The sequence below is a fragment of the Alkalihalobacillus sp. R86527 genome (assembly GCF_042466185.1).
Taxonomy (GTDB): domain Bacteria; phylum Bacillota; class Bacilli; order Bacillales; family Guptibacillaceae; genus Guptibacillus.
On the sequence record NZ_JAXHBW010000001.1, the window covers coordinates 1,783,373 to 2,014,058 of the forward strand.

Here is a 230,686-nt window from a genome sequence, read left to right on the forward strand (position 1 = left end):
CGCTACTTTCGCTGCTTTGTATGTTTATATTTTTTCACTTCATACCGAAATGGAGGGGTCAAAGGCAACCGCTTCAAAGGTATCAGCCGCAACGTTTCCTGCTGAGTATGTACATGTTGAAGATTTCGTTTCGGATTTTCATGCTTTCTATAACCGAACGACTGGTTATGGAATGATAAATCGAGTTGAGATGGGAGCTCAAGAAAAACAAGCTGATGCGGCTAGCGCGTATATTAATGTTTTTCTTGATGAAGGTGTTGAGCACCATGATCTTAAGGTGGATCTTCAGGCTATCAAATTAATAGCGACAAGTGACCTGGATGAAGCGGATGTTAGGTTACTTCACAGGTACTTTCATGATCTCGATAAATCTATGAATGGATACGATCACCCTGACACTTTCGGCGTAACCGAAACATTCGGTGGAAATTAATATGATGAAAGAAATCTTACATCTAGTAACATAGAAGCGATGTTTTAGTAGTAGATAAAACATCGCTTTTCGAATTCCTAAACATAATCATTTCGTTTGTAAAGATTGAATGATTTCCTTTTGTTGGATAAACTAGTTAAAAAGGCACATGGAAGGGGAATCTATGAAAACAAAATCGCTGGTTGTCTGGCTTGGTATTGCAACGATTCTAACGCTTGCACTAACAGCATACTATATCTTTTCCTTAGACAATGAAGTGAAATCAACGCAAGGTGGTTTTATGTCAGAAGGAGAAGCAATCGAGCGCGATGAAAGCTTATCTGCTGAAGAGTTACGTGAATTAGAAGCAAAAGCCGTTTCAAGTCCGCAGTTTGGTAGTATCCAAGAATTCATTTCGAACACACACGGATTTTACAATGAAACAGCAGGTTATGGCGGCATCAATCATTTAAATGATAATGTGCAAAGTGAAAAATCGGTCGAAATTATCCTTCATTCTAACTACTACATAGATCGAGAAGCAGAAAATAAGGATCTGGTAAAAGATTTGAAAGATATTAAGCAATATGCACTTAACTATCTTGAAAAGCCTGGTGTCAAACATGTCAAAAGCCTTCACCGTTACTTTCATGATTTAGATATTGCACTTAATAAATACAAAGGTTATGACAAAGTATGGGGCGTCACTGAGTTGCAGGGTAAAGAAAGATAAATCAAAAAAAGTCACCGAGAAGGTGACTTTTTTTGATTACTCTTCGTCTTTTTCGTCGTCGTCTTCACCTAGGTACTCTTCATCAGTTTCGAAGAGTAGCCCACGTTGACATGATTGACAATCTCTTACGCATTGATTAAAGCTAAACGGGAATAGCGCACGACAAACGGATGAACAAAATCTTGAACAGTTTCCAGAGTTTGTACTTTCTCCGCCTGTATTTGGTCTATATGAACAAGAACGGCTCCCAGAAACACGAGGTCGCTGAGGTAGTCTCTTCAAATATGGTTTATTATTCTTCACGTAATGCACCTCCTTACTTTAATAGAGTATGCAAGAGGAGGAGGACATGCTAATCATCTGTACGAATTATTTAGTAAGAGCGGCTTTTTCATCATTTCGTTTTCTTGATACACTTAAGATGTCGACTAAAACGTTGAGAGGTGAAGGTATGAGTGAAGAAGAAAAAGGTAACACATATGTAAATAAGCTAATCGATGAAAAATCGCCGTACTTATTACAACATGCACACAACCCCGTCGATTGGTATCCATGGGGAGAAGAAGCGTTTGAAAAAGCAAAGAAAGAAGATAAGCCTGTGTTGGTATCGATTGGATATTCGACTTGCCATTGGTGTCATGTTGGTTAATTCCACCTAAATAGAGAGGTGGATTTTTTTATGCTTAATCCGATCAAAATTGTAGCAATTTATTTAAGAAAATCGCGAGGTGATCTAGAGAAAGATCTAACTAAACATAAACAAACTCTTACTGAGATTGCTTTGAATAATAGATGGAAGTATAGAATATACAATGAAATTGGTTCAGCAGACGACATTGAAAACCGTCCAAGAATGCAAGAATTATTAATTGATGTATCCAAAAAGCTCTATGATGGGGTGCTAGTCATGGATATTGATAGGTTAGGAAGAGGTGATAAATCTGATCAAGCGAAAATAGAATCTACCTTTAAAGTTGCAAACACGTTGCTAATCACACCCAATAAGGTATTTGACCTTCATAATGAATCAGATGCTATGTTATCAGACGTCCAAGGAATGTTAGCCAGGTTTGAATATAAACAAATAAAGAAAAGACTCAATCAAGGTAAAAAAGCTGGTGCAAAATTTGGTAATTGGACAAATGGTCCACCTCCATTTCCATATTATTATGATAGGGAAAGCAAATCCCTAAAAGTAGATGAAGCAAAAAGACCAGTCTACAAGGAATTAATACAGCTTGTACTTCAGGGGGAATCGCTACACTCGATAGCTGTGAAGTTCAATAAAAAAGGCAACAGAACAAATAGAAATAATAAGTGGACAGATGTTGCTTTGCATAGATTGTTAACTAATGAAGTACACTTAGGAAATGTAATTTATGGGAAAACTTCAGGTAGTGGACATTTAAATAAAAAGACCTCTCCTACACAAATCAAACCAAAAAATGAATGGATAATTGCAAAAGATTCACATGAACCTGTTCTAACAATTGAAGATTATTCTGAAATCCAATTGATGTTGTTTAAACGTAAGTTAATACCGAAAAGAGCAAGAAAAGCTATATATCCCTTAACTGGACTAATAAAATGTTCAAAATGTGGTGCATCAATGAATTTTACAAAGAAGGAAAGTAAGAAGGGTTTGCAAGTATATTTAAAAAAATGTCAGAAACCAGACTGGATAGGAAATAGGTGTGGTAATCCCGGTATTAAACAAGACGAAATACTGTTTAATTTGAAAAATAAACTCAATGATTATTACACAAACCTCTTAATATATTCCCAAAATACACAGAACAATGAATGTAAGGATCTGACGCAGGTACAAAACAATATTAAGTTGAACCGTGAAAAATACCAAAGAGCACTTGAGAGAACGAGAGAGCTATATGAGCTTGGTGAATATAGTAGAGATATCTACATTGAGAGGGCTTCAAAATGGCAGGAAAAGATAAATAAGTTGGATGGAGAAGAGAGTAAAATAAGGTTAATATTAAAAAAATCTAATGAGTTTAGTTTACCAGAAAAAGTAAATATCCTTAATGAGGTTATTAATTCAAAAGTAATGGATGGAGGGACCATGAAGGCATCTGGCGAAGATTTCGCTTTATTTAATTCCCTACTTCGTAAAGTTATAAGGAGTATTTCATATACACGAACAGATCTTTCAATTGATATATCGGTAGAGTTTTATTGAGATTGAAGTGGAAATTAATGAGATTACACAAGGATGGTAGTCGGGATTCGAACTAAGGAAAGCATCAATTTTAACACTGAAATCACTTAGTAACTAGTGAATGAACTAATGATAAAAATTCCAAGTAGATATAAGTATGGTTTGTTTTCTTGGTTACAAGCGTGGAGTCAGGCGAAAGATCAAGGTGCACCAAATTATCGATCGCTTATAGTTCTTTGACAACCATAAATTTACAGGAGGTTGCTACTATTATGGCTAATCGATTGGATGAATGAATTAACAATGCCGCATAAATTTATGCTGCTAATTACGTTGTTGAAACGTTTATTAATTGATTGGCTAAAATGGTTACCTTTAAAATAATTTATTTGAAATAAATGGATATCTCTAAGGGGACAAGAGATTTTGTGATAAAATGAATTATTAGTAAGTGGCTTATTCAACAAACGAGCCATATTAACGTAAATATTATTTTGAAAAAGAAAGTAGGAATGAATTATGTCTAGTAGCAAACTGTCAAAAAAGGAACAGGATGAAATAGTGGAAAAGTTGATTGCCAGTCTTGATGTACTGGATATAAATGAAGAAATTGATCAACAATTATATGATCAGCTTGATGCGAATCACCAGCAACAAGTAGATGATGCAATAAGAGAATTTGCTGATGCTGCAATTGGTTCTGACACTTGGGATTCTGATGAATGGTGACTTATTTCTATTGAAATAGCAAAAACTAAAATGATTTATTGAACTGTTAAAAGACCTCTAGCAAGGTCTTTTTTTAGTATCGAATAGTTTAAATTCTAGGTTTTTGAATAGTAATTAGCTTATCAGAATTATAGAAAGGTATTTCTGGGTATTTCTGATTCTTAGGTGCAACTAATTGGAATATCCACTTCGATCCAACCTTTGTGAAGATGATTATTTGGGGGCAAGCTCCATGCACGAGGAATCATATAGTGAAGACATTTTTAGTATCATACTAATATCTTAATGGAAATCATGTGAAACCGACTATTCTTCGGTCGCTGTTTTCAACTAATTCGCTTAATTTGTTATAGAACTAATTCAAAAGATGCGTAATTCATCTATTATGGGTCATGCCTATGAAGAATAGTTTAGTCATGCTAAACTATCGTTGGATCTGCAAATAAAGAGGGGAGCGAAAGGGATGGAGAAGACCGTTGTACATAAATTACTAAAGGATACACATCGAACAACGATTGTGAACGCGTTGCAATACGGAAAGAAATCGGCAAGCGAATTAGCAGATATCTGTCAAACAAGTAAATCAAATCTCTCACAGCACCTCGGTCGTCTTTACGAGCATGGTATCGTGAAGTGGGAAAAAGTAGGGCGGCACGTTTACTATCAATTAAGCCTCGCGTATCGACATCAGTTTCTTTCAAATGCTCTCAACGAAGCGGTTATGATCGAAATTTTTTCAAAAGTTGTGCATCAACTTTATCGTCTTCAACGTGCGATGGAAACCGTCGATGACGTTGTGGCAGCACACGAAGCCTTTACAAAAGCTGTTCATTTTTACATGAAACAAGCGTATGAGTACGCGTTGCCACATCCTACACGGAAAGGGGATTACATATCGTTCTTTTCACAGAGTGTTGACCAGCTCGGCATTCCCTCTTTACAGGAGCGAACTCTAAACCAAAGTTACCCTGTCATCGATAGGGTGACGGGCAAATTGCATCCGTTCTGGGTGGATTGGATAGAAGAGAAGGTCGAAGAAGAGGGGGAAGAATCAAAAAATTTCTTATTGATTCGCGAGTGGATCACATCGCACCAAGACCAACACAAGCTCATGAACGCATTTATTCGTCTTCGTCACGTGTTCAGCGATCCTAAAACATCACCATACTATAGTAAGAAAAACGTAAAAAAAATGCTAAAGCCGTTTGAGGATGCGTTAAAAAAAGAAGGTCAGGAAGCACCGATGGAAATGTATGCAAAGCTTCATCATTTTTTTGAAAGCATTCAGGACGAGACCTTGATTCTCTGCCCTCACTGTAAGCGTCCCTTATCCAATCAAGAGGTGTCAGAGAAAAAATGCCTCCATTGGCGTTGTAATGAGCAACTCTTAAAAGAAGAAGAGCAGTATGAACCTCATATCGTGTCACTTGATAACCAAAACTATATGAAACTAACAGATTGGGTGACGCGTTTCATAAGGATACCTGGAATCGAAGAAGAACGGATCGGGCACAAAACATCTAGGATTGTAACCGACCATCCCCATTCTTCTGTTGAAATGAATCCTGATGGAGACCGCGTGGATATTCTCGTTATGGCGAACGGTCAATCCCTCATCCAAGGTGATGTAAAAGACTTCACTTCGCCTTACCATCTAGCATCATCCTTAAACGACTATGCAGAATGGAAGGTCGGTGAGTTGGATCGCATTTACATCATCGTACCAAGAGATACCCTTAACCACTATCCTGAAGACTATTTGTTTGTAGTCAGAAGGTTCCTAGAGGCACGAGTGAATTTTTTAGAAGTCGTCTCTGAAGAACAATGGTACTCGACACTGCGACAGCTAAAGGAGGAATTGTAACATGGATCTTACCCCATATCGCTATCATATCGAAAAACGATACCAAAACCATTTTAAAGCTCAAAGAGGGCTACCCTCCTTTTTTTTAGACCTAGAATTAGTATTGATGGTCTTTTACCGCCTCAATCCGTCGGTCGATGCGAAGGAAGCGTGGACACTCGTAACGGGGTATGATGTTGTGGGGCGACGCTATACGTCACCTCTTCATGAGCGCATGATCCAACACCTTCACCTTCGGTACCGCGATGTATTCGGAAGCCGAGAAAAGTGGTATCTACTCCTGGATGCCTATCGAAATGCCCCGTCCAGTCATCGTCTTTTTTTGCTTCGAGAAGACGCTGACGGAGCGCTTTTTTTGCGTTTGCAACGACCTGCGCACGATCTATATAGCGCACATGATGGGAAGCGAATCAAAGAAGCGTTTGCCGATAAAGAGACCGAACATAATCATAAAAGAGTTAACATTCCTCTTACCAACCCGGTCCGCAACCCCCGCTTAGTCGTGTACTATCATCTTCTAAAGGGGATTCCAAAACGAAATAAAAAGCGAAGGTACACACTTTCGTCATCAGGTAAGTATCACTTCAAAGGAAATGCGTACTCTTCTGAAAAATCGTTTCGCGTTCAACATCAACAAGATGAGGAAGTTCCAACGTTCCAGTCTGTGCGGCGCACACGCTTTTTTATGCGAAACGAAAAATGCTTTGACCGAGAGAAAATGGCAAAAAAAATGGGGAGCAAATGGCAAGCCCAATCCACGCGATCTCGCCTTGAAAAAAAACGTCATCAAACAGGGAAGATGCAATATGATGGCGCCTTTTCATTGATTGCAGGTGGTGTTGGTGTAGGAAAAAATGCTTTTATCGAAGAAGAATTGTATCGCCTTTACATAGAAGAAAAGCGAGACATTCAGTCCGTTGTCGTGATGCGAACGAACCAGAGTGCCATTGATTTACACGAGACGCTCTCTTCCTTTGGAATCAACGCTGCTTTTGTACCGGGCGTCTACAGTAAAACAAAGCATGAATCCGATTATATAGAGCGCCTACTAAAACGCGGGAAAGATTTTCAACATTTACTTTCGCAAGCTGACACCTTAGATGCGGTCGATGCAGATTGTTTATTCCAAATATATCACGACGTCAAATCCGAACCCGGTACGTTTCCATGTTTGCCGGTAAACAAATTTGAAGATGGTGATGGACATGAAACGGTATGTCCGTATTACAAAGAATGCGGGGTAATCCGACCGTTTCTATCAATGATGAATGCACCCGTCTGGATCACTACCCCGCACGCACTAAATAAAACGAGTCTCCCTTCATTCCTAGATCCAGAAAAGCGCTCGCTACAACAAGCGGTGAATGATTTAGCGGACGTTGTATTTTTGGATGAAGTAGACGAGATCATGAGCGTTTATGATCAGGATGCCGTTGAAGAAACCAAAATTACAGGGGATATCGATGGGTTGAACCCTCTTTTACAGATGGGAACGCGGGAAACCCTTTACAGAAACAACAATTTGTACACGAACCCGTATATTTCGGACTGGGTTCACCACCTTCTTCAATCTGAATCTGCACTATCAAAGTTGCACCAATTGATGGAGCATCATCGGGATGCACACCACTTGTTTTCGAACAAGGTGCGAAATATTCATCAGTTAGGCGCGCAGTGGCTAGACTATTTCATTCTTGAAGAAGATGAAAAACGCAGGTATCGATATGAGTTTTTCGAATTGTTTTCACAAAAAGACGCGAACCGATCTACATCTGTCAGCTCGAGTCCTTTCATTAAAGAGCTGACAGATACCATGAAGGAGCTGTATGAGCCTATCCAACGAAAAGAGAAGCGAATGGTCGTGAAAAGGCTCATCGATTCATTAGGTTTTCAACTCAATCGTAGAAAAAGAGGGAAAGGAAAAGACGAACGAGATGTACACGAAAGAGCTGAAATTCTATTTGAGATGATCGCTTATCTCTTTTTGTTTGAACAGAACTTCCGCCAAATGGTTAACTTATATCCCCTTGTCCAGCATGAGCTTAAGTTAACGCATGCGAGTACGGGTCATATGCTAGGTGTTCGAAATAAGCTCTTTAAACTGTTGGCTGCGACACCGACAGGCAACCGGTATGGATACCGTATGTATCAACAAGGAACGAAACAACAGATGAGTCTTCTTCGGTACAATGGACAAACGCGTCATCTCCTGACGAAGTGGCGAGAAATGTTTTCGTTTTTTCAATTGCGAAGAGACGAAGAGGGTGCACTCGTAAAAATCGCATCACCAACACTCGTGGGGCTATCAGGAACGGCTTATATCCCGCAATCTCCTCATTTTCATGTTCCTGTGGATCGTGTGTATAAATTAACAAATCGGCATAAGCCCTCTTCGTTGACTTGTTCTGCAACCTTTTTACAAACGACAAACGAAAAATCCGACTACCTGTATGTAAGTGGAAGCCAAGGAGATAAGAGAGCCCAACACTTAAAAGACATGACGATCCAATCCCTACCGAAAATGGAAGAGGAGCTGAAAGAGTGGCGTGCGAATGGAGAAAATCGAAAGATCTTGATCACACCCAGTTCGTATGATGATGCGAAAACCGTTGCAAACGTGTTAGCTGCACACCCACAGTGGAAAAACCGATTCGCTTTCCTATCTCGAAAAAAAGAGGAGGGTGTATTGACACCGTATGCCATTTCTCCTGCAGAGATGGAACGAGAAGTCCCATCGCCCGATCGAGAAATCGACGTTTTGGTCGCACCGCTACTAGTTGTATCTAGAGGGTACAACATTCTTCAGCCTGGAACCAATAAGTCTTATTTTGGAACGATGTTTTTGTTTGTTCGACCTTATTACCTTGTCGGTGATATGGTGAATCACTACAAGTTACTGCATAAAGATGTTGAAAAACAAGTCAGCAGTCCACTCGTAGACGGGCTACACTATGAAAACTATGTTTCTCATATTCGAAAACAAGCACAGATTCGCCTGCAGAGCTTGCTTACAAGACCTTACTACACAAGCAGTATCAACGAAGAAGAAATGGAAGACCTCTGTCTGTATGCACTCGTTCTCGTACAACAAGCCATCGGGCGAATGCAACGAGGCGACACAGATGCCCATCTCGTAATTGTTGATAGTAAGATGCATTATCATAGCCAAACATTTAAGGAACGGATGGAAAAGCAGGGAAAGGAAACGAGCATGATCCATGTTTGGCAATCGTATTTACAAACCCATTCAAAAAATGACGTGATCCGAAATTGCTTTGGGACACTAGCTGACGCGCTACTCGCGTTAGAGTTATACGCAGAAGGAGAAGATGACGATGACTTGTATTGATACCAAAACAGCAGGGCAGCCTTACCAGTATTACCTCGATAAAGCACACTTGAACGAGCAAAGAATCGTAACGTTGTCTTTGCCGGGTAAACTTCAACGCTATTTACGCGATACGAATTTCCGAATGAAACAAGAGAAGCGCGGGCAATATCTTCACCTCTCGACGCTTTCGAAAATGCTTTTCCATCGGTTTGGGCATTTGTTTCACGTGGAGACGAGAATGTACCGGGTCTGTCACAAGAAAGGCTCTGAAGCATCCACGCCTTTTTTGTATGCGACCGAACCGATTGATACAGATGAAATCAAAGAGCGAATCGTCGAATGGTTCGAACAAGATTCCTCTTACACGTTTACCTTTGAGTGGGACAGTGAGTGGGAGTGGACACAGCACACAATCGGCTCGTTTTTCGACTGCAACAGTGGACTTGTGTACGACTTTCTTCCATCTTATTTACATGATCAGATCGCACAGACCCCACACCAAATCGAAGGCGTAAAAGGAGGGGAGGAGCTCTTGTTTTACCATCGTCTTCAGGGCGAAGAAGGAACCTCTTGCGTGTCAAAACCCTTTTATGTTGAAACGAAGCTGCGACAATCTGAATATAAGGAGATAAAAGGGCTTATTGAGAGGTATCCATCATTAGATGTAGGCGGTGGGACCGTGAAGCTTCCCGCTTCGCTCCAAATCAAACTGCGACTCGTTACGAAAGGAGGCGAAAATGAAGCGCACTATATCAATGCTGAACTCTCTCTCGTTCGTTATCCATATTGGGATCTTACATCAAAGCTTTATGACAGCTCCTTCCGGTTGATGGTGAGTTCAAATGACGAAAGCATGCGAAATGCCAATGAAGCCCTGGTCGATGTTGCGATAGAGAAGAAGCAAAACGTATTTCATCCAAAATACAAAAAAGAACAACGCCTTCTTGATGATCTAAGACTAAAAGGATTTTCGATGGAGGAGCTGATAGAAAATCCGATGAACGGGGTCGAGCCGGTCGGCGACTTCATAGCGCTGCCGGTTTTTAATCAGGATATGGACGGCAAAAAGATGTACGTCGAAGCAGGATTAGGGTATGAGGAAAGACGAGCACTCTTCGCTTATGTTTCAAGTTTTCTTTCTATGAAACCTGTCGCACCCTTATCATCTGAACAACTCCAATCCAATCGTTTGAAGTATCCTTACGACCCGACGACTCCCCATGCTGCTCATATCGTTGAAATTTGGGATACGGTAGAACAATTCTTTGTGACCGGATTAAAGGAGCACTTAGTGGGATGGTTGGGAAGATCTGTTACAGAATCGGTCGTCATCATAGACCCTGCTGAAATTCATATTCAAAATCCCTCGTTTCGGCTTAATCAAAAAGGTGAACTCACGAATATGTCTTACAAAGTATTGAGCGTGCACTGTGAAAAACAGGCGTTTAAGGAAGATGTTCTCGCTACGATCGATGCTTGGCACGATGAAATGGTGGAAAAAGGGTTGCGAGAGAGTCAACGTCATGAAGCTTATCTCATTTTCTCACCCGGAGAGGGGGAGACGTCGTTTCAAATGACGCTCAAGACGGTTGACCAAGAACGGTCCTTTTCATTCGTCTATCGAGATGTGTTAGGGTTAACAGGACCGTTGGAATCGTATGTAACCAAAAACGGCAAACAGGCTCCTTATGGTGCCAAACGTGTCGAAGAGATGAGAAAAGTAGCAAATCGGTATCCAACAACAGAGCATCCCGTTATGGCACTTGTGAACATGCCAGCTCACCATAAGCATCCGAGCACGTCGTTTTACGATTGCAAAAACGATGTAAAAGAGGGGCTTGCCCTAGCGAACCGTCTTCCTCAGTGCATGAATGTAGATATTAATTACGATGTGCCAAATGCCTACTATTCTTCATTTGACGACGTGTTAAAACACGCTGGATTTTTGCCTAAAAAATTGTTTCATCAAAAAGGTACGTCGCACGCTATCCTGCAGCCAGATGCCATCTGGCTAGGATTTAAAAAGATTACGTTGAGAAAATTCGGAAAAAAAGCGGATGAGTACCTTGTTGCTAGCAAGTTGGTAGTGGGGGAGAAGCCCCACCTATGCATCTTAGATGACCAGCGGTGGCTTCCGATGGATGAATTTAATCGTCGCGCTGTTTCTGGTGAGTTGTTCCGAAATGTAAGGCGTGAACACGTTCCATCTTACAAACTGCGGCATTTCTATTCTTCAAAGATTGAAGAGTTGCTACATAACGAGCTAGCGGGCTCAAACGGAACCATCTATGCAATTTTTGATGCTGCGCTTAGAAAAGACCTCGTAGGGGAGATGAAAAATAGCAACATGACTCCTCGCAATAAACCGTTTATCCACGATCCACGGATAGCTTATATTCGCTACAATCACACGAACGAGGTGCCTGAACTAGAAGTTTATAACCGCACAGATGAGCGCTTGACGAGAGGGTCTGGCATCTTTTTCGATGACAAAAGAGAAGCGGTCTATTCGGTCGGATCGAAGCCGGATACGGCACAACTTTCGCTTAGTGTAAATAAACTTGATAGAGGAGATAAAGCCATCACAAGACAACTTGCACGAGAGCTTTATGTGATGGGTGAACCTGACCCTGATAAGCGAATGAACATCATCCGAAACGTTCATCGTATGCGTAACGGTGCGATCACATATAACAAGGAATCTGCTGATGTAGCACCCCTTAATGTGATTGAAAACGCAAGCTCTCTTATGCGTGGTGTGAAGTAGACGAAGAAAAACGCTGTCCTACTGACAGCGTCAGCTTGTAGAGGAACCCCAGGTTCTTCTACAAGCTTTTTTTGTTGGTTTGTATTTTGAGGTCGTTTTTTTGAATTTTAATGTTAGTAATATGAAAAAAACTCTCCTTCACCTAGCTCACCCGGTCTAAGTGAAGGGCAATCTTCTTCATATTTTGACAGGCGGCAGTCAGTAACGCTTGTTCTCGCACTTTTTGTTTTCCACGCAAGCGACAATAACGCAGCCCATGCAGTTCTTTTGAATCTGCGAAGCTACGCTCAACCTTCTCTTTTCTCATGCGATAAATCCACTTTCCCTCATTGGAAAGTCGGTTCTGACGAACCTTTTCTTTTGCCCCTTCCCACACATGGCGTGTGATGGTTTTCTGGTGCTTCTGGTTCTCAGTGCACTGTGCCAGAAGAGGACAAGTCTTACATTTCGTGGGGTCCGACTTATAGTGACGATACCCTTCTCGGTCCGTCGTCGCGTACGCCAGTGCCTCACCCTGAGGACAAACATATCGATCGAGGTTTTCATCATATTTGTATTTCCATTTCGGAAGAAATCCTTTTTTACTTTGGTAGCGACGATGAGCGATAACGCCAAATACGTTTCGTTGTTCGAGTCCGTGACAAATAGGGGCTGTTAAGTATCCTGCATCTAGACCGACTGCTTCTACTTTAAAACCGAAGCGTTTTACCTGGCGGTCTAACCGTTGTAAATAAGGTTTGGAGTCGTGAATATTACCTGGAGTAATATGGACGTCGGTAATGATGTTGAATTTCATATCTGTGGTGCGATGATCTAAGTAAAAGAAACCTTCAGGTTTATGTTCTCGATATAAATAACCACTCTCAGGATCAGTATGACTGACTTTGATTTCCTTCGTCTTATTCACCTCCTTCTTTTCTTTTAGAGGCTTTTTTCCATGATCAGACCTGTCCTGTTCCACTGCTTCATTGAGTTCATCTATATAGTCGGCCGTTTCTACATGAACGTCTTTCCTGGAGAACTTTTTCTTATTCGCGCTCGCTTTTAGATGTGTGGAATCGGTGTAGAGAACTCGTCCTGACACCATTCGATGGTTCATAGCCTGGTGGACGACCTCATCAAAAACCTCTTGGAAAATATCCGTTTCATTAAAACGCATTCTGCGATTCCAGCTAATCGTAGAGTGATGGGGTACGGCGTCGGTTAAATTCAATCCGAGGAACCACCGGTACGCGACATTCGTTTGAATTTGACGCTCTAATTCGCGTTCAGAGCGAATGCCGTAAATATATCCAATAAACATCATCTTAAATAATACTAGGGGATCAAGGGATGGACGGCCGTTGTCTTCACAATAATAAGGACGGACTTTTTCAGGGATAAAGGAGAAATCTATGTAGTGGTCGATCTTACGTAATAAGTGGTTATCAGGGACAAGTTCATCAATCGTTACCATTTCTAATTCATTCTGCCGATCTTTCTTAGATTGAAACATTACATCACCGCCTAAAAAGAATCTATCTCTAGCTTAACAAAAGGGTGAAATAAAAAAAGGCAAAAAAAATAGGTTGTCGAGACTTTCTCGACAACCTGACGCTGTCCTACTGACAGCGTTTTTTTCTTCGCATCATATCCAAAAGTGAATTTAATAATTAAGACTGCCGTTATAATTATAATGTATCAAAATCAAAAGAGTTGAATTCATGATCTGTAATTGTGGAAGTATATATGACGTTATAAGAGTCGAAGATTTAAAACATCCTCTTTATAACCGACTTTGTGACGTTCAATGTCTCAACTGTGGTGATATTAGACATTCTCAGCCATATGATTTTGGTAAATGTATAAACGAAGTTAGAATAATTAATGAAGATTAAAACGGTAATACTGTAATACAATGTGTGTTCGGTATTACATTGTGTTACTGCTGTAATGTCTTTATTTATAGAGAGCAAAAGCTACCCATAAGGGAGTTTTTGCTCTTTTTTATTGTTCATTTGCTACGGGTTTAGTTGCATTTAAGTATTACAGAGCTTAGGTGAAAATGTATAAAAAGTAGTGTTAAGTACATAATTAGTAATACAAGGGAGTGTTGAATATTAATAATAAAAGTTTGAGACTGACTGACGAAACTTTTAATGCTCTTGATAGTATAGTGAATGAAAAGGGTTTAACAAAGGATGAAGCGATAAAGCATTTGTTAGAGTGTTACTACAGACATAACCTTGAAAATGATAAAGAGTTTGGAAGTAATGTTAGCGAGTTTAATCAAACAGTAGATCGCCTATCTACTCTTTTCTCGAATCTTATTGGTATAGCTAATACGAAGATTGAAAACTTGGTAGCAGAGCAAACTGAAGAAATAGATAAGCTTGAGAATGAAATTGGCGAAACTAAGAAAGAGTTAACAGAAGCGAAGAAAAATCTTTCTATTGCGGAAGAAGAATGTGAGAAAGGAAAAGCAGAAACTAAACAGGCAATCCTTGATAAGAGAAAAGCTGAAGAAAATTATAATTCAATAATAAAGAGCTATAATCAGCTTACCTCGAAAAAAGAGGAAGCAAATGAAAAAGTGAATGAACTTAAAGACACTTTGAAGAATTCAATACAAGAAAAAGAAATTCTTTCGACTAGAAAAGAGGATTTAAAAGCAGAAGTCGAGTCTCTAAAGAGTAAGTTGAAAGCTGCAGAAGAAAATAAAAAAAGAGAAATAAATCAGTTGAGTGTTGAAAAGGATCAAAAGATAAAAGTAGCAGTGTTCGAAAAGGAAAAAGAAATGTATGAAAAGCATCAGAAAGAAATGGAGGAGTTAAGAAGGCGATACTACAAGGAAGAGAAGAATTAAGGAGAGAATTGATACACTCAAAGTCTATCAAAAAAAATATTCAAATGAGTATAGTGATATCAGTTTCCTGGTATCACTTTTAATCTTTAGGAGGTAAGTATTATGTATAATGATGATTTTCACTATGTTAAAGGGTGCATTAACTATCCTAGGTACAAGAATGTTACTTTTAAAATCAGTGATGAATTCCTAAATACAATCTATAGTAATAATATTATAAATAAAAATTTGATCCTAGTGGTAAGTGAAGTTCATACATATGATTCTAAGAAACTTTCTGATGGACGTTCAAATGATTTATTTTCACCAAGTAAACCACCAATATTTGAAGTCCTAATCAATGATGATGAACTACAAGAAGAACTTGGGATAATAATAGCTAGGAACATCAGAGAGTATTTTACAAAAATCAATAAGAACCAAGCCACAATTTCAAGAGAGTTATCGATTAACCCTTCAAGTATTAGTAAAATTTTTACTGGTAGTCAACCAATTCCTATAGAAGATATTGCTTTTTTAATAGCAAAATATAATATTCCAGTTACCGAAGTATTTAAAAATACTAAAAAAGCAATAAATAATGGTACTCTCTGTATACCTGAACCACCAAAAACCATTAATTCTACATATTTGCGTAAAATTATTGAAAGCGACCATGATGTAAAGTCAATAAAAGCTATTTTCAAATCTATTAATAGATTAATTGAAAAGGTAGATGATTTAGCTGATGTAGATTCAATTCTGAATGAATGTATAAAAATCAGCGAACAAACTTCAGTAGGTGAACCAGCCTCAATTGGGGATGATTTGCGATTGATGGATTTGTCAGACTTTCTATCCTTGGTAAAAGAGAAAAGAGAACATTATACATTTGATGAATTAAAGGATTGTTTGAATAAGTTGAAATAAAATTTCTGATTTAGAAATTCTTAATTCATTCCTAGCGCTGTAGTAGCGCTTTTTTTTATACATTTCTCAGCTCCTGGTTAATTTTTCTATCAAGGAACTCTGATTATTAATGGGATGATCCGATTATAGTTCTTTGACAATAAAATTACAGGAGGTTGGTTACTATTATGGATAATTCAAATCTTACACCTACTCTTTCAATCACTATAAGTGAATCAACTGGTAAAATATCCCTCGAAATTCCTGAGAATAAAATTTCTCAGGAAAAAATTCCTGGAGAATGTATTAAAGATGGAACTTTATCACATACTCGTTTTGTAAGTGATATTTCCACCGTAAAGGAGATGATTAACTTAGTTGATCAATTGGGTGAATCAATAATTGATTTTGACATCCAACATGAAGGCGAAAAAGCTGCATGCCAAATAATGTTAAAAAACTTGAGGGGATTGGTGACTTGTAATGAGCTGCTTACATTTCTATACAGTCATTTTCATTTATCTTCTCATACCTTTCTATTGTTAATTACCTTAATAGAAAGGTACCTTAAACTGTTAAGTATTGAGGTAGGCAAGCCAATGAATGAATTGTGTTTAGAGGATTTGAACAACCCTCAGTTCTTTAGTGATTTTTATACCAGTAATAATAACAATACAGGTTGTGCGTATTTGAAGAAGTTCTATTCTAAAGTGCTTTTAAACGAAGTGCCATCTTCAAATATGCAGCCACAGAAACAGAAGGCAGAATTCAACCATCCAATGATACTAGATGTCGCTCGATATAAACGGATAAAAGGCAATAAAGCAACAACAATAGATACCAATACTATTTATCCGTCAAGGGTTTTTTTCGACTGGTTATGTACTACGATTAGATGCTTCGAAGATTATGATAAAAACGATCTTCCGTTATGGAAGATAAAGGAAGATCATTTTTGGGAATATAGGGCTTATCTTGTCAAAGAAGTAAAAAATGGGAATATTACAGAATTATCAGCTAAAAAGAGATTTCAGCGCCTCAAAGGAGTCTTTATCAAACTCCGAGAGCTTAGAAAGGTTAACGGTAATTTCTATTCAAAAATTCCCAACATCCAATCATCGGAATATATTTATCGAGATATTCCTACCGAAGCTCAATTGCGGTGCTTCTTTGATGTAATAGGTAAGTATTCAAATCACCCTAAGAGAGATCGACTTGTTTATGGGTTGATGGTATTAATGGGATTACGAAAATCAGAGGTTGCTTATCTTCGAAAAGCAAGTGTGAACTTCGAAAAGCAAACCTTAACATTTAAAAGAAAAGGTAGAGTAGTTAGGACACTTCCAATCCCTAGTATCTTAAAAAGACTATTGGAAGACTATACTTCTGAAGGAGAAGATTACCTTTTTTCAAATGAACCGAAAAGCTTAGTTAGCAAGATAGGAAAGAATTACAAAGTATATTCCTATCTTGCTAATTGGGAATATAAAGGAGGACCACATTTATTGCGTCATACTTTTATTACTATGTTATGTGAAAAATGTGATCCAAGAACATTACAATACTTGTCAGGTCATGAATCTTTGCATGCACTATCTAAATACATTCATGTAAATCCCTCCAACTTGTCAAAAAAAATAGAGTTAATGGAATACGTTGAAGGAGAGTAACCCTTATGGCACTCAAAAAAAATTCTTTACCAAAAAGAGATTCTTTGGATTCCAAAATATTGGAACTATTGAACAGTTATTCTATTGAAGAAATAAATGAAAGCTTGAATGGAGAAACATCAAGGTTGAAAGTAAGTGACAAATCAACTCCTTCTATTGAAGAAGTTTTTAATACGTACTTTACAGGCGGATGGTTTAAATCTCATGCAAAAACTACTCAAAGGACCTATAAAGTAGAAGGTGAGTTATTTCTGAAGTTCTGTGATACTAATTTTGCTGAAAGAAGAACAGCTAAAATTGAAAAGGCATTTAATCTAGTGACTTTGGTAAATTATCTTTCGCAATGTAAAACTGTGGCTACGAGAAATAAGAAAGCTGCATTTTTAAGGGCTGTAATTAGATGTGAATGTGAAGAATATCTAGATAACAAGATGTATCGCACTTTAATTGGACAAAATCAGAAAAAACACAGTCCTCTTCAAATTTCCCAGCCGGATTTTACACCTTCATTCTATTTTAAAAACGAATTAGAACAAATGTTTGCTCTCTCTAGGCAATCTCTTTCCGGAATGAGAAATTACGCAATTTTAAATGTCTTTATAGGAAGCGGCATACGTCTTGATGAGATCAATTTTACTGTTAATGATGTTAAACCTAGGGAAAATGTGATTATGGTAAGACCTAAAGGGAGAAAGGGGATAAAGGAAAAAAGGTATATGAATCAAAAGCAAATGAAAGTTTTGAGTGACTATATCCTTTTCAAATATGGTGGTAATGCGTTTGTCTCCGAAGAGCATAAGGATTACTTTGTATTTTCAAGTAATAAAAATCATGGAAAACCCTTAGATTCTAGCACTATCAGTAAAATGGTAAAGTCAATTGTAAATCAAGCTAGTAAAATTACGATAGATCGAAAAAAAATGTTAAGTGTTCATAGTTTCAGACACACATTTGCTGTATCCCTTCTTCATGGAGGGGTTGACGTTTATACAATTCAGAAGCTTTTAGGGCATTCTACAATTAGTGCAACAGAAAAGTATTTGCAATTGATGGAGAGCCAGTTAACGATAGCTGTAGAAAAGTTACCTGACTTTGAGGCTTATAGTGGAAAGGAAGGTTAAGTTTGTGGAGAATTTCATGATAAATTCACGATATTACAAATTTTGGGACAGCCATACTGATGTTGCGAAATCTACAAAAAAAAGTTACAGAGCTTCACTTCGAAAGTTTGATGCCTTTCTTACGAAATTGCACTTTGAGGCACCTTTAGATCTTGATTCTTTTTATATCTATAATGATGGTACTCATGCGCCAATTGATAAAGAATTTGTTGATTCTTTTATAGAGTATTTACATGATCAAAATCTCTCAAATAATGCTAAGTATTCTACTCTCTCTGCAATTAAAAGTATCTTTTGCTTTCTAGAAGATTACGAACTGATTAAAAACAACCCTTTTAGAAATTATCCTAACGGGTTTAAAGAATGGAAAATCCTTGATAGAGGTCTTTCTATTAAGGAGTGTAATGCATTGCTCAATTCAGCTAAATCTCTTGATTCCAATTCAGACAAATACTTGTGTTTGTTAACTCTTTTATTGTTCTGTGGTCTTAGGGCTAGAGAAGTTTGTGAATTGGAATACTCACAAATCTATTTTGATGTAAGTTCTATTTCAATTCACAATGGTCAAAAAACAAAAGCCATGGGAGTGCCAATGAATAAAGCCGTGGTGAAATTACTAAAGAGATATACTTCTAGTCATGAATGGAGTGAATGGAGTGCGCGAGGAGGTAAAACGATTTTCTATGAGAATAACAAACCTCTGACATACGTGAAACTCCTAAAGTGGATAGAGGATATTGTTGAGAATTCAAGTGTCGTCAGAAGAATTACTCCTCATATGTTTCGTCACACGTTTGCACAAATGCTACTAAAGAATGGTGAGGATTTAATTACCATAAAGCGAATGCTTCGTCATAAATCGGTTACAACTACGCTAATGTACCTTGGTCCATTGGTGGAATGGAATGAGGAAGTAGATCATAAAAAATGGAATAAATCAGGAAAAGCTTAAGTTCTAAAACGACCTCAAGCTTTTTTATGTTTACAAGCATTTGCACACGTTTTAGGGTTGAAGTTCCGAATAGTGAGGGCTATAGTAACTGTTAGCCAAATGCAAAGGTGTCCAAGAATTACATCGAATCCCAACTCCTAGATGGAACCTTTCAACCGTCACACGTCTGCCGTTTCTAAATCCAGAAACCAAACGGAATCAGGAGATTCCAACAGTCATGGATCTTTTATTCCAACAAGCTTTTAACCTCTATCTTCAACATTCAAACCTACGGATTCTGACCAGGGAAACGAACGTTACTTGGATTTAGTTTCACCTCAAACTGAAACACCATCAATGAAGACAGTGAGGTTGAATTGCCCTGACGGTACGAGAAATCATAGAAGTACGTTAGATTTTCATGAACCCCTTCTACTCGATTGTTTACAGGCAACTGCATATACTATTGTTCAAAGTCCTAAAAGGTGAAGATCATTGTAGGCGTAAGCATAAGGCAGGGAAATCAGGATGAGCGTGAAATCTGAAGGAAAATCTCTAAACAAAAAAATCTTATGATGGCTCAACACATATCATATTACTCCAAATAATAAAAGGAAATGGTAGTAAATAAGGAAGGCTTCCGGATATCGAGAAAAAGCCTCTGAACTTTCCAGAGAAGCTCTGAAGGTTACGCCATAAACGTCTGGTAACTGAATTTGGGAAAAAATGTGAGCCATCAGAAGTTAGCAAATTAAGCTTCTTATTAGTGGAATAAGAAATGGACTTATTATTTCTTTGAAATAATTGGAAATTTAAAGCTGGGGAGGATTGTGAAAGATTTAATTTCAAGATAATATGTAATAAAACACCTTTATTACTTAAAGTTACCTTCTAAAAGGTGGCATTTGAATGAGAAGTCTTATTAGGATGTTCTAGTATATGAAGTTTAAGCAAATAATAAATATTACAAGTTAGGATGATTATTATCACGAAAATAAACCCGTATTATATTAACTCAAATCAAAATTTCATCACCCCATCACATGGTGAAAAAATACCTTTAGATATTCCAGGGAGAGATTTGCTATATCTCTTGGAAGAGAATGATACAGATGAAAATACACAAGATGTTGAACTTGAATTTGAAGAAACATTAGTTAAAATTTCAAATCGTATAACTCCATTTCTCTTAAGCAGAAATATTAGTTTGTTTATTGGTTCGGGATGTTCTATCGATGCAATACCTTTGATGGGGAAGACTTTTGTAGATGCCAAAAATAAGTTGGATAATGTTTATTTACTTGAAGAATATGCTGATTCAGAAAACAAGAATATTGAAGCCTGCTTAAACTGGTTGAATGCTGGATTAGAATTTTTAAACGAAAAAGATAATGAGTATGAATCATATAGCAGGTTATATAAAGAGCTATTAATAGAATTAAAAAATTCTATAATTAACACAAAAGAAGATGGTGAGAAAGCTGCCATAAGAACATATGCTAAATTGTTTAACTTACTATTCAGTGTTAGAAATGACAGCAAACACCAGCCATTAAATCTGTTTACAACAAATTACGATTTGTTAATTGAAAGAACACTCGAGAGCATCAGTGCACATTACATAAATGGGTTCAGTGGCGTAGTGAATAGGTTGTTTGACCCTTCAGTTTTCAGATTAAGATATGTAGATGATGAAAATAGATATCGTGAAAAATGGGATCCTGTTTCACGTTTTGCTAGATTGTATAAATTACATGGATCGATAAACTGGTTTTTTGAGGAGGAGGGTGTACGTGAAAAAATAGCGGATGCAAATATAGATGTAGGTGAAGAGTCAGTTATATATCCTACTATTAATAAACATACCCAAAGTTTGCAGACCCCATATTCTGAATTATTTAGAGAATTTTCAATGCATCTTCAAAAACCAGATACTACAATGGTTATTATGGGATATGGTTTCCCGGATGATCATATTAACCAATTAATTCAACAAGCACTATCCAATGAAACATTCAACTTAATTATTTTTGGAGATATACAAGAGGAAGGGTTGAGTAAATTTTACAACCGAAACCAAAATAAAAACAACCTACATATCATCGGGGGAGATACATTGGATAACTCAAAATTACATTATCTCTCATATTTTGTGAATAATATTTTATATAAGAATAAGGAGAATTCCAATGTCTAGGCACTTTGCAAAGGTATTGGAGGTCACTGCTAAAAAGATTTCATGTGAAATCATTAAAAATCAACTACCTTTTAATTTTAATGGAGAAATTTACGATTTAAATAGTGTAGGAAGTCTTGTAAGCCTTTATGATAGCTTTAAACAAAATACTCTCATTTACCAAGTTGTAAAAGTCTATGAAAAAGAGCAAGTATATAATTCAAGTGATTTTTCAAAAATAAAAAACAGTATTGCATTTGATGCGATACCTTTAGCTGAGATGACAGAAGATAGAGTGGATTTCGGGGTAAGTATTTTCCCCATGGTAGGAGACCACGTTTATTTGTCTAGTCTTGAAGAAATGCAAAGAACATTTTCTGGTTCTCGTGAAGGGATAAATATAGGTTCAATAAAATCAATGGAGGTGTTAACTCCTACTATCGATGAGAACTTGTTTTTCTCTAGTCATGTTTCTATCTTTGGTAATACAAATTCTGGAAAGTCTACAACAGTTCAGAAAATAATTGAGGAAACTCTAAAAAAAAATGAGGATTTTAATGCCATTGTTTTTGATGTACATGACGAGTATGAAATTGAAAGCACTTCTATTGTACCCATAGAAGACATTTCAATAGATCCATCGTACGTTGCCATTGAAGATTGGATAAATCTAATTAACCCTTCTTCGTTGGTTCAACTACCTATTTTAATAAATGGTATTAAGTATGCTCAGCACTTGGAAGATAATTTCCTAGAGGATCTATCAGCATTTATTAGTTATTCAGCGTTTAATTCAAATATTGAAACTGCATCTACAAAGTTAGTATTTGTTAAAAAATACGCTAAAACAATTAAAAATGATAAAGTGAAAGAAGCATTAAAGAGTTTTGATTTGAAATACGGGAAGTTTGATAAGTCCGATCTTCTTATGAAAGGTCTAGAAGAGAGGTTCACTGAACTAACAGACTTGGAAATAACTCATGGTGAAGAGTATATAATTAGCAAATATCTAGATGAAAATAATCCTGCAATAAAAATTGAGAATCTAAAAGAGGGAATAAATATAGCTTTAACAATTGAGGAGTCACGTGGCAACTTACAAGTTCGTTCACATTGTCAGACTATGATGACCAGAATTGACTTGCTTCTCTCTCACTTTAAAACATTTTTTGATAGTGATACTAGGAAGCGAGAGAATTTTGAGAATATATTCAAAAACAAGAATACAAAGATCCTCAAAGTGAATCATCTCTCAGATGACACGTTGCGTTTTATTACACACTTAATATTACGCATAGCTTTTAAAAAGCAAAAAACCAATAAAAAACATGAAAAAATCAACTTTATTTTTGATGAAGCTCATAAATACATTAAAAAAGCAAGTGTAGGTGAAAGCATAGTCAACGATATATTTGAAACAATAGCTCGTGAAGGGAGAAAATTTGGTATTTATTTATGTGTCTGTAGTCAACAGCCTCATGAGATATCTTCTACAGTAGTTTCACAATCTGGTAATTTTATATTGCATAGAATGAAAAATAATTTAGATTTAGAGTATATTCGTAAAAGTAATCCATATATAACAGAATTACAAATCTCAAGGCTATCCTCTTTACCTACAGGAACAGCACTAATTTTAGGAGACTCCATACCGGTTCCACTAGAGTTGAAGATTAAGCCGTAAGATCACATATTATTGCAAAAATGTTTTTGAATGCTATTTTTACTAGAAGATGGGTCAGAGGCATGAGCCGCTGACTTTTTTTGGCATTATATTCCGCTTTTTGCTCGTTCTCTTAAATGTTGCTTGACTCTTGATCTAAGATGAGTAACTTCAGTCTCGTTTTGCCATCCTTTTATCATATGCATTAGCCTATTGATATCAGTTCTTTCCATTGGAAGTTCGGTTGGATCAACCAATATCACTTGGCAATTGGAGTCTTCTAATATGATTTTGGATAGAATGGCTTCTTCAGCCATGTTCCTAACAAAACGGTTTTTTTTGCCAGGAAATGATTGCATCAGTCTCGTCATTTTTAACAATATTAATTAATTTTGGAGCGCTGATCTACTGTCGATAGGAGTATTATAGGCGGAAATTCCCTCTCTTAAAACCGCCTTCTTCTTTAGCCTATATATTGTTTGTTTACACTTCTTTTTATAATTTGTATTTACGGAAGGGGTTCCATAGCAATTGAGTTTCCTGCTCTACTTTAATGTAAGACGCTATATGGTATAATTTATTGAGGGAAATTATAGGTATTCCAATACAATCGCGTTGTAGTATATCTTACCTATGAAAATAATTAAAATATATAAAGTGAAAAGCAAAAAAAATAATTGATGCTTTTTCCAGATATATATAGGGAAATAGCTTTTTATTTTGATGCAATATCAAAAAACGCTGTTAACATTAAGTGGTAAGTTGATATATTCATGGTGAAAAATGGTTAATTTTTTACCGAGTAAAATATTGGCAAAAGGAGAAAAAAATGGGAAATCAACTCTTTTTAACAAAAGACGCAACATATTCTTTTAACATTATGTCATTGGATGAGACATTAACATGGTTTGAAAAAGTTACCTCTCATTTTACTAATAAAATTATATTAATAAAGAATTCTCAAATGGCAAATGGAGAAGCTATTGAAGAATTAATAACTATGGAAACTATCAATGAATATAAAGGGTTAGCACTTTCTTTAAAATATCCCTACCTTTCTTACAAAACTATGTGTAGTAATACCAATATGACTAAAAAAATCGTTGAACAAGGATTGTTGTTCCAATCTTGGAAAGCTTTTGGCTCTTGTTTGGAATGTACAATACGGTTGTTTTTAAACTTTTATTATCGATTTTACTATGAAACCAACTGGTGTGAGACAGAAGAACTAAAAATTAATAATATTAAAGAGATACTTATAAAAAATATAGAACAAACAATTAAAGAAAGTGATAAGTATATAGGTGAAAATAAATTAACGAATGAAATTAAGAACAGTTTATTAAATAAAATCAAAGAGTTGTTAGAACAAAATTCTGGTCTATTTACTTTATCTCATTTAATTGATTTTTATATTGATAAAAACGTCTTGGAAAATACATTGTGTGGAAAAGAAAGCTTACAGAAAATAAAAGAATTCCGTATAGAAATCCTTTCTTTTAAAAAAAGTGTATTATCCTCATGGGAGGATCTCAATAAATATTTGAAATTATTAATTAAACTGATTATTGATATGTTACACCGATTACCAGAGGTCCCTTATGATGAATCAATGCTAAATTCATTTACTCTTGATATAGGTGAGATTGCTATGAAAGAGAAAGTTTGGTTTGAAAATCTTTAGATATGAATTCGGTCTATAGCGAAATTGACCCATAATTTTTTTTACTGAGTAGTAATAAAAATAATTACCGAGTAATGGTTATATAATTACTCTCTTAATAAAAACCGTAGTGTTATAACACTACGGTTTTTTATATTTTTTTGTTCTAAGGTTGTTTAATAACAAAAAAAATTTGTGGAAAAATAAATTTGTCCTTATTAAAATTGTCCCCTTTAATTTCTTTTTATCTTTTTTCCGTTTAATTTCATAAATTCAATATTAATAATCTGATATAATCAAATACGAGAAGTAAATATTGGAAATAAGGAGGGTAGGGTGTAAAAGATTTACACCGTACATATGACACTAACGGAAGAAGAAATTAAAAGTGAGATAAAACGAAATTTAAGTGAATTAATAAGAGAGTATAAAATGCACAAACTTACGAACGATCACGAAAATATAACTGAAGAAACGATTAGAGGATATTTAAATAAAATGTTAGAATTTTTTGGATGGAATGTTCTAAATACAAACGAAGTTATACAGGAAAAAAGATTATCTGGTAAATACAAGGAAAAATTATCAGAAATTGAATCCACTCATTCAAAGCCTGACTATCAATTATTGAAAGGTAGAGCTATACAAGCATTTGTGGATGCAAAAGATTTGAAAGTTGATATTACAAACGATTCAAGTGTAGCTTATCAAATTCGCTCTTATGGTTGGTCAGCGCAAGTACCATGTTCGTTTGTCTCCAACTTTGAACAATTTGGTATTTTTAATACTAAATTTGAACCAGACCCAACCTTTGGAGCAAATTACGGTGCCGGGACATTATTTTTAGAAATTGATGAATATATCGAAAAATTTGACGTTCTATATGATCATTTGTATCGGGGAAATGTATATGAAGGTAAACTTTTGGAGTTATTCGATGCTTTAGAGGAACAGGGTGAAGATACCTTAGATGCTAGGTTCATGAGAATAATATCAAATTTTAGATTAGTTTTAGCAGAAAACTTGTTGGGAAATAACCCGGAATTGGATATTGAAGGTTATTCGGATTTAAACTTTTTTGTTCAAGTTATAATGAACAGAATAATGTTTTTAAGAGTATGCGAGTCGAGGGGCATTGAAAAAGATGGATTATTAAAAGAATTCCAAGAGAATGGTTTTTGGAACGATTTTAAAAATTATTGCTATAACAATTCTTTTGATCACTACGATGGAGCTTTATTCGATAGAGATACCACCTTTTACAATTTAAAATTAGATGATGTTGCTTTCGAAAAATTCATAAAAAATATATATTATCCATCTCCTTTCAGATTCGATGTTATACCTGTGACCCTAATCGCTGAAATATATGAATATTTTCTTGCTAAGAAAATCGAAAAAGTTGATGGAAAGGTTGTAGAAAGTTTGAAGGGGATTTATCAAAAAACTCAAGGAGGTATAAGTACACCCAAACACATAGTAGAATTTATTAGTGAAAAAACAATTACTCCAGAAAATTGCAAATCTGTAAATGACATATTAAAACTGAAAATTTTGGAGCCAGCATGTGGTAGTGGTGTGTTTTTAGTTGCTGCTTATGAAATTATTGAAAAAAGGTTAAAAGAGCTATACACAAGTGGATTAGTAGAACCAGAATATAAAGAATGGTTTATAGAAGTTGAAGACAATGTTTATTTAACTGTAAATGCTAAAAAGTCAATTATGAACAGTTGCTTGTATGGAATAGATATTGATGAAACTGCAATTGAGGTAACAAAATTGTCACTTGCCTTAAAAGTAATTGATAATAATCACCCAGTCGTTTTAAATGAGGTTGGTATCTTTGATCAAAGGATTCTTCAAGGAATCCACCAAAACTTAAAAAACGGTAACACATTAGTGGAGACAGACTTTTTGAATTGTGAAGATGTACCAGATAGTGAAATATACAGCGCCAATCCTTTTGACTTAAAATTAGAATTTGCAGAAGTAATGGAGTTAGGTGGATTTACTCATATTATTGGTAACCCTCCTTATGTTGAGCCTAAACATTATACTAAGCTTTATCCTAATATTTACGAGTATATCAAGAATAAACATCAAGCAGCGACTGGTAAAGGAGATATTTCTATTTACTTTATTAAGCGTTGCATTGAGTTGTTAGGAGAAGGTGGAAAGCTAGGGTTTATTACTCAGAAGCGCTTTTTTAAGACAGAATACGGGAAAACTATTCGTGATATTCTTTCTAACAATAGCTATCTAGAGGAAATTTATGATTTTAAAAGTACAAACTTGTTTAAGGGAAGAATTACATATGTAGCTTTTCTGTTGATATCCAAAACTCAAAATAGTGAAGTGAGTTACTTTAATATATTACCTACTCGACCTGAAAGTGTAAGGAATGTTATAGAAAATAGGGAATTCACTAATGAAGAAACAGTAAGAAGGATTGAAATTCCTAGTAACCAACTAATAAACAAAACGTGGTCCTTTGATATATTTGCAGCTTCTAGAACGATTGAGCGACTGAAGGGATTGGGTATTTCTTCTTTTGGTTCATATGATTGGATAAAATTCAAAACTGGTGTCCAAGTTCTATGGAATACAATATATCGTATTGAAAATTGTACTGTGGAAAATAATATTGTCACGGGAGTAAATAAATTTGGGGAAGAAGTTTCTATTGAACTAGAAGTAGCTAAGAAATTAATTGTTAACGAGCGTTTTTACTGTTTTAAGGGAGCGGAAACCGCAACCTATATCTTATTCCCTTATAGAGGATTAGACAATAATGAATTAATACCATTGAGCCAAATGGAGAGTGATTTTCCTCTAGCATACCATTATCTCTTACAAAATGAGGAACGAATTAAGGAAAAAGTAAATTTCAATGCTAAAGAAGAAGAATGGCATGGTTTTACGCGAGTTCAAGGGCACAGCTTATACAATCAACCCAAAATCTTGTTGCCCATGACTGCTAAAGAAACTACTGCTTCTTACGTTACAAGGCAAGGAGTTTTTGCAGATAATGCAAATATGTATCAAATTGTTGTTGAAGAACACTCTGAAGAATTTTCAAAGGTACTAACTACTATCATTAACTCCTCAGTTTTTTCTTTTTTTGCTAAAATTGAGGCGAACCCTCAACAGAATGAAAATTACAAATTTACCAGACAATTTTTATCTCCAGTTCTGTTTCCTTATAGTAATTTGATGAGAAATGAGGCACTTTTTATGGAATTGTTAAGGTTGTATAATATAATCATTGAACGCCAAGAAGCCTTCCTAACTTCTAGGGGGAGTCAAAAAATGATAATTACTCATTTATTAAACAGAGCTTGGAATAGAGTAGATGAAATTACAAAATTACTCTATTGCTTAAATGATGAAGAAATTAGATTGATTGATCAATATAGACGAAATGATAGAGTTAATATAATATATTAGAAGAAAGCCTTAGCTTTCTTCTTTTTAGTTTTGTATTGAGGATGTGTTTCTATTGAAAAAATACGTTAATCGGTTGAAAAAACTCAATGACGATGTTGATCTTTTAGAAAAGTCATTGGTATATCTATATTTAAATGAAACAAACTTGCCTTATTCAAGTTCTAAGTTTTTATCAACATATTTAAGTGGAATAACTGAAGAAGCAACAAGGGAATTAAAGGAGTTTATCCAAAAGAATGAAATAACGCTTGACTTAGAGTTATTGGTTGAGACTTTTGAGGTTTTGTTACCAGGAGAGGAAAAAAAAGAAAATGGTATGGTTTATACACCTGCTGAGATCAAAAACTTTATTGTAGGTAGTTCAGTCAGTAGCAAGACCCCTCCTACAATTTGCGACCCAGCTTGTGGCTGCGGTTCTTTTTTATTTACTGCTGCCAAGTTCTTACATGATAAATATGGTCTCTCTTATAAGCTGATTTTTGCAGATTATCTCTATGGAGTGGATATAGCCGGGCATAGTATAGAAAAATCAAAAGTTTTGTTGACTTTACTGTCAGTAACTGAGGGAGAATTAGACGAGGTTGAAAATCATTTTAATTTAGTGGTCGGGAATTCTTTGAGTATCTCTTGGGATGCTACTTTTGGAAAGAAATTCGACCTAGTTATTGGGAATCCCCCATATGTAAGGTCGAAGAATATGAATGCAAAAGTAAGGGAATCTTTGCATTATTGGGAAACAGCTCGAGTAGGAAATGCTGATCTGTATATACCTTTTTATGAACTTGGGTTAAGTTTATTAACAGAAAAAGGTAAGTTAGGATACATTTCTATAAATACTTATTTAAAAAGTGTTAACGGCAGATTATTGAGAAGATTGTTAGTGGACGCAGGATATGAAACAAAAATAATTGACTTTAAAGAGGAACAAATGTTCAAAAAGGTAACGAGTTATACTTGTATTACAATAATTGACAAAGCTAAAATGAATAATAAGCTTTTATATGGGTTTTACAAAACTGGAACACCATTGTCTGAAGTAGAATTAATAGATAACGATTTTGAAAAATTGGATAAAAGCGGGAAAAATCCTTGGAATCTAGGCTATAAGAAAGATTTGTATGTGGTAGAAAAATTGGAAAATGCAGGGGTGAAACTAGGGTCGTATAAAATAAGAAACGGCTTAGCGACTTTAAAGAATAACATATACTTTTTTACTCCTTTGGAAGAAGATGAGAAATATTATTATCGTGAATATGAAGGAACTCTTTATAAGATTGAAAAAGCAATTTGTATTAATGTTGCAAAACCCAACACTATGAAGAATGAAGAAGAATTAGAACGTTTCATGGAAAAAGCGATCTTTCCGTATTATAAAGATGATAATGGAAAAATGATAGTATATTCTGAAGACGTTATGCAATCAGAATTTCCAGAAGCTTTATCGTTTCTGTTTGAAGTTCGTAGTATTCTTGATAATAGAGATAAGGGAAATGGGAAATATCCAGCGTGGTATGCATATGGAAGAACGCAAGGAATGAATAACTTTGGTATAAAACTATTGATGCCTTATATTACTGGGAGCCCAGTAGCTATATTATCTACAGATGAGGATGTATTGTTTTACTGTGGTTATGCGTTGTTTTCAGATGATATAAGTGAATTGAAATTTCTCAAGAAAATACTAGAATCGTCCTTATTTATGTTTTATATTAGAAAAACTAGTAAACCATATTCAAAAGGATACTGGTCGGTTGCAAAAAACTATTTGATTCAATTTTCCATTCCAGAATTTAGTGACAACGAGAAAAATGAATTACTAAAAATTGAGAATAAGGAACAGATAGATAGTATTCTTTGTAGTAAGTATAATATTAGTTTAGAGGACATAAATAATTAATATTAAAGACTGACGTAGCTCAGTCTTTTTTGGCATGTAAGAACATGTCATTTTAAGTCGATTGGGAGGAGTCTAACTTGCCAAACATAGGATTGTTTTGAACTTTTGGTAAAAACGCTTGCACTTTTGTTTTCTTTGTCCGGCTGAAACCACTATGCTATAGTCAAAGTGAATCTTGGAAAACATTTCATACGGTCTGATAGAGCCGTCAAAAAAACCAAGATTAATGATTCGAATCTAGTGGAAAAAATTTCAACGAAATCAATTGAAAAGGTGTGATACCATGTTTTATAAAGAAGAAGCCGAACGCAAATACACTAACAAGCTAATAGATGAAAAATCACCTTACTTGTTGCAACATGCCCATAATCCAGTGGACTGGTTTCCTTGGGGCACTGAAGCTTTCGACAAAGCCAAACGAGAGGGTAAGCCTGTATTAGTATCTATCGGTTATTCCTAGTGGAATTAATCTACATGTCATTGGTGTCATGTAATGGAGCGTGAAAGCTTCGAAGATGAAGAAACGGCAAAACTATTAAATGAGCATTTCGTAGCGATCAAAGTAGATCGGGAAGAACGACCTGATATCGATTCGATTTATATGAAAGTATGCCAGGGGTTAACAGGTCAAGGGGGCTGGCCGTTGAATGTCTTCGTAACTCCAGATCAGAAACCATTTTACGCAGGAACATATTTTCCTAATGAAAGTCGCTATAATATTCCTGGGTTTAAAGATGCCATTATGCAGCTCTCAGAACAATATGAAATGAATCCTGATAAGATTACTAGAATCGGTGATAAGATCACGCAGTCACTTCAGGAGCGCTTGAGGTCAGAAGGAACGGCTCTTACAGAGGAACCTCTTCATAAAGGCTTTGATCAAATGCAGAATATGTTCGATACCATTTTTGGTGGGTTTGGAACGACACCTAAATTTCCTTCGCCACACATGTTGATGTACTTGTTACGTTATGCTCGGACGTTTGATAATGAATTAGCTTCCACAATGGTAACGAGAACGCTCGATGGCATGGCGAACGGTGGGATCTATGATCATGTCGGGTATGGTTTCGCACGCTATTCCGTTGATCAGGAATGGCTCGTTCCACATTTCGAGAAGATGCTTTATGACAATGCGATGCTCGCGATCGTGTATACAGAAGGTTATCAAGTGACTGGGAACGAGCGGTATAAGGAAATCGCACAAAATGTCCTCGAGTATGTTAAAAGGGATATGACGTCACGTGAAGGTGCGTTCTACTCTGCTGAAGATGCTGATTCAGAAGGTGAAGAAGGTAAATTCTACGTTTGGTCAAAAGAGGAAGTCATCAACATCCTTGGAGAGGAAGTAGGAGAATTATATGCTCGGACGTACGATATCACTGAAGCAGGTAATTTTGAAGGGCGAAATATTCCGAATCTCATAAAGACAAATGTAGCAAAGCTAGCTAAGGAAACTGGATATACTGAAGAAGAATTTCGAGGAATTCTTAACGGTGCACGGGCTAAGCTGTTCGAAGAACGAAAGAAACGCATTCATCCACACAAAGATGATAAGATTTTGACAAGCTGGAACATGCTTATGATTTCTGCGTTTTCAAAAGCAGGCAAAGTATTTGGTAACGACGATTACAAGCAATGTGCTGTCCGTGCCTATTCGTTCATTGAGGAAAATCTGGTAGTACAGGATCGTCTAATGGCGAGATACAGGGATGGAGAGGTTAAATTCAAGGCTTTTCATGACGATTATGCATATGGACTATGGGCGCTTATTGAGCTATATGAAGCGACATATGACCCAAATCACCTTCAGAAAGCAAAGCGTCTAGCAGACGACATGTATCGTTTGTTTTGGGATGAAGAGAGCGGCGGTTTCTTCCTTTATGGGCATGATGCTGATAAATTGATCGCTCGACCTAAGGACGTGCATGACGGTGCATTACCATCTGGAAACAGTGTTGCTGCACTTCAACTTCTTCGGCTTTCGAAACTTACTGGTGAAACGGAGTATGAAGAGTGGGGGAATAAGATGCTTACAGCATTCGCGGGAGATGTGTCATCCTATCCAAGCGGTCATGCCTATTTCTTAATGAGCAAACTCTTTACCGTTTCTTCTCCGAAAGAAATTGTTGTGATTGGTGAATTAGCAGATAATCAGACAAAGAAGATCCAGAACTTTTTTCAGAGTTCATTTGCACCAGAGCTCACTGTTCTCATGACAGATGATCCATCTGAATTAAAAGAAACAGCAACATTCGCTTCAGAGTTTGAAAAACAAACTGAAACAGTGGTTTATTTATGTGAGAACTTCGCTTGTCGTATGCCAACCACGGATATCGATCAAATTATGAATAAACTGAAATAGAAAAAGCTACCGGGGGCACTCCTGGTAGCTTTTCTTGAGGTGGTATATAGATGGAAAAGATCATGAGAGCGCTTCGGCTAATAGAACAACAGAATAATGTGCGCATTTTGTATGCATGTGAAGCGGGAAGTCGTGCTTTTGGCTACGAGTCAGAACATAGTGACTTTGATGTGAGGTTCATATATGTGCACTCAAAAGAATGGTACCTTTCACTTTTTGATAAGAGTGATGTCATTGAAAGCTTTAACGAAGACATCGAACTACAGGGGTGGGACATTAAGAAAGCTCTTGGACTTTTAACAAAATCTAACCCTACAGTTATAGAATGGCTTCAATCGCCAATCATTTACAGAGAAAGTACTCAGTTTCTTCCTGTTCGTACTCTTGCTGCACAGATGATTCAGGTGAAACCGATACTGTTTCACTATGTTAAGTTGGGAAAAGGGAATATCATGCGTTACAGAGATACAGCAAAACAAAAGCACCTGGTGTATGCTCTGAAGTCTCTATTACTTGTGCAATGGATTTCTGTTAAAGAAAGTTTACCTGAAAAGAATCTCATCGCACTTTTGGAAACAGCAAACATACCTGAGGAAGTTAAAATGCATAGTTACGACCTTTTGAATCGAAAAGAAGTTCAGAATGACGAACTCGTTATGAATTATATTGAGACGGAGCTAGAGACTTATGAAAATAAAGCCAAAGATATACTGGATAAAAAAGGAATAGACAAAGAGAAGGCTGATGGTGTGTATCGTAAACTCATTGAAGACTGCTGAAGAGGTTTTCTAGGATGTTGAACCGAATGATGTGTGGAAAGAAGAGGCGCCATGCCTCTTTTTCTATTGCATATAGGTAGAATTGCAAACAGACATTCGCTACAATAGGCATAGAACATATGAGGTGAGAGCGATGAATCGAAAACAAACGTTAGAAACGTTAATACATGAATTAAAACAAGATGAAAACATAGCTCATTGGCATGAGATTGAACCAGAGCCTGCGAAGATGAGGGAGATGCCTGGTTCACTTGATCATAGAATTAAAAACGCCCTTGGTGAAAGAGGAATCGAAAAGCTCTATTCCCACCAGTATGATGCTTATAATGAAGTGCAAAACGGAAATAGTATTGTAGCTGTAACGCCAACAGCTTCTGGGAAAACGCTTTGTTATAATCTTCCGGTACTCCAGTCGATCGCTGAGAATGAGAATAGCCGTGCGCTCTATTTATTTCCAACTAAAGCTTTAGCACAAGATCAGCGAAGTGAACTCACAGAAATGATCGATGATATGGGCATCGATATTAAGAGCTACACCTATGACGGAGATACTGCCCCTAATATAAGACAAGTCGTGCGAAAAGCAGGTCATATCGTGATAACAAATCCAGATATGTTACACTCGGCTATCCTTCCACATCACACAAAGTGGGTTTCACTATTCGAGAATCTAAACTATATTGTGATCGATGAACTTCATACGTACAAAGGCGTGTTTGGAAGTCATGTCGCAAACGTAATTAGGCGTTTGAAGCGAATTTGTAATTTCTACGGAAGTGATCCCACCTTCGTATGCACGTCTGCCACAATTGCGAACCCGAAAGAGCTTGCAGAGCAATTGACTGAAAAGAGCATGTCACTTATCGAAAACAATGGTGCGCCAAGAGGTCGAAAACACTTTGTATTCTATAACCCCCCAATAGTGAATCAGCCACTAAATATTAGAAGAAGTGCTACAGTGGAAGTAAACCGCATCGCAAAGGATTTCTTGAAGAATAAGATTCAAACGATCGTTTTTGCGAAAAGTCGCGTTCGAGTTGAAATCATATTAAGTCACCTACAAGAACTCGTAAAAAAAGATATCGGACCTAAATCGATAAGAGGTTACCGTGGTGGCTATCTTCCAAAACAAAGAAGAGAAATTGAGCAGGGTCTCCGTAGTGGTGACATAATGGGCGTTGTAAGTACAAATGCACTTGAACTTGGCGTGGATATTGGACAGCTACAAGTCTGTGTGATGACTGGTTATCCAGGTAGTGTAGCAAGTACCTGGCAACAAGCCGGGAGAGCTGGTCGGAGAGAAAAAGAGTCGCTGATTGTGATGGTAGCTGGCTCCACCCCGATCGATCAGTATATTGTCCAGCACCCAGAATATTTCTTTGATAGACCGCCCGAATCAGCACGGATAAATCCGGATAACTTAGTGATCCTTGTTGATCACGTTAAATGTGCAGCTTATGAACTTCCATTTAAACAAGATGATCGATTTGGCTCAATGGAGATAGAGGAAATACTAGAGTATCTTGCTGAAGAGAATTTGTTGCACCATAGAGGCAATAAGTATTTTTGGATGAATGATTCGTTCCCTGCACATAACATCAGTCTCAGGTCTGCATCACAGGAAAATGTGGTCATTATAGATCAATCGAACGTGGCAGATCATATCGTGATTGGAGAAATGGACCGCTTTAGTGCCATGACTCTCCTACATGATGAAGCGATTTATTTACATCAAGGTATTCAATATCAAGTTGAGGAGTTAGATTGGGACGAAAAGAAGGCTTATGTGCGTCAAGTTGATGTTGAATATTTTACTGATGCGAACCTTGCAGTTAGTTTGAAAGTGTTAGAAGAAGACAAGCTTTCTGAGCACGATGCCACTACAGTTGGCTTCGGTGATGTTACAGTAAATGCAATGCCGACTATTTTTAAGAAAATCAAAATGAGTACGTTCGAAAATATCGGATCAGGGCCCATCCATTTACCTGAAGAAGAGCTGCACACAACTTCTACATGGGTTAGTTTGAAGGAAGATAAAGATCAGCTAGGAACAAAGACGATGGAACAAATTCTTTCTGGGATTTCGAATGTCATCAAACATGTCGTTCCTGTACTCGTTATGTGCGATCAAAACGATGTGCACGTCGTCCCGCAAATCAAAGCGACACATAATAATCTACCAACGATCTTTCTTTATGATCGTTATCCTGGTGGTATTGGTCTTTCAGATGAACTGTATAAACGATTTGAAGAATTGGTAAGGTCAGCAGAGAATCTTATCCGGAACTGTCCTTGTGTGGATGGTTGCCCTGCATGTATTGGAACTGAGCATGAGGCGAGTAATGCAAAAGAAATGAGTATGAAATTATTAAGAAGAATGATTGAAGAGTGATGGTTCTGGTGCGGAGTACCCGTGTTTAGCGGCAAAGACCACTCTTTTCTTCTCTTAAATAGGTAAGAGGTGAACGTGTAGATGTCACTTAAAGCAAAGCTAAACCGAATGAAAAACCATATAAATACTGACGAAAAGAAAGAAGAAACCAGGGTAAAAGAACCTAGTCTAACAGTTCCTCACCTTGAAAAATGGTCGAGTCTTGATGCAGTGCCTTTCTTCTTTGACGATGAGTATGCCATGATCAGAAAGAAAACATATCCTATGGAACATCAGCACGGTCGATATGTATTTAATGAACTTGAGCATGTCATCGAGCGGTGGAACAATTTTCATAGAACTCATCCTCTTTCTTCCAAGAATTTAAATCCAAGTGATCTTTTGTTTTTTGATACTGAAACGACAGGTCTTGGTGGAGGGGTTGGGAACACGATCTTTCTCTTGGGGTACTGTCAGTATACGAATGAAGGTATTTCTGTGAATCAATATTTTCTGCCTGGTCCAGGTGCAGAGGTTCCGATGTATAAAGCCTTTCTTGATGATGTCCAGGACTTGAAGAACCTTGTGACTTATAATGGGAAAGCATTTGATTGGCCACAGGTGAAAACAAGGCACACGCTTATCCGTGAGCAAGTTCCTAACCTTCCCCAGTTCGGACACTTCGACCTTCTTCATGGAGCGCGAAGGTTTTGGAAAAATGATATGGAATCAGTTAGGCTTTCAAACGTCGAGGAACAAAAGCTTCAGTTTACTCGAAAAGAAGACACTCCGGGTTATTTAGCGCCCATGCTGTATTTTGAGTTTGTGAAAGACCCAGATCCTGACCTAATCTCAAGCGTCATGAAGCATAACGAAGAAGATATACTTTCACTGATCACTCTCTATATCCACTTATCTAATTTGCTACTAGACAACCGCGGGGACTATTTATCGGCTGGTGAACAGTTTCAGTCAGCGAGATGGTGGGAAGCGATCGGTGAAGAAGATCATGCAGCATCCCTCTATCAACTTTCAATCGATGGAAAATATGATCGAGAAGCCAAAAAAGCACTTGCCAAGATTTACAAAAAGCAAGGAGTTCTAACGAGAGCACTCTCAATATGGATAGAATTATCACAATCCACGAACGATGAAGAATGTGATATAGAGCTTGCTAAATATTACGAGCATAAAGAGAAAGACTATGAACAGGCGTTGTATTATGCTTTATTAGGCTATCAAAAATGGAAAAGCAAGAAACGGATCTTGAAAGATAAAGCTGAAGAGGAACGGATTCAATATATGAAACGAATTGAAAGATTAGAGCTGAGAGAAGCTCGTAGACGGTAGGAGGTTATTATGCAGGACTTTTATGATGTATTAAAGAAGAAGGAACCTTTTCACTCGCTCAGCGATGAGGAAGTTGAGGAGCTAATCGCATCAGCACGTTTCTCCACCTACCATAAGGGACAATTCCTGTACCATGAAGATGAGGATGCAGATGCTCTCTATTTATTAGTGTCAGGTATTGCAAAAAATATTGTTCATAAATCGAACGGTCAGCAGGCAACGATGCGTTTCTATTATCCGGGGGATTTAATCGGACTCATGATCATGCTTACAGATGAAACGATGACGTTTTCTGTGCAAGCGAATGATGATTGTGAAGTGATCCGCATTAAGAAAGAAGTCATGCTTAAGATCATGACAGAGAATCCTGCGTTCTCTCACAATGTCCTCGATACGATAGGGGAACGGATGAGAAGTCTATATGATGAAATCAAGCAGGAGCGGGATCGTGAAACTGAAGGGGAAAACATCGCACTATATCGTACTAGAGTGAGCTCGATTATGGATTCAAAAGTAACGATTCCACCGACCTATAGCGTACTAGAAACAGCGGAGTTATTTAGAACGAAAAACTATGACGGTGTAATCGTAAGCGAAGATCGAGAAAGTGTGATGGGGACAGTCACGCCGCTCGAATTATTCAATGCCTTTACTCACGGTGATTTTCAAGACCCTATTCATAAGTGGATGTATCAAAAGCCTAATTTGGTTGAGGAAGATGCGTTTAGTTATGAAGCACTGGCTTATTTGAAGTTTCATAAAGTCTCTCTACTACCAGTAGTGAAACGAGATAAGCTTGTAGGGATGGTTTCAGCAAAATCGTTTCTCGGCATTCAAGAATCTGCATATCTTGATCTTTCGTATAGGCTCTCGAGAGCGAAAGAGCTCCAAGAAATCGTGAGCCTTTCTCCCCCAAATCATAAAGAATTTCATTCGTTTATCGAAGATTTACTTAACGAAAATACGCTTGGATATGAAATCTGTGAGATGATGTCCAATTATAATGATGAGATCCATCGAAGAGTTATTCTCCTTGCTGAAAAAGAGATGCTCAAGGAAGGATATGGGAGACCGCCAGTAAATTATTGTTTTATCGTGATGGGAAGTGAAGGGAGAAAAGAGCAGGCCTTCAGTACCGATCAAGACAACGGCATGATTATCGATGACTATGAACATCTTGCTCATAAGAAAGAAATCGATGCTTATTTCAATAAGTTAACGATAAAAATCAATGAAAGATTGACCGAATGCGGTTTGCCAGAGTGTTCTGGCGGAATTATGGCGAAAAATTCAAAGTGGAGAAGATCACTTTCGGATTGGAAAAAAGAGGTAAATAGATGGGTTGCAGAAACGGATGCGGAGGAAATCCGTAATTTTACGATCTTTATGGACTTTAGACCAGTCTATGGTGATTTTGACTTATCAAGAAGTTTACGCCGTTCCATAACGGACAGGATTAGAAAGGCTCATACTCTCCAGATGTTGCTGATGAAAGATACGATTCGCTTTCGTGTACCGCTTAACCCAATCGGAAAGCTGCAGCTTCGTGGGAAAGAAAAAACCCTTGATTTGAAAAAGTCCGCGATCATGCAAATTGTAAACGGTATTCGAATTTTTGCTATGAAATATGGTGTGGAAGAAGTTAATACGATAAAGCGGCTAAATGAGTTAAAGCGTAAGGAAATTTTTCACCATCGTGATGTGATCAATATTGAGACAGCTCTTCACTATTTATATAGTTTTCGTATCAGGCAAAACCTCTATCAGTTGAGTAGAGGTATTGAAATCTCAAACATCGTCAAGCCTCAAGAATGGGATAAAGAAGAGAGAAGGAAAATGAGGGAAGCATTATTGGTTGCAAAACGTATGCAACAAGTAAGTGAACTAAGCTTCCGTAGAAACCGGAGTATTTAGCTATGCCTTCAATAGGATACAAACTATTACGATATATGTTATTTGATCGACGAAAATGGAAAAAGAAAATGAAAAAAGAAATTGACTCTCCTGTTTATAAACGCCTTCAAGATCAGATACCTCGCCATCAGTCTGAGAGTCTGCGTTATTTCACTGTATTTGATTTGGAGACTACCGGATTTTATCCAGCAATCGGAGATGAAGTCATTTCTATCGGAGCGGTGAAAATTGATCTAGTAGAAGGTTGCATCTTAGACGATTCATTTTATCGGATCGTCCGTCCATTGAATAAAGTGCCGAGATTTGTTAGGCAGTTAACAGGATTATCAATTGGAGAAATAAGAGCTGGATGGTCTTTCCTAGAAGCGATGGAAGAATTCATTTCCTTTAGTGAAGGCACAACTCTTATTGCTCATCCAGTGAAATTCGATGTGTATGTATTGCAATCTCTCGTTCAGAAATGGGACCTACCTGATTATTTGCCACCCTATTTAGATTCGGAAGCTTTAGCAAAAGAAGTATTTCCTTCAGGTAATCCCCAGCTCGATTCATTGATACGAAAATTGAATATTGAACGTCATGAGAGGCATCATGCATTGAATGACGCGAAGATGACTGCGGAATTGTGCTTGAAGCTATTTAATAGGTTAGATGTCGAGAATTCACTAGAAGAGGAAATAATACAACGAATACAGCGAGAAAACCTGATTTTTGGCAGGAAATAATGAAGCAGGTAAATCATTTCCCGGGCAAGCGCATAATAATGTTCATTTCGACGTAATTTATGCAAAAAGTTGTCATTTCTGCGTTTACAATTGTCGTATCTTGTTGTAACTTTGAATAGGAAAAAACATTCTGCGAATTAACACGATTCAGTAATAACGTAATGGAGAGATGGAAAGTGAAACAGGTCATCATGGTGTTGTTTTTTTTAGTGATTGCATTAACAGTAGTTGTTATGAGTGAAATTAGCGAGTCTGCTCAGTTGTATGACGATTCCGAGATCGTCCAACAAAAATAGGCTCAATCTTAGCGATTCAAACGGGAAATAAGGACAAACACACAGTACATGTACGCTTGCGCTTACATAAATTAGTAGGGAAATCTTTATTCTAGAAGGGGGAACCTACTAAATGTTTAGACGTAATGATCACATGGGTCCAAACGGTAACATGCCTAATCAGGTAAGTCCAGCGATGCAAGGTCCGAACGCAAACATGCCTAATCAGGTAAGTCCAGCAATGCAGGGTCCGAATGCAAATATGCCGAATCAAGTGAGTCCAGCGATGCAAGGCCCGAATGCAAACATGCCACATCAAGTCAGTCCTGCTATGAAAGGTGGAAATGGCTACGTAAGTCCAGCCAATCAAGGTCCTTGTCCTACAGGTCCATTTGTCTACCCAACAAAGCAATGTGTAAAGAACTATTGCTACAAGCATCAGGTAGAACACATTCATCCAACACACATCAAGAATGTTCATCATCATATGTATGAGCACAACCATGTGTACCCACTAACACAGTCTGAAGAAGTATTAGCATCACATCAAAATAACTATCCACCTCCAAGCCCAACAGGCGCAATGCCAACAGGAATGGGTGGAGATCCATCGCAAGTGGCAGGAGCAATGCAAGGTCCTGGTGGACCTGGCCAATTCGGCGGTCCTGCACAAAAAAGAAGAAGATAATCTAAAAAAACGAACTGGCTCCCAGTTCGTTTTTTAATAGGAGTTGAAATAATGGCGAAAGTACTGCTCGTAACAGGGTATAAAGCTCATGAAATAGGCATCTTTAACGATGATCATCCTGGGTTACACATTATTAAGACTGCTCTCAGAACACGAATATCCCAACTGATTGAAGACATGCAGTTTGAATGGATTTTAATTAGTGGACAAACAGGGATCGAACTATGGGCAGGCGAAGTAGCCCTCGATTTACGGGAAGAATTTCCGGAACTTAAGTTAGCTGTTTTAACGCCTTTCTTGGACCAAGAGAAGAAATGGAAAGAATCATCTCAGGAATATTATCACATGATACTATCAGAAGCAGATTTTGTGGAAACGATAACGAATAGACCTTATGAGAATCCGGGGCAACTGAAGGCTAAAAACGAATTCTTAGTTAAGAAAAGCGATGCAATGCTGATTCTTTATGACGAAGATACGCCTGGATCTCCTGATTATTATTTAAAAGAAGCGGACAACAGAAATAAACACCAAAGTGGCTACGAAGTGTATACGATAACCCCTATTGATCTCGATTTGCTTCAGCAGGACATGCAAGAAAGCGATCCGGATTTTTACAGTCAGTAAACATTCCAATTGACAAGTTGAGCGACTTTTGGAAGAATAAAATAAAGACAAAAACTGTGTACATACTGAGGTGATATTATGGCAGAGCAGCAATCGTTACAATTAACAGCTAAAGATATTCTTGAAAAAGATTTTAAAAGTGGCTTTCGTGGATATGATCAAGATGATGTAGACAAATTTTTAGATGTGGTAATTAAGGATTATGAGAACTTCGAAAATGAAATCGATCAGCTTCGTCAGGAGAACACGCGTTTAAGAAGAGAAATGGACCGTATGTCTGAACAACAAAAGCGTCAGCAAACACGATCTCAAACGCAACCTGGAAATACGAATTATGATATTTTGAAGCGTCTATCGAACTTAGAAAAGCACGTGTTCGGAAGTAAATTATATGAATAAACCGCCAAATAGAGGTGGTTTTTTTCATTTACTCTAATTAAATTTCACATACCGTATTTATAATATAAGAAACACCTCAACACTTTTACAAACAGTTTCTTGCATAACCCTAATAATTAAGCTATAATAAAGTTTGCTGTCCTAATAAAGATAACGTTCGGGTAGTCGCTGTATAAGTTTATTCTTATATAGAGGAAAGTCCATGCTCGCACGATCTGAGATGATCGTAGTGTTCGTGCCTGATGAAACAATAAGTTAGGGTAGTCCTTTTGGGCTAACGGCGGGGAAATGGCCTAAGTCTTCCGAGATATGGCCTGAATACTCTGAAAGTGCCACAGTGACGAAGTCTTAATGGAAACATTAAGAGTGGAACGAGGTAAACCCCACGAGCGAGAAACCCAAATTATGGTAGGGGAGCTTTCTTGAAGGAATTTAACGGATAGAAAGCCAGGCGGAGGACGCGTCTGGAGATAGATGATTACCACCTGAGTGCGAGGGGAGACCCGTTTGCAGTACAATGGAACAGAACATGGCTTACAGAACGTTATCTACTTAGAAAAGCCCGTAATAGGGCTTTTTTGCATGTTTAGAGGAATTCCTGTATGATTAAGTCGAAAAAATGAACGGTGAACAATCCTATTAAGATGTAGTCATACGATCGGAGTTGAAGAGAATGGCAAAATATGAATTAATCGCAACAGCTACTATGGGACTTGAATCTCTTGTAGGGCGAGAAGTAAAAGATCTAGGTTTTGAGAACGTAAGAATTGATAATGGAAAAGTTACATATGAAAGTGATGAACTCGGAATTTGTAGATCAAACTATTGGTTGCGAACTGCTGATCGAGTGAAGCTGAAGGTAGGCGAATTCAAAGTAACGACCTTTGACGAACTATTTGAAGCAACAAAAGCACTTCCTTGGGGCGAGCTCTTGCCTGAAAATGCTGAGTTTCCTGTTTCTGGTAAATCTGTGAAATCAACATTATATAGTGTTCCAGATTGTCAGGCAATCGTGAAAAAAGCAATTGTTGAAAGTATGAAAGAAAAATACAATGTGTCCTGGTTTGATGAAGATGGCCCACTATTTAAGATTGAAGTGGCGATTCATAAGGATACTGCGACCCTTACAATTGATACAAGCGGTAAAGGGTTGCATAGAAGAGGGTACCGTTACTTACACAGTGCAGCACCATTAAAAGAAACGATGGCAGCAGCAATGGTTATGCTCACAAATTGGAACGCCGATAAGCCATTTATCGATCCGTTCTGTGGGTCAGGTACACTTCCAATCGAAGCAGCTATGATCGGTCAGAACATAGCGCCAGGATTTAACAGAGAATTTGCATCTGAAGACTGGGCTTGGATTGGGAAGAAGAGATGGGAAGAAGCGATGATCGAAACAGAGGATCTCGCAAAATATGACCAGCCTCTTCATATCTTTGGTAGTGATCTTGATCCGAAGATGGTTGAGCTTTCTAAGAACAATGCTTTAGAAGCTGGGTTCGGTGATATGCTACAGTTTAAACAAATGCAGGTTTCTGATGTTAGCTCTAAAATGGAATACGGTTGCTTAATTGGTAATCCGCCATACGGAGAGCGACTTGGTGACCGTGAGGAAGTTGAACAGATGTACAAAGACATGGGACGAGCATTTCGTAATCGTCTTGATACATGGTCGATATACGTCTTAACCTCTCACCCGAGGTTCGAAGAGCTTTACGGAAAGAAATCTTCAAAGAATCGTAAGCTTTACAATGGTGATATCAAAACACATTATTATCAGTTCTTTGGTCCGAGACCACCAAAAGTTTAAATAACGAAAGCCCCCAAGTGCTTAAGCACTTGGGGGCTTTTATCTATTATACTTTTTCAACGATATATGCGCGTTTATCTCGAAAATATTTCTCGCCGTCTTCTGAGGAATGTTCAAAGAAACCTTCTAATTCATTCACTACTTTATACTCTCGTTCCGGCTCGGAAAATAGTTGTGATGCATTACTTGCGAGTAAAACAACATCTGTCGTAGATACGAAACTATCGAGTTCCTTAGCAGTATAATGTTCTCCTGGTTTAAGTGTGTTGATACGGTGTTGTCTCATAAATTATTCCTCCTTACTAGAATTGCATTCTAATATCCTCTACCCGCGAACAACCTGCATGTAAACGGATAAATATGGATAAATTTAAAGAGGCACACTTTTAGGAGGAGAATATGAAGAGAACTGGACTCGTTGTTTTTGTATTGATCATGGTAGGAATGTTAATTACGAATCCATTGACAGAAGACTACGTAGAATGGGCAGCAGGTGAGTTGAAGAAGGACCAGAATAAATTAATTGAAATTGGAATAGATCTTGCGGTAGTTCCTTATCTCTCGGCTAAAACTGACCGTTCGAACTGGTATATCTTTTCCCTTTATCGTACACAAAGCTTTGACGGGTCGATTATTACCACGGTAGGTGTGATGAATCAATTTATAGTTATTTCTGGAAGTGATTTGTAGACGCCCCAACCATTTTCATGTATCCTTTCTATTGGTTGATGCAATAGAAAGGGGGATGTATGGATGGAGTTAAGCTTTTTTAGTTTTTTAATTCCCATCATAGTTGCTGTGTATCTTGCGATCGATGCACCAAAACATGGCAAGAACCCATGGCTATGGGGGATACTAGGATTCTTATTTACTTTACTTCCGCTTGGAATTTATTTGATTAAAACAAATCGAAAAGTTGCTGGGTGGATATTTGTAGTGTTATCGATTCTTTCAATTATAGGAACTGTTGCACTTATAGGAATCATGATTGCCGTGATTTCAAGTGGAGCAGGTATGTAACTGGCTGTTTTAGACGGATGAGACTCGGGAATTAATTCTTCATTGGAATTAACAATGGAGGTAAGAGCATGAAATATTGTAAGCAATGTTGCGCATTATTAAATAGATCACATCGGGAATGTCCCTTATGTACGAGTGATCGTTTTACAAATCTTGAAATTTCATTACAGCATTAAAAACGACATGGGCTAGCCCATGTCGTTTTTGATGCTAATTTGTATACAGTTTATGGTAGGATAGTTATATAGAGGGTTAAGTTGTTTTTAGTTCTTTTTCAGAGTAGTATTCGGGTTTCTTGGCACCTTGGGCATGCAATTCCTTAAAGTAGCATTGATATTCATGCAATGAAATGTCGCCACGTAAGTAGTTCGCCTGAGCAAAATCTAGTAACTCGTCTGCAGAAGCTGGTTGCTTTCCTTTAACCTCTTCGAATGTACTGATCAGATCTTTAATAGACAATTTGAACCCCTCCTTGAACTATTTTCCTTACCAAAAGGATAACATGAGTTTTTCTAAATCAATTGTTTTTGAATTTTTTAACTTCCGACAAAACGTTACAAATTTACACGAGTATTGTCGAATGTAAGGTTGAATAATATTTTTGAAAGGGAGAGGAATAAAATGCAGGTTGATTTGAATCAAATCGAACAGGACTTTTTAAACTATACGAAGAAGATGACTGGGTTTAATGAAGCGATCGGATTAATGTATTGGGACTTAAGAACAGGTGCTCCGAAAAAGGGGACAGAGCAACGCTCAGAAGTCATCGGGATGATGTCGTCCGAGGTTTTCAACATGTCTGTTTCTAATGAAATGAAAGACTATCTCTCTCAACTTTCCGAAGAGAATGTAAAGAGTAAATTAGATGAGAAGACGAAGAAAATTGTCGAAGAATGCCAAAAAGAGTACGATCGAAATATCAAAATTCCGGCAGAGGAATATTCTGAGTACGTCATTTTGAGTTCAAAGGCAGAAAGCGTCTGGGAAGAAGCAAAAGAGAACAATGACTTTGAACGTTTTCGTCCCTATCTTGAAAAGTTAGTAGCCTTTAATCAAAAGTTTGTTGAGTACTGGGGTTACGAAGGAAATAAGTATAATACGCTTTTAGACTTATATGAACCTGGAGTAACGGTAGATATGATTGATCGAGTGTTTGGTCAACTTCGTGAACATATCGTCCCCCTTGTGAAAAAGGTAGTTGAATCGAGTGACAAACCAAAGACCGACTTCTTGTTTGAGCATTTTCCAGAAGATAAGCAGCAGGCATTTAGTTTGGAAATACTGAAAAAAATGGGCTATGACTTTGATGCTGGCCGCCTTGATAAAACTGTTCATCCATTCGCCACAGGGTTAAATCCTGGAGATGTTCGCGTAACTACAAAGTATGATGAAGGTGATTTCCGTACAGCTGTATTTGGAACGGTTCATGAAGGTGGACATGCCTTGTATGAGCAAAACATTTCTACAGATTTGATTGGTACGCCACTTTGTTCTGGAACGTCTATGGGCATTCATGAGTCTCAGTCACTTTTCTGGGAAAATTTCGTAGGTCGCCATAAGTCTTTCTGGAAAGATAATTATGAGACGTTAAAGCAATATTCCACTGGTCAATTCGACGATGTCAGCTTGGACGATTACTACCGTGCGATTAATGTTGCTGGTCCTTCTCTTATCAGAATCGAAGCTGATGAAATGACATATGCTCTTCATATTATGGTTCGCTATGAAATTGAAAAAGGGTTAATTAATGGGGAGATAGAAGTGAAAGATCTCCCGTCGATATGGAATGAGAAGATGGAGGAGTATCTTGGTATAACGCCAGACAGCGATGCAAATGGTGTGCTTCAAGATGTTCACTGGTCAGGTGGAGCGTTTGGGTATTTTCCTTCCTATGCGCTAGGCTATATCTATGCTGCGCAAATTAAACATGCGATCGTAAAAGACCTTCCTCATTTCGACGAGTTATTAGAAGAAGGGAACCTCTTACCGATAAAAGAGTGGCTTACTGAAAATATTCATCAATATGGGAAGATGAAGAAGCCAGTTGAAATCATTAAAGATATTACTGGCGAAGGGCTTAATGCGACGTATTTAATCGAGTATTTAGAAAATAAGTACTCGGAAGTTTATAACCTGAATTCCTAAGTGAGATACCCTAACAAGGGAAATTCAGAGTTCCTTATTCGCTTCACAACCTATAAATGAAAGTAAGAATGTCCTGTGAATTGAAACAGGGCATTTTCTTTAATATCAACGTTTCCATTGTTTAATAGCGCAAATGATAGTTTAAATGACATATTTTAATTAGTGGACAAAGGTAATGTGAAAGCTGAGATGCTTATAATAACGTACTCAGGTTGTGATGTCCTTTGTCCTTTGCTCTCTCTTCTTAGTGATGAGATATGGATAGAGGTTGAAAGCTGTTATTTTGTTTAAGGGCAGGATTGTGGAATAAAAACTGGTTAGAAAAAGTAAAAATAGCCATCTCTTTGATGGCTATTTTAATGAATTTGCAATATCAACAAGCATATCAGGAGATACTTTTTCAGGACTTGCACTATCTAAACTCAATCTATATTGCCAGCCTTCATCTTCAAAAAATAAAACGATAAATCTTCCTAGTTTTTTGTTACTTAATAAAGCACTTGTCCCATCTTTTAATGGAATTGTCCTATCAATTAGGTTAGGATTTAAAGTTAGCTTATATCTGGATGGTTTAATTGAAATTATATAATGATTTTTTGTTGCATCTTTATTAATATACGTGATCTCTAATTCGTCATTAATATCCCCCTCTAAATCATCAAATCGACCGAAAATATGCGTAAACCTGATAGGGGGGAATTGTACAGGTAATTCGATTTTTTTTCGATAAAACTTTTCAGCATCGTCAACAGCCTTATGCACTTCTTTAAAACCAATATCATATAAGGAATTTTCAAATTGTTCATTAGTATAATTTGCTTCAACATCTATGGCTGTTAATTGTAACCAAAAAGATGTTAATAAAGAGAATACTACAAACGTTTTAATATCGTACACGCCCCTCTTAAAAGTTCTAGTGACGTTATTTTTCCCTAAGTGTTAATTGTTATTAATATTGAGCTAAGTGTTTACGCTATTCTTCAACGGGGACATTTATTAAAGAAGGAGAAATGATCTTTGGTTATTCCTCTATCTCGGAGCGATTACTTTATAAAAAGTAAGCACTCTATGTAAATTTAAGACAGAGTTCTCGAAAGGGTTGTGGACTCTGTAATCATTTCTTATTATACTTTTTATTTGTGTAGAATACCTGCCAATAACCCCCTAATGTAGTAGTTGCAAATATTAAAACTTTAGTTGAAGAACTGAAATTCAAAAATTGATCAAAAACCATCAGTAATAAGTAAACAATAATAGGTACGCCTATTATTTTTAAAACCATCATTCCATTCATAGTATCACTCCTATATACGATTCTTACCTTCTAGGTAATAATCTCAAACTTGATGTGGTTCCAAATTAGAACTTTTTATTGAATCTTAAATCTTATTTGGATCCATAGTGAAATATCTTGATTTCGAGTCTTCCACATAATCGGAGCTTTTTAAGATTATCAAAAGAAACACCTAGCCAATGCTAACGAAATGGCTAGGTGTTTTTTAGTTATTGAATATCTTCAGAAAAACTTACATTTAATCTATTGTTTAATTTATTCAATGTTGGATGAAGTACAAAATAAATCGAAAACGCAATATAACCAGCACCAGAAAGTAGGAGTACCAATAATGCAGAACTTAATTCCCCAAGTATCCCCCCAAGAAAATATCCAAGAGGACTTAAGGAGCCTAGTAGAGAAGATAAAAAGGCAAATCCAATGCCTAAATATTCTTTTGGTAAGTTAACCTGAATTAGTGTATGTATGTAAATACTTAAAATACCTACTCCTATCCAGGCAGCACCAAAGAATATATAAGGTACTATAAATAACTCTAACGTATTCATAGAAACAATCCAGCAAACACCCGATATGACTGATGTTATAGGCATTACTTTGTTTAGTGGTATACTGTCTAATCGATTGGCAATCAGTGTGCCAACTATTGTACCTACAGACATTGCCGTTAACCAAAACCCATAGCTAGCTGAACTTGCTGATATAACTGGCAGCATAGCAATTCCCATAGTTGCCATTACATTAATTCCAATTACACCAACTAGGATGGTAAGAAGTGTTTTTTGTCTTCTAACCACTTTAAATCCATCTATAAAATCTGTTTTGTATTGCGCTATAAAAGATCGGCTCGATGGTTGTTCTTCTTTTTTCGATTTAGGCACTTTTAAATAAAAGAAAAAGAGAAGGCCAGTACCAATAAGTAGTATACTATTGGAGGCATAAATGAAGCCTAGACCTAGAAAGGCAATCAAGATTCCCGATATTGCATCTGAAATAATATCAAGCGTTTGATAGGAAAACGCAAAAACAGAGTTTACCTTCGTTAAGTTTTCCCTCGCAGAAAGTCCTTCAATAAGAGCACTTTCAGTTGGATAAGTAGCCTCTGAAAACGCTAGTGCTAAAAACATTAATAATAACATTAGTGGAAGCCATAGAGCATTTGTGAAATAGAGAATGGAAATAACACAAATGAATAAGCCTTGCCCTATTTCAGCAAAAAACAAAATTTTTCTTTTTGAAAAGCGATCAATAATAGGGCCGTAGAGAAATTGCAAAGTAATAGGGAGCATGGCTATTGCGCTCGTTAACCCTATTAAAAATACTGAATCAGTAACGGTTTTGACATACCAGATTGTCGCAATCATATAAAAACTGTCTGCAAAATTAGTAGTAATTCTACCAATTAGAAGAATAACGAGTTGTTTATTCATGAGATTCGTCCTCCAATGTAAAATGTTTTGTGAGTGGTTTAGATTTTACATTGGAGGTCCCCTGATATAGGCAAGAGTTTAATGATCAGCGGGGTTTAGGTAGGGTATATCGATCAATCTCAACATTCCTTTCTTGAGGTTTTGTAATATTGTTTCATTAATTGATAGACATTTCAAATTATTAGTTGGTTTTAGTATCTATAATGGATTATATTTGATCTATCATACAATTTCGTAGCTGTTTGCACTTACTCCAGAAAAGGGAGCACTTAATAAATAAGCAGCCTAACTGGACCAATACACAAAGGTGGTTTTCATTATGTCTTATCCAAAACATTCTTTATCAGCTGGTGCTGTTGTGTTAAATGACGAAGGAAAGATCTTACTTATTAAAGGTCCAAGAAGAGGGTGGGAATTCCCAGGCGGAATTATTGAAAATGGAGAGACCATCCAGCAGGGAATAATAAGAGAAGTTAAAGAAGAAACCGGAATTGATATTGAATTAAAGAAGTTTTGCGGTATTTATCAGAATCTAGATGCTAGTGTTTGTGCAACATGTTGGCTTGGCAAAGCAATAGGTGGAGAAATCACTACTAGCAGTGAGAGCTTAGAAGTTGGTTTTTACACCTTAGAAGAAGTGTCAAAGATGGTTACCTGGCCAAACTTCTTGGAAAGAATTTTAAAGATTCTTAATGAAGAAGAACACCCATTTTGTGAGGCATTTTAATCGTTCATATTCAATAAAAGGGAGCGTTTGCTAGCAGGAAAGTGAGTGTCATTATTTACTGAATAAATAAAAATTCATTATGTTACAATTACTCAATATAAACATATACATATGAGCTTCAAAACTAACCGATAGTTATCATTTTACTACCCCGTTAATTTTAATAGAATGTTTAAATTCAATAATATTTAAGAGTACTGAATGTTCAGTAAGACATTAGAAAAAGTAAACGAGGAGGTTTAACACCTTATGTAAATACACCCTTTTTTAATCGATAATAAAAACGATAAAAAAGGGGTAGTTAAAATGAAATCTTCATCTTTTCGGTATTTATGGATCGGACAAGCTTTCGCTAATCTTGGCGATGTTTTTTATATTGTAGGATTAATTTCTATTATGTACGCAACTTCACAGTCAGCTTTTTATTTAGCTATGCTGCCATTTATTAATACTCTCGGTCGGTTTATTAGCGGGTATCTATCTCCTATATTGTTTAATAGGTATCCATTAAAAACACTCTTATCCAGTTCACAAACGAGTAAAACCGTTGTACTGCTTGTATTAGCATTCATCATAACAACTTTTTCTCAAACTGGAATTGTTGTAATCTTAATATCTGTCTTCATTATTGCCTTCCTCGATGGATGGGCAGCACCAGCTAGCCGCGCAATGCTTCCGAGATTAGTGGAGAAAAGGGAAATTGTTAAAGCAAATAGTTTTTTCTCTGTTATTAACCAAGTGAATCAGCTAGGTGGATGGGCCCTCGGAGGGATAATGGTTGCCTGGATAGGTGGTCAGACTGTCATATGGGTAACTGTTATCTTATTTATTGTATCTAGTGCTATGTTGTATCTCATACAGGACCCAACAGTCTTTCCTTCTCAAAAACAAAAGGATCCTATCGGGGATGTTTTAAAGGAAGGTTGGAAGACAATTTGGAATACCCCTGTATTTAGAAAAATTCATGTTGTGATCTTCATAGAATCTATAGCGAATGTTGTGTGGATTGCCGCAATTATCTATGTTTTCGTTTCTCAAGTTCTCCATAAAAGTGAAGCATGGTGGGGATATATTAATACCACCTTCTTTATTGGTCTTCTTATAGGGGGGTTAATTTGCACGAAATTCTCATCAGTCATTGAAAAGAATTTGAAGCACTTGCTGCTACTTACTACCTTCAGTGCAAGTGCACTAACTTTCCTTTTTGGATTTAATGATGTTGCGTTGATCGCCTTACTTTTGTCTGTGTTCTATGGTATCGGAGAGCAGATCAAGGGAATAACAATGGAAACTTACCTTCAGAATGAAGCGACAACCGATGAATTGCCCAAAATATACGGAGCACAGGGAGCCTTAACCTCTTTAACGTTTGGGCTATCCTCTTTATTGCTAGGTGGCATGGCCGATATTTTTGGTGTCCAGCAGGTATTTCTATTATCCGCAACGTTATTAGCAATAGCTGCTATTTATATTCTAGTTTCAAAACAATATTTTCCCCAAAAGTATGCACATAATCATCAAGCATAAAAGAACTTCTAAGTTTAGACTGCACGATTCATCTGTGTGGTCTTTTCTTCAATAATAGGGAACAAATACAAAGTTGGAAGGAAAGGTACAGAGATAGATAGGGGAAATTAATTGTTAATATGAAAATCTTATCTTTATAAAGGGGTGTTTTCAAATGATGCAACAATCATTGATCCTAGTAGGAAAAGGGAAACTAGAATGGAAACGAAAGGCATTAGAATCTATTGAAAAAGATGAAGTATTAATCCAAACGATTGCAGGTGCGATCAGTATAGGTGCCGAACTTCCTCAGTACAAAGAATCGGATGTTACGGATCTCAATCCTAAATATCCTAGAGAAACAGGTTATGAGAGTTTTGGAAGAGTTATTGAAGCTGGAGAAGATGTTTTAGAAATCAATGTAGGAGATCACGTTTTAGCATTTTATGGACATAAAGACTATGGTGTTGTAAAAGCTGATAAAGTAGTAAAGGTTCCTGAAACGATTGATTATACATACGCATTACTCAATACACTCTCTTGTGACTCAGCGAAAGGTGTCATGAAACTGAAACCTGACAAATTGGATCACGTCTTGGTAACTGGATCAGGAACAATGGGATTGCTGACACTTCATTTTTTAAAAGAGTACATGAACGTTGAGAAGGTCGATGTATTGGAACCTAATAAAGCAAGAGGTAAATTAGCCAAAACGTTTGGAGCTAATAATGTTTATTTATCAGAAGAAGAAGTTCCTAGAGAGCATTATAAGTGTGGTTTTGAGTGCTCTTCAAGTAAGAATGCATTTGACGCAATCCTAAAAGCGTTGAAGCATAATGGGGAAGTTTGTGTGCTGTCAGACGGAAACAAGGACGTTTTCTCTTTGAATGAAGACTTTTATAAAAAGGAACTCAAAATCGTCGGATCAAGTGACGGGTGGGACTATCAACAACATAGTCAGTGGTTTTTCGAAAATATCAAGAAATTAGAATACGTAAATTCTATTTTTGAAAGCCATATTCATTCACATGAGTTAATTGATTGCTTCGCGTATCTAAGTGAAACTAATGAATGTCCTATAAAGGTTTTGGTTAGATATCCAGGTTCTTGACGAAATAATAGGGTATGACTTATGCCCTTCGACTTTGTATTCTATTAAAGGGAGCACTTATTACATAAGCAGCCTAATTGGACCGATACACAAAGGTGGTTTTTATTATGTCTTATCCAAAACATTCTCTATCAGCTGGTGACTATGCCCAATCGATAACTTATTTACATGAAGAGGAAAGTTTTGATACTGGGGTATTCACCACGGCTGTACGTGTTGACTTCGATGGTTATGAAGAGTATTGGTTTTTAAAAGAAGTAGACGGTCATGTTTATGAAGTCACTTTGATCTTGCTATAGAAGCTGCGAGGTATGACGAATTATTAGAAAGTTACTTAAAAGTCGTTCGTTCTTTTGAGATTACAAATTTAGACAAGTAGGGCTTTATCTTGATATTTAGTCTTCAGTATAAGGAAGTGATTATTCAACTAAAGAAAGAGTTTTAGGAGGGAGAGAATGTCCGAGTTGAATTTAGTTAAATTTCAAATAAATGACTTTGAAGATTACTTTAGTCTATGGTTTACCTGGAGAAATTCTAAGTAGAAATTTATAACGCTTATCTTGGCTTCAAGTCTTCCATAAAATCGGAGCGTTAATCTAGAAAAGGATTACGCTCCTTTTTGTTTAATTTAATACTTGAGCTGTTCACATGCATATGAGAATGCACCGCTATTTTCCTTGGATAACTTGATAAAGATAGAATAACTCATCGTTCTTCAAAAGTTTTGGTACAGGGTATAATGGAATTGTTTCAGCTTGTGCATGCTTAATCATTTTGGGAATATCTTGATCCAGGATTCCCTCAATTTTAATCGGAATATCCATCTTAGCATTCATTTCTTCAATCGCTTCAATAAACAATTTGGCTTTTCGCTGTACGGTTCCTCCTTTACCAATTCCAACTACATCTGCAAGCTCTGCAAGCGAATGTTGCGCTGCTTCTCCATAATAGTTAAGAACATGTGGCATAATGACTGCATTCGCTAATCCATGTGGGACATCGTAAAATCCACTTAGCGTATGTGCAATGGAGTGAACATAACCTACATAAGAGCGCGTAAATGCAAGGCCAGCAAAATAGGATGCTTGCTGCATTTGCTTACGTGCCTCTACATTACTTCCATTCTCGTAGGCTTCATATAAATTCTCGAAAATCAGCTTCACTGCTTTTATGCAATAGCTACGTGTCTCAGGTGTAGTGCTTTTCCCGATATATGCCTCAACAGCGTGCGTCAAAGCATCCATCCCAGTCATAGATGTAATATGTTTTGGTAGGCCAATTGTTAATAATGGATCTAGAACGGCTACGTGTGGAATGAGGGCATGATCATTTATCGCGAACTTTTCATGTGTTTCTTTATTTGATATGACTGCCGCTAACGTTCCTTCACTACCTGTACCTGAAGTCGTAGGTACTGCATAAAATGGCGGTATTTTCTTGCGTACTTTTAAGACGCCTTTAAGTTGTGTCACTGACTTATTTGGACGTGATATACGCGCAGCAATTGCTTTTGCACAATCAATAGAAGAACCACCACCAAAGGCAATGAAGCCCTCGCATCCGTTGTTTCCATACACTTCCCGTGCTTCTTCAACATTTTCGATCGTTGGATTTGGTACGGTTTTGTCGTAGATTGTATAAAGAATATCTACTTCTTTCAACTTTAGTAGAAGCGGCTCCATCAATCCAATTTTCATAATCCCATCATCAGTTACAATGAGTACATTTTTGATATCTTTTTCCTTTAATTTTGTGGGGAGGGCAAGTACACTATTTTCTCCTTCTAATAGATTTGGTACTCGCCAGGGCAGCGCCGGTGATATCATTCTAAAAACTCGTTGATAATTACGAGCATAAAGTTTTCTCATTTTAAGTCCACTCCTTATCAGTGAATGTAGTAACTTTGTTCTATTTGCGTGTTATTAGTTAAATTTATGTTTTTCACTATGCGTTTTGTATACGATTAAATGTGATTAGGGATGAAAAGTTCTTGACTATAAGAAAGATATCTAATTCTTCATCCACAACCGGGAGCTTATTTTAAGGAGATAGGTTTCCTTCAGAGACAATTTTCGAAACCTCATCAGGAATATAACTTCTTCACCAATCCGCGGGAACCTACCCCATACGCTAAATTTCACGGAAAGGTTCATGAATCTAACGTTTTTCTTCTTTTGTACTTCGTCACGAATGTAGTTTTTGTTTTTGTAATACGTATCAACACTTAAAACAATAGGGAGTGTAAATCTACAAAAGGATTACGCTCCTTTTTGTTTAATTTAATTACAGGGCATTATTGTTGGATAAAACATAGCAAACGGAAGGAATGTGAAAAGATGAAACAAGTGATTACTCTTGGAGGCGGAGGATTCTCCATGGAGCCAGTAAATCCATTGTTAGATACATATGTACTTAATCAATCAAAAAAAGTGAAGCCTAAAAGCTTATGAATTATTCAAGTGTACAAGTGGAATCGAAAGAGAATGCTCCTGAGTTTAAAAAGAATTTTCAAGTGTTTAGATTTATAGGTGGTAACTTAGTTTCCTTTTTCGGCGATCAAGTATATCTAATTGCACTTCCACTGATTGTATTAGCAATTACAGGATCACCGCTGAGTATGGGAATCGTCGCAGCTCTTGAAAAGTTGCCTATTCTTATACAGCCTTTTACCGGGGTATTGGCTGATAACTATAATCGAAAAAAGATTCTGTTGTTTTGTGATTTAGGGCGGTTTTTAACTGTTGGCCTCTTAGGCTTTTTTTACATAATTAACACCTTAACTATTTGGGAAATATATGGCGGGGCATTGATTGTTGGTTTATTGACGCAGGTATATAATACTTGTCAATTTGCTTCTGTTCCAAAGCTTGTCCAAAAGAAAGACCTTCAACTAGTCAATTCAATAAATACAGGTGTTTTTCAAACGGCTGTATTCGTTGCACCAGGGTTAGGTGGAATTCTAATTAGTATTTTTAATCCTGGTATAGGATTAATTATCAACAGTTTCTCTTTTTTAGTAGGTTTCATCGTTATATTAAGTCTTAACATTGATAGTAATATACAGAAGGATACGATGACGAGTACAAAGATGTTTATAGAAATTAAGGAAGGGTTCAAGTTTGTGTTAAGGGTGAAGCCAATTTTATACTCAAACTTAGCGATGCTCTTTTCGATCTTTGGAACGACACTTTTCTTAACGATGCTTGTCATACATCTGAAATCAACAGCACATTTCGATGCTACCCAAATAGGTTATCTCCTCTCAATTGGTGGTGTTGCAGCTATTGGTGGGGCATTAACTACTAGTTGGTTAAAGCAACATTTCTCTTACCGCATTATTCTTTTTTCTGCAGGTGTTTTAGGGGGAGGATCTATCATAGGTTTTGTAGTGTATGATTCTTTCCTATGGTTAGCGGTAATGAATGCAGTAGGCGCAGTTTCTGCTGCAATTATGACCCCTTGTATTGTGACAATACGCCAAAATTTAAGTCCAAATCATCTATTGGGACGTGTCCAAGCTACAAGTCGTTTCATGACATGGTTCCTAATGCCGGTTTCAGCATTAGTTGCAGGGCTTGTAGCAGAGCAATTCGGTACCACACTAACTATTTTAGTAGGTGGGATAATTGCTACTGGTGCTTCCTTTATATATTTACATCCTTCATTAAAGAAAGCATGATTAAAGGAGATCACCAAGCGATGTGTAAACAACAATTGTTATTCAACAGTTAATTTGAACAAATTGCAAATTAATTATTTACAAAATTTATGGAATATTAGATAATATGAAAAATATTAAAATGCGATGAAGAGAAGAGTAGGTAAAAGTAATCTTTTACAGAGAGCTCCGCTTGATTGGTGAAAAGGAGTAAGGATTTATTTACTGAAGCAAGACTTAGAGCAGCACACTGGAACTTTTGTAAGGGGTAGTGTGCCGGGATCTCACGTTATAGAGACAGGGTATAAGCAAATTTTATTTGTCGTACCTAATAAGATTAATATGGTGACATATTAATAAACTGGGGTGGCACCGCGATGTATTTCTAATCTCGTCCTCAAGACAAAATGTCTTGGGGGTGGGATTTTTATTTTTGTTTAAAACTTTAAGTGTTTAGGAGGATTCTATGAGTTTTAAAAAATCATTAGAAAATTGGCGGTATCCATCCATCCTATTATTGAGTATAGGTATTTCAAGCGTAGGTAGTTGGGTTTATTTTATAGCCTTAAACCTTATAGTTCTTAACCTAACAGGATCAGCTCTTGCGGTTTCTGGATTATATATTATTAGGGCTTTGTCAACATTGTTTACAAATGTTTGGTCTGGAAGTCTTATAGATCGTATGAATAAAAAATATCTAATGATAGTACTTAATTTCTTTCAAACAGTGCTTATTGCATTACTTCCTTTGTTTACTTCTATAACTTTTATTTATTGTATGGTCTTTATAATCACGATAGCTAGTTCTATGTATCACCCAACTTCTATGACTTACATCACGAAACTAATACCAGAAGGGGAAAGAAAACGATTTAATTCATTACGTAGTTTGCTTGATTCGGGAGCTTTTTTGACTGGTCCAGCTATAGCAGGAATGATGTTTATCATTGGAACACCTAATATCGCTATTTATCTTAATGCGATTGCTTTATTTTTATCAGCATTTATTACAATAGGATTGCCTAATGTTGAATCGTCTACACTTGTTAAAGCATCAGATGGGAAATTATCTGTTGAGTTATTAAAAGAAGATTGGAAAATAGTTGTTAGATTTAGCCGTAACTATTCTTATATAATGGTAATCTATTTTTTATTTAGTGCCATGCTCGTGATGATGACAGCTACGGATTCATTAGAAGCTGCTTTTGCCACTCAAATCCTTTCTTTATCTGAAGGTGAATATGGTGTGTTAGTCAGTATTGCTGGTGCGGGGGTATTAGTAGGCTCTTTAGTAAACACAATCTTTGTTGAAAAAATCCCGACTTCTTGGCTAATTGGTATGGGGTCAATGATAACCGCAATAGGTTATATGGTCTTTACGGCATCTGATACATTTCTAATAGCCTCTGTAGGTTGTTTCAGTTTGTCATTTGCTACAGCCTTTGCTAATACAGGTTTTTATACATTTTATCAAAAAAATATACCTGTAGATGTTATGGGGAGAATAGGAAGTGCTTATGGTTTTGTAGAAGCCTTTCTTATTATCGTATTCACTGCTATTTTTGGTGTTGTTTCTGATCTTATATCTATACGATTTGTTGTAGTTTCCGGAGCTACGATTATGCTTCTTGTATCAATTGTACTTTTTATTTATAATGTTCAATCTTCAAAATCAAAGTTTTATCAAAATGCAACAGTAAAATGAAAGTATGGTAAATGGATTTAAGTAATCCACCTTCCATTAAACCAGCTACCAGGAGTCTTGAGTTAATCCAGAAAAGAAGCGATTATCTTAACAGTCTACATTTAATCGATTTGATAATTTATTCCGTTGGATGAAGTACAAAATAAATCGATAAAACAATATATACAGTACCTGATAATACGAGGATGAATAAAGCAGCACTGATTTCCCGCAATAGCCCCCAATGTTTTAAAGGCTTTAGTAATAGTTTTTATTATTGGACTTACTCGATAAGCGAGGAGCGTTTCCTTATTATAAAGTGTAGGATCAAGGAGCTTATTCGTAACAAGATAGGCTCCTTTTTAATGTGGAAAAACTTCATCCATTAGTAAGATTATTAGATTTCTATATAAGTCTAGTCCTAAAGTTGTAACTCATTTAATACTTGCAGCCGAATCTATTTATTACATTCCTATATATACTTAATACATATAAAATCTGATTAGAGGAAGTGAGAAAATATGATTGAAGGAATATACGAAGCTCATTTACCAGTTAAAGACCTAACACGTTCAATTCAATTTTATCAAAACTTGGGTTTAGAACTTGCTTGGGAAGGAGAGGGAATTGCTTTTATCTGGATAGAGAAGCATAAAAGTTGGCTAGGGCTTTGGGAAGGAGCGGAATATTTAACCGAATACCATCCATCATTAAGGCATGTGGCGTTCAGGATTCCATTCGAAGAGATGGAGAACTCTGTAAACTGGTTGCTTAATAAAGGGATAGAAGCTGTACCTTTCGGCAACAGGACATCAGTGCAGCCTTTTGTAAGGCCAAATCAGGGTAATGCTTCTGTCTATTTCAAAGACCCTGATGGCAACAGTCTGGAGTTTATGAGTTTCGTTGCTGTTCCGGGCGAATTCAAAAACGAATGCAAAAAAATTGAAATGATGAAGTGGGTGGAAGTAGTAGGCCTAAAAAGAGAAAGGGATATCTAATGGAAATAAGCAAGGTTACTTTAAAAACAAAAGAACTTAAGAAAATGAAAGATTTTTATACAGAAACTCTAGGTATGCCAATATCAAAAGAATGGAAAGAAAGTTTCCAGGTTTCAGTTGGTTCAAGTCAATTGAAATTCTCATCAAGGAATGTAGAAGGAGATCCTTATTATCATTTTGCTTTTAATATTCCTTCAAACCAGTTCAAAGAGGCTAAAGAATGGCTAAAAGGCAAAGTTGAATTAAATTATGAAGAAGGAGAAAATGAGGCGAATTTTCCCAACCTTCCTGCACATTCATTCTATTTTTATGACCCTGCTGAAAATGTAGTTGAGTTTATTTCCAGACATTCTATAGCCGTAGCTAGAGAAGAACCATTTTCTCAAAATAGCTTTCTAACTATCAGTGAAATTAGCCTTACGGTGGATGATGCAATAAAAACTGGACAGCAGTTAATAGATATTGGGATTAACGAGCGTGATAACCATTCAATAAGCGAAGCATCACTTAATTTTATGGGAGATCGTGCAACCGGAGCTTTTATTTTGTTAGTTAAACCAGGGAGAAGATGGATATTTTCTGAAAAAACTGCTGCTATTTATCCTATTGAGATAGAGGTAAATATGAATGACCAAATAGTAGTAAATGAGAATCATGAAGTAATAGTTAATTCGTCTTGTTAATAGATGTTAGGTGTTTATTCAAGTAGGGGAATTTTATCAGGATTATCAAAATATATGTATGGTGGTTTCATGATCGCTTTAATTATTGATTTACAAGCGATTAAACAAACGTGTCGATTAGTTGAATACTATTTAAAGAAATCGAGTCTTTCAATATATATATGATTTTTTATTGGATGAACGAAATAAAAAGAGTTTGGAATAGCGTCGCGCCTCCAAGCTCTTTTTTCGTATGGTTTTATATGTGATTTAACCTGTGGATTTCAGCGAAATTCGCTAGTTAATTTCACGCATTGAATCTCTGAAGTAACCCAGTGGCAGGGTGCTTATTAATCTGCAGACATCACATCTGTATGGTGTTCATTGACACCAACGAAACCTTTTACAATAATGTCTGCGAATAATTGGGACCTTTCTTTTAAATCATCGACAGAGTATAAGCCAGAGAAATATTGAATAACTAATCCATCGATCATAGCAATGAATGCACTAACTCCTTCTCTGTAGTGAAGAGCCCAGTATTCTTGTTTTAGATCTAGTTCAATAAATTTGTCTCTCAAGTATAATAACATTTCATCAAAAGCGCGTTTAAATTCTTCTGGTTCCTGGTTTTGTGCTTGTTTACTCATTTCTGCTTGTAGTTTATCGAAGTTGTCCTTATTGTAGTCCATTGAGCCATAAATGAAATTCTCGATGAACTCTGGGACAGTTTCTCCTTTACAGCAATCGATCGCATCTTCATATTCAAGTGTTAGTCTGTATAGGTTTTCGTTCATAGCATTCACTCCTTTAAAAATGTAAATTAACAATTCCCGGATATTTGGGAATAAAACAATTTAAATATATTGAAAATTACAAACGTTTACATGTAAGATGAATATGTAGCTCTTTATTATAGTTGAAAAATGTTCTACATAAAAAAAGGAGTGATCTGGAATGGAAAAGGTAACATACGAGATTAAAGAAAGAACTGCGATCATCACGATTAATAATCCGCCTCTTAATGTACTGAGTAAAGAAGTAATCACGAATCTTTTTGAAGTGTTTCGGGAGCTTGAATCGAATGATGAAGCGGTAGCCATCATTTTGACAGGTGCTGGAAATAAAGCGTTTGTAGCAGGAGCAGATATTAAGGAGTTTCCTGAATGGATGGGGCAGGACAATTTCAAGGATATTGTAATGGATACCCATCGTATGTTTAACTTTATTGATGATTTTCCTAAACCGACGATTGCTCTATTAAATGGGCTAACGTTTGGTGGAGGGTGCGAGCTTGCGATGACATGTGATATCCGCATAGCAGAAGATCAAGCACAATTAGGGCTTCCTGAGATTAAGCTAGGTCTGTTTCCTGGTGGAGGCGGTACCCAGAGGCTGCCACGTCTAGTTGGAGAAGCTCGAGCAAAAGAAATCATGTTCACTGGTGAACCGATCTGTGCGCTCGAGGCAGAGCAGTATGGACTTGTTAATCATGTTGTACCAACTGGGCAAGGAATGACATATGCTCAAAGTCTTGCTTCTAAAATTGCTGATAAATCTCTACAGTCGCTTTCTAGAATAAAGAAAGCAGTCAATAAAGGAACGGAACTACCAATGGAAAAAGGAATTGATCTTGAAGCAGAGTTATTTAATCAAGTTTTTCAAACAGATGATATCAAAGAAGGTGTGAATGCTTTCTTTGAAAAACGAAAACCACAATTTACACATAGATAGCGAAAAGAGGGAGTAAGATGAGCCACGAAATGAATGTGAAGGTTAGGTTTTGTGAGACGGATGCACTTGGGCATGTGAATAATACAAGCTATTTTATTTACATGGAAGAAGCTAGAGTTGAATTTTTGAACCAGCATAAAGGGGAGTCTAATACGGAAGACTGGAAATTTATTTTGGTATCTACCAATTGTGATTTCCATGCACAGGTGTTTTTCGGAGAGTATCTTACGATTGAAACGTTTATCAAAAAAATCGGTACGAAGAGCTTTGTAATGTGCCATAGGATGAAAAAAGCTGAAAATGGGACACTTGTTGCAGAAGGAGAGTCTGTGATTGTTTACTTTAATTTTAAAGAACAAAAAAGCGAGAATATCCCTGATGAGCTGCGTAAAGCTTTAGAGGAGAGTTTTCAAGTAAGCTAATTGTTCCATCAAGAGCGTGGTTAAACCTCGCTCTTGATTTTTTGTTGAAAATAATGATTTGAAAGAGAGATTAAAGGATATTGTGTAATGTATGGATAAGTACAAACGAAGGGAACGGTTTCAAATGAAAAAACTAACGAATGCACAGTTTGAAAAAGCATGTTCGTATATTGAAAACGAGGCGAGAGGGGTAGACCGCGCCTTTTTTAAATACTGGAAAGGTGAAGGGAATGAAGAGCAAGTATTACAAGAGCTAGAAAAGTATCGTAATGAAGATGGCGGATTTGGTCATAGTTTAGAACCAGACTTTCGTCTTCAAGAATCATCACCAATGGCTACATCAGTAGCGTTTCAATATTTAACTAAACTTGGCTTGTCAAGTGATCACCCTTTCATTAAACAGGGAGTCAAATACTTTCAGGATACCAATCCTATAGGAGAAGGATGGCAAGCTGTACCTGTTACTGTAAATGATGTGCCTCGTGCACCATGGTGGAGTGTCCAACAGGGAGAACAGACTTACTCAGCGAACCCTGATGCAGAAATCGTTGGATACCTTCTCGCTTTTAGTGACGACAAAGAGCCTAAATCTAAGATGCTAATGAAAGTGATGGATCATTTGAGTGAGTTGAATGACTATGAAATTCACGAGGTTCTATGCTATCTACGGCTTGCTGAATTAGCTGGTGGAGATATTAAAGATGTAATCGTAGATAAGGTTCATAAACAACTTCCATACATAGTAGACCGTCCAGAAAAATGGGACTCATACGGCGTTCAACCAGTTCTTCTTGTAGATTCTGAAGACGCACCATTCGTCGATGAGTTGAATCAGGAACTTCATGTAAATCTTGATTACATTGTAGATCAACAAAAGGACGACGGTAGTTGGGCGCCTACATGGGAATGGGGACAATATGAAGAAGATTGGGAAAAGGCTAAGCGAGAGTGGAAAGGGTACTTAACTGTCCAACAGGTCATAACCTTGAGCAACTTTGATCGTATTGAAAAGTAAAGAAAAACGATTAGAAGGTAAATGGTCGAAAAGAGAAATGTTGATAAATAGAAGACAGCTAAGGCTGTCTTTTTTGTTATGATTAATTTCACATACCGTATTAATAATAGTAATTAGCATAACTATTATTAAAAATAAAAGTATATTAAAGCATATAAAAAAGCCAGGATAGAGTATCCTGGCTTTTACTTAAAAAATAATATGTGCCATTATCACGATAACAGGCAGTGAAATTAACGTACGTTCTAAGAAGATGATGACCAGGTCCAAAAAGCGCACTGGAACTTTAGATCCTAGTAGTAAACCGCCTACCTCAGACATGTAAATGAGCTGTGAAACAGATAGACAGGCAATGACGAATCGCGTTAATTCACTTTCAATGCTTGAGCCAATAATTGCTGGTAGAAACATATCTGCAAACCCAATCACCATCGTTTGAGCGGCTTCAGCAGCTTCAGGCACTTGCATCAAATTCAGTAGTGGAACAAATGGAGCTCCTAAATAACTGAATAAAGGAGTGTTTTCAGCGATGATTAGTGCAGTGGTACCGATAGCCATTACAATTGGGATGACGGCCATCCACATATCTAATACATTCTGAACGCCACCTTTGGCTACATCTGATGCACGGTTCTTATTAGCTGTTTGAGTCGCTTTTACAATACCCCAACGTAGAGGTGTATAGTTCGCTGGAATTGCATCGCTTGGTTTATCAGATACATTCTCATGCGTTTCATCTGGCTTTCTAGATAGTGGCGGAATCCTTGGCATAATAATCGCTGCGATTACACCAGCGAGCGCGATTGTTAAGTAGTAAGGAACAAAATAAGCTTGTAGTTTCATTTCAGTTAAAACTACGATACTAAAAGTAATCGATACAACAGAGAAGGTTGTCCCAATTACTGCTGCTTCTCGTTTTGTATAATAACCTTCTTCGTACTGTTTGCTAGTAAGAAGTACCCCAATCGTTCCATCACCCATCCAGGATGCAAGACAGTCGATCGAAGAACGTCCTGGTAACGTGAAAAGCGGTCTCATAATTCTCGTAAGAAGCGCACCGCATAATTCAAGTAAGCCGAAATTCAATAATAATGGTAAGAACAGGCCGGCAAATAAAAATACAGAGAATAGTATAGGTATAAGACTATTCAGTAACAAGCCACCCGTTGCATCAGACCAAATCCATTCAGGTCCTATCTTGTAGAGCGTAAGAATTGCAAAGATCATTCCAAACGTACGCGCGATTAGCCAAACCGGCGATACTTGCAATAAATTAATAAGGAATGGAGAGTTTGTTACCCATTTAGGTTTTGCTACCACTGCGATAAAGCTCAGTATGACGGTTATCGCTATAATAAACGTCATCACTTGAGGCAGCGTTACCGGAACTGATTCGGCAAAAAATAATTGGAGCCAATCAGCAAGCTTTGCTATTGGAATCGTGATTCCTTCTTTAGCAGGTATCGGAATCATGAATAAGAATATACCAATCAAAGATGGTATTGCGAATCTTAAGATTCCAGAAGTTGTTACGTTTTCTTGATGGTTACTAGTTTTCATTGACGGTCACCTCTATTGTATATAAGGAATTTTATGAATAACTGTATGTTTATAAAAACATAGTTATAAATATAACACAAAGCTGATAAAGTAACAGCAAAAAATAAAGTTCAAGAATATAGGTATTCTTCAGAATACAGAAACTATTTATTATTATACCCTTAATAGAAGGGCAATTAAAGGTATTTATGGAGAAGGAACTTTAGTGGTTGGAAGGAAATGAACCAGTATAAGAGTTTAATACATAAAAAAGCAAGGATCTCCTGGAAGAGTCCTTGCCTATATGAATACTATTATAAAGTTTGATCTATATATGTTTAGCATGTCTGCTCGGGCGATTAAACTCAAGATGACTTTCAAATGTAGAACCGAAAAAACAGGAAGAACATTTTTGGTACCCTTTTTGCACGACTAGTACCTTAAGTTCTGTGTCCAGATTAACCTCAGACCGATCTTTAAGTGGTGTTTCAGGCAATTGGCATTCATCACCAGCATAGGCTGTCCTATGGACAATTCGGTTTTGGTGGTCAATCATGTATTTTCCCATATTGATTTATCAATTCCCATCTATAAGAAGATTTCTTTCAGTGTAACATATGGAAAGAAACATTGATATAGGGTAAACTAATTATTATACCCTATTTGAACAAAAAATATTACTGTTTATGTGATTTTTTCTAAAAAAATCTCAAAGTTGAAACTTTTATTGGATTTTTGCGTAATAAATGGAAAATACCTCAGGAGGAATGTTATGAGTGGCCTCGCATGGTTTATTCTATTTATGTTGGTGGGTATCATATCAGTTGCTTTTATTACTGACCGAAACCGTAAGAAATGGAGGGTAAGACCAGAAGGTAAAATCCCTCGCTCTTCGTGGGCTTCACGCTCAGCCGCTAGTATGTATGTTATTGCTTCAATTGAAGATCGAGTAGCCATCTCGCCTGAGGAACGTACTGACCTCGAACAACTTGATGTTGAAGGTATCCTCGCTTTCGCAATAGCAAAAGATTGGATTTCAACTGCCGATGAATCTTCACTTAAAGATCAACTTCTTTCAACTCGATCAGAGTCTTCGCTTGATTGGAATAATGCAGACGCCGAAGAGTCATCGTTAAATTACTATGGTGGTTCTGAAGGGTATGATGGCGGAGGAGGATTTGATGGAGGTGGTGGAGGTGAATAAACTCACGAATAATGAGCCATTCATTCAAACAGGGTCCTTGTCGATAAGAAGATTGGGTCCTGGTGATGAAGAGTTATTATTAAAATGGCTTACCAACAAGAACGTTTTACAGTACTACGAAGGCAGAGACTGCCTCTATACGTTAGATAAAATACAAGATGATTATTTTACTAGAGAAGACATTATCGGTTGTATTGTGTCATTCAATGCTATTCCCATCGGCTATGTGCAGTTCTATCGCTCATCTAGTATTAAATGGCTGACACTACCTCAAGAAACGTACGGAATGGATCAGTTTATTGGTGAACCTGCATATTGGAATAAGGGGATTGGTACCGAGCTAGTAACAACTGTAGTCGATTACCTTGTTGGGCAAGGTGCATCACTTATTGTAATGGATCCTCAAACCAGGAATGAAAGAGCGATAGCATGTTATGAAAAAGCGGGTTTTGAGAAAAAGTGTATATTGAAACAACATGAGTGGCATGAAGGAGCGATGCGAGACTGCCAGCTAATGTTCTATGATGCTTCTCTTACAACGAGTCCTATTAAAGATGAAGACAGAACATACATAAAAGAGTTATTTGAAAAGAGCTGGGGAAGTAATGTGATGGTGCTTTCCTCAGGGGTGTATCATTGTAATGAATTAGATGGCTTTTGTATAAGGAACGGTAAGGGTGATGTCGAAGGGTTAATCACTTATGTTTTTCGAGACGATCTGTGTGAAATCATTTCGCTCGATAGTTTTAAAGAAAGATCAGGTATAGGGAGCAAGCTTTTACTGGAAGTGGAAATGGCTACCTTTCATAAAGGTTTAGGTTTAATTACTCTCATTACAACGAATGATAATCTTCACGCTCTTCAGTTTTATCAAAAAAGAGGTTATCGGTTAACAGGAGTGAATCCTGGAGCAGTGGATGAAGCAAGAAGGATAAAAAAAGAAATTCCTGAAAAGGGGTATTATGATATTCCGATTCATGATGAACTACAAATAACAAAAAGCTTAAAATAAAAACAAGAGCCCGGTGACAAGTCACCGGGCTCTTGTGGATGTGTGCTATTTATGCTTTCGTTACGTTAGCAGCTTGAGGTCCGCGGTTACCTTCGACGATTTCGAAGTTAACTTCTTGGCCTTCGTCTAGAGTTTTGAAACCTTCGCCGTTGATTGCAGAGAAATGTACGAATACGTCGTCTGCTCCTTCAACTTCGATGAAACCGAAACCTTTTTCAGCGTTGAACCATTTTACTTTACCGTTTTGCATAGAAAATTGCCTCCTAATGTACCAGATCGTACATAATTTAAAATTCACCATTCACTAAGTAATACGTTTAAATCAAAAAACTGCAACTTCAGTGGCGAGGATTTAACTTTGTTACCCCCTCTAGAAGTTACAGCTAATTTAAATCCTAAATATATTCGAAGTAAAATGGTTTAAATACATAATAGCATTCGCGAATTAAGAATGCAAACCTTTATTGGAATTCTTTTGGGATTAACACTTTATTCTTTCTCAATCTAATTTTGTGTATCGGGATCATCGATCCGATCATTGCGATTATAGATGCACCTATTAGAATTCCTGACACACCCTCCACAGCAAATAGTGTTAAGGAAATGAACACGAGTAAATCGAAAATGGAGTCCAGAATGGACAATAATGAGATTGTCGTCGCTCTTACATGTGAAGGAATCACATCGTTACTTAGTTGAGAATAAATAGGATAGCGAATCGCGCCGATCCATCTTAAGAAGAGAATCACCCCGAGTATTAGCCATAGCGTATCTTGGAATAAAGCGGCTAACAAGAGCCCACCAGCGCTTAGAAAGCCTGATGCAACCATTAAGGAAACTCTTGAAATCTTCTTGGTTAGGAAGCCGATACTCCTTGAAGAAAGAAATGCAAGGAGTGCTCCTGCTGCATAAATAGGTCCGATTAAATATACAGGCAATCCTGCATCGGTCATGAGTGGTTGGTCAAATTTCTGGAAGACCGCAACTGTAGGTATGAATACTAAAGTGAGGTTGAGAAACATCAATAGAAGTTGTGGTGCTTTTTTTATGACTGTTATCCCTTCAACTACTTTATTTACAGAAGCTTCCGATACCCTGATCTCAACATCAGGCTCATGAATAAAGAACAATAGTAAGAACTCAATAAAATATACTCCAAGGCTACATAAGATTAATAGCTGAAATTGTTGCTGATTTAAATCCTTAGCAACAAAGGAACCTATTAAAACAGCAAGGATCATTGAGATAAATCCTGCAGACTGAATTTTCCCCATCGCTTCATCCATTTTGCTCTGCTTGTTATCTTTCTTGAGAGATTCGTAGATTAATGCTTCGTCAGCCCCAGAGAAAAATGTGACGGATAAACCGTTTAAGAAGCTAAAGAGCATAAATAACAACAAATCATGTGAAAGCAATAACACAACAATACTAATCAGCTTGATTGTAGAGCCTACCAAAAACGAAATTTTCGGTCCGAAACGGTCAGCAAAAACACCTGCTGGAATTTCTCCTATTAAAACCGCTCCGCTCCAACACATCAAGATCATTAAGATATTCGCTTCAGTTAGTCCGTTCTTTAAATAAAATAGTGTTAATACTGGTTGCAAAAAACTTATTGCACCAAAGAAGTTCACCCAAAATAAGACAGTAATGTTCCTTTTCGAAATCGTGTACATCGTCCTCCAACTTTCATGTTATGTTCTGACAAGTTGAAAGCAGGAGGTGAAGGAATTAGCTGTTCACACTTTTCCTGCTTGAGTAAGTTGATAGTAGGTTTTTTAACATATGATTTCCTCCTAATGTGTAATAAGAAAATTATAACAAATTGTGTTCGATTCAAATATACCTGAATTTTTTCACAACTATAACTGTTGGTAATGATTTGTGTTACCATTAAATGGATATAAGGGGGTTTATATGAAAACATCACTTATTACTACTTCATTTGGGTCAAAAGAATATTACTATAGTGAGGGAGAGGGACAGACAATCGTCTTGCTGTCTGGGATGGGAGGTTCACTTTATGAGTGGAATGAAATCGTTGAATCAGAACTTTCATTTTTAGCATACAATCGTGGTGGATATGGAAAGTCTGAGAGTACTGGTGAAACGGACGCAACGCCACATGAGGAATTACATTCCTTACTGCAAGCTCTACATATCGATGGGAAAATTGTTCTTGCGGGCTTTTCTTACGGAGGTTTAATTGCCCAGGGGTTCGCCATGAACTATCCAGACAGAGTTGCTGGTGTGATACTGATTGATTCAACCTCCATCAATATGCATCGTTTAGATGAAGTCGAAGTGAGCGATGAAAAATTAAACGATGACTATTGGATCAATATGTGCGATACGCTTTCTGCATTAACTCCAGATGAAATTAATAGGGAACAAGAGCCCTCGTTACATCCGAAACAATATGGCTGGAACAAAGATATCCAACAAGCGCTTCTTAATCATGACATCAATCCAAAATTGTATGCTTCAGTAGGTAGAGAATTGAGAAGATGGGGAGGCTATGCTAAGTCATTGCAACACTTTCCTTTTCCATCCGTTCCTCTAGTTGTTCTCGCTAGAGATCAAGAGACTGTTATAAAGGAGCAGACCGAATCAGGATTACCTAAGAGTGAAATCGAGGAGCTTGAGAAAGTTTGGTATGAATTACTTCAGGAACAGAGGGACCTAGTTCCTGATAGCTCGTATTATGTGGCGGAAGGGTCTGGGCATCAAATACCAATAAATCGACCGGATCTTATACAACATGCATTCGAAAGGATTCTTAAGTAAGTTGAGCGTTTTGATATGGCTTTCTTGAGGTATTCCTTATAATGGAGATAATAACTACTAAAAGGGGTGTATGGAATGGCGTTTAAAAACCCGTCTCGTGATGAGATTAAAAACATTCTTAAAGAAAATAAACGAATCGCCGTAGTAGGATTGTCTAATAATCCCGCTCGAACATCTTACATGGTTTCTCAAGCAATGCAGGATGCAGGATATGACATTATTCCAGTGAATCCTACTATCGATGAGACACTGGGAGTTAAAGCAGTTGACTCATTACAAGACATCGAAGGCCATGTAGACATTGTGAATGTGTTTAGACGAAGTGAGCATTTACCTGATATTATGAAAGATGCTGTGGCTATTGGAGCGGATGTGTTCTGGGCACAACTCGGTGTATCCAATGAAGAAGCTTATCAGTACGGTAAAGATTATCCTATTTCAATCATCATGGACCGCTGTATTAAAGTTGAGCACGCCATGACGAAGTAAATCGAAAAGACGTCCGCAGTGGACGTCTTTTTATGTGGCTAAAAGGTAAATCAAGGTGATAGCAGCTGTGATGGTTATTTGTCCTGGTTGAATTGGAGTAGCAGAGGCGTATGCGACATTTCTTGGTTGAATCGTTGAAGGTACACCTGATTCAATTATTCTGTGAGGTGTTTTCGGCATAGATAAGCCTAATGCATCTGAAATGTTTCTAGCTTTTAATGTTGCTTGTTTGAGCGCGATCTTTTGCGCCTTCATGTAATAAGGTTCCTTATGACGTACATCAAACGTAATACTCGAAATTGTAGTCGCTCCAGCTTCCACTGCAGAATCAACTACTATACCCGTTAATGCAACATCATCGATGATCACTTTAAGCAAGTGCGTTACTTTGTAGCCAAGAAAGATTTTGTTATTATCTTCGTACTTATATTCTTCTTCAATTTGGTAGACGGCAGTACCAATCTGGTTAGGTGGTATGTCCATATTGGTTAATGATGTGATGATTGATGTTATGCTACTTGCATTTTCTTGCTGTGCTTCCGTTATTGAAGGGGAGATTGTTTCTACTCCCAAAATAGCAATCCCGCGATCTGGTGTTGCATCGATTGATCCCGCTCCTGTCACAGTTATCGTGTGATCACAGGCACAAACATCCAGCGCTTTTTTTTCATCCATCTTAACACCCTCTCTTTCACATTCATGCTTTTTCTATCATGAGGACATTCTCATCTACATTTGTTAAACTTACACTGTGGCTAAATAAGGAGGAATGTACATGTCAAATCAAGAAATGCTTCAAAAGTATGCAGAGCTTGCGTTAAAACGAGGAGTTAATCTACAAGAAAATCAAATGCTCGTCGTAAATGCTCCGATCGAAAGTGCAGATTTCGCACGAATGGTAGCGAAAAGAGCTTACGAAATTGGAGCGAAAACCGTACATATTAATTGGACAGATGATACTCTTGATCGTTTATGGTATGAAAATGCAGCCCAGGATGTGCTTGAAAATGTACCTGAATGGCGTGTAAAAATGTTTGACCATTTCGCTCTTGAAGGAGCAGCTTTACTCTCCATCCGTTCTACAAATCCTGACCTATTAAAAGGAATTGATTCTGATCGCATATCCGCATCTAATAAAGCTGCTGGTGAAGCAATGAAGAACTTCCGTAAATATACGATGAATGACAAAATAACATGGTCTATCGTGGCAGTTCCTAATGAAGAATGGGCGAAGAAAGTCTTTCCTGACGCTGGTGAAGAGGCGGTTGAAAAACTTTGGAACCAAATATTCAAGATCACACGTGTGGATCAGGACGACCCGATTGCGTCCTGGAATGAACACAATGCAACGCTTGCAAAAGCGCGTAATGTGTTGAATGATCGTAAATTCAAGAAGCTTATTTATAAAGCCCCAGGTACAGATCTTGAAATCGAATTACCTGAAGGCCATATATGGAAAGGTGGCTCTTCTCTATCTGAACAAGGCATCGAATTCAACGCCAATATGCCTACGGAAGAAGTGTTTACACTTCCAGATAAATATGGGGTGAATGGTACAGTATCTAGTACAAAGCCACTTAGCTACGGTGGAAACCTAATCAATCATTTCTCCCTTACATTTAAGAATGGCGAAGTTGTTGATTATTCAGCAGAAGAAGGAATAGAGACACTTAAGAGTCTATTGAACATGGATGAAGGTGCAAAAAGACTTGGAGAAATAGCAATTGTTCCTCATGAATCACCTATTTCGCAATCAGGGCTTATTTTCTTTAATACTCTTTACGATGAAAATGCTTCATGTCATCTCGCTCTTGGAAAAGCATACCCAAGTAGCATAAAGGGTGGAGCTAATATGGATGATGATGCATTGGATCGAAATGGAGTAAACAACAGTATTACCCATGTTGATTTTATGATGGGATCTGGTGAGCTCGATATCGATGGTGTTTTAGAAGATGGAACGACTGAAGCGATTTTCCGAAATGGAAATTGGGCAATTGATGTAAATTAATGATTTAGGGCTCTGGCTACAGCTAGAGCCCTTTTTGTTTGAGTAGCTGTTATAATGGAATGAAAAGAAATAAATACATAAATTAGGTGATACCATGCCCGAAATTGTTAAAGTCTCTGTTCGTCCACTTGTTGAGTATGCGTATCGAAGTGGAAGTATCGATGCGCGCTTTCGAACCGCTACAACCATGTCTGAAGGGACGAAACTACATCAATTCATCCAGAAAACATACGGTGAAGATGACCTAAAGGAAGTTCCGTTTGAAATGAACTACCATTATGGCGATCTTGTTTATCACATCGAAGGAAGATGTGATGGGTTGTTGATTAGGGAGAATACATACGTTGTTGATGAAATAAAATCCACTTCACTCCCTCTCGAAGATCTTAAAGAGGATTCTTATTCTGTCCATTGGGCTCAAGCCAAATGCTATGCCTATATGGCCGCAGTAAAGTATGATCAAAAGTCTATCTCCGTTCAACTTACATACATTCAATCAGATACGAAAGAGATTCGTCGATTTACAAAATCATTCACCTTAGATGAACTATTTCAATTCATAGAAGAAGTCGTAAGAATCTACACACCCTTTGCAAAGTGGAAAAATGATCATTTTCAACAAGTAATCGAAAGTAGTAAGGAATTAGCGTTTCCATTCGATTCCTACCGAAATGGACAACGAAAGCTTGCAGGTTCTGTTTATAAGTCCGTTCAAGAAGGTACCACCCTATTTGCAACCGCTCCAACTGGGATAGGAAAAACCATTAGTACTCTTTTTCCAACGATCAAAGCGATTGGTGAAGGTTATGGTAAGAAGATTTTTTATCTCACTGCGAAAACAATAACGCGTGAAACAGCACAAGAAGCATTCAAGATGATGGAAGAAAAGGGGCTTCGCGCTTCATCAATTACGATAACGGCTAAAGAGAAGATTTGTTTCAAGGAGAAAACCATTTGCCAAAAAGACTATTGTGAATATGCCGATGGATACTACGATCGTGTTAATGAGGGTTTATTGGATCTTCTAAAGAATGAAACTAGAATCACAAGAGATGTACTTGAAACATATGCACATAAACATCGGCTTTGCCCCTTTGAGCTATCATTAGATGCTGCATATGTAGTGGACGCAGTGATCTGTGATTATAACTATATTTTCGATCCACGTGTATCATTAAAACGGCTTATCGAGGAACAGAGGAAGCAAACAACAGTATTGGTTGATGAGGCTCATAATCTTGTCGATCGAGCCAGGGGCATGTATTCTGCAGAATTACAAAAGTCCGTTTTCTTACAGGTTAAAAGATCTTACCAATCAAGCAATAAAGAGATAGCAGATGCTGCAAGTGCCATCAATAAGTTTTTCATTGAATTAAAGAAAACCGCCGATAGCGATTTCACTGTATTAAATGAGATAGACGAAGAATTACTCGTTCATCTTAATACCTTCGTTTCAGCTAGTGAAAAGGAATTGCTTCTCCAGGGAAACGATGAAGAACTGTTAGATGCCTATTTTCTTTGTCATAATTTCATTCGCATCGCAAAGCTATATGATGATCATTTCTTCACGCTTGTACATGTAGGTAAATCAGAAATTACGCTGAAGTTATTTTGCTTCGATCCTTCAAACCAGCTCTCCAAAATGAGGAATGGCTTTCTCTCGACAGTCTTTTTTTCAGCGACATTTTCACCTCTATCTTACTACCAAAACATGCTTGGATGGCAGGATGAAAACTACAAAGTTTCAATTCCTTCTCCATTTCCAAGGGAGAATACGAGTGTCTATGTTTTGCCCTTATCTACAAAGTATCGAGATCGAGAAAAAACCATGAAACCGTTAGTCGATTTGTTAGAGAAGGTTCTCAAAGATAAAAAGGGAAACTACCTCTTCTTTTTTCCTTCATATGGATATATGGAACGTGTATATGATGAGTTCATGTTACGAGGAATTACGACAGATACGATCATACAGCACCAACGTATGACAGAACTAGAGCGGGAAGAGTTTCTAGAAATGTTCACGTCAAATCGTTCTAAAAGCCTCGCAGGTTTTGCAGTGCTAGGCGGTATTTTCTCTGAAGGGATCGACCTGAAAGGAGATCGCCTCAATGGTGTAGTTGTTGTTGGCGTTGGCTTGCCCAATTTCGATACAGAACGCAAGTTGATGAAAGAACGGTTCGACCTCGATGGCAAGAATGGCTTTGAATACACGTATGTTTATCCAGGGATGAATAGGGTTCAGCAAGCAGGTGGTAGATTAATTCGTACTGAATCAGATAAAGGCATCCTCATTCTCGTCGATAGCCGTTATCTAGAGGGGCGGTATAGACACTTACTGCCTGAAGAATGGAAGGATTACACTGTGATTGAGCATGCAGATCGATTTGTTGGTGATCCACAAAAGGGAATGTAACCCGCTTCTAGCGGGTTTTGTATTGCAATCTTTCCAAATTATTAGGAATTTAATGAGTCTAATGTACAAGTTTAGCTCCTCACATAACAGGTAATAGATTAAAGTGAATCAAACCTGAAGGAGAAACTCAATGAATATATTCCTTGTCTGTATATTATTTATCGTGGCTGCAATCGCTACATACTTTGTTGCGACGCGGCTTGCTATGTATGGTGATGCTCTTAGTGAAAAAACAAAAACATCTTCTGCATTTATGGGAATCATCATTGGTGCAGCTATTTCTTTGCCGGAGCTTACGTCAAGCGTGACTGCTATTGCAATCGATAGTCCGGATCTTGCTATAGGAAACCTGTTAGGAAGTAATTTATTTAACTTATTAGCTCTCGCTGTTCTTGATATTGTCTATCGTAAAGAACAGATTATGGGAAAAACAGATATCGGTAGTAAATTATACATTTATCTTGTTATTCTGATGACGTTAATTGTAGTGGCAGGTCTGTCATTAACATTACCTGCTTCTATCTTCCATATAGGATATAGTTCCGTTATCCTCGTATTTGTTTATATTGTTGGAATTAAACTTATAAACAAGAAAACAGAAGAAAAGGTTAAGCGAAAGAGTCGGAAGAATGAGCAATACAATGATTTCACTTACAAAAAGGTACTAACAAGATTCATTCTTTCCGCAGTTGGGATTATGATCGTAGGAACGGTCTTAACTTTAACAGCAGATCGAATAGCATCCGTAACAGGACTTGGTGCTTCATTTGTTGGATCATTTTTAGTAGGAGCCAGTACGTCTCTCCCTGATGCAGTTAGTGTTGCTACAGCCCTTAAATTAAGGAATTATAATATGGGGGTTAGTTCATTACTAGGAAGTAATGCTTTTAACATCATGCTCCTGTCTTTTACAGATGTCTTGTATTTAGAAACGAATATTTTCAAGCATGCAAGTATGTCGAATATCATCACGACATTATCATCTGTTGTCGTAATTCTCGTCATTTTATTTAGCATTACTAGAAGAAATCATCGAACGACGTTTAATTATGTACTACCACCTTTAACCATTGTGGTTATTTATTTTATTGCTACATTCGCAGTCTATCAGATGAGGTAAATGACAGAGGGGTTCCAACCCTTCTGTTATTTTTTTGAATCTAACAATAGGTGGCATGGTGCTGGTGAGAGCGTTTTACATAAAAGTAATAAATTTTCTAACAGGTTTACAGGTGGCAACGACGTGGAATCCTCCGAGGTAGAATACATCTTGGAGGTTACACACATGTCAAAAGGGAAAAGCATTCACGCTCTCATCATTTTACTTTTCACACAGTTTATATCTGGGGGAGTTACAAATACAAAAGGAATTGTCCTAAATCAGGTCGAAACAGACATAGGACTAGACATGAGTCAATTTGGACTTGTGGTTTTAATATTCCAACTTGGGTTTACATTCGCAAGTTTAATTTTCGGTTATCTTACGGATAAAAAAGGGCTTCGGATCATGGTCATCGTTGCTACAGCATTAATGGGGGTTGGATTCTTAGGTACAGGCTTCGCTCCTAGCATCACGTTTTTCCTTGGTTTCTATATGTTGATCGGATTCGGTCTAGGAGCTCTCGGGGTAGCATCAAACGCAATCGTTCCCGCTGCTTACCCGAATAAGCAAAACCAGATGTTTAATTTAGCGATGGGCATTTATGGGCTTGGAATGATTCTATTTCCACAAGTACTAAACTTCTTATTCCAATTTGCATCATGGAGATATTTTTATGTTGGAATCGCGGCACTTAATGTAATCGTGATCTTCTATGTCACGTCAGTTGCTTTTCCTGAAGGTAAGCCTCAGAAAGTGAACTTAAAAGCATTTATTCCTATGTTGAAGGACGCTCAAATGGTCTTTCTGATGTTCTTCCTTATCTTTGAAGTGTCAGCAGAAGTATCATTTACAAACTTCTTCCCATCATATTTGAAGTCTCTTGATCTAGGAGGACTCTCAAAAGAAGCGAAGTCTGATATGGTCGCAACGATTCTATCACTATTCTCCGTTTTCTTTATGATCGGTCGACTCGGGGTTGCGTATCTAGCGAATAAAATTAATGAAAGACTGATTATGATTACATTTTCGCTTGGTTCAGTGATTATTGTTGGGATTAGCTTCTTGTTTGCAAATCAGTTGCCTTATCTCTTTGCGGGTGCAGGTTTGTTTTTCTCAGCGCTATTTCCCACCGCTACCGCATTCGGTACAACGATTTCAAAAAATCCAGGCTCAGCTCTTGGTCTCATCTATGTAGCCGCTGGTATAGGTGGCGGTATAGCAGGTTATTTAATCGGCATTGTTTCTGAAGCGTTCGGTGATCAAGGTGGATTTAGCTTAATCATCGTATTCCTAGGACTGATGTTTATTTCTTCCTTGCTACTCAGTACGAAAAAATCGAGTCAAACACAAAGTGAGTAATAGAAAAACCCGTTGGTCTAGTGACCGACGGGTTTCTTGCTATTAAACAGTATTGTAGTCGTGCTATGCGACGCTACGCTCGGGACGGATAGATGATTTGTTGACTGCTTTGTATATTCGAGGTGAAATTACGGCCGCCACAATCGAGAGGATGATATCTTTAGGGAGTGGAGCTAACATCCACCACCATGCCATGCTATATGTGAACCCTTCAGGTGCCATCGCCCAGAATTTATAAGCAAAATACATGTAGTTTGTACCGAGTACGTAATTAAGGATAAAGGCTGTAAAGCTAGCAATCATAAATGTACGTAATGTAGGCTTTGCTTTTGATTCAATAATTTTACCTGCAATATAAGCGACTAAAATATAAGATAAAATAAATCCGAAAGTAGGTTTCAGAAGAATGCCAGGACCTCCTGTAAACTGAGCGAATACCGGCGCGCCTGCAAACCCAACCAATGCGTACACTGTCATCGAGATTGCTCCAATGCGACTTCCAAGTAGTAGTCCTGCTAGAATCGCAAAAAATGTTTGAAGGGTAATTGGCACTCCACCTACGACTAAAAATTGTGCAATGTTCGCACCAACCGCCATTAAGGCAGCAAACATGCCTGCGTATACTAAATCAATCGTTTTCATTTTTTTCATCATTAGCCCTCTCTTTCAGTTTCTATATAGAATCGTAAAAGAAATCACGCATAGTGTCAACTTTATTTTTTTGTTAGTTAACAAATAATGAAGACCATTCATGAAGGTGAGATAGAGGAAGAACCACGTAAATGTAAGGTAGATTTGTTAGCGTGAAGCTAAAAGGTGAGGAGCGAATTGTCTCGTTTTGCCTTGAAAACTTCTACTTTAATTTATAATGTATGGTAAACTTAATTACGAAAGTACGTTGAAAGGAGCCTCTGTATGAACTTACTGAGAGGAACCATTCTATCAATTCTATTCCTTTGTATTGTTCTTGCTATAGGTACTGCCTTCGCTAATGATCAAAAGGATGAACTGGATTTTGTAACTGGAGAAGTGCAAAAGAAAATGGTGCGGTATGAAGAACCACAACTAACTGACAACAAAAAAGACAAGAGCGGGAATGCAGAAGAAACAACCGATACGGTTGTTGAAAAACCTTATTTTTATCTTATTGTAAACAAAACACCCTATCTAACCGATGAGTCAATTTGGAAGACGGTTGATGAAGGGGATCGTGTCACGATTGGTTATGAACCTGGAAATGTACATAGATTAAAAACAATTGATGAAGAATAGACAATAAGGTACAATACGGTTCGATGTTTTTCTCTCCTGCCACTGTGCAGGATTTTTTATATACAGCAACTTTATTTCAAATGTGAGTGATGTCATAAAGATGTAGAATGGACCAGAAGTAAGTGGGTCGATAAACTATTAAAACGTTCTTTAACTGGCAATGCTGAACAATATGAGAAATAAAAAGAGATAGAAACACTTGTTCTCATATGATAGGCTATTCTATACAGAGTTTTGAAAGGGGAAAAACATGGCAACAAAACAAAAACAAGCAAACGAATACAGTGATGATTCGATTCAGGTGCTTGAGGGTCTTGAAGCAGTTAGGAAACGCCCAGGAATGTATATTGGTAGCACTGACTCAAGAGGACTCCATCACCTCGTATATGAAATTGTAGATAATTCCGTAGATGAAGTGCTAGCGGGATATGGCGATGAAATTAAAGTAACCATTTATGAAGATAATAGTGTGAGCATTCAAGACAATGGACGAGGTATGCCAGTCGGAATGCATAAGCTTGGTAAACCGACTCCTGAGATCATCTTAACCGTCCTTCATGCGGGTGGTAAGTTTGGTCAGGGCGGTTACAAAACGAGTGGTGGTTTGCACGGAGTTGGGGCTTCAGTTGTAAATGCCCTGTCTGAGTGGCTTGAGGTTATCATTCACCGTGACGGTTTCACATTCAAACAACGTTTTGAAAATGGCGGAAAACCTGCTACAACGCTTGAGAATATCGGGAAAACGCGTAAAACTGGAACATTGATTCATTTTAAGCCCGACACGGGTATGTTTAGCACGTTGAATTATAATTATGACACGCTTAGCGAAAGACTTCGTGAAGCAGCTTTTCTATTGAAGGGCTTGAAAATCACCCTTGAAGATCAGCGACATGACCGTAGTGAAGAATTTTACTTTGAAACAGGTATCGAGGCATTTATCGATTATTTAAACGAGGATAAAGAAACGCTTCATCCAGTTGTTACCTTTGAAGGGGAAAGCAACGGAATAGAGCTTGACTTCTCATTTCAATATAACGACGGTTTTTCTGAAAACGTGCTTTCGTTTGTTAACAACGTTCGAACAAAAGATGGCGGTACACACGAGTCAGGTATGAAGACAGCCATCACTCGTGTGATCAATGATTATGCTAGAAAAGTAAATCTCTTGAAAGAAAAAGATAAAAACCTTGAAGGTAATGATATACGAGAAGGCTTTACTGCAATCGTTTCTGTTCGAATTCCAGAACACCTTCTTCAATTCGAGGGGCAAACAAAAAGCAAGCTCGGGACAAGTGAAGCACGTTCTGCTGTAGATGCGGTTGTCTCTGGTCAATTCTCTTATTTCTTAGAAGAGAACCCTTCGACGAGTGAGATGCTTATTAAGAAATCGATTAAAGCCGCTCAGGCGAGAGAAGCAGCGAGACGCGCACGTGAAGATGCACGTTCAGGTAAAAAAGGTAAACGTAAAGAAACGATCTTAAGTGGTAAACTAACGCCAGCAACTTCACGTAACCCTAAGAAAAATGAACTTTACCTTGTTGAGGGTGACTCAGCGGGAGGTTCTGCAAAACAAGGGCGCGATCGTCGTTTTCAAGCTGTTCTTCCATTACGAGGAAAAGTTATTAATACTGAAAAAGCAAAGCTTCAGGATATCTTTAAGAACGAAGAAATCAATACGATCATTCATGCGATTGGAGCGGGAGTAGGGCCTGACTTTGACATCGAAGATACGAATTACGACAAAATCGTAATTATGACGGATGCGGATACGGACGGTGCTCATATTCAAGTTCTTTTACTAACGTTCTTCTATCGCTATATGAAGCAACTTGTGGAACATGGTAAAGTCTTTATTGCTCTTCCTCCGCTTTACAAAGTAAGTAAAGGAAAAGGCAAGAAAGAAATTGTTGAATATGCCTGGGATGAAGAAGGCATGAAAGAAGCGATGAAGAAAGTAGGAAAAGGCTATACTATTCAGCGTTACAAAGGTCTTGGTGAAATGAATGCTGATCAATTATGGGAAACGACGATGAATCCTGAAAGCCGCACATTGATACGTGTGAAGATCGAGGACATTGCTAGAGCTGAAAGACGCGTTTCGGTTCTGATGGGAGACAAAGTCGAACCTCGGAGACAATGGATCGAATCAAATGTGGCTTTTGGTTTAAATGAAGATACAAACATCATCGAGAACGAGAACATTTCCATCATTGAGGAGGATAACATTGGCTAACGCAGAGAAATTTTTAGACTTACCGCTAGAAGACGTCCTTGGTGATGCATTCGGTCGATATAGTAAGTATATTATTCAAGATCGAGCACTTCCTGATGCTAGAGACGGACTTAAACCGGTGCAACGACGTATACTATACGCTATGCACCATGAAGGGAACATCGCAGATAAGCCTTTCCGAAAATCCGCTAAAACAGTAGGTAACGTAATCGGTAACTACCACCCGCATGGTGATACTTCCGTTTATGATGCGATGGTTCGGATGAGTCAAGGTTGGAAAGTTCGAAACGTACTTGTCGAAATGCACGGGAACAACGGGAGTGTCGACGGAGATCCTCCTGCCGCTATGCGTTATACAGAAGCGCGTCTTGCTGCTATTTCTTCTGAACTGTTAAGAGATATCGAGAAGGATACGGTTGAATTTGCGCCTAACTTTGATGATACGCAGGAGGAACCGATCGTTCTTCCTGCTCGTTTCCCAAACCTACTTGTTAATGGATCAACCGGAATATCTGCTGGTTATGCAACAGATATCCCGCCTCATAATTTAGGGGAGGTCGTTGATGCAGCAGTGATGCAGATGGAAAACCCTGATGTCACGGTAGAAGAATTAATGACAGCTATTAAAGGACCTGATTTTCCTACTGGCGGTATTGCTCAAGGCACTGAAGGTATTAAGAAAGCTTTTGAAACGGGTAAAGGGAAATTCATACTTAGAGGTAAGGCAGAAATAGAAGATCTCCGCGGAGGTCGTCAGCAAATTGTCGTGACAGAGATTCCTTACGAAGTGAATAAAGCGAATCTTGTTAAGAAAATCGATGAACTACGTGTTGATCGTAAGGTAGAAGGGATATCAGAAGTCCGAGATGAAACAGACAGAACTGGGCTTCGGTTTGTAATCGAGCTTAAGAAAGATGCAGATGCATCAGGTATTCTTAAATACTTGTACAAAGCGACAGACCTTCAAATCACGTATAACTACAATATGGTCGCGATCTATAATAAAACGCCTAAGCAAATGGGATTAAAGCGTATCCTGAGTGCGTATATCGATCACCAAAAAGAAGTTGTAACACGTCGTTCAGAGCACGATCTTAGAAAAGCGAAGGATCGTCAACATGTTGTTGAAGGTCTTATACGAGCGGTATCGATTTTAGATGAAGTTATCGCAACGATTCGCTCTTCTAACGATAAGCGGGATGCGAAAAACAATCTGATCAGTGAATATAACTTCACTGAGGCTCAGGCTGAAGCAATCGTAACGTTGCAGCTTTATCGTTTAACGAATACTGACATTACCACTCTCGAGAAAGAATCGAACGAACTAGATAAATTGATTGAGAAGCTTGAAGCAATTCTTGGAAGTGAGAAGAAGCTCGTTTCTGTTATAAAAAGGGAACTCCTTGAAATTCGCAAGAAATATGCGGATGCACGTATGACTCGAATCGAGGAAGAAATTGAAGAAATTAAAGTGAATCTTGAAGTAATGGTGCCTTCTGAAGATGTCGTCGTAACAGTTACAGAAGATGGTTACGTGAAACGTACAAGCCCAAGGTCTTATGCTGCTTCGAACGGAAAAGAGTTTGGCATGAAAGAAACGGATTCATTGCTACGTCAGTTTGATAGCAATACAACAAACACGCTCTTGCTCTTTACGAATAAAGGAAGTTATATCTACTTACCAGTGCATAACCTTCCTGATATAAGGTGGAAGGATCTTGGTCAGCATGTTGCTAACATATGCGCAATTGATTCAGATGAGCGGATCATTGAGGCCATGGAGATCAATGAATTCGATGAAGCGCGCTTCCTTGTATTCGTGACGAAGCAAGGAATGATAAAGAAAACAGAGCTATCACAATATAAAGCACAGCGGTATTCCAAACCGTTGATGGCGCTTAAGCTTAAAAAAGAAGATGAACTTATTGATGTTTATGTAACGAATGGTAAGAATGAAGTGTTTATTGCTACTCATACAGGTTATGGATTACGCTTTAAAGAAGAAGATGTAAATGTTGTAGGACAGCGGGCTAGTGGAGTAAAAGGAATTAATCTAAAAGATGATGACTTTGTTGTGAGCGGGATAGTGTTTGATTCTACAGTTAAGAACGACTTATTCCTCCTTACTCATCGAGGAGCGGTTAAGAAGATGCCTTTAAGTGAGTTTGATCTTACGTCACGTGCTAAACGAGGGGTCGTGATGTTAAGAGAACTAAAGTCAAATCCTCATCGGGTGATTGGTGTCACAACCGTCACTAAAGGAGATGAAATCATCGTTCGGACACAAAAAGGAGAACCTGTCACTGTTGATCCTTCAAGCTATCGACCAAATGACCGGTACAGTAACGGATCGTTTATCGTAGATGTAGGAGAAACAGGAAATGCATGTGAATTAAAAAAAGTATCAAATTCTGAATAGTACCGATCAATACAGAACCTGTTCTTATCATGAACAGGTTCTTTTCATTTATAGAAGTGTGCTATACTAGTTTTGCGGAAATACGAACATATGATTGCATCCTTCAAAAACCGCACTTTTTAACATCAACTAAGAATAATACAACTGGGGAGTTGAAAGAATGGAAGGAAAAACACACTTGATGGGAGGCCTATGTATTGGGGCAGCGGCTCATAGTTACTACATAACAGAATTATTAACTGTCCCTGAACTATTTGTTTTTTACGGTAGCTGTTTGTTTGGAGCGTTATTACCTGATATATGCCATCCTGGGTCTTGGACAGGTAGGAAAGCAAAGCTATTATCCAAAAACATAAGTCGCTTCTTCGGTCATCGGACAATTACACATAGTATATTATTTTTAATATTAATTTACTGGTTAACCTCAAGCTTTACTTTTATGTTTGATGAAATTGTACAAACTGGCTTGCTCGTTGGGGTTGCGAGTCACTTAGTTCTCGATGCATTAACAGTGAGGGGAATTCAGTTATTCTACCCAATTCCAACCCGGGTTCGCTTTCCTTTATACTTTAAAACCGCTTCAAAGGGGGAATCTGTCGTTAATAGTAGTTTAATCCTATTAACATTATTTTTCGTATACAAACAAATGTTCTCATAGCGTAAAAACGGCACTTTTGTGAATGTAACCCGGCTTACATTCAAACTAAATTGAGGTGTAGTATTGTATAATTAAGCTAGTGAAGAAAGGATGGAACTATGAGAAAACCAAGTACTTGGTTTAAGAGGGGCGGCATACTCGCTCTAGTAGTTGGGCTTATTTGGTTTAGTCGTACCTACTTAGATTTCCGGGTCACCGACATACGCGACTGGATACTTTCATTCGGTTTATTGGCACCTATCGTATATATCGTCATCTACACGATACGTCCTTTGATCTTCTTTCCTGCATCAGTTTTATCGATAGCGGGTGGACTTGCTTTCGGATCATTATTTGGTACGATCTATACAGTGTTAGGTGCGACATCCGGTGCGGTAGTATCATTTATCGTAGCGAGAACGTTAGGGAAATCGATTGCTAATAAAGATTGGCAAGGGAAAGGGCGGAAAATACAAGATCAACTAGAGAAGAATGGCTTTTTCTATGTTTTATTTTTCAGATTTGTTCCGTTATTCAACTTTGATTTAATCAGTTATTCAGCAGGCTTATCAAAAGTGACATTCACCTCATTTCTATTTGGTACATTAATAGGGATTATCCCCGGTACGTTTGCATATAACTTTCTAGGTAGTAGCTTAGTATCAGGTGACCCAATTGTAATAGGGAGTGCAGTAGTCGTATTTCTCTTATTATCGATTATCCCAATCTTAATCAGAAATAAAGTTGCTAAGAAAACCCCATCGCTACAGAAAAAGTAACGGAAGAGAAAAAGGATCCAGCCACATAGTTTGGTTGAATCCTTTTTTACATTTGTATTTTCTTATCGTTGAGTAGCTTTTTGTCTTTCTTAGATTTCCGTCGTTCGATAACTAAATATATAATAGTAGAGACGAGTAATAATGAGTGAGTTACTCCGAATTCTGTCCCATAGTAATCAGGATGCCAGTAGGATACAATACCAGGGATAACACTGTTGCTTATTGGATAAAAGATCGGTACAGCATCACTAACGTGGGTCAAAAAGTCTACGGCTACATGCAAAAACCAGCCCCAAATAAATCCTGATAAGGGAGTGAGCTTAAATCCTCTGTGCAAAATCATTAGGATGATAAATGCAATGAGCCAGATTACAATTGAATGGCCTAACTTTCTTAAGACATCAACAACTGGATGATCGAATAAACCATGTACTAAATCGTGCATCGACAATGCTTGTTCAGAACCAAGTAACTTCTTAATCCCATACTCAGCGATCAAATACAGGAACATCACATAATAAATGATATCAGGCGCGATTCCGCCAATAACAATAGACCTAACTGTTTTACGCTGTTTCTTACGAAAGAAGAAATAACTCCAAAACGCATGATGTAATGTGTTCATATGGATACCCTCGCTTACCGTAATCGAATTACTATCTATTTTACCATCACATTACTTAACATTGCTTACCTTAACACCTGACAGTCTTCTAAGCTTACTATCAGACACCGATCATGAGTTTTGATAAAGTAATAGTAAAGGACATACATTTGGAGGGATTGAATGAATTCGTTTAATGAGGAAGTCAATAGATATGGAACACATTCAGTAAAGTGGGATCATTCAGAAGATATTTATGAGAAAGCGGGACTACTTCCTATGTGGGTAGCTGACATGGATTTTAGAGCTCCAGAGGAAGTGATTAGTGTCCTTAAAGAACGTGTTGAGCATGGGGTTTTTGGCTATTCGATGCCTACTGATAAAACAAAGAATGTGATTAAGGAGTGGTTAGAGCGGAGGCATAATTGGGCGATTAACACAGATTGGATTGTCTTTACTCCAGGGGTAGTTCCAGCAATAGCAGCTGCCATAAATACGTATACAAAAAACGGTGATAAAGTCCTCATACAGTCACCGGTTTATTATCCGTTTCGTGATATGATTGAGAAGAACAATCGTGTCGTTGTCGATAATCCACTCGTACTTGAATCAGATACATACAAGATGAACTTTCAGGACCTAGAAAATAAGCTAAGAGACCCAGCGGTTAAGATGTTTCTTCTTTGTAATCCGCATAATCCTGTAGGAAGGGTGTGGAAGGAAGAAGAACTTAAAGTCCTTGCAAATCTATGTGTTGAACATAATGTGTTGATTATTTCAGATGACATTCATTTTGATTTAATCTTTAAAGGGTATCGTCATACGTTAATTTCAACACTCTCATCAGATATAGCTTCAAATACCATTACATGTATTGCTCCTAGTAAAACGTTCAATCTTGCTGGTATGCAGCTATCAACGATTATCATTCCTGACGAAAAAAAGCGTGTGGACTATCAAGAATATATGGGGAAGATGGGACTATTTGCTCCAAATCCATTTGGGATCTTAGCGGTTGAAGCGGCTTATACTCATGGAGAGCAATGGTTAGAAGAGCTTCTCATTTATCTAGAAGAAAATCTTAACTATCTAACGTCATTTATTAAAGAACGCTTACCAGAAATTCGCGTCATAAAGCCTGAGGGAACTTATTTAATATGGTTGGATTTTAGGTCATTACAAATGGATCATCTAGAATTAGAGACGTTCATTCAAAATAATGCAAAACTCGCATTGGACGAAGGATATATTTTTGGTGATGGAGGGAAGGGGTTTGAACGAATAAACATTGCTTGCCCTCGATCGACACTGCAAGAAGGCCTTGAAAGGCTAGAGAAAGCTATACATGAGTTAAAATAGTGAAACGAAAGGGAGGACGCCTGGTCTTATGATGCTACGGTCAGGTGTCTTTCTGTGTCATTCACTGTAGTACCAATTGAGTAGTATTTGTAACAGAAAGGTCTTAATTAACGAAGTTATTACATAATCCCACGAAGAATCAGAATTTTTGTTATGATAGAAGAGGTTGGATTTAAACAGTAGTCGCTAGATAAGGAAAGCGGGTGATGATGTGAAAAAAGCCACAAAAGGACTCTTAACCATCCTACTTTTCTCTGTTCTTGCATTTAGTTATCTAAAAGTAGCTGAAATATATGTAAACTATAAGAACGACAAATATAAACATACAGCGAGTGCAATTAGTCTCGATACTAGTTTGCACCAGAAGATCGAAGAACAGAATATATATGAGATTCACTTACATAGTACGAGAAATGATGCTAACGAAGTAGTAACTTCAAACGAAGATGAAGAAACGCTAATCAAATGGATCAACAAGTTTAATCAAAACAAAATTACCGAGGTGCCAACACACCGAGTAAGTGTTGATCGAGCTGACGTCATTATTTATTTTAAAACAGGTAAAGAAATGCGGATTAATATGGATGATGATTCGATTGTCATTTCCAGAAATGATAACGAAAATACGAAGTTTAAAACATATTTAGTAAACGATTATAGCTTAACTGAAGATATTAGAAATCTTTTTGGAAAATAAATTTCATTCCGTCTCACTATCTTAAGTTTACTTAACGATTGAGACGGGATTTGATTATTATCAATGACTTCCTATAATATATATTATGTTAACTAATAAATAAAATAATAAGAGAATATGTTTTTATATCTAACATACTCATTAACTTCCCCTCTTTATGTTGGGGTTACACAGTAATTCTATAACAATGTAGTTAAAAGCTTCATAATCATTAATCTCATTCAAATTAATCTACATTAGATTTTACGTTCCTATAGGTTCATAATATTTCACACGTAACTAACGATTTCTAATTTAGATCTCAAGCTTTTCTCAAGTTTCCTTATGTTTCAATTGCTTCGTACTTTTAATCCGGTTTTATTGTTTAGTTTCACTAATTTTCATATGTGAACCCATAAAACTTCAAAATATAACCGGAAATGCATTGCATCTCCGGTTTAGTATAGTTATCTCCCTTTAAATTGCGGAGCTCGTTTTTCTTTGAATGCTGCAGCACCTTCTTTATGATCTTCCGTTGTTACCATCATAGCCTGAGTGATTCGTTCTTGCTCGAGAACCTCTGGTAGTGATGAAGTGAGTGATGAATCTGCAATTTTCTTGATAAAACCAAATGCTTTACTAGGTCCTTTAGAGAGTTTTTCTGCGTACGCGATCGCTTCATCCTGTAACTGTGATAATGGATACGTTTGATTAACGATCCTTAACTCTTTTGCTTCTTTTGCTGTGATTGGCTGTGCTGAGAAGAAAAGTTCTTTTGCTTTGTATGGACCGATTAAACGAGGCAAAAATGAAAGTCCTCCCCCGTCAGATATTAGTCCTACTTGTGAGAAGCTTAATACAAAGCTACTGTCTTCCGCTGCTAGGATAATATCGCTCGCAAGGGCTAGGTTAAAACCAGCTCCAGCAGCAAAGCCATGAATGACTGAAATAATTGGCTTATCGAGATCTTTCATAGCAAGCACCAGTTCATTTAATTTCCCTATGTGTTCATATACTTCAGTTGGAGATATATCCCCCATCGTCTTAACATCTCCTCCAGCACTGAAGGATCGTCCAGCGCCAGAAAGCATCACTACACGAATGGCATCGTTTTCCTTTACTTCTTGAATGACATTTATCAGCCCTAAAATCATCTCTTTGCTAAATGAATTTAAAGCTTCAGGTCGATTTAAAGTGAGATGAAGCAATGCACCCTGAACATGTACGTTTAGATGATCCGTTTTTACTGTCGTTTCCATACCGAGCTCTCCCTTTTTTATACGATGAGCTAGCCACCGATTTTTATTATTTGAACCTCAGTCTGGCACTATTTCTCATATGAAATCCTACCGCTTTACACTCGCATTGTTCCTGGCATGAGCGATTAAGCTTATAACAAAGTGATTCAGATGACGAAAGCGTTCGTCTGAGGTTTGTCCCATTTTCCAACGATAGTAGATCTGCTGACAAATAACAGCGAGCTTGAAATAAGCAAACGTTAAATAGAAGTTCATTTGTGACACGTCGCGACCGGATTGACTAGCATACGCTTCAATAAATTCCTCTCTTGTCATAAAACCCTTCATCACGGTAACCGGTGGCTTTCCCATCCCTTTTTTGAGTATTTCAGGATCATCTTCTTGTAGCCAGTATCCCATCGCAGCACCGAGATCTGCTAGAGGATCTCCAACTGTAGCCATCTCCCAATCAAACACACCAACTAGTTTGCTGTAGTCATCGTGTGAGAACATCGCATTGTTTAATTTAAAGTCATAGTGGATGACTGCGGGACTCTGTGATTTTGGAATATTGGCCGCCATCCAACTCGTTAACTCATCAATACCTTTAATGTCATCTGTTTTCGAACGATTGTAGCGCTTGATCCAGCCATGAACTTGACGTTCCATAAACCCGTCTGGATGACTGATCTCGCCCAATTTTGTATGTTCATGGTTGATGCTATGGAGATCTACAAGCGTGTCGACCATCTTTTCAGAAATGCTTTTGCATAGAGCTTCTGTTGGTTGATAACCATCAGGGAATGAGGTATCAAGGACAATTCCTCTTCTTCTCTCCATAAGAAAGAATGGAGCATCTAGCAAACTTTCATTATAGAGAAATGGCTTAGGAGCAAGGGAGAAAATAGGATGTAATTCTTTCAGGATGGTAAACTCTCGCTCCATATCATGTGCTTTTGGAGCAAGAGGCCCAAGGGGAGGTCTTCTAAGTACGGCTTCCCAATCTCCAATCGATACTTGGTATGTTAAATTTGAGCTTCCCGTACCAAATTGCCGAATAGTGAGTGGATCAGCACTTACTACCTCGAAGTTTTCTCTTATAAAGGATTCTAGCTTTTGGTGATGCAACTCTTCTCCCTCACGGACAGGAATCGTATCATGTGAAATCGACATAGGTTACCCTCCTGATAACTAAATCTTCGAATTTAAGTCGGACAGTGTCTTCAGCCAAGGAGCTTTCTTCATAGCGGTCTATTAATTTTTCACCTGATTTTTCGTGTAGTCATACCATCCTTTACCGGTTTTTCTGCCTAGTGTCCCTGCTTGCACCTTTTCCTCTATCGATTTGGAAGGTTTGTCTTCAGGGTTACCAGTTTCATTGTACCGTTGCTGCATCACATAGTAGCCCACATCAATACCAGATAGATCCATTAATTCGAACGGACCGATCGGATGATTCAGTGCCTTTCTACAGATTAAATCGATATCCTCAAAGTCTGCGATGCCCTCTTCGTAAAGATACATCGCTTCTTTTTGTAGTGCTCCTAGAATGCGATTAGCAACGAATCCTGAAATCTCTTTCTTCAATAACACACCCGTTCGGTTGATGCGATCACATACTTCCATCGTTACATTAGCAGTTTCTTCTGACGTATCGTCACTCATTACAACTTCCACACAGTCCATGATGAGTGGCGGGAAAAAGAAATGCATGTTTACGATTTTCTCTTTACGGTTCGTAACAGAAGCAATCAATGAATTCACGATCGTTGAACTATTTGTTGCGAAAATCACATCTGGTGCTGCGTATTCGTCGATCTTTTCGAAGACTTCGCGTTTCGCATCTAACTTCTCAACAATCGCTTCGATAATAAAATCAGCTCTAACAGCCGCTTCTTCAAGACTTGTAGTAAAATGTAATCTACTAAAAGCAGACTCTAACGTTTCTTCAGTGATTTTTCCCTTCTTCACCCACTTCGTCATGATGGCATTAAGCTTCTCACGTGCATCGTGTAAAGCTGCTTCGTTAATATCTTGAATGGTTGTTTCATATCCTCCGAGAGCACATAGCATACTAATTTGATGCCCCATCGACCCTGCTCCTAAGACGGTAATGTTCTTGATTTCTTTAGGTTTCATTTTAGTTCCTCCTTAAACATATTGACTGGTTAGAATAGTTGTTTAGTAAGCGTTTCCCAAAATGGTGAAGCGAAAAAGCTTAGCTGCTTTCTTCTATGCCATTTAGGACCATATCCACGAACATCTGAGCGACCTCTTTATCTGACACTGGTCCGTCTGGTTGATACCATTGGTAGGTCCAATTCGTCATGCCGAGAATACCAAATGTGACGATTCCTATGTTGAGGTCGTTTCGAAACTCTCCATTTGCAACGCCTTGCTTTAAAAGATCTTCAAAATAATAGCGGATTTGGTCCCGTTTTGGCAAAATCTCTGATAAATTTTCCTCTTTCAAATTCTTTATTTCACGGAAGAAAACGCGTGCACTTTTTCCTTCAAGCTCGATGTTATGAATGAGCATGTAGACCATGTCGTATAGTTTCGTTCGACAATCCTTCGAACGATCTTCTAAAATCTCCTTTTGCTGCTTAATCATGCTGTCTATGTAAGAAGAATGAATATCCATCAATAGCTCTTCTTTACTCTTAAAATAGTAATAAAAGGTTCCCTTCGTAACACCGACCGTATCAACGATGTCTTGGATCGATGTTTCACTGAATCCTTTTTTCTCAAATAGCTCTATACTTTTCAAAGTTAGTTCGTGTTTCATGCCAGTACCCTCTCAATCTATCGTTGTTTACTATCACATGGAGGTTACGCCGATGCACACCTCATGTTGCCTTGCTTGCTACGAGAAAAACATTACGGTCACATCGCGTGCTGTCCCCCATCGACAATAAGAACATCTCCTGTTACATAACCCGATGCATTTGAAGCCAAAAACAAAGCGGCTCCTTTCAAATCGTCTTCTGACCCGAATCGATTTAGCGGCGTAGAATCTAGTATTTTATCTCCACCAGCTTCGATCAAGCCTTGGGACATTTTTGTTGGAAAGAAGCCTGGCGCAATCGCATTGACGTTAATATTATATTCTCCCCACTTTACTGCGAGGTCTTTTGTAAACGTAATGACTGCGCCTTTACTCGTGTTATAGCCGATTGCATTCATATAACGGGGATCAGCGCCACCTAGTCCAGCAACAGAAGCGATGTTTATGATCTTACCGCTCTTCTGTTTGATCATTTCTTTGCCAACAGTTTGTGCAAAAAGGAATGTGCCTGTTACATTCACCTCCATCACTTTATGCCAGGCCTGGAGTGGCATATCAACGACAGATGCTCCCCATGTTGCTCCACTGTTGTTGACGAGAATATCGATTCCACCAAACTCTTTCCTGGTTTCGTCAACGACTCGTTGGATGTCTTCCTGGTTCGTCACATCGCATTCGAAGGCAAGAGATTTGACTCCCATTGCTTCTAACTCATCACGAACCGTTTCACAAGCTTCAAGTTTTCTTGAACAAACTACAACGTTCGCTCCTGCTTCTGCGAACCCCTCTGCAATCTGCTTTCCGAGTCCTCTTCCACCACCAGTCACGATCGCTGTTTTACCAGTTAAATTGAATAACTCCATTACGTTCATGTGTAACTCCCCCTTTGCTAGCTATACTTTCTCAGTTCATGCCTTGCGACTGCATTCCGATGAACTTCATCTGGTCCATCAGCAAGTCGTAATGTTCTTGCGTTAGCCCAGTGAGCAGCGAGCGTATAATCATCACTTACTCCAGCACCACCACATGCTTGTATAGCGCGATCGATGACTCTTAAGGCCATGTTTGGTGCCACTACTTTTATCATCGCGATTTCTGCTTTTGCTTCCTTGTTTCCAACTGTATCCATCATGTGAGCGGCTTTTAAAGTTAGTAATCTTGCCTGTTCAATTTCAATTCTCGAATCAGCGATCCATTCTCTTACTACACCCTGCTCAGAAAGGTTCTTACCAAATGCTTCGCGATTATGTACACGTTTACATAAATCTTCAAGCGCACGCTCAGCTGTGCCAATCAAACGCATACAGTGATGAATTCGGCCAGGACCGAGTCTTCCTTGCGCGATTGCAAATCCTTTCCCTTCATCCCAGATGATATTAGAAGAAGGTACTCGTACATTCTTAAACTCAATTTCTGCATGGCCATGGGGAGCATGGTCATACCCAAACACTGGGAGCATCCGTTTGATCGTCAAACCTTCAGTATCAAGAGGCACTAAAATCATGGATTGTTGTTCATGTTTCGCAGCAGCTGAGTCGCTTTTTCCCATCACGATGGCGATCTTACATCTAGGGTCTCCAGCACCAGACGACCACCATTTCGTACCATTAATCACATATTCATCACCAACCCGCTCGATACGAGCCTGAATGTTCGTCGCATCTGAAGAAGCTACATCAGGTTCGGTCATCGAAAAACAAGAGCGAATATCTCCAGAAAGTAAGGGGTCAAGCCACTTCTTTTTCTGTTCATCCGTTCCGTATCGAACGAGTACCTCCATATTTCCTGTATCCGGTGCAGCACAATTAAAGACTTCAGGTCCAATCATCGAACGTCCCATCTCTTCACATATGGGAGCAAATTCCGTGTTTGTGAGGCCTGCACCATAGTCACTATCAGGTAAAAAGAGATTCCATAAACCAGCGTCTTTCGCTTTTTGTTTTAACTCTTCCATAATTGGAGGGACAGCGGTCCAACGGCTTTCCAGCATTGAGAGTTGCTCTTCGTATACTTTTTCATTCGAGTACACATGTGTTTCCATAAATGCAGTTACTCGTTCGAGGTAAGATTGGCAAACCTCGGAATAGGCAAAATTCATTGTATTCGTCTCCTCGTATCCGTAACTAACTAACCGGTTGGTATGTTCATGTATTAAGTATAAATAGTAATTTCTGAATATTCAATACATGGATTTAAAAGCGGGTGTCTGTTATCACCCGCTTTCTACTCGCTCGTTAGTTATATAAAGGTTCATAGTGTTGAAAATGTATCTTGAATTATTGCTTTTATTTACAATGGAAATGAGGTTATAAAGTATAAAAACCTTAAACATAAGTCTCAGGTTTCCATGCATGTTCATCTATATAGTTCATCATCATTTTGGGGCTAATTTAACCTCGATAACTTACTCCTTCTTCCCTCACCTTTCATAAGACCTCAAAACAAATTAATTGATGAAGAACGTTACTGCCTATTCATCATACGATAGGGTATGTGTTTTTATCTTTATATGAGGTGATTGAAATGAAACCAGAAGAATTAAAAGCCGAGTTTGCAAGGTTGAAGGAAGAGTTCTTATTTAACATTGAAAAGGAATTAACTGAAATAAAAGCGAAGTTTATAGAAGAGATTGAATCGATACAATTAGAAAAGCTTAAATCGTATAATAATGAAAAACTTAACCAAACTTACTCTACTGTAACCCAATCACAAAATTATAAAATTGTTAATGGTAAGGTAGTGTCGAGTGAACAAGAAGTTGATACTTCTGAAATCACTGGAAGACGAATAAGTGAACAAATCAATAAGAGTGTATGGGAACAAATTGCAAAAGCACAAAATAAAAATGATCAAAAATAAAAGAGTGCTTCATTAGCACTCCATATCATCGCCTTCAAAAAGTCTTTCAAATAAGGTTGGAGGTTGTTGTACGGGAGGTGCGGCAGCTAAGGCTTCTACAGGGGTGAATTCATTGATTGCACATAGAGAGAACGCATAAATCGTAGTTCCATCTGCACTCGTAAAGAATGCTAAACAATCGCAAACATTTAATACACTTACATCAGAAATCTCTTCTGGAACACCATCGATAATTAGATTTACGTTGCTAGAGCCGATCAATAATTTAAGCTGCTCTCCTATTCCATTTGCACAAGCATTGCATTTGCATAGAGAGCTATTACAGCTGTTGCAATCATATCCTCCGCATCCACAGTTATTCAAGGAAGTATTTGTTGAACACGTAGCCGCGTAGTTCGTTAAATATTGAAATAAGTTAGGAGTTGCTCCATTATCTATAGCTGAGAAACCTGCAACTTTACATAACTGGGCTGTTGTTGACGGCGTTGCAACGATTGGACCGGTTGCAAAGGAAACGGTTGAACAATTATAAACGTTTGTAATGGTTTGATCAGGTATTGGATTTGCTGCTAGTGCTGGTGAATCTGATAAATAAATATCGATCGTTTCTAGGAATGTGGGTTGTAAAATTCGTATTTGGTTTAATAATTCACCCATTGATTTTGCACAGCAATCTTCATTCTTATAGGATTGTTTATGATCGTGTTTCTTCTTATCACATCCACAACTAACTTCTAACGTAACTGGAACATTTACTGTTACGCCACTAACGGTTTGTGTGACGTCTGCAGAGCTATTATTCGTTGGATTCGCTTGAAGTGTTTGGGCTCCAGTCGTTTGAGGACCGTTTGTATGGGTTTGTGTCGGACCAGTTAGCGATTGATCCCCCATCGTTAAACTTTGTGTTTCAGTGGGATTCTGAGTTTGTTCGGCCATTGTTTGGGTTTGAGTTTCCGTAGGGTTTTGTGTTTGTTCCGCCATGGATTGAGTTTGGGTCTCAGTAGGATTTTGGGTTAGTGATCCTAAAGTTGAACCGCTCTGTCCTTGTGAATTCGTTTGGGTTTGAGGGCCCAGATTAGATCCAGACTGACCCTGTGAGTTATTTTGGGACACGTCCCCTTGTTCAATTTCTAACTCTAAATCTCCCTGCGTTACTGTTACGTCTTTCGATGCATCTATGTTTAATAGCTCAAACTCACATCGCCCTTTGCACTTTGGTTTACATTTACAAATGTGTTTACAAATACATTTTTTATATCCGCAAAATTTGCAAAGGTCAAACAAAGAATTTTTATGACAACAACAGATTGTTGAAGCGCATTGACTACAGTAAGAAGCTTCTTTTTTGTGTTTTTTATGAGAAGCCATTTATTTCTCCCCTTCTACTTTTGTAAGATTGCTTGTATATATTATTCAATGTGCGACAAGTTGTGAAAAATATATCCCTTTCTACTCCTTTTAATCCACGATTATCACGTTATTTTCCAACTCCCTAGATTCATAGTCTAGATGATTTAGAACAAATTCTAGAGAATGATGACATATCATTATGGAGAGGTATGAATAGATGACTGAGCGCTTCAGAATGAGAAAGGGTGGCTGCAATGAATCGTAAAGGTATCCATACAGGGTATTTAATCGGGCTTTCTTTATTAATCAGTAGTATTATCTATTTCTTTGCTTCAAATTGGTATGTATTTGAACGGACTGACAAGATCATCCTAGCGGGCATTCTGCCATTGTTATTCTTTCTTGTTTCTTTCATTCTCGCTAGGTTCCCACACTCTCATAGGTTTATGGAGAGGTGGATGTGGTTAGCGGGAGCGGTTGCATTTGGAATCAGTGTTGCGATCATTGGCCAAACATACAATTCACACGCAGATTCCTACGTGCTTTATCTCGTATGGTTTGTCCCTGTAATAGCATTTGCGGTTTTAACGCGTTATCAAGCGTTTTTTGTTCTGGCATTTATACTGTCAGTAGCCTCTTACTCCTTCTATGTCTTCCCTACTTCCTATGATCCTGGTTGGACTGATCTTCAGGAGCTTGGTTTTTTACTACTGTTTCTATTGTTTTGTCATATATGGTTTTTTCTCTCCCGCTCTAGGTATCTTTTATCAAAGTGGATTGAATATGGAAGCTTTGGCGTGATGCATGTTTGTTTCCTCACTCAAAGCTTTGGACATGGTTCATATAATCAATTTATATCATGGCTATATTTTGGCTATATAATTGTTAGTTTGTATATGTGGAAAAAACGTGAGAATCGAGTCTGGTTGATTACAAGTGGCCTTGGACTCTCTGTGTTTCTATATTTCAAAGGGCTATCTGTAGCGTATGAAGTGATAGGGATTGGTGTCTATTTTGTATTCCTTACTTCGATCGTGGTCGTCATTATAATGACAATCACTTATTTAAGACGTTTAGAACTATCTAGTAAGGTTTCTGACACTTGGAAACATCGTATGAGTGCTTCTCTAACCGTAGTGGTAACTGTTTTTTGTGCGCTGATGCTGATTAGTTCTTTCACTGGTTTAATAACATTAGGTACCTCCTCTTTCTTAGCAATATTCTTAGCAGCATTTGGGTTACTCGTTCTGCCTTCATTGTTTGTAAAAAGCAACGTACCTCTTCTTTCGCATGTTTTGCTTCTTGCAGGAATAACGATCGTGTTTGGGAGTGGGGTGTTTTATCATTTATCACATGGGTTTAGTGACAACAGACCTCATATTCCTTACTATTCGATCTTAACGATTTTACTTATTGTCGTATTAATGAAGCTCTGGAATCATAAATGGATTGAAATGTACCTCTATCTCTTACTGAATGCTTCGATTCTTATCGCTCTCATTGTTTTTAGTGAACAACGTAATTTTATGCCTCAATTTGATGTCGAACATTATTTGTTTATCATGTTTTTGTTTAATATGATCTTCTTCTTACTCGCACAAAAAGAATGGAATAAGCGTAATGCGGTGGTTTATACGATATTTCTTCTATTTGCCCTTACGTTCTTGAACCAAGGTGAGTGGCTATATTGGTTTTGGAATCTTCTCTTTCTTGCTTTTGTATTCACTCTTATTTTCTCCAAAGCGAAACTGCACCTTTTTTCATATTGGCTCGGAATTGTGTTTCTATACGCATTTCTACTCTACAAATATTATGACTTTGCATGGACACTCTTTCATAAATCAATCACGTTGATGATCGCTTCCTTGATTGTATTTGGAATCACGTGGTTTGTTTCAAAACGACAACCAACAGGATCTCCTTCACCACCTTCTTTTGTAAGAACACATCAAAAGCCACTATTCCTTATCGTTTTCATAATGGTTACAATGATTACTTATCAAGGCTTTTATGATGAATGGATCGTTCAGAATGGTAGTGAAATCAAGCTGAAGTTAGCTCCTATAGACCCTCGATCGATGCTTCAGGGTGATTATGTACGTTTGCGTTATGATATCTCGAACCTAGACGATACAACAGACATACAAGGAAGAAAGAAAGTAAAAGTGGTTCTGGTGAAAAATGAAGAAGGGTATTATGAATACTCTGGTTATTATCAAGTTGGAGGTGAGTGGAACAAAGGTTATAAACCGTTGAAAACGGATGTGTTCATAAAGGGAATTTTGAATTCAAATGGGTCTGCCCACTATGGAATTGAAAGCTTCTTTATAGAAGAAGGATCAGGAGAAGAATATGAAGCGATGAACTATGCGATTGTTAAGGTCGGCTCGAACGGTAATGCAATTCTTACAGAATTAGTTAAATAAGGTTTTACGGAAATAGAAAAGCGCCGCATTGGCGCTTTTTTTGTCTGAATAATATCTCATAGAACTTATGAATTCTTCTTTGAATTTTGGTTTATTGAACAACTCCATGTTCTATGATGGCTACAGATGTTTTGACATTTACCTGTGCTTTTGAAAATTCTTCTGGCCACTTGTCTTCAAAGGTTTTCCACTTCTTGTACTCGTACGCTCGAACATAAATTCCGAGTCCGAACGGTTCTATTTGCTCTTTTTGTACTTTCTTGATAAGTTCTTTCGTCTTTTTGTCGATTTCATCTGAAATAATGGTTTGAATTTTGGAAGAATCCTTTTCGATGTCTAAGGAAGATGTGTTTTCTGTAATGGATACTTTTAGTTTGTAACCGATATCAAAGATGAGTTGATCACCTTTATAAGAGACATCTATTTTGCTTTTGATTCGAGTCACACCAACGCTAAGGACTTTATTGGGTTCCTCTACAACAAGAGAAATTGGAATCGGTTCCTTGACATCTTTTTTTAGCATCTGGAGTAATGAACTATCGAAATGCCCGATAGAAAATACATATTTACCCTTTTTGTCTAATAATGCTGTGCCTTGAACCTGTATTTCTTTCCCTTTAAAGAGCACTTCTGTTATCGCAGGCGTTATGCCTTTTTCGAAATTTGCGTAATGGTATGCCTGTAACGTGGTTAAAACAGCATTTTCTCTCAGATGAGTTGTATCGATGAGATCTGATAAGTAGACTGCTATACGAGGCTTGTCTTTTGGCGTGAACTCCATGATCTCTTGGACTGGACCATCTACCATAGCAACTCTTGCATTAGGAGAATTCTTTGGGTCTCGATAGAACACATCCAATTCCTCAAAAATTGATTGTTCTTTCATTAACTCTTTCCCTAATAATAAAACTTGGAGTTTCCCCCCCACTACTGTCCCAGAACTTTGAGAATCTAAGTTATCTCTAGCTTGACGCAACGAATGAGCGGTTGTTTTTAATGTTGAAACAGTGTCCATTGCTTCTCTACTGAACACTGGACTTGTTTGGTAGATCGTCATATCGCCTTCTTCAGAGCTTTTATCAATTCCCACTACTAAAGCGATCGAGGTCCTTTCCAAGGACAGTTGATCAGAACGACATCCTACTAAGAAGATAAGTGAAAAAATGATGGTTAATTTTATGTGTTTTTTGTAGGTGAGTATCACATTTTTCCCCTCCTAAATAGTCTAAATAACCATCCATAACCTAGTAAAAAGACTGGCAAGATAAAAGCGAATCCCAAACCAACCTTATTAAATATGCTTCCGAGTTTATCTAAGTTTGCTAATGAGTTGGTAAAGAAGAAGAAGGTTACATATAGAATTGGGAGTATGAGAAACAATGCGAGTTGATGATCTTTACGCCCTAGAAGCTGTGCAATACTAAATGAAGAGGCAAAGTAATACGGAATTCCAGTAGTAGCAAGAATTAATAAATAGAACGATAAGAAAATAATCTCGAAACGCTCAAGAAAAGGGAATTCTATTGGCTTTACTAAATTTAAAGTTGGCCATACATATTCCAGAACTTCATAAGGTCCATAATAGATAAATGAACTGAATGTAACGACTAAATAACTTAATAACGTTAGACCGTTCGCAATAAGAACGCCTTTCACAGCTTTTGATTTATCATCTAGGAATGGATAAATGATAAATAACAATTCTAATCCTAAGAAAGAAAATGTAATATTAGGCACTGATTTAATGATGGGCATGATCCCATCTTTTATGATGGGCAACAAATTTAGTAAGTTCCCAGTAAACATTGGATACATGAATAGGAATGCCATCCAGGAGGTGAAAAAGAATACAAGCACACTAAAGCGACTAATAATTCGGAGCCCGTTTCTCGCAAGATAAAAGCTTGGTATTGTAATGATGAGAAGGATAAGATATGGAGCTGTTTTAGGTAAAACCCAAGTGTTAATGATGAAGATTGATGTAACCGTAATAAGAAACATTCCTAGGGTTGTGTAACCAATCCAACAGACAGAAAAAAATGACCCTAACCATTTTCCGAAAAAGCGTCGGAATAGCTGTATGATCGTATCTTGAGGGTGTTTTTTCATAACTTGAATAATGATTATGGACGCTATAACACTTATTAGATACCCAATGAAGAGTGAGATCCAGCTGCTCGTATCTCCAATTTCAGCTAAATCTCTGGGTAATGATAAAATCCCAATCCCTGATTGCGTTCCATAAATCAACAAAGAAAACTGCGTTAACGTTATCGTATTATTCTTGAAATTAGGCATGTTCACCAACTCCATTTATTCTGCATCTAATTGCGACGTGATGCTTTCACCTTGTCAATTGTCCATAGTGGAAAACGTATTATGGAATCTTTTAAGTCTCTCCATTTGAGTGGCCCAAACGGAATTCCGTATGGAGTCCCTAGTGATTCAAGGCTAATTATGTGCATTACAATAATCATAAAACCGATGACAATTCCGACCATTCCAAAGAAAGAAGCGACTAGCATCATCGGAAAACGAATGAATCGAATGCCGAATGCCATTTCCGGGTTAGGCATAACGAATGATGAAATCGCAGTCATCGCAACAACGATAACCATTATATTGCTCACGATTCCTGCTTCTACCGCCGATTGCCCTATAATGATACCTCCAACGATACCAACTGTTTGACCAATTGACTTTGGTAACCGTAATCCAGCTTCACGCAGCATTTCAAGGATAAACTCCATTAAAAACGCTTCGATTATAGGAGGAAAGGGTACCTCTCTTCTCGACTGTCCTATCGAAAGAAGTAATTCTAGAGGTAGTATTTCATAATGAAATGAAATAATCGCGATATAAAAAGACGGTAGGAAAATAGCAATAACAAAACTAACAAACCGGAGAATACGTATAAACGAAGATGAGATCCACCTTGAACTATAATCCTCGATGCTTTGGAAAAATGAGTTGAAATTAATAGGCCCTACAATGACACTAGGGGATCTATCAACGATAATCGCATAGCGACCTTGTAGCAAGTCTGATGCAACACTATCTGGTCTCTCAGATGCAAGAAACTGAGGAAAGATTGAATAAGGGTTATCCTCGATCATTTGCTCTAATTCCCCGGAGTCTAGAACCGTTTTATAATTTACTTTCTCTATTCTGTTCATCAACTCATCAAGAGCTTCCGGGTTTGCAAGGTTTTCAAGGTATACGATCCCAATTTTTGTTTTATTTTCTTTTCCCACGGAAGTATATTGAATTCTCAATTGATCACTTGTTAGAAACTGTCGAATCATGGAAATGTTATCTTCCAATGGTTCAATAAAGCCAATATGAGCACCTCGGATCGTTCGTTCGTTTGCGGGCTCCATAGGCTTTCTTTTTCGTAGGTTCTGTGCATTTATTGCAAGTGCGTCTTTCTCTCCATCAAGGAAGATAATGCAACACCCATGAAGAAGATTTGTTTCTATATCATTCCATTTGTTAACTGTGTTAATTTTTGGAACTGTTATAACATCCGTTACTTTTCGATTTGTTGACTGTGTTGAGAATAATGGGCGTAAGATATTCTGGCTAATAAAAGGGGTATCTGAAATATTCTCAATGTATGTAACGAGCGCATCACGACCATCAAATATTGTTATTTCCCTTACTGTTAGTCCTGGCAGATTCGGGGTTAGGTTCAAATACTCTTTGTTATCATTTAAATATGAAGAAATCGCTTTTTCTTTGGATGATACGATTTCGTTTGCTGGTTCTTTAATTTTTCTCCTTTTTCTTCTCACTATCCTCACCCCTAAAGAAATTGCGTTTTATTACTATGTGCTTCTTAGATTTAATCTATTCATATAGAAAAAGCGCTTAATTCCAATCTGAAACCTCTGTGAATATTGCCGAACTTTTTTGAGAAACTACTTAATAAAGAGTCGTAGAGGAGTTTTTGCGATGAAATTGAGACGGCAAAGACGTACGGTGAATAAACAGCAAGAGGATACTACTCCACAATCGCAACTATCAAGAAAATTAGAAAATAATGAAACTGCCATCAAAGAAATTTTTACGGATTGTGAAGATATTACATATAATAAGTTTCAATATAGCAGTCACTATAACGAAAAAGCGTTAGTTATCTTTTGTGAAACAATTGTTCAGAACGAGAAAGCTAATCTTCTTAAAGAGGTCATGCAGGACCTAGTCCCTCATGAAGTCGGGAATGCAACTGAGGTAAACTTAACAGAGGTAAAAGAGTTCTTTATTGAACATGGAGTAACGTCTCGCGCGGTTAAAGTGGTTGAGAAAGTTGAGCAAGTAAGTGAGAAATTATTAGACGGTTACATTGTTGTGATTTTTGAAGGATGGAATAAAGCGCTGGCATACGATGCTTTTGCAGTTGAAAAACGCTCTGTAGGAGAGCCACAGAATGAAGTATCTGTTATCGGTCCTAGAGAAGGTACCATTGAAAACTTAACCAAGAACTTAGGGTTGATTCGTTCTCGACTAAAGTCAGATAAATTAAAGGTGAAAATTCAGAAAAAGGGTGAAAAAACAAGGTCCAAAGTTGCTTATGCATATTTAGAAGGAACGGTACCTGAGGATACATTGAAAGAATTCGAAAAACGTTTTGATGAAATTAACGACGAAGAGATTTTGGAAACGTCTTATTTTGCAGAGCTAATGGAGGATTCGACATATTCTCCCTTCCCACAATTCAAAACCACCGAAAGACCGGATGTTGCGGTATCTGCTCTACTTGGAGGTAAAATTATTGCACTCGTCGATGGGACGCCAACAGTCTTAATATGTCCTGGATTATTTGTAGAGTTCTTCCAATCCCCTTCGGACTATTATCAACGAACATTGTTTTCGTCTCTAATCCGGATGCTTCGAATTACAGGATATATTATTAGTCTTTCCTTACCAAGTATCTATATCGCACTGTCAACGTTTCACACTGAGTTAATTCCTTCTGTTTTGTTATTAGCGATATTAGATACTAGAGAAGGAATGCCTTTCCCAGCTTTAATAGAAGCCTTTGTTATGTTGTTCTTCTTTGAATTACTGCAAGAAGCAAGCTTGCGGCTTCCTAGACCAATAGGTTCTGCAGTCAGTATCGTAGGTGCTCTCGTTATTGGAGACGCCTCAATAAATGCTGGTATTGCTTCTCCAATGATGGTTGTTGTTGTAGCGCTAACGGGAATTGCATCATTCTCAATTCCTCAGTATGAATTTGGAACATCTTCTCGTATATTAAGGGTCCCTCTAATGCTTGGATCGGCAACTCTAGGAGGGTTTGGCCTTATGATCGGATTTCTACTGATTTATCTTCATCTCATTAGTTTACGATCTTTAGGACAACCTTATTTTGCTCCATTAGGGCCGATACGAAGTGGAATCCTGTACGATTTCATCTTTCGGTCTCCTCTTTCTAAACAGTTAAGAAGGAATAAACAAAGTGCTTTTCATTCTAAAGCAAATGATAAGTAAGGAAGGTGAATTTTTGTGTCGAGAAGGAGTGTAACATTGCTAATTTGTTTAGTGACCACCTCCCTCCTCTTAAGTGGCTGTTGGGATCATGAGGAATTACCTGCATTCGGATTTGTTCAAGCAGTTGCAATCGATTTGTCCGAAGATGATAAAGGGAAAATCGATTTAACAACTCAATTTATTAAGCCTTCCCCAAAGATCGGTAGTGCCGCAGGTGGTGGAGATAAAGCGTTTTTTAATATTAAAACAACAGGTGATAGTGTTTTTGAAGCAATTCGAGATATTGCGACGCATCTTGGTCGGAAAGCTCAGTGGAGTCATACCAGAATTATATTGATTAGTGAGGAATTGGCTAAAGAACGAAATGTGGGGGAAATTCTAGAGTTTTTCTATCGTGACCATGAACCGAGGCTGATGATTAGCATTGCGGTCATGGAAGGAAAAGCAAAAGATTACCTCGAAAATAAGCCTTTTATTGAAAATACGATCAGTCAACAACTTAAGGAAATTGAAAACTCCTCCTATCAATATAACTCTAAAACAATTGATATAAACTTGTTGGTATTTGGAAGAGAACTAAAGGCAGAAACAGGTACATCAAAGCTTCCCTATTATAAATTCGCTCCTACTGGTGAGCCGATTGTCTATGGAATTTCCTATCTCCAAAATGGAAAACTAACAGGAAAGCTATCTCCGACGGAGACAGAGTCATTGCTGAAATTAACCAATGAAACCCAATCAGGTATTATCGAAGTCCCTTGTGAGGGTTCGAAAGCAAACTTGAAAGAGTCTATTGAAATCAGAGATGTGAACACATCGATTAAACCGAAGTTAACAAGAGATCATACCGCTAATGTTAGGGTGGATATTAAAATGGCAGGAGATATTGGCGAATTAAAGTGTTCAAGTATCGATACAACTGAAAAAATCAATAAATATAACAATAAAGTAGCAGGTGTAGTGAAAAAGAACATTGAAAAAACTCTCCGTGAGTTACAGGAGGATAAAATTGATTTAATAGGGATTGGAAATCAATTTTATCGAAACGACCCTAAGCAGTGGAAAGGAATAAAAGATCAGTGGCCCGACATTTTCAGTGAGGCTTCATTTAAGGTGTCAGTAGAAATGGATATTGGTAATTCAGGTTCAGATATAGGAAAAGCATTCTTTGATTAAGGAAGTGTAAGATGATCGAGAGAGGAATTGTTACCGTCGTTGTCTATCTGCTTCTTGGATACACATGGTTTCTTGATAAGGATAAGAAAAGCAGGAAAGACTTCATCTTTTACATGGCTTTAGTATGTATTTCTTTCTATTTAAGTTTTATCTTTATTATTGGTAAAACGTATTTTAATTTAGATGATCTATTAGACGTTCCTTTTGAACGTCCTGCTCGTATAATTTTTGATTATTTTACATCCTAAACGAAAGGGCGTGCATGCATGAAACAAGTAGAAACAATCAGTACATTACAAATGATATTGCTGTTTCAGGCTTTTATCACGGGATCAACGATAATCAATATTCAAGGTCCATTCATCGGTATTGCAGAAAACGGCGCATGGATTTCGATCCTGTTGGCGAACGGTTTCGGATTCTTCGTGATGATGGTTGTTCTATTCATGTATGAGCGGTATCCCACACTATCGTATATTCAATACACAAAGGTACTATTGTGGAAACCAATCGCATACTTGTTTGGGATCTCTCTCGCTTTAATCGTCATTTTGTTCACAGCAAACATCACTTACGGTATGGGGCAATTTCTGACTACCTCTATGATGAAAGAAAGTCCATTATACATCTTCCACTTTTTGATCATGATGGTCGCCGCCTTAACCGTTAGACAAGGAATCGAAGTGATGGCTCGGATGTTTCATGGCATGCTCTACTTTCTGTTCTTCATCATCCTTTCAATTCTAGTTCTCAATATCACTCATTATCACCCAGAATTCCTTAAGCCGGTGATCACAGCTGGTTGGAAACCAGTGTTTCATGCTGCTTATGTAGGAATTGGCTTCCCTTATGTAGACATCATGTATTTTGCGATGATTCTACCCTATTTGAAACGAGAAAGGAATGAACCTTTTAAACGCTGGATGTATGGAGGTTTACTATTAAATGGAATTATATTAGCCGTTACGATCATAGCAGCAATTATGGTATTCGGACCTATGGTAACGTATGAGAAATTTCCGATCTTCCAGCTCGCAAGAATTATTGAGATTGGAGAGAGTATTCAGCGGTTGGAGTCGATATTTGGCATCGCATTGATCATAGGATCATACATGAAAATAACCATGATGCTTTTCATCATAAATGAAGTCGTTACACAACTATTTGATTTATCGAACAAACGAGCATTTGTATTTCCGCTCGCTTTGCTCGTTTACCTTTTTTCTACTACTAGTTTTAATAATGAGGTTGAACTTGGTGAGAGCGGTCTTTTGATGGAAACAATCCTTGCTTTTTCGCTTGGCTTACTCCCTTTATTGATCGTTGCTGGACGCAGTCTTGTGAAACGATAGTTCTTATCTTCTTTCTTGTGCAAATTGAAGAGTACCTCTTGCTCCAACGACTAATTTTTTGTTCGCTTCTCGTTTTTCATTATCCATATAAACTGCAAAAAGTCTCTCGTTCTCTTCGAATACCTTTATAAACTTTGCTGATGGAAAGAGTTCTTCCATGTCGTTTAAAGAATAACTATTTGCTTTTTCGCGTTGTTTGTTGTAAACATCTATTCGAACAAATTGTTCATTCTCTATCACAACGTGTATATGGTTATAACCCGACATTACTCCGATATCATCTTGGTCACTGTCATATGGAGCAATGTGTAATTGATGCTGTTTATACATTCCCGAGAAAACGAGTACGACTAATAGTACCCCCGTAATGATTAAACCTTTCATAGCTTCCCCTCATATTCTTTTTTCTACAGCTTATTCATTCGAAATGAAACCGTGAAAGGAACCTATTTGAGGTGCGAGATGAGATTCTTTGGACGATTGATATCAACAAAAAAGCACACCTATTAAAAGGTGTGCGTGAACTTACTTTTCCGCTTTTTCTAGCTTTTTCACTTGTTTACTTCTTAGCTGACCACAAGCTGCGTCAATATCTGTTCCGTTTTCATGACGGATAACGCAGTTGATTCCGTGCTTTTTGAGTGTGTCATAGAAAGCAAGGATGGCTTCCTTCTCACTTCGTTGATAAGAATGATCATCAACTGGATTGTAAGGAATCAAGTTAACGTATGAAAGGTGACGTTTGTCACTTAACAGCTTAGCGAGCTGAACTGCTTCTTCCTTATGATCATTAACGTCGCGAAGCATAATATATTCGAACGTAATTCTACGATTGGTTTTCTCAAGGTAGTAATCGATCGCCGGCATTAGTTTGCTAAGTGGATATGCTTTGTTGATCTTCATGATTTTCGTTCGTATTTCATCGTTTGGAGCATGAAGCGAGATAGCAAGGTTAACTTGCAGATCTTCGTTTGCGAAATCATAAATTTGATCAGCAAGTCCACTAGTTGATACCGTGATGTGTCTAGCACCGATTGAAAGTCCTTTTTGAGAATTAACAACGTGAAGGAAGTCCATCATGTTCTGATAGTTATCGAAAGGTTCGCCAATACCCATGATCACGATATGACTTACGCGTTCCTCTTCCCCTTTGTCATCCAGAGCGTGTTGGACGTTCATAATTTGTTCAACGATCTCTCCGCTTGTTAAATCGCGGCTCTTCTTCAAAAGCCCACTTGCACAGAATGAGCAGCCGATATTACAACCTACCTGAGTTGTTACACAAACAGATAGTCCGTAATGGAAGCGCATGAGTACTGTTTCAATAACGTTACCGTCCTGCAATTTAAACAAGAACTTAATCGTACCGTCAGAAGATTCTTGTTTGATTTCTTGTTCTAGCGTTTGGATAACAAAATTGTCTTTTAGTAGTTGGATGCACTCTTTATTAACATTGTTCATTTGTGAAAAGTCTTTTACGCGCTTTTTATATAGCCAATCCCATACTTGTGAAGCACGGAATTTCTTATGACCATGTTCCATTAGCCAATCGGTCAACTGATCAAAAGTCAGCCCGTATATAGATTGTTTCATTTGTAACCCTCTTTTCAATTCTTAGCCATTCATTTCTATACTACTAGAAGTATGCCCAACAAGCAATGGGTTAAGACGAGTTTCCTTGGACGCAGTAATAAAGAACGTGATTTCTGACGAGCTTACTTACTCTGTTTCCTACATCTCTCTTGTATAGCAGCAAGGGCACTTTCTTTATCAGGCTGATTGCTTTCATGCCAACGAATTTTTCTACCGAATTCATCTGCTTTCGCGTACGAGAAGATTTTGCCATCAAACTCAGCTACGCTAATCTCCCAAAAATATGAAACCTCTGCACCTGTTGGTTGCGTTACATCCACCTTATATAAGTAATAATCAACTTTGTTTAACATATGATCCCTCCTCCTCACTTTTTTTCCCTATTCTTTTTCATTGTAAGCTTTGTCTTTGTTTATTTTACACTAAAAAAACAGCTGTTTAACAGCTGTACGGTTTTATCCTAAATTTTCGACGTCCCATGTCCTTATCGCGTAGTACCCACTATTGATTTTCTCTTTTTCAGAAAGTAGCGTACGTTGAAGCTCTGATGGTAGTTTTGTGAAAGCTCCATGCGCTGGATCAATCCCATCATAACTACTATAAATCGGTACAGTTACAATTTGCTTTTCAAACGTATCGAAACAATGTACACATAAAAATCCAACACTTCTCATTCGGTATGAAAACATGATTCTATAGCGATCCATCTATAGTCCCTCCTTTAAGTTATGAATACAGTATGAACGAACGAGAGTTCGTTCATACATGCTGTTGGGAATTTTCTGTATATTTAAAGAATAAAGCACCCGTCATTTCGACAGGTGCTTTATTCTTTATTTCGCTGACTTATATGACGAGGTGTTCACTTCTAAGGTTGAAGATCGAGATTTGTTGGAAGCAATAATATAAATGGCTCCTGCAGCGATGACCGTTACGATGACCGTACCAAGATTGAAGAATCCTTTATCAGCTGTCCAGACGACAGAGTATCCTAATGCTCCTGCTAACGTCGCATAGTAGATGAATGGAATGAGTGTTTTCCGGATAACCTCTCCTTCTTTCCCTACCAGTCCTACAACTGCAGAAGCTGCCACAACATTATGGACGCAAATCATATTACCAGCTGCGCCTCCCACAGCCTGAAGAGCAACAATCCACGAGGCATCAACACCGATTTTGGACCCAACGTCATATTGGAAGAGTGAAAACATCATGTTGCTGATAGTATTACTTCCTGCGATGAATGCTCCTAGACCACCGATGAAAGATGAGAAAAGCGGCCAAAAGTCCCCAGTCAAGGACGCGACACCATCTGCAAGAACGATCGGCATCTTTTCGAAACCTGATGCACCACCTCCTGAGTTCAGAAATACTTGTACCATTGGAACTGTAAATACAAGAGCAGTTGAGGCAGCAATCATCGTTCTCCCGGAATGTGCCCACGCTCGCTTATAGGAGGTAGTATTCATTTGATGGATCACAAATGTGATGAGAGATACTAGAATAAAAATCGTACCTGGTAAATATAGCGGTTGAAAACTTGCAGAAATGTCAGTTCCTAAAATATTCGGGAAACTAACATTCCATGATTTTATCCACTCTAATAAAGGGAGTGCTTTCAACCTAGTGAGAACTAATAGAAGACCCACAAGAATATATGGCGTCCAGGCCCTTACCATCGACATACTACCACTTTTATGAGCAATGTCTTTAATTTCAATACTACCCGTCCAGCCTGGATCCCAGTGTTCTTTATCATCAAAATCCCAGCATTCCTCTTTACTAGGCATTAAAAACCCTTTCTTGGCCGCAGTAACTACAATAGCTAGTCCAACTAGCCCGCCGATCATAGATGGAAACTCTGGTCCGAGAAAATTTGCCACAATAACATATGGGATTGTCATAGCAAAGGCTGCAAAAAGAGCGAACTTCCAGATTTTTATTCCTTCACTAAATGATTTATTTTTACCGAAAAATCGTGTCATAAGAGCGACCACGAACAATGGGATCAGTGTTCCAATGATCGCATGCAAAATGGCGACCCGGCCACCTACCATCGTTACTAAGGAAAGGAAATTATCAGTGATGCTTGCATCTGCTGCTAAACCAGTTTGGACACCAACTAGTATAGGGGTTCCCACAGCGCCAAAAGATACTGGTGTGCTCTGAATTACCATTCCAGCTACTACAGCTGCCATTGCTGGAAAACCGAGACCAACTAAGAGGGGAACAGCGACTGCGGCAGGCGTTCCAAATCCAGCTGACCCCTCTATGAACGAGCCGAAAAGCCATGCGATAATGATCACTTGCACACGTCGGTCCGGGGAAATACCGATAAATCCTTCACGGATCGTCTTAATTCCCCCACTTTCTTGAAGAGTGTTCAAAAGAAGTATAGCACCAAAGATAATATAAAGAAGTGTAGCGGCGACGACCAATCCATTGATGGAAGCAGCTGCAACAGTGGCTCCTGGTACCTTCCAAACAAACAAAGCAAGGACAACAGCGACAATGTAAGAAACTGGCATCGCCTTACTTGCAGGCCATCGAAGTCCTACAAGAAAGATGCCGACTGCCGCAATCGGTAGTATCGAGAGAATGGCTAATAAGCCTGTACTCATTCTTCTTCCTCCAATTCTAAGGTAAAGGTTGATTAGAATGATTATTCTCAGATGAAAGGACATAGTTGTGTCGCTTGATAGTCGCCTAAACCTCTTTATGTGTAAAGTTCAGTAAATTATTATTGAACGTTAACTGTGGATTTTGAGCGCGTAATGCTATTGGTTAAGGATCCTATTTCGTCAATATGACATTTGACCACATCCCCATGTTTTACAAAATGCGCGCCAAGTGGACTTCCGGTCAGAATGACATCACCAGTATGTAAAGTCATTACTTTTGATAGATAAGAAACCATTTCTCTTAATGGAACGATCATGCATTCAGTTGGACTATTTTGCTTTTGCTCACCATTCACATCCGCTTTTACAAACACGCTTGAAGGATCAAGTTCAGTTTCTATAACTGGACCAAGTGGCGTGAAGGTATCGAAAGCTTTACCTAGTGTCCAGTGACCATCTGAATGAAAGTATTGGGGTGCTGTTACGTCGTTCCCTATTGTGTACCCGAAGATGTGATCTAGGACATCTTCTTTTTCAACATTTTTGGCTTCCTTCCCGATAACGATGGCGAGCTCTGACTCGAATTTAATTTCATCAAGACCTTCTGGTAATGACACAGGGGTTTCAGGTCCTATGACTGATGATGAAGGCTTCAAAAAGAAAACAGGTATTTCAGGAAGTTGAGACGGAACTAACTCTTTCTTTTCTACGTAGTTGGCACCTATCCCAATAATCTTTTTGGGAGCTACAGGTGAAAGTAATTTGACTTCATCAATTGAAACTTGCTCTCCAGAATAACTCCACTTTTCAAAAGGATCTCCCACTATTACCTTTAATCTGTTATCTTCTACAATTCCAAATGACGTTTTGTTTTTATACGTAAATCTAGCGAATTTCATAGTCCCACTCCTTCATGATTTTAGTGTGCTGCAGCCGTCTCTTTGATTATTTTCTTTATATCCATACATCGACTAGGTGTTGGGAAGAGTTTTCCTTTATTGAGTAAATCCTTTGGATTAAATACGTCACGAATAGCTGTTTGAGCATCAAGCTCATCATCTGTAAAAACAAATCGCATTTCTTCTTTTTTCTCGATACCCACACCGTGTTCACCTGTAATGGAACCGCCAACATCTGCACAAGCTTTCAAACAGGCTGTTCCAGCTTGTAAGGCTTTTTCAGTTTCTCCTTCAATTCTAGAGTCAAATAAGATTAATGGGTGAAGGTTTCCATCGCCTGCATGAAATATGTTTGCAATCCGAAGGTTATATTCTTTACTAATATCCTTAATGTTTTGAAGTACTTCAGGTAGTGAACTTCTAGGAATCACGCCATCCTGAACTAAATAGTCAGGTGATATTGCGCCCATGGCTCCAAAACCAGTTTTGCGATTTGCCCACCATCGTCCGCGCTCTTCTTCGTCTCTTGCTACCTTTACATCTCTAACGTTGTGGTTTCGACAGACGGATAATATTTGCTCGATTTGTTCATCGATTCCTTCGATAATTCCGTCCACTTCGATTAATAGTAGTGCTTCTATATCATCAGGGTGTCCTACTGGAAATGCACCGGCCTCCACCCCTTCGATAGCAGTTTGATCCATCATTTCGAGAGCGGCAGGAATAATTCCGGCAGAAATAATATCAGAAACAGCATGGCTTCCATCTTCCACCCGATCAAAATATGCGAGTACCGTTTTCTTTCCTTCTGGACTCCTTAGAATACGAACAGTGATTTTAGTGACAATTCCTAACGTGCCTTCTGAACCAGTAAGGATTCCAAGTAAATCGTAACCGGGCATATCCGGTACCCCACCCTCACTGATCTCCACAATCTCCCCATTTGGGAGGACGAGTTCAAGTCCAAGAATATGATTTGTTGTTACGCCATATTTGAGACAGTGGGCTCCTCCGGCGTTTTCAGCAACGTTTCCACCAATTGTACATACATACTGACTCGATGGGTCTGGTGCATAATAATACCCTTTTGACGAAATTGAATTTGTTAGTTTCAAATTGACATAACCGGGTTGCACGACTGCTTGTCTGTTTTCATAATCAACACTCAGTAAGTTTTTCATCTTTACTAAGCTGATGATTACTTCTTCATTTAAAGGGATGGCGCCTCCGCTTAACCCTGTGCCGGCTCCTCTAGCTAAAAAAGGGATGTTGTGTGTATCACAGTATGTCACTGCTGCGGCTACTTCTTCAGTGTTTTTCGGAAAGATCACTGCCTTTGGAAGTGCTTTATGAATCGTGAATCCATCACAGTCATAAGACAATAGATCTTCTTTATGAAATAAGATTGATTTTGCACCAACTATATTAGTCAGGTTCTTGATGTGACGATCGACTGGACGTTTTTTCTTTTTTGCCAAAAACATGCTGAATTACTCCTTCCTGGCATTTGCTGTAGCATCAGAGAGCTTCTTGTCATCTTCCTGGTACGCCCAATCTAATAGTTGAACAGTGTGCACGATCTTACCACCGCGCCCATTCTTTTGTACTCCCATCGCCATCTGTAGCATACAGCCGGGATTCCCCATCGAAATCATATCAACATCATCAGGTACATTCTCCATCTTTCTATCAAGAACAGCAGAAGCCATTTCAGGGTTAGTGATATTGTAGATTCCTGCACTACCACAGCACGTATCCGCATTTGGTTGCTCCACAAGAGTTACACCTGGAATATCCCTTAGTAATTGTCTAGGCTCATGACGGACATTTTGACCGTGAGCTAAATGACAGGCATCATGATAGGTCACACGTTTATTGATCGAGCTATGCGGTTTTTCATATCCGCTATCATAGAGGTACTTTGAAATATCTTCTACCTTCATAGAGAATGTCTCAGCTCTTTCTTTCCATTCAGGATCATTCCGTAGGAGTTCAGGGTACTCTTTGAGAGCACACCCGCATCCTGCAGCATTCACGATGATCTTCTCCGCATCTTCGAAAGCTTCAATATTTTGTTTTGCTAGTTTCTTACCTGTCGCCCTGTCCCCTGCATGAACATGAAGGGCTCCACAACAAGTTTGTCTTTGGGGTAGGGCAACATCGTTTCCATTATGGGTTAGAACATTAATTGTAGATTCATTGATATCGCTAAACATCACATCCATAATGCAACCTTTAAGCATAGCCACCTGAGCTTTTGAAGTTCCCTTAGCAGGTATAACCTCGACGTCTTTATATTTTTTGTGTACAGAGGTTGTTATTTCAGGCATGATTGCTTCCATATCAGCGAGATGTTTTGGCATGATACGAAGGGCACCAGTGGAGCGGATGACCTTCTGCAACCCACTTTTTTGATAGAACTTCAATACCCCCCCTGCTGCCTGTAGTCGATTAGGATGTGGGAATAGTCCTTTCAAGAAGAAATTACTTACGACTCCTTTTACCCCTGATAATGGCATCGCCTGACGAATCTGTCCGCGTGCTTCTTCAATCAACCCACCAACATCTACGTCTGCAGGACAAGCCGTCGTACACGCCCGGCAGTCTAGACACTGAAAAACTGGATCCATAAATTGTTCATTTACTTCAAGCTTTCCATCTGCAACAGACTTTATCAGGTGGACTCTACCTCGCGGGGAATGCTGTTCCTGGCCAGTTTCTAAATAGGTGGGACAGGATTCAAGACACATACCACAGTGGACACAATCGGCCCATTTATTTTCATCAGGGTGATCCTCCCATAAGTAATTACTTAGCTTGTTTGTGGCACATGGCGGAGATTCAGTAGACAATTCCTTCTCTTTAACAGTCATGTTATAACCCTCCTATGTACCGCTTTTCATTCAACGTATTCTTAGGGTCATTACTTTGTTTGATCCCTTCAAAGAGTTTAAAGTAACTAGGTTTGTCACCCCATACGTTTACTCGGTGTCTTAATGAAAAAGGTAGGTGTTTTACTATTCCATATCCTTTCATTGACATTGCGTAAGTTTGAAGGTGTTGGATGGTTTCAATGACAGCTTCAGCATCTCCTTTAAGTGAAACAGTCGTTATCCCGTGTCCCGCTCCTCCGTGAGCTTCAACACTTATTCTACCTTCATGCTGAATGCGAGTAGTTTCAGATAGAATGGAGAAAACGTCCAAGTTCTTTGTGCCAATTTTCATTACTGATCGAGTTGTCGTGTGATCACGATCAGAGAGTGAATTAGGATGAAAATTTGAAATTGTATTCCACATTTCTCTTGCTTCTGAAATAATGGACATCACAACGCCAGCGGGTTTATTTTCTTTGACCCACCTTTTCTGAAATGCAACCGATTTTTCAACATCTTCAAGTGCCAGTAAAAGAGAATAGCCATCTTCGTTAAAAAGTCTTTTTGAAAGAGCGGGAGATAGTATTTCTAGTGATACAGGTTCTATCATCGAATCTTGTATCCGTTTCTTGAAAACTAGTAAATCATCCAGTGCTTCTTCTCTCACTGTTAACATGATAAGGTTTTCACATTTAGGGAGAGGTCTTAATTTTAATGTGATCTCCGTAATGACACCAAGTGTCCCCATAGATCCGACGAATAGTTTATTCATATCGTACCCTGCAACATTTTTGACGACTTTCCCCCCGGTACGAATTATTTTCCCATTAGGATAAACAATCCTCATCCCGATAACATGGTCCCGAGCAGAGCCGTATTTCAAGCGCTTAGGGCCACTGTCATTCGATGCCACGACCCCTCCTATTGTCGCTTGGGCAGGCCAAGAAGGATCTAGGGCTACCATCTGGTCATGTTTTCGTAAGTAGTCCTGAAGCTCTTTCATCGATGTGCCGGGCTTAACTGTTACTGTCATATCGCCTACAGTATGTTCGACAATGCCACTTAGCTCGCGAAGTGAAAGGGTAAGATCATAATTTGATTTCACTCCTCCATATCCTAATTTTGTCCCTCCGCTAACAAGCGTTATTTTTTGTCCCTTTTCATTAGCAGCACGTACAGTCTTAATTACTTCTTCTTCAGAAGTAGGAGAAAAGACATTAGCGTTCCAATTACTAAACTTAGCAGCAGATTCCTCGATCGAAAGTGTATGTCGATCAAGCAAGGGCTTGTCCAAACGCTCTCCCTCCTTTTGTTTCAAACGGCTCAACATTAAAAAGAATATTCAAAAAACAACAGGTAAAAAAGGATGCAAAAGTAGCAAGTGCTACTTTTGCAATGTGATTTTAGTTATTTGCTGGAATCTTGGATTTTGCTTCTTGTCTTCTTTTGTGCAGAATTGGCTCAGTATATCCGTTCGGTTGATGAACGCCTTTAAATACTAAGTCACAAGCAGCTTTGAAAGCGATCGATTCATCGTAATTACTAGCCATTGGACGATAATCCGGGTCGTTCGCATTTTGCTTATCGACCACTTTAGCCATACGCTTCATTGTTTCCATAACCTGATCTTCGGAGCAAATACCCTTGTGTAACCAGTTAGCCATATGCTGACTAGAAATTCTAAGTGTTGCACGATCTTCCATTAAATCAACATTATGAATATCAGGGACTTTAGAGCATCCAACTCCATGTTCAACCCAGCGGACAACGTAACCAAGAATACCCTGTGCGTTGTTATCAAGCTCTTCTTGTATTTCCTTCTCACTCCACTTTGTCTCTTCCACTACTGGAATTTGTAGAATGTCATCTTGATAATTTGCTGCTTTTTTTGCCAACTCAGTTTGTACGGAAGGGACATTCACTTCATGGTAATGTAGGGCATGTAATGTTGCCGCAGTAGGAGACGGCACCCATGCGGTATTGGCTCCAGCATTGAGTTGGCTTCCCTTTTGAGCTAACATGTCAGCCATTAGGTCAGGCATTGCCCACATCCCTTTACCAATTTGAGCGACCCCAGTGAAACCTGTTTTTAGACCTTGTTGTACATTAGATTTTTCATAGCTTTGAAGCCAAACAGAGTTTTTCATGTTTTGTTTTCGAATAACTGGGCCAGCTTGCATCGAAGTATGGATTTCATCCCCGGTACGATCAAGGAATCCAGTATTGATAAAGACAATGCGTTCACTTACTTCTTTAATACAGTTTCGAAGGTTTAGCGATGTTCTACGCTCTTCGTCCATTACCCCTATTTTCATCGTATTCCGTTCTAGTTCAAGAAGATCTTCCGTTTTATTAAACAATTCATTTGCAAAAGCGACTTCTTTTGAACCATGCATTTTAGGTTTTACAATGTAGATGGAACCTTTTTTGGAATTTTGATACTTCCCGTTCCCTAACACATCATGCTTTGCGATTAGTCCGGTAATAACCGTGTCGAGGATGCCTTCAGGAATTTCGTTTCCATCCCTGTCTAAAACCGCATTTGTGGTCATGAGGTGACCAACATTTCGTGCGAACATTAGAGATCGGCCTGGTATAGAGAAACGTTCACCATTGGAAGTCTTGTACTCTCGATCTTGATTCAATGTTCTAGCTACCTTCTTAGAACCTTTCGTAAATGAAGCAGATAGATCTCCTTTGATTAGCCCTAGGAAATTACGATACACACCGACCTTATCTTCTGCATCTACAGCTGCAACGGAGTCCTCAAAATCCATAATTGTTGTTAATGCAGATTCAACGAACACATCTTTTATTCCGGCGTGGTCATTTGAACCAATCGGATGATTACGGTCAATTTGTATTTCAAGATGAATGCCATTGTTTTTAAGCAGGATCGCACTTGGATTAGCGCTATCCCCTTGATAACCTGCAAATTGATTCGAATTTGTTAAAACGCTTTCATTGTTTTCTTTAAAACGAGTTTTTAGCTCTCCGTTATCTATGAAATATGAGCTTACTTCGCTATGGCTGATGCCTTTTAGAGGAACTATTTTATCTAAAACGCTTTTGGCATAAGAAACCACTTTAGCCCCTCTTATCGGGTTATACTCACTTTTACGTCCAGCGCCTTCTTCTTCACTAATAACATCAGTTCCATATAATGCATCATAAAGACTGCCCCATCTTGCATTTGCCGCGTTGATTGCATATCTTCCGTTATTGACTGGAACGACTAGCTGAGGACCTGCCTGGTTAGCAATCTCTTCATCAACATTCTGAGTGGTAATCTGAAAGTCATTCACTTCAGGTTCAAGATAATTCAGTTCTTTTAGCATTGCCTTATATTCTTCAAGTTCATATGTTTCATGTGATTGGTGCCAAGTGTCCAAGCGTTTCTGAAAGTCGTCACGCTTATTTAGCAATTCTTTGTTCTTTGGAGCGAGATCTTGAACTATGTCTCCTAACCCGTTCCAAAACTGTTCTTTTGAGACGCCGCTTTGAGGTAGTACATCATGATTAATAAATTCATAGAGCTCGTTAGCTACCTGTAGATATTCTTCTTGAATATAATCTTTCATAAGCTATTTTCCTCCAATGTGTTGCAGCTTCGAGTAAATCTGAACTGTCCTATAGTTATGTAATATCTTATAATAGAAGGTACCTTTTATATAATACATATTTGGAATGTTACATATTCGTTGTGGTTATAAGGCGTGAGATTATTATTCTACTATCACAGGAGTGGTACTATGGAAATTCGTCACCTTGAATACTTCACTGAAGTTGCAAGACAGCTGAGCTTCACCAAAGCTGCATCTACTTTACACGTTTCACAACCTTCTATAAGTAAATCAATTAAGCAAATAGAAGAGGAGTTGGGTGTTCCACTCTTCTACCGTTCTAAGCAGTTAGAGCTAACGGATGCAGGACATGCAGTTCTTATCAATGCGAAAAAAGTCCTTCAAGCATTTGATAATATGACGGATGAGCTATCAGATATCACGGCTATTAAAAAAGGGCAAATAAAAATCGGCATTCCACCTATAATTGGAGCAGCGTTTTTTTCTAAGCTGATTAGCCGTTTTAAAGAGTTATATCCAAGTGTTACGATTCTTTTAACTGAAGTGGGCTCGAAAAAAATCAAGCAAGGTGTAGAAGATGGTTCGTTAGATGTAGGAATGGTTTGTAATCTCCCTGTGCAAAAGGCGAACTTTGAGATACTTCCTGTAATTAAAGATCCTTTAATGCTGATCGTACATGCTGATCACCATCTTAGTAGATTGAATAAGGTGACACTATCTGACTTGGAAAAAGAACCCTTTATCATGTACCGTGAAGATTTCACCCTCCATGACAGAATCATCGAAGCTTGTAGTAAGTATGGATATTATCCAAACATCGTCTGTCAAAGCTCTCAAAAAGATTTCATGATTGAAATGGTAGAAGCAAAGCTAGGTGTTGCATTGCTACCTGATAAAGTTGTAATGAGTATCCAAAATCCATTTATCACCGCCCTTCAAATTACCAATTCTGAAGTAAGCCTCGAACTAGGATTAATTTGGAAGAAGGATAAGTACTTATCCTTTGCAGTACGGGAATTTATTAAGCTAGCTCACCCTATAGATGAAACTTGAATCATATTAGATCTGAAGAAATGATTTAACTGATGGATAACGAGATTAATCTAGTATGTCATCAATGCAAGTAATAAACAGAGAAGCCTGATTTCTTTGTCTGGAGAGTTATCAGGTCATCTGATGACTTCGATTGTACTTTCCATTATAGGTAGAAAATTTCCAATACTCAATATATATTTTTAAATTTTCTGAAAACAAGCAAGAAGTCTTAGGAGTATTTGAGTAGAACTGATTCCACAGCATTCAAATGATCTAGCATAGCACGTTGAGCTTCTAAAGAATCTTTTCTTTCAATTGCGGTAAAGATACGCTTGTGTTCTTCAAAAAGTTTTTCTAAGATGACGGCTTCAGAATATAAAGATATCTTCCTTATCTCTCTTATCGAATCATACATTAATTTAGAAACATGACTCATAAGCTCTACTAGAATTTTGTTATGTGATGCTGACGTAATGGCCAAGTGAAATTGGAAGTCAGCTTGTTCCCCAAGTTCATGGTTTAACACTGCTTTTTCCATCTCATTTAGAGCATGTTGCATCTCTTCAAGATCCTTTACAGAACGCTTTAAAGCAGCACTTGCCGCACATCCAGTTTCAATTACTTTTCGAACTTCTAATAAGTCAGTAATATCTTCCTTCTTCATTAATATTCCGTTATAAGAGAGAGAATGGCTAAGGCTTGCAGGGTCGAATTGTTTCACATACGTTCCTTCCCCCTGCCTCATTTCAATAAGTCCCATCGCACGAAGAGCGCTTAATGCTTCTCTAACAGCAGATCTGCCAACTTGAAACTGTTCTGCTAACATTTGAACAGAAGCTAATTTCTCTCCAGGTGAAAGGTTTCCACTTTTAATTTTCTCTAAGAGCTGATCGGCAATTTCTTCATAGATTTTACGACGTTTTATTTGTTCGTAGGACATTTTACACCCCTTACAACATATGATTTTAATTGCTTACGTTCATTTTATCAGAATCTTTTGAAAATCTGTATGTAAAAACCCGATGAGGTTGCTGCCCATCGGGTTTGATTCTTCTATTCTTCTGTAATTTCCCACTGATGTTCGAACTCCACACAACCTTTTAAGGTTTGAGCTACAGGACAACCACGTTCAAAAACGGATAATGCTCGTTCTGCAGCGTCCCTTTTCCCTTGTGGAATAACAAGGTTGTATGTACAATTGATTTTCGTTATTTTCAATACGCCATCAGGCGCTTCAATTAATCCTTCGAATTGACCGGATAATTTGTTAGGAAACGTTGGTATTTGGCGCGCTTCCAGCGCACCTGATAATGTACCGGTTAGTCAGCCACCGGCAGCTGCTACAATATGGTCTAACGTAGAAGGGTGTTCTTCTTCAACAGAGACGTTATAAAAATCTTTCACGCCACCGTGAACACCATATTGCACAGGTTCTTCAAAGTTTGCAATGTACGCACGACGATTCTTGCCCTTGTCTTGTTCGATTCGAATATTTGATATTTCGATCGGTTTACTCACTCTACCCCTCCTAATATTTCCATTCATTACCCTTTTCCACTGTATGTGTTTCGTTAAACGATTTGTTGAATCCTCCTCACTTTATATATTAAAGAAGAAGGAAGACAAGTGGATTGAAAAGAATAAAATGAAATAGAGAATCAAAGGAGGTATTCAAATGCCTAAAAAATGGGATCAATCAATCGATATTCATGCGCCGATCGAGGTAGTATGGGGGTATTTAGATGGGTCATTAGAGAATATGCAAAAAATCATGCCAAACGTAGTAGATAATACACCTGTTAAAGTAACTGATGAAGGCGTAGGAAGTATTTCGAGGCAAAAATATCGTGAAGGAAAACGCGTGATGGAATATGACGTACATACGTTAGAATACATGAACAAAGTGGACGAGAAGAAGCTAACGATTGCATTTAACCTCGGTGGGATGTTTGATATTCAAGGTACTTATGAATTGTTTAAACAATCTGAAGATGTTACAACGCTACGGTACACAGGGTTTAATGAACCTTTGAAATGGTACATTAAACCGTTCGTCGTACTGTCTGGCGAGAAAGTGGTAAACGAATTTTTGACCAGAGTGAAACGAGTATCAGAAAATCGTGAATAGCAGTTAGAGTATCATTTTTCTTTGGTTATCTAGTGAACTTATCCTTACGTTCATTGTATCGAGGGGCATAACGTACTTTATGGTAAAGACTTGAATAGTCAGCTATTTGTAATATCCAATACCATTAAGTAGTTGTTCATGATAATTCCACTTTTCTCAATTTCTTGCTCTTTCACTTGCTGAAACCCCTGCTTTTCGAAAAAGGGTTTCGCGGTGATGCTTGCCTCAGTCATAATTCTATGAAGTCCTAGTCGATTCGCATGTTTAACTACCTCTTCAAAGAGTGAGGACGCAACCTTTTGTCTTTGGAAATTTTTGTGAACATAAAGGCGATCTAAAACCCCATTAGTTGTTAGGTCTATGAACCCAATGATTTGTTTATGATGCTCAGCAACGAGTGTATAGTGTGAGCAAAGCGTTTTTAGCCATTCCACATGTCTTTGTTCTCTTTCCAAAGGGTTCGCCCATGCTACTAGTTGTTTCTGCGAATAATCGAACTTATTGATAGCATGCACAGTGTCATAGAATAAATCGATAACTGGAATGATATCTTCTTCATTGAATTTTCTAATGTTCATAAAGGTTCCTCCTAACACTTTTACTTAGGCCATATTTAAATAAGAAGCTTAATACAAAAGACAGTGCGAAGGTTGCACTGTCTTTTGTATTGGATCACACATTCATATTTTCAACAAGCATAGCCATACCTTGTCCACCACCAACACATAAAGTCGCGATTCCAAAACGTTCATTTCTTCGCTTCATTTCATACATTAATGACGTTAGGATTCTAGCGCCGGTAGCTCCGAGAGGATGACCAAGTGCAATCGCACCACCATTGACATTCACTTTGTTTACATCAAGGTTAAGTTCTCTTATTACAGCTAGTGCCTGAGCAGCAAATGCTTCGTTTAGTTCAATCAATCCTACTTCTTCGAGCGAAATACCACTCTTTTCGAGAAGCTTTTTAACGGCAGGTATTGGACCTACTCCCATTATCTCAGGTGATACGCCAGAAGTTGTCCAATCGACAACTCGTGCAAGTGGTTGTACATTCAACTGTTTGGCTTTTTCTTCACTCATGATAAGCATTGAAACGGCTCCATCATTCCTTCCGCATGCATTCCCAGCGGTCACTGAACCGTTTTCCTTGAAAACTGGTTTCAAGTTAGAGAGCTTCTCGAATGTTGTTCCGGGTCTAGGGTGCTCATCTGTATCAAATGTATAAGAATTTCGCTTTGATTTAATCTCAACAGTTGTTATCTCCTCATTGAAATTCCCTATTTCTATAGCAGCAGCAGCTCTTCTCTGACTTTCCGCAGCAAAGAGATCCTGGTCTTCCCTAGAAATTTGATATCGAGCTGCAACGTTTTCTGCTGTTATTCCCATTCCAAGATGAGACCCAAATAGTTCGATTGGCTGCTGTCCAGCTTCAGTGTTGGAATCAACCAATTGAGTCTTGTCTCCCCCAAATCTGCTGTTTCGTAGATAAATCGGTGCATTGCTCAAGCTTTCAGTTCCACCAGCTACCACAATCTCTGCTTGACCAGTTTGCACTTGTTGAACGGCTGATGCTATAGCTTGCATTCCTGACGCACAGAGTCTATTAATAGTGAATCCAGGTGCAGATTCAGAAATACCTGCACGTAATCCAGCCACCCTAGCAACATTTGAGGATTCTGTTGTTTGCCTAACTTCACCTAAAATAACTTCATCAACAAATTCAGGCGAAATCCCAGCCCTCTTAACCGTTTCCTTGATAGCAATAGCGGCTAGTTCTCCTGAGTTAAGGTCTTTCAAAGCCCCACCGTACCGCCCCACAGGTGTTCTTACTGCCTCAACAATCACGATACTTTCGTTCATTATAGTTCCTCCCCCATGTTATATAAAGACGAATTACTTTGAATATGTATAGAAGCCTTTCCCACTTTTCTTACCAAGATGTCCTGCTTTGACATACTTTGTTAATATCGGACAAGGTCTATATTTCTCACCTAATGTTTCATAGAGGTACTGCATGTTCCGGAGCCTTGTATCAAGCCCGACTAAATCAGCGAGTTCTAGAGGTCCCATTGGATGATTTAAACCTAACTTCATCGCCTTATCGATGTCTTCTGGCGATCCCACACCTTCCATCACCATATTCATTGCTTCATTTCCAATCAAACAGTTCATTCGACTTACAGCAAAGCCAGGAAATTCATTGATCTTCACGCATTCTTTCCCAATTGATTCTCCAAATTCAAATGCTTTTTGAATTGTTTCCTCCGATGTTTCTAACCCACAAATAACTTCAATTAGCTTCATACGAGGTACAGGATTAAAGAAGTGGAGTGCTATGCATTTATCAGGTCGGTCCGTTTGTGCAGCAATTTCGGTTGGTGACATCGTCGATGTGTTCGTGGCAAGAATCGTATGCTTAGGTGTCAAATCATCAAGCTGTTTAAAGATACTTGTTTTCAGTTCCATAATTTCAAGAACTGCCTCGATTACTAGGTCGCGATCGTTTACTGCATCATTCATTTCTGTGGTGTATGTGATTGACTCAAACGATTTATTTGCTGCTTCTCTCGTTAATATTTCTTTTTTTATTGCACGGTCAAATTCTTTTTTGTGATAAGCTCTAGCATCTTCTAACGAAGCTTCATTTATATCTTGAATGTTAACCGATAATCCCGAAATAGCTGCTGAATAAGCTATCCCACGCCCCATTGTTCCAGAACCAATAATTGCTATTTTCTTAATCGACAAAAAGATCCACCCCTTTTTGATAACGTTTTCAATAATTTTTGTATAAATGATAATTCGAATCGGATTACTTAACTAGGGTTTTATTTCAAAGATTTTTCCAGGATTCATAATTCCCTTTGGATCAAGTGTTTTCTTTATTCCTAGCATAATTTCGAAAGCCGACCCGTGTTCCATTTGTTGGTATTTCATTTTACCTGTTCCTACACCGTGTTCTCCCGTACAAGTTCCACCTTTATCTAGGGCATAATGCACGAGGTGTTGATTCAATTTAGTTGCTCTTTCTAGCTCTGTTGGATTTTCTGGATCTAGCATGACGATAGCATGGTAATTTCCATCTCCAACATGGCCTACTAATGCGCCATCTAATCCATATTCTTCTATTGCCTTCCGAGCATCAATAATGGCGCCAGTTAACTCGGAAATCGGGACGCAAACATCCGTTACCATCATTTTTTTACCAGGAGAATCGTGACTGAAAGAATAGGCAAGGTTATGGCGTGCTTCCCACAACTGTGCTCGCTTCTTAGAGTCATGCTCAAAAATGAATTCATCGCATGCGTTATCCTGAGCAATGCTCTCCGCAAAAGCGACATCTTGTTTTAACCCTGCCTCATTCCCATGAAACTCAATAAAAACAGTTGGCTTTTCTAAGTAATCAGTTTCGTTTGTTTTGTTCACCTGTTGAATGGATCGTGCATCGACGAGTTCCATTCTGGCTACTGGTATTCCAGCATGTAGAATATTCGTCACTGTTGTCACTGCATTTTCGATCGTTGGAAAAACGATTCTGCCTGCAAGTATGGTCTCAGGAATTCCGTAAACCTTTAGTGTGATTTCTGAGAATGTACCAAGCGTTCCTTCAGACCCAACAAAAAGACTATTGAGGTGATATCCTGAAGACGATTTAGCCGTTAAGCTTCCGGTATGGATGATTTGCCCATCAGCAAGCACTACTTCAATATCACGAACCACGTCACGCATTACCCCATACCTTACAGATGTCGTCCCACTTGCATTTGTTGCAGTCATTCCGCCAATCGTAGCATCCGCTCCAGGGTCTACCGTAAAGAATAATCCATGTTTCTTTAATTCTTTATTTAACTGTGAACGTGTTACGCCCGGCTGTACCCGGACCAGAAAGTCATCAGGACGCACTTCAATAATGTGATTCATTAGCTGGAAGTCGATCGATATCCCCCCTTGATATGGGATAACGTGTCCTTCAAGACTTGAACCAAGTCCAAACGGAACAATTGGAAAACTGTGCTTGTTAGCGGCAGCTACTACTTTACTAATGTCATCAGCGTTCTTTGGAAACACGACAACATCTGGATTGTGTGGTGGATGATAAGACTCATCTTTACTATGTTGATCGATAATCGTTTCATTTGTACTTATTTGTTCTGGTTCTAGTAGATCAGAAAGAACCTCCTGAATATTCAAAGCGACTACACCTTCCAATCTTTTATGTAATATTACTATTATTCAGATAACTATCCATTACTTTTCCATTATGAAGCAAAAGTCGCTAAAGAACAATGGGAATGACGTTGAAAAAAGAAAGGCCAGGTACATAACGATGTACCTGACTCTTTGTTTATTTACCTATAAACATTTGGGTCCAATAATGACCATCTTGTGCCAAACCTACTCCAATGTGGGTGAAACTTTTGTTCATGATGTTTTTGCGGTGCCCTTCACTTTTCATCCAGGCATCTACTACTGCTTGTGGTGTTTGCTGGCCTTGAGCGATGTTTTCACCGGCAGTGTTAAAATCAACGCCAAAATCTCTCATCATATCGAACGGAGATCCATAAGTAGGACTCGTATGAGAGAAGTAATTCTTCTTCTGCATATCACGAGACTTTTCTTGAGCGACATCACTTAATTTCGTGTACGCTTTTAAATCAGAAAGGCCCTGCTTTCTTCTCTCTTTGTTCGTTAAATCGATAACCTGCTGAACTTCTTTACTGATTTCACCTGAAGGCTTTGCTTGCTTTGTATCATTTCCACTTTCATTACCCTGTGATGGTTGTTGATTACTTTGAGCCTGGTTGTTCTTCTGCCCATCCTTAGCACGTTGCTTTGCTTGCTCATTTCCTCCACCAATCCCATATTGCTCAGGAAAGCCTTCAGGAAGATATTCTCTTGGATCGATTCCAGGAATAGCTTCTTTGAACTCGAACTGTCCTTTTTTAACAATTTTCCCATGTGGGAATTTACTACTAGGGGTTTCGGTACTATAAGAGTTAGGGTCAATCGTGATTTGACCTGAATTAATTCGCTGAATCCCCTCAGTTGGTGCACTTGTTGAGTTCATATTCATTGCTTCGTTTTTATCATTATCACCGTTCGCATTACATGCTCCGAGTAATAATAACCCTGGCAGTAATAACGGCATCAGTTTTTTGTACATGTTTTGCCCTCCTTGTGTAATTTTTCTTACCTCCTTAGTTTTTCATCAATAGAGGAAAGTATTTGTGGTAAAAATCGAGAAAACATTATGAAATACCCAGTAATAAAAAAAACCCCTCTGCATTAATTGCAGAGAGGTTTCTAAATCAACCTGTGTTTCTTAGACCGGCGGCAATGCCGTTGATGGTGAGAAGAATTTCTTTCAATAATTCATCATCTGAGCTGTTGCTTGCTCGATATTTCGATATTAATTCTACTTGTAGAGAATTTAATGGGTCTACGTATGGATTCCGAAGACGAATGGAATCTTTAATGTTGGGAGTGCCGTCGAGTAACTCATCTTGTCCAGTGATCGTGAGTATGATGTTTTTCGTTAGATGATACTCTTCAACAATCATGTTAAAAATACGTGTAGCGACTTGCTCATCTTTAATTAAAGCCATATATTTCTCCGCTGTTGGTAAGTCGGCTTTCATTAAGCCCATTTGTAAGTTGTCGATTAGAGATGCAAAGAATGGCCATTTTTCATACATTTGTTTCAGTTCGTCAAGTCCCTCTGAAGTAGAGGCAAACTGGTTCAATCCAGTACCTGATGCATACCATGCTGGCATAAGTTGGCGGCTTTGTGTCCAAGCAAATACCCATGGAATCGCTCTTAAATCGTCAAAGCTATTGGTTCCTTTTCTACTCATAGGACGTGAGCCGATATTCAACGCCCCTAATTCAGGCAATGGCGTACCATTTGTAAAATATGTCAAGAACCCTTCGTCTTTGAAGACCAACGATTGATACTTCTCGAGTGATAGGTCTGACATATGTTCCATTACTCTTTGCCAATTTTCTTGCCTTGAGTCTTTTTTGATTCCAGAAACTGCTGCTGAGAGTAAAGTAGTAGTCGCTTGCTCGAGACTTCTGTAGGCAATATCATAAAGTAGGTATCTGGATGACAGGACTTCCCCTTGCTCTGTGATTTTCACCCCAGCAGTATAGGTTTCAGGAGGTTGAGAAAGTAAGCTTCGCCTTAATGGACCACCACCTCGGCCAAGTGCGCCTCCTCTACCATGGAAAAACTTTAGCTTTATTTTTCGTTCTTGTGCAATTTGACTGATTTCTTGTTGAGCTTGATATAATTTCCAATTAGCTGTTAATGTGCCACCATCTTTACTACCATCTGAATAACCGAGCATAATTTCTTGACGATTCCCTAGCTGTTCAAGATGTTTTTGATAAACATCAAGATTAAATAGCTCTTCCATTGTGTCTGCTCCAGCTTTAAGGTCATCGATTGTTTCAAGTAATGGTGCAACATTCAAGTTACTTTCAATCCTACCATCTGAGTGAAGACGATAAATTCCAGCTTCTTTTGCCAGCACAAGGACTTCAAGAAGGTCACTTGCAGTTTGGGTCATACTAATTAAGTATACTGAAATGGATTCACTTCCAAATTCTTCGTGAGCTTTCTTAATCATGGAGAAGATATCTAAAATTTCTTGTGTTTCTTTTGTGTAATCTTCGTAAATCGATAGAACGGGCCGTGGATCTTCTAGAACCTCGGTAAGAAGGGTAACCTTTTCACTTTCAGATAGTGAGGAATAATCATTCAATATAGTAACACGCTGCAATAATTCATTAACGGCACCCTCATGTTTACCACTATGATTTCGTATATCAAGCGTTGCTAAGTGGAAGCGGAAAAGGCTGGCTTGTCGAATAATCTTATAAAGGTCATCAAAGTGAAACCCTTCTGGGTAATGTTGACGTAAGCTATTCTCAAGTAACCTTAAATCGTAAATAAATTCCTCTGCATCTTTATAACCAATAGGTGTACCAATTTTGTCTAGTTTCTCAAGAACATACGAAAGTTTTACTCGATATGCTTCGTGAGGAACTCCCCACCTTTTAACATGTGGAAGTTGTTCTTCGTCTTTTTCAATCGATGCGATCAATTCCCCACAAATTGGCACTCTATTTGAGGACTGACTTAACTTCCTCATCAAGTCTTTTACGGATTGCTTGTATTTTGAAACAACTACTTCACGCTGTTTTTCGAGAGTTTTCCATGTAACATCAGGTGTGACATATGGATTCCCGTCACGATCTCCCCCAATCCATGATCCAAAATTGAGGATATTAGGGATGTTCCAGGAGACTTCTGGATAATGTTCTTTTAAACATTCCTCAAGTTCTTCATGAATTTCTGGAAGTACATCGAACAATGTTTCTTCAAAATAGAATAGCCCCATATTGACTTCATCTATAACCGTAGGCTTCTTATGACGAAGCTCATCGGTTTGCCAAAGTGTTGTGATTTCATTATAAATCGAGTCTTTAATACTTATCTTTTCTCGTGATGTTAAGAGAGGGTTGTCCATTTCGCGAAGAGCATTAGCGATTCGCTTATGAATTTCAAGCACAGACCTTCGAGTAGCTTCAGTTGGGTGAGCCGTAAGGATTAGTTCTAACGATATTGATTGTAGTGTCTCCTCAATAAGCTCTCCTGGTACGTTGTTTTGTTTTAATGTTGAAATCGCGTGTGGAATAGAACCTGGTTGAGAGTGATTTTCTTCAAGCATTTGATAATCTCTTCGTCTTCTAATCCGGTGATTTTGTTCTGCAATATTGACTAGATGAAAATACAAAGCAAAAGCTCGAATAACTTGTTTTCGTAATGGAGATTGTAGACCTTGGATTGTGTCTTCTAGTTCTTTCGTTATTTCGCTTTTTGCATTTTGTCTAATGGATTTTGTTTTTTCACGAATAGATTCTACTGTGTCTAGAAGGTGTTCTCCGCCATGCTGCACTAAAACGTCACCTAGTAAGTTTCCTAACATATTGATGTCACTCCTTAGTGCAACGTGGTGGTTTTGTTGTGAAGGGTTTGCTGTATCTAGTTTTGTCATCAACGACCATCCTTTCTAAAATCTTAATTCGAATATTGAAATAATTTCAATATTTCTATTATATACAAGAAATTTTATTTTTGTCACGCGCTTTAGAATACGTAAGAGGTTATTAGGCGTACAGTAGTAACCACTAACTAGGGAATGGAAGCGGATACAAACTTTTTTGAAATTTTATCTATAATAAAGAAAAAACCTGCATATTCAGCAGGTTTTAATAGGAGTATTATAAATGGAATTTCTTCCGGAACTGTTGGATTTTCTTGTTTTCACCAACAATAAGGATCACATCGTTACTCTTGAAAGCCACTTCTGCATAGCGGCTTAGTATGGGAGAATCATCTCTTAATATGAGTGAGACGTTTAGATCGTATTTTCTTGAAAAATCTAATTCAAGCAAGGTCTTACCGACTAAATCTTCAGGAATTTTTAATTCTACCGCAGAGACATTCTTTGTAATCTCGATGTATTCAATTACATTTGGCATCGTGAGTTGTCTAGCTACTTTCATCCCTGCTTCTTCTTCTGGATAAATCACACGATTAGCTCCTAAATTGGAGAGAATTTCACCAATCTCCTTACTTGTTGCTTTCACTATAATTTCTTTTGCATTACGCTCACGCAATCGGTTCGTTATGAGGATAGCTGAGTATGAATCTGTTCCAATGGCAACGAAAACGGCATCAAATTGTTCGACATTTAAGTCGTCCATCACCCCATTTTCACGAAGGTCACCTACGATTGAATGAGTGGCGAATTCCTCGATATCTTCAAGTGGAGCTTCATCTTTATCACAAACAATAACATCACATTTTTGTGCATATAGTTCCTGAATAATTCCTTTGGCAAACCTTCCTGCACCAAGTACTAAAAATTGTTTTCTCAATCAATCAAACCCCTTCTATCCTACTGCAAGATCTTCATTTAAATAACGTGTTTTTGATTTTTCAATTTTGAACACCACATAGATAAAGCTAAATATACCAATTCGTCCAATAATCATTAAGATACAAAGCAACAGTTTTGAAAAAGTTGCTAGCTCACCTGTGATTCCCATAGAAAGTCCCGTGTTCGTAAGAGCAGAAAGGACTTCGAAAGCAATCATTTCGATTTCTTGTAATTCAAAAAACGAAAGAGCAACGGTAGATAAGCCAAATAAAAATACAAAGCTAACAAAGATTAGAAATGCTTTATTAATGGAATCTTGAGAAATGGTTTTCTTCATTAAAGTGGTATGTTCTTGAGATTTTGCCACAGAAACCATCTTCGCCATTAATACAGAAAATGTCGTTAACCTCAATCCGCCACCAGTACTAGAGGATGCCCCCCCAATGAACATTAGAATCATCAAGATGAGAAGCGTTGTGATTTGCAAAGATGAAATATCAATCGTTGTTAATCCTCCATTCCTTGTGGTGGCAGAAAGGAAAAAAACATTGAAAAGCTTATTAGGAAATGAAAGATGTGCAAAGACACCGTTATGTTCGATTGTATAGTAAACGATTGCCGCTATAAGAAATAACGTAGTATGAAGTCGAATGTTAATTCTTGAAAACAAACTCCTCTTTCGTCTAAATGGATTTATGTATTCTACGATAGTAGGAAAGCCTAGACTTCCAATAAAGATCATCACCATCGTGGTTAATAAAAACAGCTTACTTTCTTGAAATCCAATGAGGCTGTCTCCAAAAAGGTCGAATCCAGCATTTGTAAAGCTAGCAACACTGTGAAACACTGTAACAAATACCGCATCCCTAAGCGAGGAAAATTCGTCTCTAATGCCATTGAACATCAACGCAAATCCGATTGCTTCAACAATGAATGCGATTAATAGAACAGATATGCTCAACGACTTAATCGTTTTAAGCTTAGTCTGGTTTTGGTCTTTTGACAGTAACAGCATACTAGACATCGTAAGCTTTTTTCCCATCATCATGAAGAGATAACTAATGAGGACAAGAATACCTACTCCTCCAAGTTGCATTTCTATTATTAGAACTGTTTGGCCAATCCTTGTTAATTCAGTCGATACATCGATTACAGATAACCCAGTTACACTAAGCGCGCTTGTAGATACAAAGAGCGCATCAACAAAGGGTAACCCACCAACATTCGCAAAAGGTAGGAGATAAATGAGAGAAAATAGTAAAATAGTTCCTACATACATCATGAAAATATAACGAAAAGATTGAATGGTCGACCTGTTTTTATACATAGCATCTCTCCAACTAGAGGTAATCTTCACAATTATTTACAGCACATTCACTATATCATAAATCAATAGTTGAGCATGAAAAAACTCCTTAAGAATTCTTAAGGAGTTTGAAGGGCATTTTGTTTCGAAATGAAATCATAAAGCCCCATGGCACACACTTGTAAGTCTAATTTTATGTAAAGGTACACTTCGTGATCGGTTGAAATTCCCTGGTTACTAAGTGTTCTTTCAACTTTAGACAAAAGATCATCCGCAATGAGCTTACTGACTTGATCGGACGTTTTTTCTGGATTTGCCAGTGTAATCGCCTCAGCAGATTTAATGAATACTGGTAACCAGAACGCTAATTGTTCGATAACCTTTTCGGGAGCAGTCGATTTCCCATAATGTCCAAAATAGATGGCATCAGGATGAAACTCCATAATCTTTTCTGCTGAATGCAGCATGTCATGAGGGTTGAATTGGTTAGGTGACGTCGATGATAAATACAGTTCTGCATCAATGAGTGGATAATAGACGCCAACCGTATCACCTGCAAATACCCCATTTGTTTTGGAATCATGAACTGAAAAATGATGCTTTGCATGCCCGGGCGTATCGATGAATGTAAGAACTCTATTTTCACCAATCGTTAATTTGTCACCATCTTCCATGACGAGTATGCAATCTGACGGCACCGGAATGATTGGATCAAAAAATTCATCGAACTTCTCCCCGTATACTGCTTTTGCACCTTGAACCAATCGGGAAGGATTCTCAAGATGGCGATAGCCTTTTTGATGAACGAGTATTCTTGCATTAGGACACTTCTCAAGAAACAAGCCCGCCCCTCCTGCATGGTCAAGATGAATATGTGTTACGACGATGTTGCGAATTTTTCTTAAATCAATGTGTAATTCTTCTAATCCCTTTAGTAGATGTGGAATAGATGGACTAGCGCTCGTTTCAATAATCGTTATCTCATCTTCTAGGAGAATATAACTCCCTGTTCGTTTTTCTAGCTTCAAGTCATAAAGGTCTACATGATAGAGGTCTTCCCCGATCAATTCAGGTTGAGTCATCAAAATCTTCCTTTCCTATCTATTTTTACTTCTATCAAGGAAGGTTCTCGATTCATACCAAATTCTCCTTTAAAGAATAGTATGGCTATCCTTCTACCGTTCTTTCGATCAACCGGGTAATATCCTTAAATCTATTTTCTCCACCATATTGGCTATCAAGTAAACTGCATAATGCAACGAGGTCAGCTAACTTTGCTAACTTTCTCCAGTTTGGAGATAGTACAACGCCGCTATTTCTTAACCCGGCTAATAGGCCATCCTCAAATGATTCCATATTAGGAAAGTGGTCATACCGAATCATATTTCCGATATCTAAATAAATACTACCTGCAAACGCAAATTCCCAATCTAATACAGCGCTTACTTCTGTGCCTTCAATCAAAAGGTTAAGTCCATTGAAATCACCGTGAACGAGACGTGCTTCACTTTTGTCTTCTAGAAAAAGTTGTGCGTGATTTTTTGCAAATGTACGAATCCGATGTGTTAATGATTTCGATATTCTAGAGGTCATAGGTCCCTTTTCAATAAAGGATGTGATGGTTGAATAGAAAGAATCAGGCGTAAGGCGAAATGGCTTCTCAACCTTTACATTCTTGTCTAGAAACCCCTGGGATTCGAAAGTGATTTGTCGTAATGATGCAAGTTGTTTTCCTACTGAATGACCGATTGCATACATTTCATTTGCGGAAGAAGTTAGACGATCACGTAGTAATACTCCACTCTTCCATTCAACAAGAGCAACACTGTACTCTGGTTGGTGTGAGATGTGTAAAAATCTTGGAGCTTTCACCTCCTCAGGAAGAATCCTATTAAGGTTTTGTTCGAGTATAAGAGTTTTCTTGTTTGTGGTAAATCTCGCAACAACCCATGTACCGTCCATTAGCTCGATTTTGTAGTTTGAGTGACTCAACCCACCTGCCAATAATTCGATTGTATTAATTGATCCATCAGGGTAATCGTTTTGTACGATTTCCGAGAAGCTTTTTAGATCTGGTTCAATAATTGGTTTATTCCGTTCCCAGTTCGTTTTCATCTATGCACCTCCACTAGTCGTTCTGTTGAAAAAGAGCTCTTTCTTGTTAGAAAGAGCTCTTTGGATTAATTCCACTTTATAGGTAAAGGCATTACGTCTTGGATTTTCTTTTCATAATTGTGCTTTTGATTGTTAGACATAAACAAACTTACAGAACCTTTATCATGACTTGTTCGAATTAAGCGTCCTATCCCTTGACGAAGTCTAAGGAGCATATATGGTAGATCCACGTGCTCTTCAGGGTTCGATGAATGATTTCTCTTTGCCTGGAAAACAGGGTCATTCGGTGGAAATGGGAGTGAAGATATAATCACTTGAGTAAGTGATTCACCTGGAACATCAAGGCCTTCCCAAAGGTGATAAGAACAAAGAACTGAAGAAGCATCGTCCTGGAATTCTTTAACAGTTTCACTTATTTCCCGATCACCTTCAAATATCATTTTAAACGTCCGGTCTTTGGTCTCTGACCAGGTTTTAAAACGGTTCATTTCCTCCAATGATGAGAAAAGTATGAGAGAATGACCTTGGTTTTTAGTAAGTGATTCCTGTATTTTTTCCCACTTTTCTTCTTCATCTTTTTCAACATCCCCTGTTATTTCCATTTGCTTTTCATAATCAAATGGAGAGTTAACGGAAAACGACGTTTGCTTTTGAATTCCTAAACTGTTAGCGATGTAAGAGAAGTCACCTGCTTGAGATAATGTAGCTGATGAGAATACAAACGGAATTTTTTGAGAAAATACTTCTTTTCTTAAGATATCTTCAACAAGTCGCGGCATAATGACGAGACTTGTGTCAGTAGCAGTTTCTTCTAACCAATGGATTCCTTCACCATCTCTAAGGAATGTTCTTAACCCATAAGCAAAGAACTCCAAATATTCTTCCATAATCTTTACATGATAATCATCCATCACATATAATTCTGAATCGAAAACAAGCTGTTCAAGTAGCGCATCAACCTTAGTCACGATTGTCTCAGCCATTGAAACAATGGATTCAGTTCTCTGAACATCTTTCCGAACTGATCCCTCAACGGATCTAGCATTGTTACTAAGGCGAGAGAACCACTCATCATGCAGCTCGAGGATATCTTCTACTAGAGTAAGTGACTCTTCTCGAACATCCTGATCCATATATCCGGTTAAAACACTTGATAAAGTTTCAGAATGGAATCGATATGTTAGGCCTTTTTGAGCTGAAAACTCTAAAAGGTGTCCTTCGTCAAATACCACGGTACTAGCTTCAGGTAATAGAGGAAGCTGCCCTTCTCGCTTACGAGACTCTTTCGTCCAAATATGTTCCATATAAAAGTCATGTGAGCAAATTATGAGGTCACTTGCTTGACGATAATGTTTTCGATTTAATGTTTGTCCACAGCGGTGGCGCCAGTCACAAGTAGAGCATTGTTGTAGAGGGTCCCATGCAATTGTCTCCCATTTCTCATTCGGGACCCACGGATATTCCTTACGATCTCCGTAACGATGGAAGGACTGCATGGAAGCTGCTGGCTCATAAACAAACTCTGGAATTTCATCATGGACGCTTAAGATATCTTCATCATCAGTGCGATGCGAAAGATAGTCGAGCTTTTTCACGCAAACATACTGTTCTCTTGCCTTAGCTAGTCGTACATCGACATTTAGACCAAGAGCTTTTTCAAGCTTCTCAATGTCGCCGCCTTTTTTAACTAGCTGCTCAATGAGCGTTTCATCTGCACAAGAAATGATTGCGGGCTTTCTTGTGTGTCTAGCATAGCAAATCGCGTATAGCAAATAGACAAATGTTTTCCCTGTTCCTACACCTGCTTCAGCAAATACGACACTTTTATTTTTAAAAGCCTGTTCGATCTGAAAGGCCATAAAGATCTGTTCATCACGAAGCTCATATCCGTGCTCTGGTAAGATGTCATAAAACACATCTCCTATATAGTCACCTAGCACATCATAAAATGAATCTTCTTTTGTTATTTCAAACGGTAATGGTTGAGTCATGTACGGTCTCCTCTTCTAGATTGGTACGTCCTCTTTTTCAAGAAAACCAACCTTTATCATAACAGATATACTAGGAAAAGTGTTGCTTTACTCTTTATGAGGTAGCGTTATTTTCTGGTAGTCGTCTAGCGTGTGAAACAAAATGGAATCAAACGAATGTATATCACTAAAAAACGCCTTAACAGGCGTTTTAGATTAACAAGTTAAATAAATCCTGATCTTTGTTAATTTCGATATAAGAGAAGCCATTAACCATCATTCGCTCCACTAATGGATTATAGTCTTCTACTTTGTTTAATTCGATTCCTACAAGGACAGGTCCTTTATCCCGGTTGTTCTTTTTCGTATACTCAAAACGTGTAATATCGTCAGTTGGACCAAGTACATCAGCCATAAATTCCTTTAATGCTCCTGCACGTTGGGGGAAATGGACAATGAAATAATGTTTTAACCCTTCATAAATCAAGGAGCGTTCCTGAATTTCTTGCATTCGGTTAATATCATTATTACCCCCACTAATAATACAAACCACATTTTTTCCTCTAATTTGATCTTGATAGAAATCCAAAGCAGCTATAGAAAGTGCACCAGCTGGTTCTGCTACAATGGCGTTTTGGTTGTAAAGTTCAAGAATGGTCGTACAAATCTTTCCTTCAGGCACAAGAATAACGTCATCAAGCAGCTGCTTGCATATTTCTAGCGTAAGTTTTCCGACTTGTTTTACTGCCGCCCCATCAACAAATTTATTGATGTAATCGAGAGAAACCATCTCATTATGATCAATAGAGCTTTTCATGCCCGGAGCTCCTTCAGGTTCAACGCCAATAATTGTCGTGTCAGGATTGATACTCTTCACAAACGAGCCTACACCAGAAGCAAGACCCCCTCCACCTATTGGGACCATCACAACATCAACATGATCTAAGTCATTCATAATTTCTAGGCCAACTGTTCCTTGTCCTGCGATTGTGTGATAATCATCAAAAGGATGGATAAAGGTTTTTTCTTCACTAGTACAGTACTCAGTCGCTGTTTTAAATGAATCATCGAAGGTATCCCCTGTTAGGATGACATCAACCGAAGAACCACCGAAAAGTTCTACTTGAGAAACCTTTTGTCTGGGTGTTGTTGCAGGCATGAAAATATGCCCTCTTATGCCTAGTGTTTTACATGAATATGCCACTCCTTGAGCATGGTTTCCTGCACTTGCACAAACAATCCCTCTAGCTTTTTCATCTTTGCTTAACCCTTGAATATGATTGTAAGCACCTCGAATTTTAAAAGATCTTACGTTTTGAAGGTCTTCTCTTTTTAAGTAGACATTGCAATTGTACCGTTCTGAAAGGATGTCATTGCGTTGAAGTGGCGTTCTTAATGCTACATCCTTCAACACCTGATTTGCGATAATGATATCTTCTACTTGTACTTTGCTAATTGTTTTACTCATTCTCGCTCTCCCTCTATTTAATAAGAATAATCAAACTTTTTAGAAATCATTTTAACATAGTTTAGCACAGTTTTACGTTATTGCATTAATCGAGTTTAATTTCATATCAATATCGTCTCGTGCTACAATTCGTTAAAGAGTAATAGCAAGAAGATTAGGAGGTAATAGAAGTGACTAATTGGGCATTTGTGTCAGATTTCGATGGAACAATTTCTAAGAAGGATTTCTATTGGTTTGTTATTGAAAACTATTATCCAGAAGGAAGAGTGTTATATAAAGAGTGGAAAGCGGAAAAAATACAAGACATTGAATTTCTAGGTAAGGTTTTCAAGTCTATAAATAAAGATGAAGCGCAAATCATCGAAGATATAAAGACGTTACCAATTGATCCTCATGTGCCGGCATTTATCAAAAAGGTTCAACAAAATGGCGGGGACTTTTATATCTTAAGTGCTGGTACGGATTATTATATTAAACATTTACTAACGTATTATGGGATCGAAGGCGTCCCCGTTTATTCAAACAAAGGCTACTATGAAGATAACAATGTTCACCTTTCTATTGATTCAACTCATAGGCACTATTCTGAAAGATATGGCATTGATAAATCTCTCGTAATTAAAGAACTAAAGGACAGCTATGATGAAGTGTATTTTGCTGGGGACAGTGAGCCAGACTCTCATGGAGCAAGAGAAGCGGACTTAACTTTCGCAAAAGATGCGCTTCAAGATATTCTGAAATATCGTGATGCTCCTTACTTCCCTGTTGAATCTTTCGCGGATATTGAAGAAGAGCTTAAAAATAGAGGGAAACTAAAATAAGAAGGTGCGGGGTTCTTGCACTTATTTATTAAAGTAATACACACAAAAAGGCTGCTTAATCTACAGCCTTTTTGTGTGTATTGTTGTTAACATAATAATAATATATTATAGTTCTGTTCTGATATCCCACAGCTCAGGGAAAAATCGATGATCCAATACTTTCTTTAAGTAGCCTACTCCTGAGGATCCTCCTGTACCTTTCTTAAATCCTATGATTCGCTCCACTGTTTTCATATGCCTAAAACGCCATTGTTGTAACCAGTCTTCTATATCAACGAGTTTTTCTGCAAGTTCGTATAAATCCCAATATTTGTCAGTGTTTCGATACACTGTTAGCCAGGCATTCTTAACAGAATCATACCCATCATACGTGTTCGTTACGTCTCTTTCTAAAACTTCTTTATCTATCTCGATGCCTGCACGATCAAGTGCTCGAATAGCAGCGTCGTAAATACTTAAGTCATTATAAGCTTCTTTTAATGTTTGGTGTAGTGTAGGATCTTTTTCATAAATCTTTAGTACATGAGGTGTTTTGTATCCAAGGGCAAATTCAATCATACGGTACTGATAAGATTGAAAACCTGAAGCCTGCCCTAAGGAATCTCTAAATTCCATATATTCGGAAGGGGTAAGTGTGGATAGAACGTCCCACGCTTGTATAATCTGCGTTTGGGTTTTCGATACTCTAGCAAGCATTTTAAAAGCAGTTGACAGTTCATCATTTTCGATGGCGTGAATCGCACCTTTTAACTCGTGGAGTATTAATTTCATCCATAGCTCACTAACTTGATGAATAATGATGAACAACATCTCGTCATGGTGGTCTGAAAGCCGATTTTGACCAGATAGAATTCTATCAAGACTTAAGTATTCACTATAAGTCATGTTGTCTTTAAAATCAGTATGAACTGTTGATTCTGTAGGATCGATATGTTTTTTATTCAAAGTAACCCTCCTAATATTGAAAGCGCATTCATTATATCATTCTAATAATTTTATTTGAAACCTCTTTATTAGTTCGATAGCGTAAATCACCCAATAATCTATCAGTTTTAGCTGAGGCGATTGGATTTGGTTCCCTGGTGGAAAACCATTTTACATTCCTCATTCGTGCATTTCCAGATCGAACTTCGAAGGGTTTTAGATTGGCAATCGTCTTTTGTCAGTGTGTATGTAAGAAGCATCACGTCATTTGATAATGCAACTACCTTCGAACTGTCCATAGAAAAATGGACGGGTCCTTCCTCGGATAGTCCCTGCAAAACGTCTTCTTTACATAGCCTTTTTCCTGAACTGCCAAATTCTTCGAAGTCATCATCTAACAGTTTATCAACTTCTTTTTTTGAACTTCTTATATCTGGTTGTAATAAACGCTTTTCAAGTTCAATGATCAATTTTTCAACTTTTTTCAAGTGTTTTCCCTCTTTCTATTGAATTTAAGGCTTGGTTGTGGGATTGGTTTACTATAAGGATTAATATTTTATATATAAAATACGGTAATTGAAATTATTGAAAAGTCAGACTATTGAGCGAGGAAGAACAGTAGATTTCCAACTATTCTTCTTAATTTACAACGGTGCTAGTTGTCTTCCACCTAGGTTCATACGACTGGGTTACAAACGTTTTCTTACTGGCATATTCTCTGATCACATCTTTGATTTCATCAGGTTGATAAGTATAGTTTCTATTATTTGCTAAGGCTGGATAACCCGAACCTCTTAATAAATAATCTGATGAAGCTACACTGTACCATCTTTCTTCATCTATTGGTTCATTGTTAACCTTAATCAGTTCGAGTTTTCTCCCATCGTGCTCTATTTCTACCCCTGATACATGAAGTCTTCCAACATATTTCCCTCTGAACCCTGGCCCTCTTCCATCAGCCATACAAACAGAGCTGTCGAGTGAATGTTGTAGCGCTTCTTTCAAGAATTTACCCTGTATTTCAAAATACGTAGGATTTAATGGTGAAGGGCAAATTTCAATTAATTTCTTCTCAGAAACGTACTGAATAATACCGGCGTTCGCTATCCCGCTATTTATTAATCCTATTTCGCTTGAGAACCGGTCTCTTAAGCCATCGGCAATCAAATTAGAGAGTGGGTTCTCTTCTAATACATCGTGCCAGAGTGGCTTATCTACTTCATATAGTGGTGAGCTTAGTTGGGTAACAGCTTCTTCCTTGCTTGTTTTTAGAATTTGTAAAACCTCTTCATCATTCTGTGCTTTGGAAGTTGAAATTGTAGAAGAAGCTAATAGCTCAACGGATGAATGAGAGATTTCTAATTCGACTATTCCAATATGCTCTCCATAGTTTCCTGCCGAATTAAGTATCGTACCGTTTACAACCTTTGCTTCGTCATATAACACATGGTCATGTGCTGATAGAATAAGGTCGATCGCATCGATTTCTTCGGCTAGTTCTAAATCTGCCTCAGTACCTACATGATTCAATACGATGCATAGATCAAAGTCCCCTCGGAATTTGTTTATCTCTTCTTCTATCGCTCGTTTGTAATCTGTAATTGCAAAACCCATCAGTTCATTAAACTCTTGTAAATCCGGCGATGCTCCAGTTATAAATACTCTAAGCCCATTATGATGAAGGATTACGCTACTTTTGACTCCTGAAATCGGATCGCCATTCATTTTCGTTAAATTACAGCTAATAAATGGTAATGAGCTGTTCGTGGCCATATGTTCAAGTGTACCAATTCCATTAAACAATTCGTTATTCCCTATTGTGATTGCAGAATACCCTGCAGACTCCAGCATCTTAACAGCTGCAATCCCTTTTGTTCCCTGAAGTTCGATACTTTTGAAATCTGCAAAATCTCCTCCATCGAGCAATATCGTATTTCCATCCATGTAGTCTCGAATTAATGAAACAGCTTTCGTATAGTTGTCGAAATGACTATGAATATCGTTTGTATGTATGATATTTAACTTCATGCCTGCCTCCAATATGATGTGAATTAACTTATTTTCTTCCAATAGTAGGTATTCTTAACTAAAGTCAAAAGTCCTGCTAGAATCGATCACGATTAGAAGCAACAAAAACCCCTACATCAGCATGTAAGGGTTTGGGTTTCATATATTTTTTTCTTATCAAAACTCATAAAACAATTATGAACAAATATGCTCATGACGAGAAGCATTCATGCTTATTCTAAATCACCATTTATCAAAACTTGATTAAGAAATTCCCTTATCACTCTCGGAGACTGAAGCCTTGCGGCAACAGCAGGTGGTTCCGTTCGCTTCATTCCTTCAAATGGCATTCCGATCCAAAGTGTTTGACGATCAAGTGCAACGAATGGAAAAGAGACTGTACTTTCGGTTTCCGTGGTACCTTTCTCCTTTGAACAGAAAGTCACCTTAGTTTTCAGTTGATTAATAAGTTGCTTCCACTCCATCGTCAATTCAGTACCAGAAGGAATAGAGATAAAAATTTCTTTCGCTCTTTTCATTTCTTTGAAGATTTGATCAGTTTTTATCGCATGAGACCAGGTTAATTTCTTGTGAGGGTGTTTTATCCAACTCCCAATTTGTGCTGGGCTTACCTTTTCCCCTTTCTCGACTTGGTGATCAACAAGTTTACGGAGCGTTTTAGAGGAAGGTATATTTTTATTGACGAAATGAATGTTGCTTACATGAATGAACTTCCCTTTCGTCCTCGTCATTGCAACATTAATAAGTCTTTCGCTGTTCTGGCCGGTAATCAACATACCTGCTCGGTTCATAGGTTCACCATCAACGGTATCGAAAACCATCATGTCTTTTTCACTGCCTTGAAAACGATGAACGGTAGCTGCCAATAAATCCAATTCATCGTAACCTTCTAACAACTCTTCAAGAAGAAGATTCATTAAGTTTGCTTGAGCCCTATAAGGGGTGACATATCCTATTGAATTCATCCCATCATTTATTGCCTCAAAAATCGCCTGGAAGGATAATAGTAATTGCCAAATATTCATCCGAGATTTAGAAGCGTTTCCAGTAAAACAATATTGCCCTGTAAAACTAGTATCGATTAGAACAGATGGTTGGGATTTAAAAGGTTTTCGGGTTGAAATCGATTCTCTTGAATGAAAGGTTGATTCATGATCTTTCACAAGAGAGTGATAGACATAGTGATTTGTAAATGCTGAAATGACAGGGTGTGTTCGTCTTTGCTCATTTAACAAAAATAAATTCGGATGAATTTGTGATTGTTCAATATCTTTAACGATTCCGGAGCAATGAAAGATATCTTCCCTTAACCACTTCGTTATTAATGCACTCCTACCTGATGCAATCGGAGGAAGTTGTTTGAAATCACCACATACAATAACTTTCTTCCCAAGCGATGCCGCAAAAGCAGCTTGAGGAACGTAAGCCATACTCGCTTCATCGATAATCACTAAATCAAACCGTTTTTTATAAATAGTTTCATCTATAGCAGCTCTCGAGAGCGTTGTTCCAACAACTGAGGCATCCTTTACAAACTTTGTTTCTTTCACACGAATCTTTTCCAGCACTTGTGCCAGTTTTGATTCAAGGTTAATCAGTTCTTCAGAATCGCGCCTACTGAACGATTTTGAAAGATCTTCTTTTAATTTCTTTCGCTCTTCAAAGATTTTTTCTTTCTCGGAAGCTAAACCAGGATGTTTCTCCATTAATAGTTGATCAGTAAATAAAGGAAGATGAGACTTCACATTACGTTGTAACCCATATCTCATTATCTTTCCTTCTTCAAACTTGCTTTTGATATCAGTGAAATTAACTGTTTCTCTCATCAACACATCTACAGCTTGATTACTATGTGAAAGGATTAGCACGTTATGACCTTTAAAATAATGGTTGGCAGCCGTGCGAGCTAATTTATGTGTTTTCCCTGTTCCAGGTGGGCCCCACACATACGTCACGGGATTATATTTCGAACGAAGAATTAGCTCATGTAAGCTATTTTTCACTTTATTCTCCGGATGTTTTGTAGTCGTTGAAGGATTCATTAATCTCTTGACCCGCTCTAACCTTCCTTTACTTTCCTTTACTTCATCGAGTCGTTCAATTAATTCTTCTAACAGTTCCCAGGGATCATGAAAAAGTTGAGCCTCAGGAATCACACTTCCAAAACCCCCCTCTAACTTCAATATGACATTTCTCCCTTCAGAAGAAAGGATTCGTCCTTCTCTTTTAATATGTTTCATTTCTATACGGACTTTAGCTCCAGTTGGAATTTGTAAATTGGTCGTTGTTTCAAAGTAATATTTGTATGCTCCATTATTATTAGACAACAATTGACCATTAATTATCCGATTTGGTTTACTACCGAATTTTTTCAAAAAGGAGATTTCTGACTGTAGTGCTTTTTGCCATTCTTCAAGAATCTTTTTCATCATCGATCGCTTCCTTTGCAAAATAAAAAAAGCCAAATGGCTTTTCAATTTAAACACTATATCACGGACTGTAAAATCTCTCTACTGCTATGTATGATGGTTCTTAACATGTTGAAGGAGAATTTCTAGTGCTTTCGTTTGGAATGGTGATCGCATCACAATTGAGAAAGTACGTTTGTATAGAAATTCAGGAAGCTCAATTACTGCTAAAGTACCGAGCTGTAGCTCCTTGCGAATCGCCCATTTGGATAAAAAACTAATCCCGATTCCCGCTTCAACAGATTCCTTAATGAGCTGTGTACTTCCGAACTCCATTGTTTTTGTAGGTAAAACAGAAAGTTCTTTCCACATATTCTCAGTAGCTTCTCTTGTTCCTGATCCTGTTTCACGTACAATCCATGTTTCATCGGTTAATTCTTTACAATCTTTATGTACAAGAGAGTGGTTCGGTGACGCAACAATAACCATTTCATCTTTTGTAAAGTTCGTTACCGTGAGTTCTTTCAGAGGGTGATCTCCTTCAATAATTCCGACATCTAATTGGTGCGTGTAAACTAAATCTCCTATTTCTGTTGAATTTCCAATTGTAACGGTAGGAGAAATTAATGGATATTTTTGATGAATCCGCGCCAATACATGTGGTAGGACATATTCTCCATAGGTATAACTCGCTCCGATTTTGATTTTTCCACTCGTTTTATTTGTTAACTCATCTATTAAATCATTCATCTTAGAATATAAGTTCAATAATTCCTTTGCATGATGATAAACGATTTCCCCAGCTCTGTTTAATGAAACTGTACGGTTATCGCGCTCTAGTAGCCTCGTTCCGAGAGATTGTTCAAGATTCTTAATGTATTGACTTACTGCAGGTTGTGTCATATGTAAGTCTTTTGCAGCTTTTGAAAAATTCTTGTTTTCGACGACAGAAACAAAAACTCTAAATTGTTGATCCATAGGCGCCCCCCCTATTATAAGTGATTAGTTATATATACCATTATAATTATTTATTTCACTTATAACAAACGTCGCTTTACAATGTAGTAGGAATGGAGAGTGCGGTGATGAACATTAATACTATAAAACATCAATTTCAGCTATCATACAGAATGCGTTGGAGTGCTGGAATATTATTCACATTTATAATTGCTTTTATAGGCTACTATGTAGCGAAATTACCTGTGTTTCAGCTAACTGGCCAACTCGCATCAGCAATATTTATAGCCATTATTTATAGACAGATAGCAGGATATCCAGAAATGTTACGAGAAGGCATTACCTTCTCATCTAAAAAGATCCTGCGTTTTGCGATTATCCTGTATGGGATCAAGCTTAATGTGGGATTCATTTTACAAGATGGCTTTTCCATCTTACTAATTGGAGCCGGAGTTATACTCTTCAGTTTCGCAGCAAGTATGTGGCTGGCAAAACTGTTTAACGCAGATCGTTCGATCACTGCTTTACTTGCTGCAGGAACTGGGATTTGTGGAGCTGCAGCGATTGCAGCGGTAGCTCCTATCTTTAGAACAAAAGATGAAGATACAGCAATTGGCGTCGGAATCATCGCGTTATTCGGAACGATTTTTTCTGTAGCGTATACATTGATACGTCCACTATTGCCTTTTAGTGCCGCTGAGTATGGCGTATGGGCAGGGATATCTCTTCATGAAGTTGCTCATGTTGCTCTTGCAGCTGCACCGGGTGGTGAAGATGCACTTGCAATGGCCCTTCTTGCAAAATTAGGGAGAGTATTTCTATTGGTTCCTGTATGCTTGATTCTGATTTATGTGATGACCCGAAAACGAAAAGATGAGACACATAACGCTGTATCTTTTCCTTGGTTTTTAGTTGGGTTCGTAGTTATGAGTCTAGTAGGAACGTATCTTTTAGGTCCCATCGTCCCTTTCTCTGAGAATGCTGTTCAAACAGTTAACAACATTACCACATGGTGTTTAACAGCTGCTATGGTTGGACTTGGACTAAATGTAAGCTTAAAAGATATAAAAACAAAGGCATTAAAACCAGTATTGGTGCTGTTACTTGTATCTATCAGTCTCTCTTCGCTAACTTTTCTAATTGTAAAGTTCTTATACTAATTTCTATACAATGAATATCTAAAGAAAGAGGCACCGTCAATGACGATGCCTCTATTAGCTATTCAGGATTATATTCTGCAAGTGATATAGCGATTCGATCCTCGATTTCTTCAATTTTATCTTCATCCAAAAATTGATTGATAATGATTGAGAAAATCATGGGATTCTCATGTTTCACGTAACCTGATAATGAAGAAACACCTTGTAACGTTCCTGTCTTCGCAAACACAACATTTTCAGCAGCCGTGCCCTTCATACGATTACTAAGCGTTCCACCTACGAATCTCCCTTTCGAACCAGCAACTGGAAGTGAAGTGAAATAGTGGTTGAACCATTCACTAGACTGTAGTTTGTAGAGTAGCATACTAAGTTGATTAGGTTGAATCAAGGTAACGTGAGAAATGCCTGATCCATCCCTTATCAGTATATTATCAGGCTGTAATCCTTCCTTCATCAAATAGTCATTCACTACTTCTAATCCAGCTTCCCAGCTTCCCTCGTCTTTCTTACGCTTTCCCATCTCTTTCACTAATATTTCTCCATGTCCATTGTTGCTTAGTTTCATAAAGGGGATGAGCAGTTCATGAAGTGGCATCGATTTTTTGGTGGTCAAAATAGTGACATCTTCAGGAGCTTTGTTGATTTGTAAGTTTTCGTTTATCGTTATGCCAACATTTTTTAACGACTGCTCGAACAAGCGTAGAGCGTACATTGCAGGATCAGAAACTGCGATCCAACTTCTCTCTTTTGCATCCCCTATCGAGATTCTACCCTTAACGGTAATTAGGTTTGTTCCATGCTTGCGATTAATAAAGATTTCTGTTTCCTCATCTGGAGCCACCGAAGTCGCTGAATTTTGAACTGTAACGTAGTCCGTATTTGGTGAGGTGGTTACTTTTGCACTTTCACCTTCTACAGTGCTTGGGAACACTTCAACGATAATCGTTCCTGCATCATAATCATGATTAGGAGCAGAAGTTAGAGCAGAAACCTGAGAACCATAATATTCACTTTCATCGGTCCAAATCATATCCTCGGACAGTCTTTGAGTATCATACCAGGATTCATCTCCAATAAGATTACCCTCAATCCTGTTTATACCCTTTTCTTTTAATGTAGTAGCAAAATCATCAAAATCTTCCTTAAGAATGGTTGGGTCGCCCCTGCCTATCAAGTAGAGATCACCTTTTAATACGTCTTTCTCTATCTTTCCATTTGTCGCTACATCTGTTATAAATCGATAGTTATGACCAAGAGTGTCTAACGCTGCTGCGGCAGTAATGAGTTTCATATTTGAAGCAGGGGTCAATCTTGTGTCGCCGTGATGTTCAAATAGGATGTCACCTGTATCAGCTGCCCGAACACTAACACCTGCAATTGCTCCTTTAAGTCCTTCATCTGAAAGAATGTTTTTGAGGTTTCTAAATAAATCTTGGTCATCTTGACCTGCTTCCGATTGATTTCCTTTTCCATATGATAAGTTGGAGAGTAAAAGGATTACACTAAGCATGATGCCAACGCCTACCTTAATGGTTATTTTCAAAAGATGCTCTCCTCCTTAATTCTTTTTTGAATTTCTGAATCCCTTTTCTTATGTAAAAATAAAAATGGAGTCATAGCGATTATATTCAACTCGCATGACTCCATTACATATTATAATGATTAATTGTTAGAATGAACTGCATCATTTAGAATGTTTCAGCTCCTGTTCATGTTTAATTCGTGATATCTTTTCTTCTTTTTTGTTTTCTTCTACTTGCATCTGAAGTCCCCAGCCGTCAGGAAAGAGCAAGCTTCCACTCAACGATACGGTCCTTCTTTCACGCATGTTTTCATCTCCCTTTCGATTATTTGTTAAGTATTTCGTCACCCGAATGGTTTTTTCCTCTTTTTAAGTCAAAATTATATCTTTATTCCTAAAATCATGTAATTAATCGTATCGCATTGAGGAGTTTTGTGCATTTGCAGTAAAAAAAACCTATATTTAGATAAAAAACACCAAGAACCTTTAATTCGGTCCCTGGTGATTATCAAACGCATTCGCTGCAAGTAATGAAATAACAGCATCATCCATCGGAGGATTGTGAAGGCCAGCCCTAACATCTCGATAATACCGTTGCATCGGGCAATCGTTAAATAATCCTCTAGCTCCAACTATTCTCATGGCAAGATCTACAACAGTTGATGCTCCATTTGTTGCAACATGTTTTACTGCTGCTAATTCACCTGCCATACCCTTACGCTTATCGGGTTCAGTAACCCAGCGCCAAGCTATACTGTACATCATTTCCCTTGCTTTCAGTAGCTCTAATTCCATTTCGCCTATTTTTCTTTGAACCTCCGCTACATCTTTAATTGGTCCTGGCAAGCTATTAGGGCTGTACTCGGAAGCAAATTTTATCGCATAGTTTCTTGCAGCAATCGCGACGCCGAGGTAACATGCAGGTATATGTAGTAACCAAGCTTTTGGAAGCTTCTTATCTCTAGGCTTTTCAGACTCCTCGATAAGAGCATCAAGGGGAAGCTTGACATCTTGTAAAACAAGATCATCACTTCTTGTTCCTCTCATCGACATGGTATTCCATTTCTTTTCAATACTAATTCCTTTTGATTTCATATCTACTAGGAAAAAGCCTTTTTTTCCTGACTGGTTAATCTCCCCTGAAACTAGCGCATAATCTAGTCCAGGTGCCATTGAAGTGAAACTTTTTCTTCCATTAATAACCCAACCGTTGTCTCGTTGAATGGCTCTTGTTTCTGGCATTGCACCACGAGTAGGACTACCACTCGCGGGTTCTGTAGCTGCTCTATTGATCAAGGCATTCTCATCCACTACTAACCTCGCCATTCTTTCAAATAAGTCATCTGACCACTCTTGATCATCTACCATTTCGAGCATAATCCCAAGGTGCCAACCAACCGATAAAGCTGTTGAAGCATCGCCCGAAGCAATTCTTTCCTGGAGCATAATAAACTCATATAAATTTATTCCTTTACCACCAAATTTCTCAGGAACAGTAAGAGAAGTATAACCTTTTTCTTTCATCGCATCGAAATTCTCATAAGGAAAGCGACCTTCTTCATCAATTTCCTCAGCATGCTTTGAAAAAGTTCTCGCTAGCCCGTCTGCAAGCTCCAATAGATCCTTTTGATGGTTATCCTTCAAATAAGATTCGTATAAATACATAGAATTGCCTTCCTTTCCAATCAGTTCACCTTATCTTCATCATACATCAATGTATGTACTAATCTCTAGTAGACTGATCGGAAATAAGAAGAAGCGACTTTGTAGCTCGTTATTCATCAAAACGATAGACGATATCCATATAATAAAACTCTGGTGTGATCACTAGGTCCATCTCGTTAACATCTTTGTCGATTAGGTAAATCAATATCATTTTCACATGTCCGCCAGATTCTAATCTGTATTTATTCCATCCCTTTTTGTCTGCGATTACGAAACTATTTGGCTCTATTTTCTCGTCAAGAACTTTCAACTTTGTATAATAGCCTTTAAACCCTGTACCATATTCCTGGAAATTCTCTGCATATAGTTCAAATATGGCGTATTTCTCGTTTTCTGAAAGCTCTTCAACATTTGCCTCCTCCGGAAGATTGTCTAACTTTTTCACTTGTAGCTTAAATAATTTATTTTCATCCATATCTGTTTCAATAAAAGCTTCTCCATCTTTATAAACTTTCTCATTCTTTGGTGCTTGTTTCTCTTCTGCAACGGCTTTGTCAGCTGCCACTTCAGGTTCTCTAATCATGGTATACCAGGAACCAGTAAAGAAAGCTGCAATCAACAAGCTCATTATTAGTCCAATAAGTATCATCTTCATCTTGAATCCCCCCTATCCTTGTAGACGGATCCACTTATAAAAAGTTTCATATAAAAACAGCCTTTAATAAAAGGCTGCTTTGACTAAAACTTTATTGTCTTTTTATTTGAAGACACACCTTCGATATTACGTACTGTTTTACTTTTTTTCACCGTTTTTTCATCCTTATGTGTTCCAAACAACATATCTATAAATGGATTTGATACGCCATACCAGTAGTTTTCATTTTTGAAATGGTGAAGTAAATGCGTTTGTTTCAGCCATTTACCAAAGCTGGATCTCGGTGTAATTGGTTGGTGTGCAACAAAATGCTTCCATTCATAAACGAGCAGCATCGTCATTAATCCTGACGCAAAAGCGATCGTGGTAACAAATGAAGAAAAGAAAAGATAGTATATTAGTGATATACCAACAATTTGGGGGATGCTATACCAGATTGGTAAGAACATGAGATGTAAATCATTCGGATCTGTGTGATGATCGTAATGTAATCTCTTTAAGACCTTTAGAGCGAAGGGATTTTTAGGAGGTTTTAAATGAAAAAGGAATCTGTGCGTTATATATTCATTTAATATAAAAATGAATAACCCGCCAAAAAATGAGATTAAAACAAATAGAGAAACCCCACTCATTAGTAAATAAACCAAACAAACCGCAAGTAAACTCAATAAGTATGTTATATCCTTTACGAAGATAAACTTACGAATCCCGGTGTTTTCCAATTAAATTCCCTCTTCTCTTATTTTAAGGACTCATCAATAATTCAATCCACTTTTTATTGATTATTACAACTATTCTCTGCCTTGTGTAGAAATCCTTCAAAAAAAACCACCCATTAGCGGGTGCTTTTTTTTGTGTAAGCTTGTTGTAATCTAGATGATACGCTCCCTATGCCGTAGGAGCTTAAATACCTCTTGCTTTCCTGTGGACGAACGTCCAAGCCTCAAAGCGAACAAAGACCGTCCACTCTGAGTCTTGAACGCCCGTTGGACCACGGGAGTCAAGAGGTATTCACTCCTACTAGAGTACATTCAATCAAAGTTAAACTTTCCGATCTATTACGCTAACAAACTTTTCAGTGCGTCATTTTGAGGTGGTTTATTCTTGGTTTATTCCTTCATATTAAAGCAGATTGAAGCGGAAGGATGCCCGCCCCGCGGAAAGCGAGCATCCTAGAGCGTAAATCACCACTATTTTGTTGGCCGATTCCTTAGACTTTCTCAACAGCCTGACCACCCTATCCAGGGTGGCTATATTTTCGTAGGTTTTTGTTTAAGTTTTGATTTTCTATTTTGATGAGCGGCGGGAGATGTTTTTACTAATTCTTTTTCTGACTTTGCATCCTGTTCGAATGCTGCCATGCCTTTCCCAAATAACAGGCTCATAGCTGAATCCTCCTTAAAATAACATTACACACCAATTTCCGATTTATCTCAGGTTAAAACGTGAATTTAGATATTTATAATAAAAATTTTTAATGATTTTCAAGCATACCTTCTGTCTCATTACAATACGTCTGGACTGCCATCAGCTGGTTCAAAGATTCTTGTATTCGCTGTCTATTTGGGTCTTTTTCTACAGTTTCTAATGCGTGTTGTAAATTTCTTTCAGCTTCTTTTAATTCCTTACATGTTTCCTGTACATATCCTCTAGCATTCTTTTGCATAATTACACCCCTTTCTATTTAGTATTGATCATGAAGAACGTTTTCATACAAAAAAGACAGGCATTAAGCCTGTCTTTGGTTCAAGATTGATTCACTTGTTCTTTAAGTTCTTCCAGTTCTTTTAAAAGTGTAAGAACCATTTCGTCGCTTTGTTTTAGCTCTTCATTTAATAAGGTAATCGTATCTTCTTTCCAAGTGAAAGGATCACCATTATCATGTATTTTCTTCAGGTTTTCAAACTTGTCGCCCTCTTCGATACCTGGTACAAATGCAATTAAGACTTCACAACCGGGATCACCTATTGCAATTCGCTTTCTTAAATTAACCTCACCATAATTGAAGTGTCTCGCAGCAATACCACCAAACACACTAGCAGTCATCTTACACAGATGAGGAGCATCTTTCACAAATTCCCCGAATGGACAAGAGTTAGCTTTAACAATAACATAATGTGGCGTTACTTCTGAAATGAAAAACTCTCCACCAATGGAATTTTTAATATCCACAATAACCTTTGCATATTCATCAGGAGTCCAACTTGGTATGTCATAATAAGACTCGAGCCACTCTCCTGAACGAATACCTAACTGTCTGATGTATTCTTGGGCTTTGGAACCAATTGTTCGATGATGGATATGAGCATACTGAGTAATCAGCTTACATAGAAAGTTATTTGCTGACAAAGGCTCTTTAACAGCCATACTCACCACCTGTCCTCCTATTGTGTTTCTTTAATCATAATGCAAATCGGAGTGAATTGATAGAAAAATTAGATAATCAACTGTTGTTATGTTCGAATTTTTGGAAGATGTTATTTTCGAGAGCTGGATAGATTTCTTTCCCTGCAATCTGATTGATAATAATTTTATTTCGGTTAACCGCAAGTCCAAGGTTTGTCGAACCTACTCCATGAGTATGTTGCATACCACTATGAACATAAATTTCTGCAGTCGTATCTTCATTCAGCATCAGTTTATAATCTTTCGAAACGTTATATCTTCCTAATTCATCCCATTGAATCAATTCACTCAAACCGTTTAGGCAATTGGGTATAAAGGGACGGTAACCTGTGGCACCGATCACAACTTCACTTTCTATAAGGAATTGCTTCTTCTTTTCCCACTGGCGACATTTCAGTTCATATCCCTTTCCATCTTCGGTTTGAGAAATGCCTTTCACTTCGGTTAAAGGCATTAATGTTACATCCATTTCCTTTCCACCTACTGTTTGTTCATAAAGAAGATTATAGATATCAGTGATTGTATGAGGGCTTATTCCCTTATACAGAAGCTGTTGGTTACTGAATATCTCATCTTTTTGGTCTTGTGGGAGCTCATAGAAATAATCAATGTACTCAGGTGAAAAATGTTCAAGGCTTAATTTTGTTTCTTCCATTGGGAAAAATCCTTTTGATCTCGTAATCCAATTAATGGAGTAGCCATATTCAGACCTATCTTTTAATAACTCCCTGAATATTTCAGCTGCGCTTTGCCCTGACCCGATGACCGTGATGCTCTTTGCTTTTTTGCAGCGATCTTCATGTTGCAGAAAAGTGGATGAATGAATTACATCTTCTTCAGGCATTCCTTGAAGTGATTTGGGGAGTGAAGGAATCGTTCCTACCCCTACGATTAGATTCTTGGTGAGATAGCTGTGTACCTCACCGTTATTTGTATTTTCTACGCTAACGTCGTAGTGCTTAATTGGCTTTTCGAGTGGAGTTACAGATACTACCCTACTGCTGAACTGACAGGCTTCCAATCGTTCAGCTGCCCATTGGCAATAATGATTGTATTCATTTCTTGGCATTTCGAGTCTTTGAAGAAAATAAAAATTATATAGTCTGTTATGGTGTTTTAAATAATTTAAATAACTGAATTCATTCGTAGGATCAGCCATCGTTACCAAATCAGCCATAAAAGGAACTTGTAGCCTTGTTCCTTCGATCAGCATACCTGGGTGCCAATCAAACTTCTCTTTCTGTTCAAAAAAGATTGAATCGATTTCTTTGATAGGGTCTAACAACGCGGCAAGTCCTAAATTAAACGGTCCTATTCCAATTCCAATGACATCATATACTTTCTCTCTCATACAATCCTATCCTTTCTACTTTCTCTCTAATGATAAGTATAGCAGAAATAAGGATTTTTTATTTTCGAAATAAAAAAACAGCCATCTCGGCTGTTTTACATCGTGTGTTGAGTTTTCTTATATTGATATCTTTTCCATTGAAATCGAACAAAGCATCCAATACAAAATCCAAGAATTGCAATGAACGACGCTAGAGCTACCATTATAGCCGCAGTAATCGAAATCCATTTAATACTTGCGATACTTGCTAATAAGGCGATGGTCAATAGAGTAACCGCTATTTTTTGATTAAATGCTTGTTGTTCTTTGTCTTCTAAAATGTATGCTGTCATAGGCTTTCGTAAAAAAAGCTTACTTGCTTTCATGACTGGGTTTACATGAAAAAATAAACTTAATCCTCCTACTGATAGAGGTATGATTAGGAACATAGGGTGAAGTGTAACAATGAATGCAGTGGCAAATATAAAGATGAACCATTGATTGACTCGTACTAATGGACGTGGAATACCAGACACCTAAATCCAACCTTTCTTATAGGAATATACTCCTTTTATTGTATAGTGTTTTGCTTTATCTGTATAGTGTTTTGCCTATAAGAAAACCCGCTTAACAGCGGGGAGCGTTACTTGAATTTAAGCGGTACAAGGTGTTCCATTTCTACTTTATCTAAAAAGGGATCCATCATGGATACGAATTCGTTGAACCTATCTGATTTCATGAAACCTTCAGTATGAGCGGCAAGCGAATCCCACTCTACAAATATGACATATTTGCTCTCAGTTTCAATGGATTTTGTTAACTGATGATTAATAAATCCAGGAGTAACAGAAATAAGCTCTACAGCTTTTGAAAATGTTTCTTCAAAGGATTCTTCCATACCTTTATGAATAGTAAAATAAGCTTTTTCAATTACCATCTACATTCACTTCTTTCTTAATTAGTAAGGTTTATCCTGATAAAAATAATTAGGAGATACGATCTTGTTCTTATATGGTTTGTGGAAAATGTGTGTAGTTGCAGGAGAAATAGGAGGAATCAACCAGGTCCAATTTCCCGTTACTTTCCTTTCAGCACGTGCTTCATTGTCTTCGAACTTATGAAATTGTCTAGCAGCAGTATGATGGTCGACAATACTCACATTATCTTCCTGGAAAGAATATAAAACGGCGCGATTGAGTTCAATTAGAGCTCTGTCCTTCCATAATGAGGCATTCTGAGATGTTCCTATATTCATAATTTCTGCCAAATGTGGGAGCAAGTTATAACGCGTTTCATCAGCGAGGTTTCGAGCACCTATTTCAGTACCCATATACCATCCGTTAAAGGGGGCAGCGCCATAATGAATGCCACCGATTTCGAGTTGCATGTCAGAAATTATTGGAACTGCATACCAGCGCGCATTTAATGGTGTGATATCATACTCAGGGTGCCTAAGGTCCACTTGGAGGACTAATTCAGGCGGAATAGATATGACCGTTGGCTCATTATTGTCTATTTGAAAGATGATCGGTAACACATCATAAGGTGTTCCATCCCCTGTCCATCCGAGTTTGTTAGCTTCTTTCGTAAATTCGATCGAAGCAGGATCGCCAACGATTCCATCAGCTGTCTCGTAACCTGCATAACGTATGAGTTGGTGATTCCAAATCCTAACTTTGTTAGGTTGGAAGACAGTAATTGTTGGGCGAATTCTTCCATTGTTTGTAGCGGTACGGATATGTTCAAGTAGGGAATTTGTAATCTCTTCTTCAGTTGTTTCAGAGCGTTTATCAACAACAGATAACGTATTCCAAAACAGTCTTCCTATACACTTATTACTATTACGCCAAGCCATTCTAGCGCCATGCTGTAACTCTTTAAACGTATGTTCATATGTACCAGTTCTTTCGATTTCTAGCTGTACTTCTAGTTTACGTTCATTTAAATTTTCTGGTGATCTCTTCAATTCAGGATAGGCTTTTTCCAAAAATGAAAAAGCGTCTTCCATAACCGTAGTATTATTCACTCTGATGTCCCTCCTGCAGCTAGAGACGGTTTGATCGTCTATTTATAAGCTTAAATCTTTATTGTCCAAGTGCATCATACCATACTATGCATTTAACCAATAACAAACGAAAATGCCCAGGCCATTACAGCCTGGACGAATTTACAGTTCTCTAATTAAACTTCCTCGAAGTATTCTTTATAGAATCCGCCAACTTTACCTGTGTTATCAACTACAAATAGGAACTCTTCCGTTTCATTTTTGACTTCGTAGTTTTTCCCTTCGGTCAGTACACGGTTTACCATGTACTTTTTCGCATCGGTATGGATACATTTCACTTCTCGTACAGTTGGTTTTTCTTTCCAATTTTCGTGAATCATAACGTTCACTCCTTTCCATTTATCTATTTTACTACATAATCGTTTCAACCCTCAAACGTGTATACGATGGAGTCTCCGACAGGCTTGTATCCTATTTTCATATAGATAGAATTTGATGTGGGGTTTGAAAGGTCTGTGTAAAGCGTGCAGAATTGATAGCCTTTATCCAATAAATATTGGCTAAAGGCTGCTACACTTGCAGAAGCATAGCCCTTACGTTCGTGGTTCGGCGGTGTATAAACAAAGTTAATTGTTGTCCCTTTTCTTGTTGGTCTAGACTCATTTGCCATAGAGACTACTTGTCCATTGTTTTCCCATAATGCAGCTGTTCCTTCGTCTATGAACTGATTTGATCTTTCATAGCTTTCTACATCTGTAAATGGTTCTCCCATTGCATTGGAAAAAAGCTGAATCCATTCTTTCAACAAGTGAGTATCACCTTTTTCAGCTTTTCTCAACTGTCCGTCTACATGCTTTATCGGAGTGACCTTATCTAATCGATAGATTCGTTGATTCATTTTTAGTTTACGATTGCAATTCCTAAACTCACAGTAGGTCTTCGAAAATTGTTCCACGATTGTTTTTTCACCTAGTACACCTGGAAACAGGTACTCTTTACTTAGCTTCTCTGATGCAAAATTCAATGTTCCTTCACTTAAATTCTGATCACTGGCAAGCACAAGGTTATGAGGAGGCGTTTGGATAAAACAAAGCTTAATCCTTCCGTCTTCTTCTATTGTTCCTAGGAGGAGTTTTCCAAGCTCTTCTCCATTCTTCTGCTTTTTCACTATCCTGAACAATAACCCTAACGGAAGACTATGTAGAGCTTCGTTTTCTTCTAGAAAAGGTTGAACGTAGGATAGGTATTTCATTGGATCAGTAAAGGTGCGCAATTTCATTTGATTTCCCCCAATTACAAATGATTGAACTGTTATAAAAAAGAACCTGAATCATTTTGATTCAGGTTCTCTGTTATTCTTATCCCTCAAGAAGTAATTGTTCTGGATCTTCGAGCAAGTCTTTAATCTTAGCAAGGAAGCTAACAGCTTCACTACCATCAACAATTCGATGATCGTAAGAGAGAGCAATGTACATCATTGGACGGTTTTCCATTCTATCCTGATCGATTGCCATTGGGCGCCATTGAATCTTGTGCATACCCAATATACCAACTTGTGGAGCGTTCAGGATTGGTGTGGAAAGCATAGAACCGAAAATTCCACCGTTCGTAATTGTAAAGGAACCACCCTGAAGCTGATCAAGGGAAAGCTTGTTATCGCGAGCTTTTTTAGCAAGTTCACTAATTTCGCCTTCGATTCCAGCGAAAGAAAGCTTGTCCGCGTCACGTACAACCGGTACTACAAGACCTTCCTCGGAGCCAACCGCAATACCAATGTCATAGAACTTCTTAAGAACCATTTCTTTATCCTGAATCTCTGCGTTGAGACGAGGATATTTCTTAAGTGCTCCAACAACTGCTTTTGTGAAGAATGACATAAATCCAAGTTTCACATCATTATCTTCTAAGAATTTGTCTTTACGACGTTTACGCAAGTCCATAACTGCTGTCATATCGACCTCATTAAACGTCGTTAACATTGCTGCAGTGTGTTGAACTTCTACAAGACGTTTAGCAATCGTTTGACGACGACGAGACATTTTCACTCTTTCTACTGGTTTTCCGTTAAACTCATCTTTTGATGGAGCAGACTTTTCAGTTTGCTTTTCTGGTTTCTTCTCTTGTTTTGGTGCTTCTTGTGCTTTCTTTCCAGAATCAGCATGAGCTTTCACATCATCTGGACGAACTCTGCCATAAGGGTCTTGGGTTTGTACTTTGTCTAAGTCTACCCCAAGTTCGCGTGCAAGTTTTCTTGCAGAAGGAGATGCAACAGTACGTCCATTTCCAGACTTTTCTTCAGATGCTTCAGGAGCTGCTTGTGAAGAAGAGTCCTGCTCAGACTTCGCTTCTTCATGCTGTTCCTTTCCTTGTTTCTTCGCTTCAGCTTTCTCATCACTTTCGTCAGACGATTGTTCAGATGAAGAGCCTTCCTCACTTGCATCACCAAGATAAGCAATGATTTCTCCAACTTCTACGTTGTCACCAGGCTCTTTCAATAATTCTTTAATAACTCCGTTGTTTTCAGCGCTTACTTCGATGTTAACTTTGTCTGTTTCCAACTCAACAAGGTTATCACCTTTTTCAACTTTATCGCCTACTTTGATTAACCATTCGGAGATTGTGCCTTCTGTAATAGATTCTGCTAGTTCTGGTACTTTAACTTCAATCACGACGATTTACCTCCTTGGTGGGATACTGTTTTGGATGGCTCTAAGACTTCTTGAATGATGCGTTCTTGATCTTTTTTATGAATGTTAGGTTCTCCGCCTGCAGGACTAGATCGGTCAGGACGGCCAATATAGTCAACCGCAACTCCCTCAGGAGCTATTTCACGAAGTCTTGGAGAAATATAATTCCAAGATCCCATATTCTTTGGTTCTTCTTGTAACCAGACGATTTCTTTAACGTTAGAATAACGTTCAAAGATCTTCTTGATTTCTTCCTCTGGGAATGGATACAGCTGTTCTACACGGAGAACATGCAACCAGTCCAGATTTTCCTCTGAAGAATCAATTTCAGCTGCTAGATCCACTGCGACTTTACCAGTAGAAAGTACAATACGCTCAACCTTATCTTTCTTTTCACCCATTCCTTCTTGCTCAATCACGCTTAGGAATTGTCCTTGACTAAACTCAAAGCCAGGTGATGAAGTACGTTGATTACGCAATAAGCTTTTTGGAGTCATAATCACAAGTGGTCTAACCTCTTGTTCTCCAAGAATAGCAGCTTGTCTACGTAATATATGGAAGTATTGAGCTGCACTCGTAAGATTTGCAACCGTCCAGTTATTTTCAGCAGCTAGTGTTAAGAAACGCTCAACACGCCCACTTGAATGTTCAGGTCCCTGTCCTTCGTAACCATGTGGAAGAAGCATTACCATGCCTGATTTTTGACCCCATTTCGCTCTTCCAGCGGAAACGAACTGGTCAAAAATAACCTGTGCGGCATTTGCAAAATCGCCGTACTGAGCTTCCCAAATTACAAGAGATTCCGGAGCGAAAACATTATATCCATATTCGAAGCCAACTACAGATGCCTCTGATAAAGGACTGTTATGAATTGCAAATGAAGCTTTGGATTCTGGTAACTCGTGTAATGGGCAGAACGTTTCACCCGTTTCTTTATCATGCAAAACGAGGTGTCTCTGTGCGAATGTTCCACGTTGAGAATCTTGCCCAGTTATTCGAATTGGAGTGCCTTCACTCAAAATAGTAGCGAATGAAAGAGTCTCCCCAAGTGCCCAATCAACTTTCCCGCCTTCTTCTAACATGTCGAGCCTACGTTTAAGAATTCTTTCAAGCTTTGGATAAACATTGAAGTGATCAGGTCGAGTGAGTAGATCATTATTTATTTTCTTTAATGTTTCAAGTGGCACAGAAGTATCGATGGAAGGAATACCTTTAACGATTTCCTTTGGTGGTTGTAACTCTTGAACTTCTCCACCTTCCTCTTTATCTTTTGCCACTTTGTTATAATCCTCTTGAAGCTCTTGAAGGATCTCCTCATCTAGCTTTTCACCATAGCCAGAATCCAGGATGCCTTTTTCCTCAAGATAACTTGCATAACGAGCTCTTACAGTAGGATGATTCTTAATGTTCTCATAAAGGTGTGGTTGAGTAACAGCAGGATCATCCATTTCGTTATGACCAAATCTTCTGTAACCGATAAGATCGATAAGGAAATCTTTATTGAACTTCATTCTATATTGATAAGCAAGATGCATAGCAGCCAAACAAGCTTCAGGATCATCCGCATTAACATGTACAATCGGGATTTCAAATCCTTTAGCAAGGTCACTTGCATATCGTGTCGATCTTGAATCAGTACTCTCAGTTGTAAAACCGAGCTGGTTGTTTGCGATAATGTGAATGGTACCGCCTGTGTGATAGCCTCTTAACTGACTAAGGTTAAGCGTTTCAGCTACTACTCCTTCTCCAGGAAAAGCAGCATCGCCATGAATAAGAATCGCAAAGGCTTTTCTTATATCTTGGGTCGGTTCACCTTTTTCATCTCTCGTTTCCTGGGCAGCTCTTGCATAGCCTTCTACAACTGGATCAACGAACTCCAAGTGACTTGGGTTATTTGCAAGCGTAATAGTAGCTTCTGCCGTTTCAGAACCTTCAAACTTACGATCGGCACCCATATGGTATTTCACATCACCTGTCCAGCCATAGTTGATTCCCATAGATCCTTCAGAAGGAACAAGTTCTTTGTTTGGTGCCTGATGGAATTCAGCAAAGATCTTTTCGTACGGTTTATTCAAAACATGGGCAAGGACATTCAATCGTCCTCTATGTGCCATACCAATCATGACATTACGAGCACCATCGCTTGCTCCATCTTTAATTACTTCATCCAACATCGGTACCATTGAATCTACACCTTCAATGGAAAAACGTTTCTGTCCTACAAACGTTTTGTGGAGGAACTTTTCAAAACCTTCTACCTCTGTCAACCTGCGTAGAAGTACCTCTTGATTCTTTTTATCTAGAGAGTCTGTTACTGATCCACCCTCTACCATTTGATCGAGCCATTTGCGTTCTTCGTCATTATGAACATGACTAAATTCATATGAAAGTGATCTTGTATAGAGATCCTCCAAACGCTGAATAGCTTCGAAACCATCATTGATATCTGAAGGTGCGTTATTCCAAATTACTTCCGCAGGAATCGCTTTCAAGTCATCATTTGAAAGGCCATATTTCGCTGGATTCATAAAATCATGAGTCGACTTTTCTTCTTTGAGTGGGTTGATAGCTGCAGCCAAATGACCGTATGTACGAATGTCATCTGCCAGTTTAACCGCTGCAATGACTTTCTTCAGATTTCCGGGTTGAACATTAGATTCAACAGCTTCATTAGAACTTGGTGGAGGTCCCCACTGTTCAAATTTTTCACGTAGATCAGGATCTACTGATTCAGGATCTTCCTGAAACTTTTCATATAGTTCAATGGCATAGCCAAGGTTTGGTCCATAGAATTCCTGCCAAGGATGTTCCATTCTGGACTGTTTGGTATTCAAAACTCGCTACCTCCCTGCTGGGTACAATCTAGAACACGATTTAACCTACTGTTAGAATCGTGCTTTAGTTCCCATATTACCGCTAATTAGAATCTTAACGGTTTCATTATTAGTCCTTTTCACTCTTTTACAAGTTTAAAAACCTTTTTTGTAAAAAAACGCTTACATGGATAGTTTAGCACAGTGTATATGTAGTCACAAAGCTCTTAACCAATTTTTCGAAAAAAATTCCAAAAAACTTGGGATAAGAGGAAATATTTTTCGAATATTTACACAGTGCAATACTAAATTACCATAAAGTATTCCCATAGTGAACACATATATTGATTTTCAAGGTAGGATTGTTCTTGAAAATGAAAAGTGCGCCGGTTAGGCGCACGTTAAAGCTGATTTATTCCCTCAATAATTGTTTGGATTAAAAGATTAAGGTCTTCTTCTTCAATTGATAATGGTGGTGACATTGTAAGGACGTTATTAAAGCCAGCAACAGTATCTCCGTTTTTCCCAATTAATACCTTTCGAGATTTGCAATATGCAATTACTTTATTCAATGACGCCACATCAAGTGGTTTTTTTGTGTGACGATCTTCTACGAGCTCGATACCTATGAGTAACCCTTTCCCTCTAATATCTCCCACATATGGATGATTCGATAGACGGTTTTGTAATTCATTCTTCAGCTGATCTCCAAGTTCCCTCGAACGATCAAACAACTTTTCTTTCTCCATTATCTCAAGGTTCTTTAATGCGACAGCACAAGATGCTGGATTCCCTCCAAATGTATTGATATGACGGAAATGATCATACTGATCATTACTTTTGAATGCATCATATATTTCTTCTCTTACAGCAGTCGCTGATAGTGGTAAATACCCACTAGTTAACCCTTTGGCCATTGTTACAATGTCTGGTTTAACTCCATAATTCATAAATCCGAAGGGTTTACCTGTCCTACCAAATCCACAAATCACCTCATCACAAATGAGAAGGGCACCGTGTTTATCACATACACCTTTTACCTCTTTCATATATTCTTCTTGCGGCATTAGAATCCCGCCACCTGTAATAATGGGTTCCATAATCATCCCAGCAATTGTTTCACTTAATTCCCACGTCATCGTGTCGTCGACTGCTTTAACTGAAGGAAGTGTCTGGCCCTCAGAAATGACGTCTCTATATGAATCAGGTGGTTGCACATGGATAAAGCCCTGCCCTAACGGTTCATACTTATATTTTCTCTGAGCCTGGCCAGTAGCCGCTAACGCTCCCATTGTATTGCCATGATAGGCTCTGTATCTTGAAACGAACTTATGTCTGTGAACATCACCTTTTTGTTCATGAAATTGTCTTGCTATCTTAAATGCTGTCTCATTCGCTTCGGATCCACTGTTTGAAAAGAAAATCACGTAGCCTCCACCCAACATGTTGTTGAGCTTTTCAGCTAGTTGTATTGCTGGCGAATGGGTATGAGTTAGTGGATAGTATGAAAGATCCTTGAGTTGGCTATATGCAGCTTCGGCAAGTTCTCCTCTACCATAGCCAACGTTCACACACCACAAACCTGCCATTCCATCTAGGTACCTATTTCCATCATAATCAGTTACCCATGCACCACTTGCTTTTTCAATCACCATCGTCGATTTTGGATCATACGGCCTCATCGCATGCCAAACGTACTTCTCGTCTTTTCCTGCAAGATTTTCATGTGCTGTATGCATCTACTACACTCCCTCACTAATAGTCAAAGCGGGTTGTGATCATCTTACGACGGGTGTAAAAGTTCACACCATCTTTACCATTTGCATGTAGGTCACCGTAGAAAGAGTCCTTCCAACCTGAAAAGGGGAAGAAAGCCATCGGAGCCGGAACTCCAACATTTACACCGAGCATGCCTGCATCAGCTTCTTCACGAAATTGGCGAACGGCCGATGCGTCTTTCGTATAGATCGTAGCGCCGTTCCCATATCTAGACTTTTCGAGTATTCCGAGAGCATCTGTTAACGTATCAGCATGGAGAAGACTTAGAACTGGAGCGAATATCTCTTCTTTTGCAATCGTCATCTCTGGTGATACCTCATCAAAGATAGTTGGTCCTAGAAAGTTGCCACTAGTGTGGTCATCCATTTCCTTTCTACCGTCGCGAATTAAGTTGGCACCTTCTTGTAGACCTTTATCGATATAACCTAGTACCTTTTCTCTATGAGATTTACGAATAACCGGGGTAAGTAAGACTTCTTCGTCTAGCCCATTTCCTAACTTTAATTCATCAGCTTTTTGTTTTAATGAAGAGATAAACCGCTCACCATTCCCAACGATTACAACTGCACTACAAGCCATACACCTCTGTCCCGCGCTTCCAAAAGTAGAACTAAGTACTTGTTGGACAGCTTTTTCAATATCTGCATCAGGCATAACGATATGATGATTTTTTGCGCCTGACAAAGCTTGGACTCGTTTTCCATTGGAAGCAGCTTGCTCATAGACATACTTTGCAACAGGCTGTGAACCAACGAATGAAATCGCTTTCACATCTGTGTTTTCGATTAAACCGTTTACAACATCATGTGCGCCGTGGACGATGTTAAAAACTCCTTTAGGAAGACCAGATTCAGCTAATAGTTCAGCAATTCGATTGGCAAGGATCGGCGTCCGTTCAGAGGGCTTTAACACAAAGGTATTTCCACATGCGATCGCAAGCGGGAACATCCAAAGGGGAACCATCATAGGGAAATTAAAAGGCGTTATGCCTCCGACAACTCCAATTGGGTACCGATACATTTCAGAGTCGATATTTTCAGCAATCGTAGATAGGTTGTCTCCCATCATAAGCGTAGGAGCTCCTGCTGCGAATTCTACACATTCGATTCCTCGCTGTACTTCTCCGTACGCCTCTTTATAACTCTTACCATTTTCTTTCACCACAAGTTCTGCTAATTCTTCATGGTTTTGTATGAGCAGTGAATGGAATGTGAAAAGAACTCTAGCCCGTTTAGGTACAGGAACATTTCTCCAAGTTTTAAAAGCTTCATTAGCAGCACGAACAGCTAGAGTGACATCTTCTTTTGAGGATAACGGTACATATGCTAAATTCTCTTCAGTTGCTGGGTTAGGTACATCTAGTGTTTCGTTACTTTTAGCAGTAATCCATTCTCCACCAACATAATTCTTCAAAACCACGGTATCGTTTTTTATAACTGCCATGAAATGCCCTCCTTTTAGTTAACTCCTACAAGTATTGTAGGTGATAATGAAACAAAGGGTCATTAGACAAAACGTAACAATGTTGGTGCGGTTGTTTTACATGGTGGTCAATTGGCAGATCCTTCAATTTTGTAAATACTCATAAGCATAAAGAGAGAACTCGATTGCCTGGCGTTTAGGTGAGCTCATAAAATCCTTTCCCAGTAATTCTTCTAGCTTTTCGAGTCGATGGTATAACGTTTGTCTCACTACAAAAAGTTGTTCAGCTGTTTCCTTTTTTGAACCGTTGCAGCACATATAAACTTTGAGAGTTTGTAATAGACTACTATTGTTTTTCTCATCATATTGGATTACAGGCGATAAGTAATCAAACATAAACTCAGGTAATTCTTTTGTTTTCGTTAGTTGAAAGATCATTCGGTAAATATGAAAATCGTGATGATACACAACTTTAGACTGTTGGTTACAAAGTTTATCATTTATGGTTAAAGCTTCTAATGAAGATTCATAACTTTTATGCATTTCCTTCAGTAATCGAACATGTTTGCCTATACTGATACGATCAATTTCAGGTACTGTCCCATTCTTCAAGATATCACTAGTCATCAATCTATCGAATGCTTCTCTTAATCTAGCTAGCACATCTGCTTCATCACGTCTATTTAATAAGATAATCACAAGTTTATTCCTGGTAGTTAAAGATAATACAAAAAAACCTTCTTGCTCAAAAAGAGACCTAAAAAGCAGCATAAAGTATGTGATCTGAGAAGAAGTATAGTTTTCCTGGTGTTTGACAAAGCGACAAGTACATACCTGTAAACCTTTAGGAATCAACGAAGCATCAAGATCAACTAAGTAAGATAAGATTCTCTCTTCAGAATGTTTGCCATCGAGCCAATCATAAAGCCATTCTGTTTCTTGTGCTCGCTTTTTCTCTTCTATATATAACTCTCGAAGTAAAAACTGAGCGATGGCTGTCGCACTTCGATCCAGAAGAAGCATGTCATAATCTGAAACTGACGAATGAGGAGCCGGAACTAGAATTAGCTTAGCGAATAAATAATCCATTGCCTGAACATTTTGTAATACAAGCCCCTTTCCTGCTGGCTGTAACGTTAAGAAATGAAGGAACGTTTCTTTCTTATCACTTGATACTTCAGGGACAAAATGTGGCGAAGATTCTTTTGGTTGATAAATCACTTGCATTCCTGTCTTTTTCGAGAGATGAGTTAGGATGTTGTGAAGGGAATGGGGCTGGAGCAATAAGTTGTTTAATTCCTGTGAAAATTGTTCAAGATCTGAAATCAACTGATAATGGTGTGCAATCAGAAGGGAATGTAAGTCCTGGGTGATGTCAACGAACCGGACCTCCTTGTTAAATATGATGACGGGAAACTGATGCTCATTAGCAAGCTGTATGATTTCTTTAGGTATTGTATCCATATATGTACCTATTTCTATACAAAGTCCAGCAGCATTACTGTGGATGAATTGCTTGACGATGGATAAAAATACATCAAGATTATCTTTCCATACAAATCCTGTTGATAATATTAGTTCGTCCCCATTTAATAACTGTTTTACAGTGGTCACTTCCATTACGTGAACCCATTTTATTGTTCGGTTTAATCCTTTGTGCCCTGCAATGACAGACGCGTTTCGAAATTGATCTCTTTCCAATACTTCCTGTACAGTTAAGCTCGTCATTCGAAGCATCTCTTCTCCCCCTTATCACTCAGTCATGCTCTAACGAAAACCTTACTATTAGGAGATATATTTTCGTTCTATGTGTTATAGTTATACTTACTTATTTGTAAATCCTTCAAAATATTCAAAATAGTACGGTAATTGAAATTTGTATTAGTCATAAAAAAGATACCGGGCTAGAGCCCAGTATCTTTTTTATATTCCATTTCCTCTAGAATTTCTAATAAGTAATTGTACTGCTTTCTGCTTCTGAAATCATCCTCTTTCCAGTTTGCTCTAATCCAGCCTGTTAGATCTTCGACTGAATTAAATACTTCCCCACTAGTGTCTGATTTACGAATCATATATCGCCCGTTTTCGTCGTCGATCGTCACTTCACAAGGATAAGCACTGTCCTTAGAATACAAGTTGTATTCCATACACATCCTCCTCTAGGATACAGATTGAATCTGTTTTAAAAGAAGTGCAGAAAAGTATTTCCTTCCATTAGCTGTTTTGATATGAAGTGTTTCAATAGATTCTTCTTCCTGATCATCAGTATTTATTTTAAATTCGATAAATGCACCCTCTAAATTCTCAAGTACTCCATTGATTTTATACCCTCTATCAATAAAATAGTCTACCTTTTCACGCTCAATTAAATATTGTTCGTGCTCACCCATCTTAATCCCTCCCTTTTTCAATAGTACTACCAACTTCTTTCACTGAAACCTTTTCTACATCCGTCTCGATCACCCAATCTCTACCTACAGTAAGACCTAAGTATTTTTCGTCGCTTGGATCGATGATCTCTGCTTGCGTATACTTCTTAAACCACCAGAACTTTGCTAAAAAGTAGTACGTTACAGCACCGACAACAAAGCCTACTAAAAAAGAATAAGTAGAAAGATAATAAGCTGCTACACCACCGATTGTCCATGCGATCAACCCTGCAAGATTTACCCCACGAGCGTATCGGAACTGTCCATTAGGCTCATATAAGTCTGGTACATTTACTCTTCGTTTTCTTAGAACATAATAATCACAGTACAAAATTCCGATGATAGATGATAAGATTCCACCGACTACAAGTAAAATCGGTATGAGGATATTGAACAAGCTCCATGGTTGAACAACCGATCCAATGATTCCTGCGATAAATACCCCTGCCCAAAATGGAACTTTTGGTCCTCCAACATTTGAAAAGATTGTAGCAGCAGGAACAAGGTTAGCGGATACGTTCGTGGACCACTGTGCTAACACAATCATCAGGAGTAGTATCCCAAGTACTAATCCAGTGGCAGCTTCTTGTAAAGCAACAACAGGATCATAATTTGATACTGCAATATAGGATACCCCTCCAATGATCACCATGAATGTTTGTGTAAGCGGCAATGCAATGATACTTCCGACTAATGTTCCTTTGTTTCGTTTAAGCCAGCTTCTTTCAAACTGTGGAGCTTTAATAAAACGTGAGATTGATGGTATATCAGCAGAAATCGTTGCCCAGAAGCCCATGTTACTAAAGATAACTACCAAAAAGGCTGAGATTGCTGCTCCACCTGTTACGGGACTTTCTATCCAGCGCCATACTTCTCTCCCTTGAGCAAGAGCCTGATCTGAAAGGGAGATATACATCCAAACTGAAATAAGAATAATAACTGGAGCAGCTAGATCTGCAAACCTTTCAACAGCTTTGATCCCGAGCGACGTATTTACTAATTGAACGGTCGCAAATATCATAAAACAAATGAACCAGTTATCAAACCCAAACAATACATTCAAAATCGCATTCATAGCGGTTGAACCAAAATAGGTATTAATTCCAAACCAGAACGAAGCAGCTAGTCCCCTCACAATCGAAGGGATATGAGTACCGAGAGTTCCAAAAGGGGCTCTCATATATACAGGAAATGAAAGCCCATGTTCAATCCCAATATCCCCAATAATTGTAATAAAGAATCCGATGGCGATTGTACCGATCAATGTAGCCAGGACTACCCAGGTTAGAGAAAGTGATTGTACCCCTGCTCCCCCAATAGCAAATGCTGCAAGTACAACAGCCATACCTACCCACATCATCGCAAAACCAGTCGTTCCAATTTTCTTATCTTTATGAGCAATTGGCAATAAGTCAGGTGATTTTAAATAGCTTTCTTCTTTTTTCATTCAGCTATCTCCTTTTTACACTGCTTACTGTATCGTAATGGTTTTGTCTGTAGCTTTACTCAGCTGCCCGTATTTCGCCCTCTTCATATATCTTCCTGATCCTGGGGTTCCAACAAACTGTTTATTATGAATGATATATTCTCCTCTTACGAGCACCGATACTGGTTCGCCTGTGACTTCCATCCCTTCGAAAGCATTATAATCAACAGCCATATGGTGAGTAGATGCTGATATCGTTCTCTTTATTTCTGGATTGAATATTACAATATCTGCATCTGATCCAACGGCAATCGTTCCCTTTTTAGGGAAAATACCAAAAAGTTTAGCTGATCGAGTCGATGTAACATCAACAAACTGATTTAACGAAATTCGGCCTTTTAACACTCCTTCTGAAAATAAGATACTAAATCGATCTTCGATCATCGGTCCACCGTTCGGAATTTTCGTGAAATCATCTCGTCCTAGATCTTTCTGTCCTCTAAAATCAAAAGAGCATTGATCGGAACCAATCGTTTGCAGCTCCCCTGTCCTGAGTGCATTCCATAAAGCATCCTGATTCCATTTTTCTCTGAGCGGTGGACTCCATACATATTTTGCACCTTCAAAATCTGGTTTTTCTAAATACGTTTGGTCAAGAACTAGGTATTGTGGACAGGTTTCACCATGGACATCGTAGCCTTTCTTCCTTGCTTCAGCGATTTTGTCTGCTGCTTCTTTACAACTTACATGTACGACATATAGCTGTGAGTTTGCAAGTCCGGTTAGTTGAGCAGCACGCCCCGTAGCTTCTCCTTCAACTTCTGGCGGCCTTGTTAGCGCGTGGTAAATTGGTTCTGTTTGACCTTTTGAAAGTGCGTCTTTTGTTAAATATTCGATTACGTCTCCGTTCTCAGCATGTACCATAACAAGTGCTCCAAGATCTTTGGCAGCAAGAAGCGTTCGGTAGAGCGTCTCATCATCAGATTGAAACACATTCTTATATGCCATAAATACTTTGAATGATGTAATTCCTTCATTTTTGATAATTTCTGGCAACTCATTCAATACTTTATCGTTTATTTCACTGATCATTAAGTGAAAGCTATAGTCGATGACCGATTTATCTTTTGATTTTGCATGCCATGTTTTTACAGCATCAGATAATGGTTTCCCTTTTTCTGTTAAACAGAAATCAATCACGGAGGTTGTCCCTCCAAAGGCTGCTGCAATCGTACCAGTTTCGAAATCATCCTTAGACACGGTCCCGCCGAAGGGCATTTCAAGATGCGTATGGGGGTCAACACCACCTGGGAATACATAGCACCCTTTCGCATCAATTACCTCTGCTCCCTCATCTTTCAATGCCGTACCAATCGTATCGATCTTTCCGTTCTTAATAAGTATGTCTGCTTGATACGTCTCACTTGCTGTAACGATCGTCCCGTTCCGAATGATTTTATTCATGATAATCCCCCTCTAATTACTTAGTAATCTTACAATCTTTTAACGAACCTAACAGTGACTGACGCTCATTCCAAGTCATCGCAGGCAGTTCTTGAGGTACTTCGATCATGTCAATCGCACCATCGACCGGACAAACGATCGAACATAAGTTACAACCTACACAATCCTCTTCTCTTACACGTAATATTGGGTTGCCATCACCATCATTTAACATATCGATACATTGGTGTGATGTGTCTTCACATGCAATATGACACTTATTACAATTGATACACACATCATTGTTAATTCTAGCGACCACATTATAATTTAAATCTAGATTTCCCCAATCGGAGTATGTTGGGACCGATTTTCCAATGATGTCTTGAATAGATAAGATCCCTCTTTCATCAAGATAATTTGACAGACCATCTATAAGATCATCTACGATTCTAAAGCCATGATGCATAGCTGCTGTGCAAATCTGAACGTTGCTAGCTCCCATAAGCATGAATTCTACTGCATTCTGCCAATTTGAGACCCCACCCATGCCGGAAATCGGAACGTTGATTCGACTGTTTCTTGCGCATTCGCTTACCATGTTTAATGCTATTGGCTTTACTGCAGGTCCACAGTATCCACCGTGAGCTCCCTTTCCTTTTACATTCGGAATTGGTAACCATGAGTCTATGTCCACGCCAGCAAGACTATTGATTGTATTGATCATGCTAACAGCATCAGCGCCACCTCTAACGGCAGCTTCAGCAGTAGCTGTTATATCAGTTATATTTGGTGTCAACTTCACGATTACAGGCGTTTCGGCAGCTTCTTTTGCCCATGCTGTCTGTTTTTCAACTAATTCAGGAACTTGTCCAGATGCGGAGCCCATTCCCCGTTCTGCCATTCCATGAGGACAGCCGAAATTCAACTCAAGTCCGTCTACTCCTGCAGCTTCAGCTTTCTTAACGATTTCGTGCCATGCTTCCTGTTTGGGTTCTACCATTAGAGATGCAATTACAGCGTGCCCTGGGAAGCGTTTCTTTGTTTCGTAAATTTCTTTTAAATTCACTTCTAACGGTCGATCTGTTATCAATTCGATATTGTTAAAACCGGCAACTCTTTGACCATTAAAGTTAACACCTGCATACCGTGAAGATACATTCAGAATAGGATCTCCAAGGGTCTTCCAAACCGCTCCTCCCCATCCTGCTTCAAATGCACGCTGCACTTGATAACCAGAATTCGTTGGTGGAGCTGAAGCGAGCCAAAATGGATTAGGTGATGTTATACCTGCAAGGTTGGTCCTTAAATCTGCCATAGTCATTCCCCTTTCTTACTGAGCTGAATACATTTCCTTTAAGCTTTCATGTACATGATAAGCAGCAGTCTTCCCTTGTTGGGCAGCCGAAACTACCATCGCTTCCCCTTGTCCCTTGCCGAAAATAACATCTCCACATGCATATATCTTAGCGTTCGATGTTTGCATGGATTCTTTGTTAATCAATACTACGCCATCATTATGAGCTAACCCTAATTTCTCAATCAGTTCTGAGTGTCGTTTTTGACCAATTGCTTTTACAACAGCATCACACTCGATAATGAAGTCGGAGTCTGGTACTGGTTCTGGTTTTCTCCTCCCGTCAATGGAGGGCTCACCGAGCTTCATTTTCACGCATTTTAGCCCAGTTACGTTACCATCTGAATCACCTATTATTTCGATGGGCTGTGTTAACCAGCGAAATTCTACGCCATCTTGCTTTGCGAATTCATATTCAAAATCATAAGCTGTCATTTCTTTCTCAGTACGTCGGTAGACGATCTTTACATTTTCTGCCCCAAGTCTAACTGAACATGTTGCACCATCGATCGCAGTATTACCTGCACCAATTACCACAACTCTCTTTCCTTCTATATGAGTTGGAATTGGAGGTGATTTCGTACTCCTTACGAGGTCGATAGCATCATGAACGCCATTCAGAGTTTCTCCAGATATGTTAAGGTTAGGAACATTTGCCATTCCAATTGCAAGGATGACTCTTTCATTTGTTTCTAACAGTTCATTGAATGCAATATCACGTCCTACTCTTACTTCTGTCTTTATCGTCACTCCAAGTTTTTTAACCTGTTCTACTTCCCAAAGAGAGATTTTCTTAGGAAGTCTAAATGAAACAATACCGAACGTGTCCAATCCGCCTGCTTCTTTTTCAGCTTCATAGATTGTCACTTCATAACCGAGTAATGCAAGTTCTCTAGCAGCAGAAAGCCCCCCTGGTCCTCCCCCCACGATTGCGATCTTCTTACCGTTCGGTTCTCCTTTTTCAAATAAAACCTGGTCGTTTTTCATTGCCCAATCGGTCGCATATCGCTGCAAATTACCGATTAAGATAGGCTTTGTAGAATGGTTTAATACACAAGCTCCTTCACATAGTTCTTCCGTCGGGCAGACTCTCGCACAACTAGCTCCTACCGGATTCGCGGTCATTATCGTTGTAGCTGACCCCTTCATATTTCCTGAAGCAATCTTCTTAATAAAAGACGGAATATCAATTCCGGTTGGACAAGCTGTTATACAAGGAGCATCGTAGCAATATAAACACCTATTGGCTTCTTGTGACGCCTCCTGGTCAGATAGTGGCAATTCTACTTCTTTGAAGTTGGCTTTGAACTTGTCAGGTAATGATGATTCAAGAGTACTCATGAACGTGTCCCCCTTAGTTAAAATAAAAAGCAGGTGTATTTTCCTGCCTACACCTGCTGCCTTTTATTACGGTAACAACGACGTCATTTCATCATACGTTTCTGGGCGTCGATCTCTATAAAATTGCCATAAGTCCCTAACCTCACGTATTAATTTCTTATCTACAATCCCAATAATGACCTCGTCCTTATCACGTGAACCTGTCGCAACAAAATTCCCACGAGGATCAACAAGATATGATTGACCATAGAATTCCCCCATGTTCCATGGTCCTTCCATTCCTACCCGGTTGATTGCACCAAGATAATAGCCATTTGCAACAGCATGTGCTGGCTGCTCGAGCTTCCATAAATATTCAGAAAGTCCTGCCACCGTAGCCGATGGATTGAACACGATCTCCGCTCCATTCAAGCCTAAAAGGCGAGCTCCTTCAGGAAAGTGCCTGTCATAGCATATATATACGCCTACTTTTCCAAAGGCGGTATCGAACACGGGGTATCCGAGATTACCTGGTTTGAAATAGTACTTCTCCCAGAAACCATGCCCATTTTCTCCTACAGCTACTTGAGGAATATGTTGCTTACGGTATTTCCCTAGGTATGAACCATCAGCATCGATTACTGCCGCTGTGTTGTAATAGGTAGAGATACCCTCGCGTTCATAAATGGGCAAGACAATGACGATTCCTAGTTCCCTCGCAAGAGCCTGAAATCTTTTTGTGGTCGGTCCGTCTGGAATTTCTTCTGCCGCGTCATACCACTTTTTGTTTTGTTCAGCACAGAAGTAAGGACCATAAAATATTTCTTGTAAGCATACAATTTGCGCACCACGGTCGCTTGCTTCCTGTACTAACCGTATGTGCTTCTCGATTGCTACTTCTTTATGTTTTTCAACCTCTTCACTTCCGTCTACATCGTTCTTTGCTTGTATTAGCCCTATTTTCACTTGATCCGCCATATGTAGAGACCTCCTAATCTTGATAATTGACTGAATTTTCTTTCTATGAAAAGTGTAGAAGATTGTTAGACGCTAAGCACTATACATAATGTCAAATGGTTTTGGCTAAAAACATTCAAAATGTCATAAAAAAAAGAAGACTAACATTATATTAGTCCTCTCACTCTATAAATCTTTTTTTGTGCTTAGGATTGGGAAGCATACAAGATTCCTTTTTGCCGAACAGTATGTACCTTCTTTTTGCGATTTGATCATATAGATAATCTCGAATGAAAACTGGCAATATCGCGACGATCCTTAGTAAGTTAAATACACCACCGAGTTCCTTGCATATGTATAGTACAGCTTTGGATTTCACCAATACTTGGTCATCCACGATGACAACGATACTATCAGGTAGATGATGTACCTGTAAGTCATTTAACAACTGGTTACCTGCAGTTGATTGAATTGACGCGAATTTAAATACCTGTTGTTTATCATGTTTTAACATGAACTGAACGAAACCATTGCAAAGGTTGCATACGCCATCAAAAAGTATGATATTCGATTTATTATTCATATAGTTCCCACCTATCATGTTCAATGCTTCACATTAGTATCTTATCACTTCTAAGCTGTTTCTTTCTATGGGTATGCTATAATTTTTCTGTTAACTAAACAAACAGTTAGGATGTTATCACATGTACCCTACTCAAACACTCAGTGAGAAATTAAAACTATTGATCACTGTTTTATATCCTATCTTAATTACACAACTTGGTCTTTATTCTATGAACTTCTTCGACACGATAATGAGCGGTAGAGCCGGAGCAGGTGATCTTGCTGGTGTAGCGATCGGTTCAAGTCTATGGGTGCCCGTTTTTACTGGATTAAGTGGAATACTGCTTGCAATCACCCCAATCGTCTCACAATATATAGGAGCACAACAAGAAGAACGGGTGTCGTTTTCAGTGTTACAAGGGGTTTATTTATCAGTTGCACTTTCCGTCATTATTCTTATAGGTGGAAGTCTTCTACTAAATCCGATTCTATCAATGATGGAGTTAAATGACCATGTTCGTGAAGTTGCGAAAGGTTACTTAATTGGACTATCATTTGGTATTCTCCCGCTTTTCATTTATTCGGTATTTCGAAGCTTTATTGATGCACTCGGCCAGACACGGACGACAATGTTTATTACGCTTATGTCACTGCCAATCAATCTCTTCTTTAACTACGTACTTATATTTGGTAAGTTCGGTTTTCCTAAACTTGGGGGAATAGGAGCTGGTTACGCCTCTGGTATTACCTACTGGTTTATTTTATTGATCACGTTATTTTTCATACTTAAAGTGAGACCGTTTCGGACTTTTGCTTTATTTAAACATTGGTATGGTGTTTCACTAAAAACGTGGATCGAACAATTACGAATTGGTGTGCCAATCGGCTTTTCTATCTTTTTTGAAGTTAGTATCTTTGCAGCTGTGACGCTATTGATGAGTGCTTTTTCGACTGAAACGATAGCAGCTCACCAAGCTGCAATTAACTTTGCATCACTTCTTTACATGATTCCATTAAGTATTTCGATGGCATTAACGATTGCTGTTGGCTTCGAAGTAGGAGGGAAAAGGTATCATGATGCAAAACAATATAGTTATATCGGTATTGGCTTCGCGGTAGGAATGGCATTACTCTCAGCTTTCATACTTTTTTTCTTTAACGATTCAATTGCAGGCTGGTATACGAGTGATAAAGCTGTTTTTGATTTAATTAAGGTGTTTCTTATATACGCTGTTTTTTTCCAACTTTCTGATGCAATTGCAGCTCCGATTCAAGGGGCATTAAGAGGATATAAAGATGTGAATATAACGCTTCTTATGAGCCTCATTTCTTATTGGATTATTGGTCTTCCTTCAGGGTATCTGCTTGCTCAATACACTTCCTTTGGTCCTTATGGGTATTGGATTGGTTTGAGCACAGGTCTCCTTGTAGCAGCAGTCACCTTGTTTTTGCGATTGAGATTTCTACAAAATAAAAAAACTGTCAACATATAAAATGGGTTCCGTATAATACGGAACCCATTGTTGTTTAGTTATACATTTCCTGTGCTTTTGCTTGTAGAGTTTCATCTTCAAGGTACTCATCATAAGTTGATTCTTTGTCGATGACACCATTTGGAGTGATTTCAATAACTCTATTAGCAATCGTTTGAACAAACTGATGGTCATGGCTTGTAAAGAGTAAAGAACCTTTAAAGTTAATTAGACCATTGTTTAGCGCCGTGATCGATTCAAGATCAAGGTGGTTTGTCGGATCATCAAGTAAGAGAACATTGGATCCGCTTAGCATCATTTTAGATAGCATACAACGAACTTTCTCACCTCCAGAAAGGACGCTTGCTTTCTTGTGAACTTCTTCACCAGAGAACAGCATTCTTCCAAGGAATCCACGTAGGAAGCTCTCTGTTTGATCTTCAGGAGAATATTGTCTGAGCCATTCAACAAGGTTCAGGTCCTGTCCTTCAAAGTAATCAGAGTTATCTTTAGGGAAGTACGCTTGAGATGTTGTTATACCCCATTTGTACGTGCCGCTATCAGCTTCCATCTCACCCATCAAAATTTTCATTAAGACGGTATTCGCAATTTCATCTCTACCAACTAATGCCACTTTGTCATCTTTGTTAAGTCTGAAGCTAACATTGTTTAGTACTTTTACACCATCGATTGTTTTTGTTAGTCCATCAACAACAAGAAGGTCGTTTCCGATTTCACGATTAGGTGTAAATGATACATAAGGATATTTACGAGAAGATGGTCTAATATCATCTAGTGTGATTTTATCTAAAGACTTTTTACGCGATGTCGCCTGTTTCGATTTAGATGCGTTCGCACTAAATCTGGCTACGAAGGCTTGAAGCTCTTTAATTTTCTCTTCTTTTTTCTTGTTTTGATCCTCTTTCATTTTACGAGCAAGTTGACTTGATTCATACCAGAAATCATAGTTACCTACATAGATTTGGATCTTTCCAAAGTCAAGGTCTGCCATGTGCGTACAAACTTTGTTTAAGAAGTGACGGTCATGGGAAACCACGATAACCGTGTTTTCGAAATTGATTAAGAATTCTTCTAACCATGAAATTGCTTTAAGATCAAGGTTGTTTGTAGGCTCATCTAGTAAAAGAATATCAGGTGAACCAAACAATGCTTGTGCAAGTAGTACTTTTACTTTCTCTGAACCAGGTAAGTCAGCTAGCTTCTTTTGGTGAAGCTCTTCTGTGATTCCAAGTCCTGTAAGCAATACTGCTGCATCAGATTCCGCTTCCCAACCGTTAAGGTCAGCAAATTCACCTTCAAGCTCTGCAGCTTTCATGCCGTCTTCATCTGAAAAGTCTTCTTTCATATAAATTTCGTTCTTTTCTTTCATTACTTCATACAAGCGAGCATGTCCCATGATAACCGCATCTAGTACTTCATATTCTTCATACTCGAAGTGGTTTTGCTTTAGGACAGCGAGACGCTCGTCTTTCCCCATACTAACGTCACCAGTCTGAGGTTCTACTTCACCAGAAAGGATTTTAAGGAAAGTTGATTTACCAGCACCATTAGCTCCGATCAAACCGTAGCAGTTGCCCGGAGTGAATTTAATATTTACATCTTCAAAAAGCTTACGATCACCATACCGTAAGCTAACATCAGTAACGTTAATCATTTAAGTCGTATTCCTCCATCTATAATTAATATACAGCGTATTATAACATGTTCAGGCTTGAATAGATATGAACGCTGTTGAACTTATTGTGTTATTGGATAAATCCAGAAAGATTCTTGTTTAATAAACTTTAACATATCTGAATTCAAATCTAGCGTTCCATCCTTAAGCCTAGGTACCATAGCTTCAGTTTGAGACCTATGTGCCTCGATGGTTTTTATTTTTGTTTCCATTACATCAGTAACGTCATATACGCGATCAGGTTTCCCCAATACTTCCTCTCGGTCAGGCGTAATCGGCAATCCGTATATGGTAGGACGTTTATTAGATGGTATGCGTTTCACAGCATCCACAACTGCATGCCCACACGCATCGTGATCGGGATGTATTCCATAACCAGGATAAAACGTGATGACCAATGAAGGATGAAGTTCATCGATCAACTTTCCTATCGTAGACACAAGCAGTTCGGAATCTTCAAACTCAAGGGTTTTATCTCTAAAACCAAGCATTCGAAGATCTTCTACTCCCATTGCTTTACAAGCATTTAGAAGCTCCTCTTTTCGTACTTCCGGAAGTGTTTCTCTTGTGGCGAAAAATGGGTTCCCCATGTTTCTCCCCATCTCTCCGAGAGTTGCGCATGCATAGGTGACAGGCACCCCTTCATTAATAAACTTCGTCATGATTCCCGCTGTCCCAAATGCTTCATCATCAGGGTGAGGAAATATGACTAACACTTGTTTTTCCATATATTCTTCCCCCTTACTCAAATGGTGTATGACTTAATTGTACAGCGATTGCTAAGCGCCCACTATCATCATGACCGGCCATGAGTAGCCTTCCTTTATTATCGAGCACATAGTCTGTAAGTCCTTCAGCATACATCCAACCTTCATCTAATTTGAATCCAATTCGAAACGGACCCGCTCCTGCAATTTTTACATTAGTAAAACAAACAGATCCATTTCGTATATATGCACCAACAGAAAGCTTTTCTTTGTTTTGTGCTGCATAAGCTCCACTCGTCGTTTCTAGGTGGAGATACACTTTTTGATTCTCGAATCCTTCGAGTAATTCTTGAACATCTTCTTTTTGAATTGCCTTCATGATATTTACTCCTTTTTTAAGGCAGATTAACTAAAACTAGTATAGCTTATCTCCCCTGTACGGTAAAACAATACACAACCTAGTCGCATTAAGAAGTTGTCATTAGACAAGAAAGGTTTTGTTCCGTTATAGTTAACTGTTGAATGTATGTGATTATAAGTAATCTGGAGGTAACAAACATGAATGTAAGTGATAATTATAATATTCCTATAGAAATTAAAGAACGTATCGAAAGAAGACAGGAAGAGCTGAATGAATCGGATCACTATTTAATAGGATCAAAAGGATATACAGCACCAGACTCATCTATTGTAAAAGATGCAGTGACTGCCTTAATTTTAGGTAAAAATGTTCTCTTAAAAGGACCGACTGGTGCTGGTAAAACCAAACTGGCTGAGCTTATAAGCTACATGTTTAATCAACCGATGTACTCGATCAACTGTTCAGTTGATCTTGATGCAGAAGCCCTGCTCGGTTATAAAACGTTGTCTTATGATGATCAAAACAATGCTCATATTACTTTTGTTCCTGGTCCAGTTGAGAATGCCATGAAAAAAGGACAGCTACTATATATTGATGAAATCAACACCGCAAAAGCAGAGACGCTTCCTATTCTGAATGGTGTACTCGATTATAGAAGAATGGTATTAAATCCATTTACAGGTGAAACGGTACGAGCAAAAGATAATTTCGGGGTTATTGCTGCCATCAATGAAGGTTACATCGGTACTGCTCCGCTAAATGAGGCTCTAAAAAACCGCTTTATTGTTATAGAAGTTCCTTATTTGGAAGGCGATGCTCTGAAAGAAATGTTGCATGATCAGTCTCTACTATCTGATTCAAACCTACTAGATCAGTTTGTAACATTGTCCACCGATTTACAATCGAAAGTAAAAGATGGGCAAATATCAGAGGAAGCGGCTTCTACTCGTTCCCTTCTTGATGCGTGTGATTTAACAACGTATATGGAACCGAGACGTGCCATCAAACGAGCAATTACAGATAAACTTGAAGATGAGCGTGAAAAGGCTGCTGTTGAGAATATTGCGGAAACCATCTTTGGCCGATATCAGGAGAAAGCATAAATGAAGTTTCTAAATTTTGCTGAGAATCAGACGGATCCCTTCTTACACCTTTCTCTGTCTGACCTTGCTGAAACCTTGAGTAACAGCGAAATTGAAGTGCAATTCGCTTTTCATTCCTATTATAGACCTGAAGAAAGCTTAGTGACTGTGAGCCATTATTGGAACGATATTTTTGATGGTTCACAGTTCGATGGTATGAAAAGTGATGTTTACTTACGTTCTCTTGGGAATGTCCATCATACAAATTATGATGAAGTTGACCGCTATCTTTCAAAACTTAAGGATACGACGAATTCATTATTTCGAAAACAGCTGTTTTCACTTCTAGAAGATATCCGTTTAGAATCGATTTGTATTCAGAAAAGACCTGGGACTGTTTATGCATTTGAAACAAGAAAGCGTTTGTTCCAGAAACGCTTCAGAGCTAGAATGGAAGTTCATGTGCGTCAGCATCAAGATCTCGATGCCCTCTTTTGTGCGATTTACCTTCAAGCAATCGGAAAGCCAGTGGCGTTGAATGAGCGCTTATCGCCTTATAAGCCGAACATAAGGCATATGATTTCTGAAGTGAAGAAAGCAAACAGCACAGATGATGTTGCAAAGCTTGCGACATTGTTTTCCAATGAGCTAGATGAGAACTTAAACGATATGACCACTGAGTATGTGACGATGTATGGAACATCTTCTAAGGCTCAACTTGTAACTGAAGACGAGGAAGTGCCTGAGCTAAAAAGTGAAGATACATTAGAAACTAGCGATAATGAAGACAAAGAAACCTATGATGAAGAAATGAATACATGGCATGAAGAACAAGAACAAGAAGGTTCTAACTTTCTTCAGTTTGAACTAGAAGAAGGAGCGAAATCAGACTTAATCGGTGAAGGGGAGCGAAAAGAAGAATCGGGTGACCAAGCCTTCGTAAGTGTGCAAGGAGCTTCAAAGCAATCTGAAGGAAGTCAGTTCGATGAGGAAGAAATCCTAAAAAACAAAGATACTGCTTCATCTTCTTCAAAAGATGCGCCTCTCGGAGAAGCAAACAGGTTTGTTAAAGAAGTACAAAAATCTGCTGAGAAACCTACTGAAGCTCAAAAAAGTGATTATCGAACTGCAAAAGGTGAGATTCAATATGCAGAAAAGTCTTTAAGGAGCGCTATTCAAAAGACAATAGAGCAGAAGCAAATTGCGCCTAGAAGTGATCTGCACTTCGGACGATTGAATCGTAAGCTTCTAAGACTCTTAACAGATGAGAATCCGAGGTTGTTTTATAAGAAGAATGCACCTAGCACAAAACTTGACGTCACATTTTCGTTATTAGTCGATTGTTCAGCATCCATGTATGACAAAATGGAAGAAACACGACTTGGAATTACATTATTCCATGAAACGTTAAAAGGTCTTGATATCAAGCATTCTATTACTGGTTTTTATGAAGATGCTTTTGAAGCTGATTCTGATGAACAGCCAAATACTCTTTTCAATGTGATCGATTACAACCGTTCTACACTTCCACATGAGGGTCCTGCAATTATGCAACTTGAACCTGAAGAAGATAACCGCGATGGATATGCCATCCGTAAAGTCGCACAGGAACTACAAAGTAGAAATGAAAAGCATAAGATCCTCATCGTTTTCACAGACGGAGAACCATCAGCTTACGACTATAGTGAGAATGGAATCATCGATACACATGAAGCAGTCAACAACACGAGGAAGCATGGAATAGAAGTAATCGGTGTCTTTCTTTCGAATGGAGAACCACAAGACAAGGAAATCAGCACGATGAAGAACATTTATGGTACGCAAAGTCTTGTTATTCCTTCCGCACAAGAAATCCCTGCTTACCTCACTCCTCTCTTGAAGAGGTTATTAATCCGATTTGCCTAACGAAAAAACGCGCCCTCAATGGACGCGTTTTTTTATGACTTTTTTAACTCTTTATAAATGTTTACAAGCTCTTCTAAGTTCATTCTTACAAGACCACTTGTAGAAGGGGCAACAAAATCTCTCACCCCTTCTACTTGATTTTCTTTTTGAAAACCCCATTCCACCTTACTGATACCTGAAAACTTCTGATACACACCTTTTCCAACAAAGCAATTCACCTTTGGTCGAAATGTAGTGATTTTATGGATTAGCTGCTGTTTCCCTATACGATAATCTTCTTTCGTCAATTCAGCTGCTCCTCTAGTTGGTCGGTCAACGATATTCGTTAAACCATATCCATAGTGCAACAATTGAGCATCTTCATCGGGGGGTAGCTGTCGATCAGTTAAACCGGACTTATATAAAACGGAATAAAACCTATTTGTAGAATTGGCATAATGATGTCCAGTTTCCTCGGATTGAAGGCCAGGATTAAAACCAATAAAGAGAATACTTAAATTTGTATCTAGATGATCAGGAAGCATTGAAATCCCTCCTATAGTTCGATAATACCGTAATGAAATTTAGATGTTTTTCGTACTTGTTGATGAAATTCAAGTTGTTCAAATCGATTGCTTTTCCAGAAGTCTTTCAGTACTACACGTTTCTTTGCTATTCGTTTAGCTTCGCTTACCATATCAGCTGATAAACCATCATACAAAGCTATCCTACGAATTCCCTGAACGCCGTCGGATTCAAGAATAGTCTCTTCAAACATAGGATCGAAATAAACGACATCATATCCGTTATCTTGGATAGTAGGTAGGACGTCTTCATACCTTTTCCATGTTACTGTTAAACGTCTTATCGCTTGATTTATTTGTTGATTCCCGCTATCCCATCTATGTAATCCATCCTGAAGTAAGATACCGAGCAAAGAGCCTTCACAAGCATCGACTCTACCGCTAACACCGGTAATGAAGCTGCCTACAATACTATCTGAAGCAAGTCCTGCAGTACAATCTAACAAACTCATCCCTTCTTTTAATCCACATGCTTCAATAAACGGATCAGAATTCCCTTTTGCTAGTGATTTGCAACGGAACATTGCAGAGTTAGGATGAAAAAAGATAGGTTCAGTACTATTATCAACGTATAAGTGCAGGCGATTATTTCCGTATACTATGACAGGTTCTTGTGAACCTGTCATGATCTCTTTTACGGAGCGTTTGTTACGATCTATGTATGTTCCACTATAAAAAACTGAAAGGCGTTTTGCTTCATTTATTGATGAGCTAGTAGGTCTGCCAGCAGTTGTGAATATCATTGTCTTACCTCTTTTCGATCTTTCTATCTTACAATAGTATATCTTATGTTTTGGCAGATTTGGTAATGCTTTATGCTATTGCGTAGTTTTTCATTCCGCTTCAGATGGCTTACTTTCTTTAAATAAAAAGAGCAGTCGTTTGACTGCTCTTCTCTTAGAAATTCTGAGTATACCACTGTGCTGCAGCATCTACTTCAGGTTTTGTTAATTGATGTCCCATGCGTTCCCAATGAACGGTTACTTCAGCTCCTGCATCTGATAGGATTTTCTCCAATTCAATTGTTTCTTCTGAAGAACAAATTGGATCATTTTCTCCGGCACCGATAAAGATAGGCATGTTAGAAAGATCTGGTGTTTTTAAACCGCGAATAGGTACCATAGGGTGATGTAAGATAGCCCCTTTAAGTGCATTTTCATCATGCAGAAGTAAACTTCCCGCAATATTTGCTCCGTTAGAATACCCAACTGCGATTAAATTATTTCTATCAAAGCCATATTTTTCTGATGCATCCGTTATGAACTGATTCAATTCGTGTGTACGTGCAACTAAATCTTCTTCATCAAATACCCCTTCTGCAAGTCTTTTGAAAAAACGAGGCATTCCATTTTCAGATACGTTACCTCTAACACTCAAAAATGAGTTTTCTGGTGCTATAAGTTTTGCGAGTGGGACGAGGTCTTCTTCATTCCCGCCTGTACCGTGCAGGAGCAATAAAGTAGGCTTATCAGAGGCACCTTGTTTAAAGATATGTTTCATTATTTATCACCTTCCAAAACTCGCGCCTGTGCTGGTTCTAGTATATTTTCAATTTGGGTCCTCTTGTCTTCCAACCATGGTGGCAAGAGAAGGTCTTTTCCCATTTCTTCCGAATCTTCATCTTTAGCAAATCCTGGTGGGTCAGTAGCAATTTCAAACAATATGCCACCTTCTTCTCTGAAATAAACCGCATTGAAATACTGTCGATCGATTACTGGTGTGGGGTTATACCCTTTGTCTTCTATTAATTCTTTCCAAGATTCATGATCATCAAAGTCATTAGCACGCCATGCGATATGATGTACTGTACCGGAACCAAGTGAACCTGACGGAAGGGAAGTTTTCTTCACATCAACTGTGTTGCCAATAGAACCACTTGATTTAAACCTAATAAAGTCTCCTTCCTCAGAAACGCGTTTAAAACCTAGTAAGTCTTCCAATACGTTATTCGTAGCTTCGGGTTGGCCTGAAAGAAGCGTAGCACCAGCGAATCCCTTAATCGCGTTGGGAGAATCTACACCGCCAAAATTCCACGTGTTTCTCTCACCTTCTTCTCGTTCAACTAGTTCTAAATGCAAGCCGTGTGGATCGTCAAATTCCAATAAGTTTTCACCGAATCGTTTGCGTTCATTATAGTTCACTTCGAATTTTTCTAATCGCTCTTTCCAAAATCCTATGCTGCCCCCTGGAATAACAAAACTAGTTACTCCAACTTGGCCAGATCCTATTCTTCCCTTTTGAGCATTCGACCAGGGGAAGAATGTCATGATTGTGCCTGGTGCTCCCTCTTCATTACCGAAATATAGATGATACGTACCAGGATCATCGAAATTAACGGTTTTCTTAACCAAACGGAGTCCTAATACACCACTATAAAAATCAACATTTTCTTGTGGGTTTCCTACTAAAGCAGTTATGTGATGAATACCAGTTGTATGTTTCATGAGAGACATTCTCCTTTATGATTTTTCCGTAGTATGGCTCATTCCCGATATGGAAAAAATTAATCATTATCTAAACTATCTTTAATTCAAGATATTTGATTTAAGTGTAATGAAAACCGCCATTTCTGTCAAACCTTTAGAATTATGAGTATAGGACAACCCTCTTTTACGCCATCCTACTAGTAAAGGAGTGATGTTATGCTTAGCGTATTTGAGGCTCTCACCATCATGATTAGTTTCTCCGGCCTGGTACTCGCCATTGTTCACTCTAAGGATCGTTCATCATAAGTGAAAACCACTCCTCTATTGGGGAGTGGTTCTCTCTTTATTTATGGCAATACTGTTTTATTCATTAAATAACGATCGACCTCTCTCGCCGCACCGCGACCTTCATTGATCGCCCATACGATTAAGCTTTGACCTCTTCGAACATCACCAGCAGCAAAGACACCGTCAATGTTAGTTCGATAATCGTCAAATTCAGCTTTTGCGAGCTTTCTTTCGTCTTGATCTACTTCAAAGTGCTCAAGCACGCCTTCTTCAGGTCCTGTAAATCCAATTGCAATCAAAACGAGGTCGACTGGCCATACTTTTTCGGTACCAGGTAGTTCTTTCATAAATACATTACCGAGTTTATCAACATGTTTTTCGATTGTAACAGTGTGAAGCTCTTTCACATTCCCGTTTTCATCCCCTACAAACTTCTTGGTCATAATCGAATATTGTCTAGGATCTTCCCCATGATTTGCTGAAGCTTCCTCATATGCATAATCAAGCGTGAAAATTTTCGGGAATTCAGGCCATGGATTATCAATCATCCGGTCAGCCGTTAACTGAGGATGTTTACCAAATTGATGAACACTCTTACAACCATGTCTTAACGACGTTGCAACACAATCTGCCCCAGTATCTCCGCCACCAATGACGATTACATGTTTATTTTCAGCAGATACATACTGTTTATCTTGGAGCTTTGAATCTAGCAGACTCTTCGTGTTTTTCTTTAAGTAATCCATCGCGTAATGGATGCCGCCTAGTTTACGTCCTTTTATCGGTAAATCACGATGTTTTTGAGCTCCTGTACAAAGAATGACAGCATCATGTTGATTCTTTAGTTCTTCACGTGAAATATCTTCTCCGATTTCTGTGTTAGTAACAAAACGCACACCTTCTTCTTCGAGTAATTTCACTCTGCGTTCCACTAATTCTTTGTCTAGTTTCATATTTGGAATCCCATACATAAGTAATCCGCCGATTCGATCATCACGTTCGTAAATCGTGACAGAGTGCCCTGCTTTATTTAACTGGTCAGCAGCTGCTAATCCAGCAGGACCTGAACCAACGACTGCAATTTTCTTCCCAGTTCTTTTCTTAGGTGGTTTTGGAGTCATCCATCCTTCATTGAATCCTCTGTCAATAATCTCTTTTTCGATACTCTTAATTGCGACAGCATCATCAGGAATTGCAGCTACACATGCACCCTCACACGGTGCTGGACACACTCTTCCTGTAAATTCTGGAAAGTTGTTTGTCTTTAATAGACGATCTAATGCCTCTTTCCATTTCCCTTCATAAACAAGGTGGTTCCATTCAGGAATGAGGTTGTATAGCGGGCAACCAGAGGCATTGCCATTAATTTCGATGCCGGAATGGCAGAACGGAGTGCCGCAATCCATGCAGCGCGCACCCTGTTCTTTTAGTTTTTCTTCTGATTGGGGAAGTTGATACTCTTCCCAATCTTTTAATCTAGTCATCGGATCTCTTTCACGCATCTTCTCTCTTGGATAGTCTATAAATCCCGTTGGTTTTCCCAAACAAATACCTCCTTATACCGGTTCCAGGTCGCTTACTTTTGTCGGCTTTACATTACCGTTCTTAGCCTGCTGGAACACTTCAAGTGCTGCAACATCATCTTCGTATCCTTGTTGTTTAAGTTCTTCAAGTGAAGCTGTGATTTTCTTGAATTCTTTAGGGATTACTTTCACAAATCGACCTACATATTCATTCCAGTTCTGCAATATACGAATTGCTTTTGGGCTATCAGTATTGTAAGCATGCTGTTGAACTAACTGTTTTACTTCAAGTATTTCCTCATAATTAGTTAAAGCTTCCATGTGTACTAATTCTGGATTCACATTTCTAATAAATGCTTCTCTGTCTTCACTTAATACATAAGCAACTCCACCAGACATCCCTGCGGCAAAGTTCTTTCCAGTCGTTCCGAGGACAACAACACGTCCGCCGGTCATGTATTCACAACCATTGTCCCCAATACCTTCGACAACAGCTTTGACTCCACTGTTACGGACACAGAACCGTTCTCCAGCCTGCCCACTAATATAAGCTTCACCAGATGTTGCGCCGTAAAAGGCGACGTTTCCTATAATTGTGTTGCGATCCCGTTCAAAAGTGGAACGTTTAGAAGGATGAATAATAATCTTACCACCAGAAAGTCCTTTTCCTACGTAGTCGTTGGCGTCTCCTTCAAGTTTCATCGATACACCATTTGGAACAAAAGCTCCAAAGCTTTGGCCAGCTGAGCCATAGAAATTAAGTTTGATCGTTTCTTGTGGTAATCCCTCTTCACCATAGCGTTTTGTAATTTCGTGACCGAGCATCGCTCCTGCAACGCGATTCGTGTTGTGGATCGCATACGTCCCTTCAAAGGTTTTCTTCTCTTCAATCGCACCTAGACAAGCTGGAATAATAGAAGTTCTATCAAGAGCAACATCAAGATTATGATCTTGATCACGTTGATGGAACGTTCCTACTTCATCAGACATGTGTGGACGATATAGCAAAGGTTTTAAGTTTAAATAACCTGCTTTCCAATGTTCCTTCGTTCGGGTACTTACTTCGAGCACATTTGTTTTTCCGATCATTTCTTCAATCGTCCTAAATCCAAGTTCAGCCATGATTTCTCGTACTTCTTCAGCAATAAAGGTTAAATAGTTTACGACATGGTCTGGACTTCCCATGAATTTCTTTCGTAGTTCGGGGTTCTGGGTGGCAACTCCAACAGGACATGTATCAAGATGACAAGCTCTCATTAAGATACATCCAAGAACAACGAGTGGTGCTGTAGAGAAACCAAATTCTTCTGCACCAAGTAGTGCTGCCATAACAACATCTCGACCCGTCATCATCTTACCGTCAGCTTCTAACACGATGCGATCACGTAAATCATTCAATACAAGTGTCTGGTGTGTTTCTGCTAACCCTAACTCCCATGGAAGTCCTGCATGTCTGATACTTGTTCGTGGTGATGCTCCAGAGCCACCTTCATATCCACTAATAAGGATGCAATCAGCAAGTCCTTTTGCAACCCCAGCTGCGATTGTGCCAACACCTGCTTTTGCTACAAGTTTTACGCTGATACGTGCTGAAGGATTAGCGTTCTTTAAATCATGGATGAGTTGTGCTAAATCTTCAATCGAATAGATATCATGGTGAGGAGGTGGAGATATCAAGCCCACACCTGGAGTAGACCCTCGAACTTCAGCAATCCATGGATAAACTTTCTTTCCAGGAAGCTGTCCTCCTTCACCAGGTTTAGCACCTTGAGCCATTTTGATCTGTATTTCATCTGCGTTCGTTAAATAGTGACTCGATACACCGAAACGACCAGATGCAACTTGTTTGATCGCACTTCTACGCAAATCACCATTTTCATCAGGCTTGAAACGGGAAGGGTGTTCACCACCCTCACCACTATTGCTTCTTCCACCAATTCGGTTCATAGCAATGGCAAGTGCTTCATGTGCTTCTTCACTTAGAGCACCGTAGCTCATTGCTCCAGTTTTAAATCTGCGAGTAATGGATTCAACACTTTCAACTTCTTCAATCGGCACAGAACCATTCGATTCAAAATCAAAAGCTTGCCTTAAGTATGTCAAGTTTTCTTCATGTGCCATAGAAGAGAACTTTTTGTAGAGATCGTAATTGTTCGTTCTAGCTGCATGTTGTAGAGTGTGAATCGTTTTTGGGTTGAAAGAATGATGCTCTCCACCACTTCTCCACTGCATATCACTTCCCGTTTCGAGCGTAACGTCCTCATATTCTGAGTCATGATAAGCAAAGTGATGCCTCATAAGCGTTTCTGTAGCTATAACATCGATTGGAATTCCATCGATTTGAGAAGCTGTACCAGCAAAATATTGGTCGATGACCTCATTACTAATTCCTATAGCTTCAAAAATTTGAGCACCTCTATAACTTTGAATAGTTGAAATACCCATCTTAGACATAACTTTAACGATACCAGACGTTGCTGCATCGATGTAGTTTTCAATCGCATCAGTAAATGAGAAACCTTCGATGGTACCGTTACTCAACATATGAGAGATTGACTCGTAAGCTAAATAAGGATAAATCGCATCTGCCCCATATCCTATTAACATAGCAAACTGATGAACATCTCTTGCTTCACCTGTTTCAATAACAAGACTTACCTTTGTTCTTGTTTCTCTCTTAATCAAATGATGATGAAGACCGCTAATCGCCAGCAATGAAGGTATTGCTGTTTGATTATGATTAAGGTCTTTATCAGATAAAATAAGAATGCTTTTCCCGTTCTTAATCGCACGATCAGCTTTTCTGAATAATGCCAATAGCGCATGTTCCATTTCTGTTTCTCCTCGAGAAACATCGAACAACAAATTGAGCTTTTCAGTTTGCATGCTCTCATCGTGAAGTTTCTTAACAGATTCAAATTTCCCCTTTGTCATGATAGGTGTTTCGAGACGTATTCTCCGACAGCTCTCTTTATCTGTACCAAGCAAATTTCCTTCAGGTCCAAGTAGTGTCATTGTTGATGTAACCGATTCTTCTCGAATCGAATCAATCGGTGGATTCGTTACCTGAGCAAATAATTGCTTGAAGTAGTTAAATAGGAGCTGTGGTCGATCTGATAAAACAGCTAGTGGGACATCATTCCCCATTGAGCCGATAGGGTCTTTCTTTTCGGTTACCATAGGAGCAATGTTTTTTGTTAATTCTTCGTATGTGTAGCCGAATGCTCTTTGTATTTGAACCAAGTCTTTTTCATTTCTTGATTTTACTTCTACTTCTTCAGCACGAAGACTCATTAAATTATTGGTTAACCAATCTCGGTAAGGGTGCGCTGTTGCGACTTGTTCTTTAATCTCATCATCATAGACAAGTCTTTTCTCTTCGAAATCCACCATGAGCATCTTTCCTGGACTTAAACGCCCCTTTTCAATGATTTTTTCTTCGTCTATCTCGATTACTCCAACTTCTGAAGAAAGAATAAAGGTGTTATCATCAGTGATGACATATCGAGCTGGGCGTAGACCGTTACGGTCAAGCATCGCTCCAATTTGTCTGCCATTTGTGAATGCAATCGCCGTCGGACCATCCCATGGTTCCATCAAACAGCTATGATATTCATAAAATGCCTTTTTTGGATCCTGCATCGTAGTATCTTTATCCCAAGGTTCCGGGATCATCATCATAGCTGCGTGAGGGAGAGAACGACCTGATAATGTCAAGAACTCCAAGCAGTTATCAAGAGATGAAGAGTCACTTCCGTTTTGACGGATAATTGGCGCAATTTCCTTCATATCATCCCCGAATACATTGGAATTCAAAGCGCCTTCTCTTGCTCTCATCCAGTTCACATTTCCACGAAGTGTATTAATTTCTCCGTTGTGAATCAAATAGCGATTCGGGTGAGCACGATCCCAACTCGGGAACGTGTTCGTACTAAAGCGTGAATGCACCATCGAAAAAGAAGACTTAAAATTCGGATTTTTTAGATCGATATAAAATTGATCTAGTTGTTCTGGTGTTAACATCCCTTTGTAGACGATCGTATCTTTTGAAAAGCTAGCCGCATAATATTTCGTTTTAGCTAATTGAGCATCCCGTGATACTTCTTTTTCTGCTTTTTTACGAATCACGTAAAGTTTTCTTTCAAACTCTTCTTCCGATATGTTTGATTTTTTAATGAAAACCTGACGGATAACTGGTTGAGCTATTCGTGCTGCTTCCCCAATTGTTGATTCGTCGATCGGCACTTCTCTCCAACCGATTAGTCGCTGACCTGCTTCTTCAATTGCATTTTCGAGAATTTTTATAGCTCGTTGGCGAAGATGATTATCTACCGGCATAAACATCATGCCTACACCGTAAGCTCCTTGTTCCGGTAATTCAAAATTCGTTTCGCTTTTGAAAAATTCATGTGGAATTCCTAGCATGATACCTGCACCGTCACCCGTATCAGGATCGCTTCCCTGTCCTCCTCGGTGATCTAGCTGGCGTAGCATATAAATCCCTTGTTCGATAATACTGTGTGCGGGTTCATTGTCCATGTCTGCAATGAGACCGATGCCACAAGCATCATGTTCATGAATTGGATCGTACAATCCTTGCTTTTCCGGAAAGTTACTTCTTACCATCATCCCACTCCTCGCTCTTATCACAAATCGTTATGGTTTATCTCTTTAACGCCATAACGTCTTAATTGTTTAAATATTCTACATTCATTGTACGTTGCATGGACTCATGCTTTCAATATATAATTTAGATATAATTAATCTAATATTGATATTAATCTGAGAAAGGGTTGCTTATTATGGAGCTAAGGCAGCTATACTACTTTATGGAAGTTGCTAGAAGAGAACATGTAACAGAAGCAGCTACCTCACTTCATGTGGCGCAATCCGCTGTGAGTAGACAAATTGCAAACTTGGAATCTGAATTAGGTGTTCAACTGTTCTTCCGTGAAGGGAGAAATGTAAAGTTAACACAAGTAGGTCATATTTTTATGGATCATGCTGAGACAGCCATTGCTGAAATTGAACGAGCGACTCAGGCTGTGCATGAATACTTAAATCCTGAAACCGGTACGATACGAGTCGGTTTCCCAAACAGTTTAGCAGCAAAAACACTTCCTACCGTTATCTCGGCTTTTCGGAATGAACATCCAAGTGTTGGGTTTCAGCTTCGTCAAGGCTCACTTCAGGAATTAACAGAAGCAGTTAGTAAAGGGGAAATTGATTTGGCGTTCGTCTCCCCAGTTCCAAAAGATCGAAAAGATGTAGAGGGTCATATCTTCTTTACCGAGAAACTTCTTGCCCTCCTTCCATTTAATCATCCATTGGCAGATAATCCGATGGTAAGACTTGGACAATTAAAGAATGACCCCTTTGTCCTTTTTCGACCGGGGTATGCATTACATCACCTCGTTACATCTGCATGTCAACAAGTTGGCTTTAAGCCTCGCATTGCGTTTGAAGGAGAGGATATCGATACGATTAAAGGGCTTGTTGCCGCTGGTCTTGGGGTAAGCTTACTACCTGAAATCACGCTTTCGGAGCAGTTACCTTCTGAAACAGTAAAAATCGAACTGTCAGAACCTAATGTGACTAGAACCGTAGGTGTAATTGTTCCTGTTGGAAGAGAACTTGCGCCATCAGAAAGGAAGTTTTTTGAATTTCTTACCCATTTCTATGAAGTTCTTAACCGTTTTGGACAATAAATAGGACTAGAGGTACATAATTACTTGCTATTAAAAAAAGGATGAGACATAGCGTCTCATCCCCCCTTTTCTTATGCTTTTGTAATTTTCACATAGGTGCCTGCAATAAAATCATGAATACCTCTATGATCCTTCCGCAAACCTACCATGAATATGTTGACTAAATTTAAAACAATTGTCCCTATACCACCAATTGTTGCATAGGTTATGATCGTTGAATCATTAGTTGTTAATACATTTCTTTCTTCTTCAGTTAGTGTCCCTGATTCAATCAAAATGCTAAAGGGGATGTCCGTTGTAATAATGAGGAGTAATGCTCCTATTAGTATCGGAGACGCTAAAGCAATTGTAGCGATAAGGTGACGTTTCAGCATCGTCCAAATAGATACCTTATTTCCATCAACACGATTGATTTGAACACCTACAAGCTTTTTCCCCACCGTATATCCAACCCACAAGACGGGTGTTAAGATATAATACAGAAATTCAAGTAGATCAAAAGCCAGTGAATCTTTGCTGCCGAAGAGCGTTCCAAGCAAAGTTGTGAGCGCAATGATAAGTAAAACATCGATAATGTTACCGAATCCTCGCCTTACAATTCCACCTGGTTCTTCTATTTTCGCATCGTTCTCTTTAATTTCTTCCAAAATGATTGAACCCCCTTATTTCTTATATGGAAGTCTTAAGAATAATGCTAAAATAATGCCAATCAAAAAGATTACTGAGCTTGCAAGGTACATTCGCTCGTATCCTATTAATATTGAACTTCTCTCTAAATTAGTTATGGTTTGTTCGTTGAGTGTTGAAGTTGCGATAAACCCTGCTAATATGACAGGGCCAAGCGATGTTCCAATTGAACGAAACAAACTAACGAGAGATTGACTCGCCCCTGCTTCTTTTTCGGGGGTAAGTTCAAACATTATATAGTTAAGTGGTGTACCCATTGTAAATCCGATGCCGACTCCTGAAAAGGTCATACCGATAATAAGCATCACCCAGCCGTCAGCTAAGAAACTAAAAATGAGTGCTCCTATTAAACTCAAACTAAAGCCTGTTAATACGACTTGTTTCGCTCCCCATTTATCGAGTAAAATCCCTCCAATAGGTGCCGCAAACCCAGATGCAAGTGCAAGGATAACCATGACATATCCACCTCTTCCTGTTGAGAGCTCTAATAAGAGTTCAGAAAAAGAAGGTATAAAAATCATACTTATGATGCCGACTCCAGTGATCGTTGAAATTAGCAATGCAAGCACGATACTCCTATTACGAAAATAAGAGGTGTTAATAATCGGGTCCTCACTCGATGCTTCTATCTTCATGAATGGGAACAGTATAACGACACTAAACAAGAGCAACGGCCAAACAGATAAGGTTGTAATGGAATGGATAAGGTCCTTTGTATTCAAATTCGTCAATCCGAGTAGTAAAGAAATAATAGCAACTGAAAGTAACAGAGCACCTTTCCAATCTAGTTTAGTACGTGTTGTATTTCCCTCTTCTACTGGTAGTTTCAATGCCATGAAAAAGATGATAAAAGCAATTGGGATATTCAATATAAAAATCCATCTCCAGCTAACCTGGGCTACCAAAAATCCCCCGACTGCAGGTCCAAGGATAGAAGCAATGCCGAACATAGCTCCAATTAAACCAAGTGCCATTCCTCTTTTCTCTTTAGGGAAACTACTTCCAATGACAGCATTTGCAATTGGAATGATACCACCTGCTCCAGCAGCTTGTATTGCCCTTCCGGTTAATAAAGACGGGAGGGATCCGCTCAAACCAGCAACAAGGGATCCAAGAGCTAATAGGAAAATTCCTACAAGAAATATTCGTTTCCTACCATATAAATCAGCGAGTTTCCCAGTAATCGGCATGCTGACCGCATATACTAACGTGTAGATCGTGACCACCCAAACAGTAAACTTCAGTTCAATATCGAGTTCTTTAACCAATGTTGTTAACGCAGGTGAAATCACGCCAGAATCTAATGCACCAAGAAAGACTCCGAGTAGGAATGTTATAAGGAGAAAACGTTTTTGCTTGCCCACTATGCCACACTCCTTCAATCCGTATTTGTTATTAGACTACTCTAACCAGAGTAAGTTCTTAAGTTGTACATAATCTTTCGCATACATATCGGCCCCGTCTGAATCATTTTGAAATAAGCACGTTTTCATTCCAACTTCTTTCGCTGGGATAATATCTAATAATCGATCTCCTACTGCAAGGTCTAAATGATGTTTATTATGCAAGTAGCGATAGGAGGTCGCATCAGGTTTTCTAGGGTATCCGTCATCCCCTGCTACAAGATCAGTAAAGTAATGTTCCATATCAAAATAACGAAGAATCGTAATCACTTCTTCACGAGGTTTGTGTGTCATGATCACATTAAGGTCGGATTTTTCCAGAATATCGATGACTCCGATGAAAGGAGGCTTCATATCAGGGGAAAGTTCGTTATCTAGTCTTCTAAATTCTTCAACTTGACTCCTTGTTAATCCAAATACTTCTGCAGCATGTTGGAAAGACACTTTTAACTCTGCTAGAATCTCGTCGTCAGTTAGATGCTCAGGCACAAATTGTTTCATGACCATAATAAAAGCTGGATACGTATCAAATAGCGTACCGTCAAAATCCCACAAAATTCTCATTATTCCACCTCTTCATTTATTCCTAAATAAAAGCCGCTCGTTGGAGCGGCTACATCTTTAAAACTGTGTTTTTTCTTCTAAGAAGTTCTTTAGTTCAGAAATTGGCATTCTTTGTTGTTCCATCGTATCTCGATCACGTACAGTTACTTGCTTATCTTCAAGAGAATCAAAATCGAATGTAATCGCGTAAGGTGTTCCTACTTCATCATTTCTACGGTAACGTTTACCGATTGATCCTGCTTCATCATAATCTACCATGAAGTATTTCGAAAGCTCAGCGTGTACTTCTCTAGCTTCATCAGATAATTTCTTTGAAAGAGGAAGAACTGCTGCTTTAAAAGGTGCGAGAGCTGGGTGGAAATGCATAACGCTTCTTGACGAACCATCTTCTAGCTCTTGTTCTTCATATGCTTCGATTAAGAAAGCTAGTGTAACACGATCCGCACCAAGAGAAGGTTCGATACAATATGGCACATAGCGTTCGCCAGTTTGTTGATCATGGTACGTAAAGTCTTCATTTGAATGTTCCATATGTTTCTTAAGGTCATAATCTGTTCTAGAAGCTACTCCCCAAAGCTCACCCCAACCAAATGGGAATTTGTATTCGATGTCTGTCGTAGCATTACTATAATGAGAAAGCTCATCATCAGCATGCTCTCGTAGACGGATATTGTCTTGTTCAACACCAAGATTCAATAGCCAGTTCTTACAGAAATCTTTCCAATATTGATGCCAATCAAGCTCATCACCTGGTTTACAGAAGAATTCCAACTCCATTTGTTCAAACTCACGCGTACGGAACGTAAAGTTACCTGGCGTAATTTCATTTCGGAAACTCTTACCGACTTGAGCGATACCAAAAGGTACCTTCTTACGCATAGAACGTTGAACGTTCTTAAAGTTAACAAAGATTCCTTGAGCTGTTTCGGGACGAAGGTATATGTCACTTGTACTTGATGTTGTTACACCTTGTTGAGTTTTAAACATTAGATCAAATTGACGGATCTCTGTAAAGTCATGACTATCACACTCAGGGCATTTAATATTGTGATTTTCGATTAGGCGTTCCATTTCTTCGAACGAAAGGCCATCAGCGACCATTTCGTTTCCTTCTTCAAAAAGCGCATCTTCAATTAACTTATCGGCACGATGACGTGTCTTACAACTTTTACAATCAATTAAAGGATCGTTAAAATTACCAAGGTGACCTGATGCTACCCATGTTTTTGGATTCATCAAGATCGCAGCATCAAGACCGCTATTATGAGGTGACTCCTGTACGAACTTCTTCCACCATGCTGCTTTAATATTGTTTTTAAGTTCTACACCAAGAGGACCGTAATCCCATGTATTCGCAAGGCCACCGTAAATATCAGAACCAGCGAAAATAAAACCTCTGTGCTTTGAAATAGCGACAATTTGATCCATTGAAATACTCATTTTGAAATCTCTCCTTTTAACATTCTCTAACAACATAAAAAGCTCCCGCCCTCGGACAACGAATTGTCCGGGGACGAGAGCGTATGCACCCGCGGTTCCACCCCAGTTGATGCACGAAAGCACATCCACTTTACGGTATCAACTCCAGACCGCCGTTTCACTAGACCTTTTTCGGGCTTCCACCATCCCCGAATCTCTATAAAAAGGGTATTCTAGCTACTATCTGTCCTTCACAGTTGTTAGCTTATATATGTAATTGATATCACATATGATACAAAAAAGTTTCACCGAAAGTCAAGCGGAAACTCTAGTATCATCCATCACTATCATAACCTTTTACTTGATTGTTTACTCAAAAGAATATCATTTAGCAATGAATATGAACAAAAAGAGCTATCGATCGATAGCTCTTCGTTTAGGTATACTCACAGGTGGAAGGTTTTTGTTACGTTGGAGAAATGACCGAACTTCCTCTTTATTCAGCCCCATCTCTTTTGCAATATTCATCAGTATTACCCACTCTTGATCAAGTGCTTGTTCAGGCCTTGTTTTAATCATGGCCACCCTCTCCTCCTTTGGATATTTCCAGGAGGACCAGCCGTCATCGTTGAACAATGTCAACATTAGACCTGTGTCTTTGCGTCCCATCCTTTAGAATGGTTTGCCTTTTTCTGGAGAGTTAGAACAGACACATACCAAAATGATACAAAAACACACTGCTGAAATGTAAGTGAACGGGACTAAAAGATGAGAAACTTTAATAGTTTATACAATTATACTATATTTTAGCAAAAATTCAAAATATTTTTTTCTCTAACGTTTTATTGTCACAATCATAAACTAATCATGTAGGATTTTGCCTGAACTCGTAAGGAGGAAAAACGATGGAAAGAAGTCCAATTGGGTCAGCCTGGCAAGGAACTCACGTCGTATTATTAAGGTGTACTCCAACAAACAATGTTATAGGTTTTTATCAAAGTCTACATGCTCCAACTGAACCCGTGAATCATTTATGTAGTGAGACTTTATCAACATACTTAAGTATCGGTTACACAATTTCCTATGTTCACTCACTTTCCGATGGAACAATTGAGTATATATTGATAAAAAACTAAAAATCGTCTGCAGAGATATTCTCAACAGACGATTTCCTATTAAAAGTCAGAAAGGTATTCTTTTACTTGATCTGGATTTTTTGTATTGGCACTGTGAAGGTGACCAACTTTTTTACCGTTTTTATAGACGAGCAAACTAGGAATCCCCATTACTTCGTTATCCTCTGTGATTTCAGGAAATTGCTCGATATCGATTTGCGCCCACTTCTTATCATTATGTTCTTTCATAATATCTTCGATGAATAAATCAAGACGTTTACAATCAGGACACCAATTTGCTTCGTATTTTAAGATTGTTACTTGGGAGTCGTTAATTAACGCATCATAAGATTGCTTTGATTCAATTTGTTGCATAAAAATCTTCCCCTTTACTTATTCTATTGAGTTAGTATATCTTACTTTATGTGTCTTGTCTGTAATTGAGATTATAGTTTCTTTTGAAGTAGGGCATGATTCGGTTCTTTTTATAAACGAATTCCTGTTTTAATAAGGGCTTCAGCAATCATGGTCTGTCCGCATTCATTTGGATGGATACCGTCGAAAGATAATAAACGATCTTCCCTCCCCTTAAATAAGTTGAAAACATCTGCAACCTCTACGTTTTCATTTTTTGTACAAGTTAAGAGTGCGGTATTAAATTGTTTTACCCATTCTTCGGCAAAGGAAAGTTCTGGATAAGGATTATACAAATTAACGAGTCGAATCATACAAGAATTTGCCCTCGCCTTCTTCACTAAATGATTTATAATCCAATTCATGTTGGCGCAGCACTTAAGCAATGCCTTTTGTAGGATATCTTCTTCATTTGTTAAAGAGAATTCTTCTGATGCATCTATTAAATCATTTCCACCTGCTGTAATGGTGATGATATTTCCAATTTCTTCTATGGGCGGTGATTGTTCTAGCCAGTTTCTAACGTCCCCTGTAGTGGCCCCGTTTCTAGCATACTTCCGCAAAGTAATTCTCTCTCCGATTGCTCGTTCAATAGCCGTACAGTAGTAATCTGGAAAGGTCGGTGAAAAAATAATCGTCCCTGTCCCTAATGTAAGAGAGTCTCCTATTGCTGAGTAAGTATAGTTAGGATGTGACAAATCATCACCTCAATCCAATAGATGATTTACTATATTCATCACATCATCGAAAAGTTCATACCTACTTATTGTTTTGCTTTTGCGATAATTTCTTTCGTATACACTTTATCGTGGCAAACTAGAAGTGGAACAAGAAATTCCCCAGCATATTTAAATAAATCTTCTTGTCTTTCTGGATACTCGAGTACATTAATTTCATAGTAATCAATACCTTCCTGCTGTAAAAAACGCTTTGTTTTTTCACATTCCATACAACTAGTAATCGTGTATAATCGAATATGTTCCATGATAGACTAGTTACCTCCTAACATCTTTAGTATAACGATTTTCTTTATGAGGATAATGTAAGCTACCTTACATGCGGAGCTATAGGTGATTTCCAAAGAATTGAAGGTGATTGAATGGACAAAATGAAGATGCTCTCTCAAATTAATTTATTTGATGAGCTCGAAATGAGTGACTTAAAACAAATCGATCGAGTGAGCGATATGAAGCCAGTGAAAAAAGGAACGATTATTGTCGGTCCTACAAAACCGATGAAAGCTTTATTTCTATTAAAACAAGGGAATGTGCGCTTATATCGTTCAAATGATAGTGGTAAACAGTTAACGGTAGATATACTTGGGGATGGAAACATCTTCGGAGAAACAACAAGTTTTTCTCTTAGTGATGATTCGGTTTATGTTGAGGCTATGTCTGATGTTTATTTATGTATCATCGGTAAAGACCAGTTTGAAACACTGCTCTCAGAAAATCCAAAACTCGCCATTAAATTCATCGAAATTTTATCTGCTCGTTTACGAGAAATTTATGAGATGAGTGAACATATTGCACTTAGAAGTGTAAAGTATCGTGTGCTGTCTTTACTTTTAAAGCTTAGTGAGAAATTTGGTAAGCGCAAACACGAATGGCAAACAATTGAAATAAAGTTAACTCATAATGATATTGCTACAATGATTGGTTCTACAAGGGAAACAGTCAGTGCAACGATCGGAGACTTAAAGAAAGCTGGTTATATTAAGAAGAATCCACTAACCTTTGCTATACATGCTGAGAGAGCGAACGAATATTTAAATAAAAAAGGTACATAAGCGGAAGGAACGTCCTATAAAATTCGTCCCAGGTCCCCTTTTTGCTACAAACTGAAGCTGTCGAAATTACTCGACAGCTTCATAGCATTTCAGGGCTTCTTTATCAACTTGTTAGTATGCAGGGATTGTTAACTCAGACATCAGGTTGATTAGGATTGAGTTTTGCCATCCGTTCCTTTTTGATTATCTTTCGTTCCTTCTAATTTATCCCATTTGATAGGTCTGTTTAAATTAAGTTTCTTCTTCAAATTCAACAAGCAATTAAAATGACCAACATACCACTTGTCGAATTTCACCATATGAATGGTTTCCCAGTCCCTCATCTCCTTTGTACATCCATCACAATGTATTTCCATGAAAGGCACTTCCTCTTAAGTAGTTTTCTTTATTTATATTCAAACCTTCAGGAATGTGATTGGTCATTTGTACGTAAAAAAGCGCATCCGTAGATGCGCCACATATTATTACTTTAAATTCTCTGGATTTAAACCTTCTAGATACTCTGGTACAAACTTTCCATCTTTTCGAATTAACTCGTCATCGAACCAAATTTCTCCTCCACCATATTCAGGTCTTTGAATCAACACCATATCCCAGTGAACAGCTGAGTTATTACCATTAGGTGCTTCGTCGTAAGACTGCCCTGGAGTAAAATGGAACGAACCATCGATTTTTTCATCGAACAAGATGTCTTTCATAGGTTCCCGGATATAAGGGTTAACACCGATCGCGAATTCTCCAATGAACCTTGCGCCATCATCCGTATCCAAAATGCTATTCAACCGTTCCGTATCGTTTGCTGTAGCATCGATAATCTTTCCGTTTTCAAATGTCAGTTGGACATCTTCAAATACAAATCCATTATAAGGTGAAGGAGTATTGTACGTGATTACCCCATCTACACTATCTACAACTGGAGCTGTAAACACTTCTCCATCAGGGATATTTAACTCACCTGCACATTTAACTGCAGGGATGTCCTTGATCGAAAAACTCAAGTTCGTATCAGGTGAAACGATTCGAACAGAATCTGCACGATTCATCCTATCTACAAGTGCATCCATTGCTTCATTCATTTTCGCATAGTCCATCGTACATACGTCAAAATAATAATCTTCAAAGGCTTCCGTACTCATACTAGAAAGCTGTGCCATGGCTGGGTTAGGGTACCTCATCACAACCCATTTCGTATTCTTTACACGCTGGTCGCTATGGACCTTCGTTTTGTAAATTTGGTTGAATAATGCCATTTTCGCTTCTGGTACATCAGCAAATTCATTGATGTTTTCTGCACCGCGAATACCAATATATGCATCCATTCGTTCCATCTGACGAAGATCATTTTCAGTCCAAGCTTCGATCTGTTCTTCTGTTGCTTCAATCAAAAGATCTCGTATAACCTGATTATCGCGAAGGTTCACATGTGGAAATCCACCTACTTTATGTACCTCTTTGATTAGGCTCCTCACGAGTGAGTTATCTACATTAAAAGCCTCGATTAGTACATGTTCCCCTTTTTCAATTCTTGTAGAATAGTGAACAAGATTTTCTGCTAACTTCTTAATACGAGAATCGATCATATTCTCCCTCTTTTCCTAATTGACTTTACTTCTATATTATAAGCACTGTCTCATCTAACCTTCAAATAATTCTAAAGGAACAGAAGAAAACCGGAGTTGACCTCCGGTTTGTTATTACTTAATATCCTGGTCATATTCCATGTAGATTACATGTGTCTTAAGATATTCATTCAAGCCGTGCTTTCCATCAGCACCGCCAATACCAGATTGACCCATTCCTGCATGGAAGCCTTGAACTGCTTCAAAGTTCTCCCGGTTTACATAGGTTTCACCGTACTTAAGTTCATTAGATGCTCTCATGACTTCATGGATGTTATCACTAAAAATAGAAGATGACAGACCATAACGAGTGTCGTTCGCAGCTTCTAGTACTTTATCGAAGTCACTGTACGTTACAATCGGAAGGACAGGCCCAAAGATTTCTTCTTGTATAATCTCCATATCTTGTGATACGGCAGTTAATACGGTTGGTTTAAAATAAAAACCTTTATCGCGCTCGATTCTTTTACCGCCTGTGTTAACTATAGCGCCTACTTCAACGGCGTTGTTGACCATCTCTTCAACTGATTCAAGCTGTTCTTTATTTACAAGTGGCCCAATATCGCACCCCTCTTCATTCAGAGAATCTCCAACTTTTGTATCTTTGAAGGATTGTGTGATTTTCTCAATAAATTCATCTGCGATATCTTCATGAACATACACTCTTTCTGCATTTGTACAAGCTTGTCCATTATTTGTAATTCTTGATGTAGTAATTTTCTCAACAGCTAGGTCTATATTCGCATGTTTGGTAACAATAGCTGGAGCCTTACCACCTAGCTCAAGGTTAACTTTCGTAATGTTTTTTGCTGCTGCTTCCATTACTTTAGAACCCGCTGGATAACTTCCTGTCAAACTAATCATCGCTACATCAGGAGATGAAGCTAGTGGGTTACCAATATCAGAACCTTTTCCAGTCACAAGGTTGAATACACCTTTAGGTACACCTATTTCATGTATGATTGTAGAGAGTTCACATGCTGTGTTTGGCGTATATTGGCTAGGTTTAATAATGATTGGACACCCTGTTACAAACGCTGGAGCTACTTTTCTTGCAAAGATAAACATTGGGAAATTCCAAGGCACAATTCCACCAACGACACCGATTGGTTTTTTGAATACCATAATGTTTTCATTAGGACGATCGCTAGGTAGAACTTCACCCTCATAACGTCGTGCCCAACCTGCCATATATCTGAAGTAATCAATCGTTAGCTCTACTTCTGCTTTTGAAGCATCTACCGTCTTTCCATTTTCTTCAGTGAGCATCGTAATGAACGTTTGTTTTTCCTTTTCTATGCTATCTGCAATCTTATATAAGTAGTCTGCACGTTCGATCGATGTTTTCGCTTCCCAATCTTTTTGTGAAGCTTTTGCCGCAGAAATCGCACGTTCAATATCTTTTTCATCACCTAATGGAATTCGTGAAATCGTTTCTTCAGTAGCTGGATTTATTACATCAACCATTTCGTCACTATTACTATTTGTAAATTCACCGTTTATATAAAGCTGATAACGTTTCATTATGATACCTCCTGCATGTTGATGGAGGAAATATTCCCAGAAAAAAACACTCCAAAACATATTAGGTGGTTATGGTGTGTTTAATTCATCAGAACCTTGTTGGTGAATTTGGATCCATTTTTGTAAACTCTCATGATGCTGTTTGGTATCTTCGTACCCTTGGTCATAAAGTGCTGATAGCCTTTCTTCCGACCGTTCGATTCGGTCGACTTCTAAAGGTTTTGATGGTTGAATGACATAATACTGCTCAGGATTTGATTCAATATGCTCGAGTGTTCGATTGTATCGTTCATATCTAGAGTTGATTGCAGAGGCAAGTGGTGGGTTTTTCTTATATAGTCGTTTGATTAACCAGGAAAACTTTGATTTTTTCTTTCTATACCCGGCGTTCCTAGTTAAGACAACAACATTTAACGGATTACCATCGCTTTTTGATTTAAAAATCGGAATAGGGTCTGCTATACCTCCATCTAAGAGTAGCTTATCCTGCACCTTCACTGGTGGTGCCATAAAAGGTAATGAGCTAGAAGCTCTCAAGATTGAAAGAAGTTGTTCCTGGCTTTTCTCATTTTGAAAATAAACTGCTTCACCTGTGAATGTATCTGTCGTACCTACAATAAACTGTTCTGTAGTAGATGCGAATGCTTCGAAATCAAATGGTACATGTTTCGTCGGTATGTCACTAAAGATTAAATCCATACCAAAGAGTTGTTTTTTACTGATTAGGTTTTTGTAAGACAAATATTCAGGATGATTTATATAATCGATCGTTACTTTCCTATTTCTGCCCTGCTGTCTGGAAAGATAAGAGGCTGCATTGCAAGCTCCTGCTGATACTCCGATTACGTAAGGAAAATAAAGGTCATGCTCCATAAAATATTCAAGTACTCCTGCGGTATATACTCCCCTCATACCGCCACCTTCTAGAACTAATCCGATCGATTGCAATGATGAGCCCCCTTTATTTACATTTTTTTCTTACTATTAGTGTAAGGGATTACGGTGTTTAGCTCAAGGTTCGTTAAGAATAAAAAAAACCTGCAAAGGCAGGAGTTTCGTTGTGTCGAGAAAGTCTTAAGGACCTTCTGCCACGGTTATAGGGGGTATTTCCGCTCCAAGATGCTCGTTGACCCCGTAGGAGTGAATACCGCTTGACTCTCGGGCGTTCGTCCAGATGAAAGCAAGCGGTATTCAACTTATGAAAGAAATTCTAAAAAAGTTGAATAATCAATGAGCAATATGAGCATCATATATTTTGAAGAGGGAAGTTAAAAGTGCAAAAGGAATTACGGATAACTTATCTAGGGAGATGGTCGCGTTGAACAACTCTGTTGGAATACAAGGCTCTAACAACTTTCATTAGAAAGAGGTGTCTCCAAAAGACAATTACCGTTTTACCCCATCGCTTTATTAGCAAAAGCTAACCTTCCTTCTTCAAAAGGGTCTTATCCATAAGGGTAGGGCCCTTTCTTTATGTGATTCTTTCCTCTACCTTTAGGTGCTCTTTGGCTAGGTTGAGCTGGTTCTGTATTTGTTCTGGTGATGTCCCACCATAACTTTTTCTTGCATTCATTACATGATATGGTTTTAGGATTTCAAAGACATCTTCCTCAAATAATGGAGTGAATTTTTTGTATTCATCTAAACTAAGGTCCAATAAATACTTGTTCTCTTGGATACAATGAAGAACGATTTTCCCTATCATTTCATGCGATTTTCTGAAGGTCATGCCTTTATTCACAAGATAATCTGCAATATCTGTAGCATTTGAATAATCTTCATTAACAGCTTGTTTCATATTTTCTTTCTTTACGTTCATCGTTGCAATCATTGGTGCAAGTAGTTGCAATGCTCCATCGAGCGTCTTAGCTGTGTCAAACATGCCTTCTTTGTCTTCCTGCATATCTTTGTTATAAGCAAGCGGTAACCCTTTTAAGACTGTGAGTAAACTGAAGAGATTACCATAAACTCGCCCCGTTTTCGCTCTTAATAACTCAGGTACATCTGGATTCTTTTTTTGAGGCATAATGCTAGATCCTGTACAGAATGAATCATCAAGTTCAATGAACTGAAATTCCTGACTGCTCCAAATCACCATCTCTTCTGATAATCGAGACATGTGCATCATAAGCATAGAGGCATTCGATAAGAATTCAAGAATGAAATCACGATCGCTAACAGCGTCCATACTGTTGGGGTACACAGAATCAAATCCAAGTAGCTCTGCAGTACGATGTCTGTCGATAGGAAATGTTGTTCCAGCAAGAGCGCCTGCTCCAAGTGGTAGCATGTTCGAACGTTTCAAACTATCTTGAAACCTTTCTTTATCACGTTCGAACATCCAGAAGTATGCAAGTATGTGATGAGCAAATGAAACTGGTTGGGCACGTTGTAAGTGAGTGTATCCCGGTAAAACAGTTTCCAAATGTTCTTCAGCTTGTGTAAGAATTGCTTCTTGGACCAATTCAATATGAGTAATGAATTGCTTTACTTTCTTCACAAGATACATATGCATGTCTGTAGCAACCTGATCATTTCTGCTTCTCCCTGTGTGAAGTTTTCCACCTACAGGACCAATTTCCTCAATGAGCGCGTTTTCGATGTTCATATGAATATCCTCATGAGATACATCGTATTCAAACTCACCAGATTGAATTTTCTCTAGAACGATCGATAACCCTCGTTTGATCTCCTCCATGTCATTCTTTGTGATTACGCCACACTCAGAAAGCATTTGAACATGGGCGAGACTACCTTCGATATCTTCTTCTGCTAATTCTTTATCAAATTGAATGGACGCTGTGTATTCTTCAACGAGTTTGTTGGTTTGTTTTGTAAAGCGCCCTCCCCATAACTTAGACACACTAACCTCTCCTTATTGATGAACTTTTTGCTTTTTGAGACCTTCAGCACTTGTTGTTTTATGAACTTCGGCATTTACTTTTGTTGGTAGACCCCAAAGTTTAATAAATCCAACAGCCGCTTCGTGATCAAATAGGTCTCCTTTTAGATACGTCGCTAGTTGTTCATTGTAAAGTGAATTCTCAGACTTACGTCCAACTACTGTATTTGTGCCCTTATGAAGTTTGATGCGTATCTTCCCGTTAACCACTTTCTGTGTTTCATTAATAAATCCTTCAAGAGCCTGACGAAGTGGTGAATACCATAAACCATCGTAAATCAACTTAGACATTTGTTGATCGACCGTTGTTTTAAATTGTGATACTTCACGTGTATGAGTTAAGAATTCAAGTTCTTTATGAGCATTGATCAAGATCAGAGCTCCTGGATTTTCATATACTTCTCTTGATTTAATACCGACAAGACGATTCTCAATGTGATCGATACGACCGATCCCATGCTTTCCACCGATTTCGTTTAGTTTCTCGATTAAATCAACGAGTCCTAACGTTTCTCCATTCAAAGCTACTGGACGTCCTTCTTCAAAATCCACTTCGATGTATTCTGGTTTGTTTGGAGTCATTTCGATTGGTGCCGTCCAGTCAAATGCTGCTTCGGGCGCTTCCGCCCAAGGGTCTTCAAGGACACCAGCTTCACAAGCACGCCCCCAAATATTAGCATCAATTGAAAACGGATTATCTAACTTAACTGGAATCGGGATCCCTTTTTCTTCTGCATACGCAATTTGTTCGTCACGCGTCATTCCCCACTCACGGACAGGAGCGATCACTTTTAAATCAGGATTTAATGCTTGAATGGAAACCTCAAAACGCACCTGATCATTTCCTTTACCAGTACACCCGTGAGCAACAGCTGTTGCTCCTTCTTTTTCGGCTGCTTCTACGAGAAGCTTAGAAATCAAAGGACGTGAAAGAGCTGAGGAAAGTGGATACTTTCCTTCGTATAGTGCATTTGCTTTTAACGCTGGTAAGAGATACTCTTCTGCAAGTAGTTCTTTCCCTTCAATCATATATGCTTTCGAAGCGCCAACTTTCAGCGCTTTATCTTTAATGGTTTCTAGATCTTTACCTTCTCCAACATCAAGTCCGAGAGCGATAACCTCATAATTATATTTTTCTTGAAGCCATTTAATTGAAATTGAAGTATCGAGTCCTCCGGAATAAGCAAGAATCAGTTTCTCTTTACTCATGTGATCCACTCCTTATCTTTGTATTAATATATATACTAACGTATATTTATTCAAAATGCATCAAAAAAAATCAATTTTTTAATAAAATTTTTAAAAGTGCTTTTTGAGCGTGTAGACGATTTTCCGCTTCCTGGTAAACAACTGAATGTGGACCGTCTATAACCCCGGCTGTAACTTCTTCTCCACGGTGCGCCGGGAGACAATGCATAAAGATGTATTTTTCGTTCGCCTTTATACATAATTCTTCATTTACTTGATACGGTTCAAACACGCCTTCACGTTCTTTTTGTTCTTCTTCCTGGCCCATGCTCGCCCATACATCTGTAATGAGAACATCGGCTCCATTTACAGCAACTTCTGGATCGGTTGTCACTTCAATGATAGCGCCCGTAACTTTTGCCGTTTCTCTCGCATTCGCCAAAATGGTTTCATCAGGTTCATAACCTTCAGGACAAGCAATTGAAAAATGCATCCCTACTTTTGCGGCTCCTTCTAATAAAGAGTGTGCAACATTGTTACCATCACCGAAATAGGCTGCTTTCAGACCATTCAAGTACCCTTTATGTTCTAAGATTGTTAGAAGATCAGCTAAGATTTGTGCTGGGTGATGAAGGTCAGTGAGTCCGTTGATAACTGGTATAGAAGATGCCTGTGCAAAACGTTCAATTGTTTCATGCCCGAACGTTCGAATCATAACGCCATCGAGATACCCCGCTAGAACATTTGCAGTATCTTCTATCGTCTCTCCACGCCCTAATTGAATGTCTTTTGAACTAAGAAATAGCGCATGACCTCCAAGCTGTAGCATAGCTACTTCAAAAGAGACACGAGTTCGCGTGGAAGATTTCTCGAAAATCATTCCCAGGACTTTCCCTTTAAGTTCTTCATGTGGTATCCCTTGTTTTTGTAGATGTTTTAATTCATCTGCCACTTTTAATAGATACAGTAACTCATCTGTCGAAAGATCATTTATTGTTAAGAAATCTTTACCTTTTAACCTAGCTTCAATATCTTTCTCTTTATATTGCAATGATTGACTCATCTAATCATCCTTTCTAGTACGCATATGTTTGTGAAGCTTTCTGCCATTCTTGTATTGAAGTTACGGATGTTATCTTTGGATCACTCATGTTAATTAATTGTAAAGTGTCGAGGTGTGTAAAGCATGGGATTTTATAGCGTGTCCCAAGTGCTCTTATCTGGAAACCTGAACGGTCCTTTTCTCGTCCTACTGTTGGGATGGAGATAATTGCATCGATTTTTTCACTAATAAGCTTTTCAATGTTAGAAACGTCCTTCCCCACTTTCGTAGAGGGAATACCATTGACCTCTAAAAAGAGGTTAGTACCAGGTGTTGCATATAACTTGACGCCTCTTTTCGATAAATCATCAAGTAAAGGAATGGCTGCTTCTTTCGCTTCATTGCTAACCGAGCATAGTATTGCTTTTGGGAGGCCTTCTTCTACAGTTGGAAGAATAGCTTTACTTAAAGCTTCATCTACTGTATTTGCAATAGCGAGTACTTCGCCAGTTGACTTCATTTCAGGTCCTAAGACGTGATCTACATTCTTTAACTTTCCGTTTGAAAAGATCGGGAATTTAACAGTGTAATAGGATTGCTCTTTCAATAGACCTCGTTGTGGAAGTTCACTTTTTTTGTTTAGTTGTGCTTCAATCGCCCACTCCACGATCGGAACATTCGTTACTTTGCTCATCAAAGGAACAGTTCTCGAGGCTCTCGGATTGATTTCTAGGACGTAAATAATACCCTCACTAATTACAAATTGAATGTTCATTAGTCCCCTACAATCTAGCGCTTTCGATAGATTTTCAGAATAGGTAGTGATCTTCTGTTTCTGGTCATTTGTTAACGATATTGGTGGATAAATAGCCGTACTATCTCCAGAATGGACCCCCGCTCTTTCAAGATGCTCCATAATACCGGGAATCGCGATATCCTTCCCATTACATATGACATCTACTTCACATTCCGTTCCTTCAACAAAACGATCTAAAAGGAATGGCCACATCTTCTTCGAACTTGTATCAAGCTTTTTTGTATATCGTTTCAGTTCATCCATATTTCTGAAAATAAACATATTCTGTCCACCGATGACGTAGGAAGGTCTTACAATGATCGGGAACGTCAATTCTTCTGCAAGCTTCACCATTTCTTCAGGCTTGTAAGCCATTCTGCCTTCGATGTAAGGAATACTTAACGAATCGAGTAGTTTGTAAAACTGGTCTCGATCTTCTACTTTGTTAATGTTTTCAACAGGGGTTCCCAGCACAGGAATACCTCTTTCATGCAGTTCTTCTGCAAGGTTCACAGCGGTTTGGCCTCCGAATTGCACAGCAACCCCAGTAATGTTTTCCTTCTCTATAACTGCTAGAACATCTTCAATTGCAAGAGGCTCAAAGTATAAACGGTCAGCGATCGAGTAATCAGTGCTAACAGTTTCTGGATTATTATTCATTACAACTGAGCGGTACCCGAATTTCTTCACAGCGAGAGTTGCATGTACGGAACAATAATCAAACTCAACGCCTTGACCAATACGTATAGGTCCTGAACCAAGAATAAGAATCGAGGGTTCTGCTTGATCTTCCGCTTCATCTTTTCCAAGGAAGGTTGAATAGAAATAAGGTGTGACAGCTTCGAACTCTCCTGCACATGTATCGACCTGCTTCATTCCTCGAGTGAAGCCTAATTGTTTACACTGTTCACGAATGTCGTCGAGACTTTTTCCAGTTGCATTCGCAATGAAGGAGTCGCTAATATTAAGTTTCTTTGACTGAATAAGTAGTTCAGAAGGTAGTTTGTTTGATTCCTTCAATGCACGTTCACTGTCCACGATCTTTTTTATCTTTACAAGAAACCAGGTGTCAATTGACGTATGATGTTGAATATCTTCAATCGTAAATCCTCTTTCAAAAGCTTCTCCAATCACAAACAATCGCTCATCTGTAGGAATCGTTAATTTATGCAGAAGTTCTGCATCGTTTAACTCAGTATAGAAATCACCAGTTAGTGCATACCGACCGATTTCAAGTGAGCGAACAGCCTTATTCAGAGCACCTTCAAAACTACGATCGATCGCCATTACTTCCCCAGTAGCCTTCATCTGTGTACCTAACACGCGGTCTCCTTCAGGAAACTTATCAAATGGAAATCTAGGTAGTTTAACAACAAGATAATCTAATGCAGGTTCAAAAGCTGCGAATGTCGTCCCTGTTATTGGATTTGGTAATTCATCGAGCGTGTAGCCAATTGCACATTTCGCTGCCATACGAGCGATTGGATACCCGGTTGCTTTTGAAGCAAGTGCTGACGAACGACTTACCCTTGGGTTTACTTCGATAATATAATAGTCATTTGATTCTGGGTTCAATCCAATCTGTATATTACATCCACCGATGACATCAAGCGCTCTAATCACTTTCAAGGAAACGTCACGTAGCATCTGATACTGGTAATCGTTTAATGTTTGAGAAGGAGCTACTACGATCGAGTCACCAGTATGAATACCAACAGGATCCATATTTTCCATGTTGCATACGATCATACACGTATCATTTTTGTCACGCATGACCTCATACTCGATTTCTTTCCACCCCAGCATACTCTTTTCAATTAGCACCTGATTGATCGGACTTAGTGATAATCCTCTTTCTACAATCTCACTCAATTCCGTACCATTGGCTGCAAAGCCTCCGCCTTCTCCGCCAAGGGTATATGCTGGTCTAACCATAATCGGATATCCAATTTCTGATGCAAACGCTAATGCTTCTTTTTTTGTAAGCGCAATTTTTGATTCAGGAACTGACTCACCGATATCGATCATCTTTTGTCTGAATTTCTCTCGATCTTCACCATTTTGTATTGACTCTACAGAAGTTCCAAGAAGTTCAACATTATGTTTTTCTAGAATCCCTTTCTCATAAAGGTTCACCGCTATGTTTAAGCCTGTTTGACCGCCTAAAGTTCCTATTATTCCATCTGGTTGCTCTTTCTTTAGTATTTCTTCCACATATTCGAGCGTCATCGGCTCCAAATATACACGATCAGCGATCGAACGATCCGTCATAATGGTCGCTGGATTATTGTTGATTAAAATAACCTCGATCCCTTCTTCTTTTAAAGCAAGACACGCCTGGGTACCTGCATAATCAAATTCTGCGGCCTGGCCAATCACGATCGGTCCTGAGCCAACAATAACGACTTTTTTCAATTCTTTACGTAAAGGCATAGTGATGTTCTCCTGTTTGTAAGATTTGCTGTAAAAACGCTTCAAATAAAAACACAGTATCTGAAGGACCTGCATGAGCTTCTGGATGGAATTGAACTGATTCAATGCTATATTTGTTATGCTTTAAGCCCTCGACTGTTTTATCGTTAATATTGGTAAAGGTGACACTGAAATTCGTTTCTTCAAGACTCTCCTTTACGACTTCATAACCATGATTCTGCGAAGTAATATACACTTTCCCTGTCTTCATATGTTTTACAGGATGATTCGATCCTCTATGACCAAATAACAACTTACGTGTTGTGGCTCCATGAGCAAGGGCTAATAACTGATGACCAAGGCAGATTCCGAGCACAGGATAAGCTTCACTTATTTTTCGAATCGTATGGAAGTGAGGAGATAGTTCTTGTGGATCCCCTGGACCATTACTCAATACCACGCCCGCTGGATTAAGAGCAGCTATTTTTTCAAAACTAGTGTTGAATGGAACGACTGTCACATCACATCCAAGCTCCTGTAACGAAGTCAAAATGGATTTCTTGTATCCATAGTCCACTAGAATGACGCGTGGGCCATTTGCTGGATAGTGAGTGATTTTCTTTGTTGAGACAAGTGGGACATACTGTTTGCTAAACGTCCAATCACTAACAGCTTCGCTTGGTGATTGATCTGTAATTCTACCCTTCATCGTTCCATGTCCTCTTAAGAGTTTAACTAATGCTCTTGTATCGACACCCGTTAACGATGGAACCTTCTTATCTTGCAGTCCTGATGAAAATGAGGTTTTTGATAAATAGTGACTTGGACTTTCACACTGTTCTCCTGTTACGACACCGTGCAAGAAAAGTTGATCACATTCATTATCAAGCTCGTTCAACCCGTAATTTCCAATCTGGGGATAGCAAAATACGACGATTTGCCCTGCATATGAAGGATCAGAGACGATTTCTTGATAACCGGTCATACTTGTATTAAAGACTACTTCTCCGAATGCTTCTATTTCATCACCCTTTAATTCTCCTTCAAAAACAGCTCCGTTTTCTAAGATGAGATACCCTTTCTTCATTGATGAACCGCTCCTTGCTGTTCAAATACATCTTTTAACACAGTGATAAAATGTTGGATTTCCTCATAACTCACAGTTAGCGGTGGTAATATTCTAATTACATTTGGTCCAGCTGTTAAAATGAGGACACCTTGCTCTCTCAGCTTCTCAACAAAAGGAGCTGCATTTTCCACCTCTACACCGATCAAAAGACCTAGTCCCCTTATTTCAATAATAGAAGGTGTGGATTGTTCTAATTCCCGTAACTCTTGCTCGAAGAAGGTAGCAATCTCTCTAATTTTCGGTAGTAAAGCAGTAACTTGTTTAATTGTTTCTACACCAGCTGCACATGCAAGAGGGTTACCTCCAAATGTACTGCCGTGGGTGCCAGGACCGAATGAGGATGCTACCGATGATTTTGCGAGCATTGCTCCTATTGGAAAACCAGATCCAAGCCCTTTAGCAAGTGTCGTCACATCTGGTTCAAACCCATATTGTTCATAAGCAAATAGCGTACCGCTTCTTCCGATACCAGTTTGAACTTCATCTACGATTAATAAAATTCCATTGGTTTTGCAAGTTGTAACTAGCTCATCAATCCACTCCTTATTAGCAGGCCTTACGCCTCCTTCCCCCTGAACGAGCTCAAACATCACAGCTGCTGGTTTTAACTCTTCGATTTTTGATAGGCTTTCGTATTCATTAAAAGGTAGAAAGTGAAAACCATTTAACAGCGATCCGAATCCTTCATGAAGTTTCGTTTGCGCTGTTGCTGATAATGACCCGAGAGTACGCCCGTGAAATGAGTTCGTAAAGGTAACAATCGATTCCTTTCCACTCCACTTCCTCGCTAGTTTAATTGCTGCTTCATTAGCTTCTGTCCCACTGTTACAGAAAAACGCTTGGTCAAAGCAGCTGTTTTTAGTAAGAAGGCTAGCTAGCTCCTCTTGTTTAGGTATATTGTACAAGTTGGAACAATGCCATAGTGAATCAAGTTGCTCAGTTAATGCTTGTTTAACCGCCAACGGTTGATGACCGAGATTACAAGTGGCAATTCCTGAAGTGAAATCGAGGTATTGCTTTCCATCAGTATCATAGAGATAACTTCCCATTCCTTTTTCAACTGTTATAGGAAGCCGGTTATAGGTTTTCATAAGACTTTCTGACTGTTTCGTTTGCTGTGACATCACCTAGCTCCTTTCTTATGATTCGTGTGCCTATCTGTCCATGTTCTACTGCTTTGCGGAGAGCTTTTGTTTCTCTTCCATCTAATATGATCACGGACCGAACTTGTTCGGATAGAGCGGATAAAGCACCCTTTACTTTTGGAATCATTCCACCGAAAATAACGCCATTATCTATTAATCTCGTAATCTTTTCCTCATTAAGGAGTGGGAAGACCACCTGCTTTCCATCAACGATTTCATAAATTCCAGGAATGTCACTTACTAGGCAAATTTCTGCTTCTAGTGCTTTCGCCACAGCAGAAGCGGCTTCGTCACCATTGATGTTGAGAGTTTCTCCGTTCTCATCCATGCTAATCGGAGAAACGATAGGAATATAACCACTTTCTGAAAGCTGAGTGATCAAATCAGCATCTACGTTTTTGATGCTACCTACCCGACCGAGTGCTCGGTCAGTAACCTCACATGTAAACATTGCACCGTCTACTCCACTGACTCCCACTGCATTTCCACCAGCTTGATAGATTTTCTTAACAATTCGCTTATTAATTTTACCGCTAAGGACCATTTCTACAATGTCCACCATTTCATCAGTAGTCACTCGCAATCCATCCGCAAATTGGGTTTCAATCGATGCCTTTTCAAGCATTTCAGAAATTTCTGGCCCACCACCATGAACAATAACCGGATGGATATTGTACTCTTTTTTTAGTTTGACAATGTCATGGTAGAATTCATTAGGCAGCTGTTTGAGGACGCTTCCTCCACATTTAATTACAAAATAATTCGTATTATCTTCCTCACGTGCGGTATGATGCATTGATCCTGACATAGTCATAGGAAAGGTCACACCCCCATGCTACTGCTTTTTCATTGCCTTTATTTATATCTATAAAGATATGAATTGTATCTTCTTCAAGATATTGCTTAGTTTTTTCTTCCGAAAAAGCTGCCGTAATCCCTTTATCAACTATTTTAATCGGTCCGATCGAAATGGAGAGCGATTCTTCATCGACCTTTTCTCCACTGTAGCCAATAGCGCATACTATTCTTCCCCAGTTTGCATCTGCACCGTGGATCGCCGTTTTCACAAGGTTTGATCCTACTATTGATTTCGCAATTGCACTGGCACCTTCTTTAGAGTCTGCGCCGTCTACATGGACCTCAACTAATTTGGTTGCTCCCTCTCCATCTTTCGCGATCATTTTGGCTAGTTGCTGACTTACATATTCGAGGGCACCGATAAACGTCAACCAATCAGGATGTTTTTCATGTAAGGGCAAATTCTCTGCTTTCCCGTTCGCCATCAGGAGGACCATATCATTTGTACTTGTTTCCCCATCTACAGTAATCATGTTATACGTTCGATTCGTAATATTATTGAGGGCAGACTGTAAAGCAGTTCTTTCTACTGCTGCATCTGTTGTAACGAATGAGAGCATAGTCGCCATATTAGGCTTGATCATTCCAGAGCCTTTTGCTGCGCCACCGATTGTTACTTCTTTTCCATCAATTATGCATGTGACAGCTACCTCTTTAGTGATTTTATCTGTCGTTACGATCGCTTCAGCAAAATGCTTGCCACTTGTTGATGCCTGGTAATTAGGAATTTCATTTATCCCTTGGATAATCGCATCCATTGGAAGGTATTCTCCTATTACTCCTGTCGAGGTGACGGCCGTTTCTGATTCATTTAAATTCATTACTTTCGCAAACTGTTTTCTCATTTCGTATGCGTCTTCGAGACCTTTCTTTCCTGTAAACGCATTAGCGTTTCCTGAATTTACAAGGACTCCTTGTAGAGTGCCGTCAACAAGGCTATCTTGTGTAACTTTTAAAGGTGGAGCCTGGAATGAATTCGTCGTAAATACGCCTGCTGCAACTGCAGGAACATCAGAGATTATCCAACCTAAATCTTTTCGTTTTCGCTTAAATCCGGCATGAAACCCGCCTGCTTCAAACCCTTTAGGTGAGGTGACGGTACCTTGATCTACTATTGTAAATAGTTCTTCTTCCTTCGCTGTTGTTGTCAATCGATTCAATCCTTTCAATCTAGAATTATGGAAATATAGGTGACAGTTCTAATCCTGTACGTTCAGGAAAACCAAATCGTAGATTCATATTTTGTACCGCTTGACCTGCCGCACCTTTCATCAAGTTATCAATGACAGAGATAACAGTTAATCGATTTGTTCTTGAGTCAACTGAAATGCCGATATCGCAATAATTCGAACCTGCCACTCCTTTAGTCGTTGGCCATTTTCCCTCAGGCATTATTCTTATGAATGGATGTTTTTTGTAATAGGATGAATAATGTTCAATTACTTCTAAACTTGTTTTTTCTTCTGTCAAATCAATATACATACTGCACATCATTCCTCTAGTAAGAGGGATAAGGTGCGTTGAGAAAGACACTTGTATTTCCTTGTCACTTTGATCTGAGAGCACTTCTTCAATCTCAGGTATGTGTTGATGCTTTCCTAGCTTATAAGCTGAAATGTTTTCATTACCTTCTGAAAAATGAGTGATTTGATTCGTCTTACGACCAGCGCCTGATAAACCCGATTTTCCATCTATAATTAACGATGAAGGATCACCCCACTTCTCTTTGATAATAGGCAAAATACCAAGTAAGGTTGCTGTCGGATAGCATCCCGGATTTGCAATTAACGTAGCTGTGGAGATTTCCTCCCTATAAAATTCCGGTAATCCGTAGACTGCTTTTTCTAACATCTCTTTCGGTGGTGATGAATGTTTATACCATTCTTCGTATAATCCTTCTCCTTTAAGTCTGAAATCTCCAGACAAATCAATGCATAGTACACCTAGATTAATCAAAGTCGGAATATATTCAGAACTAACACCTGCAGGGGTAGCAAAAAATACAACATCTACATGACTTGCGAGCTTTTGACAATCAAGTGAATCAAATTTGGTTGTGACGATATCCGTAAGGTGTGGAAAAACCTGGTCTACTTTTACTTCTGCATTAGATGGAGATACGATTGTGTCGATGTTTATGTTGGGATGATTGAGCAATAAGCGAATCAATTCTAGTCCGCTATACCCACTCGCTCCTACAATAGCTGCTTTCACTACTTCCACTCCTTCATTGCTTCGTTATTGAATGATTATACATACAGGAGAATATATATACAATACCTTTTTTGCTTTTTCTAAAAGTTTTTTAAATCGAATAAAAAACATGCCCCCGATCAGGAGCATGTTTTTTAAGTGGTTTATTTTTTATCAAATTCAAACGTTAGTTTCTTTTCAGAAGAGTCCCATACTAAGGCTGCATTAAACGTGCCTTTTTTTCCTTTCAATCCTTTGATAATCGATGATTTGCCATCTTTTAAAATCTTTTTTGCGTTTGTTTGCGATACGGGTTTTCCGAGTATACGTTTTGAAATGGTGAAAGAGCATTGGTTCTTTGAGTACCCGCTGCACCCATACAATTTGCCTTTATCAATCACGTCAGAATTACATAAAGGACACGCTCCTACTTTTTTACCGAGAGCTTTTTTTGAAGTCGTAGATGGCTCGATCGTAACCCCTTTCGTATCCCACGAGTCGGATGACCGAATTGCATCTTCCGTTAACTTTGCAGCAAGTTTCTTTACTGATTCCATAAATACTTGAGGAGATGCATTTCCACTACCTATTTCTTTTAACCTTTGTTCCCATTTCGCAGTCATTTCTGGACTAGCAAGAACCGCTTCACCTATCGAGTCGATAAGTAAGATTCCTTTGTCAGTAGCTGACACCTGGTTTTTCACAACTTCGATATACTTTCGGTCCTTAAGCATCGTAATAATTCCAGCACGCGTGGCTTCTGTTCCGAGCCCTTCTGTATCCTTTAAGACTTTCTCTAAGGATTCATCTTCAAGATGTTTTCCGGCAGTTTTCATCATCGTAATAAGCTGTCCTTCAGTGAACCGTTTCGGAGGCTGCGTCTTTCCTTCGATAACATCTGCTGATATGACAGTACCCGCCTGTCCCTTAACGATAGGAGGGAGAACCTCGTCCTTTTGGGAGGAGGTGATGACTCTATGCCAACCCTCTTGGACTTTTACTTGCCCTTTTGAAATAAACTCTGCTCGATCCTCCACGAGAGTCGTTAGAGTCGTATAGTCTACGATTGCTACATCTTCATGTGCAGCGAGAAGGCTTCTTGCGATGAGATCATAGATTTTTGATTCTTCACCAGAGAGTCTATCGAGTTTAGGAACCTGTTCTGTTGGAATGATGGCATAGTGATCACTTACTTTTGAAGCATTCACGTAGCGTTTATCATTCATAATCGATTGTTTCTTTAAAGGGAAAAGGGATTTATACGCTTCTTGCTTCTGAAGCTTTGAAAGAATCGATGGAAACTCCGCTGCTTCTTCAGTTGTAACAAAACTGGAATCACTTCGTGGATAAGAAATCATTCCTTTTGTATAAAGTTTCTGTGCAATATCTAGTGTTTTTTTAGGAGAAAATTTATACTTTTTATTCGCTGCTGATTGAAGTGATGAGAGTTGGTAAAGGTAAGGAGGTTTGTACTGTTTTCGCTCCTTTTTCACTTTGCTTGCTTGGCAGGTTTTATCCTTGCAGAATGCAGCAATCGCTTTTGCCATCTCAGGATTATCAACTCTCGTTTGATCATCTTTCATCCATTTTCCTATTACTTTCTCTCCGTTATAATCAAATGTTCCTTTCACTTCCCAAAACGGTTCGGATTTAAAATTAGAAATCTCCTTTTCACGCTTTACAACGAGTGCAAGCGTTGGAGTTTGGACTCTTCCAGCAGAAAATACATCTTGAATCCCTTTTTGCTTAAATAATAGCGTATATGCTCTTGATGCGTTAATTCCAACTACCCAGTCTGCACATGATCGTGCATAGGCTTCGAAATATAAGTTTCTCGTATCTCTTTCACCTCGTAGTGAGTTGAATCCTTCTTTTACCGCTTTTTCTGTTAGTGACGAAATCCATAAGCGTTGCATCGGTTTTTTACAACCGGTTTGGTTGATGATGGTCCTGACGATAAGCTCACCTTCCCGGCCAGCATCTCCCGCATGAATGATGGAACCAACATCTTTCTTTTGAAGAAGTTCTTTAATAATCTTAAATTGCTTCCATTTGCTTTTAGAAACCTGGTATTGAAATTGCTCTGGTATCATCGGTAAGGTTTGTAACGTCCATTTCTTCCATTCGGTTTTGTACGTTTCTGGAGGAACTAGTTCACAAAGGTGTCCTACTGCCCATGTTACGTATGCGCCACCTGGGAAATCAGATGTGGGCTTAATATATATGTACCCCTGTTTTTTTTCAGAAGGATAAGGAGCGGCCAACCTTGAGCCCTGATCAGGCTTTTCCGCTATAATGCAAACTGCTTCCAATCAAAACATCCCTTCTTAATCATGATTAAAACGTGTTTTCATATTTCAGTATAGCTCACTCTGTACAGTTGTGGACATAAAAAAACTGCTGATAAGACAGCAGTCATCTTACATTAACACCAACCTAAATCACAATCAAACACGAATTGTTTGATAACCTCTGGTTCTTTTTCTAGAACGTATATTCGATGATTTTCTACTACATAGGATGAATTCACCCTATATACTGATGTGTTTAAGTTCAATTCTCCTATCTTCACCTTGTTTCTATAAAGGTCGATCGTACCTTTGTTTAGCTTTCCTACCACAATGCTTGTAATATCCGTTTTTTTCATAAACTTCCCCTCTTTTCCTAAAGAAAATACACGCTCAAACTGGATGGTGTCTTTGATATAATGAAGAAATGATAAAAGAAAGGGAGGGTATCTTTGGAACAACAGCATGATTATGAACGGCGTAGCATGGTACATAGTAAGAAAAATGTTGTCCAAAAAAGTTATTTAAGATTGTCGAATCATATAAGAACCGTTTTCCAAAGAATGTGGAAAGGTGCTTCCTATGGGGCATTGTTGATGACGATGTTCCTTATTTTTTCGATAGGTTTTGATTTCCATACTGGACTTGGCAAAGGAATCGATATTCTCATATTCTCACTCCTGAGTGTTTTGGGTACGTTGGTCATCTTCTACATTGTAAAGCTCTTCGTAAAATATTTAGTGAAGCTTCCAGTTTTCTTTATAGCTGCATTAGCTGTGTCTGTTGGACTAATTATTTATACACTTGATCAGTTTAAATCTCTTGAGAACATCTTACCTCTTGCCTATTTGGTTGCAGGTATTGGCTTAGTCATAGGAGGCTTTTTAGGGTACCCTATCGTTCATGGAATGAAGAGACCTTCTTCTATTTTTATGCTGGCGTTTGGAACCCTAATAACCGCAATCTTTTTTTATTGGCTGTTCACACCAGGTATAACTGAAGAACGATTACATGTCGAGCAACAAACCCTCTCTCCAGTAAGTGAAAACCCCTCTTTGCCGGGTAAATATGACATAAAAACGTTTACTTACGGAAGTGGTACAGACAAACATAGAGAAGTTTTCGGGGAAAAGGTAGATGTTCAAACAACGTCTGTTAACGGTTCCGCCCTTATTGGTGACTGGTCGAAACTACGTGAAATGTTCTGGGGCTTTACTGATACAAACCTCCCTATTAATGGTAGGGTGTGGATGCCTGATGGTGAGGGGAAATTCCCTTTAGTGTTGATGGTCCACGGTAATCACAAGATGGAAGACTTCTCAGATGAAGGCTATCGTTATCTAGGTGAATTACTTGCTAGTAGAGGTTTTATCACTGTATCAGTGGATGAGAATTTCTTGAATTCTTCTTGGTCTGGTAGTTTAGGAGGAGATATTAATGGAAGAGCGTGGATGCTATTAAGTCATCTAAAAGAAATTGAAAAACTATCAACAAAGAAACAAGCGCCGTTTTATGAAAAAGTAGATTTCGAGAACATTGCTCTTACCGGCCATTCACGCGGTGGACAAGCAGCTATTCTGGCGGCAAAGTTCAATAAGTTAGAGCGTTATCCAAACAACGCATATAAACGGTTCGACTTTCAGTATAATATCAAAAGCGTTATTGCAATCGCCCCGACCGATTACCATACAATTGCAGATCGGAAAATTGAATTGAATGATGTGAATTACTTAATCCTACATGGTTCATACGACAGTGATCTTTCTGAATTTGAAGGCGACCGTCAATTCAATGGAATCACCTTAACTGGTAGAAAGAATATCATGAAAGCTGCTCTTTATGTGGATCGAGCAAACCATGGACAGTTTAACACTACATGGGGAGACAACGACACGTACTTTCCATTCACGCTTTTATTAAATAAAAAACCTCTTCTAGATGGAAAAGAACAGCGACAAATTGCGAAGACGTATGTTTCAGGTTTTTTAGAGGCAACCCTTCATGATGATTCATCTTTTGTACCGATGTTTGAAGATTATCGATATGCATTAGAATGGCTACCTTCGACAACCTATATTAATAAATATGAGGATCCTTCGTATCATATCTTTAGTGATTTTGAAGAGGATGTAGATGTCTCCACGGCTTCTTCTCCTTATCTCAATATGGATGCCGAGGGATTATTGCAATGGTATGAAGGTGAATTGGAATTTAGAAGAAATAAAGTAAGAGATAATCACGGAGTGTTTCTAAAATGGGATCATGCTTATTCAAAGAATGGCTCATATACGCTTTCGTTTAAGAAGTTATTGGAAAACCCTTATTCATTTAATAAGAATAGCGCCTTAACCTTCACAGCAGGAAATGTTTCTGACGAGGAAGAAGTTGTAATGGATTTTAGTATTGTTGCTACTTCTGAGAACGGGGAATCCGCAAGTGTACAAATAAGTGATGTTATGAGTATGCATCCGGTCCTCCCTATCCAGCATACGAAAACAAAATTTTATGAAGAAGCGCGATTTGGTGATCCTACAGAACCAGTTTTACAAACCTTCAATATACCGATGACAACATTTATGGATCAAAACAGTTCTTTTCAACCGGAGAAGCTCACTTCTATTCGCTTTAAGTTTGATGAATCAGAGAGAGGTAAACTATTCTTAGATCATATTGGTGTTAACCGGAGATAGAGTATACAAAAAGGCTTTCCCAAATCTTTAAGGGAAAGCCTTTTTTATCCTATCATGAAATTTTGCAAGAAGATTGACCATGTTTCGCAAGGTAGCTCTGATGGTATTCATCAGCTCTATAGAAATTGGCTGCAGGTACAATTTGAGTTACAATCGGTTTTTTGAACTTTCCAGATGCCGTAAGTTCTGCTTTCGCCTTTTCAGCTAACGTTCTTTGCTCATCAGAACTATAAAAAATAGCTGAGCGATATCTAGTGCCAACATCTTCTCCCTGACGGTTCAGTGAAGTTGGGTTATGGTTTTCGAAAAATACTTGAAGCAACTCATCATATGAAATGATTGCTGGATTATATTCTACGAGTACAGCTTCTGCGTGCCCTGTTAATTCTTTATAGACTTCTTCGTAGGAAGGATCGATCGTTTTTCCTCCGGTAAAGCCAGCAGATGTGGACGTTACCCCATTTAACTGCTGAAATAGTGCTTCTACTCCCCAAAAACATCCTGCTGCAAATACTGCTCTTTCCATTGTTTCCACTCCATTTCTCCAAGTGTCGTTTCTATTTTGGCCAGCTTTTTCTAAATATATGTCTTCGAGTTCACTCAGAGATAACATATAAAGCTGTTTATTATTTTTCTTATAGATTCCTTTTCCTAAAAGGCTTTTGATCATCATTTGTTTTTTTTCTTCATCTTTTGATACAAGTTGCATATTCGTTCACTCCTTTATTAATAAACCGTTTGATGAGGAGTGCATATAAAAAAACCCTCATCTGCCCGAACAGAAGAGGGTTGGTTATACCGATCGCCTCTTCTTATTTTCCGACTTTCGCCGCAGGAATTGGCACGGTGCTCCCGTATAAAATCTATAGGAATCCGTTGCCGAGGTATCTAAGGGCCAGTCCCTCCACCTCTCTGAATAAGAAGATCCTTGAAAAAGGATTATTAAGTTAATGACAATGTTAAAGGTTGTAACACTAGGTGTCAATAGAAAAGCTTACATTAGTGCGCTAAATAATAAAAGAAATTACAAAATAACCAATTGCAGATACAGCAGCACCAATGAGTGCTGGCTTGAGCTTGAATGTTGCATAAGTCATTGTATTTAATTTGAGAATTTTTGCTATTGTATTCGTGTTATCACTTAGAGGTGAAGAAAATGCTCCAAATGTCCCGCTTGCAAATACAGCACCGATCACAAGAGGTAATGATGTCCCTGTTGTTGCACCAAGAGATATTCCAAGTGGCATGAGAATCCCCCATGTTCCCCATGAGGAACCGATAAAGTAAGAAACAAACGAACCAACAAGAAACAAGACCGGTGGTACAAATAATACAGGAATCCAGTTTAAGTTCTGTGTAACAAAGGTTGAAAATCCTAAAGTTTCAGCTGAGGAAGCAAGTCCCCAAACAACTGTGAGTAAAACGATTACAGCCATCATATCGTTCCCACCTTCAATAAAAAAGGTGACGAGATTCTTGAGAGTGAACTTTTGGAACAAATAAAAAACAAATGTTAATAGAACCGTTGTCAGGAGGGCAAACACCATGGCATCTAATACATCTGCTTCGATAAAAGCTTCGATTATCCCCGTAAATCCTTTTTCATAGCCATTCCAATATGTAAGGAAGAGTGTAAGAAGAATAACACCACTTAGAGGAACCAATAAGTTCATTGGTTTAGCTGGTAGATCCTTCGAAACGACAGGGTGACAATCTTCCCACTTATCATCTATTTCTTTTTCGAGATTTCCTGCATCGGTAGCTGGTTTTTTATTATGATGAAAAAAACTTAAATAAAACCCAATGATGATGATTGAAATAGAGAAGAAATTATAAGGGATACTTTCTAGAAATAATCTGTACCCATCACCTTCGAGACCCTGCCCTTTTAAAGAAAGGTCTACAACAGATGACATGTACCCCACAAATGCAGTAGCGATTGGAATCAGTACAATTACCGGGGTAGCTGTGGTTTCGATTACAAACCCAAGTTCCTGTGGAGTCATCTTTACTTTCTTTAGAAGTGCCTTCATTATAGGAGCGACCGTCACGATACGGAAACTGGGTGCACTGAAAGTACCTAGCGTTGAAAGCCATGTTAGAAACAATGCGCCTCTTTTCGAATTGATTTTACTTGAGGCTGTTTGAACAAATCCTTTGATTCCACCTGTATATTTCATCATTCCGATAAGACCAGTAAACATATATAAAAAGATAATAATCTTAATATTGCTTTCATCTTTCAGGCCACTCATGATAAATTGGTAAAATTGTTCTAACCCAGAAATAAGACCAGGCTTGTGTATGAATGATGCTGTTAACAATCCTGCTGTTAACCCCGGTATTACGAGTTTGGTTTTAACCGCAACAAGGATAACAACTACGAATGGTATAATCGAAAGCCAATCCATTTATTATCCCCCCTTTTCCAATTAGTTTGCACTTGGAAAAGGGACCTATACAAAAAGCCGGAGAAAATTCTCCGGCTAAGATTGACGCAATGATTTTGTGTGTTTTAAATCGTGAATCGATGAAGCGCCAATACCGAACATAGCAGTTTGAAGTTCGAACTTTATTCTTTTGAGTTGATCAGAAAGAGCTTGTTCGCTTTCATCGACAGCGTGATGAAGAAGAGCTCTACCAAACCCTGCAAGATCAGCTCCGAGAGCAATACTCTTTGCAGCATCGACACCATTTTTCAACCCACCACTTGCAATTAATGGAACGGTGGGAAGGTCTTTTCGAACATCTATCAAACATTCGGCGGTAGCATTGCCCCACCCTTTAAACGCTTCAGCTGCTTGCTCTCTTAAGGTCTGATGAGAGCGGTAGCTTTCAACCTGAATCCACGATGTTCCACCGGCTCCTGCTACATCGATGAAGTCTACACCTATGTTGACCAAGCTTCTAGCCGTTTCATTATCGATCCCCATACCAACTTCTTTTACGCCTACCGGCACTTCAAGTCTTTTTGCTACTTCTTTAATTTTTGGAAGTAAGCTTTTGAAGTTTGTGTCGCCTTCGGGTTGAAACACTTCTTGAAGAGAGTTTACATGAAGGATGAGTCCATCGGCTTCAATCAGATCGATTGCCTTTTTACATTCTTCTACTGTAAAACCATAATTCAACTGCACGGCACCTATATTTGCAAAGATCGGAATCGTAGGAGCAAACTTTCTTACTTCGAATGAATAAACAGAGCGTTCTTCCTGTATCGCAGCCCGCATGGAGCCTACACCAAGTGCCCATCCCTCTGCTTCAGCAGTTTTCGCAAGACGCTTATTTATCTCCCAAGCACGTTTGGTCCCTCCAGTCATCGAACTGATTAGAAAAGGTGAAGCTACTTGTTTACCAAGGAATTCTGTTGATAGATCGATATCATCAAAATCGATTTCTGGTAATGCTCGATGTTTAAATCTAAATTTTTCTAATCCAGTGGTGATTCCTTGTCCTTCGACTTCTTCGGTGAGACAAATATCAATATGTTCATTTTTTCTGCTTTCTGTTTGATCATATTCCGTATGTTTCAACTGATGACCTCCTGCGTTTTTCTTTATTCTTTATTTTAGGCAATATTAGTTCTAGTCTGTATCGATTGTATCGTTGGATCATGATGAAAGGTATATTCACAATAAGGGAATAGGCAACCATAAACCAGCCTACTAGAGGAGGATTCCAGAGAAAGAACAAGAGTGAAGGTGGAATTAAGATCCAGTGATTGAACTCCGCTCTTTTCGTTTCAACGATGAATTTCGTAACATAGGTTACTGTTAAAGTTTTGAGCTTTTTCTTACGAAACCCTCCTCTGAATATACCTCCTCCATCAGGAAGAACCGTTTTCCAAGATCTAATTTTCAATATTTCGTACAAAGCAGCTTCCTCTCTCTTCCTATGATGAAGGTTCCGTGACTCGTAGAAGGAATCAGGGACTTTCAAACAGAAATAAGAGAGACAAACATGTATGGTAAACCAGGCAATAAAGTTTGCTATGATCAATCCACTTATTGAAAGATGAAATACCTGCATGGGCTACCCAACTTTCATTATTTGTTTACAGTCTTTCGTTTAAGATGATATTTAGTCATTAGTTGATCATCTTGTACATAACACACCCGTGACTGTCATCTTACTTTCACAAAGGTTATACTTACACTATACAGCCGCTTATAAAAAAAGTCGACGTAAATACCTTTTTTACAATGAGGAGGAGAGAATAATGGGAAAGAAAACAATCGTGATTGGCGCTGGTCTAGGTGGGTTATCGGCAGCGATCCGTTTAGCCGCTGATGGACATGATGTTACGGTTCTAGAAAAAAACGAACGTCCTGGTGGCAAGTTGAACAGAAGGTCTGGAAAAGGATTCAACTTTGATACTGGTCCATCGATTTTAACGATGCCTTGGGTACTGGAAAAGCTTTTTAAAAGCGCTGATCGCAATCTAAACGATTATATGAACATTACTCGAATCGAACCACAGTGGCGCACGTTTTTTGAAGATGGCGAAGAAATCGATGTTACAAGTGATTTAGCTGTCATGCTATCAGAGGTACATAAACAATCTGAAAAAGACTACTCAAATTTCCTCGCTTATTTGGATTATTGCAAGTCGATGTTTGACCTCAGCTTAAAGAGCTTTTACAGCAAAAGTCTTTCGGGCATTCAGGATATGCAAAAGCTCCATAGTTTTAAGGATTTGTTATCAATGGATCCTATGAAGTCGATGAACCAAGCAACTGAAAAATACTTAAAAGACAAGCATCTTCGTCAGTTGTTCAACTTTTTTGTTATGTATATAGGCTCGTCTCCATATCACTCTCCTGCTATTCTGTCTCAACTCGTCTATGTTCAACTCGGTCTTGGCATCTACTACGTAGAAGGCGGAATGTATAATATCGCAAAAGGAATGCTCAAACTCCTTGATGAGCTAGGTGTTGAGGTAAAGGTGAACAGTGAAGTGACTCAAATCATAACAAAAGATAAAAAAGCAACTGGAGTAAAATTATTTAGCGGTCATGTGATAGAAGCTGACATGATCGTAAGTAACCTTGAAGGAATCCCGGCTCACGAGACATTATTAAAACAAGAGCCTGGTGTGGAAAAAGCAAAAAAAGACCTCAAGAAATATACGCCTACTGTCTCTGGACTCGTTTTACTTCTTGGGGTTAATAAAACGTTCGATAACCTTCAGCACCATAACTTCTTCTTCTCTGAAGATCCGAAGCGCGAGTTTCAACAAATATTTGATGAAGGGATTCCAGCTGATGACCCAACTGTCTACATTGGCGTTTCTTCTAAATCGGACCCTAGTCAGGCACCAGAAGGAAAAGAAAATCTCTTTGTATTAACCCACGTCCCTCCTCTTCAAGATGGAGAAAGTTTTGAAGAATATCGTGGTAAATACCGAGAAATCGTTCTCGACAAATTAGAACGGATGGGAATGCAAGGACTGAGAGAATCTATCGAATTTGAGTATCAGTTTATTCCTGACGACATCAAAGATCTCTATGGCTCGAATGGCGGATCGATCTATGGAGTTGCAACTGATCGTAAAGTAAATGGCGGCTTCAAAATCCCTTCTAGAAGCTCGCTGTTAGAAAATTTATATTTTGTTGGTGGCTCTACACACCCTGGTGGAGGTGTGCCGATGGTAACACTATCAGGTCAACTAACCGCTGATTTAATCGCTGAAGATCTTAAACTATCGGAAGAACAAACGGGCTAAGAAAGGATCTTCATTCATGTTGAAACTAGATAAACTGGTCTTTAAGCTATTTATTTTCTGGTACGGATGTGGGGTTGTACTGGTTGGTTTCGACCTCCTTCCACCAGTTCTAGAATGGTCTAATGCTTTCTTTCTAATCCTATGCGGAGTGTTAGCAGGTTTTTATTTCATTCGAACGTTTGGAAAGACCATAGGGTATTCGATTGTGTTACTGATTTTCATTCTAAGTATGGCGGCAGAATCACTTGGAGTACATTACGGTTGGATATTTGGACAATACAATTATTCTGGGGACTTTGGCTTTAAAATAGTTGACGTTCCAATTGGGATTGGATTCGCATGGGTGATGGTGGTCGCGGTTACTCATGTTCTTTCTATTGAACTTTTGAAGAAAATGAATCATTCTCTACTGAAGTGGATGACTTACTCGATCATTGGCGCACTCATCGCAGTCCTTATCGACTTAATTATTGACCCTGTTGCTTATCTTGTTAAAGGGTATTGGGGCTGGGAAGGAACTAGTTTTTATTATGAAGTACCTATGCAAAACTTTATAGGCTGGTTTGTTGTTTCGTTGTTCTTCCATCTGCTCTTATATCCAGTTTACGTTAGGAATCAGATCCCTTCAGAAGAAGCATTTATTTACTGGAAACATAGAATGGTGGCCTTATTCGGGATGGTGATGGGAATGTTTATTTTCCTTGGACTTCTCGATCAATTGTGGCTCGCAGTGACGATTACAGGAGTGCCTACTTACTTATTACTATACGCTTATCGGAAAAGTATAAAGACTTTCCAATTGTCTTCTTTAGAAAAGGGGATCGTGTAATGTTACTGAGTTATATTATCATTCTAGCAAGCTTTCTTGGTTGGACTATTATTAATTCCCGCTTTATGCCAGCGTTACCTAATAAAAGGTTTCATAGGGATAAGAATGAGCTCGTCTCCATTCTTATCCCTCTTCGTAATGAAGAAGATAATGTTGTTGATTTAATTACAAACGTAAAGAAGCTCTCTTATCCATACATAGAGTTCATTCTCCTAGATGATGATTCTTCGGATAGAACGTTAAAGCTATTAATCGAGAATACACAAGGAGATGACCGCTTCTCTATTATAAAGGGAGACGATTTACCCCCTTCTTGGAATGGAAAAGTTTATGCTTGTCACCAGCTGAGTGAGCGAGCAAACGGAGACTACCTATTGTTCATTGATGCAGATATCCGCTTACATCCAGATATTCTCCAATCTTCATTAACTTTGATGAAAAAGAAAAAGGCATCAATGCTTTCTGGATTCCCTGCATTTCCAGTTTCGTTATGGCTTGAGAAACTCCTCGTCCCCTTGCAGCATTTCGTCGTGCACTTCCATTTACCGCTTTTGGCAGCTAATTGGACTAACAAACCTGCTTTCACAGCTGCTCATGGAGCATTTATATTAGTCACGCACAAGGAATATAACATGATTAACGGGCATAAATCGATTCATAGTAGCCTTGTAGATGATGTAGATCTTTCACGATCCTTTAAAATACATGGACATCGTTCTTTGCTAGCGAACATTACAAAGTATGCGACGTGTTATATGTACAGTTCAAACAAAGATGTATGGGAAGGATTCACGAAAAACCTCTTCCCCGGTCTTGGACGATCACTACTATTAGTAAGCTTTCTATTTTTCTTTTATGGAGTGTTTTACGTGCTTCCATTCATCCTATTACTTATAGGGGGGGGAAGCTTTCTAAAAGGTATGCCATCATTTATCCTCTTTTTACCTTACTTACTTATTACGCTTCAAAAAGCCTGGGTTGACTGGATCACAAATCAATCAGTTCGGCTATCTGTCTTCATGCCATTAAGTGCACTAGCATTTATGCTTCTACTGGTCAACTCAACGATGAGAGGAATAAAACAAAAAGGCTATGTCTGGAAAGGAAGAACGTATTCATGAAACAAATTGTCATCATAGGTGCAGGACTTGGTGGGCTTGCTGCATCTATAAAGCTAGCAAGTCAGGGTATCAAAGTCGATGTATATGAAAAAAACTCATATGCAGGGGGGAAAATGATGCCTATCTCTATGGGATCCTATAACTTTGATTTCGGGCCAAACACAATGACGATGCCAGAGGTGTTTGATTCTGTCTTCGAGGAAGCGGGAGTAAACCCCAGGGATTATTTTGAATGGATAAAACTTGATCACCATACAAGAAATTTCGATCATGATGGTAGTTCTTTTGTAATGAGCACTGATACAGACGTTATGATCGAGCAGTTTGAGAAACTAGATCCCTACGCTGCAACCCATTACAAAAGTTACTTGAATGAAGTAGATCGATTATACCGATTATCAAAATCATCCTTTTTCCCAAAAATGTTTACATCCTGGCAAGACTATATGTCTCCATCCCTTTTTCAAGCAGTTCTTAAAGTACGGCCGTTAGAGAAAATGAATCATTTTCACGAGCGATTTTTTCGAAATCCCCTCATGCTAAAAGCTTTTAATCGTTATGCAACGTATATCGGTTCGTCGCCATATTTATCCCCTGCTACTTTCGCGATGATCGGCTATCTTGAAATGGTACAGGGTGTTTACTACATTAAAGGTGGCAACACGACTCTTGCTAACGCGATGGAACAATTGGCAATAGAACTTGGGGTTACCTTTCATTTTGAAACACTCGTGACGAAGATACATGTAGGAATCGACCGAGCGGAAAGGATCGAAACAGAAGATGGGAAGGTCCAATACATTGATGAGGTTATTATCAACGGAGATTTGTTAAAGGTTTATCCTTCTCTCGTAGATGAGGTGCACCGACCTTCCTTCAGGGATGCCACTATCACTAAAGTATCGCCTTCGATTTCTGCATTCGTAATTATGGTTGGGTTGTCATCAAAGCTAGACTTAATTCATCATCAGGTATATTTCTCCTATGACTACAAGAAGGAATTCGAAGAGTTATTCAATGGAGCTTGGCCAGAGGATCCGACGATCTACATATCGAATTCATCTTATACTGATTCTGCAGTCTCCCCTGATGGTGATAATCTTTTTATCCTTGTTAACGCACCTCCTACTGTTAATCACAGTGAGGTTTCTTTAGAAAATTATAAAGAAAAAATCTATAGCAAACTTGAGAACCATGGTCTACCTATTAGAAAACACAGGGTTGTAGAGAAAATACTCGGACCAGATGAAATCGAAAATCGTTTTCATGCCTTCCGTGGCGCTTTATATGGCATTTCCTCTAATTCCCTTCGCAATAGCTTTCTACGTCCTTCTAATCAATCGAAGGATATCAAAAACATCTATTTTGCTGGAGGTAGCACCCACCCTGGTGGGGGATCGCCAATGGTTGTCATAAGTGGAAAAAATGTTGCGAAACACATTATTTCACAAGCGAGAAATGACTAGCTTTCATTAAAAAGTACTCGTGTAATCACTATAATACAAAAAAGAGTTTGGACTAGCGCTACCCGCCTCCAAGCTCTTTTTGCTCTAATATGTGTTAAAACGATTTAATGTGTGTTCTTAAACTTTTCTGGATTCTTTACGTAGCTTTCAATGATAAAGCCACAATCTGTACATAGAACATATTCAATTTCTGACCCGAAGCTTAGTTTCTTTTTCATCGGAGACATGACTGCATATCCTGAATGTTTTCCTTTTCCTAATTCCGTCCCTCCGCACTTTGGACAATTAGGTTCGCTCATTCGATTACCTCCTCAAAATAGATTTGCTAAAATTAGCGTGCTCATTACCTAACTTCCTTTAGATCGAAACTGAACTTTATACAAATAATCTTATCATTCTTCTATTTTAAGGGATAGTTGGTTCTGTATGGAAAGGTATTGACTGATTAGTCAATACGATGTATTCTTAAATTGACTTATGAGTCAATATCAGTCGTGAAGGAGGATGAACGGATAATGATGACTGCAGTTGAGTTAAAGAATTTATCGAAGTATTACAAGAAGAGTTGTGGTATAGAAGACGTATCGCTTACGATCCAGGAAGGAGAAATCTTTGGATTTATCGGTCCAAACGGCGCTGGTAAGAGTACCACAATCCGTACACTGCTAAATTTATTACAGCCAACTGGCGGTAGTGCGACGATCTTTGGGAAAGATATTGTTTCTAATTCCAAAGAAATCAAAAAGATGGTGGGTTACCTCCCATCAGAAGTTCATTATTACGATGACATGCGAGCTATAGATTTGCTACTATATTCAGCTAAGTTCCACCATTACAAGAACACAGAACGCATTCATGAATTAGCTGAGAAGCTACAGTTAGATTTAAACAAAAAGATTGAAGACCTTTCTTTCGGGAATCGCAAGAAAGTCGGTATTATCCAGGCGATTCTCCATGAGCCTAAGCTTCTTATTTTAGATGAACCTACTGGAGGTTTGGATCCATTAATGCAAAATACGTTCTTTGAATTAATCTCTAAAGAACGAGAAAAAGGTGCCACGATTTTCTTTTCATCTCACATTTTAAGTGAAGTACAAAAGATGTGTGATCGAGTAGCCATTATAAAGGATGGAAAACTCGTAGCAGTCGAAAAAGTTGAAACTTTGATCAAAAATAACCTAAAGAAAATTAGTCTTACTATGAAGAATGAGGAAGAAGTTTCCTTACCTTTCGAAGGGATAGCTGATAAACAAACTCGTGAAAAGAATACGACGTTTCTCTATAGTGGCGACATGAAACAGCTTTTAAACCATCTTTCCTCTCTCGATCTTACAGATGTACTCATCCAAGAGCCCTCTCTTGATGAAGTATTCATGCATTATTACGAATAAGAAAGGTGAGTGAAACTCATGATGATTTATAAACGCGAAATGAAGAAAAACATAAAATCATTGATGATTTGGTCGGTTATCTTAGCTGGTATTATTTTAATGACATTAAGTATTTACCCTCAATTTACTCAAGATCAACAAACGATGGAAGACTTATTGAGTGCCTATCCTGATTCATTTAAACAAGCATTTGGAATGGATCGCCTCGATATCGGATCTCTTCTCGGCTTTTATGGGATGCAGGTTCATTTCATGACTACATTATTTGGAAGTATATTTGCAGTGATGTTGTCTTCAAATATGATTGCAAAAGAAGAAAACGAAAAGACAATCGAGTTTCTGTTATCTAAGCCGATAACAAGAGTACGTGTAATTACTGAAAAGCTTTTGGCTGTATTAAGTAACATTGTGATTCTTAATTCTGTGATCGTCGTCGTGTGCCTGATTGGATTTCAGTTTGCAGATGAGAACATACCCATCAAAACATTCAGTTTATTAATTTTAGGTACATTCCTTATGCACGTCACATTTGCAACAGTAGCTTACTTTCTGTCAGCTATAATGAAGAAATCTAGAACGATTACATCGATTTCACTTGGTCTCGTGTTGATTTCTTATTTCCTTAGTGTTATCGCTGGTATTACAAGCAGCCTGGATTTCTTAAAGTATTTTAGTTTGTTCGAATACATTGATGCTGCTGATGTCATTTCAACCGAGTCCCTACACTCCTTATATGTTGGCATCATGTTGGGGGTTATCACTCTTAGTATTTGGGGTACTTTTCATTACTACCGCAAAAAAGACATCGCAACTTAATTGATGATGGAGGTTACAGAAGTGTATACCAATTTTGAAAGACTACCTGATGAAAAGAAGGAAAGAATACTATCTATTTGTATAGAAGAGTTTGCGGAATCGGGTTTCGACAAAACGTCAACCGATACGATTACTACTCGGGCGGGAATATCAAAAGGAATCTTGTACCATTACTTTAAAAATAAGAAAAACCTGTATATTTATGTC

Annotated in this window: 200 protein-coding genes, 1 other RNA gene, 4 pseudogenes, 2 riboswitches and 1 other annotated feature (2 of these 208 cut by a window edge); of the genes and pseudogenes, 85 read left to right on the plus strand and 120 right to left on the minus strand. The window is 38.5% G+C overall.

Going from position 1 to position 230,686, the window contains the following annotated elements; genetic code table 11:
- Both SJY16_RS09210 and SJY16_RS09215 read left to right on the plus strand, forming a co-directional pair.
- Window positions 1-433 carry the 3' portion of a hypothetical protein gene (locus SJY16_RS09210; RefSeq protein WP_377888863.1) on the plus strand. 47 nt of this gene lie to the left of the window's left edge, so 433 of the gene's 480 nt are visible here — the last part of the coding sequence; the start codon falls outside the window, past its left edge; its stop codon occupies window positions 431-433.
- Window positions 434-596: 163 nt separating this feature from the next.
- Complete coding sequence (locus SJY16_RS09215) at window positions 597-1,145, plus strand: hypothetical protein (protein WP_377888864.1); 549 nt, start codon at window positions 597-599, stop codon at window positions 1,143-1,145.
- A gap of 36 nt (window positions 1,146-1,181) precedes the next feature.
- Here the strand turns inward: SJY16_RS09215 and SJY16_RS09220 are convergent, their stop codons facing one another.
- Window positions 1,182-1,448: a hypothetical protein gene (locus tag SJY16_RS09220; RefSeq protein WP_377888865.1), complete on the minus strand. Its 267-nt coding sequence runs from the start codon at window positions 1,446-1,448 to the stop codon at window positions 1,182-1,184.
- A gap of 148 nt (window positions 1,449-1,596) precedes the next feature.
- Between SJY16_RS09220 and SJY16_RS09225 the strand changes: the two are divergent.
- From SJY16_RS09225 to SJY16_RS09255, 7 genes and pseudogenes are all read left to right on the plus strand, one after another.
- Window positions 1,597-1,788 (plus strand): annotated as a pseudogene (locus SJY16_RS09225) (DUF255 domain-containing protein); the annotation flags it as partial.
- A 36-nt stretch (window positions 1,789-1,824) separates the two neighbouring features.
- Window positions 1,825-3,342, plus strand: a complete 1,518-nt coding sequence (locus SJY16_RS09230; RefSeq protein ID WP_377888866.1) for a recombinase family protein — start codon at window positions 1,825-1,827, stop codon at window positions 3,340-3,342.
- Window positions 3,343-3,582: 240 nt separating this feature from the next.
- Window positions 3,583-3,705, plus strand: coding sequence for a hypothetical protein (locus SJY16_RS09235; RefSeq protein ID WP_377888867.1), 123 nt, complete (start codon window positions 3,583-3,585; stop codon window positions 3,703-3,705).
- 135 nt (window positions 3,706-3,840) lie between these two features.
- Window positions 3,841-4,050 carry a hypothetical protein gene (locus SJY16_RS09240; RefSeq protein ID WP_377888868.1) on the plus strand — a complete coding sequence of 70 codons (210 nt, stop codon included), beginning with the start codon at window positions 3,841-3,843 and terminating at the stop codon, window positions 4,048-4,050.
- A 463-nt stretch (window positions 4,051-4,513) separates the two neighbouring features.
- Window positions 4,514-5,914 (plus strand): metalloregulator ArsR/SmtB family transcription factor, encoded by a 1,401-nt coding sequence (locus tag SJY16_RS09245; RefSeq protein ID WP_377888869.1) that lies wholly within the window; start codon window positions 4,514-4,516, stop codon window positions 5,912-5,914.
- Window position 5,915: 1 nt separating this feature from the next.
- Window positions 5,916-9,263, plus strand: coding sequence for a pPIWI_RE_Z domain-containing protein (locus SJY16_RS09250; protein WP_377888870.1), 3,348 nt, complete (start codon window positions 5,916-5,918; stop codon window positions 9,261-9,263).
- Complete coding sequence (locus SJY16_RS09255) at window positions 9,250-12,012, plus strand: pPIWI_RE module domain-containing protein (protein ID WP_377888871.1); 2,763 nt, start codon at window positions 9,250-9,252, stop codon at window positions 12,010-12,012. Before SJY16_RS09250 ends, SJY16_RS09255 begins: the two co-directional genes overlap by 14 nt.
- Before the next feature lie 142 nt (window positions 12,013-12,154).
- Here SJY16_RS09255 and SJY16_RS09260 read toward each other — a convergent pair whose 3' ends face one another.
- Window positions 12,155-13,507, minus strand: a complete 1,353-nt coding sequence (locus SJY16_RS09260) for an IS1182 family transposase (protein ID WP_377887949.1) — start codon at window positions 13,505-13,507, stop codon at window positions 12,155-12,157.
- A gap of 597 nt (window positions 13,508-14,104) precedes the next feature.
- On the opposite strand from SJY16_RS09260, the gene SJY16_RS09265 reads away from it, so the two are divergent.
- From SJY16_RS09265 to SJY16_RS09295, 7 genes are all read left to right on the plus strand, one after another.
- Complete coding sequence (locus SJY16_RS09265) at window positions 14,105-14,857, plus strand: coiled-coil domain-containing protein (RefSeq protein ID WP_377888872.1); 753 nt, start codon at window positions 14,105-14,107, stop codon at window positions 14,855-14,857.
- A gap of 102 nt (window positions 14,858-14,959) precedes the next feature.
- The gene (locus tag SJY16_RS09270; protein WP_377888873.1) at window positions 14,960-15,766 is read left to right on the plus strand and encodes a helix-turn-helix domain-containing protein; all 807 of its coding nucleotides are present in this window, start codon (window positions 14,960-14,962) and stop codon (window positions 15,764-15,766) included.
- A gap of 167 nt (window positions 15,767-15,933) precedes the next feature.
- Window positions 15,934-17,415, plus strand: a complete 1,482-nt coding sequence (locus SJY16_RS09275) for a tyrosine-type recombinase/integrase (protein WP_377888874.1) — start codon at window positions 15,934-15,936, stop codon at window positions 17,413-17,415.
- A gap of 5 nt (window positions 17,416-17,420) precedes the next feature.
- Entirely contained in the window at window positions 17,421-18,536 is a 1,116-nt protein-coding gene (locus SJY16_RS09280) for a tyrosine-type recombinase/integrase (protein ID WP_377888875.1), read from the plus strand.
- A 4-nt stretch (window positions 18,537-18,540) separates the two neighbouring features.
- Window positions 18,541-19,488, plus strand: a complete 948-nt coding sequence (locus tag SJY16_RS09285; RefSeq protein ID WP_377888876.1) for a tyrosine-type recombinase/integrase — start codon at window positions 18,541-18,543, stop codon at window positions 19,486-19,488.
- 955 nt (window positions 19,489-20,443) lie between these two features.
- Window positions 20,444-21,664: an SIR2 family protein gene (locus SJY16_RS09290; RefSeq protein WP_377888877.1), complete on the plus strand. Its 1,221-nt coding sequence runs from the start codon at window positions 20,444-20,446 to the stop codon at window positions 21,662-21,664.
- Window positions 21,657-23,327: an ATP-binding protein gene (locus SJY16_RS09295; protein WP_377888878.1), complete on the plus strand. Its 1,671-nt coding sequence runs from the start codon at window positions 21,657-21,659 to the stop codon at window positions 23,325-23,327. The genes SJY16_RS09290 and SJY16_RS09295 overlap by 8 nt, the downstream gene beginning before the upstream one ends.
- Before the next feature lie 86 nt (window positions 23,328-23,413).
- Here the strand turns inward: SJY16_RS09295 and SJY16_RS09300 are convergent, their stop codons facing one another.
- Window positions 23,414-23,677 (minus strand): recombinase family protein, encoded by a 264-nt coding sequence (locus SJY16_RS09300; RefSeq protein WP_377888879.1) that lies wholly within the window; start codon window positions 23,675-23,677, stop codon window positions 23,414-23,416.
- A gap of 458 nt (window positions 23,678-24,135) precedes the next feature.
- Here SJY16_RS09300 and SJY16_RS09305 point away from each other — a divergent pair, with 458 nt between their 5' ends.
- From SJY16_RS09305 to SJY16_RS09370, 14 genes and pseudogenes are all read left to right on the plus strand, one after another.
- On the plus strand, window positions 24,136-24,990 hold the full coding sequence (locus SJY16_RS09305) for a hypothetical protein (protein ID WP_377888880.1): 855 nt from the start codon (window positions 24,136-24,138) through the stop codon (window positions 24,988-24,990).
- A 339-nt stretch (window positions 24,991-25,329) separates the two neighbouring features.
- Window positions 25,330-28,416, plus strand: a complete 3,087-nt coding sequence (locus tag SJY16_RS09310) for an Eco57I restriction-modification methylase domain-containing protein (protein WP_377888881.1) — start codon at window positions 25,330-25,332, stop codon at window positions 28,414-28,416.
- 52 nt (window positions 28,417-28,468) lie between these two features.
- Window positions 28,469-30,313, plus strand: coding sequence for an HsdM family class I SAM-dependent methyltransferase (locus tag SJY16_RS09315; protein WP_377888882.1), 1,845 nt, complete (start codon window positions 28,469-28,471; stop codon window positions 30,311-30,313).
- 283 nt (window positions 30,314-30,596) lie between these two features.
- Window positions 30,597-32,678: pseudogene (locus SJY16_RS09320) on the plus strand (thioredoxin domain-containing protein).
- A 50-nt stretch (window positions 32,679-32,728) separates the two neighbouring features.
- Window positions 32,729-33,457, plus strand: coding sequence for a nucleotidyltransferase domain-containing protein (locus tag SJY16_RS09325; RefSeq protein WP_377888883.1), 729 nt, complete (start codon window positions 32,729-32,731; stop codon window positions 33,455-33,457).
- Between the two features lie 133 nt (window positions 33,458-33,590).
- Window positions 33,591-35,849 carry a DEAD/DEAH box helicase gene (locus tag SJY16_RS09330; protein ID WP_377888884.1) on the plus strand — a complete coding sequence of 753 codons (2,259 nt, stop codon included), beginning with the start codon at window positions 33,591-33,593 and terminating at the stop codon, window positions 35,847-35,849.
- An 81-nt stretch (window positions 35,850-35,930) separates the two neighbouring features.
- A complete protein-coding gene (locus SJY16_RS09335; protein WP_377888885.1) occupies window positions 35,931-37,178 on the plus strand; it encodes a ribonuclease H-like domain-containing protein in 1,248 nt (415 codons plus the stop codon).
- Window positions 37,179-37,187: 9 nt separating this feature from the next.
- The gene (locus SJY16_RS09340; protein ID WP_377888886.1) at window positions 37,188-39,092 is read left to right on the plus strand and encodes a DUF294 nucleotidyltransferase-like domain-containing protein; all 1,905 of its coding nucleotides are present in this window, start codon (window positions 37,188-37,190) and stop codon (window positions 39,090-39,092) included.
- 2 nt (window positions 39,093-39,094) lie between these two features.
- Window positions 39,095-39,817 (plus strand): 3'-5' exonuclease, encoded by a 723-nt coding sequence (locus SJY16_RS09345; protein WP_377888887.1) that lies wholly within the window; start codon window positions 39,095-39,097, stop codon window positions 39,815-39,817.
- 408 nt (window positions 39,818-40,225) lie between these two features.
- Complete coding sequence (locus tag SJY16_RS09350; protein WP_377888888.1) at window positions 40,226-40,780, plus strand: CotD family spore coat protein; 555 nt, start codon at window positions 40,226-40,228, stop codon at window positions 40,778-40,780.
- A gap of 51 nt (window positions 40,781-40,831) precedes the next feature.
- The gene (locus SJY16_RS09355; RefSeq protein WP_377888889.1) at window positions 40,832-41,407 is read left to right on the plus strand and encodes an SLOG family protein; all 576 of its coding nucleotides are present in this window, start codon (window positions 40,832-40,834) and stop codon (window positions 41,405-41,407) included.
- Window positions 41,408-41,485: 78 nt separating this feature from the next.
- Window positions 41,486-41,806, plus strand: coding sequence for a cell division regulator GpsB (gpsB, locus tag SJY16_RS09360; protein WP_377888890.1), 321 nt, complete (start codon window positions 41,486-41,488; stop codon window positions 41,804-41,806).
- Between the two features lie 153 nt (window positions 41,807-41,959).
- Window positions 41,960-42,348: RNase P RNA component class B (rnpB, locus tag SJY16_RS09365), an RNA gene on the plus strand.
- Between the two features lie 131 nt (window positions 42,349-42,479).
- Window positions 42,480-43,619 (plus strand): THUMP domain-containing class I SAM-dependent RNA methyltransferase, encoded by a 1,140-nt coding sequence (locus SJY16_RS09370; RefSeq protein WP_377888891.1) that lies wholly within the window; start codon window positions 42,480-42,482, stop codon window positions 43,617-43,619.
- A gap of 46 nt (window positions 43,620-43,665) precedes the next feature.
- Here SJY16_RS09370 and SJY16_RS09375 read toward each other — a convergent pair whose 3' ends face one another.
- A complete protein-coding gene (locus tag SJY16_RS09375) occupies window positions 43,666-43,905 on the minus strand; it encodes a hypothetical protein (protein ID WP_377888892.1) in 240 nt (79 codons plus the stop codon).
- Between the two features lie 113 nt (window positions 43,906-44,018).
- On the opposite strand from SJY16_RS09375, the gene SJY16_RS09380 reads away from it, so the two are divergent.
- Together SJY16_RS09380 and SJY16_RS09385 are read left to right on the plus strand one after the other, a co-directional pair.
- On the plus strand, window positions 44,019-44,309 hold the full coding sequence (locus SJY16_RS09380) for a hypothetical protein (RefSeq protein WP_377888893.1): 291 nt from the start codon (window positions 44,019-44,021) through the stop codon (window positions 44,307-44,309).
- Window positions 44,310-44,372: 63 nt separating this feature from the next.
- Window positions 44,373-44,639, plus strand: coding sequence for a hypothetical protein (locus SJY16_RS09385; protein ID WP_377888894.1), 267 nt, complete (start codon window positions 44,373-44,375; stop codon window positions 44,637-44,639).
- A 252-nt stretch (window positions 44,640-44,891) separates the two neighbouring features.
- Here the strand turns inward: SJY16_RS09385 and yppF are convergent, their stop codons facing one another.
- Window positions 44,892-45,098 (minus strand): YppF family protein, encoded by a 207-nt coding sequence (gene yppF / locus SJY16_RS09390; RefSeq protein WP_377888895.1) that lies wholly within the window; start codon window positions 45,096-45,098, stop codon window positions 44,892-44,894.
- A gap of 162 nt (window positions 45,099-45,260) precedes the next feature.
- On the opposite strand from yppF, the gene SJY16_RS09395 reads away from it, so the two are divergent.
- Window positions 45,261-46,784 carry a carboxypeptidase M32 gene (locus tag SJY16_RS09395; protein WP_377888896.1) on the plus strand — a complete coding sequence of 508 codons (1,524 nt, stop codon included), beginning with the start codon at window positions 45,261-45,263 and terminating at the stop codon, window positions 46,782-46,784.
- A 351-nt stretch (window positions 46,785-47,135) separates the two neighbouring features.
- Here SJY16_RS09395 and SJY16_RS09400 read toward each other — a convergent pair whose 3' ends face one another.
- The 3 genes from SJY16_RS09400 to SJY16_RS09410 form a co-directional block, all read right to left on the minus strand.
- Window positions 47,136-47,681 carry a hypothetical protein gene (locus SJY16_RS09400; RefSeq protein ID WP_377888897.1) on the minus strand — a complete coding sequence of 182 codons (546 nt, stop codon included), beginning with the start codon at window positions 47,679-47,681 and terminating at the stop codon, window positions 47,136-47,138.
- A 217-nt stretch (window positions 47,682-47,898) separates the two neighbouring features.
- Window positions 47,899-48,078 carry a hypothetical protein gene (locus tag SJY16_RS09405; protein WP_377888898.1) on the minus strand — a complete coding sequence of 60 codons (180 nt, stop codon included), beginning with the start codon at window positions 48,076-48,078 and terminating at the stop codon, window positions 47,899-47,901.
- A gap of 209 nt (window positions 48,079-48,287) precedes the next feature.
- Window positions 48,288-49,508 (minus strand): MFS transporter, encoded by a 1,221-nt coding sequence (locus SJY16_RS09410; protein ID WP_377888899.1) that lies wholly within the window; start codon window positions 49,506-49,508, stop codon window positions 48,288-48,290.
- A gap of 319 nt (window positions 49,509-49,827) precedes the next feature.
- On the opposite strand from SJY16_RS09410, the gene SJY16_RS09415 reads away from it, so the two are divergent.
- From SJY16_RS09415 to SJY16_RS09430, 4 genes are all read left to right on the plus strand, one after another.
- Entirely contained in the window at window positions 49,828-50,235 is a 408-nt protein-coding gene (locus SJY16_RS09415; RefSeq protein ID WP_377888900.1) for an NUDIX hydrolase, read from the plus strand.
- Window positions 50,236-50,541: 306 nt separating this feature from the next.
- Window positions 50,542-51,762, plus strand: coding sequence for an MFS transporter (locus tag SJY16_RS09420; RefSeq protein WP_377888901.1), 1,221 nt, complete (start codon window positions 50,542-50,544; stop codon window positions 51,760-51,762).
- A gap of 154 nt (window positions 51,763-51,916) precedes the next feature.
- A complete protein-coding gene (locus SJY16_RS09425) occupies window positions 51,917-52,852 on the plus strand; it encodes a zinc-binding dehydrogenase (RefSeq protein WP_377888902.1) in 936 nt (311 codons plus the stop codon).
- Between the two features lie 107 nt (window positions 52,853-52,959).
- Complete coding sequence (locus SJY16_RS09430) at window positions 52,960-53,151, plus strand: hypothetical protein (RefSeq protein ID WP_377888903.1); 192 nt, start codon at window positions 52,960-52,962, stop codon at window positions 53,149-53,151.
- 369 nt (window positions 53,152-53,520) lie between these two features.
- On the opposite strand, the gene SJY16_RS09435 is transcribed toward SJY16_RS09430, so the two are convergent.
- Window positions 53,521-54,720 (minus strand): iron-containing alcohol dehydrogenase, encoded by a 1,200-nt coding sequence (locus SJY16_RS09435; RefSeq protein ID WP_377888904.1) that lies wholly within the window; start codon window positions 54,718-54,720, stop codon window positions 53,521-53,523.
- Between the two features lie 468 nt (window positions 54,721-55,188).
- Here SJY16_RS09435 and SJY16_RS09440 point away from each other — a divergent pair.
- The 5 genes and pseudogenes from SJY16_RS09440 to SJY16_RS09460 form a co-directional block, all read left to right on the plus strand.
- A pseudogene (locus SJY16_RS09440) lies at window positions 55,189-55,293 on the plus strand (peptidase E); the annotation flags it as partial.
- A gap of 26 nt (window positions 55,294-55,319) precedes the next feature.
- Window positions 55,320-56,531 carry an MFS transporter gene (locus SJY16_RS09445; protein ID WP_377888905.1) on the plus strand — a complete coding sequence of 404 codons (1,212 nt, stop codon included), beginning with the start codon at window positions 55,320-55,322 and terminating at the stop codon, window positions 56,529-56,531.
- A 117-nt stretch (window positions 56,532-56,648) separates the two neighbouring features.
- Window positions 56,649-56,912, plus strand: a binding site (T-box leader).
- Window positions 56,913-56,976: 64 nt separating this feature from the next.
- Complete coding sequence (locus SJY16_RS09450) at window positions 56,977-58,215, plus strand: MFS transporter (protein WP_377888906.1); 1,239 nt, start codon at window positions 56,977-56,979, stop codon at window positions 58,213-58,215.
- Between the two features lie 500 nt (window positions 58,216-58,715).
- The gene (locus SJY16_RS09455) at window positions 58,716-59,192 is read left to right on the plus strand and encodes a VOC family protein (protein WP_377888907.1); all 477 of its coding nucleotides are present in this window, start codon (window positions 58,716-58,718) and stop codon (window positions 59,190-59,192) included.
- Window positions 59,192-59,875, plus strand: a complete 684-nt coding sequence (locus SJY16_RS09460; protein WP_377888908.1) for a VOC family protein — start codon at window positions 59,192-59,194, stop codon at window positions 59,873-59,875. Before SJY16_RS09455 ends, SJY16_RS09460 begins: the two co-directional genes overlap by 1 nt.
- Window positions 59,876-60,204: 329 nt before the next feature.
- Here the strand turns inward: SJY16_RS09460 and SJY16_RS09465 are convergent, their stop codons facing one another.
- Entirely contained in the window at window positions 60,205-60,651 is a 447-nt protein-coding gene (locus SJY16_RS09465) for a hypothetical protein (protein ID WP_377888909.1), read from the minus strand.
- A 160-nt stretch (window positions 60,652-60,811) separates the two neighbouring features.
- Between SJY16_RS09465 and SJY16_RS09470 the strand changes: the two genes are divergently transcribed.
- From SJY16_RS09470 to SJY16_RS09480, 3 genes are all read left to right on the plus strand, one after another.
- Window positions 60,812-61,588 carry an enoyl-CoA hydratase gene (locus SJY16_RS09470; RefSeq protein WP_377888910.1) on the plus strand — a complete coding sequence of 259 codons (777 nt, stop codon included), beginning with the start codon at window positions 60,812-60,814 and terminating at the stop codon, window positions 61,586-61,588.
- Between the two features lie 17 nt (window positions 61,589-61,605).
- Window positions 61,606-62,010 (plus strand): acyl-CoA thioesterase, encoded by a 405-nt coding sequence (locus tag SJY16_RS09475; protein WP_377888911.1) that lies wholly within the window; start codon window positions 61,606-61,608, stop codon window positions 62,008-62,010.
- A gap of 124 nt (window positions 62,011-62,134) precedes the next feature.
- Window positions 62,135-63,025 carry a hypothetical protein gene (locus SJY16_RS09480; RefSeq protein ID WP_377888912.1) on the plus strand — a complete coding sequence of 297 codons (891 nt, stop codon included), beginning with the start codon at window positions 62,135-62,137 and terminating at the stop codon, window positions 63,023-63,025.
- A gap of 189 nt (window positions 63,026-63,214) precedes the next feature.
- Here SJY16_RS09480 and SJY16_RS09485 read toward each other — a convergent pair whose 3' ends face one another.
- On the minus strand, window positions 63,215-64,585 hold the full coding sequence (locus SJY16_RS09485) for a YjiH family protein (RefSeq protein WP_377888913.1): 1,371 nt from the start codon (window positions 64,583-64,585) through the stop codon (window positions 63,215-63,217).
- A 751-nt stretch (window positions 64,586-65,336) separates the two neighbouring features.
- Here SJY16_RS09485 and SJY16_RS09490 point away from each other — a divergent pair.
- Together SJY16_RS09490 and SJY16_RS09495 are read left to right on the plus strand one after the other, a co-directional pair.
- Window positions 65,337-65,768 carry a hypothetical protein gene (locus SJY16_RS09490; protein WP_377888914.1) on the plus strand — a complete coding sequence of 144 codons (432 nt, stop codon included), beginning with the start codon at window positions 65,337-65,339 and terminating at the stop codon, window positions 65,766-65,768.
- Window positions 65,761-66,780: a GNAT family N-acetyltransferase gene (locus SJY16_RS09495; RefSeq protein WP_377888915.1), complete on the plus strand. Its 1,020-nt coding sequence runs from the start codon at window positions 65,761-65,763 to the stop codon at window positions 66,778-66,780. The genes SJY16_RS09490 and SJY16_RS09495 overlap by 8 nt, the downstream gene beginning before the upstream one ends.
- Window positions 66,781-66,829: 49 nt before the next feature.
- Here SJY16_RS09495 and cspD read toward each other — a convergent pair whose 3' ends face one another.
- Together cspD and SJY16_RS09505 are read right to left on the minus strand one after the other, a co-directional pair.
- Window positions 66,830-67,030, minus strand: coding sequence for a cold-shock protein CspD (gene cspD, locus SJY16_RS09500; RefSeq protein ID WP_377888916.1), 201 nt, complete (start codon window positions 67,028-67,030; stop codon window positions 66,830-66,832).
- Window positions 67,031-67,241: 211 nt separating this feature from the next.
- Window positions 67,242-68,456: an MFS transporter gene (locus SJY16_RS09505; protein ID WP_377888917.1), complete on the minus strand. Its 1,215-nt coding sequence runs from the start codon at window positions 68,454-68,456 to the stop codon at window positions 67,242-67,244.
- Window positions 68,457-68,697: 241 nt separating this feature from the next.
- On the opposite strand from SJY16_RS09505, the gene SJY16_RS09510 reads away from it, so the two are divergent.
- Together SJY16_RS09510 and SJY16_RS09515 are read left to right on the plus strand one after the other, a co-directional pair.
- Entirely contained in the window at window positions 68,698-69,567 is an 870-nt protein-coding gene (locus SJY16_RS09510; RefSeq protein ID WP_377888918.1) for an alpha/beta hydrolase, read from the plus strand.
- A gap of 75 nt (window positions 69,568-69,642) precedes the next feature.
- The gene (locus SJY16_RS09515) at window positions 69,643-70,056 is read left to right on the plus strand and encodes a CoA-binding protein (RefSeq protein WP_377888919.1); all 414 of its coding nucleotides are present in this window, start codon (window positions 69,643-69,645) and stop codon (window positions 70,054-70,056) included.
- Between the two features lie 30 nt (window positions 70,057-70,086).
- Here SJY16_RS09515 and SJY16_RS09520 read toward each other — a convergent pair whose 3' ends face one another.
- Window positions 70,087-70,731, minus strand: a complete 645-nt coding sequence (locus SJY16_RS09520) for an SIMPL domain-containing protein (protein ID WP_377888920.1) — start codon at window positions 70,729-70,731, stop codon at window positions 70,087-70,089.
- A gap of 100 nt (window positions 70,732-70,831) precedes the next feature.
- Between SJY16_RS09520 and SJY16_RS09525 the strand changes: the two genes are divergently transcribed.
- The 4 genes from SJY16_RS09525 to SJY16_RS09540 all read left to right on the plus strand — a co-directional run bounded on the left by SJY16_RS09525 (window position 70,832) and on the right by SJY16_RS09540 (window position 76,941).
- Window positions 70,832-72,067, plus strand: a complete 1,236-nt coding sequence (locus tag SJY16_RS09525) for an aminopeptidase (RefSeq protein ID WP_377888921.1) — start codon at window positions 70,832-70,834, stop codon at window positions 72,065-72,067.
- A gap of 94 nt (window positions 72,068-72,161) precedes the next feature.
- Complete coding sequence (locus SJY16_RS09530; protein WP_377888922.1) at window positions 72,162-74,480, plus strand: helicase C-terminal domain-containing protein; 2,319 nt, start codon at window positions 72,162-72,164, stop codon at window positions 74,478-74,480.
- Between the two features lie 130 nt (window positions 74,481-74,610).
- Complete coding sequence (locus SJY16_RS09535; protein WP_377888923.1) at window positions 74,611-75,600, plus strand: sodium:calcium antiporter; 990 nt, start codon at window positions 74,611-74,613, stop codon at window positions 75,598-75,600.
- A gap of 165 nt (window positions 75,601-75,765) precedes the next feature.
- Window positions 75,766-76,941: an MFS transporter gene (locus tag SJY16_RS09540; protein ID WP_377888924.1), complete on the plus strand. Its 1,176-nt coding sequence runs from the start codon at window positions 75,766-75,768 to the stop codon at window positions 76,939-76,941.
- A 63-nt stretch (window positions 76,942-77,004) separates the two neighbouring features.
- On the opposite strand, the gene SJY16_RS09545 is transcribed toward SJY16_RS09540, so the two are convergent.
- On the minus strand, window positions 77,005-77,592 hold the full coding sequence (locus tag SJY16_RS09545) for a biotin transporter BioY (RefSeq protein ID WP_377892157.1): 588 nt from the start codon (window positions 77,590-77,592) through the stop codon (window positions 77,005-77,007).
- 264 nt (window positions 77,593-77,856) lie between these two features.
- Between SJY16_RS09545 and SJY16_RS09550 the strand changes: the two genes are divergently transcribed.
- The 5 genes from SJY16_RS09550 to SJY16_RS09570 all read left to right on the plus strand — a co-directional run bounded on the left by SJY16_RS09550 (window position 77,857) and on the right by SJY16_RS09570 (window position 84,281).
- Entirely contained in the window at window positions 77,857-78,213 is a 357-nt protein-coding gene (locus SJY16_RS09550; protein ID WP_377888925.1) for a hypothetical protein, read from the plus strand.
- 250 nt (window positions 78,214-78,463) lie between these two features.
- On the plus strand, window positions 78,464-80,446 hold the full coding sequence (gene parE, locus SJY16_RS09555) for a DNA topoisomerase IV subunit B (RefSeq protein WP_377888926.1): 1,983 nt from the start codon (window positions 78,464-78,466) through the stop codon (window positions 80,444-80,446).
- The gene (gene parC / locus SJY16_RS09560; protein WP_377888927.1) at window positions 80,439-82,865 is read left to right on the plus strand and encodes a DNA topoisomerase IV subunit A; all 2,427 of its coding nucleotides are present in this window, start codon (window positions 80,439-80,441) and stop codon (window positions 82,863-82,865) included. Before parE ends, parC begins: the two co-directional genes overlap by 8 nt.
- Window positions 82,866-83,025: 160 nt before the next feature.
- Window positions 83,026-83,523: a metal-dependent hydrolase gene (locus SJY16_RS09565; RefSeq protein WP_377888928.1), complete on the plus strand. Its 498-nt coding sequence runs from the start codon at window positions 83,026-83,028 to the stop codon at window positions 83,521-83,523.
- A 98-nt stretch (window positions 83,524-83,621) separates the two neighbouring features.
- Window positions 83,622-84,281 carry a TVP38/TMEM64 family protein gene (locus SJY16_RS09570; protein ID WP_377888929.1) on the plus strand — a complete coding sequence of 220 codons (660 nt, stop codon included), beginning with the start codon at window positions 83,622-83,624 and terminating at the stop codon, window positions 84,279-84,281.
- Window positions 84,282-84,327: 46 nt separating this feature from the next.
- Here SJY16_RS09570 and SJY16_RS09575 read toward each other — a convergent pair whose 3' ends face one another.
- Window positions 84,328-84,906, minus strand: a complete 579-nt coding sequence (locus tag SJY16_RS09575; RefSeq protein ID WP_377888930.1) for a hypothetical protein — start codon at window positions 84,904-84,906, stop codon at window positions 84,328-84,330.
- A gap of 162 nt (window positions 84,907-85,068) precedes the next feature.
- On the opposite strand from SJY16_RS09575, the gene SJY16_RS09580 reads away from it, so the two are divergent.
- Together SJY16_RS09580 and SJY16_RS09585 are read left to right on the plus strand one after the other, a co-directional pair.
- Window positions 85,069-86,244, plus strand: a complete 1,176-nt coding sequence (locus tag SJY16_RS09580; protein ID WP_377888931.1) for a MalY/PatB family protein — start codon at window positions 85,069-85,071, stop codon at window positions 86,242-86,244.
- 211 nt (window positions 86,245-86,455) lie between these two features.
- Window positions 86,456-86,941: a hypothetical protein gene (locus SJY16_RS09585; RefSeq protein WP_377888932.1), complete on the plus strand. Its 486-nt coding sequence runs from the start codon at window positions 86,456-86,458 to the stop codon at window positions 86,939-86,941.
- Between the two features lie 446 nt (window positions 86,942-87,387).
- Here the strand turns inward: SJY16_RS09585 and SJY16_RS09590 are convergent, their stop codons facing one another.
- From SJY16_RS09590 to SJY16_RS09615, 6 genes are all read right to left on the minus strand, one after another.
- A complete protein-coding gene (locus SJY16_RS09590) occupies window positions 87,388-88,179 on the minus strand; it encodes an enoyl-CoA hydratase/isomerase family protein (RefSeq protein WP_377888933.1) in 792 nt (263 codons plus the stop codon).
- Window positions 88,180-88,266: 87 nt separating this feature from the next.
- Window positions 88,267-89,331, minus strand: a complete 1,065-nt coding sequence (locus tag SJY16_RS09595) for a phosphotransferase family protein (RefSeq protein WP_377888934.1) — start codon at window positions 89,329-89,331, stop codon at window positions 88,267-88,269.
- A gap of 81 nt (window positions 89,332-89,412) precedes the next feature.
- Complete coding sequence (locus tag SJY16_RS09600) at window positions 89,413-90,297, minus strand: 3-hydroxyacyl-CoA dehydrogenase family protein (protein ID WP_377888935.1); 885 nt, start codon at window positions 90,295-90,297, stop codon at window positions 89,413-89,415.
- Window positions 90,298-90,376: 79 nt separating this feature from the next.
- Complete coding sequence (locus tag SJY16_RS09605) at window positions 90,377-90,946, minus strand: TetR/AcrR family transcriptional regulator (RefSeq protein ID WP_377888936.1); 570 nt, start codon at window positions 90,944-90,946, stop codon at window positions 90,377-90,379.
- A 98-nt stretch (window positions 90,947-91,044) separates the two neighbouring features.
- Complete coding sequence (locus tag SJY16_RS09610; protein WP_377888937.1) at window positions 91,045-91,818, minus strand: SDR family oxidoreductase; 774 nt, start codon at window positions 91,816-91,818, stop codon at window positions 91,045-91,047.
- A gap of 17 nt (window positions 91,819-91,835) precedes the next feature.
- Entirely contained in the window at window positions 91,836-93,044 is a 1,209-nt protein-coding gene (locus SJY16_RS09615) for an acyl-CoA dehydrogenase family protein (RefSeq protein ID WP_377888938.1), read from the minus strand.
- A 425-nt stretch (window positions 93,045-93,469) separates the two neighbouring features.
- Here SJY16_RS09615 and SJY16_RS09620 point away from each other — a divergent pair, with 425 nt between their 5' ends.
- Window positions 93,470-93,805, plus strand: coding sequence for a hypothetical protein (locus tag SJY16_RS09620; RefSeq protein ID WP_377888939.1), 336 nt, complete (start codon window positions 93,470-93,472; stop codon window positions 93,803-93,805).
- A 12-nt stretch (window positions 93,806-93,817) separates the two neighbouring features.
- On the opposite strand, the gene SJY16_RS09625 is transcribed toward SJY16_RS09620, so the two are convergent.
- Entirely contained in the window at window positions 93,818-94,786 is a 969-nt protein-coding gene (locus tag SJY16_RS09625) for a hypothetical protein (RefSeq protein ID WP_377888940.1), read from the minus strand.
- A gap of 623 nt (window positions 94,787-95,409) precedes the next feature.
- Here SJY16_RS09625 and SJY16_RS09630 point away from each other — a divergent pair.
- On the plus strand, window positions 95,410-97,581 hold the full coding sequence (locus SJY16_RS09630; RefSeq protein ID WP_377888941.1) for a GDYXXLXY domain-containing protein: 2,172 nt from the start codon (window positions 95,410-95,412) through the stop codon (window positions 97,579-97,581).
- A gap of 91 nt (window positions 97,582-97,672) precedes the next feature.
- Here SJY16_RS09630 and SJY16_RS09635 read toward each other — a convergent pair whose 3' ends face one another.
- Genes SJY16_RS09635 through SJY16_RS09645 form a run of 3 tightly spaced genes read right to left on the minus strand, consistent with a single transcriptional unit; the run spans window position 97,673 to window position 101,375 of the window.
- The gene (locus SJY16_RS09635) at window positions 97,673-98,785 is read right to left on the minus strand and encodes a Ger(x)C family spore germination protein (protein ID WP_377888942.1); all 1,113 of its coding nucleotides are present in this window, start codon (window positions 98,783-98,785) and stop codon (window positions 97,673-97,675) included.
- Entirely contained in the window at window positions 98,782-99,879 is a 1,098-nt protein-coding gene (locus SJY16_RS09640; protein WP_377888943.1) for a GerAB/ArcD/ProY family transporter, read from the minus strand. The genes SJY16_RS09635 and SJY16_RS09640 overlap by 4 nt, the downstream gene beginning before the upstream one ends.
- A 26-nt stretch (window positions 99,880-99,905) precedes the next feature.
- Window positions 99,906-101,375 (minus strand): spore germination protein, encoded by a 1,470-nt coding sequence (locus SJY16_RS09645; protein WP_377888944.1) that lies wholly within the window; start codon window positions 101,373-101,375, stop codon window positions 99,906-99,908.
- Between the two features lie 160 nt (window positions 101,376-101,535).
- On the opposite strand from SJY16_RS09645, the gene SJY16_RS09650 reads away from it, so the two are divergent.
- Genes SJY16_RS09650 through SJY16_RS09665 form a run of 4 tightly spaced genes read left to right on the plus strand, consistent with a single transcriptional unit; the run spans window position 101,536 to window position 105,602 of the window.
- The gene (locus SJY16_RS09650; RefSeq protein ID WP_377888945.1) at window positions 101,536-103,074 is read left to right on the plus strand and encodes a spore germination protein; all 1,539 of its coding nucleotides are present in this window, start codon (window positions 101,536-101,538) and stop codon (window positions 103,072-103,074) included.
- Between the two features lie 36 nt (window positions 103,075-103,110).
- Window positions 103,111-104,250: a Ger(x)C family spore germination protein gene (locus SJY16_RS09655; protein ID WP_377888946.1), complete on the plus strand. Its 1,140-nt coding sequence runs from the start codon at window positions 103,111-103,113 to the stop codon at window positions 104,248-104,250.
- Between the two features lie 11 nt (window positions 104,251-104,261).
- Window positions 104,262-104,498, plus strand: coding sequence for a hypothetical protein (locus SJY16_RS09660; protein WP_377888947.1), 237 nt, complete (start codon window positions 104,262-104,264; stop codon window positions 104,496-104,498).
- Window positions 104,499-104,516: 18 nt separating this feature from the next.
- Window positions 104,517-105,602 (plus strand): GerAB/ArcD/ProY family transporter, encoded by a 1,086-nt coding sequence (locus SJY16_RS09665; protein ID WP_377888948.1) that lies wholly within the window; start codon window positions 104,517-104,519, stop codon window positions 105,600-105,602.
- Window positions 105,603-105,605: 3 nt separating this feature from the next.
- On the opposite strand, the gene SJY16_RS09670 is transcribed toward SJY16_RS09665, so the two are convergent.
- From SJY16_RS09670 to SJY16_RS09715, 10 genes are all read right to left on the minus strand, one after another.
- The gene (locus SJY16_RS09670; RefSeq protein WP_377888949.1) at window positions 105,606-105,986 is read right to left on the minus strand and encodes a hypothetical protein; all 381 of its coding nucleotides are present in this window, start codon (window positions 105,984-105,986) and stop codon (window positions 105,606-105,608) included.
- Between the two features lie 141 nt (window positions 105,987-106,127).
- Window positions 106,128-107,195, minus strand: a complete 1,068-nt coding sequence (gene rlmN / locus SJY16_RS09675; protein ID WP_377888950.1) for a dual-specificity RNA methyltransferase RlmN — start codon at window positions 107,193-107,195, stop codon at window positions 106,128-106,130.
- Between the two features lie 122 nt (window positions 107,196-107,317).
- Window positions 107,318-107,548, minus strand: a complete 231-nt coding sequence (locus SJY16_RS09680) for a hypothetical protein (protein ID WP_377888951.1) — start codon at window positions 107,546-107,548, stop codon at window positions 107,318-107,320.
- Window positions 107,549-107,650: 102 nt separating this feature from the next.
- Window positions 107,651-107,902: a hypothetical protein gene (locus SJY16_RS09685; RefSeq protein ID WP_377888952.1), complete on the minus strand. Its 252-nt coding sequence runs from the start codon at window positions 107,900-107,902 to the stop codon at window positions 107,651-107,653.
- 126 nt (window positions 107,903-108,028) lie between these two features.
- Window positions 108,029-109,816 carry an L-lactate permease gene (locus tag SJY16_RS09690; RefSeq protein ID WP_377888953.1) on the minus strand — a complete coding sequence of 596 codons (1,788 nt, stop codon included), beginning with the start codon at window positions 109,814-109,816 and terminating at the stop codon, window positions 108,029-108,031.
- 119 nt (window positions 109,817-109,935) lie between these two features.
- Window positions 109,936-110,715 carry a fumarylacetoacetate hydrolase family protein gene (locus SJY16_RS09695; protein WP_377888954.1) on the minus strand — a complete coding sequence of 260 codons (780 nt, stop codon included), beginning with the start codon at window positions 110,713-110,715 and terminating at the stop codon, window positions 109,936-109,938.
- Between the two features lie 20 nt (window positions 110,716-110,735).
- Window positions 110,736-112,199, minus strand: coding sequence for an FAD-linked oxidase C-terminal domain-containing protein (locus SJY16_RS09700; RefSeq protein ID WP_377888955.1), 1,464 nt, complete (start codon window positions 112,197-112,199; stop codon window positions 110,736-110,738).
- Between the two features lie 6 nt (window positions 112,200-112,205).
- Window positions 112,206-113,588, minus strand: coding sequence for a (Fe-S)-binding protein (locus SJY16_RS09705; RefSeq protein WP_377888956.1), 1,383 nt, complete (start codon window positions 113,586-113,588; stop codon window positions 112,206-112,208).
- 1 nt (window position 113,589) lies between these two features.
- Window positions 113,590-114,882, minus strand: coding sequence for an FAD-binding oxidoreductase (locus tag SJY16_RS09710; RefSeq protein ID WP_377888957.1), 1,293 nt, complete (start codon window positions 114,880-114,882; stop codon window positions 113,590-113,592).
- A 109-nt stretch (window positions 114,883-114,991) separates the two neighbouring features.
- Entirely contained in the window at window positions 114,992-117,169 is a 2,178-nt protein-coding gene (locus SJY16_RS09715; RefSeq protein ID WP_377888958.1) for a malate synthase G, read from the minus strand.
- 171 nt (window positions 117,170-117,340) lie between these two features.
- Between SJY16_RS09715 and SJY16_RS09720 the strand changes: the two genes are divergently transcribed.
- Window positions 117,341-118,225: a LysR family transcriptional regulator gene (locus SJY16_RS09720; protein ID WP_377888959.1), complete on the plus strand. Its 885-nt coding sequence runs from the start codon at window positions 117,341-117,343 to the stop codon at window positions 118,223-118,225.
- A gap of 211 nt (window positions 118,226-118,436) precedes the next feature.
- Here SJY16_RS09720 and SJY16_RS09725 read toward each other — a convergent pair whose 3' ends face one another.
- From SJY16_RS09725 to SJY16_RS09735, 3 genes and pseudogenes are all read right to left on the minus strand, one after another.
- Complete coding sequence (locus SJY16_RS09725; RefSeq protein ID WP_377888960.1) at window positions 118,437-119,147, minus strand: FadR/GntR family transcriptional regulator; 711 nt, start codon at window positions 119,145-119,147, stop codon at window positions 118,437-118,439.
- 113 nt (window positions 119,148-119,260) lie between these two features.
- Window positions 119,261-119,509, minus strand: a pseudogene (locus SJY16_RS09730) (OsmC family protein); the annotation flags it as partial.
- A 21-nt stretch (window positions 119,510-119,530) separates the two neighbouring features.
- Window positions 119,531-119,725 (minus strand): hypothetical protein, encoded by a 195-nt coding sequence (locus tag SJY16_RS09735; protein WP_377888961.1) that lies wholly within the window; start codon window positions 119,723-119,725, stop codon window positions 119,531-119,533.
- A 157-nt stretch (window positions 119,726-119,882) separates the two neighbouring features.
- On the opposite strand from SJY16_RS09735, the gene SJY16_RS09740 reads away from it, so the two are divergent.
- Complete coding sequence (locus SJY16_RS09740; RefSeq protein ID WP_377888962.1) at window positions 119,883-120,335, plus strand: SRPBCC family protein; 453 nt, start codon at window positions 119,883-119,885, stop codon at window positions 120,333-120,335.
- A gap of 98 nt (window positions 120,336-120,433) precedes the next feature.
- On the opposite strand, the gene SJY16_RS09745 is transcribed toward SJY16_RS09740, so the two are convergent.
- The 12 genes from SJY16_RS09745 to ilvA all read right to left on the minus strand — a co-directional run bounded on the left by SJY16_RS09745 (window position 120,434) and on the right by ilvA (window position 136,148).
- On the minus strand, window positions 120,434-120,913 hold the full coding sequence (locus tag SJY16_RS09745; RefSeq protein ID WP_377888963.1) for a GNAT family N-acetyltransferase: 480 nt from the start codon (window positions 120,911-120,913) through the stop codon (window positions 120,434-120,436).
- 94 nt (window positions 120,914-121,007) lie between these two features.
- A complete protein-coding gene (locus SJY16_RS09750) occupies window positions 121,008-122,198 on the minus strand; it encodes a thiolase family protein (RefSeq protein WP_377888964.1) in 1,191 nt (396 codons plus the stop codon).
- A gap of 33 nt (window positions 122,199-122,231) precedes the next feature.
- On the minus strand, window positions 122,232-123,086 hold the full coding sequence (locus SJY16_RS09755) for a 3-hydroxyacyl-CoA dehydrogenase family protein (RefSeq protein WP_377888965.1): 855 nt from the start codon (window positions 123,084-123,086) through the stop codon (window positions 122,232-122,234).
- A 72-nt stretch (window positions 123,087-123,158) separates the two neighbouring features.
- Complete coding sequence (locus tag SJY16_RS09760) at window positions 123,159-124,529, minus strand: FAD-binding oxidoreductase (protein WP_377888966.1); 1,371 nt, start codon at window positions 124,527-124,529, stop codon at window positions 123,159-123,161.
- Between the two features lie 154 nt (window positions 124,530-124,683).
- Entirely contained in the window at window positions 124,684-125,502 is an 819-nt protein-coding gene (locus SJY16_RS09765) for a CAP domain-containing protein (RefSeq protein WP_377888967.1), read from the minus strand.
- 145 nt (window positions 125,503-125,647) lie between these two features.
- Window positions 125,648-128,401, minus strand: a complete 2,754-nt coding sequence (ppc, locus tag SJY16_RS09770; RefSeq protein ID WP_377888968.1) for a phosphoenolpyruvate carboxylase — start codon at window positions 128,399-128,401, stop codon at window positions 125,648-125,650.
- Between the two features lie 226 nt (window positions 128,402-128,627).
- The gene (locus SJY16_RS09775; protein ID WP_377888969.1) at window positions 128,628-129,287 is read right to left on the minus strand and encodes a potassium channel family protein; all 660 of its coding nucleotides are present in this window, start codon (window positions 129,285-129,287) and stop codon (window positions 128,628-128,630) included.
- Between the two features lie 15 nt (window positions 129,288-129,302).
- Window positions 129,303-130,616 carry a TrkH family potassium uptake protein gene (locus tag SJY16_RS09780; protein WP_377888970.1) on the minus strand — a complete coding sequence of 438 codons (1,314 nt, stop codon included), beginning with the start codon at window positions 130,614-130,616 and terminating at the stop codon, window positions 129,303-129,305.
- A 98-nt stretch (window positions 130,617-130,714) separates the two neighbouring features.
- Window positions 130,715-131,677 (minus strand): MBL fold metallo-hydrolase, encoded by a 963-nt coding sequence (locus SJY16_RS09785; protein WP_377888971.1) that lies wholly within the window; start codon window positions 131,675-131,677, stop codon window positions 130,715-130,717.
- 85 nt (window positions 131,678-131,762) lie between these two features.
- Window positions 131,763-132,710, minus strand: coding sequence for a phosphotransferase family protein (locus SJY16_RS09790; protein ID WP_377888972.1), 948 nt, complete (start codon window positions 132,708-132,710; stop codon window positions 131,763-131,765).
- Between the two features lie 65 nt (window positions 132,711-132,775).
- Entirely contained in the window at window positions 132,776-134,701 is a 1,926-nt protein-coding gene (locus tag SJY16_RS09795; protein ID WP_377888973.1) for an ATP-dependent DNA helicase, read from the minus strand.
- A 190-nt stretch (window positions 134,702-134,891) separates the two neighbouring features.
- Complete coding sequence (gene ilvA / locus SJY16_RS09800; protein WP_377888974.1) at window positions 134,892-136,148, minus strand: threonine ammonia-lyase IlvA; 1,257 nt, start codon at window positions 136,146-136,148, stop codon at window positions 134,892-134,894.
- Between the two features lie 170 nt (window positions 136,149-136,318).
- Here ilvA and SJY16_RS09805 point away from each other — a divergent pair, with 170 nt between their 5' ends.
- Window positions 136,319-136,969 (plus strand): MtnX-like HAD-IB family phosphatase, encoded by a 651-nt coding sequence (locus SJY16_RS09805; protein ID WP_377888975.1) that lies wholly within the window; start codon window positions 136,319-136,321, stop codon window positions 136,967-136,969.
- Window positions 136,970-137,074: 105 nt separating this feature from the next.
- On the opposite strand, the gene kynA is transcribed toward SJY16_RS09805, so the two are convergent.
- The 5 genes from kynA to SJY16_RS09830 all read right to left on the minus strand — a co-directional run bounded on the left by kynA (window position 137,075) and on the right by SJY16_RS09830 (window position 143,307).
- The gene (gene kynA, locus SJY16_RS09810) at window positions 137,075-137,914 is read right to left on the minus strand and encodes a tryptophan 2,3-dioxygenase (protein ID WP_377888976.1); all 840 of its coding nucleotides are present in this window, start codon (window positions 137,912-137,914) and stop codon (window positions 137,075-137,077) included.
- A gap of 107 nt (window positions 137,915-138,021) precedes the next feature.
- Window positions 138,022-138,381, minus strand: a complete 360-nt coding sequence (locus tag SJY16_RS09815; RefSeq protein WP_377888977.1) for a nuclear transport factor 2 family protein — start codon at window positions 138,379-138,381, stop codon at window positions 138,022-138,024.
- 151 nt (window positions 138,382-138,532) lie between these two features.
- Window positions 138,533-139,921, minus strand: a complete 1,389-nt coding sequence (locus SJY16_RS09820; RefSeq protein WP_377888978.1) for a bifunctional metallophosphatase/5'-nucleotidase — start codon at window positions 139,919-139,921, stop codon at window positions 138,533-138,535.
- 212 nt (window positions 139,922-140,133) lie between these two features.
- Window positions 140,134-142,353, minus strand: a complete 2,220-nt coding sequence (locus SJY16_RS09825) for a DEAD/DEAH box helicase (RefSeq protein WP_377888979.1) — start codon at window positions 142,351-142,353, stop codon at window positions 140,134-140,136.
- A gap of 84 nt (window positions 142,354-142,437) precedes the next feature.
- Window positions 142,438-143,307, minus strand: coding sequence for a LysR substrate-binding domain-containing protein (locus SJY16_RS09830; protein WP_377888980.1), 870 nt, complete (start codon window positions 143,305-143,307; stop codon window positions 142,438-142,440).
- Between the two features lie 107 nt (window positions 143,308-143,414).
- On the opposite strand from SJY16_RS09830, the gene SJY16_RS09835 reads away from it, so the two are divergent.
- Window positions 143,415-144,446 (plus strand): YeiH family protein, encoded by a 1,032-nt coding sequence (locus SJY16_RS09835; protein WP_377888981.1) that lies wholly within the window; start codon window positions 143,415-143,417, stop codon window positions 144,444-144,446.
- 58 nt (window positions 144,447-144,504) lie between these two features.
- Here SJY16_RS09835 and dacB read toward each other — a convergent pair whose 3' ends face one another.
- From dacB to SJY16_RS09970, 27 genes are all read right to left on the minus strand, one after another.
- The gene (gene dacB / locus SJY16_RS09840) at window positions 144,505-145,989 is read right to left on the minus strand and encodes a D-alanyl-D-alanine carboxypeptidase/D-alanyl-D-alanine endopeptidase (RefSeq protein ID WP_377888982.1); all 1,485 of its coding nucleotides are present in this window, start codon (window positions 145,987-145,989) and stop codon (window positions 144,505-144,507) included.
- Between the two features lie 141 nt (window positions 145,990-146,130).
- On the minus strand, window positions 146,131-146,274 hold the full coding sequence (locus tag SJY16_RS09845) for a hypothetical protein (RefSeq protein ID WP_377888983.1): 144 nt from the start codon (window positions 146,272-146,274) through the stop codon (window positions 146,131-146,133).
- 180 nt (window positions 146,275-146,454) lie between these two features.
- Window positions 146,455-147,633: an acyl-CoA dehydrogenase family protein gene (locus tag SJY16_RS09850; RefSeq protein WP_377888984.1), complete on the minus strand. Its 1,179-nt coding sequence runs from the start codon at window positions 147,631-147,633 to the stop codon at window positions 146,455-146,457.
- Between the two features lie 109 nt (window positions 147,634-147,742).
- Entirely contained in the window at window positions 147,743-148,288 is a 546-nt protein-coding gene (locus SJY16_RS09855) for a hypothetical protein (protein ID WP_377888985.1), read from the minus strand.
- A gap of 83 nt (window positions 148,289-148,371) precedes the next feature.
- Complete coding sequence (locus tag SJY16_RS09860; RefSeq protein WP_377888986.1) at window positions 148,372-149,010, minus strand: sterol desaturase family protein; 639 nt, start codon at window positions 149,008-149,010, stop codon at window positions 148,372-148,374.
- A 528-nt stretch (window positions 149,011-149,538) separates the two neighbouring features.
- On the minus strand, window positions 149,539-149,673 hold the full coding sequence (locus tag SJY16_RS09865) for a hypothetical protein (RefSeq protein ID WP_377888987.1): 135 nt from the start codon (window positions 149,671-149,673) through the stop codon (window positions 149,539-149,541).
- Between the two features lie 89 nt (window positions 149,674-149,762).
- Window positions 149,763-149,954 (minus strand): hypothetical protein, encoded by a 192-nt coding sequence (locus SJY16_RS09870; protein WP_377888988.1) that lies wholly within the window; start codon window positions 149,952-149,954, stop codon window positions 149,763-149,765.
- An 80-nt stretch (window positions 149,955-150,034) separates the two neighbouring features.
- Window positions 150,035-150,655, minus strand: coding sequence for a methanogen output domain 1-containing protein (locus SJY16_RS09875; RefSeq protein WP_377892160.1), 621 nt, complete (start codon window positions 150,653-150,655; stop codon window positions 150,035-150,037).
- A 76-nt stretch (window positions 150,656-150,731) separates the two neighbouring features.
- Window positions 150,732-152,045, minus strand: a complete 1,314-nt coding sequence (locus tag SJY16_RS09880; protein WP_377888989.1) for a lysine N(6)-hydroxylase/L-ornithine N(5)-oxygenase family protein — start codon at window positions 152,043-152,045, stop codon at window positions 150,732-150,734.
- 95 nt (window positions 152,046-152,140) lie between these two features.
- Window positions 152,141-152,560: a DUF4395 domain-containing protein gene (locus tag SJY16_RS09885; RefSeq protein ID WP_377888990.1), complete on the minus strand. Its 420-nt coding sequence runs from the start codon at window positions 152,558-152,560 to the stop codon at window positions 152,141-152,143.
- 107 nt (window positions 152,561-152,667) lie between these two features.
- Entirely contained in the window at window positions 152,668-152,961 is a 294-nt protein-coding gene (locus SJY16_RS09890; RefSeq protein WP_377888991.1) for an antibiotic biosynthesis monooxygenase family protein, read from the minus strand.
- Window positions 152,962-152,982: 21 nt separating this feature from the next.
- Window positions 152,983-154,050 (minus strand): nitric oxide synthase oxygenase, encoded by a 1,068-nt coding sequence (locus SJY16_RS09895; protein WP_377888992.1) that lies wholly within the window; start codon window positions 154,048-154,050, stop codon window positions 152,983-152,985.
- A gap of 155 nt (window positions 154,051-154,205) precedes the next feature.
- Complete coding sequence (locus SJY16_RS09900) at window positions 154,206-154,409, minus strand: DUF6501 family protein (protein ID WP_377888993.1); 204 nt, start codon at window positions 154,407-154,409, stop codon at window positions 154,206-154,208.
- Between the two features lie 44 nt (window positions 154,410-154,453).
- Complete coding sequence (locus SJY16_RS09905) at window positions 154,454-155,308, minus strand: GNAT family N-acetyltransferase (RefSeq protein ID WP_377888994.1); 855 nt, start codon at window positions 155,306-155,308, stop codon at window positions 154,454-154,456.
- 79 nt (window positions 155,309-155,387) lie between these two features.
- Window positions 155,388-156,698, minus strand: a complete 1,311-nt coding sequence (gene odhB, locus SJY16_RS09910; protein ID WP_377888995.1) for a 2-oxoglutarate dehydrogenase complex dihydrolipoyllysine-residue succinyltransferase — start codon at window positions 156,696-156,698, stop codon at window positions 155,388-155,390.
- Window positions 156,695-159,550 (minus strand): 2-oxoglutarate dehydrogenase E1 component, encoded by a 2,856-nt coding sequence (locus tag SJY16_RS09915; protein ID WP_377888996.1) that lies wholly within the window; start codon window positions 159,548-159,550, stop codon window positions 156,695-156,697. Before SJY16_RS09915 ends, odhB begins: the two co-directional genes overlap by 4 nt.
- A 380-nt stretch (window positions 159,551-159,930) precedes the next feature.
- Entirely contained in the window at window positions 159,931-161,268 is a 1,338-nt protein-coding gene (locus SJY16_RS09920; RefSeq protein ID WP_377888997.1) for an aspartate aminotransferase family protein, read from the minus strand.
- 16 nt (window positions 161,269-161,284) lie between these two features.
- Window positions 161,285-162,751 carry a CoA-acylating methylmalonate-semialdehyde dehydrogenase gene (locus SJY16_RS09925; protein ID WP_377888998.1) on the minus strand — a complete coding sequence of 489 codons (1,467 nt, stop codon included), beginning with the start codon at window positions 162,749-162,751 and terminating at the stop codon, window positions 161,285-161,287.
- A 123-nt stretch (window positions 162,752-162,874) separates the two neighbouring features.
- Window positions 162,875-164,467: a PucR family transcriptional regulator gene (locus SJY16_RS09930; RefSeq protein ID WP_377888999.1), complete on the minus strand. Its 1,593-nt coding sequence runs from the start codon at window positions 164,465-164,467 to the stop codon at window positions 162,875-162,877.
- A gap of 167 nt (window positions 164,468-164,634) precedes the next feature.
- A complete protein-coding gene (locus tag SJY16_RS09935; protein ID WP_377889000.1) occupies window positions 164,635-164,877 on the minus strand; it encodes a hypothetical protein in 243 nt (80 codons plus the stop codon).
- Window positions 164,878-164,889: 12 nt separating this feature from the next.
- Window positions 164,890-165,120, minus strand: coding sequence for a hypothetical protein (locus SJY16_RS09940; protein ID WP_377889001.1), 231 nt, complete (start codon window positions 165,118-165,120; stop codon window positions 164,890-164,892).
- Window position 165,121: 1 nt separating this feature from the next.
- Window positions 165,122-166,606: an NCS1 family transporter gene (locus SJY16_RS09945; RefSeq protein ID WP_377889002.1), complete on the minus strand. Its 1,485-nt coding sequence runs from the start codon at window positions 166,604-166,606 to the stop codon at window positions 165,122-165,124.
- Window positions 166,607-166,630: 24 nt separating this feature from the next.
- Entirely contained in the window at window positions 166,631-168,049 is a 1,419-nt protein-coding gene (hydA, locus tag SJY16_RS09950) for a dihydropyrimidinase (RefSeq protein WP_377889003.1), read from the minus strand.
- A 16-nt stretch (window positions 168,050-168,065) separates the two neighbouring features.
- Complete coding sequence (gene preA, locus SJY16_RS09955; protein WP_377889004.1) at window positions 168,066-169,346, minus strand: NAD-dependent dihydropyrimidine dehydrogenase subunit PreA; 1,281 nt, start codon at window positions 169,344-169,346, stop codon at window positions 168,066-168,068.
- A 15-nt stretch (window positions 169,347-169,361) separates the two neighbouring features.
- A complete protein-coding gene (locus SJY16_RS09960) occupies window positions 169,362-170,726 on the minus strand; it encodes an NAD(P)-dependent oxidoreductase (RefSeq protein WP_377889005.1) in 1,365 nt (454 codons plus the stop codon).
- A 66-nt stretch (window positions 170,727-170,792) separates the two neighbouring features.
- Window positions 170,793-171,683: a nitrilase-related carbon-nitrogen hydrolase gene (locus tag SJY16_RS09965; protein ID WP_377889006.1), complete on the minus strand. Its 891-nt coding sequence runs from the start codon at window positions 171,681-171,683 to the stop codon at window positions 170,793-170,795.
- A 160-nt stretch (window positions 171,684-171,843) separates the two neighbouring features.
- Entirely contained in the window at window positions 171,844-172,245 is a 402-nt protein-coding gene (locus SJY16_RS09970; RefSeq protein ID WP_377889007.1) for a thiol-disulfide oxidoreductase DCC family protein, read from the minus strand.
- 121 nt (window positions 172,246-172,366) lie between these two features.
- On the opposite strand from SJY16_RS09970, the gene SJY16_RS09975 reads away from it, so the two are divergent.
- Complete coding sequence (locus tag SJY16_RS09975; RefSeq protein ID WP_377889008.1) at window positions 172,367-173,719, plus strand: MATE family efflux transporter; 1,353 nt, start codon at window positions 172,367-172,369, stop codon at window positions 173,717-173,719.
- A gap of 34 nt (window positions 173,720-173,753) precedes the next feature.
- Here the strand turns inward: SJY16_RS09975 and SJY16_RS09980 are convergent, their stop codons facing one another.
- The 3 genes from SJY16_RS09980 to SJY16_RS09990 all read right to left on the minus strand — a co-directional run bounded on the left by SJY16_RS09980 (window position 173,754) and on the right by SJY16_RS09990 (window position 176,480).
- Window positions 173,754-175,373: an ABC-F family ATP-binding cassette domain-containing protein gene (locus SJY16_RS09980; RefSeq protein WP_377889009.1), complete on the minus strand. Its 1,620-nt coding sequence runs from the start codon at window positions 175,371-175,373 to the stop codon at window positions 173,754-173,756.
- Between the two features lie 83 nt (window positions 175,374-175,456).
- The gene (gene bshB2, locus SJY16_RS09985) at window positions 175,457-176,122 is read right to left on the minus strand and encodes a bacillithiol biosynthesis deacetylase BshB2 (RefSeq protein WP_377889010.1); all 666 of its coding nucleotides are present in this window, start codon (window positions 176,120-176,122) and stop codon (window positions 175,457-175,459) included.
- Window positions 176,123-176,135: 13 nt separating this feature from the next.
- A complete protein-coding gene (locus SJY16_RS09990) occupies window positions 176,136-176,480 on the minus strand; it encodes a YojF family protein (protein ID WP_377889011.1) in 345 nt (114 codons plus the stop codon).
- Window positions 176,481-176,659: 179 nt separating this feature from the next.
- On the opposite strand from SJY16_RS09990, the gene SJY16_RS09995 reads away from it, so the two are divergent.
- The gene (locus SJY16_RS09995) at window positions 176,660-177,565 is read left to right on the plus strand and encodes an ATP-binding protein (protein ID WP_377889012.1); all 906 of its coding nucleotides are present in this window, start codon (window positions 176,660-176,662) and stop codon (window positions 177,563-177,565) included.
- The gene (locus SJY16_RS10000; RefSeq protein ID WP_377889013.1) at window positions 177,566-179,449 is read left to right on the plus strand and encodes a vWA domain-containing protein; all 1,884 of its coding nucleotides are present in this window, start codon (window positions 177,566-177,568) and stop codon (window positions 179,447-179,449) included.
- Between the two features lie 32 nt (window positions 179,450-179,481).
- On the opposite strand, the gene mug is transcribed toward SJY16_RS10000, so the two are convergent.
- The 4 genes from mug to SJY16_RS10020 all read right to left on the minus strand — a co-directional run bounded on the left by mug (window position 179,482) and on the right by SJY16_RS10020 (window position 182,465).
- The gene (gene mug, locus SJY16_RS10005; protein ID WP_377889014.1) at window positions 179,482-179,973 is read right to left on the minus strand and encodes a G/U mismatch-specific DNA glycosylase; all 492 of its coding nucleotides are present in this window, start codon (window positions 179,971-179,973) and stop codon (window positions 179,482-179,484) included.
- Window positions 179,974-179,984: 11 nt separating this feature from the next.
- The gene (locus SJY16_RS10010; RefSeq protein ID WP_377889015.1) at window positions 179,985-180,755 is read right to left on the minus strand and encodes a class I SAM-dependent methyltransferase; all 771 of its coding nucleotides are present in this window, start codon (window positions 180,753-180,755) and stop codon (window positions 179,985-179,987) included.
- Window positions 180,756-180,909: 154 nt separating this feature from the next.
- Window positions 180,910-181,512 (minus strand): alpha/beta hydrolase, encoded by a 603-nt coding sequence (locus SJY16_RS10015; protein WP_377889016.1) that lies wholly within the window; start codon window positions 181,510-181,512, stop codon window positions 180,910-180,912.
- Entirely contained in the window at window positions 181,512-182,465 is a 954-nt protein-coding gene (locus tag SJY16_RS10020; RefSeq protein ID WP_377889017.1) for a ring-cleaving dioxygenase, read from the minus strand. Before SJY16_RS10020 ends, SJY16_RS10015 begins: the two co-directional genes overlap by 1 nt.
- Before the next feature lie 189 nt (window positions 182,466-182,654).
- Here SJY16_RS10020 and SJY16_RS10025 point away from each other — a divergent pair, with 189 nt between their 5' ends.
- A complete protein-coding gene (locus SJY16_RS10025) occupies window positions 182,655-182,744 on the plus strand; it encodes a putative holin-like toxin (protein WP_224882593.1) in 90 nt (29 codons plus the stop codon).
- A gap of 41 nt (window positions 182,745-182,785) precedes the next feature.
- Here SJY16_RS10025 and SJY16_RS10030 read toward each other — a convergent pair whose 3' ends face one another.
- Window positions 182,786-184,270 (minus strand): glutamate synthase subunit beta, encoded by a 1,485-nt coding sequence (locus tag SJY16_RS10030; protein ID WP_377889018.1) that lies wholly within the window; start codon window positions 184,268-184,270, stop codon window positions 182,786-182,788.
- A gap of 12 nt (window positions 184,271-184,282) precedes the next feature.
- Window positions 184,283-188,875, minus strand: coding sequence for a glutamate synthase large subunit (gene gltB, locus SJY16_RS10035; protein WP_377892163.1), 4,593 nt, complete (start codon window positions 188,873-188,875; stop codon window positions 184,283-184,285).
- Between the two features lie 176 nt (window positions 188,876-189,051).
- On the opposite strand from gltB, the gene gltC reads away from it, so the two are divergent.
- On the plus strand, window positions 189,052-189,957 hold the full coding sequence (gene gltC / locus SJY16_RS10040) for a glutamate biosynthesis transcriptional regulator GltC (protein ID WP_377889019.1): 906 nt from the start codon (window positions 189,052-189,054) through the stop codon (window positions 189,955-189,957).
- Window positions 189,958-190,028: 71 nt separating this feature from the next.
- Here the strand turns inward: gltC and SJY16_RS10045 are convergent, their stop codons facing one another.
- From SJY16_RS10045 to SJY16_RS10065, 5 genes are all read right to left on the minus strand, one after another.
- The gene (locus tag SJY16_RS10045) at window positions 190,029-190,604 is read right to left on the minus strand and encodes an RDD family protein (RefSeq protein WP_377889020.1); all 576 of its coding nucleotides are present in this window, start codon (window positions 190,602-190,604) and stop codon (window positions 190,029-190,031) included.
- A gap of 15 nt (window positions 190,605-190,619) precedes the next feature.
- Window positions 190,620-192,008, minus strand: a complete 1,389-nt coding sequence (locus SJY16_RS10050) for an MFS transporter (protein WP_377889021.1) — start codon at window positions 192,006-192,008, stop codon at window positions 190,620-190,622.
- A 36-nt stretch (window positions 192,009-192,044) separates the two neighbouring features.
- Window positions 192,045-192,611, minus strand: a complete 567-nt coding sequence (locus tag SJY16_RS10055) for an HAD-IA family hydrolase (protein WP_377889022.1) — start codon at window positions 192,609-192,611, stop codon at window positions 192,045-192,047.
- Between the two features lie 57 nt (window positions 192,612-192,668).
- Window positions 192,669-194,051, minus strand: a complete 1,383-nt coding sequence (locus tag SJY16_RS10060) for a glycine--tRNA ligase (RefSeq protein WP_377889023.1) — start codon at window positions 194,049-194,051, stop codon at window positions 192,669-192,671.
- Between the two features lie 393 nt (window positions 194,052-194,444).
- The gene (locus SJY16_RS10065) at window positions 194,445-194,609 is read right to left on the minus strand and encodes an anti-repressor SinI family protein (protein WP_377889024.1); all 165 of its coding nucleotides are present in this window, start codon (window positions 194,607-194,609) and stop codon (window positions 194,445-194,447) included.
- A gap of 27 nt (window positions 194,610-194,636) precedes the next feature.
- Window positions 194,637-194,727, minus strand: a riboswitch (cyclic di-GMP riboswitch).
- A gap of 208 nt (window positions 194,728-194,935) precedes the next feature.
- Here SJY16_RS10065 and SJY16_RS10070 point away from each other — a divergent pair.
- On the plus strand, window positions 194,936-195,166 hold the full coding sequence (locus tag SJY16_RS10070) for a hypothetical protein (protein WP_377889025.1): 231 nt from the start codon (window positions 194,936-194,938) through the stop codon (window positions 195,164-195,166).
- A gap of 39 nt (window positions 195,167-195,205) precedes the next feature.
- Here the strand turns inward: SJY16_RS10070 and SJY16_RS10075 are convergent, their stop codons facing one another.
- The 3 genes from SJY16_RS10075 to SJY16_RS10085 form a co-directional block, all read right to left on the minus strand.
- Window positions 195,206-195,520, minus strand: a complete 315-nt coding sequence (locus SJY16_RS10075) for a thioredoxin family protein (RefSeq protein ID WP_377889026.1) — start codon at window positions 195,518-195,520, stop codon at window positions 195,206-195,208.
- 110 nt (window positions 195,521-195,630) lie between these two features.
- Entirely contained in the window at window positions 195,631-196,257 is a 627-nt protein-coding gene (locus SJY16_RS10080; RefSeq protein WP_377889027.1) for a GDSL-type esterase/lipase family protein, read from the minus strand.
- Window positions 196,258-196,322: 65 nt separating this feature from the next.
- Complete coding sequence (locus SJY16_RS10085; RefSeq protein ID WP_377889028.1) at window positions 196,323-196,544, minus strand: glutaredoxin family protein; 222 nt, start codon at window positions 196,542-196,544, stop codon at window positions 196,323-196,325.
- A gap of 114 nt (window positions 196,545-196,658) precedes the next feature.
- On the opposite strand from SJY16_RS10085, the gene SJY16_RS10090 reads away from it, so the two are divergent.
- Window positions 196,659-197,348: a Crp/Fnr family transcriptional regulator gene (locus SJY16_RS10090; protein WP_377889029.1), complete on the plus strand. Its 690-nt coding sequence runs from the start codon at window positions 196,659-196,661 to the stop codon at window positions 197,346-197,348.
- Window positions 197,349-197,497: 149 nt separating this feature from the next.
- Here the strand turns inward: SJY16_RS10090 and SJY16_RS10095 are convergent, their stop codons facing one another.
- The 15 genes from SJY16_RS10095 to SJY16_RS10165 form a co-directional block, all read right to left on the minus strand.
- Entirely contained in the window at window positions 197,498-197,704 is a 207-nt protein-coding gene (locus SJY16_RS10095) for a hypothetical protein (protein ID WP_224882559.1), read from the minus strand.
- Between the two features lie 108 nt (window positions 197,705-197,812).
- Window positions 197,813-198,928, minus strand: a complete 1,116-nt coding sequence (locus SJY16_RS10100) for an aminopeptidase (protein WP_377889030.1) — start codon at window positions 198,926-198,928, stop codon at window positions 197,813-197,815.
- Window positions 198,929-199,042: 114 nt separating this feature from the next.
- Window positions 199,043-200,491, minus strand: a complete 1,449-nt coding sequence (gene aldA, locus SJY16_RS10105) for an aldehyde dehydrogenase (protein ID WP_377889031.1) — start codon at window positions 200,489-200,491, stop codon at window positions 199,043-199,045.
- A 69-nt stretch (window positions 200,492-200,560) separates the two neighbouring features.
- A complete protein-coding gene (locus SJY16_RS10110; RefSeq protein ID WP_377889032.1) occupies window positions 200,561-201,439 on the minus strand; it encodes a patatin-like phospholipase family protein in 879 nt (292 codons plus the stop codon).
- A gap of 523 nt (window positions 201,440-201,962) precedes the next feature.
- Window positions 201,963-203,354 (minus strand): argininosuccinate lyase, encoded by a 1,392-nt coding sequence (gene argH, locus SJY16_RS10115; RefSeq protein WP_377889033.1) that lies wholly within the window; start codon window positions 203,352-203,354, stop codon window positions 201,963-201,965.
- Between the two features lie 12 nt (window positions 203,355-203,366).
- Entirely contained in the window at window positions 203,367-204,602 is a 1,236-nt protein-coding gene (locus SJY16_RS10120) for an argininosuccinate synthase (RefSeq protein ID WP_377889034.1), read from the minus strand.
- Window positions 204,603-204,672: 70 nt separating this feature from the next.
- Window positions 204,673-205,644: an ornithine carbamoyltransferase gene (gene argF / locus SJY16_RS10125; protein ID WP_377889035.1), complete on the minus strand. Its 972-nt coding sequence runs from the start codon at window positions 205,642-205,644 to the stop codon at window positions 204,673-204,675.
- 13 nt (window positions 205,645-205,657) lie between these two features.
- Entirely contained in the window at window positions 205,658-208,852 is a 3,195-nt protein-coding gene (gene carB, locus SJY16_RS10130) for a carbamoyl-phosphate synthase (glutamine-hydrolyzing) large subunit (RefSeq protein WP_377889036.1), read from the minus strand.
- Window positions 208,839-209,918, minus strand: coding sequence for a carbamoyl phosphate synthase small subunit (locus SJY16_RS10135; protein WP_377889037.1), 1,080 nt, complete (start codon window positions 209,916-209,918; stop codon window positions 208,839-208,841). The genes carB and SJY16_RS10135 overlap by 14 nt, the downstream gene beginning before the upstream one ends.
- Window positions 209,915-211,084, minus strand: a complete 1,170-nt coding sequence (locus SJY16_RS10140; protein ID WP_377889038.1) for an acetylornithine transaminase — start codon at window positions 211,082-211,084, stop codon at window positions 209,915-209,917. Before SJY16_RS10140 ends, SJY16_RS10135 begins: the two co-directional genes overlap by 4 nt.
- On the minus strand, window positions 211,038-211,919 hold the full coding sequence (argB, locus tag SJY16_RS10145; protein WP_377889039.1) for an acetylglutamate kinase: 882 nt from the start codon (window positions 211,917-211,919) through the stop codon (window positions 211,038-211,040). Before argB ends, SJY16_RS10140 begins: the two co-directional genes overlap by 47 nt.
- The gene (gene argJ, locus SJY16_RS10150) at window positions 211,882-213,114 is read right to left on the minus strand and encodes a bifunctional ornithine acetyltransferase/N-acetylglutamate synthase (RefSeq protein ID WP_377889040.1); all 1,233 of its coding nucleotides are present in this window, start codon (window positions 213,112-213,114) and stop codon (window positions 211,882-211,884) included. Before argJ ends, argB begins: the two co-directional genes overlap by 38 nt.
- A gap of 25 nt (window positions 213,115-213,139) precedes the next feature.
- Window positions 213,140-214,177, minus strand: coding sequence for an N-acetyl-gamma-glutamyl-phosphate reductase (gene argC, locus SJY16_RS10155; protein ID WP_377889041.1), 1,038 nt, complete (start codon window positions 214,175-214,177; stop codon window positions 213,140-213,142).
- A 143-nt stretch (window positions 214,178-214,320) separates the two neighbouring features.
- A complete protein-coding gene (locus tag SJY16_RS10160) occupies window positions 214,321-216,468 on the minus strand; it encodes a DNA topoisomerase III (protein WP_377889042.1) in 2,148 nt (715 codons plus the stop codon).
- 113 nt (window positions 216,469-216,581) lie between these two features.
- Window positions 216,582-216,803 (minus strand): DUF2553 family protein, encoded by a 222-nt coding sequence (locus SJY16_RS10165; protein ID WP_377889043.1) that lies wholly within the window; start codon window positions 216,801-216,803, stop codon window positions 216,582-216,584.
- 93 nt (window positions 216,804-216,896) lie between these two features.
- On the opposite strand from SJY16_RS10165, the gene SJY16_RS10170 reads away from it, so the two are divergent.
- The gene (locus SJY16_RS10170; protein ID WP_377889044.1) at window positions 216,897-219,134 is read left to right on the plus strand and encodes an alpha/beta hydrolase family protein; all 2,238 of its coding nucleotides are present in this window, start codon (window positions 216,897-216,899) and stop codon (window positions 219,132-219,134) included.
- 52 nt (window positions 219,135-219,186) lie between these two features.
- Here the strand turns inward: SJY16_RS10170 and msrA are convergent, their stop codons facing one another.
- From msrA to SJY16_RS10190, 4 genes are all read right to left on the minus strand, one after another.
- Window positions 219,187-219,843: a peptide-methionine (S)-S-oxide reductase MsrA gene (gene msrA / locus SJY16_RS10175; RefSeq protein ID WP_377889045.1), complete on the minus strand. Its 657-nt coding sequence runs from the start codon at window positions 219,841-219,843 to the stop codon at window positions 219,187-219,189.
- Window positions 219,844-219,943: 100 nt separating this feature from the next.
- Window positions 219,944-220,057: riboswitch (SAM riboswitch) on the minus strand.
- An 84-nt stretch (window positions 220,058-220,141) separates the two neighbouring features.
- Window positions 220,142-221,545: a Na+/H+ antiporter NhaC family protein gene (locus SJY16_RS10180; protein ID WP_377889046.1), complete on the minus strand. Its 1,404-nt coding sequence runs from the start codon at window positions 221,543-221,545 to the stop codon at window positions 220,142-220,144.
- 75 nt (window positions 221,546-221,620) lie between these two features.
- On the minus strand, window positions 221,621-222,664 hold the full coding sequence (gene fni, locus SJY16_RS10185; protein WP_377889047.1) for a type 2 isopentenyl-diphosphate Delta-isomerase: 1,044 nt from the start codon (window positions 222,662-222,664) through the stop codon (window positions 221,621-221,623).
- Window positions 222,645-223,160, minus strand: a complete 516-nt coding sequence (locus tag SJY16_RS10190) for a glycosyl-4,4'-diaponeurosporenoate acyltransferase CrtO family protein (RefSeq protein ID WP_377889048.1) — start codon at window positions 223,158-223,160, stop codon at window positions 222,645-222,647. Before SJY16_RS10190 ends, fni begins: the two co-directional genes overlap by 20 nt.
- A gap of 190 nt (window positions 223,161-223,350) precedes the next feature.
- Between SJY16_RS10190 and SJY16_RS10195 the strand changes: the two genes are divergently transcribed.
- The 4 genes from SJY16_RS10195 to SJY16_RS10210 are packed head-to-tail and all read left to right on the plus strand — an operon-like array spanning window position 223,351 to window position 228,272.
- A complete protein-coding gene (locus SJY16_RS10195; RefSeq protein ID WP_377889049.1) occupies window positions 223,351-224,856 on the plus strand; it encodes a phytoene desaturase family protein in 1,506 nt (501 codons plus the stop codon).
- 16 nt (window positions 224,857-224,872) lie between these two features.
- On the plus strand, window positions 224,873-225,685 hold the full coding sequence (locus SJY16_RS10200; protein ID WP_377889050.1) for a carotenoid biosynthesis protein: 813 nt from the start codon (window positions 224,873-224,875) through the stop codon (window positions 225,683-225,685).
- Window positions 225,685-226,806, plus strand: a complete 1,122-nt coding sequence (locus SJY16_RS10205) for a glycosyltransferase family 2 protein (protein WP_377889051.1) — start codon at window positions 225,685-225,687, stop codon at window positions 226,804-226,806. The genes SJY16_RS10200 and SJY16_RS10205 overlap by 1 nt, the downstream gene beginning before the upstream one ends.
- Complete coding sequence (locus tag SJY16_RS10210; protein WP_377889052.1) at window positions 226,803-228,272, plus strand: phytoene desaturase family protein; 1,470 nt, start codon at window positions 226,803-226,805, stop codon at window positions 228,270-228,272. The genes SJY16_RS10205 and SJY16_RS10210 overlap by 4 nt, the downstream gene beginning before the upstream one ends.
- A 104-nt stretch (window positions 228,273-228,376) precedes the next feature.
- Here the strand turns inward: SJY16_RS10210 and SJY16_RS10215 are convergent, their stop codons facing one another.
- The gene (locus SJY16_RS10215; protein WP_377889053.1) at window positions 228,377-228,571 is read right to left on the minus strand and encodes a transcription initiation factor TFIIIB; all 195 of its coding nucleotides are present in this window, start codon (window positions 228,569-228,571) and stop codon (window positions 228,377-228,379) included.
- Window positions 228,572-228,790: 219 nt separating this feature from the next.
- Here SJY16_RS10215 and SJY16_RS10220 point away from each other — a divergent pair, with 219 nt between their 5' ends.
- The 3 genes in view from SJY16_RS10220 to SJY16_RS10230 are tightly spaced (at most 21 nt apart) and all read left to right on the plus strand, a layout consistent with a single transcriptional unit that may run on beyond the window.
- Window positions 228,791-229,663: an ABC transporter ATP-binding protein gene (locus tag SJY16_RS10220; protein ID WP_377892166.1), complete on the plus strand. Its 873-nt coding sequence runs from the start codon at window positions 228,791-228,793 to the stop codon at window positions 229,661-229,663.
- A gap of 18 nt (window positions 229,664-229,681) precedes the next feature.
- The gene (locus SJY16_RS10225; protein ID WP_377889054.1) at window positions 229,682-230,479 is read left to right on the plus strand and encodes an ABC transporter permease subunit; all 798 of its coding nucleotides are present in this window, start codon (window positions 229,682-229,684) and stop codon (window positions 230,477-230,479) included.
- A 21-nt stretch (window positions 230,480-230,500) separates the two neighbouring features.
- Window positions 230,501-230,686, plus strand: the start of a protein-coding gene (locus SJY16_RS10230) for a TetR/AcrR family transcriptional regulator (RefSeq protein WP_377889055.1). The gene runs 447 nt beyond the window's last position; the window shows 186 of its 633 coding nt (coding positions 1-186); its start codon is at window positions 230,501-230,503; the stop codon falls past the right edge of the window.

Coding starts and splice junctions, on each gene's coding strand:
- SJY16_RS09305 (WP_377888880.1), top strand. CDS start 24,136: ATGGGAAATCAACTCTTTTTAACAAAAGACGCAACATATTCTTTTAAC.
- SJY16_RS09475 (WP_377888911.1), top strand. CDS start 61,606: ATGAGCCACGAAATGAATGTGAAGGTTAGGTTTTGTGAGACGGATGCA.
- SJY16_RS09545 (WP_377892157.1), bottom strand. CDS start 77,592: ATGAAAAAAATGAAAACGATTGATTTAGTATACGCAGGCATGTTTGCT.
- SJY16_RS09435 (WP_377888904.1), bottom strand. CDS start 54,720: ATGAGAAAACTTTATGCTCGTAATTATCAACGAGTTTTTAGAATGATA.
- gltB (WP_377892163.1), bottom strand. CDS start 188,875: ATGGTAAGAAGTAACTTTCCGGAAAAGCAAGGATTGTACGATCCAATT.
- bshB2 (WP_377889010.1), bottom strand. CDS start 176,122: ATGGAAAAACAAGTGTTAGTCATATTTCCTCACCCTGATGATGAAGCA.
- SJY16_RS10215 (WP_377889053.1), bottom strand. CDS start 228,571: ATGAGCGAACCTAATTGTCCAAAGTGCGGAGGGACGGAATTAGGAAAA.
- SJY16_RS09385 (WP_377888894.1), top strand. CDS start 44,373: ATGGAGTTAAGCTTTTTTAGTTTTTTAATTCCCATCATAGTTGCTGTG.
- argF (WP_377889035.1), bottom strand. CDS start 205,644: ATGAGTCAATCATTGCAATATAAAGAGAAAGATATTGAAGCTAGGTTA.
- SJY16_RS09620 (WP_377888939.1), top strand. CDS start 93,470: ATGAAACCAGAAGAATTAAAAGCCGAGTTTGCAAGGTTGAAGGAAGAG.
- aldA (WP_377889031.1), bottom strand. CDS start 200,491: ATGAAACGTTATCAGCTTTATATAAACGGTGAATTTACAAATAGTAAT.
- SJY16_RS10100 (WP_377889030.1), bottom strand. CDS start 198,928: ATGATCGATTCTCGTATTAAGAAGTTAGCAGAAAATCTTGTTCACTAT.
- SJY16_RS09695 (WP_377888954.1), bottom strand. CDS start 110,715: ATGAAATTCGCTAGATTTACGTATAAAAACAAAACGTCATTTGGAATT.
- SJY16_RS09275 (WP_377888874.1), top strand. CDS start 15,934: ATGGATAATTCAAATCTTACACCTACTCTTTCAATCACTATAAGTGAA.
- SJY16_RS09725 (WP_377888960.1), bottom strand. CDS start 119,147: ATGTCCTACGAACAAATAAAACGTCGTAAAATCTATGAAGAAATTGCC.
- SJY16_RS09795 (WP_377888973.1), bottom strand. CDS start 134,701: ATGACTCAACCATTACCGTTTGAAATAACAAAAGAAGATTCATTTTAT.
- SJY16_RS10070 (WP_377889025.1), top strand. CDS start 194,936: ATGGAAAGAAGTCCAATTGGGTCAGCCTGGCAAGGAACTCACGTCGTA.
- SJY16_RS09925 (WP_377888998.1), bottom strand. CDS start 162,751: ATGGCAGTTATAAAAAACGATACCGTGGTTTTGAAGAATTATGTTGGT.
- SJY16_RS09690 (WP_377888953.1), bottom strand. CDS start 109,816: ATGAGTACAGGCTTATTAGCCATTCTCTCGATACTACCGATTGCGGCA.
- SJY16_RS09335 (WP_377888885.1), top strand. CDS start 35,931: ATGTCACTTAAAGCAAAGCTAAACCGAATGAAAAACCATATAAATACT.
- SJY16_RS10190 (WP_377889048.1), bottom strand. CDS start 223,160: ATGCAGGTATTTCATCTTTCAATAAGTGGATTGATCATAGCAAACTTT.
- SJY16_RS09375 (WP_377888892.1), bottom strand. CDS start 43,905: ATGAGACAACACCGTATCAACACACTTAAACCAGGAGAACATTATACT.
- SJY16_RS09330 (WP_377888884.1), top strand. CDS start 33,591: ATGAATCGAAAACAAACGTTAGAAACGTTAATACATGAATTAAAACAA.
- SJY16_RS10180 (WP_377889046.1), bottom strand. CDS start 221,545: ATGGATTGGCTTTCGATTATACCATTCGTAGTTGTTATCCTTGTTGCG.
- SJY16_RS09650 (WP_377888945.1), top strand. CDS start 101,536: ATGAAATTGAGACGGCAAAGACGTACGGTGAATAAACAGCAAGAGGAT.
- rlmN (WP_377888950.1), bottom strand. CDS start 107,195: ATGAAACAATCTATATACGGGCTGACTTTTGATCAGTTGACCGATTGG.
- SJY16_RS09935 (WP_377889000.1), bottom strand. CDS start 164,877: ATGGAATACAACTTGTATTCTAAGGACAGTGCTTATCCTTGTGAAGTG.
- SJY16_RS09540 (WP_377888924.1), top strand. CDS start 75,766: ATGTCAAAAGGGAAAAGCATTCACGCTCTCATCATTTTACTTTTCACA.
- SJY16_RS09605 (WP_377888936.1), bottom strand. CDS start 90,946: ATGAAACACGAACTAACTTTGAAAAGTATAGAGCTATTTGAGAAAAAA.
- SJY16_RS09350 (WP_377888888.1), top strand. CDS start 40,226: ATGTTTAGACGTAATGATCACATGGGTCCAAACGGTAACATGCCTAAT.
- SJY16_RS09325 (WP_377888883.1), top strand. CDS start 32,729: ATGGAAAAGATCATGAGAGCGCTTCGGCTAATAGAACAACAGAATAAT.
- SJY16_RS09715 (WP_377888958.1), bottom strand. CDS start 117,169: ATGAAAGATTATATTCAAGAAGAATATCTACAGGTAGCTAACGAGCTC.
- SJY16_RS09995 (WP_377889012.1), top strand. CDS start 176,660: ATGAATGTAAGTGATAATTATAATATTCCTATAGAAATTAAAGAACGT.
- SJY16_RS10135 (WP_377889037.1), bottom strand. CDS start 209,918: ATGAAGAAAGGGTATCTCATCTTAGAAAACGGAGCTGTTTTTGAAGGA.
- SJY16_RS09430 (WP_377888903.1), top strand. CDS start 52,960: ATGTCTTATCCAAAACATTCTCTATCAGCTGGTGACTATGCCCAATCG.
- SJY16_RS09640 (WP_377888943.1), bottom strand. CDS start 99,879: ATGCCTAATTTCAAGAATAATACGATAACGTTAACGCAGTTTTCTTTG.
- mug (WP_377889014.1), bottom strand. CDS start 179,973: ATGCTTCCTGATCATCTAGATACAAATTTAAGTATTCTCTTTATTGGT.
- SJY16_RS09600 (WP_377888935.1), bottom strand. CDS start 90,297: ATGAAACCTAAAGAAATCAAGAACATTACCGTCTTAGGAGCAGGGTCG.
- SJY16_RS09295 (WP_377888878.1), top strand. CDS start 21,657: ATGTCTAGGCACTTTGCAAAGGTATTGGAGGTCACTGCTAAAAAGATT.
- SJY16_RS10000 (WP_377889013.1), top strand. CDS start 177,566: ATGAAGTTTCTAAATTTTGCTGAGAATCAGACGGATCCCTTCTTACAC.
- SJY16_RS09465 (WP_377888909.1), bottom strand. CDS start 60,651: ATGAACGAAAACCTATACAGACTAACACTTGAATATGAAGATGCGATC.
- SJY16_RS09945 (WP_377889002.1), bottom strand. CDS start 166,606: ATGAAAAAAGAAGAAAGCTATTTAAAATCACCTGACTTATTGCCAATT.
- SJY16_RS09290 (WP_377888877.1), top strand. CDS start 20,444: ATGATTATTATCACGAAAATAAACCCGTATTATATTAACTCAAATCAA.
- SJY16_RS10015 (WP_377889016.1), bottom strand. CDS start 181,512: ATGAAACATATCTTTAAACAAGGTGCCTCTGATAAGCCTACTTTATTG.
- SJY16_RS10200 (WP_377889050.1), top strand. CDS start 224,873: ATGTTGAAACTAGATAAACTGGTCTTTAAGCTATTTATTTTCTGGTAC.
- SJY16_RS10060 (WP_377889023.1), bottom strand. CDS start 194,051: ATGAGTATTTCAATGGATCAAATTGTCGCTATTTCAAAGCACAGAGGT.
- SJY16_RS09405 (WP_377888898.1), bottom strand. CDS start 48,078: ATGAATGGAATGATGGTTTTAAAAATAATAGGCGTACCTATTATTGTT.
- SJY16_RS09875 (WP_377892160.1), bottom strand. CDS start 150,655: ATGGCTGTTAAAGAGCCTTTGTCAGCAAATAACTTTCTATGTAAGCTG.
- SJY16_RS09490 (WP_377888914.1), top strand. CDS start 65,337: ATGAGTGGCCTCGCATGGTTTATTCTATTTATGTTGGTGGGTATCATA.
- SJY16_RS10025 (WP_224882593.1), top strand. CDS start 182,655: ATGCTTAGCGTATTTGAGGCTCTCACCATCATGATTAGTTTCTCCGGC.
- SJY16_RS09865 (WP_377888987.1), bottom strand. CDS start 149,673: ATGAGCCTGTTATTTGGGAAAGGCATGGCAGCATTCGAACAGGATGCA.
- SJY16_RS09455 (WP_377888907.1), top strand. CDS start 58,716: ATGATTGAAGGAATATACGAAGCTCATTTACCAGTTAAAGACCTAACA.
- gltC (WP_377889019.1), top strand. CDS start 189,052: ATGGAGCTAAGGCAGCTATACTACTTTATGGAAGTTGCTAGAAGAGAA.
- preA (WP_377889004.1), bottom strand. CDS start 169,346: ATGGCAGATTTAAGGACCAACCTTGCAGGTATAACATCACCTAATCCA.
- SJY16_RS09230 (WP_377888866.1), top strand. CDS start 1,825: ATGCTTAATCCGATCAAAATTGTAGCAATTTATTTAAGAAAATCGCGA.
- SJY16_RS09990 (WP_377889011.1), bottom strand. CDS start 176,480: ATGAAGGCAATTCAAAAAGAAGATGTTCAAGAATTACTCGAAGGATTC.
- SJY16_RS09480 (WP_377888912.1), top strand. CDS start 62,135: ATGAAAAAACTAACGAATGCACAGTTTGAAAAAGCATGTTCGTATATT.
- SJY16_RS09660 (WP_377888947.1), top strand. CDS start 104,262: ATGATCGAGAGAGGAATTGTTACCGTCGTTGTCTATCTGCTTCTTGGA.
- SJY16_RS09880 (WP_377888989.1), bottom strand. CDS start 152,045: ATGAGAGAGAAAGTATATGATGTCATTGGAATTGGAATAGGACCGTTT.
- SJY16_RS09765 (WP_377888967.1), bottom strand. CDS start 125,502: ATGTACAAAAAACTGATGCCGTTATTACTGCCAGGGTTATTATTACTC.
- carB (WP_377889036.1), bottom strand. CDS start 208,852: ATGCCTTTACGTAAAGAATTGAAAAAAGTCGTTATTGTTGGCTCAGGA.
- SJY16_RS09595 (WP_377888934.1), bottom strand. CDS start 89,331: ATGTCGATTTCACATGATACGATTCCTGTCCGTGAGGGAGAAGAGTTG.
- SJY16_RS09410 (WP_377888899.1), bottom strand. CDS start 49,508: ATGAATAAACAACTCGTTATTCTTCTAATTGGTAGAATTACTACTAAT.
- SJY16_RS09590 (WP_377888933.1), bottom strand. CDS start 88,179: ATGGAAACGACAGTAAAAACGGATCATCTAAACGTACATGTTCAGGGT.
- SJY16_RS09745 (WP_377888963.1), bottom strand. CDS start 120,913: ATGAACATTAGAAAATTCAATGAAGAAGATATCATTCCAGTTATCGAT.
- SJY16_RS10220 (WP_377892166.1), top strand. CDS start 228,791: ATGACTGCAGTTGAGTTAAAGAATTTATCGAAGTATTACAAGAAGAGT.
- SJY16_RS09785 (WP_377888971.1), bottom strand. CDS start 131,677: ATGACTCAACCTGAATTGATCGGGGAAGACCTCTATCATGTAGACCTT.
- SJY16_RS09630 (WP_377888941.1), top strand. CDS start 95,410: ATGAATCGTAAAGGTATCCATACAGGGTATTTAATCGGGCTTTCTTTA.
- SJY16_RS09525 (WP_377888921.1), top strand. CDS start 70,832: ATGTCAAATCAAGAAATGCTTCAAAAGTATGCAGAGCTTGCGTTAAAA.
- SJY16_RS09790 (WP_377888972.1), bottom strand. CDS start 132,710: ATGAAAACGAACTGGGAACGGAATAAACCAATTATTGAACCAGATCTA.
- SJY16_RS09300 (WP_377888879.1), bottom strand. CDS start 23,677: ATGACGAGACTGATGCAATCATTTCCTGGCAAAAAAAACCGTTTTGTT.
- SJY16_RS09355 (WP_377888889.1), top strand. CDS start 40,832: ATGGCGAAAGTACTGCTCGTAACAGGGTATAAAGCTCATGAAATAGGC.
- SJY16_RS10055 (WP_377889022.1), bottom strand. CDS start 192,611: ATGAGAATTTTGTGGGATTTTGACGGTACGCTATTTGATACGTATCCA.
- gpsB (WP_377888890.1), top strand. CDS start 41,486: ATGGCAGAGCAGCAATCGTTACAATTAACAGCTAAAGATATTCTTGAA.
- SJY16_RS09470 (WP_377888910.1), top strand. CDS start 60,812: ATGGAAAAGGTAACATACGAGATTAAAGAAAGAACTGCGATCATCACG.
- SJY16_RS09255 (WP_377888871.1), top strand. CDS start 9,250: ATGACTTGTATTGATACCAAAACAGCAGGGCAGCCTTACCAGTATTAC.
- SJY16_RS09820 (WP_377888978.1), bottom strand. CDS start 139,921: ATGAAGTTAAATATCATACATACAAACGATATTCATAGTCATTTCGAC.
- SJY16_RS10075 (WP_377889026.1), bottom strand. CDS start 195,520: ATGCAACAAATTGAATCAAAGCAATCTTATGATGCGTTAATTAACGAC.
- ilvA (WP_377888974.1), bottom strand. CDS start 136,148: ATGAGTAAAACAATTAGCAAAGTACAAGTAGAAGATATCATTATCGCA.
- SJY16_RS09975 (WP_377889008.1), top strand. CDS start 172,367: ATGTACCCTACTCAAACACTCAGTGAGAAATTAAAACTATTGATCACT.
- SJY16_RS10225 (WP_377889054.1), top strand. CDS start 229,682: ATGATGATTTATAAACGCGAAATGAAGAAAAACATAAAATCATTGATG.
- SJY16_RS09215 (WP_377888864.1), top strand. CDS start 597: ATGAAAACAAAATCGCTGGTTGTCTGGCTTGGTATTGCAACGATTCTA.
- SJY16_RS09740 (WP_377888962.1), top strand. CDS start 119,883: ATGCCTAAAAAATGGGATCAATCAATCGATATTCATGCGCCGATCGAG.
- SJY16_RS10195 (WP_377889049.1), top strand. CDS start 223,351: ATGGGAAAGAAAACAATCGTGATTGGCGCTGGTCTAGGTGGGTTATCG.
- SJY16_RS09310 (WP_377888881.1), top strand. CDS start 25,330: ATGACACTAACGGAAGAAGAAATTAAAAGTGAGATAAAACGAAATTTA.
- SJY16_RS10165 (WP_377889043.1), bottom strand. CDS start 216,803: ATGAAAAAAACGGATATTACAAGCATTGTGGTAGGAAAGCTAAACAAA.
- SJY16_RS09425 (WP_377888902.1), top strand. CDS start 51,917: ATGATGCAACAATCATTGATCCTAGTAGGAAAAGGGAAACTAGAATGG.
- SJY16_RS09835 (WP_377888981.1), top strand. CDS start 143,415: ATGAACATTAATACTATAAAACATCAATTTCAGCTATCATACAGAATG.
- SJY16_RS09370 (WP_377888891.1), top strand. CDS start 42,480: ATGGCAAAATATGAATTAATCGCAACAGCTACTATGGGACTTGAATCT.
- SJY16_RS10085 (WP_377889028.1), bottom strand. CDS start 196,544: ATGGAACATATTCGATTATACACGATTACTAGTTGTATGGAATGTGAA.
- SJY16_RS09780 (WP_377888970.1), bottom strand. CDS start 130,616: ATGTATAAAAACAGGTCGACCATTCAATCTTTTCGTTATATTTTCATG.
- SJY16_RS09520 (WP_377888920.1), bottom strand. CDS start 70,731: ATGGATGAAAAAAAAGCGCTGGATGTTTGTGCCTGTGATCACACGATA.
- SJY16_RS10065 (WP_377889024.1), bottom strand. CDS start 194,609: ATGATTAAAACAAGGCCTGAACAAGCACTTGATCAAGAGTGGGTAATA.
- SJY16_RS10205 (WP_377889051.1), top strand. CDS start 225,685: ATGTTACTGAGTTATATTATCATTCTAGCAAGCTTTCTTGGTTGGACT.
- SJY16_RS09825 (WP_377888979.1), bottom strand. CDS start 142,353: ATGATGAAAAAGATTCTTGAAGAATGGCAAAAAGCACTACAGTCAGAA.
- SJY16_RS09510 (WP_377888918.1), top strand. CDS start 68,698: ATGAAAACATCACTTATTACTACTTCATTTGGGTCAAAAGAATATTAC.
- SJY16_RS10095 (WP_224882559.1), bottom strand. CDS start 197,704: ATGGAAATACATTGTGATGGATGTACAAAGGAGATGAGGGACTGGGAA.
- SJY16_RS09515 (WP_377888919.1), top strand. CDS start 69,643: ATGGCGTTTAAAAACCCGTCTCGTGATGAGATTAAAAACATTCTTAAA.
- SJY16_RS09530 (WP_377888922.1), top strand. CDS start 72,162: ATGCCCGAAATTGTTAAAGTCTCTGTTCGTCCACTTGTTGAGTATGCG.
- SJY16_RS09980 (WP_377889009.1), bottom strand. CDS start 175,373: ATGATTAACGTTACTGATGTTAGCTTACGGTATGGTGATCGTAAGCTT.
- SJY16_RS09700 (WP_377888955.1), bottom strand. CDS start 112,199: ATGTTTTTGGCAAAAAAGAAAAAACGTCCAGTCGATCGTCACATCAAG.
- SJY16_RS09670 (WP_377888949.1), bottom strand. CDS start 105,986: ATGAAAGGTTTAATCATTACGGGGGTACTATTAGTCGTACTCGTTTTC.
- SJY16_RS09505 (WP_377888917.1), bottom strand. CDS start 68,456: ATGTACACGATTTCGAAAAGGAACATTACTGTCTTATTTTGGGTGAAC.
- ppc (WP_377888968.1), bottom strand. CDS start 128,401: ATGACAAAACTAGATACAGCAAACCCTTCACAACAAAACCACCACGTT.
- SJY16_RS09250 (WP_377888870.1), top strand. CDS start 5,916: ATGGATCTTACCCCATATCGCTATCATATCGAAAAACGATACCAAAAC.
- SJY16_RS09890 (WP_377888991.1), bottom strand. CDS start 152,961: ATGGTAATTGAAAAAGCTTATTTTACTATTCATAAAGGTATGGAAGAA.
- SJY16_RS09850 (WP_377888984.1), bottom strand. CDS start 147,633: ATGTATTTATACGAATCTTATTTGAAGGATAACCATCAAAAGGATCTA.
- SJY16_RS10210 (WP_377889052.1), top strand. CDS start 226,803: ATGAAACAAATTGTCATCATAGGTGCAGGACTTGGTGGGCTTGCTGCA.
- SJY16_RS09625 (WP_377888940.1), bottom strand. CDS start 94,786: ATGGCGGAACAAACACAAAACCCTACGGAAACTCAAACCCAAACAATG.
- SJY16_RS10140 (WP_377889038.1), bottom strand. CDS start 211,084: ATGTCACAGCAAACGAAACAGTCAGAAAGTCTTATGAAAACCTATAAC.
- hydA (WP_377889003.1), bottom strand. CDS start 168,049: ATGAATAAAATCATTCGGAACGGGACGATCGTTACAGCAAGTGAGACG.
- SJY16_RS09845 (WP_377888983.1), bottom strand. CDS start 146,274: ATGCGTGAAAGAAGGACCGTATCGTTGAGTGGAAGCTTGCTCTTTCCT.
- SJY16_RS10010 (WP_377889015.1), bottom strand. CDS start 180,755: ATGATATTCACAACTGCTGGCAGACCTACTAGCTCATCAATAAATGAA.
- parE (WP_377888926.1), top strand. CDS start 78,464: ATGGCAACAAAACAAAAACAAGCAAACGAATACAGTGATGATTCGATT.
- SJY16_RS09345 (WP_377888887.1), top strand. CDS start 39,095: ATGCCTTCAATAGGATACAAACTATTACGATATATGTTATTTGATCGA.
- SJY16_RS09415 (WP_377888900.1), top strand. CDS start 49,828: ATGTCTTATCCAAAACATTCTTTATCAGCTGGTGCTGTTGTGTTAAAT.
- SJY16_RS09240 (WP_377888868.1), top strand. CDS start 3,841: ATGTCTAGTAGCAAACTGTCAAAAAAGGAACAGGATGAAATAGTGGAA.
- SJY16_RS09260 (WP_377887949.1), bottom strand. CDS start 13,507: ATGTTTCAATCTAAGAAAGATCGGCAGAATGAATTAGAAATGGTAACG.
- SJY16_RS09665 (WP_377888948.1), top strand. CDS start 104,517: ATGAAACAAGTAGAAACAATCAGTACATTACAAATGATATTGCTGTTT.
- SJY16_RS09485 (WP_377888913.1), bottom strand. CDS start 64,585: ATGAAAACTAGTAACCATCAAGAAAACGTAACAACTTCTGGAATCTTA.
- SJY16_RS09395 (WP_377888896.1), top strand. CDS start 45,261: ATGCAGGTTGATTTGAATCAAATCGAACAGGACTTTTTAAACTATACG.
- SJY16_RS09450 (WP_377888906.1), top strand. CDS start 56,977: ATGAGTTTTAAAAAATCATTAGAAAATTGGCGGTATCCATCCATCCTA.
- SJY16_RS10020 (WP_377889017.1), bottom strand. CDS start 182,465: ATGTCTCTCATGAAACATACAACTGGTATTCATCACATAACTGCTTTA.
- SJY16_RS10090 (WP_377889029.1), top strand. CDS start 196,659: ATGGACAAAATGAAGATGCTCTCTCAAATTAATTTATTTGATGAGCTC.
- SJY16_RS09245 (WP_377888869.1), top strand. CDS start 4,514: ATGGAGAAGACCGTTGTACATAAATTACTAAAGGATACACATCGAACA.
- SJY16_RS09610 (WP_377888937.1), bottom strand. CDS start 91,818: ATGAACGTAATGGAGTTATTCAATTTAACTGGTAAAACAGCGATCGTG.
- argB (WP_377889039.1), bottom strand. CDS start 211,919: ATGACTATGTCAGGATCAATGCATCATACCGCACGTGAGGAAGATAAT.
- SJY16_RS09965 (WP_377889006.1), bottom strand. CDS start 171,683: ATGGCGGATCAAGTGAAAATAGGGCTAATACAAGCAAAGAACGATGTA.
- SJY16_RS09940 (WP_377889001.1), bottom strand. CDS start 165,120: ATGGGTGAGCACGAACAATATTTAATTGAGCGTGAAAAGGTAGACTAT.
- cspD (WP_377888916.1), bottom strand. CDS start 67,030: ATGCAAAACGGTAAAGTAAAATGGTTCAACGCTGAAAAAGGTTTCGGT.
- SJY16_RS09570 (WP_377888929.1), top strand. CDS start 83,622: ATGAGAAAACCAAGTACTTGGTTTAAGAGGGGCGGCATACTCGCTCTA.
- SJY16_RS09685 (WP_377888952.1), bottom strand. CDS start 107,902: ATGGATCGCTATAGAATCATGTTTTCATACCGAATGAGAAGTGTTGGA.
- SJY16_RS09970 (WP_377889007.1), bottom strand. CDS start 172,245: ATGAATAATAAATCGAATATCATACTTTTTGATGGCGTATGCAACCTT.
- SJY16_RS09550 (WP_377888925.1), top strand. CDS start 77,857: ATGAACTTACTGAGAGGAACCATTCTATCAATTCTATTCCTTTGTATT.
- SJY16_RS09750 (WP_377888964.1), bottom strand. CDS start 122,198: ATGAACGAAAGTATCGTGATTGTTGAGGCAGTAAGAACACCTGTGGGG.
- SJY16_RS09680 (WP_377888951.1), bottom strand. CDS start 107,548: ATGTTAAACAAAGTTGATTATTACTTATATAAGGTGGATGTAACGCAA.
- msrA (WP_377889045.1), bottom strand. CDS start 219,843: ATGCAACTTGTATCAAAAGATGAAGAAAAAAAACAAATGATGATCAAA.
- SJY16_RS09720 (WP_377888959.1), top strand. CDS start 117,341: ATGGAAATTCGTCACCTTGAATACTTCACTGAAGTTGCAAGACAGCTG.
- SJY16_RS09380 (WP_377888893.1), top strand. CDS start 44,019: ATGAAGAGAACTGGACTCGTTGTTTTTGTATTGATCATGGTAGGAATG.
- SJY16_RS09535 (WP_377888923.1), top strand. CDS start 74,611: ATGAATATATTCCTTGTCTGTATATTATTTATCGTGGCTGCAATCGCT.
- SJY16_RS09420 (WP_377888901.1), top strand. CDS start 50,542: ATGAAATCTTCATCTTTTCGGTATTTATGGATCGGACAAGCTTTCGCT.
- SJY16_RS09930 (WP_377888999.1), bottom strand. CDS start 164,467: ATGCTTCGAATGACGAGCTTAACTGTACAGGAAGTATTGGAAAGAGAT.
- SJY16_RS09900 (WP_377888993.1), bottom strand. CDS start 154,409: ATGATTCACGAAAATTGGAAAGAAAAACCAACTGTACGAGAAGTGAAA.
- SJY16_RS09960 (WP_377889005.1), bottom strand. CDS start 170,726: ATGAGTACTCTTGAATCATCATTACCTGACAAGTTCAAAGCCAACTTC.
- SJY16_RS09920 (WP_377888997.1), bottom strand. CDS start 161,268: ATGCATACAGCACATGAAAATCTTGCAGGAAAAGACGAGAAGTACGTT.
- SJY16_RS09615 (WP_377888938.1), bottom strand. CDS start 93,044: ATGAATTTTGCCTATTCCGAGGTTTGCCAATCTTACCTCGAACGAGTA.
- SJY16_RS09855 (WP_377888985.1), bottom strand. CDS start 148,288: ATGAAGATGATACTTATTGGACTAATAATGAGCTTGTTGATTGCAGCT.
- SJY16_RS09905 (WP_377888994.1), bottom strand. CDS start 155,308: ATGAAATTGCGCACCTTTACTGATCCAATGAAATACCTATCCTACGTT.
- SJY16_RS09270 (WP_377888873.1), top strand. CDS start 14,960: ATGTATAATGATGATTTTCACTATGTTAAAGGGTGCATTAACTATCCT.
- SJY16_RS10120 (WP_377889034.1), bottom strand. CDS start 204,602: ATGAGTAAAGAGAAACTGATTCTTGCTTATTCCGGAGGACTCGATACT.
- SJY16_RS09830 (WP_377888980.1), bottom strand. CDS start 143,307: ATGGATCAACAATTTAGAGTTTTTGTTTCTGTCGTCGAAAACAAGAAT.
- SJY16_RS09580 (WP_377888931.1), top strand. CDS start 85,069: ATGAATTCGTTTAATGAGGAAGTCAATAGATATGGAACACATTCAGTA.
- SJY16_RS09340 (WP_377888886.1), top strand. CDS start 37,188: ATGCAGGACTTTTATGATGTATTAAAGAAGAAGGAACCTTTTCACTCG.
- SJY16_RS09280 (WP_377888875.1), top strand. CDS start 17,421: ATGGCACTCAAAAAAAATTCTTTACCAAAAAGAGATTCTTTGGATTCC.
- SJY16_RS09565 (WP_377888928.1), top strand. CDS start 83,026: ATGGAAGGAAAAACACACTTGATGGGAGGCCTATGTATTGGGGCAGCG.
- SJY16_RS09705 (WP_377888956.1), bottom strand. CDS start 113,588: ATGACTGTTAAAGAGAAGGAATTGTCTACTGAATCTCCGCCATGTGCC.
- SJY16_RS09870 (WP_377888988.1), bottom strand. CDS start 149,954: ATGCAAAAGAATGCTAGAGGATATGTACAGGAAACATGTAAGGAATTA.
- SJY16_RS09575 (WP_377888930.1), bottom strand. CDS start 84,906: ATGAACACATTACATCATGCGTTTTGGAGTTATTTCTTCTTTCGTAAG.
- SJY16_RS09460 (WP_377888908.1), top strand. CDS start 59,192: ATGGAAATAAGCAAGGTTACTTTAAAAACAAAAGAACTTAAGAAAATG.